The 171767-nt window shown below is 62.4% G+C and carries 175 protein-coding genes and 3 tRNA genes; 85 read left to right on the top strand and 93 right to left on the bottom strand.

The window, feature by feature from the left end:
• Window positions 1-54: 54 nt before the first annotated feature.
• Window positions 55-1173: a tyrosine-type recombinase/integrase gene (locus tag IEX64_RS12520; RefSeq protein ID WP_229710225.1), complete on the bottom strand. Its 1119-nt coding sequence runs from the start codon at window positions 1171-1173 to the stop codon at window positions 55-57.
• A 218-nt stretch (window positions 1174-1391) separates the two neighbouring features.
• Window positions 1392-1481, bottom strand: a tRNA-Ser gene (locus tag IEX64_RS12515).
• Between the two features lie 153 nt (window positions 1482-1634).
• Here IEX64_RS12515 and hspQ point away from each other — a divergent pair.
• Entirely contained in the window at window positions 1635-2015 is a 381-nt protein-coding gene (gene hspQ / locus IEX64_RS12510; protein WP_188819999.1) for a heat shock protein HspQ, read from the top strand.
• 89 nt (window positions 2016-2104) lie between these two features.
• On the opposite strand, the gene IEX64_RS12505 is transcribed toward hspQ, so the two are convergent.
• Window positions 2105-2983, bottom strand: a complete 879-nt coding sequence (locus IEX64_RS12505; protein WP_188819998.1) for an ABC transporter permease — start codon at window positions 2981-2983, stop codon at window positions 2105-2107.
• 99 nt (window positions 2984-3082) lie between these two features.
• Between IEX64_RS12505 and IEX64_RS12500 the strand changes: the two genes are divergently transcribed.
• From IEX64_RS12500 to IEX64_RS12480, 5 genes are all read left to right on the top strand, one after another.
• The gene (locus IEX64_RS12500; RefSeq protein WP_188819997.1) at window positions 3083-3787 is read left to right on the top strand and encodes a GcrA family cell cycle regulator; all 705 of its coding nucleotides are present in this window, start codon (window positions 3083-3085) and stop codon (window positions 3785-3787) included.
• Between the two features lie 7 nt (window positions 3788-3794).
• Window positions 3795-4544, top strand: a complete 750-nt coding sequence (locus IEX64_RS12495; protein WP_188819996.1) for a peptidylprolyl isomerase — start codon at window positions 3795-3797, stop codon at window positions 4542-4544.
• A 178-nt stretch (window positions 4545-4722) separates the two neighbouring features.
• Window positions 4723-5871 (top strand): GGDEF domain-containing protein, encoded by a 1149-nt coding sequence (locus IEX64_RS12490; RefSeq protein ID WP_229710223.1) that lies wholly within the window; start codon window positions 4723-4725, stop codon window positions 5869-5871.
• A gap of 51 nt (window positions 5872-5922) precedes the next feature.
• The gene (locus IEX64_RS12485) at window positions 5923-6444 is read left to right on the top strand and encodes a DUF1993 domain-containing protein (RefSeq protein ID WP_188819995.1); all 522 of its coding nucleotides are present in this window, start codon (window positions 5923-5925) and stop codon (window positions 6442-6444) included.
• A gap of 156 nt (window positions 6445-6600) precedes the next feature.
• Window positions 6601-7878 (top strand): GGDEF domain-containing protein, encoded by a 1278-nt coding sequence (locus IEX64_RS12480; protein ID WP_229710221.1) that lies wholly within the window; start codon window positions 6601-6603, stop codon window positions 7876-7878.
• A 9-nt stretch (window positions 7879-7887) separates the two neighbouring features.
• Here IEX64_RS12480 and IEX64_RS12475 read toward each other — a convergent pair whose 3' ends face one another.
• The 9 genes from IEX64_RS12475 to IEX64_RS12435 all read right to left on the bottom strand — a co-directional run bounded on the left by IEX64_RS12475 (window position 7888) and on the right by IEX64_RS12435 (window position 17151).
• Entirely contained in the window at window positions 7888-8340 is a 453-nt protein-coding gene (locus tag IEX64_RS12475) for a hypothetical protein (protein ID WP_188819994.1), read from the bottom strand.
• Window positions 8341-8437: 97 nt separating this feature from the next.
• Window positions 8438-9178 (bottom strand): DUF3142 domain-containing protein, encoded by a 741-nt coding sequence (locus IEX64_RS12470; RefSeq protein WP_188819993.1) that lies wholly within the window; start codon window positions 9176-9178, stop codon window positions 8438-8440.
• A complete protein-coding gene (locus IEX64_RS12465) occupies window positions 9148-11271 on the bottom strand; it encodes a PA5441 family protein (RefSeq protein ID WP_188819992.1) in 2124 nt (707 codons plus the stop codon). The genes IEX64_RS12470 and IEX64_RS12465 overlap by 31 nt, the downstream gene beginning before the upstream one ends.
• Before the next feature lie 151 nt (window positions 11272-11422).
• Window positions 11423-13714, bottom strand: coding sequence for a polyribonucleotide nucleotidyltransferase (gene pnp / locus IEX64_RS12460; RefSeq protein WP_188819991.1), 2292 nt, complete (start codon window positions 13712-13714; stop codon window positions 11423-11425).
• 319 nt (window positions 13715-14033) lie between these two features.
• Entirely contained in the window at window positions 14034-14303 is a 270-nt protein-coding gene (gene rpsO / locus IEX64_RS12455) for a 30S ribosomal protein S15 (RefSeq protein ID WP_188819990.1), read from the bottom strand.
• Between the two features lie 5 nt (window positions 14304-14308).
• The gene (gene truB, locus IEX64_RS12450) at window positions 14309-15256 is read right to left on the bottom strand and encodes a tRNA pseudouridine(55) synthase TruB (RefSeq protein WP_188819989.1); all 948 of its coding nucleotides are present in this window, start codon (window positions 15254-15256) and stop codon (window positions 14309-14311) included.
• 48 nt (window positions 15257-15304) lie between these two features.
• Window positions 15305-15700: a DUF6491 family protein gene (locus tag IEX64_RS12445; RefSeq protein ID WP_229710220.1), complete on the bottom strand. Its 396-nt coding sequence runs from the start codon at window positions 15698-15700 to the stop codon at window positions 15305-15307.
• Between the two features lie 121 nt (window positions 15701-15821).
• Entirely contained in the window at window positions 15822-16508 is a 687-nt protein-coding gene (locus tag IEX64_RS12440) for a site-2 protease family protein (protein WP_188819988.1), read from the bottom strand.
• A 52-nt stretch (window positions 16509-16560) separates the two neighbouring features.
• Complete coding sequence (locus tag IEX64_RS12435; RefSeq protein ID WP_188820009.1) at window positions 16561-17151, bottom strand: thymidine kinase; 591 nt, start codon at window positions 17149-17151, stop codon at window positions 16561-16563.
• A 120-nt stretch (window positions 17152-17271) separates the two neighbouring features.
• Between IEX64_RS12435 and IEX64_RS12430 the strand changes: the two genes are divergently transcribed.
• Window positions 17272-18894, top strand: a complete 1623-nt coding sequence (locus IEX64_RS12430) for a DUF1963 domain-containing protein (RefSeq protein WP_188819987.1) — start codon at window positions 17272-17274, stop codon at window positions 18892-18894.
• A gap of 21 nt (window positions 18895-18915) precedes the next feature.
• Here IEX64_RS12430 and IEX64_RS12425 read toward each other — a convergent pair whose 3' ends face one another.
• From IEX64_RS12425 to pspF, 12 genes are all read right to left on the bottom strand, one after another.
• Complete coding sequence (locus IEX64_RS12425; protein WP_188819986.1) at window positions 18916-19647, bottom strand: alpha/beta fold hydrolase; 732 nt, start codon at window positions 19645-19647, stop codon at window positions 18916-18918.
• Window positions 19648-19741: 94 nt separating this feature from the next.
• Window positions 19742-20134 (bottom strand): 30S ribosome-binding factor RbfA, encoded by a 393-nt coding sequence (rbfA, locus tag IEX64_RS12420; RefSeq protein WP_188819985.1) that lies wholly within the window; start codon window positions 20132-20134, stop codon window positions 19742-19744.
• Between the two features lie 101 nt (window positions 20135-20235).
• Window positions 20236-20769 (bottom strand): DUF1697 domain-containing protein, encoded by a 534-nt coding sequence (locus tag IEX64_RS12415; RefSeq protein WP_188819984.1) that lies wholly within the window; start codon window positions 20767-20769, stop codon window positions 20236-20238.
• Between the two features lie 117 nt (window positions 20770-20886).
• The gene (infB, locus tag IEX64_RS12410; protein WP_188819983.1) at window positions 20887-23502 is read right to left on the bottom strand and encodes a translation initiation factor IF-2; all 2616 of its coding nucleotides are present in this window, start codon (window positions 23500-23502) and stop codon (window positions 20887-20889) included.
• Between the two features lie 23 nt (window positions 23503-23525).
• Window positions 23526-24245, bottom strand: coding sequence for a DUF448 domain-containing protein (locus IEX64_RS12405; protein WP_188819982.1), 720 nt, complete (start codon window positions 24243-24245; stop codon window positions 23526-23528).
• Window positions 24226-25845, bottom strand: a complete 1620-nt coding sequence (gene nusA / locus IEX64_RS12400) for a transcription termination factor NusA (RefSeq protein WP_188819981.1) — start codon at window positions 25843-25845, stop codon at window positions 24226-24228. The genes IEX64_RS12405 and nusA overlap by 20 nt, the downstream gene beginning before the upstream one ends.
• A gap of 2 nt (window positions 25846-25847) precedes the next feature.
• On the bottom strand, window positions 25848-26420 hold the full coding sequence (gene rimP / locus IEX64_RS12395) for a ribosome maturation protein RimP (RefSeq protein WP_188819980.1): 573 nt from the start codon (window positions 26418-26420) through the stop codon (window positions 25848-25850).
• 405 nt (window positions 26421-26825) lie between these two features.
• Window positions 26826-27155, bottom strand: a complete 330-nt coding sequence (locus IEX64_RS12390; RefSeq protein WP_229710232.1) for a JAB domain-containing protein — start codon at window positions 27153-27155, stop codon at window positions 26826-26828.
• 5 nt (window positions 27156-27160) lie between these two features.
• Window positions 27161-27664, bottom strand: a complete 504-nt coding sequence (locus IEX64_RS12385; RefSeq protein WP_188819978.1) for a hypothetical protein — start codon at window positions 27662-27664, stop codon at window positions 27161-27163.
• A 17-nt stretch (window positions 27665-27681) separates the two neighbouring features.
• On the bottom strand, window positions 27682-28014 hold the full coding sequence (locus tag IEX64_RS12380; RefSeq protein WP_229710219.1) for a hypothetical protein: 333 nt from the start codon (window positions 28012-28014) through the stop codon (window positions 27682-27684).
• Between the two features lie 75 nt (window positions 28015-28089).
• A complete protein-coding gene (locus IEX64_RS12375; RefSeq protein WP_188819977.1) occupies window positions 28090-28605 on the bottom strand; it encodes a LuxR C-terminal-related transcriptional regulator in 516 nt (171 codons plus the stop codon).
• Window positions 28606-28721: 116 nt separating this feature from the next.
• On the bottom strand, window positions 28722-29780 hold the full coding sequence (gene pspF / locus IEX64_RS12370; RefSeq protein WP_188819976.1) for a phage shock protein operon transcriptional activator: 1059 nt from the start codon (window positions 29778-29780) through the stop codon (window positions 28722-28724).
• 163 nt (window positions 29781-29943) lie between these two features.
• On the opposite strand from pspF, the gene IEX64_RS12365 reads away from it, so the two are divergent.
• The 7 genes from IEX64_RS12365 to IEX64_RS12335 all read left to right on the top strand — a co-directional run bounded on the left by IEX64_RS12365 (window position 29944) and on the right by IEX64_RS12335 (window position 32660).
• Entirely contained in the window at window positions 29944-30138 is a 195-nt protein-coding gene (locus tag IEX64_RS12365) for a hypothetical protein (protein ID WP_188819975.1), read from the top strand.
• Window positions 30135-30980: a phage shock protein PspA gene (gene pspA / locus IEX64_RS12360; RefSeq protein ID WP_188819974.1), complete on the top strand. Its 846-nt coding sequence runs from the start codon at window positions 30135-30137 to the stop codon at window positions 30978-30980. The genes IEX64_RS12365 and pspA overlap by 4 nt, the downstream gene beginning before the upstream one ends.
• An 88-nt stretch (window positions 30981-31068) precedes the next feature.
• Window positions 31069-31461 carry a PspC domain-containing protein gene (locus IEX64_RS12355; RefSeq protein WP_188819973.1) on the top strand — a complete coding sequence of 131 codons (393 nt, stop codon included), beginning with the start codon at window positions 31069-31071 and terminating at the stop codon, window positions 31459-31461.
• Between the two features lie 27 nt (window positions 31462-31488).
• Entirely contained in the window at window positions 31489-31779 is a 291-nt protein-coding gene (locus tag IEX64_RS12350; RefSeq protein ID WP_188819972.1) for a hypothetical protein, read from the top strand.
• 16 nt (window positions 31780-31795) lie between these two features.
• Complete coding sequence (locus IEX64_RS12345; protein WP_188819971.1) at window positions 31796-32143, top strand: hypothetical protein; 348 nt, start codon at window positions 31796-31798, stop codon at window positions 32141-32143.
• On the top strand, window positions 32140-32430 hold the full coding sequence (locus IEX64_RS12340; RefSeq protein ID WP_188819970.1) for a hypothetical protein: 291 nt from the start codon (window positions 32140-32142) through the stop codon (window positions 32428-32430). Before IEX64_RS12345 ends, IEX64_RS12340 begins: the two co-directional genes overlap by 4 nt.
• Entirely contained in the window at window positions 32427-32660 is a 234-nt protein-coding gene (locus tag IEX64_RS12335) for a hypothetical protein (protein WP_188819969.1), read from the top strand. The genes IEX64_RS12340 and IEX64_RS12335 overlap by 4 nt, the downstream gene beginning before the upstream one ends.
• A gap of 7 nt (window positions 32661-32667) precedes the next feature.
• Here IEX64_RS12335 and IEX64_RS12330 read toward each other — a convergent pair whose 3' ends face one another.
• Window positions 32668-34731, bottom strand: a complete 2064-nt coding sequence (locus IEX64_RS12330; RefSeq protein WP_188819968.1) for an NAD(+) synthase — start codon at window positions 34729-34731, stop codon at window positions 32668-32670.
• An 80-nt stretch (window positions 34732-34811) separates the two neighbouring features.
• Between IEX64_RS12330 and IEX64_RS12325 the strand changes: the two genes are divergently transcribed.
• Both IEX64_RS12325 and IEX64_RS12320 read left to right on the top strand, forming a co-directional pair.
• Window positions 34812-35225, top strand: coding sequence for a SufE family protein (locus IEX64_RS12325; protein WP_188819967.1), 414 nt, complete (start codon window positions 34812-34814; stop codon window positions 35223-35225).
• Entirely contained in the window at window positions 35222-35581 is a 360-nt protein-coding gene (locus IEX64_RS12320) for a YbaN family protein (protein WP_188819966.1), read from the top strand. Before IEX64_RS12325 ends, IEX64_RS12320 begins: the two co-directional genes overlap by 4 nt.
• Window positions 35582-35587: 6 nt before the next feature.
• Here IEX64_RS12320 and IEX64_RS12315 read toward each other — a convergent pair whose 3' ends face one another.
• The 5 genes from IEX64_RS12315 to IEX64_RS12295 form a co-directional block, all read right to left on the bottom strand.
• Entirely contained in the window at window positions 35588-36415 is an 828-nt protein-coding gene (locus IEX64_RS12315; protein ID WP_188819965.1) for a sterol desaturase family protein, read from the bottom strand.
• Between the two features lie 123 nt (window positions 36416-36538).
• A complete protein-coding gene (locus IEX64_RS12310; protein WP_188819964.1) occupies window positions 36539-37390 on the bottom strand; it encodes a formate/nitrite transporter family protein in 852 nt (283 codons plus the stop codon).
• Between the two features lie 185 nt (window positions 37391-37575).
• The gene (locus IEX64_RS12305) at window positions 37576-37884 is read right to left on the bottom strand and encodes a hypothetical protein (RefSeq protein ID WP_229710218.1); all 309 of its coding nucleotides are present in this window, start codon (window positions 37882-37884) and stop codon (window positions 37576-37578) included.
• Between the two features lie 114 nt (window positions 37885-37998).
• A complete protein-coding gene (locus IEX64_RS12300) occupies window positions 37999-38517 on the bottom strand; it encodes a sterol desaturase family protein (protein WP_188819963.1) in 519 nt (172 codons plus the stop codon).
• Between the two features lie 32 nt (window positions 38518-38549).
• Window positions 38550-39323, bottom strand: a complete 774-nt coding sequence (locus IEX64_RS12295; RefSeq protein WP_188819962.1) for an alpha/beta fold hydrolase — start codon at window positions 39321-39323, stop codon at window positions 38550-38552.
• A 312-nt stretch (window positions 39324-39635) separates the two neighbouring features.
• Here IEX64_RS12295 and IEX64_RS12290 point away from each other — a divergent pair, with 312 nt between their 5' ends.
• The 8 genes from IEX64_RS12290 to IEX64_RS12255 all read left to right on the top strand — a co-directional run bounded on the left by IEX64_RS12290 (window position 39636) and on the right by IEX64_RS12255 (window position 44655).
• On the top strand, window positions 39636-40064 hold the full coding sequence (locus IEX64_RS12290) for a hypothetical protein (RefSeq protein ID WP_188819961.1): 429 nt from the start codon (window positions 39636-39638) through the stop codon (window positions 40062-40064).
• Window positions 40065-40147: 83 nt separating this feature from the next.
• The gene (leuC, locus tag IEX64_RS12285) at window positions 40148-41581 is read left to right on the top strand and encodes a 3-isopropylmalate dehydratase large subunit (protein WP_188819960.1); all 1434 of its coding nucleotides are present in this window, start codon (window positions 40148-40150) and stop codon (window positions 41579-41581) included.
• 5 nt (window positions 41582-41586) lie between these two features.
• Window positions 41587-41757, top strand: a complete 171-nt coding sequence (locus tag IEX64_RS12280) for a hypothetical protein (RefSeq protein WP_188819959.1) — start codon at window positions 41587-41589, stop codon at window positions 41755-41757.
• Complete coding sequence (gene leuD, locus IEX64_RS12275) at window positions 41757-42359, top strand: 3-isopropylmalate dehydratase small subunit (protein WP_188819958.1); 603 nt, start codon at window positions 41757-41759, stop codon at window positions 42357-42359. Before IEX64_RS12280 ends, leuD begins: the two co-directional genes overlap by 1 nt.
• Before the next feature lie 166 nt (window positions 42360-42525).
• Entirely contained in the window at window positions 42526-42849 is a 324-nt protein-coding gene (locus IEX64_RS12270; protein WP_188819957.1) for a DUF1476 domain-containing protein, read from the top strand.
• Window positions 42850-42905: 56 nt separating this feature from the next.
• Window positions 42906-43139, top strand: a complete 234-nt coding sequence (locus IEX64_RS12265) for a BolA family protein (protein WP_039281238.1) — start codon at window positions 42906-42908, stop codon at window positions 43137-43139.
• 31 nt (window positions 43140-43170) lie between these two features.
• Window positions 43171-43500, top strand: coding sequence for a Grx4 family monothiol glutaredoxin (gene grxD, locus IEX64_RS12260; RefSeq protein WP_188819956.1), 330 nt, complete (start codon window positions 43171-43173; stop codon window positions 43498-43500).
• 360 nt (window positions 43501-43860) lie between these two features.
• Window positions 43861-44655, top strand: a complete 795-nt coding sequence (locus tag IEX64_RS12255; protein WP_188819955.1) for an NUDIX hydrolase — start codon at window positions 43861-43863, stop codon at window positions 44653-44655.
• 12 nt (window positions 44656-44667) lie between these two features.
• Here the strand turns inward: IEX64_RS12255 and IEX64_RS12250 are convergent, their stop codons facing one another.
• Both IEX64_RS12250 and IEX64_RS12245 read right to left on the bottom strand, forming a co-directional pair.
• The gene (locus tag IEX64_RS12250) at window positions 44668-45918 is read right to left on the bottom strand and encodes an MFS transporter (protein ID WP_229710217.1); all 1251 of its coding nucleotides are present in this window, start codon (window positions 45916-45918) and stop codon (window positions 44668-44670) included.
• Window positions 45919-46107: 189 nt separating this feature from the next.
• Window positions 46108-46398 (bottom strand): PilZ domain-containing protein, encoded by a 291-nt coding sequence (locus IEX64_RS12245; protein ID WP_229710216.1) that lies wholly within the window; start codon window positions 46396-46398, stop codon window positions 46108-46110.
• A gap of 202 nt (window positions 46399-46600) precedes the next feature.
• On the opposite strand from IEX64_RS12245, the gene IEX64_RS12240 reads away from it, so the two are divergent.
• The gene (locus IEX64_RS12240) at window positions 46601-46834 is read left to right on the top strand and encodes a hypothetical protein (RefSeq protein WP_188819953.1); all 234 of its coding nucleotides are present in this window, start codon (window positions 46601-46603) and stop codon (window positions 46832-46834) included.
• Between the two features lie 7 nt (window positions 46835-46841).
• Here IEX64_RS12240 and IEX64_RS12235 read toward each other — a convergent pair whose 3' ends face one another.
• From IEX64_RS12235 to IEX64_RS12225, 3 genes are all read right to left on the bottom strand, one after another.
• Window positions 46842-47915 carry a tyrosine-protein phosphatase gene (locus IEX64_RS12235; protein ID WP_188819952.1) on the bottom strand — a complete coding sequence of 358 codons (1074 nt, stop codon included), beginning with the start codon at window positions 47913-47915 and terminating at the stop codon, window positions 46842-46844.
• 143 nt (window positions 47916-48058) lie between these two features.
• Window positions 48059-49360, bottom strand: a complete 1302-nt coding sequence (locus IEX64_RS12230) for a sugar MFS transporter (protein WP_188819951.1) — start codon at window positions 49358-49360, stop codon at window positions 48059-48061.
• 122 nt (window positions 49361-49482) lie between these two features.
• A complete protein-coding gene (locus IEX64_RS12225) occupies window positions 49483-50967 on the bottom strand; it encodes an AMP-binding protein (RefSeq protein WP_188819950.1) in 1485 nt (494 codons plus the stop codon).
• 242 nt (window positions 50968-51209) lie between these two features.
• Here IEX64_RS12225 and IEX64_RS12220 point away from each other — a divergent pair, with 242 nt between their 5' ends.
• Window positions 51210-51584, top strand: a complete 375-nt coding sequence (locus tag IEX64_RS12220; RefSeq protein ID WP_188819949.1) for a UrcA family protein — start codon at window positions 51210-51212, stop codon at window positions 51582-51584.
• Between the two features lie 102 nt (window positions 51585-51686).
• Window positions 51687-51893, top strand: coding sequence for an SDR family NAD(P)-dependent oxidoreductase (locus IEX64_RS12215; RefSeq protein WP_188819948.1), 207 nt, complete (start codon window positions 51687-51689; stop codon window positions 51891-51893).
• Window positions 51894-52143: 250 nt separating this feature from the next.
• Here the strand turns inward: IEX64_RS12215 and IEX64_RS12210 are convergent, their stop codons facing one another.
• The 8 genes from IEX64_RS12210 to IEX64_RS12175 all read right to left on the bottom strand — a co-directional run bounded on the left by IEX64_RS12210 (window position 52144) and on the right by IEX64_RS12175 (window position 63329).
• Window positions 52144-53667 (bottom strand): catalase, encoded by a 1524-nt coding sequence (locus tag IEX64_RS12210; RefSeq protein ID WP_188819947.1) that lies wholly within the window; start codon window positions 53665-53667, stop codon window positions 52144-52146.
• 119 nt (window positions 53668-53786) lie between these two features.
• Complete coding sequence (locus IEX64_RS12205; RefSeq protein ID WP_229710215.1) at window positions 53787-55664, bottom strand: acetyl-CoA hydrolase/transferase C-terminal domain-containing protein; 1878 nt, start codon at window positions 55662-55664, stop codon at window positions 53787-53789.
• Window positions 55643-57715 carry a 3-hydroxyacyl-CoA dehydrogenase NAD-binding domain-containing protein gene (locus IEX64_RS12200; protein WP_229710214.1) on the bottom strand — a complete coding sequence of 691 codons (2073 nt, stop codon included), beginning with the start codon at window positions 57713-57715 and terminating at the stop codon, window positions 55643-55645. Before IEX64_RS12200 ends, IEX64_RS12205 begins: the two co-directional genes overlap by 22 nt.
• Window positions 57716-57726: 11 nt before the next feature.
• Window positions 57727-58962, bottom strand: coding sequence for an acetyl-CoA C-acetyltransferase (locus tag IEX64_RS12195; protein WP_229710230.1), 1236 nt, complete (start codon window positions 58960-58962; stop codon window positions 57727-57729).
• Between the two features lie 23 nt (window positions 58963-58985).
• Window positions 58986-61244, bottom strand: a complete 2259-nt coding sequence (locus tag IEX64_RS12190) for an acyl-CoA dehydrogenase (RefSeq protein WP_188819945.1) — start codon at window positions 61242-61244, stop codon at window positions 58986-58988.
• A gap of 439 nt (window positions 61245-61683) precedes the next feature.
• Window positions 61684-62169 (bottom strand): hypothetical protein, encoded by a 486-nt coding sequence (locus IEX64_RS12185; protein ID WP_188819944.1) that lies wholly within the window; start codon window positions 62167-62169, stop codon window positions 61684-61686.
• Window positions 62170-62214: 45 nt separating this feature from the next.
• The gene (locus tag IEX64_RS12180) at window positions 62215-62886 is read right to left on the bottom strand and encodes a hypothetical protein (protein WP_188819943.1); all 672 of its coding nucleotides are present in this window, start codon (window positions 62884-62886) and stop codon (window positions 62215-62217) included.
• 2 nt (window positions 62887-62888) lie between these two features.
• A complete protein-coding gene (locus IEX64_RS12175) occupies window positions 62889-63329 on the bottom strand; it encodes a hypothetical protein (protein WP_188819942.1) in 441 nt (146 codons plus the stop codon).
• Between the two features lie 125 nt (window positions 63330-63454).
• Here IEX64_RS12175 and IEX64_RS12170 point away from each other — a divergent pair, with 125 nt between their 5' ends.
• The 3 genes from IEX64_RS12170 to IEX64_RS12160 all read left to right on the top strand — a co-directional run bounded on the left by IEX64_RS12170 (window position 63455) and on the right by IEX64_RS12160 (window position 65582).
• Entirely contained in the window at window positions 63455-63697 is a 243-nt protein-coding gene (locus tag IEX64_RS12170) for a helix-turn-helix domain-containing protein (RefSeq protein ID WP_188819941.1), read from the top strand.
• 343 nt (window positions 63698-64040) lie between these two features.
• On the top strand, window positions 64041-64214 hold the full coding sequence (locus tag IEX64_RS12165) for an excalibur calcium-binding domain-containing protein (RefSeq protein ID WP_229710212.1): 174 nt from the start codon (window positions 64041-64043) through the stop codon (window positions 64212-64214).
• Window positions 64215-64217: 3 nt separating this feature from the next.
• On the top strand, window positions 64218-65582 hold the full coding sequence (locus IEX64_RS12160; protein ID WP_188819940.1) for an RNA-dependent RNA polymerase family protein: 1365 nt from the start codon (window positions 64218-64220) through the stop codon (window positions 65580-65582).
• Here IEX64_RS12160 and IEX64_RS12155 read toward each other — a convergent pair.
• From IEX64_RS12155 to IEX64_RS12145, 3 genes are read right to left on the bottom strand one after another with little or no spacing between them, the layout of a single operon-like run.
• Window positions 65579-66037 carry a hypothetical protein gene (locus tag IEX64_RS12155; RefSeq protein WP_188819939.1) on the bottom strand — a complete coding sequence of 153 codons (459 nt, stop codon included), beginning with the start codon at window positions 66035-66037 and terminating at the stop codon, window positions 65579-65581. The two genes, IEX64_RS12160 and IEX64_RS12155, sit on opposite strands and share 4 nt — an antisense overlap.
• Window positions 66030-66230, bottom strand: coding sequence for a hypothetical protein (locus IEX64_RS12150; protein WP_188819938.1), 201 nt, complete (start codon window positions 66228-66230; stop codon window positions 66030-66032). The genes IEX64_RS12155 and IEX64_RS12150 overlap by 8 nt, the downstream gene beginning before the upstream one ends.
• Window positions 66227-66790: a recombinase family protein gene (locus tag IEX64_RS12145; protein ID WP_188819937.1), complete on the bottom strand. Its 564-nt coding sequence runs from the start codon at window positions 66788-66790 to the stop codon at window positions 66227-66229. Before IEX64_RS12145 ends, IEX64_RS12150 begins: the two co-directional genes overlap by 4 nt.
• On the opposite strand from IEX64_RS12145, the gene IEX64_RS12140 reads away from it, so the two are divergent.
• The gene (locus IEX64_RS12140; RefSeq protein WP_188819936.1) at window positions 66778-67287 is read left to right on the top strand and encodes a hypothetical protein; all 510 of its coding nucleotides are present in this window, start codon (window positions 66778-66780) and stop codon (window positions 67285-67287) included. The genes IEX64_RS12145 and IEX64_RS12140 overlap by 13 nt on opposite strands.
• A gap of 22 nt (window positions 67288-67309) precedes the next feature.
• Here the strand turns inward: IEX64_RS12140 and IEX64_RS12135 are convergent, their stop codons facing one another.
• On the bottom strand, window positions 67310-68182 hold the full coding sequence (locus IEX64_RS12135; RefSeq protein ID WP_188819935.1) for an HNH endonuclease: 873 nt from the start codon (window positions 68180-68182) through the stop codon (window positions 67310-67312).
• Between the two features lie 289 nt (window positions 68183-68471).
• Here IEX64_RS12135 and IEX64_RS12130 point away from each other — a divergent pair, with 289 nt between their 5' ends.
• From IEX64_RS12130 to IEX64_RS12105, 6 genes are all read left to right on the top strand, one after another.
• Window positions 68472-69302, top strand: a complete 831-nt coding sequence (locus IEX64_RS12130; protein WP_188819934.1) for a TIGR04255 family protein — start codon at window positions 68472-68474, stop codon at window positions 69300-69302.
• 1 nt (window position 69303) lies between these two features.
• Window positions 69304-70038 (top strand): hypothetical protein, encoded by a 735-nt coding sequence (locus IEX64_RS12125; protein ID WP_188819933.1) that lies wholly within the window; start codon window positions 69304-69306, stop codon window positions 70036-70038.
• A gap of 726 nt (window positions 70039-70764) precedes the next feature.
• Window positions 70765-72030, top strand: a complete 1266-nt coding sequence (gene dcm / locus IEX64_RS12120) for a DNA (cytosine-5-)-methyltransferase (protein WP_188819932.1) — start codon at window positions 70765-70767, stop codon at window positions 72028-72030.
• The gene (locus IEX64_RS12115) at window positions 72023-72475 is read left to right on the top strand and encodes a very short patch repair endonuclease (protein ID WP_188819931.1); all 453 of its coding nucleotides are present in this window, start codon (window positions 72023-72025) and stop codon (window positions 72473-72475) included. The genes dcm and IEX64_RS12115 overlap by 8 nt, the downstream gene beginning before the upstream one ends.
• Window positions 72476-72477: 2 nt before the next feature.
• Complete coding sequence (locus IEX64_RS12110) at window positions 72478-73722, top strand: type II restriction endonuclease (RefSeq protein ID WP_188819930.1); 1245 nt, start codon at window positions 72478-72480, stop codon at window positions 73720-73722.
• 40 nt (window positions 73723-73762) lie between these two features.
• Window positions 73763-74305 carry a hypothetical protein gene (locus tag IEX64_RS12105; protein ID WP_188819929.1) on the top strand — a complete coding sequence of 181 codons (543 nt, stop codon included), beginning with the start codon at window positions 73763-73765 and terminating at the stop codon, window positions 74303-74305.
• Here the strand turns inward: IEX64_RS12105 and IEX64_RS12100 are convergent.
• On the bottom strand, window positions 74289-75989 hold the full coding sequence (locus IEX64_RS12100; protein ID WP_188819928.1) for a site-specific integrase: 1701 nt from the start codon (window positions 75987-75989) through the stop codon (window positions 74289-74291). The two genes, IEX64_RS12105 and IEX64_RS12100, sit on opposite strands and share 17 nt — an antisense overlap.
• A gap of 97 nt (window positions 75990-76086) precedes the next feature.
• Window positions 76087-76163: transfer RNA gene (locus tag IEX64_RS12095), tRNA-Arg, on the bottom strand.
• Between the two features lie 186 nt (window positions 76164-76349).
• On the opposite strand from IEX64_RS12095, the gene IEX64_RS12090 reads away from it, so the two are divergent.
• The 3 genes from IEX64_RS12090 to recF are packed head-to-tail and all read left to right on the top strand — an operon-like array spanning window position 76350 to window position 78451.
• Window positions 76350-76496, top strand: a complete 147-nt coding sequence (locus tag IEX64_RS12090) for a hypothetical protein (RefSeq protein WP_188819927.1) — start codon at window positions 76350-76352, stop codon at window positions 76494-76496.
• Window positions 76497-76507: 11 nt separating this feature from the next.
• A complete protein-coding gene (locus IEX64_RS12085; RefSeq protein WP_188819926.1) occupies window positions 76508-77302 on the top strand; it encodes a queuosine precursor transporter in 795 nt (264 codons plus the stop codon).
• A gap of 60 nt (window positions 77303-77362) precedes the next feature.
• On the top strand, window positions 77363-78451 hold the full coding sequence (recF, locus tag IEX64_RS12080) for a DNA replication/repair protein RecF (RefSeq protein ID WP_188819925.1): 1089 nt from the start codon (window positions 77363-77365) through the stop codon (window positions 78449-78451).
• Here recF and IEX64_RS12075 read toward each other — a convergent pair.
• On the bottom strand, window positions 78423-79163 hold the full coding sequence (locus tag IEX64_RS12075; protein ID WP_188820003.1) for an arylesterase: 741 nt from the start codon (window positions 79161-79163) through the stop codon (window positions 78423-78425). The genes recF and IEX64_RS12075 overlap by 29 nt on opposite strands.
• Before the next feature lie 65 nt (window positions 79164-79228).
• Here IEX64_RS12075 and IEX64_RS12070 point away from each other — a divergent pair, with 65 nt between their 5' ends.
• Window positions 79229-79954, top strand: a complete 726-nt coding sequence (locus tag IEX64_RS12070; RefSeq protein ID WP_188819924.1) for an ABC transporter ATP-binding protein — start codon at window positions 79229-79231, stop codon at window positions 79952-79954.
• Window positions 79947-82475, top strand: a complete 2529-nt coding sequence (locus IEX64_RS12065; protein ID WP_188819923.1) for an ABC transporter permease — start codon at window positions 79947-79949, stop codon at window positions 82473-82475. Before IEX64_RS12070 ends, IEX64_RS12065 begins: the two co-directional genes overlap by 8 nt.
• Here the strand turns inward: IEX64_RS12065 and IEX64_RS12060 are convergent, their stop codons facing one another.
• From IEX64_RS12060 to IEX64_RS12050, 3 genes are all read right to left on the bottom strand, one after another.
• Window positions 82476-82961 (bottom strand): RDD family protein, encoded by a 486-nt coding sequence (locus IEX64_RS12060; protein WP_188819922.1) that lies wholly within the window; start codon window positions 82959-82961, stop codon window positions 82476-82478.
• Window positions 82962-83079: 118 nt separating this feature from the next.
• On the bottom strand, window positions 83080-83535 hold the full coding sequence (locus IEX64_RS12055) for a DUF805 domain-containing protein (RefSeq protein ID WP_188819921.1): 456 nt from the start codon (window positions 83533-83535) through the stop codon (window positions 83080-83082).
• A 153-nt stretch (window positions 83536-83688) separates the two neighbouring features.
• The gene (locus IEX64_RS12050; RefSeq protein WP_188820002.1) at window positions 83689-86310 is read right to left on the bottom strand and encodes a TonB-dependent receptor; all 2622 of its coding nucleotides are present in this window, start codon (window positions 86308-86310) and stop codon (window positions 83689-83691) included.
• A 540-nt stretch (window positions 86311-86850) separates the two neighbouring features.
• Here IEX64_RS12050 and IEX64_RS12045 point away from each other — a divergent pair.
• The gene (locus IEX64_RS12045; RefSeq protein WP_188819920.1) at window positions 86851-87081 is read left to right on the top strand and encodes an RNA-binding protein; all 231 of its coding nucleotides are present in this window, start codon (window positions 86851-86853) and stop codon (window positions 87079-87081) included.
• Here the strand turns inward: IEX64_RS12045 and IEX64_RS12040 are convergent.
• On the bottom strand, window positions 87078-88106 hold the full coding sequence (locus tag IEX64_RS12040) for a P63C domain-containing protein (RefSeq protein WP_188819919.1): 1029 nt from the start codon (window positions 88104-88106) through the stop codon (window positions 87078-87080). The genes IEX64_RS12045 and IEX64_RS12040 overlap by 4 nt on opposite strands.
• A gap of 123 nt (window positions 88107-88229) precedes the next feature.
• Between IEX64_RS12040 and IEX64_RS12035 the strand changes: the two genes are divergently transcribed.
• Window positions 88230-89108, top strand: coding sequence for an IS1 family transposase (locus IEX64_RS12035; RefSeq protein WP_229710226.1), 879 nt, complete (start codon window positions 88230-88232; stop codon window positions 89106-89108).
• Here IEX64_RS12035 and IEX64_RS12030 read toward each other — a convergent pair.
• Both IEX64_RS12030 and IEX64_RS12025 read right to left on the bottom strand, forming a co-directional pair.
• Entirely contained in the window at window positions 89105-89314 is a 210-nt protein-coding gene (locus IEX64_RS12030; protein ID WP_188819917.1) for a hypothetical protein, read from the bottom strand. The genes IEX64_RS12035 and IEX64_RS12030 overlap by 4 nt on opposite strands.
• Window positions 89311-89622, bottom strand: a complete 312-nt coding sequence (locus IEX64_RS12025) for a hypothetical protein (protein WP_188819916.1) — start codon at window positions 89620-89622, stop codon at window positions 89311-89313. Before IEX64_RS12025 ends, IEX64_RS12030 begins: the two co-directional genes overlap by 4 nt.
• 356 nt (window positions 89623-89978) lie before the next feature.
• On the opposite strand from IEX64_RS12025, the gene typA reads away from it, so the two are divergent.
• A complete protein-coding gene (gene typA, locus IEX64_RS12020) occupies window positions 89979-91811 on the top strand; it encodes a translational GTPase TypA (protein ID WP_188819915.1) in 1833 nt (610 codons plus the stop codon).
• A gap of 87 nt (window positions 91812-91898) precedes the next feature.
• On the opposite strand, the gene IEX64_RS12015 is transcribed toward typA, so the two are convergent.
• Window positions 91899-92744 carry an outer membrane protein gene (locus tag IEX64_RS12015; protein WP_188819914.1) on the bottom strand — a complete coding sequence of 282 codons (846 nt, stop codon included), beginning with the start codon at window positions 92742-92744 and terminating at the stop codon, window positions 91899-91901.
• Between the two features lie 316 nt (window positions 92745-93060).
• On the opposite strand from IEX64_RS12015, the gene IEX64_RS12010 reads away from it, so the two are divergent.
• From IEX64_RS12010 to IEX64_RS11990, 5 genes are all read left to right on the top strand, one after another.
• Window positions 93061-93690 (top strand): YitT family protein, encoded by a 630-nt coding sequence (locus tag IEX64_RS12010; protein WP_188819913.1) that lies wholly within the window; start codon window positions 93061-93063, stop codon window positions 93688-93690.
• Window positions 93691-93831: 141 nt separating this feature from the next.
• Window positions 93832-94236, top strand: a complete 405-nt coding sequence (locus IEX64_RS12005; protein WP_188819912.1) for a hypothetical protein — start codon at window positions 93832-93834, stop codon at window positions 94234-94236.
• Between the two features lie 196 nt (window positions 94237-94432).
• Window positions 94433-94810 (top strand): hypothetical protein, encoded by a 378-nt coding sequence (locus IEX64_RS12000; protein WP_188819911.1) that lies wholly within the window; start codon window positions 94433-94435, stop codon window positions 94808-94810.
• Window positions 94811-94996: 186 nt separating this feature from the next.
• Window positions 94997-95470 (top strand): hypothetical protein, encoded by a 474-nt coding sequence (locus tag IEX64_RS11995; protein ID WP_188819910.1) that lies wholly within the window; start codon window positions 94997-94999, stop codon window positions 95468-95470.
• A gap of 114 nt (window positions 95471-95584) precedes the next feature.
• Window positions 95585-96736, top strand: a complete 1152-nt coding sequence (locus IEX64_RS11990; RefSeq protein WP_188819909.1) for a glycosyltransferase family 4 protein — start codon at window positions 95585-95587, stop codon at window positions 96734-96736.
• 133 nt (window positions 96737-96869) lie between these two features.
• On the opposite strand, the gene IEX64_RS11985 is transcribed toward IEX64_RS11990, so the two are convergent.
• The gene (locus IEX64_RS11985) at window positions 96870-97319 is read right to left on the bottom strand and encodes a hypothetical protein (RefSeq protein ID WP_188819908.1); all 450 of its coding nucleotides are present in this window, start codon (window positions 97317-97319) and stop codon (window positions 96870-96872) included.
• Window positions 97320-97410: 91 nt separating this feature from the next.
• Between IEX64_RS11985 and IEX64_RS11980 the strand changes: the two genes are divergently transcribed.
• The 4 genes from IEX64_RS11980 (at window position 97411) to IEX64_RS11965 (ending at window position 101574) form a co-directional block, all read left to right on the top strand.
• A complete protein-coding gene (locus IEX64_RS11980) occupies window positions 97411-98730 on the top strand; it encodes a replication-associated recombination protein A (protein ID WP_188819907.1) in 1320 nt (439 codons plus the stop codon).
• A gap of 23 nt (window positions 98731-98753) precedes the next feature.
• On the top strand, window positions 98754-99620 hold the full coding sequence (locus IEX64_RS11975) for a hypothetical protein (RefSeq protein WP_188819906.1): 867 nt from the start codon (window positions 98754-98756) through the stop codon (window positions 99618-99620).
• Window positions 99621-99702: 82 nt separating this feature from the next.
• Window positions 99703-101427 carry a DUF885 domain-containing protein gene (locus IEX64_RS11970; RefSeq protein WP_188819905.1) on the top strand — a complete coding sequence of 575 codons (1725 nt, stop codon included), beginning with the start codon at window positions 99703-99705 and terminating at the stop codon, window positions 101425-101427.
• A gap of 71 nt (window positions 101428-101498) precedes the next feature.
• A tRNA-Thr gene (locus tag IEX64_RS11965) sits at window positions 101499-101574 on the top strand.
• Here the strand turns inward: IEX64_RS11965 and IEX64_RS11960 are convergent.
• From IEX64_RS11960 to IEX64_RS24755, 16 genes are all read right to left on the bottom strand, one after another.
• A complete protein-coding gene (locus tag IEX64_RS11960; protein WP_188819904.1) occupies window positions 101540-103087 on the bottom strand; it encodes a recombinase family protein in 1548 nt (515 codons plus the stop codon). The genes IEX64_RS11965 and IEX64_RS11960 overlap by 35 nt on opposite strands.
• Window positions 103088-103100: 13 nt before the next feature.
• Window positions 103101-103382 (bottom strand): hypothetical protein, encoded by a 282-nt coding sequence (locus IEX64_RS11955; RefSeq protein ID WP_188819903.1) that lies wholly within the window; start codon window positions 103380-103382, stop codon window positions 103101-103103.
• A gap of 269 nt (window positions 103383-103651) precedes the next feature.
• A complete protein-coding gene (locus IEX64_RS11950) occupies window positions 103652-105175 on the bottom strand; it encodes a type IV secretory system conjugative DNA transfer family protein (protein ID WP_188819902.1) in 1524 nt (507 codons plus the stop codon).
• Between the two features lie 4 nt (window positions 105176-105179).
• Window positions 105180-105950, bottom strand: a complete 771-nt coding sequence (locus IEX64_RS11945; protein ID WP_188819901.1) for a hypothetical protein — start codon at window positions 105948-105950, stop codon at window positions 105180-105182.
• 86 nt (window positions 105951-106036) lie between these two features.
• Window positions 106037-106471, bottom strand: a complete 435-nt coding sequence (locus IEX64_RS11940; RefSeq protein ID WP_188819900.1) for a hypothetical protein — start codon at window positions 106469-106471, stop codon at window positions 106037-106039.
• Window positions 106472-106793: 322 nt separating this feature from the next.
• The gene (locus IEX64_RS11935; protein WP_188819899.1) at window positions 106794-107543 is read right to left on the bottom strand and encodes a hypothetical protein; all 750 of its coding nucleotides are present in this window, start codon (window positions 107541-107543) and stop codon (window positions 106794-106796) included.
• A 133-nt stretch (window positions 107544-107676) separates the two neighbouring features.
• Complete coding sequence (locus tag IEX64_RS11930) at window positions 107677-108816, bottom strand: hypothetical protein (protein ID WP_188819898.1); 1140 nt, start codon at window positions 108814-108816, stop codon at window positions 107677-107679.
• A gap of 93 nt (window positions 108817-108909) precedes the next feature.
• Window positions 108910-109149 (bottom strand): hypothetical protein, encoded by a 240-nt coding sequence (locus tag IEX64_RS11925; protein ID WP_188819897.1) that lies wholly within the window; start codon window positions 109147-109149, stop codon window positions 108910-108912.
• A gap of 535 nt (window positions 109150-109684) precedes the next feature.
• Window positions 109685-110374 carry a restriction endonuclease gene (locus IEX64_RS11920; protein ID WP_141460577.1) on the bottom strand — a complete coding sequence of 230 codons (690 nt, stop codon included), beginning with the start codon at window positions 110372-110374 and terminating at the stop codon, window positions 109685-109687.
• Complete coding sequence (locus tag IEX64_RS11915) at window positions 110367-111341, bottom strand: PD-(D/E)XK motif protein (RefSeq protein ID WP_141460579.1); 975 nt, start codon at window positions 111339-111341, stop codon at window positions 110367-110369. Before IEX64_RS11915 ends, IEX64_RS11920 begins: the two co-directional genes overlap by 8 nt.
• A 3-nt stretch (window positions 111342-111344) precedes the next feature.
• A complete protein-coding gene (locus IEX64_RS11910) occupies window positions 111345-113537 on the bottom strand; it encodes a Z1 domain-containing protein (protein WP_188819896.1) in 2193 nt (730 codons plus the stop codon).
• Window positions 113530-115107, bottom strand: coding sequence for an ATP-binding protein (locus IEX64_RS11905; protein WP_188819895.1), 1578 nt, complete (start codon window positions 115105-115107; stop codon window positions 113530-113532). The genes IEX64_RS11910 and IEX64_RS11905 overlap by 8 nt, the downstream gene beginning before the upstream one ends.
• Complete coding sequence (locus IEX64_RS11900; protein WP_188819894.1) at window positions 115104-116417, bottom strand: DNA cytosine methyltransferase; 1314 nt, start codon at window positions 116415-116417, stop codon at window positions 115104-115106. Before IEX64_RS11900 ends, IEX64_RS11905 begins: the two co-directional genes overlap by 4 nt.
• A 316-nt stretch (window positions 116418-116733) precedes the next feature.
• Window positions 116734-117669 carry a hypothetical protein gene (locus tag IEX64_RS11895; RefSeq protein WP_188819893.1) on the bottom strand — a complete coding sequence of 312 codons (936 nt, stop codon included), beginning with the start codon at window positions 117667-117669 and terminating at the stop codon, window positions 116734-116736.
• Window position 117670: 1 nt separating this feature from the next.
• Window positions 117671-118750 carry a hypothetical protein gene (locus IEX64_RS11890; protein ID WP_188819892.1) on the bottom strand — a complete coding sequence of 360 codons (1080 nt, stop codon included), beginning with the start codon at window positions 118748-118750 and terminating at the stop codon, window positions 117671-117673.
• An 89-nt stretch (window positions 118751-118839) separates the two neighbouring features.
• Window positions 118840-119046 (bottom strand): helix-turn-helix domain-containing protein, encoded by a 207-nt coding sequence (locus tag IEX64_RS24755; protein ID WP_141460591.1) that lies wholly within the window; start codon window positions 119044-119046, stop codon window positions 118840-118842.
• Between the two features lie 387 nt (window positions 119047-119433).
• Here IEX64_RS24755 and IEX64_RS11880 point away from each other — a divergent pair, with 387 nt between their 5' ends.
• The 7 genes from IEX64_RS11880 (at window position 119434) to IEX64_RS11850 (ending at window position 123571) form a co-directional block, all read left to right on the top strand.
• A complete protein-coding gene (locus tag IEX64_RS11880; RefSeq protein ID WP_188819891.1) occupies window positions 119434-120351 on the top strand; it encodes an ArdC family protein in 918 nt (305 codons plus the stop codon).
• Window positions 120352-120616: 265 nt separating this feature from the next.
• Window positions 120617-120925, top strand: coding sequence for a hypothetical protein (locus tag IEX64_RS11875; RefSeq protein ID WP_188819890.1), 309 nt, complete (start codon window positions 120617-120619; stop codon window positions 120923-120925).
• Between the two features lie 56 nt (window positions 120926-120981).
• Window positions 120982-121752 carry a DUF7662 domain-containing protein gene (locus tag IEX64_RS11870; protein WP_188819889.1) on the top strand — a complete coding sequence of 257 codons (771 nt, stop codon included), beginning with the start codon at window positions 120982-120984 and terminating at the stop codon, window positions 121750-121752.
• 254 nt (window positions 121753-122006) lie between these two features.
• Window positions 122007-122354, top strand: coding sequence for a hypothetical protein (locus IEX64_RS11865; protein WP_188819888.1), 348 nt, complete (start codon window positions 122007-122009; stop codon window positions 122352-122354).
• 127 nt (window positions 122355-122481) lie between these two features.
• On the top strand, window positions 122482-122724 hold the full coding sequence (locus IEX64_RS11860; RefSeq protein ID WP_188819887.1) for a hypothetical protein: 243 nt from the start codon (window positions 122482-122484) through the stop codon (window positions 122722-122724).
• A 71-nt stretch (window positions 122725-122795) separates the two neighbouring features.
• Complete coding sequence (locus IEX64_RS11855) at window positions 122796-123122, top strand: hypothetical protein (protein ID WP_188819886.1); 327 nt, start codon at window positions 122796-122798, stop codon at window positions 123120-123122.
• Between the two features lie 251 nt (window positions 123123-123373).
• Window positions 123374-123571: a hypothetical protein gene (locus tag IEX64_RS11850; protein ID WP_067540846.1), complete on the top strand. Its 198-nt coding sequence runs from the start codon at window positions 123374-123376 to the stop codon at window positions 123569-123571.
• Window positions 123572-123584: 13 nt separating this feature from the next.
• On the opposite strand, the gene IEX64_RS11845 is transcribed toward IEX64_RS11850, so the two are convergent.
• On the bottom strand, window positions 123585-123767 hold the full coding sequence (locus IEX64_RS11845) for a hypothetical protein (protein WP_141460609.1): 183 nt from the start codon (window positions 123765-123767) through the stop codon (window positions 123585-123587).
• A 477-nt stretch (window positions 123768-124244) separates the two neighbouring features.
• On the bottom strand, window positions 124245-124658 hold the full coding sequence (locus IEX64_RS11840; RefSeq protein WP_188819885.1) for a MerR family transcriptional regulator: 414 nt from the start codon (window positions 124656-124658) through the stop codon (window positions 124245-124247).
• Between the two features lie 76 nt (window positions 124659-124734).
• Between IEX64_RS11840 and IEX64_RS11835 the strand changes: the two genes are divergently transcribed.
• The 3 genes from IEX64_RS11835 to merA are packed head-to-tail and all read left to right on the top strand — an operon-like array spanning window position 124735 to window position 126987.
• Entirely contained in the window at window positions 124735-125130 is a 396-nt protein-coding gene (locus IEX64_RS11835; RefSeq protein ID WP_188819884.1) for a mercuric transporter MerT family protein, read from the top strand.
• A gap of 25 nt (window positions 125131-125155) precedes the next feature.
• Entirely contained in the window at window positions 125156-125488 is a 333-nt protein-coding gene (locus IEX64_RS11830; RefSeq protein ID WP_188819883.1) for a heavy-metal-associated domain-containing protein, read from the top strand.
• 41 nt (window positions 125489-125529) lie between these two features.
• Window positions 125530-126987: a mercury(II) reductase gene (gene merA, locus IEX64_RS11825; protein ID WP_188819882.1), complete on the top strand. Its 1458-nt coding sequence runs from the start codon at window positions 125530-125532 to the stop codon at window positions 126985-126987.
• Window positions 126988-127285: 298 nt separating this feature from the next.
• Here merA and IEX64_RS11820 read toward each other — a convergent pair whose 3' ends face one another.
• Window positions 127286-128599 carry a relaxase/mobilization nuclease domain-containing protein gene (locus IEX64_RS11820; protein WP_188819881.1) on the bottom strand — a complete coding sequence of 438 codons (1314 nt, stop codon included), beginning with the start codon at window positions 128597-128599 and terminating at the stop codon, window positions 127286-127288.
• The gene (mobC, locus tag IEX64_RS11815) at window positions 128596-128955 is read right to left on the bottom strand and encodes a plasmid mobilization relaxosome protein MobC (RefSeq protein WP_188819880.1); all 360 of its coding nucleotides are present in this window, start codon (window positions 128953-128955) and stop codon (window positions 128596-128598) included. Before mobC ends, IEX64_RS11820 begins: the two co-directional genes overlap by 4 nt.
• 303 nt (window positions 128956-129258) lie before the next feature.
• Between mobC and IEX64_RS11810 the strand changes: the two genes are divergently transcribed.
• Window positions 129259-132606, top strand: coding sequence for a hybrid sensor histidine kinase/response regulator (locus tag IEX64_RS11810; protein ID WP_188819879.1), 3348 nt, complete (start codon window positions 129259-129261; stop codon window positions 132604-132606).
• On the opposite strand, the gene IEX64_RS11805 is transcribed toward IEX64_RS11810, so the two are convergent.
• Together IEX64_RS11805 and acs are read right to left on the bottom strand one after the other, a co-directional pair.
• Window positions 132583-133212, bottom strand: a complete 630-nt coding sequence (locus tag IEX64_RS11805) for a LuxR C-terminal-related transcriptional regulator (protein WP_188819878.1) — start codon at window positions 133210-133212, stop codon at window positions 132583-132585. The genes IEX64_RS11810 and IEX64_RS11805 overlap by 24 nt on opposite strands.
• A gap of 10 nt (window positions 133213-133222) precedes the next feature.
• Window positions 133223-135172: an acetate--CoA ligase gene (acs, locus tag IEX64_RS11800; RefSeq protein WP_188819877.1), complete on the bottom strand. Its 1950-nt coding sequence runs from the start codon at window positions 135170-135172 to the stop codon at window positions 133223-133225.
• 209 nt (window positions 135173-135381) lie between these two features.
• On the opposite strand from acs, the gene IEX64_RS11795 reads away from it, so the two are divergent.
• From IEX64_RS11795 to IEX64_RS11780, 4 genes are all read left to right on the top strand, one after another.
• Entirely contained in the window at window positions 135382-136788 is a 1407-nt protein-coding gene (locus IEX64_RS11795; RefSeq protein WP_188819876.1) for a DcaP family trimeric outer membrane transporter, read from the top strand.
• A gap of 56 nt (window positions 136789-136844) precedes the next feature.
• Window positions 136845-138512: an MFS transporter gene (locus IEX64_RS11790; protein WP_188819875.1), complete on the top strand. Its 1668-nt coding sequence runs from the start codon at window positions 136845-136847 to the stop codon at window positions 138510-138512.
• A gap of 86 nt (window positions 138513-138598) precedes the next feature.
• Window positions 138599-139108, top strand: coding sequence for a GNAT family N-acetyltransferase (locus tag IEX64_RS11785; RefSeq protein WP_188819874.1), 510 nt, complete (start codon window positions 138599-138601; stop codon window positions 139106-139108).
• 25 nt (window positions 139109-139133) lie between these two features.
• Complete coding sequence (locus tag IEX64_RS11780; protein WP_188819873.1) at window positions 139134-141005, top strand: AMP-binding protein; 1872 nt, start codon at window positions 139134-139136, stop codon at window positions 141003-141005.
• A gap of 30 nt (window positions 141006-141035) precedes the next feature.
• Here IEX64_RS11780 and IEX64_RS11775 read toward each other — a convergent pair whose 3' ends face one another.
• On the bottom strand, window positions 141036-141491 hold the full coding sequence (locus tag IEX64_RS11775) for a MarR family winged helix-turn-helix transcriptional regulator (RefSeq protein ID WP_188819872.1): 456 nt from the start codon (window positions 141489-141491) through the stop codon (window positions 141036-141038).
• Between the two features lie 289 nt (window positions 141492-141780).
• On the opposite strand from IEX64_RS11775, the gene ectA reads away from it, so the two are divergent.
• The 7 genes from ectA to IEX64_RS11740 all read left to right on the top strand — a co-directional run bounded on the left by ectA (window position 141781) and on the right by IEX64_RS11740 (window position 149159).
• Complete coding sequence (gene ectA, locus IEX64_RS11770; protein ID WP_188819871.1) at window positions 141781-142266, top strand: diaminobutyrate acetyltransferase; 486 nt, start codon at window positions 141781-141783, stop codon at window positions 142264-142266.
• 17 nt (window positions 142267-142283) lie between these two features.
• Window positions 142284-143624: a diaminobutyrate--2-oxoglutarate transaminase gene (gene ectB, locus IEX64_RS11765; protein ID WP_188819870.1), complete on the top strand. Its 1341-nt coding sequence runs from the start codon at window positions 142284-142286 to the stop codon at window positions 143622-143624.
• Between the two features lie 40 nt (window positions 143625-143664).
• Window positions 143665-144081: an ectoine synthase gene (locus IEX64_RS11760; RefSeq protein WP_188819869.1), complete on the top strand. Its 417-nt coding sequence runs from the start codon at window positions 143665-143667 to the stop codon at window positions 144079-144081.
• Window positions 144082-144106: 25 nt separating this feature from the next.
• Window positions 144107-145027 carry an ectoine hydroxylase gene (thpD, locus tag IEX64_RS11755; protein ID WP_188819868.1) on the top strand — a complete coding sequence of 307 codons (921 nt, stop codon included), beginning with the start codon at window positions 144107-144109 and terminating at the stop codon, window positions 145025-145027.
• On the top strand, window positions 145024-146463 hold the full coding sequence (locus tag IEX64_RS11750) for an aspartate kinase (protein WP_188819867.1): 1440 nt from the start codon (window positions 145024-145026) through the stop codon (window positions 146461-146463). The genes thpD and IEX64_RS11750 overlap by 4 nt, the downstream gene beginning before the upstream one ends.
• A gap of 72 nt (window positions 146464-146535) precedes the next feature.
• Window positions 146536-147789 (top strand): MFS transporter, encoded by a 1254-nt coding sequence (locus IEX64_RS11745; RefSeq protein ID WP_188819866.1) that lies wholly within the window; start codon window positions 146536-146538, stop codon window positions 147787-147789.
• Window positions 147790-147833: 44 nt separating this feature from the next.
• Entirely contained in the window at window positions 147834-149159 is a 1326-nt protein-coding gene (locus tag IEX64_RS11740) for an MFS transporter (protein ID WP_188820001.1), read from the top strand.
• Window positions 149160-149172: 13 nt separating this feature from the next.
• Here IEX64_RS11740 and IEX64_RS11735 read toward each other — a convergent pair whose 3' ends face one another.
• From IEX64_RS11735 to IEX64_RS11720, 4 genes are all read right to left on the bottom strand, one after another.
• Entirely contained in the window at window positions 149173-149523 is a 351-nt protein-coding gene (locus tag IEX64_RS11735; protein WP_188819865.1) for a histone-like protein 2, read from the bottom strand.
• Between the two features lie 43 nt (window positions 149524-149566).
• Window positions 149567-150832 (bottom strand): spinster family MFS transporter, encoded by a 1266-nt coding sequence (locus IEX64_RS11730; protein ID WP_188819864.1) that lies wholly within the window; start codon window positions 150830-150832, stop codon window positions 149567-149569.
• A 1-nt stretch (window position 150833) separates the two neighbouring features.
• Complete coding sequence (locus tag IEX64_RS11725) at window positions 150834-151703, bottom strand: alpha/beta fold hydrolase (RefSeq protein ID WP_188819863.1); 870 nt, start codon at window positions 151701-151703, stop codon at window positions 150834-150836.
• Window positions 151704-151799: 96 nt separating this feature from the next.
• Window positions 151800-154121: a TonB-dependent receptor gene (locus IEX64_RS11720; protein ID WP_188819862.1), complete on the bottom strand. Its 2322-nt coding sequence runs from the start codon at window positions 154119-154121 to the stop codon at window positions 151800-151802.
• A 112-nt stretch (window positions 154122-154233) separates the two neighbouring features.
• Between IEX64_RS11720 and IEX64_RS11715 the strand changes: the two genes are divergently transcribed.
• The 3 genes from IEX64_RS11715 to IEX64_RS11705 all read left to right on the top strand — a co-directional run bounded on the left by IEX64_RS11715 (window position 154234) and on the right by IEX64_RS11705 (window position 157420).
• Window positions 154234-154869: a TetR/AcrR family transcriptional regulator gene (locus IEX64_RS11715; RefSeq protein ID WP_188819861.1), complete on the top strand. Its 636-nt coding sequence runs from the start codon at window positions 154234-154236 to the stop codon at window positions 154867-154869.
• 126 nt (window positions 154870-154995) lie between these two features.
• On the top strand, window positions 154996-156570 hold the full coding sequence (locus IEX64_RS11710) for an AMP-binding protein (RefSeq protein ID WP_188819860.1): 1575 nt from the start codon (window positions 154996-154998) through the stop codon (window positions 156568-156570).
• 172 nt (window positions 156571-156742) lie between these two features.
• Window positions 156743-157420, top strand: a complete 678-nt coding sequence (locus IEX64_RS11705; protein WP_188819859.1) for a L,D-transpeptidase family protein — start codon at window positions 156743-156745, stop codon at window positions 157418-157420.
• A gap of 3 nt (window positions 157421-157423) precedes the next feature.
• On the opposite strand, the gene tilS is transcribed toward IEX64_RS11705, so the two are convergent.
• The 5 genes from tilS to IEX64_RS11680 form a co-directional block, all read right to left on the bottom strand.
• The gene (gene tilS, locus IEX64_RS11700; protein WP_188819858.1) at window positions 157424-158419 is read right to left on the bottom strand and encodes a tRNA lysidine(34) synthetase TilS; all 996 of its coding nucleotides are present in this window, start codon (window positions 158417-158419) and stop codon (window positions 157424-157426) included.
• On the bottom strand, window positions 158400-159347 hold the full coding sequence (locus IEX64_RS11695; protein ID WP_188819857.1) for a tetratricopeptide repeat protein: 948 nt from the start codon (window positions 159345-159347) through the stop codon (window positions 158400-158402). Before IEX64_RS11695 ends, tilS begins: the two co-directional genes overlap by 20 nt.
• A gap of 121 nt (window positions 159348-159468) precedes the next feature.
• A complete protein-coding gene (locus IEX64_RS11690) occupies window positions 159469-160632 on the bottom strand; it encodes a RodZ domain-containing protein (protein WP_188819856.1) in 1164 nt (387 codons plus the stop codon).
• 159 nt (window positions 160633-160791) lie between these two features.
• Complete coding sequence (ptsP, locus tag IEX64_RS11685) at window positions 160792-163068, bottom strand: phosphoenolpyruvate--protein phosphotransferase (RefSeq protein WP_188819855.1); 2277 nt, start codon at window positions 163066-163068, stop codon at window positions 160792-160794.
• A 100-nt stretch (window positions 163069-163168) separates the two neighbouring features.
• Window positions 163169-163324 carry a YdcH family protein gene (locus tag IEX64_RS11680; RefSeq protein WP_188819854.1) on the bottom strand — a complete coding sequence of 52 codons (156 nt, stop codon included), beginning with the start codon at window positions 163322-163324 and terminating at the stop codon, window positions 163169-163171.
• 249 nt (window positions 163325-163573) lie between these two features.
• Between IEX64_RS11680 and IEX64_RS11675 the strand changes: the two genes are divergently transcribed.
• Window positions 163574-163771: a YdcH family protein gene (locus tag IEX64_RS11675; protein ID WP_188819853.1), complete on the top strand. Its 198-nt coding sequence runs from the start codon at window positions 163574-163576 to the stop codon at window positions 163769-163771.
• 161 nt (window positions 163772-163932) lie between these two features.
• Window positions 163933-164397, top strand: coding sequence for a DUF1465 family protein (locus IEX64_RS11670; RefSeq protein ID WP_188819852.1), 465 nt, complete (start codon window positions 163933-163935; stop codon window positions 164395-164397).
• A gap of 30 nt (window positions 164398-164427) precedes the next feature.
• Here IEX64_RS11670 and glpK read toward each other — a convergent pair whose 3' ends face one another.
• A complete protein-coding gene (gene glpK / locus IEX64_RS11665) occupies window positions 164428-165918 on the bottom strand; it encodes a glycerol kinase GlpK (RefSeq protein ID WP_373290141.1) in 1491 nt (496 codons plus the stop codon).
• A gap of 106 nt (window positions 165919-166024) precedes the next feature.
• Here glpK and IEX64_RS11660 point away from each other — a divergent pair, with 106 nt between their 5' ends.
• From IEX64_RS11660 to nadA, 3 genes are all read left to right on the top strand, one after another.
• Complete coding sequence (locus tag IEX64_RS11660; protein WP_188819851.1) at window positions 166025-166909, top strand: MBL fold metallo-hydrolase; 885 nt, start codon at window positions 166025-166027, stop codon at window positions 166907-166909.
• A 77-nt stretch (window positions 166910-166986) separates the two neighbouring features.
• Window positions 166987-167700 (top strand): hypothetical protein, encoded by a 714-nt coding sequence (locus tag IEX64_RS11655; RefSeq protein WP_188819850.1) that lies wholly within the window; start codon window positions 166987-166989, stop codon window positions 167698-167700.
• 93 nt (window positions 167701-167793) lie between these two features.
• A complete protein-coding gene (gene nadA, locus IEX64_RS11650; protein ID WP_188819849.1) occupies window positions 167794-168780 on the top strand; it encodes a quinolinate synthase NadA in 987 nt (328 codons plus the stop codon).
• Window positions 168781-168787: 7 nt separating this feature from the next.
• On the opposite strand, the gene IEX64_RS11645 is transcribed toward nadA, so the two are convergent.
• Window positions 168788-169330 (bottom strand): pseudouridine synthase, encoded by a 543-nt coding sequence (locus IEX64_RS11645; protein ID WP_188819848.1) that lies wholly within the window; start codon window positions 169328-169330, stop codon window positions 168788-168790.
• A 4-nt stretch (window positions 169331-169334) separates the two neighbouring features.
• On the bottom strand, window positions 169335-170228 hold the full coding sequence (locus IEX64_RS11640; RefSeq protein WP_188819847.1) for a DMT family transporter: 894 nt from the start codon (window positions 170226-170228) through the stop codon (window positions 169335-169337).
• Between the two features lie 115 nt (window positions 170229-170343).
• On the opposite strand from IEX64_RS11640, the gene IEX64_RS11635 reads away from it, so the two are divergent.
• Window positions 170344-171663, top strand: a complete 1320-nt coding sequence (locus tag IEX64_RS11635; protein WP_188819846.1) for a DUF2254 domain-containing protein — start codon at window positions 170344-170346, stop codon at window positions 171661-171663.
• The last annotated feature ends 104 nt before the right edge of the window (window positions 171664-171767 follow it).

Raw genomic sequence — 171767 nt, 5'->3', positions numbered from 1 at the left:
ACAACTCTACGCCATCCTGGAATCAGCAATGTCACCTCAAGGCAAGCTCCTTTTTCAGCAGCCTGTGAAGAGGTCTCCCCTTCGATAAGCAGCCTCGGCTTTGCCCGGAATGGTGTGCGCCAACGCCATCTCGCATACTTCATTCGGAAAGTTGGTGGTTTCGGATGCCCAGTCCCGAAAGGTAGAGCGAAAGCCGTGTACGGTTTCTTCGATGCCCATCCGGCGCAGCAGCATTGGCATCGCCATGATACTGAGCGCGTTGCCCTTCGCTGAATTCTTGAAGATCAAACCGGATCGCGACTTGGCAGGCGTGGCCTTGAGAATTTCAAGCGCCGCCTCGCACAATGGCACCCGATGCTCCCGCTCGGCCTTCATTCGCTCGGCTGGAACGATCCAGATCCGCTGGCGAAGATCGATCTCATCCCAATCCGCGTGGAGCACCTCAGCCGTTCGGGCAGCAGTCAGAATCAGAAATTCGAGAGCCCGTGCTGCGACAGCTGGACGTTCATGAAGTTTGGTCATGAACCGCTTGATACGATTGAATGGCAAGGCGGCATGATGGCCGCGCGAAGATTTCCGCCGTCGAGGCAAGATTTGGTCCAGATGACCTCGCCAACGCGCCGGATTTTCGCCTTCACGCAGACCGTTTGCCTTGGCAGCATCAAGTACGTTCTCGATGCGTCCTCTGAGCCGGTCGGCAGTCTCGGGAACCCGACTCCAATGTGGCCGCAGTACTTTGAGTACGTCATCGGTCTCAATTTCGTGCAACAGCAGCGACCGGATCGGCGCGGCATAGACGGTCAGCGTCATTTTCCATTGGTCGATGTGCTTCGCGTTTTTCCAAGAAGGCGACATCGTTTCCACGAAGCTGTCCGCATATTCGCCAAAGGTGACGTACCGATTTGCCTTTGCTCGCTCAGCCTTGGGATTTTTGCCCTCGCTGATCATGGCGCGATATTCGGCTGCCTTTTCCCGCGCCTTGGCCAGGGACAAGGACCGGGCACTACCGAGGCCCAGCTCCTTCTTGGCACCGCGCCAAGTGTAACGGAACAGCCAGCGGCGGCGAGTGGCATCGACAAACAGAAACAGGCCACCACCGTCGGCGTAGCGGCCTGGCTCCTTGATACCGGCAACTCGAGTGGCGGTGAGGCGATTCAGGGCATGACTGGTCACGATCTTGAACTCCTGTTCAAGACCCCTTCCCGCCATGGGTCAAAGGTTGCTGTGGTATGTCGGCCCCGGATCGGGACCCTCTTTGGGACCCTCTTTTGCGGCGCGCTCAAAGGATCCGGCTCGAGATTACCTGAGACGCCGAAATCCTGCAACCTACAGAAATTAAATGATTTTCTGGACGTCTTGAGACGTTGTGAGCCTGCTTGAAAAAGCGTGGCTGGCGGAGAGGGTGGGATTCGAACCCACGGTACGGTTGCCCGTACACCGCATTTCGAGTGCGGCGCATTCGACCTCTCTGCCACCTCTCCGCTAGAGATCGCGATGCGGCGCGGACGCCGCAGGTCGGAAGAAGCGCGCCGGTAGCCCAGATGATCGCGCTTGCCAAGCCCCGAGTTTGCAAAAAGCGGGGATCGCATCGGCCCTTCGCTTGTTTCGCATCCGCACAGGCCTATATTGAGGCTATGAACAGGGCCTCGTTCTTCTCCCCCCAGGCTGGCCGCGTCATCGACGCACCCCGCCAGACCCGTGCCCGCTTCGCCATCGGCGACGTTGTGCGGCACAAGCACCACGACTTTCGTGGCGTCATATTCGACATCGATCCCGTCTTCGCCAACAGCGAGGAATGGTACCAGTCGATCCCGGTTGACGTGCGCCCGGGACGCGAACAGCCTTATTACCATCTCCTCGCCGAGAACGAGGATTCGAGCTACGTTGCCTACGTGAGCCAGCAGAACCTGACGGGCGACCCCGATGGCGGCCCGGTGGACCACCCCTCACTCACTCAGATCTTCGAGGATTTCCGCAACGGTCGCTATCAGCTGCGCCGCGGACTGGCCCACTGATCGGCACACCGGGGCCGGTTCAGGCCTTCATGCTTCCTGTTGCGTGACTGACCGCGCGCAACCCTAGGCTGCGCGGCCATTGTCATAGCTCAGCCCTTGAGCTTCCACCCCGAACGCAGCACGAAATAGACGATCAGGGCCAGCACCACGTTGAGCAGCCCGATACCGAGCGCGCTGTGCAGCACGGCCATGTTGGTGTCACCGATGTCGCTGGCACCCAAGAAGCCGAAGCGGAACCCCGAAATCACGTAGAAGAACGGGTTCACCCGGCTGATCGCCTGGAATCCCGGAGCGAGGTTGTCGATCACGTAGAACGTGCCCGACAACAGCGAGAGCGGCGCGATTACGAAATTGGTGATCGCCGCGTTGTGATCGAACTTCTCAGCCCAGATCGAGGACAAAAAGCCCAGCAGCGCCAAGAAGATCGCTCCCATCAGGCCGAACCACACGATGGCCCACGGATGCGCGACCGACAGGTCGACACTGGGCCACAGCAGCATGGCGCCCGACAGCACCAGCCCTACCAGCACGGCGCGCGTGACCGCTGCTGCCACCATCGCCAGCATCAATTCGCCTTCGCTGAGAGGGGGCATCAGGAAATCGATGATGGTCCCCTGGATCTTGCCCGAGAGAAACGAGAAGCTGGCATTGGCGAAGGCATTCTGCATCATGCCCATGACGATCAGGCCCGGCGCCACGAACGTCGCAAAGTTCACGCCCAGCACTTCCTTGCCGCCGCGACCGAGCGCGAGCGTGAAGATGACGAGGAACAGCAGCGTGGTTATCGCGGGCGCCCAGATCGTCTGGGTCTGCACCTTGAAGAACCGGCGCACCTCCTTCATATAAAGGGTCTTGAGCCCCACCCAGTTGATCTGGTGGATCAGGGGCTCTCCCTTTGCCGGAAACCGGCGGGGCTGCGATTGCGCGGTGGACCCCAGCAGTTCGGTCGAATTCGATTGATCGGCCATGGACCGGCGACTATCGGCTGCAGCCCTGCAAGGCAAGCGGGTGGTAAGAATTTCGGGGTGATTCTGCGAATTGCTCCCATGCACGGAAACGGAATTGGAATGAGCTGGACGGACGAGCGGATCGAGAAGCTGACCAAGATGTGGGAAGGCGGGGCTACGGCCAGCCAGATCGCCGAGGAACTCGGCGGTGTGAGCCGCAATGCCGTGATCGGCAAGGCGCACCGCCTTGGCCTCAAGGCCCGCCCCTCCCCGGTCAAGGCGAATGAGAAGCCCGCGCGCGCCGCGGCGCCCAAGAAGGCAAAGACCGCTCCGGCCGAACCACCGGCAGCAAAGGCTGCCGAGGCGGCGCCTGCCCCGGCACCGGCTCCTGCCCGTCCCGCCGCACCGGCGCCTGCCCCGGCACCCGCTCGTGCTGCCGCGCCTGCGGCCCCGGCTGCCGCCGACGATCCCAAGCCGGCAAGCGACAAGCCGCGTATCGTTTCGGTCGGCCCCGGCGGTTTTCTTCGCCAAGGTCCGGGCGACCAGCAGGCCCCGATCCCACCGGCACCGCCGCGCCGCCTCGTGCCGGCAAAGCCCAGCCCTGAAATCGCCGACAAGACGAGCCTGCTCGACCTCAACGACCGGGTCTGCCGTTGGCCGATGGGACACCCGGGCGAACCGGATTTCCACTTTTGCGGTGAGAAGGTGAACCCTGGCTTCCCCTACTGCGTCGAGCATTGCGGACGGGCCTATCAGGCACAGCTTCCGCGCGGCGCGCGCCGTCCTCCTCCGCCGCTGCCGTTCGGCGGCCCCCGCGTTCGCTGATCCGATCATGCGCGCTCGTCCGGCATCCTTGCTTGCAGCATGCGTCGCATCGCTGTCGCTCGCATGCGGTGCCGGGCTAGCCATTGCCCAGGACGCGCCCGCAAGCGCGGCCCCGGCAGTCAAGGCAGCTGCCGCGCCTGCCCCGGCGCCAGAACCTGTCGAGCACGTCTATGTTGCGCTCAAGACCGCCTTGGGCGTGATTACACTCGATCTTGACAAGACGCATGCCCCGATGACCACGGCCAACTTCCTCAAATACGTCGACAGCAAGCGGATGGACGGGGCAGTTTTCTATCGCGCCATGCATCTGGGCTACAGCGACGAGCCGGCAGGTCTGCTGCAGGGCGGTGTTCGCGATGGCGCCAAGCTGTTCGATCCCGTGGCGCACGAGAGCACGAACCAGACTAGCATCCTGCACAAGGCCGGAACGATATCCATGGCCCGCTTTGCACCAGGTACGGCGACAGCGGATTTCATGATCATGCTGTCCGACATGCCGGCGCTTGATGCATCGGAGGGTAACACCGGGGAAGATCCCGGCGCAGGATTTGCCGCCTTCGGGCACGTCGCAGGCGGTATGGACGTCGTCGAGGCGATCTGGAACCAGCCGCGCTCTGCCACCAAAGGCGAAGGCGTGATGAAGGGCGATATCTTCGAAGACGAAGTCAAGATCATCAGCGCGCGTCGCGTCGCCGAACCTCCACAGCCGCTTGAAGAACAGATCGACACGGACGGCGAGCCCCCCGCGGCTCCGTGATTCGCGGCGGAAGCGAAGCAAGCGTTTACGATCTTCCGCAACAAACTGCCCATACTCACGCCAAGTAAAAAGTAACGTTTCCCGGTCATGCTGTGCGCAGTGTAAATATTTGCACTAGTGAACTTAAACGTAGCGAGAAATGGTCGTTAACCGTAATATGACGGCACATGATCCCAGCATGGCCCGGGGGGGCTGGATGCGATGGCTCGGCTTGGGCGGAGACCGGCGCGAAGCACTTGGCGCGGCTCTACCGGCAGATGTGCCGTCGGAGGGTGTAACTGACCGCCCGTCAGACATGCCCCGAGACACGCATGCGTTCGACGGGCGCGAACGCCTGGAAATGCTTGCCGAGATCTCGCAGTTCATTGTCGAGAACGATCTGCCGGTCACCCCGTTCACGCTGGAAGCCGCCCACGATATCATCACCGGAGCCAATCCCGCGCTGGCCGAGTTCACCGCTACGCGCCTGGCGGAAGGTGACCCGATTACGGTGGCGTGGCTCGAGAACGTGCGCTGCTCGGGCGTCCAGGACAGTGCCACTGCGCGGTTGCATTCGCTCATCGCCCGGCTGGAAGCAACGATCGACGCCTTCGCCATCACCGCCTGCGCGGCGAAGACTGCCACCAGCGATTACAACACCGCTCTCGAGGCCCACGTCGACGATCTTGCCGCCATCGACGGTAGCGACGACGTGGTCGCGCAGATCACCACGCTGGCGCGTGACATGCTCGATCGCACGCGTGAAGTTGCCCGCGAACTTTCCCGGTCCGAACGTGAAACGCACGCCCTGCAAAGGCAGCTTGCCGATGCCCGCGCCGAGGCCGAGGTCGATCACCTGACCGGGCTTCCCAATCGCCGGGCCTTCGAAGCCCGGTATGACCTGGAATACACCGCAACCCGCGAGGCCGGCGAATCGCTGTGCGTCGCCTTCTGCGACATCGACGAGTTCAAGCGGATCAACGACAAGCACGGCCATGAAGCCGGCGACCGCGTCCTGCGCACTGTGGCGCAGTCGCTCGCGACCATTTCCGACGACACCTGCCACGTCGCCCGTCACGGCGGGGAGGAATTCGTTGTCCTGCTGCGCAACAAGCTTCTGGCGGAAGCCTGTGCCGTCATCGACGAAGCCAGGGAAGCAATTGCCTCGCGCCGCCTCGTCAACCGTACGACCGATGTTCCCTTCGGACAGATCACGCTTTCTGCCGGCGTAGCGGACGTGCATGCCTATGACGATGCACGCGCTGCCCTTCGTGCCGCTGATGGAGCGCTTCTGCGCGCCAAGGAAGCCGGTCGCAACGTCGTATTGAAAGCTGAGCCTTCCGATTGATCGTCATCGAGACCCGCTTTACTCTCGGGCCAAAGACCCTGGGAGAATGCCATGACCATCTCGCTCGACACAGCCTTCGTCGCCACCTGCTTGCAAACCCTGGAAAGCATTTCCGGGCTCATCGCCACTGCCGAAGCACACTGCGCTGAAAAGGACCTCGCCGCCGAGGCCCTGACCGAAGCGCGCATCGCGCCGGACATGTGGCCTTTCGCGAAGCAGGTGTTCGAATGCGGCCATCACTCCGCCCGTGCCGTTGCCGGCGTGAAGGCAGGCGTTTTCCATCCCGAAATCGAACCGGTTCCTTCCGACTTCGCATCGCTGCGAAGTGAAATCGACGAATCCATTGCTGCTCTGAAAACGCTGAAATCCGGCGAACTGGATGCCATAGCCGGCCAGGACATGCGTTTTGAGTTCGGCACAATACGCATGGATTTTACTGTCGAGGACTTTCTTTTCAGCTTTTCCCTGCCCAATTTCTATTTTCACAGCACAATGGCCTACGCAATTCTAAGAAATCAGGGGCTCGAAATCGGCAAACGCAACTTTCTCGGTCAAGTGCGGGTTAAGGGGTGAACATTTTGAAATACCCTGCCCTTATTTGACCTTTACTCTGCCTAGAGGCCCAGAAAAGCTGGCCTTTCGCAAAAATCAGGCAAAACGCGTAATTCGTGATAATCCATTAACTTTTTTCGCATACCTTGCGCAGCCACAACAACTGGATGGGATGCGGTGCAAAAAGAGGGACTTCTGGCGCCGAACGATCGGCAGAACAAAGGCCTGCGCCACGCCATGCATGGCGTGATGGCCCTGAACGTCGCTGCCGCCGCTTCGACCATCTTTCTGGACGGGCACCGTGCGCTGATCGCCGGTGGCGTCGCTGTCACCTGCTCCGTCCTCGTTCTCCTTGTCGCGCTCGCAGCCACACGCCTGGTTGCGGCCGACATGAAGCAGCACCTCGAACTTTTCGATCAGGCGCAGGGCACCAGCCGTCAGATCGAAGAACTCTTCGCCATGACGGACATGCTGCAAGCTGCGGAGGATCATGACGACGCCGGCGCCGTCCTGATGGCCACCGCCCACCGTCTGCTGCCCGAATACGGCGGCGCTCTCTACGTCTTCAACAACTCGCGCGACCGGCTCGACCTGGCCAAAGCCTGGAACGTCAGCGAAAACTTCGATCCGGCCGCTACGCTGCTGCCCGGCAACTGCTGGGCCCTGAAACGCGGCAAGCCCCACATCAACGATGCCAGTTCAGACACGCTGTGCTGCATGCACCACATAGGTTCCGTCGCGACCGTCGAAGTCCCCATGATGGCACGCGGACAGGTTTTCGGCCTGCTGGTGCTTGCCTACGACGGCGCCGAAGCCTTCCAGAACCTCAAGGGCATTCGCCGCGTCACGCGGGCGCTTGCGGACTCGATGTCGCTGGCGCTGTCCAACATCGCCTTGCGTGAGAAACTGCGCACCCAGTCGCTGCGCGATCCGCTGACCGGCCTCTACAACCGCCGGTACATGGAGGACGCACTCGAGCGCTATCTCAGCCTTGCCGAGCGCACGGGTGCGGCGACGTCTGTGGTGATGATCGATCTCGACAACTTCAAGCGCCTCAACGACAATTACGGCCACGCCAAGGGCGACGCCGTGCTGCGCGATGTCGCCGGCCAGTTCGTCGGCGCCCTGCGGCCCTCCGACGTTGTAGCGCGGTATGGCGGCGAGGAATTGATGGTGATCCTGCCGAACTGCGGCGTCGAGGATGCCGCTGCGAAGGCAGAAATGCTGCGCATGCGCATCGAAAGCCTCTCGGAAGTACATGGTGCTCCGATCAGCGCATCGTTCGGTGTTGCAACGGTACCGGAAACCTCGATCAACGCAGCCGACGTCATCCCGATGGCAGACGCCGCGCTCTATGCCGCCAAGAATGCCGGCAAGAACTGCGTCATCGCGGCCGACAAGCGTAGCACCTCGCCCGACGACTTGGTCGGCCCGCGCCTTGCCGTTACCGGCTGAACACGCTGCTTACGAAGCGACGACCTGATCGGGCTCGGTGTCCACCCGCGTCAGCATCACGTCGACATCATTGAGCGCCTTGGCAAGCGTTACGCTGAGAACGCCGCCGTTGACCTGATGCCACTCGGCAATGTCCGCTTCCACCGACAGGTTCGCAAAGGCACCCTGCGCACGCACCTTGTGCGTCACGCTGGCGTCCAGCGTCTCCGCCGAAACCGGCAGATGCGGCAGTGTGCTGGCATTCTGCGAATTCGCAAAGTGCACGCCGATCACACTGACGTGATAGACCGGACGGCCATCCTCGATCTCGATCTTCTGGATCTTCACCAGCGAGCCCGTGTCCTGCACCCGCGTGGCATATTGCCACACCTGGCCTTCGGCGTAGTCCTGCGGAGCGGCCTGAGCGGAAACGGGGGCCGCGGCGAGAGCCAGCGACGAAGCGGCGAGGAGAATCCTTAACATGCGTCAACCATGGTTCGCGCGCGCCATGCGGTCAATCGCATCCGGCTCGCTGTATCGTTTTGAGAGGTCCGTTCACCCAATCCTTTCGGTCGGGCGATCAAAGCAGAAAGACGACATACCCCTTGAAGTTCGGATCGCTTTCCAGCCCCTCCGGCGCGCGCCACGCCCCGCCTTCGACCAGGGCGATGCGATAGGGCATGCCGAGCCGTTGCAGCGAAGCCAGATAGGTCTCGTAGCCGGGGATCGTATGGCGGCCCTGATAGGTCTGCACCACGATCTCGTCGACGATCCCGGCCAGCCGCGCCAGCGCCTGCGGATCGCCGCCGGCGCTCCAGTCCATGAGGCCGGTGATGGACAGCTTCCATTGCGAAGGCAGCCGGCCACGCAGATCCGCGAGAAATTCGGCATAGCCATCGAGCCCGCGCGTGGCTGCGTCGAAGTCTATCTGTAGACCCGCCAGCGCATTTCCCGCTGCCGCCCATCGGTCCACTTCGCGCAGCACGGCGCGGTAGAGACCCTCGTCCCAATCGAGCCGCTCCACCCGCACTGTCAGCCACAACCGCGTCCCCGATACGCGCGGCACCGCGCGCAGACCCACGAACCGGCTGCCCGGCTGGTGGCGCACCTCTCCGGCCAGCGCATAGACGGTGCGCGCCCGCTTCAGCCATGCCGGTGGCTTGACGCCCGCCCAAAGGAAAAAGGCGTCGTAGTCCTCGGCAAGGACTGTCTGCTCCGCCCCGCCGTTTTTACTCCGGCAAGCCGCCAGCATCGCACTTGCGAGTACCGCGCCGAGAAAGGCGCGGCGCCCTACCAGTAGTACTTGAGCTTGATCGCCCATTTGCTCTTCGGATAGTCGCGCTTCAGACGCTTGAACCAGGCTTCGCGCTGCGAGACCGGGACATCGGTGGGATTGCAGGAGTTGTTGCCCGCCGGTGCGTAGCACATCACCGACCTGTACAGGGCATAGGCTGTCTGCTCGGCCGATGCCGAAGGGCTGGCCAGAACACCGGCGTAGAGATCGGCGCGCGTGCGGGCATCGCCCAGGAACAGCGAAGGCGTGCCGCCCAGTTGCGCGGCCTCGCGCTTGCCCTCATCGGACAGATAGGCGTCGAACCCGTTGAGCCGGTAGAACTCTGCCAGACACAGCTGTGCCCCCGGATCATCGGAGCGCTTCGCAAGCGTGCGGGCCGTCTGCGACAGGGCAGGACAAGGATAGCTCTGCCCCCGGTCGCCGGAGGTGAAGAGGCCCAGCGGAACTTCGTGATTGACGTCGCCGAGCCAGCCGCCGATCCAACCATTCTTGTGGGCGCCGCTCTCGACCTTGGCGAGATCCTTGACGAAATCGGCATAGCGCCCCCGGCTCAGCTCCTTGTAGAGCAGGATGAAAAGGGCCGCCTCGCGCTCGAGACGCGTGGCGCCCGCTGCACTCGCCTGCCGGCGCAGCAGATCGGGGCCGGCAATCTGCTGGAGCAGCATGACGCGGATGTCCGGTTCGGTGATCGGGCTTTCCTTGGCGAAGACCCTGGCGATGTCGCCGCTGCGCTCCCAGTTCATCGCGAGGGCCAGTTCAACGGCCGGGCGCTGGTAGAGCCCCTTGGCGCCGCCTGCCAGTTGCTGCCAGAAACCGGCCGCATTGGGATCGTTCAGCTGCTCCAAGGCAAGGCCGCGTAGAAGCTGCCGACTGAATGCCAGCGGCGTATAGCTGCCCCGGCGCGCATCGTCGGGAAGCAGTTCCAGAACGCGGCGATAGTCTTTTTCGACATGAAAGGCCTGGCTTGCCTTCAAGTACCCATAGAGTTCGGGCATGTCCGCGAAGACCGGTGCCTGGGCCTCCAGCTCCTCTGCCGAGAGGGGCTGCGGCACGTATTCGGACATCATCGGTTCCGTCTGGCGCATGCGGGCGAAATCCCATGTCGCCAAAGTCAGCGGGGCATCAAGCCCTCCGGACATGCCGCGCGTGAAGAACAGCTTGGCTTCGATCTCCTCGATCAGGCCCGGCACCGCCTTGTCCTGACGCGGCTGCCTGGCAAGCATGCCATCGTAGATGCGCGAGAGCGGCGGCTGCGCGCCCATCAGCCAGAGCGCGCGCCTTTGCAGGCCGGTGGCCGAAGCTGCATAGCGCCCTTCCGGATAGGCCTTGAGATAGCCGTTTAGCGCCGTGCGTCCCGCGGCAGCCCGGTCGCTGTCGACCTTGCCGTTGTCATACCAGCCCCATTCGCCGAACGCGGGCACCTGCGAAGCGGCCAAGGCATTGCGTGCCTGCATGTAGCGCGACGTCTCGGCCACCCACGGTTCGCGAGATTCTGCCAGCTTTTCGAAGATCGCCGCCGCGCCACCGAAGTTCTCGGCATAGAATGCCTGCGCGCCTTTGAGATAGTCTAGGTAGTCCTCTCCAGCCCGGCTGGTCACGCCCGAAGGCCATGCCGGTTCTGCATCGCTGCCGTTGCAGGCGGGCTCGAGAAGATCGCGGGCCTGCGACAGCGCCGCGCGTTCAGCCGGCTCAATTGTTTTGCTTGAAGCCAGGGCAGCCCGGAACGCCTCAGCGCCACTGACGAGGGTCTGGCAAAGCGTGCCAGCATAGCTGTCCTCGTCATAGTCGATCGTGTCGACGCCGCGCGGCTTGGGCCAAAAGGTCGCCTGCATCGAATCCCAGCTGACAAAAACGTGGCCGAAATCGGCGCTGTCCCAATCGTCGTCGGGATAGGAAGCGCCGCTGCCGCCAGCCGCAGCCGCCTTCTCGCGCATCAGCCAGGCCATGTTGACGCGCGTGTCGTTGCGCGGGCCGATCAGCGCCGATCCGGCACATTCATAGCGCGAGAGGCCCAGCGCCCATGTCGGCGAGCACCCGAAGTCGCCGCTGGCTCCGACGATCTGCGGCAAAGCACCCAGCGCCAGGGCCGCACCACCTGCCAGAACCCATCGCTTCTTCATGCACTCGCCCCCTGTTTCCCGCCTGCGCCAAGTTCTCCGATCAAACGGCGGAATAGCAAGCCCTTGAGCAAAGAACATATACGCGTTGCAAAGAAAAAGGGCCGCGTAATACGCGGCCCTTTCCCTATTCGTTGCCCTGAACGGGCTGTGCTCAGTCTTCCTTGAGGAACGCTGGCATGTGGTTCGGATCACCACCTTCGTCCTTGTCACGGCGCGGACCGCGATCGCGGCCACCACCGCCACCACCACCGCCACTGCGGCGCGGACCACGACGGTCACCGCCACGACCGCCTTCACGACCGCCTTCACGGTCGCCACGCGGCGCCTTGGGCGGACGGGTGTCTTCAAGCTCTTCGCCGGTTTCCTGGTCGACCACGCGCATCGACAGACGGACCTTGCCGCGGTTGTCGATCTCGAGGACCTTGACCTTCACTTCCTGGCCTTCCGACACGACGTCAGTCGGCTTCTCGACGCGCTCGTTCTTCATTTCGGAAACGTGGACGAGGCCGTCCTTGCCACCCATGAAGTTCACGAATGCACCGAAGTCGACGATGTTGACGACCTTGCCGGTGTAGATCTTGCCGACTTCCGGTTCCTCGACGATGCCCTGGATCCAAGCCTTGGCAGCCTCGATCTGGTTGATGTCGGAAGAGGAGATCTTGATCACGCCTTCGTCGTCGATGTCGACCTTGGCGCCGGTCTCTGCAACGATCTCGCGGATCACCTTGCCGCCGGTCCCGATGACGTCGCGGATCTTCGACTTGTCGATCTGGATCGTCTCGATGCGCGGGGCGTGGGCCGAAAGCTCGGTACGGGCCGAGCCGAGGGCCTTCTGCATTTCACCCAGGATGTGCGCACGGCCGGCCTTCGCCTGCTCCAGCGCCTTGCCCATGATCTCCTTGGTGATGCCGGCGATCTTGATGTCCATCTGCATCGTGGTGATGCCGTTCTCGGTGCCGGCCACCTTGAAGTCCATGTCGCCGAGGTGATCCTCGTCGCCCAGGATGTCCGAAAGGACGGCGAACTCTTCGCCTTCAAGGATCAGGCCCATGGCGATGCCCGAAACCGGACGCTCGAGCGGAACGCCCGCGTCCATCATCGAAAGGCAGCCGCCGCAGATCGTCGCCATCGAGGACGAGCCGTTGGACTCGGTGATGTCCGACAGGATGCGGATCGTGTAGGGGAAGTCTTCCTTCTTGGGCAGCACCGGGTGCAGCGCGCGCCATGCCAGCTTGCCGTGGCCGATCTCGCGACGGCCCGGGGCGCCGAAGCGGCCCACTTCACCGACCGAGTAGGGCGGGAAGTTATAGTGCAGCATGAACGGCGAGTACGACAGGCCTTCGAGGCCGTCGATCATCTGCTCGCTATCCTTGGTGCCCAGCGTGGTGGTGCAGATCGCCTGCGTTTCACCGCGGGTGAACAGCGCCGAACCGTGGGTGCGGGGCAGGAAGCCAACCATCGAATCGATCGGGCGGACCTGATCCAGCTTGCGGCCGTCGATGCGGGTGCCGTCCTTGAGGATGGCGCCGCGAACGATGTCCGCTTCCACCTTCTTCATGGTCTTGATGGCGACCATCTGGGTCTGCGCGTCGGCGTCGGCGAACGCTTCCTTGGCCTTGGCGCGTGCCTCGTTGAGGGCGTTCGAGCGGGCCGACTTGTCGGTCAGCTTGTAGGCGGCGGCAACATCGGCGCCGACCACGTCCTTGAGCTTGGCCTTGATCGCCGAGTTGTCGCTGATCGCGATTTCCCAGGGCTCCTTGGCAGCCTTCTCGGCCAGGTCGATGATAAGGTTCACGACCTTCTTGCACTCGTCATGCGCGAACATGACGGCGCCGAGCATCTCTTCCTCGGCCAGTTCCTTGGCTTCCGATTCGACCATCATCACGGCATCGCCGGTGGCGGCGACGACGAGATCGAGGCGACCGTCTTCCAGAGCGGCGGCCTGCTTCGGGTTCAGCGTGTATTCGCCATCGACGAAGCCGACGCGGCAGGCGCCGATCGGGCCCATGAAGGGAACGCCCGAGATGGTGAGCGCGGCCGAAGCGGCGATCATGGCAACGACATCGGGTTCGGTCTCGCCGTCATAGGACATGACCTGCGCGATGCAGTTGATCTCGTTGTAGAAGCCTTCCGGGAACAGCGGGCGCACCGGACGGTCGATCAGGCGGCTGGTCAGCGTTTCCTTTTCGGTCGCGCCGCGTTCACGCTTGAAGAAGCCACCGGGGATACGGCCGGCGGACGAGAACTTTTCCTGATAGTGGACGGTGAGCGGGAAGAAGTCCTGCCCTTCCTTCACCGACTTGGCGGCCGTGACAGCGCACAGCACGACAGTTTCGCCATAAGTGGCGAGGACCGCGCCGTCAGCCTGACGGGCAATGCGGCCGGTTTCGAGAGTGAGGGTCTTGCCGCCCCACTCCATCGATACGGTTTTTACGTCGAACATAGAGAGTTTCCTCAGACCCACCGGCCCTATTGCCTGGCGGGGTTTACTGCCGGGGATTCCGTCCCGGTCCGGTGTGGGGCCTGTCGTGGCCCCCAGGCCCCTCGCCGGATTGCGAGGATACCCATCGTGTTTTCATCCCGGTGCCGTTGAAATCTTTGGGGCTGGCGGGATGGTTATCGTCCGTGCTGAAAATCACAGCAGGGATCTGATACTTCAAAGCGGCCGTATACGGCCAGCGATCCCGGCCTTTGCCGGGACGACGCGACACATTGCCGCGCCAATATGAAACGGCCCGCCATTGGCGGGCCGAAACCTTGCGTTACTTACGCAGACCCAGCTTCTGGATCAGGGCGTTGTAGCGCTGGACGTCCTTCTTCTTGAGGTAGTCCAGCAGCGAGCGGCGCTTGTTGACCATCGCCAGCAGACCGCGGCGCGAATGGTTGTCCTTGTGGTGCGTCTTGAAGTGCTCGGTCAGGTTGACGATGCGCTCGGTGAGGATCGCGACCTGGACTTCGGGGCTGCCCGTGTCGCCAGTGGCGCGGGCGTTGTCCGTGATGATTTCAGACTTCTTTTCAGCAGTAACCGACATTCATTCTACTCCGCGACATCGGTGAGATTGAACCCCCTGACAACCCGGACGTCTCCGCCCGAAAGCTCCACCAGCGCAACAGGGACAGTCCCTTGCCGCGCCCAGTACAGCCCGTCTTCGTGGGGCGACCCGGTAAGAACGCGGCCCTGCCGGACCGCCCTTGCCTGCTCCGGATCGAGGTCGATGGCCGGGATGTCGTCCAGCCCCGCCTCCAGCGGCAAGAGTATCTGTTCAAGAGGCGCGCCCTTACCCGTTTCGTTCAGTTTGTCCAGCGAAATCGCATGGGACAGGTCGAACGGGCCGGCCTGAATGCGGCGAAGCATGGTCACCGTCCCGCAGGAGCCGAGCGCTTGCGCAATGTCGCGCGCCAGAGACCGTATATAGGTACCCTTCGACACTTTTGCGAGGAGTGTAGCCCCCTCGGTTTCGTCGAAGCGTTCAAGGGACAGCGCAAATACGGTGACGTGACGTGCTTGCAGCGCCACCTTCTCACCCGCCCGAGCCAGATCGTAGGCCCGCTGCCCGTCGATTTTCAGTGCTGAATAGGCGGGCGGGATCTGTTCGATCGGACCGGTGAACCGTGGCAATACTCCTTCAACCCGGTCACGCGTGGGGCGCACATCGCTGGTCGCGATTACCGCCCCTTCGAGATCCAGTGTATCGGTCTCCTCGCCAAAGCGGACAGTGAATTCGTAGATCTTGCTGGCATCGAGCATCCGCCCGGTCAGTTTCGTCGCCTCGCCCAGCGCGATCGGCAGGATGCCCGTGGCCAGCGGATCGAGCGTGCCGCCGTGCCCGACCTTCACCCCGCCCTTCAGCTTCATGTTGAAGCCAGCCTCGCGCAGATTGCGCTTCACGGCAGCGACGGCCTGCGTCGAGCCGAGCCCGACAGGCTTGTCGAGAATGACCCATCCGCTGGGCGCCGGACGGGTTGGAGGGGAGCCCTGCGTCATGGCGCCCCCATGGGCGCCACGGACGCGTCGGTCAACGGCGGTTCCAGCTTACCCTTTGGCCTTGTTCCTGACCTTATGCTTGCCCGGAGGCGCATCGAGCTTTTCGAAGGACACGAACGGATAGCGCTGGCCGTGAATGTAGACCGCACTCCACCGGTCGAGCGTGCCGCTGGGCCGGGTATCGATAGCGATGAACTCAACGAAAGGCAGGTCCGGCGAAAAGCCCATGAGTTCCGCCTTGTACCAGGTCTTGTGGTTGTCCTCGAAATAGAGCGTGCGGTTACCTTCGGCCCGCCAGTTCCAGACGTCACCTCGATTGGCGAAAGGAATGGAGGCTCTGCTCTGGGTCTTGGCGGCAGCCTCGGACTGCCCACTGGCAGCCAGCGCGGGCAAGGGCGCCGCGGCCATCATGGCGATCGGGAGAAAAAGAGAAAGGCGCTTCATCACAGGTTCCTTTCCGGCCTGTCTTGCCATCCCCGCATGAGCGAAATCGGCATCCCCGGCCCCCACCGCAAGGCGGTGAGACAAAGTCATACAAACCTGAATTCCGGTTGAAGCCGACGCGTCACAAGCCGGCAACCAGCCGCGCAAGATTATAGTAATGCTCCCCGATCCACAGCACCGGCGGCACCACCACCCGCTCAATCACGCCCCAGTCAGGAAAGAGCTGGGGGATGACGAGCAGCAAGACAAACAGCAGGATAAAGCCGAACGGACGCAACCGCTCATACTGGCGCGCCGCAGCGCGCGGCAGCACACCTTCAATGATGTGCGATCCATCGAAAGGCGGAATCGGCAGCAGGTTGAAGAACGCCAGGAAGACGTTGATCATGATGAAGTTGTTGAAGTTGTCCGCGACAAACTGAAGCCACAGGGCCTCGTTTTCGCCCGCAAAACGTATCAGCAGCCCCAACAGCACCGCACCTACCGCTGCAAGAAGCAGGTTCATGCCCGGTCCGGCTGCGGCCACGGCCATCATGCCCTTGCGCGGATCCCTGAGGCGCCACTTGTTTACCGGAACCGGCTTTGCCCAACCGAACGCTGTATGCGTGGTCAACCACAACATAGCGGGCAGGATGATCGTCCCGAACGGATCGACATGCCGCAACGGATTGAAACTCAGCCGCCGCTGCTCGTGTGCCGTCGGATCGCCGAGCATGCGGGCGACCCAGCCGTGGGCGACTTCATGGAATACGATCGCAATGACCAGAGGGATGATGATTGCTGCAGCCTGCAGCAGAAATTCATTCATGGCTCCCATCTAGGCGCGACATGCCTCCACCGCAACGGCGCCCCGATCAGATTCAGCGTCCAAGTGCCTCGCTGAAATGACGGCGGCACAAGGCGACGTAACGGTCGTTGCCGCCAATTTCTTCCTGAGGGCCCTCGCTTACCGCCCTGCCCTCTGCATCCACGCGCAGGTTCATCGAGGCCTTGCGCCCGCAGTGGCATACAGCCTTCAGCTCGACCAGCGTGTCGGCGATGCCGAGCAATACGGCAGACCCGGGAAACAGCTGCCCCCGGAAATCGGTGCGCAAGCCGTAGCAGAGCACCGGGATATTCGCCTTGTCGGCAATGTCCGCGCATTGCCACACCTGCTCTTCGGTCAGGAACTGGGCCTCGTCGATCAGGATGCAGGAAAGCGGTTCGACGGCGTGGGTTTCCTGTACGCGTTCCAGCAGGTCGGTTTCCGCAGAAAAGCGATGCGCGCCGGCATGCAATCCGATCCGGCTCTCGATGGCGTGGCCATCCCCCCGCATCTCGCTGCGGTCGTCGAGCTTGGCGGTCCAAAGCATCGTGCGCATGCCGCGCTCGTTATAATTGAAATCCGCTTGCAACAGCGTCGCAGACTTTCCTGCATTCATGCTCGCGTAGTAGAAATAGAGCTTGGCCATGAATACTGGGGATAACACCGCAGCTTTTTTCGTCTACGGGATTGCTCGATGTTCTCCCCGATTGAATGAAACTGGTCATTCCAGTGTATGGGGAGCACTGCAGACGCGCGGGGGCGGTTTATGAAGCGAGTAATGGCGATGGTCGCGGTATTCGGGCTTACCGCCCTGGCGACCGCCTACGTCGGAATGGCGCCTCTGGCGTCCAGCGTAAACTCGCCTGCCGTACGCAACGTGCTCGTCATGCTCGACAGAACGGCGGCCGGTGCAATCGCAATCGGCGGACGCGGAACCGCCATAATCGCATGCCTTGTGCTGGGCATCGTGCTCATTCTGCTTGTCGCCCTCAACATCGGCGAAGGAAAGGCGGAGCGGGTGGCCGCCAAGACCCCGGCATCTGTTGGCGGTCACGACCCCGGCCCGGTCTGGCGCCCGGAACCGATGTCGCAAGACGACAGGATTGCCAATCTTCGGCGCCGCGCGGCCGGACTGCCGGCCGAAGCCAGCCACAAGAAACCGGCGCCGCGTCCCGTCGCGCTGATCCGCAAACCGCGCGAACGCGACCGCGACTGGTTCGACGATCTAAGCTGGCTCGGCGGCCTGCCCCGGCTGGGAACCACGGCGTGGCCCTGCGACACCAGTGGTACGCCCCTGCCCTTCGCCGCCCAGATCGACCTCGCCGAACTCGCGGCGGCCTGCCCGGAAAGCCCGCTGCCGCAAACCGGCTCTCTCGCGTTCTTTCTCGGCACCGGTGCCGTCGTAGCCGTGCCCGAAGGCCACTCGGAATTCGCCGAAGCGCCGGGAAACCTGCCACCAGCCTATGACGAGGGCGGCCATCCTTTCCCGGCTCAGCCAGGCCGCCTGAGCCGCCATTTCTTTCCCTTCTGGCCCGTGCAACCAGTCGCCATCGATCTGCCGGAGACACTCCGCACACCCCATGGCGAGCCGTGGCAATATGAAGCCAACGAAAAGATGGCCGAACAGATCGAGCGCCATGCCAGGCCGCGCGACACGCTCTTCACGGCTCACGAGGATACAGGCCTCTGGTGGCACGGGGTCAATCACCTCGCCGATCAACTCCATGCCGCCTTCGATGCATCGGGGCGGCCGGTCGCACTCAAGCGAGACAGTGTCGGACACGCGCAGGAAGCCCTGGCCGCGATCGAAAACGAGGGTTTGGAAGCCGATCCGCGCCTTGAAGAGGCGAAAGAGGATCTTGCCCGGAAACAGGCCGACCTCGCGGCTATCGAAGCCCAGCGCAACGGCCTGCCGGATATGCTCGCGGCGATCGAGCAGTTCATCGCCGGCCGCGATCCATGGGAGCCACTGACCAGCGACGAATGCGCGATCGTCGATGAATTCCTGACGGAACTTCACGCCAACTATGCCGATGTCGTGCGCCACAACGTCCCCTCTTCCGTCACCGATCTGGCGGCGCTCTCGCTACGCACGATGGTGACCGACACGACAGAAGCCGTCGCCGCCTTGCCGGACGATCAACTTGCGCGCATCAATCGCGAGTTCCGCATGCCCACCCGGCACCCGCACCTGATGTTCGGTCCCGGTTCCAGTCACAATCCGGCAGCCCATGCCGGGCGCGGAGACATCCTGCTGCTGCAACTCGCCTATGACGACATGATCGAATGGCGCTGGGGCGAGATGGGGCTGTTCCAGTTCTGGATCAGCGAGGACGATGCCGCAGCCGGCCGATGGGACCGCGCGCGGCTGTCGTTCGACGAGACTTGACGGACCAACTGCTTCTCGGCCTCAGGCTTCCGCCAGCAAGACTTCCGCCAGTGCCTCGGGCCGGGTGTTCATCACCTGGTGCCCGGCATCGATCCGTACCATGCGCCGCGCGTGCAGACGATCCGCGAAGCGCTCCTGCCACTCGACCGGCAGAACACCGTCCTGCAAGGCAACAACATAGCTCGAAGGAATGCCCCGCAGGTGTTCGTATCGCCAGTCGTTGTATGTATAGGCGCTGGCCGGCCACGCATCCTTGCCCAGCTTGGCGAGGAAGTTGCCACGGTCCGCCTCAGCCATGTCATTGCAGAACATGACGGCATAGCGCTCTTCCATGCTGGCATCGGGACCGAGCGGGAACCCTACTTCGTCCGGGCTGTCACCGTGCTTGCCCCGGCCCATCTGCTCAAGCGTGGTCAGGCCGGAGAGCGGCGCTGAACACGACACATAGACCAGTTTGCGGATCAGGCCCGGAGGCGCCAGCTCGGCCATATGCGGCAGCGTCATGCCAGCCTGCGAATGGCCGACCAGCACGACATCAAGCATGCCAGCCCGCTGAATGTCGCCGAGAAGTTCGCGTGTGGTATCGACAAAAGCGTAACCGGCAGTGTCGACACCCCGCTTCCTGCCGCATCCGGGCGCGTCCAGCGCAAGGCACTGCGCCTTGCCCTGCGACTGCCGTCCGATCGCGACGATGGTCTCGTCCCAGACCCAGCTGCCCTGCCCGCCTCCGTGGAGGAACACGAACTGCACCATATCTCTCTCCCTGCTTTCCCGGGCAGAAAGATATCGCGATTTCGCGTTCAGGGAATGTGCAATGTCTTCGGGATCGGCAGCAGGATGCTGCGGATCAGTCGTCCAGGTCGCGCTTGACCCGTGGATCGCTCAGCAATGCATCGATCCGGCTGGCCTCGTCGAACGTCTCGTCGGAGCGGAAACGCAACTTGGCGGCAAACTTCAGCTTGAGCCGCTGGGCGACCTCGCGCTGGAAAAAGGCCGTATTGGTGCGCAGGGCCTTGAGCACGGCTTCCTCGTCCTGGCCGAGCAAGGGCTTCACATAAACGGTCGCCTGCCGCAGGTCCGGCGTCATGCGCACTTCGGTCACCGAAACGGAATGCGCCGTAAGCGTATCGTTGTGGACCTGTTGCCGCGCGAGGATCTCGCTGATCACATGGCGCACCTGTTCCCCCACCTTGAGCAGGCGGACGGAGTGCTGTTCGGGGGTGAATTGCTGACGTGCCATCGTCTGGATCCATTTGGGTCGCGCGAGTCTATTTGCAACACCTGATCGCGCGGTGAAAGCCGAAAGGCCTAGTTATCCGCGCCAAAAGGCCCAGCCTCTCGCTACATCTTGGTGAGAATACGCGCGAGCGAGCGTACGTTTCGCGCGGTACCCCGACAGCCCAATCGTCGTTCGATAAATGCGGCTGTCAGCTTGCTGTCGCCAACGCCATTCACGTAGTCGATGTAGAGACAGCGGTTGCCGAGAGCGAGCTTCTCCTCGCCCCGTCCCTGATGATCGCTGACCAGCTTGTCGAACTGCTCGTCGCTCGGCTGGCTTTCAAGGAAGTGCGTATGGACGAACTTGTCCTCGCCAACGCCGACGAAGGGATTGTCCTCGACGGCCGCACGAACCTCTTCCCTGGTGCGCACGGCCACGAAACTGTCGATGTCGAAGCGCTCCCGCATCATGTAGGCGAAGAGTTCTTCCAGCCCCTCGGTCGGACGATCATCGAAGTCGAACAGGACATTGCCGCTGGCCACGACCGCCTCGACGTTCTCGAATTCCTCGCGCTCGAAGGCATAGCGCAAATCCGCCATCTTGAGGCGGTTGCCACCGACATTGATCGATCCGAACAGGGCAAGATAGCGGGTCATCAAGCGTAGAACCAACCTTGACGGATTGCATATGCGAAGGGGGCAGCGAACATTGGCGCCACCCCCTTCAAACTCAGGACCTCGAACACGCGTTCAGTCCGGTTCGCCATTGCCGCGTTACCCGATCGTACGCTCGCGATGGGAGACCTCGAAGACTTCCAGGTGGTCGCCCGCCCGGATGTCGTTGGTATCTGCCAGCACAACACCGCATTCCAGACCCGTGCGCACTTCGTCCACGTCGTCCTTGAAACGGCGGAGCGAGGCGATGATCGTCGCCGAAACGATGACGTCGTTGCGGGTAAGACGCGCGCTGAGCCCCTTGCGGATGAAGCCCTCGATAACGAGCAGACCAGCGGCCTTGTCCTTCTTGCCGGCCGGGAAGACCTGCTTGACCTCGGCACGGCCGACCACCGTCTCGACGCGTTCGGGCCCCCAGATGCCGGCCATTTCCTTGGCGACTTCCTCGGTCAGTTCGTAGATGACGTCGTAGTACATCATCCGCGTCTTCGACTGCTCGATCTGCTCGCGCGCCTTGGCGTTCGGGCGGACGTTGAAGCCGATGATCGGCGCGCCCGAGGCCGAAGCCAGCGACACGTCGGTCTCGGTGATGGCGCCCACGCCCGAGTGCAGGATGCGAACCTTGATCTCGTCGTTCGAGAGGTTGTGAAGCGCCGCGTTGATTGCCTCCAGCGAGCCCTGCACGTCGGCCTTGATGACCACCGGATACTCGATGACGTTTTCCTTCGCCTTGAGCGCGGAGAACATCGTGTCGAGGCTGGCCGGAGCCATCGCGGTGCGCTTGGCGGTGGCCTGTTCCTGGCGGTAGGACGAGACTTCACGGGCGCGCTGTTCGCTCTCGACGACATTGAGCATGTCGCCGGCCATCGGCACACCGCTGAGGCCGAGGACCTCGACCGGCGTGGCCGGCCCGGCTTCCTTGATCTGACGGCCCTTGTCGTCGTTCATTGCGCGAACACGGCCGCTTTCGGTGCCGACGACGAAGATATCCCCGCGCTTCAGCGTGCCCCGGTTGACGAGCACGGTTGCCACCGGGCCCTTGCCCTTGTCGAGCTTGGCTTCGATCACCGTGGCTTCGGCCGGACGATCCGGATTGGCCTTGAGCTCCATGAACTCGGCCTGGAGCAGGATCTTCTCGATCAGCTCTTCCAGACCCTTGCCGGTCTTGGCCGAGACTTCGACGTCCTGAACGTCACCCGACATTTCCTCGACGATGACCTCGTGCTCGAGCAGGCGTTCGCGAACCTTCTTCGGATTCGCGTCTTCCTTGTCGCACTTGTTTATCGCCACGATCATCGGAACGCCGGCGGCCTTGGTGTGATTGATGGCCTCGATCGTCTGCGGCATGATGCCATCGTCTGCAGCGACCACCAGGATGACGATATCGGTGACATTGGCACCGCGCATGCGCATCTGGGTGAAGGCCGCGTGGCCCGGCGTGTCGAGCACGGTGATCTCGTCACCGCCCTTCGTCTTGATCTGGTAGGCGCCGATATGCTGCGTGATGCCGCCGGCTTCGCCGCGCACCACATCGGTGCCGCGCAACGCGTCGAGCAGGCTGGTCTTGCCGTGATCGACGTGGCCCATGATCGCCACCACCGGTGCGCGCGGCTTGAGCGATTCATCGGTATCGACTTCCGTCGAGGTGTCGATATCGATGTCGCTTTCCGAAACGCGCTCGATGTTGTGACCAAATTCGGTCACCAGCAGTTCGGCGGTATCCTGGTCGATCGTCTGGTTGACGGTGACCATCATGCCCATGTTGAAAAGCGCCTTCACCAGGTCGGCGCCCTTTTCGGCCATACGGTTGGCAAGTTCCTGCACGGTGATCGCCTCGGGGACGATTACATCGCGGACCTGCTTTTCACGCGGCTGGCTCTGACCGCTGAAGTGTGCGCGACGTTCCTTCTCGCGAGCGCGCTTGAGCGCGGCGAGCGAACGGGCACGAGCACCCTCGTCCTCGTTGAGAGCACGGGTAACGGTGAGCTTGCCCGACTGACGACGATCCTTGCGGTCGCCACCACGCGAAGGGGGAGCGCCTTTCTTTCCGGAATCGGCCTTCTTCGGCGCACCGCCGCCCGCAGACTCGGCCTTGCGGGGTTCGGGGCGCTGCACCGGCGTGAACTTGCGCGGAGACGGCGCGGGAGCGGCCTTGTCTGCCTTGGCTTCGGGTTCCTCGGCCTTGGCTGCAGACGCTTCGGTCTCTTGCTCAGCCTTCTTCTCTTCGGGCTCGGGAGCTTCGGCGGCTTCCTTCTCAGCCTTCTCAGGCTTCTCGGCAGCGGCAGCCGCTTGTTCCTCAGCGCGGCGGTTTTCTTCAGCCCGGCGCTTTTCCTCTTCCTGCGCGCGCAGCTTCTCTTCCTGCTCGCGACGGTTGGCTTCTTCCATCGCCGTGAGACGGGCTTCCTCAGCCTCGCGCAGGAGACGTGCCTGCATTTCCTGACGGGTTTCTCCCGCAGGGACGGCCGGCTTCTTCGGCGCCGGCTTCGGCGCAGGCGCGGGCTGCTTGGGCTCGGGCTTGGCCGCTGGCGCTTCGGTCTTTGCCTCAGCCGGTGCTTCCGAGCCTGGCTTGCCGAGCACCTTGCGGCGTTTCACCTCGACCACGACTTTGTTGGTACGGCCATGGCTGAAGGTCTGCTTGACCTCACCCGCTTCCACCGAGCGCTTAAGCCCAAGCGGCTTGCGGCCCAGGGTCGGTTTGTTGTCGGTCTCGCTCATATCTCTCGTCGTGCCCTTCAATCTCAATTCGTCGTCACGGGCGCGGCGTCAGCCTGCCCGGTTACATCATCCGTATCGGCCGCGTTCAGATCGGCCTGCCCCTGGAAATGCAGGAGGCGCTGCAGTTGCGAAGCGAATCGCTTAGCCGCTCCACGGTCATTCAGCGCCAGGTGAACGACGTTGTCGCGGCCCAATGCCACAGACAGCGTCTCCCGGTCCAGAGGCAAGCGCGTGCCCCGCAAGCCGCTGCCTTCCGCTTCGCTGCCGACGCGCCAGGCCTGGTCGAGCTTGCGCGAACCGTCCTCGCGCGCATCCGCGGCATGGCCGAGCCAGGCGACACGCCCCTCCCGGGCGTTCTGCGCGATCCGGTCCGAACCCAGAAGCAGCCGGCCCGATTTCAGTTCGAGCCCCAGCCGATCTGTCAGCGCGCGGATCAGCGCCTGTTCGATCCTTTCGGCAAGGTCGTCGGGGATGGAAAGCGGCGCGCCTTTATAGGCTCTCGCCAGCGCTCCCTTTAGTTTGCCCTTCGCGATGGCTTTTTCAAGGTCTGGACGCCCAACGCCAATCCACGCCCCGCGTCCGGGGGCGCGTGCGTGCACGTCGGGCAGCACCAGCCCGTCCGGCGAAATCGCCAGACGGAGCAGTTCATCCCGCGCACCTTTCCTGCCGGAGAGGATGCAGGTCCTCTCCGCCTTGGCGTTATCGATGTCGGAGCTTACGCGCTCATTGTGAGGATTCCGCATCGGCGGCCTCCTCGGTTTCTGGCTCGTCTTCGAACCAGTGGGCGCGGGCCGCCATGATGATCTCGTTGCCCTGCTCTTCGGTCAGGCCATATTCGCCGAGAACGCCGCCCTTGTCCTCTTCACGGGCGCGGCGGTTCACCGAACCGTCGCGGCGACGCTGTTCGGTACGCTTCTTGGCGATAAGCTCGTCGGTGGCGAGATCGGCAACGTCGTCGAGCGTCTTGATGCCGCCCTTGCCGAGCGTCACCAGCATGGCCTCGGTGAGGTGCGGCAGTTCGGCGATGGCATCTTCCACGCCCAGCGCGCGACGTTCCTCGCGAGCGGCTTCCTCGCGACGATCAAGCGCTTCCTGCGCGCGGCTCTGAAGTTCCTCGGCGAGTTCGTCGTCGAAGCCTTCGATCGCGGCCAGCTCGTTCATGTCGATGTAGGCGACTTCCTCCAGCTCGGTGAAGCCTTCGGCCACCAGCAGCTGCGAGAGCGTTTCGTCGACGTCGAGTTCGTCCTCGAACATCTTGGAGCGCTCGGCGAATTCCTTCTGGCGCTTCTCCGAAGCCTCAGCCTCGGTCATGATGTCGATCTGCGAGCCGGTGAGCTGCGAAGCGAGACGCACGTTCTGGCCGCGGCGGCCGATCGCCAGCGAAAGCTGGTCATCGGGCACGACGACTTCGATGCGGCTCTCTTCCTCGTCGATGACGACGCGGCTGACCGTGGCGGGCTGGAGCGCGTTGACGACGAAGGTCGCGGTGTCCTCGCTCCAGGGGATGATGTCGATCTTCTCGCCCTGCAGTTCCTGCACGACGGCCTGAACGCGGCTGCCCTTCATGCCGACGCAGGCGCCGACCGGGTCGATCGAATGGTCGTGGCTGATCACGCCGATCTTGGCGCGCGAACCCGGATCGCGGGCGGCGGCCTTGATCTCGATGATGCCGTCGTAGATCTCGGGCACTTCCTGCGCGAAGAGCTTCTTCATGAACTCGGGGTGCGCGCGGGAGAGGAAGATTTGCGGGCCGCGGTTCTGGCGCTCGACGCGTAGCACGATGGCGCGCACGCGCTCGCCGACACGGGCCGCTTCGCGCGGGATCTGCTGGTCGCGGCGGATCACACCCTCGGCGCGGCCGAGATTGACGATCACGTGGCCGAATTCGACCGACTTGATCACGCCGGTAATCACTTCACCGACGCGGTCCTTGAACTCTTCGTACTGGCGATCGCGCTCGGCATCGCGGACCTTCTGGAAGATCACCTGCTTGGCCGACTGTGCGTCGATACGGCCCAGATCAACCGGGGGCAGCGGATCGACGATGAAGTCGCCCAGCTTCGAGCCCGACTGAAGCTTCTCGGCCTGCTTGAGGTCGACCTGCTTGAAGTAGTCCTCGACTTCCTCGACCACCTCGACGACGCGCCACAGGCGCAGGTCGCCGGTACGCGGATCGAGCTTCGCTCGGATGTCGTTCTCGGCACCATAACGGTTACGGGCCGATTTCTGGATCGCCTCTTCCATCGCTTCGATGACGATCGACTTGTCGATCATCTTCTCCGACGCGACGGAGTTCGCGATAGCAAGCAGCTCGGCGCGGTTGGCGGAAATCGCACTGGCCATTGTCAGTCTTCCTGTTCCTCGAAAATCTCGTCGGCGCCGCTGGTATCGAGCGGGCGGGTTGCGGCAATCAGCTTGTCGGTAAGAACAAGCCTTGCAGAATGGATATCGGTCAGCGGAAAGCTGACGCGGCCGGACTTGCGGTCCTCGAGCGTGACCATTTCAGAACCCGGGTCGCCCTCGATACCGATCAGGTCGCCTTGGAGCGCCTTGCGGTTTCCGGCAACAGGTTCGGCCAGGTTGATACGGGCTTCGTGCCCGGCCCAGTCGGCATAGTCCTTCGTGCGGGTAAGCGGCCGGTCGATCCCAGGCGAGCTGACTTCCAGACGATAGGCACCGCCGATCAGCTCTTCACCCGCTTCCTCGAGCGCATCCATGCGGTCGGAAATGCGGTGCGAGATCTTCACGCAATCATCGAGCACGAGCTGCCCGGTCTTGGGATTCTCGGCCATGACCTGCAGCGCCAGCTCATCGTCGCCGACCTCGCTCTTGCCGAAAATACGCACACGCACGAGATCGAAGCCGAGGGCGTTCACCTCGGGCTCGATAACTTGTGTCAGGCGGGCAATATCGGCCACGCGGGCATTCTCCGGTCTCAAAAAGCGGTCAGTCGATGAAGCATCGATGCAACGCGGTTTCGCGCCGGCCCCTTCCGGCGCCAGCCCGATCGTTGTTTCACCAATGTCGGGATGACGGGCAGATAGGCCCATTCCCCTCAAAAGGCAAGGGGCCTTAGCGCGGCGTCGTGCTTTGTTCGGGAGAACCCGCGTGCGCCGGGAGATAACTCCCGACGCACGACGGGCCGCCACTCCCCCGTGGCATCGTCCCTGCCGTGCCGCACTCGGCATGGCCGCACGACAGGATCCGGAAAAACCGGGCCAACCCGGCGTAAATACGAGACGCGTGCTTCTCTCTGTCGCGGCGATAGAAGCGGGAAGGAGAGGCAGTGCTTCGACGCACCATCGACATCATCATGTCCATCGTCAGGACATCAGCCCCGCGCGGCGCATGCTCACGGCGGCAGGCCCGGCAATGACCAGATGATCGTGGAACTCCAGGTCCATGGCACGCGCCACGGCCGCAAGCGCGCGAGTCGCCTGGACGTCGCCGCTGCTGGGGCGCACTTCGCCCGACGGGTGGTTGTGTACCAGGACGAAACCTTTTGCCTGCATCCGGAAGGCATGCTCGAACAGGTGACGATATCGCGCCGAAACGGAAGAGGAGCCTGCGCCGCCGGAGACCCGGTGCCCACACAGATCTCCCTTCGCATCGTAGAACACTTCGAGAATCACCTCATGCCGCAGTCCACCCATGGATTTCACGAGGACTTCGAGGAAGGGTACGGAAAGCGGTTTGACCCGGCTGCGAAGCGGCACCAGGTCTGCCATGACGGATCGGAGCCACTGCGCCGAAGCCGGCGCATGTGCAGGAACGTGCCGACCAGAATCGCCACTATGGCGCCGAATGTCGGCGCACCGCGCATGATGGCGTAGACCATCGGATAGACCGAGATGTCCGCCCATCGCGCGAAGTGCGCGCCTAAACTCAAGATTTGCAGTGATGTTGCCCATACGGGCCAGATCCTCCTCGCTTCGAGAGCGAGATACCCAAAGGCCAGGAAACCGATCAGATCCGACACGAGCGGGAAGTAATCGACGGTTATGAAACCCGGCTGAACTATGAGCTTGCCGACAAGTTGCAGGCCCCACATGAAAAGGATGATACCCGCCCCGGACCGCTCCGGAGCACCGCCCTTCCAGATCGCGAGCGGAACGGCGAAACCCAGAAGCAGGAAAAACGCGATCTGTAACGGATTCGTCAAACCTGCTCCCTTTCCCGTCAGGCCGCGACAGCGATGTCCCGGCCTGCGCCCGTATCATCCGCAAGGTGCGCTTGATCGGGGCAATCGGTCGGAATGTCCATGGTTTCCGCGAGCTTGGACAAGTCGTTGTGCGCCCGAACGATTTCGGAGCGCGCTTCTATCAGGCTCTTCTGCATGGCCGCCACACGCGCCATGGGCCGCTGCCCGTGCACGGCGGCACCAATCGTGGCCACACGGGCACGCGCCAGTTCCGCAAGCAGTTCTCCCGCCTTGGCGAGCAGTTCGTCGAGATCGTCTTCCACCGACTTGATGTTGCGCGCAATCCGCATGCTGGCAATTTCAGGGGTCATGATCTTCGCCTCCAAGAGCGCAAACGCGCCCGTTCCAGATCGAAGGCAATATGCAGGCCCGAAAAATGCCGACCGCTAGATCAGCCTCCCCAGAATGTCGGCAATGGCCAGCGAGGATGCCAGCGTCAGAGCCATGATCAGCGCCAGGACAAGAACCGCGACAACACGCCCGGCCCGCCCGAACCTTGCATCGAAAGCCTCCAGGCCCTTCGGCCGCGTATCCATGCCTTCGTACCTGTACCGCTGCTGCCCGAACGTGGCGGCATCGGAGAGGACGAAGACCGGATCGACCGGCAGGTCCTGATCCCTGTCTTCCGCGCTCCGCCCGTCTTCGTCGACACGGGAAAAACCACATGTGGTTTTGCCACATTGCTCCAGCAGCATGGAATAGCGGCGCGCCGTGTCCTTGCGGTTGGCGGTACCCCACTTGTCGCGCACCGCGCTGATGCGTTGATCGACGGTATTCGGGGCGATGGAAAGCTCGCGCGCGATTTCCTTGGTGGTGCGGTGCATGACCAGCAGATCGAGCACCTCGACCTGCTTGGCGGTCAGGCTCTCCAGCTGCTCAAGGGCTTGGGCATCATCTGACACGACTACAAAGACTCATCATCCGTTCTGCAGAAACATACCGCATCAGACCTGCGCCACCAATCCGCCGTCGATATTTGCGGATGCCGCAGGTAAACGATCGGTAACCTACTGATCGCCTAGATAGCGCTTGTAACGGTTTCGTGAAGCCCATGTTTCTTTATGCAGTGCCGCAACTGGTCGTAAGTCAGGCCCGTAGCAGAAGCCGCACGGCGCTGATTCCAGCGGTGCCTCCTGAGTGCATCGAGCAGCAATCCCCGCTCGTAAGCCTCGACGGCCGCACGCAGATCGGAGGGCAGGTCGCACGGAGACTCCGCCGGGCGCTCGGGAACGGCAGCCCGCTCCCCCTCCGACGCGGGCGTTGAACATGGCCCCTCGTCCACCACCTCGGGGCTTTCCTGCTGCCAGGGGTTTTCGAACGGATCGAAGATGATCTCTCCAATGGGCTCATCGTCCCGCCCCCAGCGATAGACAGCGCGCTCCACGACATTGCGCAGTTCACGCACGTTGCCGGGCCAGACGTGTGCATCCAGCGCTTCCAGCGCTGCATCGGAGAAGCCCGGCCAGCCTTCCCACTCCAGTTCACTCGCCATGCGCCGGCCATAGTAGTCGGCCAGTTCGTGCACATCACCCTCGCGCGCGCGCAGGGGCGGGAGGGTGATGACCTCGAAACTCAGCCGGTCGAGCAAGTCGGCGCGGAATGCGCCTTCCTTAGCCATGCGTGGCAAGTCCGCATTCGTCGCCGCCACGATCCGCACGTCCACATTGACCGGACGGGAAGAACCTATGCGCACGACCTCACCGTACTCGATGGCTCGCAGCAGGCGCTCCTGGGCCGCCATGGACAGGTTGCCCAACTCGTCGAGGAAGAGTGTCCCCTTGTCGGCTTCCTCGAAGCGCCCTGCACGCGCGCGGGTCGCGCCGGTAAAGGCGCCTGCCTCATGCCCGAACAGCTCTGCCTCGATCAGCGTTTCGGGCAAGGCCGCGCAGTTGAGGGTGACAAGCGGCTCGCCCCACCGCGGCGACAGGCGGTGAAGGCGTTGCGCGATCAGTTCCTTGCCGGTCCCTCGCTCCCCGATCACCAGCACAGGCCGCCGGACCGGCGCCGCCAGACTGGTTCGCTCTACCGCATCGAGAAAGGCCATCGACTGGCCGATGAACTGAACGTCGCGCTCCATTCCTAATAGTTAGTATATTTTGCCATTCATTGGCAATTCATCTTTCCCGCTTCGCAACGCCGCCTTTCCAAAAACGCCTGAATTCAGGCGTTCCTCAAGTTTGGCACACCGTTTGCTATGATTGGGGCAAGACACGAATTCAGGAATTTGAGGGATCAACGCCATGCCACAGTGCAACGCCAATGCTTCCAGCCATACGCCGGTACGGTCCACCCTGGCCCGCACCAAGCTCGACTGGGCTATCATCATCAGCATGCTGGCGATGGGTGCGTTCAACCTGCTGGTCATGGCTGACCAGTTCGGCGCCACCAAGGCCTACGCGGCCACGCCGCCGGTCTGCGGAGTGCCGCTGGCATGAGCAGACTCGACGCCGAAATCGAAATCCTGCAGACTTCGGATCGCGCAGGAAAGGCCACAGCTCTCCCGTTCATGGCCGCCAACGACATGGACTTCCGCACCGGCAAAACCAGCTTTCGCCCGACCTATAAAAAAGGAAACATCAGGATGGGTATTTTCTCCCGCACCCGAGACATCGTCGCCGCCAACTTCAACGAACTTCTCGACAAGGCCGAAGACCCGGCCAAGATGATCCGGCTGATCATCCTCGAGATGGAAGAAACCCTGGTCGAAGTACGTACCAGCAGCGCGCGCACCATTGCCGACCAGAAGGAACTGCGCCGCCACGTCGCCAAGCTCGACAAGCTCCAGTCCGACTGGTCCGACAAGGCGCAGCTCGCGCTGAGCAAGGATCGTGAGGACCTCGCCCGCGCTGCCCTGCTCGAACGCAAGAAGGCAGCCGACATGGCGGATCAGCTAAAGGGCGAGATCGCCGTACTCGACGATGCCCTGCGCGCTTACGAGGAAGACATCGAGAAGCTGCAGAGCCGCCTGCGCGAAGCCCGCAGCCGCCAGTCCTCGATCGCCGCCCGCTTGCAGAGCGCCGAAAACCGGGTCAAGCTTCGCACCCTGCTCTCGAGCGAGCGCGTGGACGATGCAATGGCCCGTTTCGACCAGCTCGAACGTCGCGTGGACTATGCCGAAGGCCGGGCCGAGGCAATGAGCCTTGCAGACAAGGGCCAGCCGACTCTCGCCGACGAAATCGCCGCGCTCGCCGATGGCGACAAGATCGAGGCCGAGCTTGCCGAAATGAAGGCAGCCATGGGCTCGGGCGGCAACGCCGGACAGGGCAAATCCGAATAAAGGCGGTGCGGCCTGCATCCCGGAGGCCAGTACCGCCCGCGAAAGGGCAAAGGCCGGGAAGTCTGTTTTTCAAGGGAAGGGAAAACAAGTGTCACGCGGACCATTCTACCTCGACAAGTCCAACGCGAAGATGGCGGGCGTTTGCGCCGGCATCGCCGACTACACGGGAGTCGACGCGCTCTGGATCCGGCTCGGCGCCGTCTTTCTGACGTTCTGGGTCTCGTTCATCACGATCCCGATCTACATCGCGGTCGCCGTTCTGGCCGACAATCGCCCCATGGCTCTGTACTCGGAAGATGAGGAAGAGCGACTGCTGCGGCGCATGGAACGCCGGCGTCAGCATCGCGGCATGGTTACCACGCGCTCCAAGCGCTTGCGTTCGGACGTGTCGGATCTCGACCGCCGCATTGCGGAAATGGAAGCGCACTACTCCAGCAGCAGCAACTCGCGCCTCGCCGCCGAGATCGACAGCCTGCGCTGATATTGAATCCGAACTGGGACACAGATCATGGACACCGGCACTTTGGCCCTCATCATCCCGATCCTGGGCGTTTCCATTCCGATCATAGCGATCTGGAGCAAACACCGCCGCGATATGCTGCGCATGGAGCTCGAGGCCACCGCCGAGAAGAGCGCCCTCTACGCCAACCAGAACGCCGAACTCGAAGAGCGCGTGCGCGTGCTGGAACGCATCATCACCGATGGCGGCTTCGATACGGCGCTGCAGATCGAGGCCCTGCGCGACCAGCGTGCAGCCGAACAGCGCACGTCCGCCGAGCGCGACAAGACCGTCAACTGATCAGGCAGGAACCCCCATGGCCCTTGATATCGCCACAATCGAAGTACTGGTGCCGGTAGCCGCCATCGTCACCGCCGGCTGGGTTTTCAGCAGCTGGCTGCGCATGCGCCACGGCTATCCGCTGGAAAACTCCTGGGGCAAGTCGATCTATCCGAAGACCGACGGCGAAGCACAGGCCCGCGTGCAACTACTCACACAGGAAAATGCGGAACTGCGCGCCGAGGTGAGCGCCGTCAAGGATCGCCTCGCCAGCCTCGAGCGCATCGTGACCGATCAGGGATATGATGTCGCCCGGCAGATCGAAGGTCTGCGTGATGCCCGCGAACTGGCCGCTGCCACCTCTGCAAAGGAAACCCGGCAATGACCCCCGAAGACGTCGTCGGCCTGCTGGTGCTGATGACTGCCCTTATCGCCATCGCTTTCATTCTCTCCGGCACCTACAAGCGCAGGCTGGCCTTCAAGGAACGCGAACTGGAAATCATGGCGAGCCAGACGGCCGAAAAGGCGGCGCAGTACGCCGCACAGAATACACAGCTTGAAAATCGCGTGCGCGTGCTCGAACGCATCGCTACAGACAAGGGCGGCAGCGACATCGCTCTGCAGATCGAGGCGCTGCGCGATATCGAACCGACAGAGGTTACTACACAATGAGCTTCTGGACCGCCGTAGTCGTACTCTTCGCGATCGCCTGCTTTACCTGGCTGCGAACGCAAAAATACAAGGCGCTGGGCAAGCGGGGCCATGACCATACCGCCCGCGAACATGAACTCGAACGCGAAGTGGAAGCCATGCGCAAGCGCGTTGCCGTTCTTGAACGCATCGCTACCGACGAACAGCGCGGCAAGGATCTCGCGCACGAAATCGAGTCCCTGCGCGACTGACCGGGGACTAGGCCTCGGGCACGCGCGCTTCCAGTTCCGCCAGCCACACCGCAGCACTCGCATCCGAAGGCGCGCGCCAGTCTCCCCGGGGGCTGAGCGCACCGCCGGAGGATACCTTCGGACCGTTCGGGATAGCCGAGCGCTTGAACTGGCTGAAGGCAAAGAAGCGCCGCAGGAACTTCTCCAGCCACGAACGGATCGTCGCCAGATCGTATTCGTTCTTGCGGCTTTCGGGAAAGCCCGCGGGCCATGTGCCCGCTGCTGCCTGCTTCCAGGCATGCCACGCAAGGAAGGCCACTTTCGACGGCTTCTGCCCGAAGCGCATCACATGGTGCACGAAGAAGTCGTTGAGTTCGTAGGGGCCGATCTTCGCCTCGGTGCTCTGGATAGCCCCGTCCGCTCCTGCCGGCACCAGTTCCGGTGAGATTTCGGTATCGAGAATAGCCAGCAGAACCTCGTCGGTCGCGGCATCGAACTGGTCCCCGGTCGCGCACCAGCGAATGAGGTACTGGATCAGCGTTTTCGGCACGCCTGAATTCACGGCGTAGTGACTCATCTGGTCGCCTACGCCGTAGGTACACCAGCCAAGCGCGAGCTCGGAGAGGTCGCCGGTCCCGATCACGAAGCCATTGTGCTGACTCGCGAGGCGAAAGAGGTAGTCGGTGCGCAACCCGGCCTGCACATTCTCGAACGTCACGTCGTAGAACGGCTCGCCGCCCGCAAAGGCATGGCCGATATCCTCGAGCATACGCGTGGCGGCCGGGCGGATGTCGATTTCCCCGGCAGTGCAGCCAACCGCCTTCATCAGCTTCCACGCATTGGACTTCGTATCGTCGCTGGTAGCGAAGCCGGGCATCGTATAGCCGCGGATGAAGCTGCGCGGCAGACCGAGCCGGTCGCAGGCCCTGGCCGCGACGATCAGCGCATGGGTGGAATCGAGGCCGCCCGAGATGCCGATTACCATCGACTTCGCGCCGGTCGATTCCAGACGGCGCATGAGGCCATCGACCTGGATATTGAACGCCTCGTAGCAATCGGCATCGAGCCGCTCGGCGCGATCGGGCACGAAGGGAAAGCGGCCGACCGGGCGCGTCAGGCCGATATCCCCCCCGTGCGGCGCGTGGCGGAACGGCACGGTGCGGAAGCTCTCGTCCGGACGCCCCGCTGCCTCACCCGCATCGTTGAATGTCGGGATGCGCAGCCGGTCCATGACGATGCGCTCGCAGTCGATATCGGCGATGCATTGCTCGGGATGCAGCGAGAAACGCTCGGATTCGGCCAGCAGATCGCCGAGTTCGTAGATGACCCCCTGCCCGTCCCAGGCGAGATCGGTGGTGCTCTCACCATGCCCGGCCGCGCAATACACATAGGCCGAGGCGGTACGCGCCGATTGCGAGCGGCAGAGCATGTGGCGCTCGTCCGACTTGCCGATGACGATGTTCGAGGCAGACAGGTTGCACAGGATCGTGGCGCCGGCGAGCGCGCCCAGCGAACTGGGCGGCGTGGCGGCCCAGAAATCCTCGCAGATTTCGATGAAGAAACGGAAGTGCGGCAGAACTTCCGAAGCGAAGACGATGTCCACGCCGAACGGCACATCGTGCCCGTTCACCCGGATCGTCTGCCCGCGCAGGTCCTTGCCGCTCGCGAACCAGCGCTTCTCGTAGAACTCGCGGTAGTTGGGCAGGTACGACTTGGGCACCACGCCCAGCAGCTTGCCGTGGGCGATGGCCAGAGCGCAGTTGTAGAGCCGCCCCTTGTGCATAAGCGCCGCGCCGATCAGCAGGACCGGCGAGAGGTCCGCGCTCGCCTTCACGATCTCGCCGATCGCCTCTGCCACCGCCTCTATCATCGCCGACTGCAAGTGCAGATCGTCGATCGCGTAGGAAGACAGGCACAGTTCGGGATAGACCAGCAGGTCGACATGCGCCTCATGCGCCCGGCGTGCCTCGGCCAGAACGGCATCGCGGTTGAACGCGACATCGGCAGTGCGAACCTGCGGGGTGGAAGTGGCGACCCGCACGAATCCGTGTTCGTGCATGGCGTAGAAAGGGTGCGCTTTCGCTTCGGTCATGGGCTGTTTCCCTGACAGGAACACGGGCGTGTGGCAATGTCCCCCTTGCCCCGCGCCGCAGGCCCCTTAAATGCCAAACCATGCGCAGTCTTGATGATATCCGCGAAGAGTACGAGTTCCTCGATGGCGACGAACGCTACCGCCTGCTGATCGAACTGGGCCGCGAGCTCGACGAAATGCCCGATGCGCTCAAGACCGACGCCACGAAGGTGCGCGGCTGCTCGGCGAGCGTCTGGGTCTATCCGACGGCGCGCGACGACGGCACGCTACACTTCCTTGCGGACAGCAATGCGGCGATTACAAAGGGCATCGTCTCGCTGGTCATCTCGACCGTGCAGGACAAGCCTGCCGCGACCGTTGCGGATACCGACATTGCCGCCGCGCTCGAACCGTTCGACCTCAAGAACCAGCTTTCGTCCAACCGCACGCAGGGCGTTCCCAACATGATCGCGCTGATCCGCGAGACTGCCGCGCGCTACGCGCAGGGATCATGAAACGCCTTACCCGTCCGGTATGGATGACGGGGGGCATTTTCTTCGTCTCGCTGGGCACGGTGGGCATTTTCCTGCCGCTTCTGCCCACGGTCGTGTTCTACCTGCTGGCGGCGTGGTGCTTTTCCAAGAGCCATCCGGAATGGGCGGAAAGGCTCTACAACCACCCAACCCACGGCCATCACCTGCGTGAATGGCGCGACCGCCGCGCCGTCAGCCGCAAGGGCAAGATTGCAGCAATCCTCGCAATGACCGGGAGCGTCGGCTTTGTCGGGCTGACGCTCGGCTGGCCATGGGTGCTGATCCCGGTAGGCGTTCTCGCAGTGATCGGGCCGTGGATCTGGACCCGCCGCGAATAGACCCGCTCAGGCCTTTTTCGCGCCGGCCTTGGCTGCCGCTGCTTCCGCCGCCATCTGCGGCGTGTATTCGCCGCGATGCCCGTCGCCATGGTCGAGCGTGCCGAACATCCAGTCGTAAAGTAACGTGATCGTCGCGAAATTGCCGCCGGTGAAGCGCGCATGGTGGTGGTGGTGCATCACCGAGACGTAGTTGAGATAGCGGAACGGGAAGCGGTCCGTCTCCCACAAGTCATGGTTGTGCAGGTTGATCTGGTTGAACACGATCCAGGTGATGACAACCGTCACGACATTGAACTGGCCCATGAGCGCCGCCAGCACCGCAATCGAAGCAACATAGAGCCCCAGGCCGATCGCGACTTCGAGCGGGTGAATGTAGCTGGAATCGCCCCGGCAGGGATTGTGCTGGCGATGATGGATCGCGTGCATCCATTTGAGCGGCCCGGCGCCCCCGAGCAACGCACTGTCATGGAACAGGAAGCGGTGCGTGAGGTAGTAGAAGAAGTCGTAGAACATCAGGATCACGACGATGTCGCGCGCCACGCGCCACCACGGCTGCGGCTCGGCCGTTAGGCAGAACGGCAGCACGCCGCCGAAAATGATGACCAGAAACAGGATCGCCCACTTGCGGTTCCACCTCTGGTTGCCGGCGTAGCTCGGCTTTTCCATCTTGCGGGCGTAAGCGTCGGAATTGCGCTTCGCTTCCGTGCGCAGCGTTGGCACGGCAAAAGCAATTGCCTTGCCCAGCAATACCATGGCGATGATGCCAAGACCGGTGATCAGCGAAAGCTGCCAGTGATAGTTGGCGAGCACCGTTGAAAAGAAAGACGAGTTCATCGTAAATCCTGCTCTTTCTGCAAAACCGGGCGTCTGCCTGCGCCCTTCTCCCCTCTGTGAGCGATTGAGGCTCATAGCGGAAACGACGTTCTCATTCAATCGGAATAGACAGATCGCCCGGAGTCAGATTTCCGCGTGGATCTGCCCATAGGCCAGCATGGCGAACAGACCGGTGCCACCGATCACGTTGCCGGCAAAGGTCGGCAGGAGATGATTGTAGAAGGCTTCGGCCACGCCCATGCGGCCATCCACGACCAGCATGAACATCTCGGTGGAGCCGGCGACGACGTGGGTAAATCCCCCGGCCGCGATCAGCCCGGTGAACAGCATGATCACCCAGAGCTCGAAGCCCTTGGAGCTGGGCAGCATCCAGACGAGGGCAGCAATGAAGAAGCCGGCCGGAATACCTTTCACCAGCGCCGTGAATCCGCTGGCCTCCGCAGCGTGTTCGGAAACTTCCAGCATTGCGGCAACATGACTGGAGTATTGCCCTTCCACCCCTTGCGTCACGGTCAACACGGCCAGAGCTGTGAGGAACGTGCCGATGAAGTTCGCGGTGAGCACGATCGCCCAGAGACGGCCGGAGCGCCCGAGCCGCATCCAGCTCGGCTCCGACAACATGGGCAGAACGACGCTCAGCGTGTTTTCGGTGAAGAGCTGAAGGCGTGAAAGGATCACCAGCACGAAGCCGACGGTATAGCCCAGGCTGGCAATAAGGCCGCGATAGGGATGGTCCGCGAATGTCTCGTAGAGCAGGGCCTGGGCATAGACGGACGAGGAAATTCCGATGCCCGCGGCAATGCCCGACCACCACAGCGAAGACGAGGGCCGGCGCAGTTCCTCCTCACCTTCGCGGCGAATGATCGAGAAGACCGTCAAGGCGGACAGGCGGCTGTGATCGGTAACCTGCCGCTTCTCCTTGCGGGTCAGCGTGGCGCCGGAATCCTCGATTTCCCGCTCGGCGCTCTCGCGCACGGCCTTTTGCTCGGCTTTCTGTTCTGCCTTCTGTTCCAGGCTCTGGGTCCGATCAAACCGCCGAGGCTTATCCTTGGACGCACCTTTGGGGCTATCATGCACTTTGCGAGTTCTCCTGCGGGTTCGGTAAACGAAACCCGCCAGAGCCCTTGGGGTTGCCGTTAACGGCAACCCCAATTCCTGTCCTAGCGATCGATCAGCGCTGAAACCCGATGGAAAAACGGATGATGCGGCGTCGAGCCGACTTCGATATCGTGAAAGACGCCTGCTCCGAGTTGCGGGAGGAACTTCTCGAGAACCTTTACGTCCTCGCCATTGCGCACATCGACATGCAGGTGCAGCTTCCCGTCGAAATCGATGCTGACCTTTGCGTCCTTCGGCGCGTGCTCGCGCACCATGGAAAGGACCTTAGCCAGTTCATCCGAAATCCTGGCCGGCTTCTGGCTGGGCAAATGCTCTACCTTCGCGATGTCGCTGTTGCTGTTTTCACTCATGGCTTTGCCACCTCCCCTGCTTGCAAGCAGTCTCGACCCCGTGTTGAATTGGTCGATGATGGTGCAAGGCTGAATTGCCGATGTCCAGCCTCATCGGCAATATGAGAATGCCTCTCAATCGCCGACGGCATCACGCAACACGGCAATCCCGCGCTCGCGCTGCTGGCGCAATTCGCGTTTCAACTGGGCCGGATCGCGCGCCACGACGAAGCCGAAGCTGACGCCGCCTTCCTTGCCGAGCGTTGCGTGGTGAAGCTTGTGCGCCTGCACCAGTCGCTTGGCATAGCCGCGCTTGGGCACCCAGCGAAAATAGCGCTGATGCACAAGCCCATCGTGGATAAGGGTATAGATCACCCCATAGATCAGCACGCCGAGGCCGATCCACGTGCCCGGCTCCCACGCGCTGTCCCCCATCACCAGCGGAGAGCCGACCGCGAACATGCCGATGCTGATCGCCGCACCGACGACGGCATAGAGATCGTTTTTCTCCAGCACGTTGTCATGCGGCTCGTGGTGATCGCGGTGCCAGCCCCAGCCAAAGCCATGCATGATGTACTTGTGGCTGGACCAGGCGACGAATTCCATCGCGGCGACTGTGGCGATGACGGTAAGAATGACGGCAAGCGGCGACATGGCCTGTCTATAGCACCGGTAGCGGCGCACGCCTATCGGGGTTGCAACGGTCCTCTGGGACGGGTCGCCACCGCCTCCACGAACAGTTCCGCCGTCTCGCGCGGACGGCTCAGGAACGGCGAATGCGATGCATCGATGGTAAGCGGCTCCACGCCCAAACGCTGCGCCGCGTGGTCACTGAGCCACTTCGGCGCGGAACGATCCTGCAGACAGCGGATGTAGCTGCGCGGCAGATCCGCCTGCCAGAACCGGGGAACATGGAAGGGCTCCTGAATGAACCCGACCGGCGCCGGAGTAAGTTGCTCGAAAGCCTGGCGCGCCGTGTCTTCGTCGCAATCGTGATAGAAGAACGCCCAAGTCCTGGCGAAATCACTGCAGACCATGTTGCCCTGTCCGTCGACCGTGATGAAATCCATCATCCCGGTGTCGTCGGTCATCAGTTGCGTGCGGCCGTCGTCACCGACGTCATCGGCGGGCCGCCCGCCGCTGGCTTCGATCAGGGGCCTGCCCTCTATGGGCAGCCCTGATGCCAGATAGATGAGATGGCCGATCCGCTCGGGCACGGCGTCGGCGGCCAGCGTGATGTCGTACCCGCCGCCGGAGTGGCCCACCAGAACATCGCCGGGCTCGATCACGTCGACCAGCGCTTGCCGCCGCGTCGCGAGCGTCACCTCGTCATTTACCCGGTCGCCGTGCCCCGGAAGGTCTATGGCAATCGCCGTGTGGCCCAATGCCTCGATTTCGGGAATGATGCGCTCCCAGCACCAAGCGCCGTGAAAACCGCCGTGGACCAGCACGAACCGCATAGCTCTCCCCTATTGTTATCCGGCTTTCAGGCCGGTGTTTCGGAGAGGAGTGTGGATTGGGCGTAAGGGGGAGACAACCGGCAAACAGACGCAGACATGCTCCCACAGGGGGAATGTCATGCCCACGTCTGCATTTTGCCTTCGTGCTCCCCCTCCCTTCGGGTCGCAGCCGGATGGTATCTCCTTCGATCTGCGACTCTTAGTTACAAATCCCGACATATCTGTGACCGCTGAGTCTTCCTTCATTCATGTTCAGAGCAATAAATCTGAATGCACGGATCACCCCGCCCGTATCAACGAAGGATCAAGACCATGCGTACCCTGACCAAGATCATCGCCCCCGCCCTTGCCGCAACGCTCGCCCTCGGTGCGTTCGCCCCCGCCCAGGCTGCGCCGTCGCACGAGAAGAGCCGGTACGAACAGACACGTAATGACCAGCGCGGCCGCTATGCCGACAGCCGCCGGCTAGAGAACCGCTATACCGCTTCGCGCAACGCGCTTATCCGTTCGGATATCAACGATCTGCGCCGTGACATCGACCGGGCGGCTTCCCGCCGGATGATCTCCCAGCGGGAAGCCGCGGGCCTGCGCCGCGATGCCGACCGCATTCAACGGCTTTATGCAAGCTATGCGCGAGGCGGTCTGGACAGCCGCGAATTGCGCACGCTCCAGGCAAGGGTCGACCGGGTTCAGGCAGCGCTTCACAGGGAAGGCAACGACCGCAATGGACACCGCCGTTGACCTGCCAGACCATATAATTGCGTGAAAGGGCGCGCTCGTACCGCTTGAATTGCGGGGCGGGCGCGCCTAATCGCGCGTCTGTTATGACCACAAACCCGCGCACCTTGTACCAGAAGATCTGGGACGCCCATGTCGTCGATACCCGCGACGACGGTACCTGCCTCATCTATATCGACCGGCATATCGTCCACGAAGTGACGAGCCCGCAGGCCTTCGAGGGCCTACGCGTGGCTGGCCGCAAGGTGCGCCGCCCCGACCTTACGATCGCGGTTCCCGACCACAACCTGCCGACCACGGCACGCAAGGACGCGCAAGGCAACATCCTGCCCATCGCCGACCCGCAAAGCGCGACGCAGCTCGCCGCTCTGCGCCAGAACGCGCCAGAATTCGGCATCCGCTACATCGACGCGACCGACCGCGAACAAGGCATCGTCCATGTCGTCGGCCCTGAACAGGGTTTCTCGCTACCCGGCGCGACCATCGTCTGCGGCGATAGCCACACCGCCTGTCACGGCGGCATCGGCGCACTGGCCTTCGGCATCGGCACGACCGAGGTCGAGCACGTGCTGGCGACGCAGACCTTGCTGCTCAAGCAGTCGAAGACCATGGAAGTACGCGTCGAAGGCCAACTCGGCGCCGGCGTGACGCCCAAGGACGTGATCCTGCACATCATCGGCGTGATCGGCACTGCGGGCGGCACCGGCTACGTGATGGAATATCGCGGCAACGTGTTCGAGGAAATGTCGATCGAAGGACGTCTCACCGTGTGTAACATGTCGATCGAGGGCGGCGCCCGCGCCGGCCTCGTCGCGCCCGATCAGAGGACGTTCGACTACGTCCAAGGCCGCCCCTATGCGCCGACCGGCGAGGACTGGGACAAGGCCGTTGCCTGGTGGAAGAGCCTGGCAACCGACGAAGGCGCCAGTTTCGACAAGTCGGTCTCGATCCGCGCGGAGGACATCCAGCCCACCGTGACCTGGGGCACCAGCCCCGAAGACGTGGCCGGCATCGGCGGCGTGGTCCCTGCCCCCGAAGATTTCGCCGATGCGTCCAAGCGCGACGCCGTAAAGGTCAGCCTCGACTACATGGGCCTGACGCCCGGCACCAAGCTGACCGACATCGAGGTCGAGAATATCTTCATCGGTTCGTGCACCAACAGCCGCATCGAGGATATTCGCGCCGCCGCCGAAGTGCTCAAGGGACGCAAGAAGGCCGACAACGTGAAGTGGGCCATCGTCGTGCCCGGCTCCGGCCTCGTGAAGGAACAGGCCGAAGCTGAGGGTCTCGACAAGATCATAACCGATGCCGGTCTGGAATGGCGCGAGCCGGGCTGCTCGGCCTGCCTCGCGATGAACCCGGACAAGGTCCCGCCGGGCGAGCGCTGCGCCTCGACCAGCAACCGCAACTTCACCGGGCGCCAGGGCCCCGGCAGCCGCACCCATCTGATGAGCCCCGCCATGGCCGCTGCGGCAGCCGTGACCGGCAAGCTCACCGACGTACGTGAACTGGTAGGATAACGATCATGGCAGACGTACCTGAAGATTCCTCGCTGGCCGGCAAGGCCGCAATCGCTGCCGGTGCCGCCATCGGCTCTGCTGCCGTTGCCGCCGCCCTGCTCTTCGTGAAGCGCCGCAAGGCCCGCGCCAACGAGGAACAGCCGCCGCACCCCGAACAGGCACCCGAGACCGATTGATGCAACCGATCAACCACGTTGCCGGCCGCGCCATTCCTTTCGGCCGCAAGAACGTCGATACCGACGTCATCATTCCCGCGCACTGGCTCAAGACGATCACGCGCGAAGGCCTCGGCCAGGGCGCCTTCGAAGCCGTGAAGAAGGAACCGGGCAATGTCTTCACCGACCCCGAGTTCGCCGACGCGCCGATTCTGATCGCGGGCGACAACTTCGGTTGCGGGTCGTCGCGCGAGCACGCTGCCTGGGCCCTGCTCGACATGGGCGTGACCTGCGTGATCGCGCCGAGCTTTTCGGACATCTTCTCCGGCAATGCCTTCAAGAACGGCATCCTCACTGTGGCGCTGCCGCAGGAGGCCATCGACCGCCTGATGGAAGTGGCGAAGACCGATCCGATCGACATCGACCTGGAAACGCAGACTGTCACCACGCCGTTTCAGGACCGCTTTACGTTCGACATCGACGCGTTCCGCAAGCATTGCCTCGAGAACGGGCTCGACGAAGTGGGCCTGACGATGGCGCAAGGCGATGCGATCAGCGCGCACGAGGCAAAGGCGAAAGCCGATCTGCCGTTCTTGGTGCGCACCCCGGCGACGGTGAACTGAACCACCCGTCAAAGGGCAATCCGGACCTGAAGCACACGCCCCGCGATAGCGATTGCAGGCTGCCTTCATGCGAATCGGGATTGAACCGGATCAACGCGCGCCTTATCGCGGTTGATTGAAGAAGGGGCCCCAGACCGTCTGGGATCGAATCAGTCGAGGACTTTCGATGACGAGTTTTCAGGACCGCGAACGCGCTGAAGAAGCCAAGTTCGCGCACGATGCCGATACGCAGTTCCGCATTCAGGCCCGCCGCAACCGCCTGGTCGGCGAATGGGCTGCCGAACGCATGAAGCTGTCTCAGGCCGAAACCGAAGCCTATGCCAAGGCCGTGGTTCAGGCCGATTTCGAGGAAGCGGGTGACGAAGACGTGATCCGCAAGCTGCTGGGCGACCTCACCGCCGCCGGCGTCGACACCTCAGAAGCCGAAGTGCGCGCCGCGCTCGAGGCCAAACAGGTCGAAGCGCGCCGCGCTTTCCTCGGCGAAGCCTGAGGCTAATTCGGGCCCGGCGCGTGCCGGGCCTGCCACACTAGATCCGGAGAAGCGCCATGGCGATGCCCGCCAGCGAGATCGAATCCCTTATTCGCGCGGCCCTGCCCGATGCACAGGTATCGATCACCGACCTCGCCGGAGACGGCGACCACTATGCGGCGCATGTCGTCTCGGCAGCCTTTGCCGGCAAGCCGCGCGTAGCCCAGCACAAGATGGTCTACGAAGCACTGGGCGGACGCATGGGCGGCGAACTCCACGCCTTGCAACTCACGACCGCCGTACCCAACTGACGACAGGAACACACAAGAAGGCCCCCTACCCATGTCCGACGTCAACACCCGCATCGGCGAGATTGTAAACAAAAACGACATCGTCCTGTTCATGAAGGGAACCCCGCTGTTCCCGCAGTGCGGCTTTTCCAGCCGCGCCGTCGCGATGCTCGAGCACATGAATGTGCCCTACGAGAGCGTCGACGTGCTGCAGGACATGGATATCCGCCAGGGCATCAAGGTCTATTCCGACTGGCCCACCATCCCGCAGCTCTACGTGAAAGGCGAATTCGTGGGCGGCAGCGACATCATGATGGAAATGTTCGAAGCCGGTGAACTCCACCAGCTGATGACCGATGCCGGAATCGCCGCTCAGGGCTGATCCCGCACACCACCATTTCCGCCATTGCAAAAGCCCGGTCAGCGCAAGCTGTCCGGGCTTTTGCATGCCCGTCGCCCGCGCGTGAAGCCCGAGGAACGATACCGGCGATGTTGAGAGGAAAGCTCGGGGAGGCGGGGCCGGGAGACTGGATCGGCCCCGCCTCAATCGAGACTGCTTTGGGGTACGCCAAAGTATAAGCATGATGCGTGCCAAACTCGATTTTCCTAGGTTTTCCGTGACAATGCTCTCCTCTAGCAGCGCGGCAACTACCTGAATTGTAAAGCAATCCGACAAGACCTTGCCGGTAGCGGCACGACATTTCCGCTTGCCTGCAGGCAGCAGGCAGGCAACAGCCTTCCCATGCCTCTGACCGCCCCTTCCCACCTGCCGATGCCGCCGGAAGCGCCTGCGGTCGTCCCCGCCGCCACTGTCGTGATATTTCGCCATGCTGCCGACGGCGGCGCTCCGGAACTGCTGATGGTGCAGCGATCGCGCGAAATGCGTTTCGCCGGCGGTGCTGCCGTATTCCCCGGCGGACGCGTCGATCACGCCGATCGCGAACTGGCGCGCAAACTCATGCCGGACGAGGCAGAGGAGATCGCCGCTGCCCGTATTGCCGGCATCCGCGAGACCCTGGAAGAGACCGGACTGGTCATCGCGACCCGCGCGCCCGTCAGCGCTGCCGAGGCCGCCACGGCGCGCGACATGCTGCTGGAAACCGGCAAGCTCGCGCCTGTACTCGATCACTATGGCTGGGAGCTCGAACCCGAGGCACTGACGCTCTACGCACACTGGTGCCCGCTGTGGGACAAGGCCTTCGATACGCGCTTCTTCGTGACCGATCTCGGCACCGGGTCGGTCGACATCACGGTGGATGCGACCGAAAACACTCGCCTGTTCTGGGCCAGTGCGGCTGAAGCCCTGGCAATGGCCGAGCGCGGCGAAATCAGCGTAATCTTCCCCACCCACCGCAATCTCGAACGGCTCGCCCAGTTCGCCAGCTACGAAGACGCTCTGGCGAACATCGCCGCCCATCCCGTCTCCCGCGTCCATCCGGGTACGGAGGAGCGCGAGGACGGGGAATGGATCGTCATTCCCGACGGGCACGGTTACCCCGTGCTGGGCCAGTGCAAGACAACGGCCCGCCGGGGCTAGGACTGCCTCGCACTAGGCGGTAGCGGCAGCCGGACCTTCAACCTTGGGGCCAGTCGCGCCATACAGACCAAGCAGAACCGCGATCACGAAGAAGGCCGCAATCGCCACGATGGCGATGTCGTAGCTGCCCGTGGTCGTGAACACGCGTGCGGAGCCGACCACGGCGAGCGCTATGAAGGGTAACCCGATCAGCGTATTCAAACCGAAGCCACGGCTGTAGCTCGCCTGCCCGAAGGTATCCGAAAGACCGCGGCCGAGCGTCGGCACGGCACCGGCGCCATGCATCCCGATCAGACCGACAATGATGGTCGTCACCACGAAGGGCGGATGCTGCAGCAGGACCAGCCAAAGGATCGCGCAGTTGAACCCGATCAGCGCCAGCGAACGGCCACCACCCAGCTTGTCCGCAACCCAGCCGAAGAGCACCGAGCCGGCGATGCCGACGAGCGACATGATCGACTGCATCAGCGCTGCGTCGGGACGGCTGAAGCCCCAGGACAGCCCCATCGGCACCAGCAGCGAGCCCAGCAGGACCGAACTCGTCATGCTCGCGATGGCAGCAAGGCACAGCGCCCAGAAGCGCGGACGGGCGAGCAACTGGCCGATGGAGAATGACCCGTCAGCCGTGCGCTTGTCTTCCGGCTCCGGCGCAACCGTTTCCGCGCTGGGCGGATGGTCCACGGTCAGCATGATGAGCGGCAGCATGAGGATCGCCGAGATCGTGCCGATAGCCGCATAGATTGTTGTCGGCGCATAGCTGCCCAGCGCCCTGTCGAGCGCCCACGGTACGATGGCGATGACGATCGGCAGGTGCACGATGCCCAGTGCCAATCCCCGGTTGCTATGGAACCATCGCGTGACCAGCGTCGCCGGACCGATCGAACCGGCCAGCGTCATCGCCGGTCCGAAGCACAGGCCATAGGCGATCAGGTAGAAGGCATAGCTGTTGGTCGTTGCGAGAACGAAGTATCCGCCAACAGTGAGCAAGCCGCCCAGCAGCAGCAGCAGCCGCAAGGAAAAGCGCGCAATCAGCACCCCGACGAAGGGCGCCAGGATCGAGGAGCCCACCAGCACCAGCGGAATGCCGACGGCGGCCTCCTCGGCGTTCACGCCCAGCCGTTGCTCGACCGAGGCCAGCATGAGGCCGAATGAGCCCATGACGGTGCCAATGACGACATTGTGCGAGACACCGGCGATAACGCCCATGCGCACAGCAAGTGGATGGTTCGGAGCGTCCCCGGCTGGGGATAGGGAATGGGCCAAGTCTGTCTCTCCCGATACGGTTCGGCACACCGGTCTTTTTCGCCGGTTGTATACGAAAGGCAGAACTTGATGCCGAAAGTGCTGCTTGGCCAGCGCTAATTTGCATAGCTGAACAGATATTCGCTGCAGCGACTTTTCGTATCGGATCTTGCGGATGAGGAATTGCGGGCCTGTCAGCGCCCCTGAAGGCTATGTCGCGTGGGCCGAGACGATGTGATCGACGATCGGACCGTAAATCGGGCGATCGAACTCGACACCGGCGAGATCGCGGCTCACCCAGCGCACGACGCCCGCCATGCTCTCCATGCCCTGCGGTCGCAGGACGATGCGCGTGCCGACACGAAAATAGATGCCGCGCATGCGCAGGCAGCACCCTTCGGCCGAAATGTCGGAGATCTCGCCATTGTCACGCAGGCCGCCTTGCGTGCGGCATTGCGCGGCCAAAAGCACCGGCCGCCGGACGGAACGTCGGGGGAGCATGGAGCGAGTCATGAGTCAGGATATGACCGAAACTGGTTTATCAAGCCTTAAAACCCCAAACGGATACAAAGTGCCAGATTGAAACAATTAGCTAATACCTAGGTACTGACCGGTATTTCCGCAGGTTCTCGCACTTGCAAAAAAGTTTACGCAGTTGCACTATACGAGCATCTACCTGCACCTCTAGCCAGGAACATTTACCGTGTTCCATCTGCAAACGTTAAGTCCGTTAGGCGTCCTCGTGCTGGTCGGCATGGTGGCTGTTGCCCTCGGCATCCTCGTCTGGTCGCTGATCGAGCGCAGCAGAAAGCGCCGCCGCCGCGCACGTGCACGGCGCAGAGGCCGCGCATTCGCGTCCTATTCGCGATTCTGGAACCAGGTAATGCTTCGCAAGACCAGCGGCCGGTTGACCGACCAGCGGCAGAACGAGGACTGACTCGCCCTCAGCCAGCGGGCTGCAACATCACCGACCGTAACTTCGCCAGATCCGCATCGGTGAAGCCCAGAACCTGCTTCATGTAACCGGCCGACCCGCCATAGGTCGCATCCAGATATGTGAAGAACTGCGCCAGATGCGATTCCCCGCTCGGTGTATACAGCGGCTTGGCTTTGGTATCCTTGTCGGCGTATTCCTTGGCATAGTGCTGCGCGATGGGATTGTTGGGGTAATCCGCCGCGTCGAACCGCGGCATTTCCCAATAGGGGCGGCGCAGGTCGGTCGAGAGGTGATAGTCTGCCAGGATCGTCTCGCGATCGACGCCGAGCATGTCGTAAAGCAGCGCGGTGGCCACACCGGTGCGGTCCTGACCGGCCGAGCAGTGATAGAGAACCGCGCCTTCATCGTCCCCATCGCCTTCGGCCATGATGCGGCGGTAGAGCGAGCGGTACTGCGGCGCGAGGAGCTTCTCCATTCCTTCGTAGATGTGCTCTCCCTTGCGCGCCATCATCGGCCCCATCAGCGCTTTCATGCTATAGTCGTTGGAGACGAACAGCGCGCCTTCGCGGTCATCGATGGTGTCGGGATTGATCTGGCGCTCTTCCAGCGAACGCAGGTCGACGACGGTGCCGATATCGAGCTGATCGACCAGAGCAAGGTCCGCGTCGGTCAACAGCGGCTGGGCGCCGGACCGGTACACCTTGCCCCAGCGCACGACTTCGCCATCCTTCGTCACATAGCCACCGATGTCGCGAAAGTTGCTGCCCTGCTGCAGTGGCAGGACACGCTCTGCCACCACATGGACGTTTCCGTCCGCGCCCTGCAGCAGCAGATACGCGCGCTTTCCTTCGGGCAGATCAACCGCCAGCTTCTCGGCCTTGGTCGCTTTCGCGACCAGATTGTCGGACGAATCGAGATTCGTATCGGTGCTGAGCCAGACCGATACCGGCGCGTCATCACCACGGTCGAGTTCGACCTGCCCGGCATCGAGCCGCGTCACCGTCGCCAGTTCGGCCTCCGCACTCGACGCGGTGAAGACGAAAAGGGCGAGGACTCCGGAAAGGGCGGTGCGGGTGCGCATCGGTCTGTGTTCTCCCATCGGCATCTCGACCCTGCCAGACGGGCCCGTGCAATCGGCAGCCTGTCTAGCGGCCCACCTTTACGCTGGCGAGACTCCCCGCGCGCTTGCCGCCGCCGCGATCTCCATGGGAATGCGAAGCCTGATCAGCCTTCGGCGGGTCTACGCGCATACCAGCCGAAGGTGGCGATCACGGCGTAGCACAGGGCAGGTAGCGCCATGGCCATGGCCAGACTGCCCGAAAGGTCGGCAATGTGCCCCGTCAGTGGCGGCACCACAGCGCCGCCCGCAATCATCACGCAGATCACGCCGGACCCATCCGCCGCCCGCTTGCCGAGCCCTTCGCAGGCGAGGCTGAAGATGGTCGGAAACATGATCGAGTTCATCAGGCCGATAGCGAGATAGCTGTAGCCCGAAACCGCGCCGGAGGTATGCGTTGAAATCGCCAGCAGCGCGATCGCGCCAAGGGCGTTGAAGGCCAGAACCTTGCCCGGACTGACGAAGCGCAGCACGGCCGATCCGATAAGACGCCCGATCAAGGCCCCGCCCCAGTAGAGCGGGATCATCTTGCCCGCGTCCTGCTCGTTCAGCCCCAGAACGCGCGACTGCTCCAGATAGTTGACGATGAGAGAGCCCAGCGCGACTTCCGCCCCGACATAAAGGAACAGACTGATCGCGCCGAAGCCGAAACGGGCCCGTCCCAGCAGGTCGAAACTGCGCAGGATCGAACCGTCGCCATGGTTCTCGCCCTTCAGCCGGTTGCGGTTGAACCAGACGGCGGCAGCAATGACCAGCAGCGCCGCCGCCAGCCCGAGATAGGAATGCACCACCGCGCGCGTCTCTGCCACGCGGTAGGCATCGAGCGCAGAACCGGTCAGCGTCGATGCATCGATCTTGGCCAGACTGCCGAGCATGACCACGGCGCCGAAATAGGGAAACGCAGTCGTGCCCAGCGAATTGAAGGCCTGCGCGAAAGTCAGCCGGCTATGCGCGGTGCGCGGCGGCCCCAGCAGCGAAATCAGCGGATTGGCGACCACCTGCACGATGGTGATCCCGCTCGCGAGGATCAGCAGGGCAAAGAGGAACACAGCGAACTTCGCGCTCGAGGAGGCCGGAATGAACAGCAGACACCCCGCCATCATCGTCACCAGCCCGAAGGCGGCCCCGCGCATGTAGCCCACTTTCTTCACCAGCCACGCCCCGGGAATCGAGATGGCGAAATAGGCGAAGAAGAAGGCGGACTGCACCGACAGCGCCTGCATGTAGTTGAGCGTAAACAGGTCCTTCAGCTTGGGAATGATCACGTCGTTGAGCGAAGTGATGCCGCCGAAGATGAAGAACAGCGCGAAGACGAACCATTGAAGGCCGGGTGCGTTGACGTGCTGGCCGGCGGTTTCCTCGCCGAAGTCGGGATCGGTGGTGCTCGTCGTATCTATCGTGACGGCCATGGCCGTGCCCCTCCCCGCGACATTCCTGCTTTCTGGAAGGCTGCTTTTGCGAGGATCGGCAGCGCTGCGCAAGCCTGTCGAAACAGCCGGTTATACGTATGCACAGAAAGCAGGCGGGGGCTTTAGCCTGCGAAAAGATCGGCGTACTTTTCGCGCAGCAGCTTCTTCTGGATCTTGCCCATCGTGTTGCGTGGCAACGATTCCATCGTGAGGATCGTCTTGGGCACCTTGAAGGCTGCCAGATCCTTGCGCAGCTCCTCACGCACGGCGTCGGCATCGAAGGCTCCGACAGGCTGAACCACCGCAACCACGGCCTCGCCGAAGTCGGGATGCGGCACACCGATCACCGCGGCCTCGCCCACGTCCTCGCGGTCGTCGAGCAGCGCTTCCACTTCGGCGGGATAGACATTGAGCCCGCCCGAGATGATCAGGTCCTTCTCGCGCCCGACAAGCTGGACATAGCCATCGGCATCGATGAAACCCATGTCCCCGGTGATGAAATAACCGTCGGGGCGGAACTCGGCGGCGGTCTTTTCCGGCATTTGCCAATAGCCCTTGAAGACATTGGGCCCTTTGACCTCGACAATGCCGACTTCGCCCTGCGGCAGGACCTTTCCCGTCTCGAACTCGGCGATGCGCAGCGAGACGCCCGGCAGCGGCGGCCCGACGAAGCCGGCCCGCCGCTCGCCGTCATAGGGGTTGGACGTCAGCATCCCGGTCTCTGTCATGCCGTAGCGTTCTAGCACGCGGTGCCCGCTGCGCTGTTCGAAGGCGCGATGGATGTCGGCTGAAAGCGGCGCCGAGCCGGAAATGAACAACCGCATGTTGGCGGCGCTTTCGCGGGTAAAAGCGGGATCGCCCAACAGGCGGATGTAGAACGTCGGCACGCCCATCAGCACCGTGCTGTCTGCCATCAGCTCGATCACGCGGCCGCTCTCGAACCTGGGCAGAAATACCATCGATGCGCCGGAAAACAGCACACAGTGCACGGCGATGAATAGGCCGTGGACATGAAAGATCGGCAGGGCGTGGATCAGCCTGTCTTGCGGCGTGAAGCGCCAGAAATCGACCAGCATCTCGCCATTGGACGCCAGATTGGCCTGCGTGAGCATCGCGCCCTTGGGCTTGCCCGTCGTGCCGGAGGTATAGAGGATCGCCGCGACATCGTCGCTCGCGCGCGAAACCGGCGGCGCTTCGGCTTCGGGCAGATCGGCAAGGAGCTGCGCCAGCGTCGTGACCTGCATTGTCCCGCCGCCGATCCGCCCGAACAGATCGACCGACTGGTCGCGGCAGACAGCCAGCACCGGCGTTGCATCGGTCGCGAAGTAATCCAGTTCGCTTTCGGTGTAGTCGATATTGAGCGGCAGGTAGATCGCACCGGCCCGGATCGTCGCGAAATAGAGGATCAGCGTCTCGACGCTCTTGTCCGTCTGCACCAGCACACGCTCGCCTGCCGCGACGCCCAGCGTCTGCAGCCGGCCCGCCAACCGCCCGGCCATCGCCGCGATCTCGCCGTAGGTCCAGGTCCGTGTACCTTCCTCGACGAGGACACTGCCGCTGAAGCGTTCGAAGCTCTGCGCAAAGCGTGAATAGAGGTCCCCTGACACTGATCGCTTCTCCCGAAATGCTGTCTTAGCCCTGCCGACAGGTCGTTAAGAGATTTCGGCTCGGGCGGCAAACCGCCGCGCGAGCAGAAAAGAAGCTCGACCAACGTCCAGACCTGCAAAATCGCAGGAAACTTGCCGCTTTGCATTGCGTTTAGTGGACTCGAGCCCTAATCAGAGTTCACTGCTCGGGTACGTTTGGGTTTTGCCCAATCGTCTCTCGTGAGGACGAAGCCAGACAGAACATGGCCGCCCCTGCGATTGTTCCGGTGCAGTTGTTAACGGGAGAGAACACAATGATGAAGCCAGCCATTGCCGCGATCGCGGCACTGACCGCCTGCGCGGGATTCGTTCCGGCACAAGCGCGGGATACGCAAACGACGGCAATCCAATACAACGATCTGGACCTGCAGGAGCCAAGCCAGGTGGCGGAACTCGACCGTCGTCTGAACGAAGCCGTCAACACGCTTTGCAGCAAGGCCGAAAAGCCGAGCATCGAAGCCTTTCATGATCGGCAACGCTGCCTCAACCAGGCCCGCAACTCGGCAGAGAAAGGGCGCGAACTCGCCATGGCGGAACAACGCCGCGGCAGCGTCAATTTCGAAACCAACGCGTTCTGAGATTGCGTGACCTCCGGCTCCCGTGATGCGCCAGAAAAGCGCCGCCACGGGAGCTTGGATTTTCACTGCCGAGCCGCAAGCCTTTGAGCTGAAAGCCTTTACGTGCGCGAGCGCGGCTGGGGCAGCGTGATCAACATCTCCAGCGGCCGCGCGCAACCGACCCCGACGGCAGCAGCCTATTGCGCCGCCAAGGCCGCCCTCAACAACTTTTCAGTCAAGCTCTCCGCCGAACTGGCCCGCACCGGCGTGACCGCAAACACCGTCAGTCGGGCTGCACGCGCACCGAAGGCTTCGAGAACCGCACGTTGACGCAGATGGCGGGACGCTTCGAATGATCCAACGAGATGGACGAACGCAAAGCGCAGTTCATGGCGCTGGACCAATTGCACTACGACCAAGTCAGGCCGCCCGGAAGACATCGGCGGGCTCGTCGCTTTTCTCGCGAGCCCGCGCCCGGCTTTCGCGAACGGCGCTAACTACCGCATCGACGGCGGGCAGGTCCAATCGGTACATTGGAGCCGCCCGGGCGACCGGGCGGCTCCAAGAGGTTTGAAGTCCGTTAGACGGCCTCGTTCTTCCGGATGGCCTCAGCCGATCCCAGCCCCGGATGCGGGGACGCGCCGCCCAGCTTTTCACGGACGCCCTGCTCGACCTTATTGCCGGTTTCCTCGTCGATCTGACGCCAGTACTCGAAGGCCCGCTGCAGCACCTTCTCGCTGACCCCGTCGCAAAGGTGACCGACGATATTGTTGACGAGGCGATCGCGCGCCGCGTCGTCCATGACATCGCGAATGAGGGCGCGCGGCTGGCTGAAGTCATCGTCGTCTTCGCGCAAAGTGTAAGCCTCGCGCACCATGTCGCCATCCGCGTACCACAGTCCGGCTTCGCCGCCCGGATCGGGCTGCGCGGCAGGACCGCCATAGGAGTTGGGCGCATATACCGGATCGGTCGCGTTCTCGGTCCGCATGGCGCCGTCCTTGCTGTAGCTGTGCACCGGACAGACCGGCTTGTTCACCGGGATGTGCCTGTAATTGACGCCGAGACGCGCGCGGTGCGCATCCGAATAGGAAAATCCGCGGGCCAACAGCATCTTGTCGGGCGAAAGGCCGATGCCGGGGACCATGTTGTTGGGCTCGAACGCGGCCTGCTCGATCTCGGTATGGAAATCGGTCGGATTGCGCGTGAGCGTCATCTTGCCCACTTCGATCAACGGATAGTCTTCATGCGGCCAGACTTTGGTCAGGTCGAACGGGTTGATGCGGTAGGTCTTGGCATCCTCGTAGGGCATGATCTGCCACTTCAGGGTCCAGCTCGGGAAGTTGCCTTCCTTGATCGCGTTGAACAGGTCCCGCCGGTGGTAGTCGCTGTCCGCGCCGGCCATCTTGTCGGCCTCTTCCTGGGTGAAGAAGTCGTTGCCGAGATCGGTCTTGAAGTGGAACTTGACCCAGAACTTCTCGCCCTGCGCGTTGATCAGCATGTAGGTGTGGCTGGAGTAGCCATTCATCATGCGCCAGCTCTTGGGGATGCCGCGATCGCCCATCAGCCAGGTGACCTGGTGCGCGCTTTCCGGTGAGAGCGTCCAGAAATCCCACTGCATGTCATGGTCGCGCAGGCCGTTGTCCTGCCGGCGCTTCTGCGAGCGAATGAAGTGCTGGAACTTCATCGGATCGCGAATGAAGAACACCGGGGTGTTGTTGCCGACCATGTCGAAGTTCCCGTCCTCGGTATAGAACTTCAACGCAAAGCCGCGCGGATCGCGCCACGTGTCGGGGCTCCCCCGTTCGCCGGCCACGGTTGAGAAGCGCGCGATCATGTCGGTCTTCTTGCCGGGCTGGAACATCTTGGCCTTGGTGTAGCTGCTCACATCGTTGGTCACTTCGAAATGACCGAAAGCACCGCTGCCCTTGGCATGGGGCTGGCGCTCGGGGATGCGCTCGCGGTTGAAGTTGGCCATCTGCTCGATGAGGTAGTGATCGTGGAGGACGATCGGACCGTCGCGGCCGACCGTGAGCGAATGCTCGTCGCTCGGCGCGCGAATTCCGGCATCGGTGGTCGTCGGTGGGACAGTCTTGTCGGTGGTCATGATGTTACCTCTCAAATCGGGAACTTGGGCTTTGAGAAGCAAGCGAACGGACGCGCCGCATGTTCCCGATCGAAGGGCATTTGGTAGGGTGGTGGGCGGCCACCTGACTTGGCAGCAACTCAGCCTCGTTTGGCCGGACCGACCTCTTTCCAGGCACCCGCGAGGAGCAATCGGTAAACGCGGTCCGCAGCGCCGGTTCCAAGCCCCAAACGGCCCAGTGCGGCAGCTTCTTTCGCATCAAGACGATAGCCGAGGCCTGCAAGCGCAGTCCGGGCCAGAGCGCCCTTTGCATTGCCTTTCTCTTTGAGCTTGCCGAGCGCGCGAAGAGCCGTCTGCTCCTCCTCGGTAAAGTCGCTCCCGAACGGGAAGTCGGGGAAGAATCCCTTGCTTCGCGCATCGGCCAAAACGGCCTCGAGACGCTCTGGGGTATTGGCCTGCCAGGCCGTCTTGTCGATTGGCCCGACCTTGCCGGCCTTTTCGCTCCTTTCGGCAAGATCGGCGGCAAAGCGCGCGTCGGTGATGGCGCTCATGCGCCGAATGCAATCCGCATCGTTGGCGCCTTTCAGGCGGGCCACGCCATATTCGGTGATGATCACATCGCGCATGTGGCGCGGGATCGTAGTGCGATCGAGCTGCCAGACCACGTTCGATTCCACCGCATCGTCCTTGGTGCGGGTGGCGTTGAGCATGAGGATCGAGTTCGCGCCACGCAGCGCGATCGCCTGCTCGACGAAATCGTGCTGCCCGCCCACACCGCTGACCACGCGGCCATCGCCCAGTGTGTCCGACTGCGCCGCGCCCAGCACATCGGCCTTCATCGCATTGTTGATGAAGCGCGCATGGACGCGGTCTGCGCGCTTTTGCGGCTCGTCGCCGTAGAGCGCATTGGTGAAGGAGACGGCAGTCATGTCGAAGTCGGCACGCTTCTCCTCGGGCATAGCCTTCAGACGGTCGTAGAAGCCGCGCGAGCCGACGAAAAACGCCGCATGCAGCACCGGGCCGGCCTGCGAGCGGCGCTTGAGGATGCCGGCATCGTAGAGTTCGAGGAAGCCGTCGACGAACATCTCGCTGGCGCCGTAGAGACCTTGCTCGAACGGCTCGGTTTCGCGCGGTTCGTCGGTCAGCGAACCCATGAGGCTGCGGAACAGGGCATTGTGCCTGTGCCTCAGGATCAAGGCGTAGGTTACTGCATCGCCGAGAGAGCCGATGCCGATCTGCAGCGTGCCACCATCCTTGACCAGACTGGCAGCATGGAGGCCCGCCACATATTCCGCCGTCGAAACCGGACGGCGCGGGGCGGCAAAGACCGGGAATTCCACCGAGGGGTCGTCCAGCACGGCATCGAAGCGGCTGACGTCGATCTCGGCGGTGCCGGGCATGAACGGCATGTCGCGGTTGACCTGCGCGACGAACAGAAACGGTGCGCCATTGCCGCGGCGGGCTTCCAGTTCAGGCAGGATATCAAGCGTCACATCGGGGTTTGAGGCAAGGCTGTAGCGCGGCGTTGGGCCGCTTTCGTCCACGGCCACGAGCTGCGCCAGAACATTGATCGGGCGCGCCAGGATCACATCGCGCGCCGCAGCGCTGTAGTTCACGCTGACATAGGCCTGCTGGACTTGCGGCGTGGACAGCCAGACGGCCGAATTGAGGAAGAATTCGGTGACATGCACATTGTCCGGCAAGCGCTTCGCGCGCAGGTCCCGGGCATAGTCGAGCTCGACGTAACCGGCGAAATGCCGGTCGGCGAACGGCTCCAGAAACCTCCCCTCCAGCTCCGAAGAGGCATGCGGCCGTTCCAGCGTCAGCGCGGTGAAGATGTCGAGCTCGATGGACCTGTCTTCCTGAACCAGGGCGTAGAGGGCATTGGCGATATGGGTGCCCTTGCCGATGCCGAGCGGCAGGGCCATGCGCAGGTCATGGCCGACCTCGCCGACGATCCACCGGGCCATGTCGTCCGCATTGGCAAAGCGGTGCGTCAATCGTGCGCCCTCTGCCACCAGCGGCTCGGCGTGAAACGCGGGCCGTGGACGAGCACCAGCTTCTCCATGGTCGCGGCCACATCCGCATAGCCGCGCTCCTTGGCGTAGTGCATCGGACCGCCGCGGAACGGCGCGAAGCCGGTGCCGAAGATCATCGCCGCATCCGCACTGTCCGCATCGGGCACGACACCCGCTTCCAGTGTGGCCGCCACGGCATCGAGCATGGGCAAAAGCATCCGGTCGCGCATGGCCTTGTCGGGCGCTTGCTTGACCTTGTCCTTCTTCGGCTTGTTGTCGGAATCGTAGTCGTAGAGCCCCTTGCCCGTCTTGCGGCCGAGGTGTCCGGCCTCGACCTTCGCGCGCAGCCATTGCGGCACCGGCGGCATCGGCCGTTCGAGACTCTCGGCCAGCGAATCCGCCACGGCGAGGCAGATATCGAGACCGACCTGATCGGCCAGTTCCACCGGGCCCACGGGCATGCCGAAAGCTTCGGCGGCGGCATCGATGCGCTCGGGCTGCTCGCCCTCGTCGATCATCAGCAGCGCCTCGCCGAGGTAGGGCATCAGTGCACGGTTGACGAGGAAGCCGGGCGCAGCCTTCACCGGCAGCGGCAGCTTGCCGATATCAGCGACCAAGCGCAGCGCCTTGGAATAGACATCTTCGTCCACGCCATCATGGCGCACCACCTCGACCAGATCGAGCTTCCAGACCGGGTTGAAGAAATGGATCCCCACGAACCGGTCCGGCTTGGCGAGCCCTTCGAACAGGGCCGCCAGATCGAGGCTGGAAGTATTCGTGGCGATGACCGTGTCGGGGCGCACTTCCTTTTCCAGACGCGCATAGATCGAGCGCTTGAGCTCCGGCTTTTCCGGCGCCGCCTCGATCACCAGATCGGCATGGCGCAGGCCCACGCCGTTGGTATCGGGAATGAAGCGGTCGCGCGCATGCAGCGCCTCGGGACCGTGCAGCTTGCGGTTGATCAGCTTGTGTGCGCCCGCCACCGCCCTGCCGAGCGCGGCGACCTGCGGGTCCTCGATCGTTACGCGCATGCCCTTGAGCGCACACCACGCGCCGATCTCGGCGCCCATGGTGCCGGCACCGACGACATGGACGTGGGCGATGCCCGAGGTGCCCTTGCCGTTGCCCTTGAGCGTGTCGCGCAGAAAGAAGGCGCGGATGAGGTTCTGCGTCACCGGCAGCGGCAGAAGCTTCGCGAACGACTGGCGCTCGGCCTGCAGCATGTCCTCTTCGGAACCGCCATGCTTCTCCCACAGGTCGATCAGCGCCTGCGGGGCCGGATAGTGCTCGGCCGGCGCGCGCTTCTCGGTTTCGTTGCGCATCTGGTAGGCAGCCGCCTTGCGCGCGGGGTAGAGATTGAGCGCATCGCCCGTACGCCCGCCCCCACGCCGCTCCATGCGCCCGGCCACGGCTTCATCGACGGCCTTGCCGACGTCGCGTTCGGGCACCACGGCATCGACGAAGCCCAGAGAGCGGCCCTTGCGGGCATCGACGGTCTTGCCGGTCAGCATCAGCGTCATCGCTTCGATGGGCTGGATACGGTGGGTGAGCCTCGCCGTGCCGCCAAGGCCGGGGTGCAGGCCGACAAGCACTTCGGGAAAACCGAATTTCGCATCGTCGCGCGCGATGATCCGGTCGCAGGCAAGCGCCAGTTCCAGTCCGCCGCCGACGCAGGTGCCGTGCACAACCGCTATCGTCGTGACATCGAGCGCGGCGATACGGTCGATAACGGCATTCGCTTCGGCAATGCGCGCCTCGAGTTCGGCGCTCGGCTCCACACCCCGGAACTCGGACAGGTCCGCGCCCGCTGCAAAGCCGTTCGGCTTGGCAGAGCGGAAGACAATCGCCTTCCATTTCTCCTGCTCGGCATGTGCCAGCAGCACATTGAGTTCGCGGAAGACCTCCTCGTTGAAAGTGTTGGTGGAAACCTCCTGCCGGTCGAGCACCAGCCACAGCCGGTCGCCGTCTTCGTGACGGATCCAGTGCCGACCGCGTTCGCCGTCGATACCGGTCATTGGCTCGGGGCCGAGAAATTCCTGTACGGTTTTCATCGTCATATCCATCACGCAACCTCCACCAGCATGGCGCCGCCCTGCCCGCCGCCAATGCACTCGGTGGCGATGCCGCGCTTGCCTCCCGTGCGCCGGAGCGCGTTGACGAGGTGGAGAACGATGCGGGTGCCGCTGGTCCCGACCGGGTGACCGAGACTGACGGCGCCGCCATCGATGTTGAGGCGCGCGCGGTCGATCGATCCCACCGGCGCATCCAGCCCGAGCACCTCGCGGCAGAAATCGGCGTCCGCGAACGCCTCGAGGCAGGCGAGGACCTGCGCGGAGAAGGCCTCGTTGATTTCCCAGAGGTCGATATCGTCGAGCGACAGCCCGGCGCGCGTCATCAGCGGGGAGGAAGCGAGCACTGGCCCCAGTCCCATGACCCTGGGATCGAGCGCAGCCCATTCGCTGTCACGAATGGTCGCCAGCGGCGTCAGCCCGTGGCGCGATACCGCCTCGTCCGACGCCAGGATGATCCAGCATGCGCCGTCGGTTACCTGGCTGGCGTTACCCGCGGTCACATCGCCGTAAGTTTCGAACACCGGCTTGAGCTTGCCCAGCGCCTCGATGGTGCTGTCGGGGCGCACGCCATCGTCATGGTCGTAGACGGTGCCGTCGGGCGCGAACATCGGTTCGACTTCGCCTTCCAGCCAGCCTTCTTCCTGCGCTTTCGCCAACCGGCGGTGGCTTTCGAGCGCATAGTCGTCCGCCTGCCAGCGGGTGATGCCGAACCGGTGGGCGAGTTCTTCGGCGGTCTGCCCCATCGACATGCCCGTGAAGGGATCGGTGAGGCCCTGCTTCAGCCCGATTTCGGGCGAGAGAAAACCCAGTTCGAACTGCGTCAGCGCCTTGACCGTCTGGCCGGGCGTCTTTGCCATCTGGAACTCGGCGAGCCATTCGGTGGCGTCATTGGCAAGGATCAGCGGCGCGCGGCTGAGCGCTTCGGTGCCGCCGGCGAGCACCATGTCCATGTCGCCATGGGCAATCGCGCGAAAGGCATCGTCGAGCGACTGCATGCCGGAGCCGCAATTGCGGTGCACTGTCCAGGCGGGCATCTGCTCACCGCACCCGAGCCGCAGCGCGGCCACGCGTGCGACGTTCATTTCGCCCGCAATCTGGTTCGCGCAGCCGACGATCACCTGATCGAAAGCATCGGGCGCAAAGGGCTGACGCATGAGCAGCGGGCGGCCGCACTGCACGGCGAGATCGGCGGGGCTGAACGGTCCGGGCTTGCCCCGCGCCTTGATGAAGGGGGAGCGTGACCCGTCGACTACATGGACGGGACGGGCTTGCGAGCGGGCTGATCGAGCGATGGCTTCTGCTCCTCTTCCATTTTGCGGCGTCCGGCGAGAACGCCGGTCAGTTCGTCGGGATCGAAATCGTCCACGGCAATCACGGCCGCGACTGCTTCTTCAGCAGCGGCCAGCGCCTGCTTCTCGGCTTCGTTGAGCGCATCCGCGCCCAGCTTGCGGCGACGATCGCGCAGGGGTTGGATTTTCTCGACGAGATCGAGCGCGACTTCGAGTTTCGAAAGCGAGGCATCGGGCGGGCCTTCATGCACGCCGCAGGCAATGCGGTCGCGCTGCGCTCCGCTCTTCAGGATGGCATCGGCGCAGGCGAAAATGCATTCGTCTGTCGGACCGCGCGGGTGACTGCGGAACGGCAGGGTCACGGCGCGCAGCACCTTGTCGAGCACAGGCACCGGGAAGTTGACGAAGATCGCATCGAAGCGGTCCTCGATCCGCGAGAACCCGGTTTCGCAGGCCCATTCCACCAGCGGCAGATCTTCGTTGAGGCAGCCGTCGTCCTGCCAGCGCTTGAGCACGGCGCTGAGCAGATAGAGTTCGGCGAGAATGTCGCCATAGCGCGCCGACACCGCTTCCTTGCGCTTGAGCCCGCCACCGATGGCAATCAGCGCGCCTTCCGCCGCCGTGGCAAGCGCGGCGCTGTAGCGCGACATCTGCTTGTAGTAGCGCTTGACCGGCCCGGCCTTGGGCGCGCTGGCGAACGCGCCTCCCGACCACGCAGAGGTCATCGAACGGGCCAGATTGCCCATGATGTGCGCCGCGTGCTTCCAGACAACATCATCGAAGGCGGCAAGGCCCTCCTCGTCGTCGCTGCTGAGCGCGGCCATCTCGTCGATGAGATAGGGGTGATCGCGCGTCGCACCCTGCCCGAAGATGATCAGGCTGCGCGTGACGATATTCGCGCCCTCCACGGTGATGCCCACCGGCACCGAGCGATAGACACTGCCGAACCAGTTGAGCGGCCCGTCGATGATCGTCTTGCCGCCATGCACATCCATGGTGTCGTTCACCGCCTCGCGCATGCGGTCGGTGGCGTGGTACTTCATGATGGCCGAGACGATGGAGGGGTGGTGGCCCTGATCGATCCCGGCGCAGGTAAAGCGCCGCGCCGATTCCAGCAGATAGGCGGTGCCGGCGAGACGACCGAGACGCTCCTTCACGCCCTCGAACTTGCCGACCGGAATGCCGAACTGCTCGCGCACCCGCGCATAGGCACCGGTTGCCCTTGCCCCGAGGCAAGCTGCTGCGGTGGCGAGCGAGGGCAGCGAAATGCCGCGCCCGGCCGCCAGCGCCGCCATGAGCATTTTCCAGCCCTGCCCGATCTGCTCCTGCCCGCCGATGATCGACTCGATCGGCACGAAGACGTCCTCGCCCGACACCGGGCCGTTCTGGAACGCCTGCATCGAAGGCAGGTGGCGCCGACCATGCTGCAGGTTGGGCGTGTCGGTAGGCACGAGCGCGACAGTGATGCCGCGATCTTCCTCATCGGAAAGCAGATGATCCGGATCGCGCAGCTTGAACGCCAGCCCCAGCACCGTCGCGATGGGCGCCAGCGTGATGTAGCGCTTGGAGAACGTCAGGCTGATGCCAAGCTGCTCGCGCCCGTCCACCATGCGGCGGCAGACTATGCCGCTATCCACCATGGCCGAGGCATCGGACCCCGCCTCTTCGCTGGTAAGCGCGAAACAGGGGATTTCGCTGCCATCGGCAAGGCGCGGCAGCCAGTGCTGCTTCTGCTCATCGGTACCGAACTGCAGCAGAAGCTCGCCCGGCCCCAGCGAGTTGGGCACCATGACCGTGACAGCCGCCGTGACCGACCGCGTCGAAATGCGCTTGACCACTTCACTGTGCGCATAGGCGCTGAAGCCGAGGCCGCCATGCGCCTTGGGAATGATCATCCCGAAAAACTTCTCGCGCTTCAGGAAATCCCAGATGTCGGGAGGCAGGTCCATGTCGATGGCGGCAATGCGCCAGTCGTCGAGCCGATCGCACAGCTCTGCCACCGGTCCATCGAGAAACGCCTGCTCTTCGGCTGTAAGCGAAGGCGCGGCCATAGCCTGCATGGCCTTCCAGTCCGGCGCGCCGGAGAACAGCTCTGCGTCCCACCAGACATCCCCGGCCTCCATCGCTTCACGCTCGGTCGACGACAGCGAGGGCAAGCTACCTCGAGCCCAGCGGAAGATCGGACGGGTAACGATGCGGCGACGCAGGGATTTGAACATGATGTATGCTTCTCGGGTCCAGAGCGGAAAGGTCCTTCAGAACACTAATGACCGGTTCCCGTCTCTGGTTCCTCCACGCCAGCCTCTTCCTTCAAAAAAGGGGGCTCCTTTTCCCCAGCCCGCTCGAGCCTGGTCCACTGTCTCAGTGCGAGCTTTACCGGGTTCCCCATTTTCGGAAATGGCGCGCCCGGCAGGGCGGCGCGCCATAGGCCGCAATGCACGCTTTTTCGTCATTTTCTGAACACCCAGCTTGACACTTCAGGACCGAGTTTAGGACCAAATCGGTGGCGAGTACCACCCAGATTTTATGGCCTTGGGGCGGTCCCCAAAAAGAACATCTGACGAGGAAAACCGCGCGCTGGCGTGCGGTCGATAGTCTGAAGACCCGGTTGTCGCGGCCTCTCCGCGCCTTTCATTTCCGGTGCAAGTACCAGATCGTTCAACGCCCGAGACGATGGGAATCATTCGCGAACGGCGGCTTTCCATAAACGGCACGGAACTGCTGGATCAGTTGGCTCTCTACAGCCTTGGGGAGTTCACCCGGGGTCGCCTTCCAAGCCACTACGAGTTCGGGGTGGTCATGCAGGTGCCAGATCAGGCGACCTCCCCAATGACCTATCGGCTTGCCTGCTCCGAAGTCGGCGAACTCGCGCAGGCGGCGTTGCAGGTTTCCAGACTGGCCGATGTAGACGCACGCCGCGCCGTCCACCCAGTTGTCTGCGAGATCGTTCGAGGTAACGGACGGGTCTTTCCCTTTGAACCATCCGCCACAACTCACGTCATTGAAGACCGGGGCCAAGGTCGCAGACCGACAAACGACATAGACGCCACCTTCTCGGGGGATGTCGATAGCCGACCGGATACCCGCGAACCTCACCCAGCCGCCAAATCCGGCCCGCTCAAGCCCGCCACGAGAAAACGGCATCTGACACTCCGATCTTCAACCAACTCCCCCCATAGTGCCGCAAGATCAGGCTTCCGCCAACAGCCCGCGCCGCCTACCGAATGTCGGCTGTGACTGGACCGGCGTAGGCTCGGAAATCGCCGCTTGCGGCTTGGCGTTCGCAGCCAAGATCGTCCGGAACCGGGCATACCAAGCATCGAGCGAGGCGGCGGCCTTCTTAACCTCCGGTGCACCCGGTTGCACCCCGGCATGGTGATTGAAGAACACGATCTCCTGCACCGGCTCGTGGAGATCATTGGTGTACAGTTTCAGGGAGAGGCGCTTGATGCGCTCTTCCCGCCGCTTCGAGCCCGACAGGCCGCCCACAACGGCCCCCAGACCACCAAAGAGCACGCCACCCACCGCAGCCCCCATTAGCTGGCCGCCGCGATTTGTGCGGTCGAGTGTAGAACCATCTCGTTCGACTTCGACTGCAACAAGTTGCTCGAACGCATACAGGCGTGCGGGAGCCTTCACCCTGCCAATTGCGAATTGGTTGCTTTCCGGATCAAGCAGGAGTGATGCCGCGAAGTCGGGCTGGTTCATCCGCAGGGCTGGCGCGAAGTTTGGCAGGGCGCTCAAGGTGCCCTCCATCTTCTTCTGCTGGCCGTGCGCGTAGATGAGGACAGGCACAACAAAGGGCGCGGCACATAGCGCGACAACGAAGCAGCCGAACAAGAGCATGAAGAACGTTTCCATCGTCATTCTCCCTTCGGATTTTCCTCGGTCGCACCGCCATACGCCTTCTGGCGATCTTCGGCATGAGACTGGTAGATGTTGACCCTGACATCGTTCGGGCAATCAACGTACCACTGAAGCTCCGTGCGCGTGGACTGGTCCGAAAGGCCGATCAACTCGACCCGTTCGCAGTTCGGCGCTTCGGCGGCAGCGACAGCGGCCCATCGGGTCAGGTTATTGGCCCGGTTGAACTGATCCGCGCCGAGCTTCGCATAGGTCTTGCTGTAGTCGGCCTTGTCCATCAGCATGACAGCATCTGGTGCGATTTTCGCTTCCGCTCGTTCAAGCGGAGTGCGCGTATCGACGGGAACTGGCTCACTGCCGCCTTCGGAGCACGCAGTGACTGTCATTCCGAACATCAACGCCATGACCGGGAAGCCCAGCCTGTTCACTACCTCAATCATTCAAAGCCCCTTCTTGGCTGTTTCCCCGAGACTACCGGCCAAGTCCAAAGCAAATGTTACGATTAGTATTCAAAATGACTGTTTGGGAATGTGGATAGTGACGGAGAGGCACGCTCAATGAACACATGGTCCAGCCAGACATCTGCATTGTGTTCGGGAAGAACGTGCGTCGCATACGCCGAGCAAAAGACATGTCTCAGGAGGCGCTGGCCGACCTCGCCAATGTGCATCGCACGTACATTTCAGGCATCGAGCGAGGCTCTGGACGCAATCCGACGATCCGAGCCGCAGCCCAGATCGCCATAGCGTTGGAAGTTCCGGTTGCAGCCCTGTTTGAAGACCTGCCCAAGCCTTCCGAAACGAAATAGGCCCTCTCGGCGGCCACTATAGCGATGGCGATCACACTGCTAAGGCATTTCAGCGGAGGCTGCGCCAGTAGCAGTGCGGCAAGCATAGGTGATTTTCTCGGCTCGGAACGGTCCCTTAACTCAAGTGGGCTAGGCTAGGCCCATGACTTTCAAAAAGCCATTTCGAGCAGTCCCGATAAAGGAAGGACGACGCTATCGAGGACGGCGGGCGGACCAGCAACGGTCGCAATACTCACGTGTCCTGACCGGGGCGGCATTGGCGGGGGCCGTCATCGGGATAGGCAGTGTTGCAGTCAGCGATGAGGGCGTCTCCACAGCGTCGGACGCTGCGAAGACGGTCGCAGTGTCCGCAGGCTTAATGCGGGCAAACACCCCTCAACCCGGTGCCTACTACCGCAACTGCGATGCCGCCCGGGCGGCAGGCGTCGCCCCGCTGTACTATGGCGAACCGGGCTACCGCGAAGGCATGGATGGCGATGGCGACGGGATCGCCTGCGAACCTTACCCGGGCATGTGAGCGGTGACTGGTAGCGCCTCGTCATCAGCATCAGGCTATGATGCGTTCAACGCCCGCCATCCAGAGTTCATTGAACGCATCAAGAAGCTGCGTGCACGGCGAGATCGCAAGCTGGCCCGATTGGCCGCCATGCCTCGCCGAAAACAGCACGGCGAAGCCCGCAGGCTCTTGAGTTCAGGGTCGCTCCACCTGCTTTATGCGTTCGAGGCCATGAAGGCCAAGCGGCAGTTGCAGGACGCAACGCCGAATGACGTTGTCGCACTGGCGGCGACATTCGCACCGTTCAATCGCTCGTCGGAGCCCATCGCAACGCTGTATGTGCGCAAGGGCCAAAGGACGCGAATGGTGCAGGACTTCGGCCCTCACAGGCGGATGCAACAACTGCTCGTCGCTGACTTGCTCCGCACCCTACATCCCCTCCGGCAGGACCAGTTCCTGTTCAACGGTGGGATGCCGATGGCCCTCAAGGCCGTCGAAGACGCCTTCCGGGAAGGCTACACGCACGCCGTGGAGGTCGATCTGATCGACTTCTATGGCAGCCTGCGCCTACCCGGACTGGCGGACCTGCTGCGCCCCTTACCGGGCGCGGTAACGGACCATGTGATCTGGGACTTATCGGCCCGACGTTCGGCGGACGATGTCTTCTCTGTATCTAACATGATCCATCCGACCGCTAGTGGTCTGGCCGGTCTCTCGCTTGGTGCCGCGACATCTCCTGTCGTCGGTGAAATCATCATCCGTCATCTGCTCGACACGGCCCAGATGGGTCAGGTGGTGACCTATGCCGACAACATCCTCGTCCTCGGGCGGGGAAGGGACGATGCTGCGAGAAAGGCAGCACACCTGCGAGAGGTAGCCCTCGGGCTCGACGCCGGACCACTAGCGCCACGGGTCGGCGAACCTGCCGGGTTTCGGGACCAATGGAACTACGTCGAGTTCGCGGGCCATAGAGGGTATGCCATACGCCACCGCCTAAACTGGGAGCCGAGTGAGCGGAAGCAACGAGAGCACCGGATCGCCGAAGACAGCACCCTGCTCACCGAAGCGGAGATCGCCGAGGCAGAGAACAAGGTCAGTCACTTTCGCCGCGCCTATCCGATGTGGCTGACAGCAGACACATGGGAAGCCCGTCTTCTCGCCGAACTGGCTGCTGTGCGATACTATCAGGATGCCCGGCCCGAACATTTGACGGACGCGAAGCACAAGCTGATTATCGCTTATCTCGCCAGCCGCGACCTTGAGCTACTCGAACTGCTCCCGGATGGCACCACTGAACGGCATAGGCAGCGCAGAATGAACCTCTTGCGAGAAACCCAAAATCTGTTGGACGCTATGGCGTCCACTGGCACCTCGCAAGCGGCTGCCTAACCTCTCTCGGGAAAAGGCAGTGCCTCCTGTAATGGCTTCAAGGCGGGTGGTTGCATCGGCACGGGAAGGCCAAGCGGGTAGGTGAGTTCAAACGGCTCCCACTGCGATGCCGGATCAAGCGTCAGTGCAAAGCCCCACGAGGCAGGGAGCGCAAACCGGCAAAGGTGAAGCTGCCACCGCCCGGGGTCTCTGAAGCGCGCGTGCAGCGCAGCGTGGCATCGCTTGCAAGCCGGATAGAGTTCGGTCGGTCGGTCGTACCGCTCCAGATGCGCGAAGATGTAGCCGCGACCGTCGAGCCGCGCGGGGTCGCTGAAGCCGCAGATCGTGCAGGCGGTGGGGCGCACAAGCTGGCCGGAACGGAATAGCGCGTTCTGGATCGGCGTCACCGCGCACCGCTCGGCCCAACTCCAGCCGTTATAATGGTACTCCCACGGGTGAGGGCGACGTTCAGTCATGCTCACCTCCAAGCCTGTGCGCGATGATCACAAGGGAGGCCTCGACGGTGGCCGTCCTCGACCGCAGCAGGCGTGTAAGCGCCAATTGCATGTCGGGTGAGTTGTCACAGCACTGCCCCTCAACAGCAACAGCGTGCATGTCTTCAAGCATGGCTTTGATGTCGGCAAAGAGCCGGGGAACGCTGGCGCTCATGCTACCGCACCGGAAAGCGCCCGGTAAACGCTCGAACGCGAAATGGCCAATCGGGTAGCTATCTCCGATGCGCCAAGCCCCCCTGCCCGAAGCTCATGCACTTGTGCGGCCTTCCGCTGTGCGGTGGGCACCCGGCCACGGTATTTGCCGTCAGCCTTGGCCTTCTCAATTCCTTCGCGCTGGCGTTGCAAGAGCAACTCGCGCTCGAACTGCGCGACCGCGCCGAACATGGTCACGATCAACCGGCCCGAGGGTGATTGTGTGTCAACGGCCTGCCCGCCGAAGTCGAGGATGCGCAGCGCAACGCCCTTGCCCTCCAGCGTGGCGATGATCGAAAGCAGGTCCGCTGTGCTGCGGGCCAGCCGATCCAACCGGGTGACGACAAGCGTGTCACCCTCGCGGACAAAATCGAGCGCCGCCGCCAACTGATCTCGTTGCGCGACCGAGGAAACCCGTTCGGAAAACAGCTTGGTGCAACCAGTTGCAGCAAGGTCGCGCTCTTGCGCTTCGAGCCCTGCCACTTGATCGACCGTGCTGACGCGCGCGTATGAAACAAGCATCTGAACCTCATTTTGTTACTCAAAAACAATGGCATGAGGCCGACGACAAGTCACGCAGCGCAATAGCGATTGACGAAAAAAGTAACCCCCCGTTGGTACAGCATCAGCGACTATTCCATACAGCCAAACCAACGGAGGAAGACGTGGCGCTGAACATCCCCAAACGGCTGGCTGATCGCAGCCGCAAGATGCAGCAATCACAGCGTCAGGAAAAGATGATCGCCGACAGGATCGGCGGAAAGCGAACCAAGTCCTCCGGTGCAGAGCCATTCGAGAAGGGCGATGTCCGGATCAAGGGATTGGTCAGGATCGAAGCCAAAACAACGAGTTCATCGAGCTTTCGCGTCACGACGACAATGATCGACACAATCCAAGGCCATGCTGTTCAGGCCGGGGAGCTTCCTATCATAGAGGTGGAACTGGCTGGCGGGTCTCACCATGTAGCCATTCTTCCGGTCTGGGCGCTCGACGCTTTATTGGACGCAGCCAAGGAGTAACCTCGACGCCATTTGCCGATCATCAACTAGTTACGGCAACTTCGGAGACAGACATGCTGGCACCGCCATTTCGCACTTGGAACCGCCGAGCGATCTCCTCCCGGTTGTCAGCGAAATGTGCACGGCGGTGGTCGTTGGCGCAGAGTGCCACTACATTGCTTTCATGATCGTCGCCGCCGTCTGCCAGCGGAACGACGTGGTGGGTTTCAAGGTAAACCGCACCGCTAGCCATCTTGAAGCCCGGTTCACCGCAGAGTTCGCATCGCCCATTCGCCCGCGCAAGCACGCGGCGTCTGACGGCGGGATCACGAATGAAAGAGGAGGTCGTCACTTCTCGGCGTTCAGGGGCGGACTTGCTTGTTTGCTCCAAGTCGAACTGATCGACGAAGCGCCCCTCAAGAATACCGCGCGTTAGCTCACAGGCTCCGGTCTCCCAGTCATAGGCCGTGATTGTCCAGGGTTCTGGGTCGAGTTTCCGAAAGCGCACCTTTGACGACGGCCCATCCACGGCTTCTTTCTCGCGCCGATCTCCATCGACGATGATCACCCTGACCGGGAGGTTTTTCCGAAGGGCAACTTGGAGAGCCTCGTCGAGACGCCGCGCGCGATCAACCCACTGCTGCTTGCCCCCTTTCAGGCGACGGAACTCGGCGTCGGCACGAAAGGTGCCCCGATGCACGATCTGTCCGTGCTCTTCGTCCATGTTCGAGTGCCAGAGGTTAAGGATGATCAGCTTTCCGGGCTGCACATACGCCCACTCGTAGCAATACTTGGGGTTCGCCTTGTATCCAGCCGCGTGCTTGAAGCTCTCCACCCAGTCCGTTGTGTCGAACCCGGCCTCTTCAACCAGATCAAAGACGAGGTCTTTCCGGTGGGGCTTCAAGTCTGCGAGCATCGTTTGCCTGCCTTTCGATGGAGAGACCGAAATAGCGAACTCAGGTGCCCATCAGGTAAACGCCATCAAAGATCGGTCCGGTTCCACATGGGTCATAGACCCTGCGCGACCATGTCCCACTGAATAGCCAACCACCCATGTGGGACACGATAGGGTTCCGGCAGATAAGTCCCACATGGGCAGGGGCTGCGGAACAAACCCTAATGGCTATGCAACCGCCTGTTGCATCCCCATCTGTGACCCTATAGCAGTGCCAAAGCTAGATTTGTGGAAGGTAGGTCGTAGCTCAATGAGCTTCAAACCGATCAATGACGACCATGCGGTTCAATCCGTGGCTTTTTCGATTATTTTTGACAAGCCTCTTGGGCAAAGAGTGATCCAGCACATCCAGAGCCAACACCAAAGATGGTTGCCTGACCTGCCTGCTGCCCAAACCCCGCAAATTTTCGGAATTGAGTTTGGGCCAAACGGAGCCGTGCCAATGAACGGGCACGGAATTGAGTTCTCCTACCTGCGGCCCAATGGCACACCTGCTTGGCAGCTTCGGTTTGACGGTAATACCGCTACCATCGAGTGCACCCGGTACACGCGCTGGGAGCGCGTGTGGCAAATGGGTCAGCGACACCTTCTGACGTTGATAACCGCAATCACCGAGAGCGGCCTAGCAGACGAAGCTGGGATAGCAGCAATTTCATTGCAGTACCTTGACCAATTTGTTGGCGAGCCTGCCGAAAATGATTTTGGGGCGCTCTTCACAAAGAGTGCTTATCTGCCCTCTGCTATCTTTGATTTTGGCGACATTTGGCATACTCATTCTGGCTGGTTTGATAAGATGTCGGCTCTTGGCCCAATTCTTAATAACCTCAATGTAGATACCAATTTCGCTGCCGATAAAAGTGAGCGCCCGGTTGTGGCAGGTATCATGCATCTGCAGCAATTGAGGTATGAGCAGAAGCTGTCATTGAATGATTTTATTGGCTCGCAGGCTGGTGTGTTTGACGATGTGATGAAGTTATTGCATGATAACAATAAGTCCTTGATTGCATCCCTTCTGGTGCCGGAAATGGCCAGCAGGATTGGTATCATGTTGAGTGAAGCCGCAGAGGCGAAGGGATTTTAACGTGGCGACGCTTCCTGCAGAATTTACTGATCTCCTTGGCTCGACTAGCTCCAGCGCTGCCAGCCTGCTTCCCAAAGAGGACGCCATGGCCGGTCTGGACCTCTGGCATCAGCGCAACATTCCTTATTACTACACCGAACCCGGCTTCGCTGATGAACTGAATGCAGTTGGGGGGTATTATGTTGCGCTCGCTCAAGGCGCAAAATTGTTGGATGCTGTTGGGTTTTCGACAAAGGTAAGGCCAAATTATTTTGGCAAAGAGTTTTTGGTTTCGCATTGTCACCCAGAGACTTTTTTTGGGAAGTCGTCGCTTCCAGATCGATTTGTTTGTCTTTCGGGCTTCGCCTTCTCAAGCGGATGGGCAAGAACGCTGGATCGATTGATCGGTGATCTTGGTCGATTGAAGGCTGGTTGGGATGGCAGCGACGCGGCCGCCCTTCCGCAAAAAGTGCTGGATCAAATGGAGCAGGTTTTGCGCCTTTTGCCACAGGATACACAAGAACCTGAAATTGAAGTCGATCCGTCCGATAGCTCCGTGGCTGCTCGTTGGTGGGGCCCGGAGGGAAAGAGCGCGTTTGCCATGACTTTCACTGGAAATGGTCGCGTCTATGCGGTGGCATCTTGCGTGGATGAGGTGCCCCCTCCCTCTTGGGATAGCGATACTGAAGACGAGACCAAAATTATTGATAAGATTGATACGCCTCTTATCCAAAAAGCACTCACACACAGTTCATGAGTGGATGCGCTATGGGCTGCGCTTTGGAGGCAACGCAGCAGGATGCCCGTTCGGCTGGCACTGTAGATGACGTTGAACTCATTTGCCGGGCTGCCTACAGTCCCTTTCACTTCAAAAAGGGGAAAATTCAGGCTTCTATAATCAAGGCAAATGATCTGTTCGCTGGCACGCTGTCTGTATGGCGGGCCTCGGAAAAGGCAAATTGCAGCGTTCAAGACGTGGCCGGGATTTGCGCAGCACTGGCGCCAAAGGAAAATACCACAGAGCTAAGGGCGCTTACGGCTCAGCGTATCCGCGCAGCGGCGCGCCCGGACATTGGCGGGCGGCTATTTTGCGTGGTGGATGAAACGGATACAGATGACCAAGGTGGATCACATCCAGCACATGCTCACATTAAGGTTTGCTCGGGAGTATTAGCAGGGGCGGTGGATACCAATGACCCAAAGTTCCAAATTGCAAAGTCGGAACTTGCATTTCTGCTAAGGCAGAGTGATGCGAAGGTCGTTTCTGCGCCCACCCCACCAGTATCCTAATGTTGGAAAATTCTGCGCATTTCCGCCAGCAGTTGAGGAGTACTCGCTCGCATGGTCTCCGCTGATGTCGGGCCGTATGGTGGCCGGGCCGTTCAGGCAAGAGGATAAAAAGAGAACAAACAAGAAACAAATGCTTGATCGGCGGGTCGAACTTCGTCATGGTGTCGGAAAATGACACAGATAAGGACCATCCATGCGCATTGTCGGCAACCGAAACGACTTCCAGCACCTATGCGATCAGGCCGGGCTGACACTGGAGCAGGCTGCGGATGTACTGAAGGTGTCTGAACGGACAGCTTATCGTTATGCCAACGGCACCAGCAGGCCAAGTGCCCTAGCCCTTAGTGTGCTTCGGGACGAAGCTAACAAGGGCAATCGCTCCGAGCCTGTTAGCTCCTTCCGCTTTATCGACCTCTTCGCGGGGATCGGAGGGCTTCGGCTCGGGTTCGAGAGCATCGGCGGACACTGCGTTTTTACGTCCGAATGGGATGACAATGCCCGCAAGACGTACGCCCTGAACTTTCGTGACAACCATCCGCTCGGTGGCGACATTCGCGAGTTTTCCAGCGATCCTGACAAGATACCCGAGTTTGACGTGCTCCTCGCAGGTTTCCCCTGCCAGCCGTTTTCCATCGCCGGGGTCTCGAAGAAAAACGCCCTCGGGAGGCCGCACGGCTTCCTGTGTGACACGCAGGGCACTTTGTTTTTCGATGCCGCGCAGATCATTGCCCATCATCGACCGGCAGCGTTCGTGCTGGAAAACGTCAAGAACCTTGAAAGCCACGACAAGGGGCGGACGTTCGCGACAATCATGAATGTGCTGAAGAATGAACTCGGCTACAAGCGGGTTCAGGCTCGGGTGATTAGCTCCGAACCGTGGGTGCCGCAAAAGCGCGAGCGCATCTTCATTGTAGGGTTCCGTGACGATACCGACTTTGATCTGGACAAGGTCGAACTTCCTGCGAAGTCGAGCGGCCCGAAGCTGGGCAGCATTCTAGAGCCGCACGAGGCCGTGGACCCCAAGTACACCCTCACCCCTCGCCTGTGGGAGTATCTGCAAGCCTACCGGGCAAAGCACGAGGCCAAGGGCAACGGCTTCGGGTACAGCCTGTTCGGGCCTGACGATGTCACGCGTACGCTATCGGCAAGATACTACAAGGATGGGTCAGAAGTCCTGATTGATCAGCCGGGCAAACGTCCACGCCGCCTGACGCCGCTGGAATGTGCCCGCCTCATGGGTTTTGATCGCGGGGAGCGTCGCTGGCGGATCGAAGTGTCCGACACTCAAGCCTATCGCCAGTTCGGTAACGCGGTGGTCGTGCCTGTGGTCGAGTTCATCGCGAAAGCCATGGAACCGTATCTACGCAAGGCGCTCGAAGGAAACTCTCCGTCCAGAAGCCCAGGGGACATCCCTGTCATTTCGCCGCCACCGAGGGAACAGATGGTGGCGAATGGCTGACATCGTTCCGGCTGCCGTGCGCAGCCGCATGATGTCAGGCATCAGGGCCAAGGACACCAAGCCCGAACTGGTGCTGCGCAAAGGGCTGCACAATGCAGGCTTCAGGTTTCGCCTTCATAGGCGCGACCTGCCCGGAACACCCGACATCGTGCTTCCGGGATACAATGCCGTCGTACTTGCGCATGGCTGTTTCTGGCATGGGCACGATTGCCCCCTGTTCAAGTTGCCTTCGACAAGGCAGGAGTTCTGGCAAACGAAAATCGAGAGAAACCGAGCAGTCGATGCCAAGACAACGGCAGCACTCAAAGAGTTGGGCTGGCGCGTTGGTGTCGTTTGGGAGTGTGCCCTGAAAGGCCGGACGCGATTACCGCTGGACGACGTTATCGGCGCATGTACGAAATGGCTTCGTTCAGATCGGCCAGAATTAGAGATCAGAGGGAAATAGCAGTGCGTAGGGGCTACCTATCCGATCATTTCGCAGCAGTTGCGGCCAAACGTCTTGCGCTTGTGGACACGATCACAGCGCAGTCCAACCAGCACGAAGTAACCGGGTCGAAAGTGCTTCGCCGGATTTTGGGAGACGATACCCGCAGTTCACCGCGAGGAGGAGAAGACAACCGCTTCCATGCCACGTACATCTGGCTGGGTGGCGAACAGGAGGCATTGTCGGAAGAGGGCAGACTGTCATGGTATGACAGCCGGGCGAACGATCCGAGGCGATCCGCCGAATGGCGACTGTACTATCAGAGCAATCCAGTCACGGAGTTGATGCAGCCGGGCGACAGCATGTTCGTCGCGCGTCGTCCCGACAGTCACATCCTCTTTATCGTTACCCCGGACGGAACCGACATCCAGAGCCAGCTTGTCTGGCTCTTCGGCCTCGCAGAACAGCCAGGGTTGGACTTCGAGCAACGGGAGATCACCCGTGACAATAGCGGTGAAGTTGACTTCGCCGCTCGCTACATACTTGATGAACTCGGCATTGAAGCGGCAGAACCGGAAGCCGACATGCTGGATGGCCTGATTGAACGATTTGGCCTGAAGTTCCCGAAAACGCGGATTTTCTCGGAACTGGCGCGTTCCTCGCTTCCTGATGTCAGTTCTCTCGATGATCCAGATCATGCGCTGCTCGCATGGATGGAGCGGGAGGAACTGATGTTCCGCAGGCTTGAACGGCGGATTGTTGCGGAGAGGATTGCTAACGGATTTGCAGGGCCGGAAGGGGCCGACGTTGAAGGCTTTCTGAAGTTCTCGCTATCGGTGCAGAACACCCGGAAATCGCGCGTCGGTCTGGCGCTCGAAAACCATCTGGAAGCGGTCTTCACTGCCTATGATCTCCGGTATGCGCGTGGTGCAGAGACCGAAAACAAGAACAAGCCCGACTTCCTGTTCCCGGGGCAGCAGGAATACCTGAACCCCGACTTCCCGGCTGCACGCCTTACGATGCTTGGCTCGAAGTCCACCCTGAAGGATCGCTGGCGGCAGGTCTTGTCAGAAGCTGAACGCATAGCAGTGAAACACCTCCTCACGCTGTCGCCCGGCTTATCCGAAAACCAGACAACCGAGATGCAGGCGAAGTCACTACAACTGGTCGTACCAGAACGGCTGCACCAGACCTATCGGCCTGCTCAACAGGATTGGCTAATGAATGTGCGCGGCTTCTTGGGGCTTGTGCAAGGCAGGCAGTGTTAGTGCAATTGCCGGTGCAACAAGTTGCACAAGACGCCGGAAGATGCGCTGCCTTTACCTGATTTTCACCAGCTTCGACCAACGTGCGACCTCCCAACAAGAACGGATGCCGCACGTGCAATTTGTCCTGACCGCCGACGATCTCGCCAGTTTCAGTCAAGCGACCCGCAACGAGATTTTGCAGCGGGTTGCCGATGTCATGGGCTCCTTGCCACCGTCGGAGGTAATGCCCGCCCCTACCCTGCGCGAGTATTTCGAGGACATCTATGTCGCGGACCTTGAAGACATTACGCGAAAGCACATCGGCAAGTGGATGCAAGGGCTCTCCCAGTCCGTCCAAGATGGTGTGCGCCTGATAGCCGAGCATGGACCTGTTATCGAAGCCCGGCACCTTCTCGATGCGGGGATTAGCATCCGCCACTTCCAGTCCGCGACAACGCGACGCACGCGCAGTCTGACCGGCGACAACAAGGCCTTTTTCCTCGCATGGAATGTCTGGAACGGCAACGACGACCCGAACGGAAAGTATGCCGTCAGTCCGATCACGCATCAGTCGTTGCGTGCGTACTTCAAGCTGCCGGTCTGACTGACGGCAGCACGAGCCCCGGGTAAGACACTTTCGCGATTGCTTTCGACAACTTGCTAAGCGGGAAGCTGGAACCGTAGTCCTTGGACACTCCGGAGGTCCAACGCCCGGTCAACTCGTTCCCTATGGCAGTGTTATGAAGGTCGGCCTCGCGCAGAGCGTCTTCAAACGTGTGCCGTAGGCTATGAAACGACAGCAACCGGCCCCGCAGTTCCAGTTTATCGACAAGGCGCGCAAACCACTTTGATGTGCTGTCACCCCATTTTCCGAGCCGGTCTCGCTTCACATCGGGGAACAACATCTCACGTCCCGATTTGCGCGCTGCTTCCACGAAGTCCCAGAAGCCGAGTTCGATCAGCACCGGATGGACCGGAACCTTTCGGCTTTCCCCACTCTTGATCGAACGATCATCGGGGCGAAGACGGAAGTGAAAGGCCTTCACGTCGCGCTCGTCGATCATCTCATCCACCCGTTGACCACAAATCTCCGACAGCCTTGCGCCGGAGAACAAGGCAATGAGAGGAGCCCAGTATCGTGACGGGCGTTCAGGCTCCGCATCCGGCCCATCGGACCACGGTGCACTCCCGAAAATCAGGTTCAGTTGCTCTGTCGTGAAGGCATCCCGCTTTTCACGGGCCGGGACAGGATCAGGCTCCTCGATGTCTTCCATCGGATTGCCGACGATCCAACCTTTGTCTCGCCCGAAACGGATGAGCGCGGCGAACTTGTTCAGGTGACCGTTGATGGTCGCGGGGCTGATAGTAGGGTGCCCGGCGCGTGCCGCGATCTCGATTGCTTCTGCGATGGGTTTGCCACGGGTATCTGGATGCTTCTGGAAGTTGGCAGGCAACTTTTTCAGCGTCTGCCAGACTTCGACGCAATAGTCGTGATCAATGCGGTCGAGCGTCGTGGCTTTGCCGCAAATCTCTTCGATCACCCTGAAAATGATCGCATAGTTTTTCTGGGTGGAACCCGACCACTTGTGCTGCCGAGCAGACTGGAAACGCTTCACCAAGTCGCCAAGGTTCACCTTCTGGGGCATGGGCTCTGGCGGCTTTTGCCCGAAGAGCGGGTCTGCATCTGGATCAGCGCCGAACTGACCTTCCAACCTGCGCAACTCGTTCTTGAGAGCTTGGATACGCGCACGCATCATCGACTGGCTCAGGTAATCAAACTCGTCACTATCCGCCGGTATCCGCCAGCCCATGTCCGTACAGAGCCAAGTCGCCTCCCCGGACATAGTGCTCCAGAGTTCAGCTTCCGCCGTGTCCAACTGGAACGCCAGCATTTCGTGCAAGGCGTTGATGCGCTCGGCCCGGGATCGTGCCTGTCTTCCGCTTGGGGACATGTTCTTACCCCGCATGTTCTCCATCCGAACCCGGAAATGCGCGTAGCTGGCTGCATTGATCTCGTCGTGCGTGGGCAGTTCCTGAACGGGCCGCGCCAGTGGCAGAGGTTGAGGCGCTTCCTGTTGCCGAGCATTTTCAACGATCTGCTGAAACTCGGACACCGTCGTATGGTAGACGCGCCGGGCCTTAGCAAAGTCGCCTCCTAGCGAACGCTTCAGTTCACCCTTACCGACGTGGACGCGCAGGGCCTTCGGCACCTGAAGGCGAACTTCGTAACTTCTGCCCCGCAGATAGAGGTAATCGAAGCCTTCCACTTTGCGTTTGGTCGCGCTCATTTTCGGCCCTCCCTTAGGACCGAGTTTAGGACCAAATCGTCAATAAAACCCCAACGGCTCTGCGGGTTTTGCAGACTTTCGCCGTTTTTGGGGCAGTTGGCGCGCCCGGCAGGGTTCGAACCTGCGACCCCAAGCTTAGAAGGCTCGTGCTCTATCCAGCTGAGCTACGGGCGCGCGTCCGGCCCCCATAGCGTGCTTCGCTTCTTGCGCAAACGGCGTTAGTGGGGAGCGCGGCAAAGACAACAAGACAGGTGGGGATGTGGAGAGACTGGACTTCAGGCTGAAAGCCGGTGCCATCGAGGACTCGCGCCGACGTGGCCGACGGTCTGGCCGAACCGGCTGGCGACAGTCCTGCCTTCGATGGCGCCTTCCCTCACCGGATATGGCCTTTCGCCCTTCGCGCACGGTCTCAGCCGGCGCCGGATCGCCACGCTGATGCCCGAACTTTTCGGGGAAGACCTGCGCAGCTTCTCAAGCCAGCTAGGCGGAAGCGCGCGGACAGGTTAGGGTTGGCGCCCATGAGCGATCAGCACCTCTCCCGTATTCACGGCAAGGCCGGCGCCCGGCGCCATTTCCGCTACTTCGACTACGTGATGGTCGCCTTCGTGGTGATCCTGCTGCTGTCGAACCTGATCGGGGCAGCCAAGCAAGCGCAGATCGACCTGCCGGTGCTGGGCACGATCACCTTCGGCGCAGGCGTGCTGTTCTTTCCCATATCCTACATCATCGGCGACGTGCTGACCGAGGTCTACGGCTATGCCAACGCGCGCCGCTGCATCTGGGCTGGCTTCTTCGGCCTGCTGTTCATGGTGCTGATGAGCGTGGTGGTGGTGAACATTCCCGCCAATCCCGAATGGGCAATGGCATCGGCGACCTACATCGTCGACGGCAAGGAAGTGACCGCACCAAATCAGGCCGCGTACTACTCGATCTTCGGACAAACCCCGCGCATCGTCTTCGCCTCGCTGGTGGCGTTCTGGGCGGGCGAGTTCGTGAATTCCGTGGTGCTGGCGCGCATGAAGGTGATGACCAAGGGCAAGTACCTTTGGACCCGCACTATCGGATCGACGATCTTCGGCCAGGGCGTGGACAGTGCGCTGTTCTACCCGCTCGCGTTCCTCGGCGTACCGGGCTTCACGCTGAACATGGTGCTGATGCTCTCGCTGACCCAGTGGATCATCAAGACGCTGTGGGAAGCCGTGCTGACGCCGGTGACCTACCTGGTCGTGGGCGCGCTCAAGCGGCGCGAGGGCGTGGACGTCTACGACGACGACACCGACTTCTCGCCCTTCGCCAAGACCGACGCGGTCTGACGCCCCAGGTCCTGACCATGGTGGCCATGGCGGCCTGCAGCGGCTAGGTCCGCGCCGACCATGCTCGACCGCATTCTCCTCTCCCGTTTCCGCAACCACCGCGAGACCGCGGTGGACGGCACGGCGCAGTTCAACCTGCTGGTGGGCGAAAACGGCGCGGGCAAGACCAATGTCCTCGAAGCGGTCAGCCTCTTGGCTCCGGGGCGCGGGCTGCGGCGCGCGCAATTGACCGACATGCCGGGGCAAGGGCTGGACGGCGGCTTCGCCGTCAGCGCCGCATTGACCACTCCGGGCGGCGAGCCGGTACGTCTGGGAACCGGCGTATTACCGGAACGGTCCGGCCGGAGGGTCGTGCAGATCAACGGCGCAGAGGCTCCGGCAGTGCGGCTGGCCGAATGGCTCTCCATCGGCTGGCTGACTCCGGCGATGGATCGGCTCTTCGTTGAAAGCGCTGGCGCGCGGCGGCGCTTTCTCGACCGGCTGGTGCTGGCGATCCGCCCCGACCACGCCAGCAACGCCTCACGGCTGGAGAACGCCATTCGCGAACGCAACCGGCTGCTCTCGGACGAGCGCGCACCCGATCCGCACTGGATGGATGCCATCGAAATGCAGATCGTCGAGGCTGGCGCGGCGGTCGCGGCGGCCCGCGCGGATCTGATCACGCGGCTAGAAGCGACCTTAGCAGCCCTTCCGGAATCGCCCTTCGCCCGGCCCTCGCTCTCCTACCAGCCGGGCGGACCGATCGCCGCCGATGCCCTCGCGGTCGCGCTGCATGACAGCCGCCCGCGCGACCGGGCCGCGCAGCGCACCCTCACCGGCCCGCACCGCGACGAACTGGCCGTCACCATGGCCGGCAGGAACCAGCCTGCCTCCGAGTGTTCGACCGGCGAGCAGAAGGCGATGCTGATCGCCATCACCCTCGCCCATTCGCAGCTTGTCGAAAGCGATGGCGAGACACGCCCGCGCTTGCTGCTGCTCGACGAAGTCGCCGCGCATCTCGATCCGGTGCGCCGCGAAGCACTGTTCGACCGGCTGCGCGCGGGTTCGGCTCAGGTCTGGCTGACGGGCACCGAAGTCGCCCCTTTCGAGGCCATCCGGAAGGAAGCGGCGATCTGGGAAGTCAGCGCGGGATCACTGCGCCGGATATAGCTTCGTCCGGTGCTTGCGAGGCAGTTGCCGTGTCCGTCTTCGGGAGTGAATCGGCGACATCGTCCACTGTAGCCGAGACGATCGCATCGATACCGATCGCCGTGGGGTGGACGTGATCGTCCTGCATCAGATCGGGCTTGTCGATCACCGGCTGCAGGAAGAACGGCACCAGCGTCGCGCCGTATTTTTGCGCCAGTTGCGGATAGATCGGATTGAACTGCGCCGCGTAGTCCTTGCCCAGATTGGGCGCCGCCAGCATGCCGAGCAGGACGACCTTGATATCGGCATCGGTAAAACGCTTAAGGATGGCATCGAGATTATTGCGGGTCTGCTCCGGCGGAAGGCCCCGCAACATGTCGTTCCCGCCAAGGCTGATGATCACCAGTTCAGGCTTGTCTTCCTGGCTGGTCAGCGTGAAGTCGAGCCGGTCGAGACCCGCCGCCGTAGTATCGCCGGAAACGCCGGCATTGGCGATGCTGGCGTTTACCCCGCGTGCGCGCAATGCCTGCTCGAGCCGATCCGGATAACTCTCGCCATCCTCCAGTCCATAGCCGGCAAGCAGCGAATCCCCAAACGCTAGGATGTGCCGTTCCGGCCCCATGACCGGGATTTCCGGTGGTGCATCCACGACGCTCAGCGACGGTTCGGGCGCAGGCGGCGCCGGCTTGTCGCAGGCGGAAAGGACCAGCAGGGGAATGGCCAGCAGGGCCATACGAAAAAGGCGCAAGGGGTACTCCGCGTAAGAAGCGCTTGTCGGACTATGCCTTGCTATCCCATATGGTGCACGTGACAAGTTCTTCCCAGTCCTCCGAACAAGCTGTCCCCCAACATGCAGTCGTCGCCGGCGACCTGCGGCTCACGCTGGGCAGCGGTGGCAGTGCCGTCGAAATCCTCAAGGGCATCGACCTTTCCGTGCCGCTCGGCCAGACCCTGGCCCTGCTGGGGCCGTCCGGCTCGGGCAAGAGCTCACTGATGTCGGTGCTCTCCGGGCTCGAGCGCGCGACGTCCGGCACGTTACAAGTCGCCGGACAGGACTTTGCGGGGATGGACGAAGACGCCCTGGCGCGGGCCCGGCGCGGCCGGATCGGCGTGGTGCTGCAGGCTTTCCACCTGCTGCCGACGATGACCGCGCTTGAAAACGTGGCGACACCGCTCGAACTGGCCGGCATGCCCGAAGCCCGCGAACGCGCGGAGGCGGAGCTGGCTGCGGTCGGCCTTGGCCACCGCCTTTCGCACTATCCCGCCCAGCTTTCCGGCGGTGAGCAACAGCGCGTCGCCATTGCCCGTGCCCTGGCCCCGCGCCCCTCGCTGGTCTTCGCGGACGAACCGACCGGCAATCTCGATGCCACGACCGGTGCCTCGATCATCGATCTGCTTTTTGCTCGCCGCGCCGAGGCCGGGGCGACGCTGCTGATCATCACCCACGACGAGGGCCTCGCCCGGCATTGCGAGCGGGTCGTTACGCTGGCAGACGGCAAGATCGCGAGCGACACGCTTGGCTGACACCCTCCCCTGGCGCACGGCCTGGACCATCGCCCGGCGTGACTTGTCCGGGCGGTTCCGGGGATTGCGGCTGCTGCTTGTCTGCCTGTTCCTCGGCGTCGGCGCGATTGCCGCGATCGGCACGCTCACTGGCTCGATCGAGCGCGAACTGGCCGTGCGCGGGCGCCAGATCCTCGGCGGCGACATCGAGCTGCGCGTCTGGCAGCGCGGGCTGACAGATGCGGAAATGGCCGCGCTGGAACCTCTCGGCGAAGTATCGCCGGGCCTGCGCATGCAGGCCATCGCCGCCAAGGGCGATCTGACCGCCCCCGTGGCGCTCAAGGCCGTGGCGAGCGACTGGCCGCTCTACGGGCGCCTCGAACTCACCGACGGCCGCAGGGTGGGCGCTCCCTCCGAAGGGACCGCCTGGATCGCGCAAGGCACCGCAGCGCGGCTCGGCATTGCCAAGGGCGACACGCTGAAGATCGGCGGGCAGACGGTGACTGCCGCTGGTATCGTGAAGACCGACCCTGAACAGCTCAGCGAAGGTTTCGCGCTCGGCGATGTCGCGATCGTCCCGCTCGACCTGCCCGAGCGCGCTGGTCTGACCGCACCGGGCGCCATGTACCGCAGCGCCGTGCGCGTTAAGCTCGCCGATCCGGGCCGTGACCCGAAGGCCGTGGCCGATGCGATCGAAGCGAAGTTCCCGGATGCGGGCTTTGGCGTTCGCACCCGTGACAAGGCCGCGCCGTCCACCGAGCGCTTCGTCAGCCGCATGGGCGAATTTCTCGTACTGGTCGGGCTGGCCGCGCTGGTGATTGCCGGGATCGGGATCGGTGGCGGCGTCTCGTCCTATCTCGAGGCGCGGCGCCAGTCGATCGCCACGCTCAAAGTGCTGGGCGCCACCAGCGGCGATATCGCACGCATCTACCTGCTGCAGGTCGGCGCCGCGGCGCTGGCCGGTAGCATGACAGGTCTGCTAGCCGGCGTGCTCGTCACCCCGCTGCTGGCGCGCGCGCTGGGAGAACTGCTGCCGGTGAGCACGGGCTTCACCGTTTCCCCTGCCGCACTGGTCACGGCGACCGCCTATGGCCTGCTGGTCGCACTGGTCTTCGCCGCGCCGCCGCTGGTGCGGGCGCGCAGCTTCCCGGCCATGGCGCTGATGCGCGCCCGGGTCTCGCCGCTTGCGACCGACCGGCGCGCATTGCTGCTGCCGGTCGGTCTCGGGCTTGCCGCTATCGTCGCGCTGGCACTGATCAACGCCGCGCAGCCGCTGGTGACGACCGGGTTCCTTGCCGGAGCCGCCGCCATGCTGGGCCTGCTCGCACTCGTCGGTCTGGCGATCCGCAAAGTAGCCGCGCGACTGCCGCGCCCCAAGGGACCGATGCTGCGCGCGGGGCTCGCCAACCTGCACCGCCCCGGCGCGCAGACCGGGGCTCTGGTGACCGCGCTCGGCTTCGGGCTTTCCGCCTTCGTGCTGATCGCGGCGGTCCAGACCAGCCTCGATGCCAATATCCGCAAGACCGTCCCGGCCCGCGCGCCCGACTTCTTCGTGCTCGACGTGCCGCAGGACGGCGCCGGCAAGTTCCGCGATACCGTGGAACAAACGCTGCCGGGCGCCGTAACCAAGATCGTGCCGAACATGCGGGGCAAGATCCTGGCCTATGGCCCCAAAGGCGACATGACCCGCGTCGCCAGTCTGGGTGACGATCTTCCCGAAGACGCCTGGGCCCTGCGCGGAGAGCGCGGCCTGACCTATTCCGTCGGCGTGCCCGAAGGCAGCACCGTGACCAAGGGAAAGTGGTGGCCCGAAGTCTATCGGGGTGAGCCGCTGGTCTCTCTCGATGAGAACTTCGCCGATGCCGTGGGGCTCAAGGTGGGCGACTACGTGACAGTCGGCATTCTCGGCGTCGAGCGAACGGCCCGCGTGGCCGCACTGCGCCGGATCGACTGGGACACCATGGGCTTCAACTTCGTGCTCGTCTTCTCGCCCAACGCGCTGGCCGACGCGCCGCATCACCTGGCGGCGACCATCGAAGTCCCGCCCGGTACGCCGACTTCCGGCCTGCTGCCCAAGCTGGCGCGCATCTTTCCGTCGAGTTCGGTTGTCGAGACGGGAACGCTGCTGCGCGATGCCCGCGCGCTGCTCGATCAGATGTCGACGGCCATCCTTGCAGCCGCCTCTGTCGCGGTGCTTGCAGGCCTTGCCGTGCTGCTCGGCGCCATCGCCGCTGCGCGGGCCAGCCGGACCTACGACAACGTGATCCTGCGCGTGCTGGGCGCCAGCCGCAGACAGCTGCTGATACTGCAAATGGCCGAGTACGGGGTGCTGGCATTGGCCCTCGCCCTTGTCGCACTGGTGGCGGGAAGCGGCATGGCCTGGGCAGTGATCGTCAAGCTCTTCGAGTTCGACTGGATGCCTGACTGGCCGCGTATACTGATGGTGCTGGGCGCCGGACTGGTGCTGGTGCTCGCCTTCGCGCTCGGCGGTTCGCTGCCGCTGTTGCGGGCGAAACCGGCGCGAGCGCTCAGGGAACTGTAATTACCGGAACACGTCTTCGTGCGAGACGACGGTACGCGGGTCGCGGGTCTTCCATACGAGCGTGCCGGCCAGCATGTCGTGCAGACCCTGCTTGCGCTCGGTGAAAGCGACCATGATGTAGCCGATCAAGAGGACAAGCCCCGAAAGGATCTTGGCGAAGTAGCGCCCCGTGGCCCGCAGGAAGCTGATCCGGTTGCCGTTGAGATCGGTGACAATCACGCCCACCGCCAACTTGCCGACGGTCGCCTGCAGCTTGGAGCTTTCCATCAACGCGAAATAGAGCCACGAGGCCACGAGGCTGAGCAGGCTGCTCAGGACGAATGCGCCTGAATACATCCCGTTTACCTGTTCGGGATTGAGCATTGCCATACTCGCCCCGAGGCCCAGTCCCAGGAACCCGGCCACCATGCTCACCGCGATGTTCAACAGGATGGTGTCGATAATGTAGGCGAGCACGCGCCGCCAGAAACCACCATAAGCTTCCATGATCTTCCCCTGTATTTCCGTGTGGTTCATTCGACCCCACGTCCGGCCTTCCCCAGCCGGTGTGCGATAGCTGGCAGCATAGGAGCAGGCGTGCACACGGCAAGCGCCCCGAGCCAACTCATGTGAAAACTTCCGAAGCCGCCGGATCCTTGGGATCTTCCCCGAAGCGGTTGGGGCCGGAGGTGCCCGGCAAGGCCATCAGCACCAGATAGGCGATGTTGCTGCCCCATCCGATCACCGGTACGACATTCAGCGCTATGAACCCCAGGTACCACCAGGCGCTCATGTTCCGGTCGTGCAACCGCCGCACGTTCACCGCCACGGACGGGATCAGAACGGCGAGGCTGTACATACCGAGGATCGCGAAAAACGCGATGGTCGCCACTCCCAGACCCCCGCCGAATTCCGCGCGCTGCAGGATGGCGCGATAGGAAAGGCCCGTCGACAGCGCTAGGCTGACAAGTACTGCGGTCACGATCAGGTTGAGCAAAGCGAACGACCAGAACTCAAGCCGCCGCGAACGCCCGGTGAAATCGGCGTACCGGTAGAAAGGCGTTATCATGTGTTCGAGCATGACTGCCCTCCGGTCGTGTGAGAGCGCCAGCTATAGGGAATTGTCCGGAGCCGGCAACAAAAAGAGGGCCCGCCGTTATATAACAGCGAGCCCCCGTTTCAGGCTGCGCCGCCGACCGCTTCTCCGCCGGTCGAGGCGCATCACGCTCCGTTTCTAGAAACGGTAGCGCGCCGCCACGCCATACGTGCGCGGCTGGTTCGGATAACCCGAGATCGACCCCGGCTGTGCCGGGCTGTCGAAGATCTGCAGGATCGTACGGTCGTTGAGCAGGTTGCGGCCCCAGACCGACAGGTCGAGACCATTGGCCATCGAATAGGTCAGCGAGGCGTTGACGTCGTTGATGTCCTGCTTGAATTCGCGCGCTGCTGCGAGCGCCGCACTCACATCGGTGACGTTGCCCAGGGAATCGCGCTGGACAAGACCGGGCAGGCCTTCGACCAGCTTGAACGGCATCTCGTAGTGGTAGTCGCCGCGCAGGATCACGCGGTCGCCATTGTTGCCCACCGGCTGCACGAACTCCGCGCCGAAGGTTACCGAAAGCGGCGAGGCACCGGCCGGCCGCGTGCCGGACAGATCGCCGAAAGCGGAAAGCTGGAAGGTATCGTACTTGGCATCGAGGTAGGTCATCGCCAGCGTCAGTGTCAGCGGCTCGACCGGCTTGGCCGAGCCTTCGAACTCGATACCGAAAGCGGACTGCTTGCCTGCGTTGGCGAGGAAGAAGCCCGATCCGGTGAAGATGTTCGACTGGAAGCCCTTGATGACCTGCTTGAACACCGCGACATTCGCGGAGACCAGGCCCCAGTTGCCCTTCAGGCCGGCCTCGTAGACGGTCGAGTTCTCCGCGTCGGCATAGCGGCTGCCGGCGGTCAGGTTGGTTACCGCCAGACCCTGCGCACGAAGCTGGACGAGATCGGCCGGGGTCGGACGGCTGTCACGCGAGAGGTTTATCGAAGCAGCCTTGTAGCCGGTGGCCACGGCCGCATAGACGTTGAGCGTGGGCGTCACGTCCCAGGCCACGCGTGCGGTGTAGCTGAAATCGCCGTCGCTCACCCTGCCCGGTTCGACCGCGTTGGGCACGTTCATGAACGGCGGGAAGTACTGCAGCGCCCGCAGCGGGCTCAGCGGGTTGGCTGCCGGATTGCTGGCATTGGCCGTCGCGAAACCGACGAGCTGCTGATAGATCGGCGCCGTCGTCGGATTGGTGGCGAAGGCATAGACCTGCGCCGGGTTGGTCGGATCGATGCCCACCGACTGCAGCGCGCCGCCCAGCAGCAATTGCTGGCGGAACGGGACATAGGCGGGGCTGTCGAGATCGATGCCAGCGAACACGTCATTCGAGGTCGTGTTGGTGGCAAAACGCTTCTTGTCGTGCGTGTAGTTGATGCCGCCGGTAATCGTCAGGCCCGGCGCCACTTCGAAATCGAGCTGGCCAAACAGCGAGAACGCCTCGTTCTTGAGCGCGTAGGCTTCGGTCAGCCCTGTCCCCGATAGGAAGAACCGGCCCGCATACTTGGTCGGATCGCCTTCCAGCGCGCCGAAGGTGGACTCCAGCATCGGGATGCTGAGCGCCCCGTTCGACAGGCTCTGAACCAGCAGGTTCGCATAGGGCCGGGCATCGTCGCCCCAGAAGACCTCGTTGTTCTGGTCGATCTTCTCGTTGAAATAGTAGCCGCCCAGGAGGCCGTGCAGGCGATCGCCGATGTCGAAGCTGGCGCGCAGTTCCTGGGTGAAGGTCTTGATCCGCAGATCCTGCCAGTTGCGGCCGAGCAAGTCCGCGCTGGAAAAATCAGAGTCCTGATTGGTCAGCGAATTGGTGCGCCGGTAAGCGGTGATCGACGTGATCTGGGCCGCGCCGAGATCGTAGTCGAGCTGCCCTGAAAAGCCCCAGTTCTCGATCTTGTTGGAGCTTTCGAAGTTGTAGTAGGCAATATCGTCGTACTTCTCCGGCGGCAGGTTCACGGCCCCGCCGACGGCAAAGATCGCGGCGGTCGGCAGTGCCTGTCGCAGGTTCACCACCGCGCAGCAGTTCTCGTCGATCTTGCCGTAGTCACCGATCAGGCGGACCTGCAGGTTGTCGTTGTTGTCGAACAGCATCTGGCCGCGCGCGAACCAGCGATCGCGCTGGTTGGTGCTATCGCCGGTGGCGAGATCCTTGACGATCCCGTCGCGCTTGTTGAGGCCGCCAGCGAGGCTGACGGCAAGGGTGTCGCTGATCGGGCCGGTTACGCGGCCCTTCAGGACCATCGCATCGTAGTTGCCGTAACTCGCCTCGACATTGCCGCCGAACCGAAACTCGGGCTTCTTGGTGACGATGGAGATGACACCCGCCGAGGCATTCTTGCCGAACAGCGTCGATTGCGGGCCGCGCAGCACTTCGATGCGTTCCACATCGGGGAAATCCGCAATCATCGCCGCCGAGCGCGACCGGTAGACGCCGTCGATGAACAGGCCGACCGAGGGCTCGATACCGGCATTGTTCGCGCCATTGCCGAAACCGCGAATGTAGAAGTTGGTATTCGCGCTCGACTGCAGCTGGTTGACGCGCAGCGAAGGCACGACCGACTGCAGATCCTTGAGGTCACGGATCTGCGCCCGCTCGATCGTCTCGGCCGTCGTCACCGTCACGGCGACGGGCACGTCCTGCAATGTCTGCTCACGCTTGGTGGCGGTGACGATGATCCCGTCGGAGAACATCTCATCCGCCGCAGCCTGCCCGCTGTCCTGCGCCAATGCGGCCGGAGCCCATGCCAGCGCCGCCAAGGCCGCGCCTGCCATCAGATGGCGATGCTTGTGCGTATAGATTCCTGCGATGCCAGCCGAACGCACGGCTGCACCCGTCCAAGTAGCCTTCATGACCCTGTCCCTTCCTACACGACTGCCCGTGTCGTTGGTTCACCGGGCTCGCCGTTTGTTATGTCGCAAGTCTTAGAAACTAACTTGCAGGCAGACAATCAGGATGCCCTCTTGCACATGGCGTATTTGCCCCCATGTGGCCAAAGCGCCACAAGTGCAGAGTGCCGGTAGTGTCTCAGTTTGAAAATAAGGTGGCTTGACCACGTTTGCGCCAGCCGCGCCCGGCCTGTATGCTTAGCGGAAAGCATGGAGGCAATATGTCGCGCCCACAAGAGGTCAACGACTTCATAACCGATCATAGCCCTAACCCGGTGTGCAACAAGTGCATCGCGAATGGATTAGGATGGAGCAATGATGCGGCGCATCCAGCACAGATTACAGGAGCGCTGGCGACCACCAGCGACTTTGTGCAGGAAACCGGTACTTGTTCGATCTGCAAAGACAGTAAGAAGGTGATCCGTCGTGCCTAAAGGCCCCAAGGGGGAAAAGCGCCCAGCCGACGCTATCGGTCGCGCCGTCCAGATCGCCAAAATTGCCACTGGTGAGATAGAGGACGAGCGCGACGAAAAGCTGTCCAGCGCAGCCGCAGAGCTTGGCCGCAAAGGCGGTAAAGCTCGTGCCGAGAACATGACGCCAGAGCGGCGGGCAGAAATTGCGCGGAAGGCTGCGGAGAAACGGTGGGGTAAGGACTAACTCGCATCCGGTGATGGTAGGCGATAGCTTCCCCCTGACAGCGGGAGCTGCATCGTATCGCCATACTTTGGGTAGTACTCATTAAGCTTGAGCTTAAATTCATCCCAACTCTTCGACATCCGCATAAGCAATAGCACGCCTTCAAGCAGGCGCTCCAACGCTGGCTTGCCTTCATCAGGTGTTAGAAGCTGGGTAAGCCTCTGTGTGGGCTTGCCTCTAGCGTTACGCTTGACCCGTGCATGAAGAGCCTCACGAACACCGGGGGCAAGTCTATCATAAATATCATTAGTCCAAGTCCCGATGACGCCGGGCCGGGCAGTATTTTCGGGATCGAAGTCCCAGCCATTTAGCCGGTAGATATGCCGGTAGAAATCCAAGTGGAACATCTTAACCCAAGGTCGTGCCTCCTTCTCGACGTACTGGTCGATGATCCGGTTGATTGCCCGGCGCTTCCGCATATCTTCGAAGCCGGTCGCCATATCGACCAGATCGTCGATTGCATGATTGGTCAGGGCGCGAAGGAAATTTCGGCAAGACTTGCCGATGTGCTCCTGACTAGGAAGGAGTGCACCAGCCAACATAGCGTCCTGATAGACCCAACAAACGTCGGGAAGCATTCTAGCGCGATAACCGAAGGCGCGCCCTTCATATCCAGGACCGCGAAGAGGTACAAATTCCAGCGGAGTTGTCGACGCTAATAACTCATTGGAAATAAATGGTTCTAGGTTCTTGGCGCGCAAAAATGCTGGCTTTCCGTCGACCCCGGCACCTTGGCCACCTTTTGCCTTAGCGGCACGACCGATCGCAGTAAGAAATCCCTCCTGAGTTAGAACGCGGGTTTCGTCCTCTAAGACCGCGCAGGCAATCCGCATTTCACCAATAATGAGATTCCCCTCGGCAATCGCTTTCGGCAAATCGCGGTTGTGACGTGCCAAAGCGGCGCGTCGTGCAATCGCGCTTCGCTCCTCCGGGGAGAGCCGGTTAGCCCGCGCAAGGCCACCCTTAGATTGCGGAGTGTCATCCATCGAATCGATCCTTGCTTGCTTCGATATTCTGCAAGCATATGCTTGCTAAAATATTTTGCAAGCAGGTGATTCGAAATGCCGATTCCGCTTGACCCTAAGCATAAAAGTTCATATCAAAATGGCATGAACAAGCTACCTCTCGCCAAGCGCACGCAAATCCTCGCAATGCTCTGCGAAGGTTCGTCGATGCGCTCGATCAGCCGCGTTACTGATGTATCAATCAACACGGTAAGCAAGCTGCTGATCGATGCCGGAGAAGCCTGCCTTCATATCCATGATGAGTACGTGCGCGGCGTGACGGCAAGCCGGGTGCAGTGCGATGAAATCTGGTCGTTCTGCTACGCTAAGCAAAAGAACGTGAAGGGTGCGAAGGCCGCTCCCGATGGCGCTGGCGACGTTTGGACGTGGACCGCGCTCGACAGCGACACAAAACTCATGGTGTCCTACTTCGTGGGCGACCGGACGCTTGAGAGCGCGCAAATTTTCATTGAAGACTTGTATCGCCGCCTCGCCAATCGCGTCCAGCTAAGCACCGACGGACACGGTGCTTACGTTCAGGCAGTTGAAGGCACATTTGGCGGTGATGTGGACTATGCGCAGATCGTAAAGGTCTATGGCTCGTTGCCCAGCACGTCACCGGATGTTCGCTACAGCCCCGCAGAGTGCATTGCGATCCGCACCAATGTCGTGGAAGGCGCGCCCGATCCGAAGCACGTCAGCACGTCGCATGTGGAACGCATGAACCTGTCTATCCGCATGCAGAACCGTCGCTTCACGCGTTTGACCAATGCGTTCTCAAAGAAGCTGGACAACCATATCCACGCGCTTGCCCTCTACTTCGCGTTCTACAACTTCTGCCGCATTCACAAGTCGCTCAAGGTGACACCCGCCATGGCAGCAGGCATCACGGATCGTCTCTGGAAACTTGAGGACATAGTGGCGCAGATCGACGAGATGGCACCAGCGCCGAAAGCGCGTGGGCCATACAAGAAGCGTGTTTAGGCCGCCACTTCCGTTTCACGGCAGCGTTTTGACGCTGGGGTAAAGAGGGAGCGTGGCGACGTTTCGCTGTCCTTCTTGATAACCACTACGACGAAGTCGCCGTTGGCCTGAGGTTTGGCATGCACATCGTAACCCTTGCTTTCGTAGAGGCGCACGATGCCTTTTGCTGCCTTTGGAGAAACTTTGGTAAAGAATTTTTTGGTCATTCCTGTAACCCCTCTACCTCGTTCCATGCCTTCTCACGCGCTAACGCATACTCGGGAAGCGTGAGGAAATCTATAATATCTAACTCCTGATATCCACTTTGGTTCAACCATTCGGTCAATCCGCACAAACCTTCGGTATCGTCGATAAATTCAAACATACGTTCAATGCGTTGAACGTCATCTGAATCGTACTCCAAAGTGGATTCGCCAGCAGCATCCGGATCAAGCACTAACACGTCATCGTTTGGACGAAGTTCAAATGGACCTAGTTTCACATGATCACGCTGCAAACGATCTGCCAAAATCAACAGATATCGCCTGATAAATACCCTAAACCTCAATACGAGAAAAAGGGACACAGCAGGCCACGCGGCGCTATCGATTATACTTGCCCAAGCATCCGTTGGCCCAGGAATCGTCCATAAAATCGACGCTATCCAGCGAAATATCCATGGTGCTTCCACGCTCTTTCCCCTCCCACAGGCGGGGTAGGATGCCGCAAAGCGACGCACCAGTTATTTTCTTGCAATTCAAACTGAGACACTACCAGAGTGCCAGCGCGCTTGCCGGAATCATCGGGATCGGTTAAGGGCGCGCAAAATTTTGCGGTGCAGCATGTGCCCGCGATGTGCCGAACAGGCCCCCTCGAAACGTAAGGCTAAAGATGTCCGCCCCGCTTCCCCTGCGCAATATCGCGATCATTGCGCACGTCGACCATGGTAAAACCACCCTTGTGGACCAACTTTTCCGCCAGTCCGGCACGTTCCGCGACAACCAGCGCGTCGAAGAGCGCGCCATGGATTCCAACGACCTCGAAAAGGAACGCGGGATCACGATTCTCGCCAAGCCGACCTCGATCGAGTGGGAAGGCCTGCGCATCAACATCGTCGACACGCCCGGCCACGCCGACTTCGGCGCCGAGGTGGAACGCATCCTGTCGATGGTCGACGGTGTCGTCCTGCTGGTGGACAGCTCTGAAGGCGCGATGCCGCAGACCAAGTTCGTCACCGGCAAGGCGCTGGGCCTCGGCCTCAAGCCGATCGTCGTCGTCAACAAGATCGACCGTCCCGACGGCCGTGCCGACGAAGTCCTGAACGAGGTGTTCGACCTCTTCGTCAGCCTTGACGCCAACGACGAGCAGCTCGATTTCCCCGTGCTCTACGCTTCGGGCCGCAACGGCTATGCCAGCGAGGACATCGAGGCGCGCGAAGGCACGCTGGACCCGCTCTTCCGGCTCATCCGCGACCACGTTCCGGCACCCAATCTCGATGTCGACGCGCCCTTCTCGTTCCTTGCCACGCTGCTCGACCGCGACAACTTCATGGGCCGCGTGCTCACCGGCCGCGTCCAGTCGGGCGTGCTCAAGATCAACGACCCGATCCGCGCGATGGACCGCGACGGCAAGGTGATCGAGACCGGCCGCGCCTCCAAGCTCATGACCTTCCGCGGCCTCGACCGCGTGCCGGTGGAAGAAGCCCGCGCGGGTGACATCATCGCCCTCGCCGGCCTCGAGAAGGCCACCGTGGCCAACACCATCGCCGATCCGCAGGTGACCGAGCCGATCCAGGCCCAGCCGATCGACCCGCCGACGCTGGCCATGCGCTTTGCCGTCAACGACAGCCCGCTTGCCGGCCGCGAAGGCGACAAGGTGACGAGCCGCCTGATCCGCGACCGCCTGATGCGCGAAGCCGAGACCAACGTTGCCATCCGCGTCACCGAGAGCGAGGACAAGGACAGCTTCGAGGTTGCCGGCCGCGGCGAACTGCAGCTGGGCGTCGTTATCGAGACGATGCGCCGCGAAGGCTTTGAGCTTGGCATCTCGCGCCCGCGCGTGCTGTTCAAGACCGACGAGGCGGGCAACCGCACCGAGCCTTACGAAACCGTCGTGATCGACGTGGACGACGAGCACTCGGGTACCGTCGTCGAAAAGATGCAGCGCCGCAAGGCCGAACTCACCGAGATGCGCCCCTCGGGCGTGGGCAAGACCCGCATCACCTTCTCGGCGCCCTCGCGCGGCCTTATCGGCTACCACGGCGAGTTCCTTTCGGACACCCGCGGCACCGGCATCATGAACCGCCTGTTCGAGAAGTACGGCCCCTACAAGGGCGCGATTGAAGGCCGCCTCAACGGTGTGCTGATCTCGAACGGCACCGGCGAAGCCAATGCCTACGCGCTCAACAACCTGGAGGACCGCGGCATCCTGTTCGTGGCCCCGCAGGAGAAGCTCTACGAGGGCATGGTGATCGGCGAGAACGCCAAGCCGGACGACCTCGAAGTGAACCCGATGAAGGCCAAGCAGCTGACCAACATCCGGTCTTCGGGCAAGGACGACGCGATCCGCCTCACCCCGCCCAAGATCATGACGCTCGAGCAGGCCATCGCCTACATCGACGACGATGAGATGGTCGAAGTGACGCCGCAGTCGATCCGCCTGCGCAAGGTCCATCTCGACCCGCACGAGCGCAAGCGCGCCAGCCGCAAGAAGGACGCGGCGTAAGCCTTTAAGGCCGGGAGCCTTTCCGCAAAAAAACGGGCGGCGGACCGAAATCCGCCGCCCGCAGGCTCCTCTCAACTGGTTGTTCGGTCAGAACCGGAAACCCACTGTCGCGCGCAGCGAGTGGTAGTCGAAGTTGCCGTCGCTCGCCTTGATCCGGGTCGTGCCGGAATCGAGCAGGAACGGATTGCTCGCGGGCGCGCTGCCCTGTGAGACTTCCACGTTGTACTTGTAGTCGTGGTAGCGGTTGTAGAGGTACTCCAGCCCCATGCTGATGTTGTCCGTCAGCATGACTTCGGCACCGCCACCGACCTGCCAGCCCCAGACATGCGCGCCGTTGCGCTGCGGATCGAAGGCATTGGCGGTATTGGTCGTGGTAAAGGTGTGATCGATCTTGGCCAGGCTCGCGCCACCGGTCGCGTAGAACAGCGCACCGCCGCCCGGCGTGTAGCCAGCACGGCCACGAACGGAGACAGCGTAGTCCAGCTGACGTTCGATGGCGTAGCTGGCGGGCGTCGTGCTGAAGCCGGTGGTGGCATCCTTGGCCTCGCTCTTCATGCCTTCGACCAGCGCGCCGACCACGAAATTGCCCATCCGCTTGTCGTAACCGACACGCGCACCGTACTCGAGCTTGTCGCGGTCGCTGCGGCATCCGTCGCCCGGCGTGGAACCATAAGCGAGACCGTTGCAGAAGCCGGGGCTGAATGCGTTCGAGCCCGTCTGCGTACGCACGGTATCGTTGTAGCTGCCGTCACCGTCGGTATCGAACACAAGCGTATCGCCGCCGTCATTGTTCTGCGTAGACAGGCCGCCAACGATCTGGATGTAGGGGCCATCGAAGTCGTCGCCGCGGTCCTGAGCGAGTGCCGGCTGGGCCGTCAGCGCGCAAGCGATCGCCAGCGCCGAAACGGCGCCTGCCTTGTGAAAAATCCTCATGATTTTCTTCCCGATTTAGGGGCGCCGGAGAGCGACGCTTTCGGGAGGGGTAACGCCACGGCCGCCGATGAAGTTTCGCGGAAATGAAAAAATTCACTTCAGAGCCAATGTGTTACTGGATTAACACACTCCGCTATCGGCAGCCACGCCTTGTCCGACGGGCAATGCGATCCATCCTGGAATCGCGGCTCGGCGGGAACCATGTGCGCATTGTCTGCAGCGGCCAGGGCTTGCACCCGGTCGGCAGCGCACTAAACGTCCCAGAAACCGGGAAGAGACATCGCCTGAAGCCCACGTCCATCGCAAGGTGCGCCGCTTGTCCGACCCTAGATCGCCTTCCGCTCCCGCTTCCGGTGTTCCGCACAGTCCTGCGGAAGACGCCTATGCCCTGTTCGTGGGGGCAATCCAGCTCTCGCTCGGTCTGGTCCTGTTGAAGTCCGCCGGGCTCGTGACGGGCGGTGTCGCGGGTATCTCGCTGGTCCTCAATTATCTCACCGGCCTTCCTGTCGGGCTGTTCTACGCGGCATTCACCATCCCGATGCTCGCGGTTACCCTGCGCACGATGAGCTGGCTGTTCATCGTCAAGACCCTGATCGTCACCTTCAGCCTCTTCGCGATGACCCAAGTCGCAGCGCACACCATCGCCATCGACTCGATCAGCAAACCAGTGGCCGCGCTTGTCGGCGGCAGTGTGATAGGCATGGGTGCCCTTGCCCTTGCCCGCCATGGTGCCGGCACCGGCGGCTCGGGCGCGATCGTGCTGTGGCTCTATCGCACGCGCGACTGGAACGCCGGCCGCACGCAGATGCTGATCGACGGCTGCGTGCTGCTGTTCTCGCTCGTGACACTCGATCTCGGGCTCGTCCTGTGGTCGCTGCTCGGGGTTACCGCCACGGCTGGCATTCTCTATGTCTGGCACCGGCCGGGCCGCTATACGGGCTACTGAGATTCATTCATACAAAATCAGATAAACCTGAACAGTTCCTGCTAAATCTGCTCCGGCATCGTTCAGCCAGCTGCCCTTATAAAGGGAGCATCAGGACGAAAGGGCCCGTCTTTCCAAGGTCCCGAGACAGGAATTGCAGCCATGAGCATCATCAAGAAGACCGTACTGGCCGGCACCCTCGCAGCCACGGCCCTGGTTACCACAGCCGCCACCGCCACGCCCGCAGCGGCCCGCGACCGCCATCGCGGCGGCGACGACACGGCCGCTGTCGCCATCGGCGCCGGCGTGATCGGCCTGGCTCTCGGCGCCATCATCGCTTCCTCGAACAACGACCGGGACCGGTATCGCGATCGCTACGACGACCGCGGTTATGCCTATGCGCCGGCCTACAGCTCCGGATGGTCCTACAGAAACGGTTACTATTGGGACCGCGACGGCCGCCGCTACAGCCGCGCCGAATACAACCGTCGCCACCGTGACTACCGCTACGACCGCGACCGCCGCGATTACGACCATGACCGCCGCGACCGCTATCGCGGCTATTGATCGGCCAACCTTGAACTGACCGCCGGGTTCCTCCTTCCCGGCCCCCTTGACGCCCGGCACCTTCCCCTTGGCCGGGCGTCTTTTCGTGCGCCTCGCATCGCAGGACTAGGACCGGCTTGATCCCGGTCAAGGCACGACTCATTCCAAGTGCAGTAATGCACATAGTGGGTGACGGGAGCAGACGATGGAGGTGTTTATGAAGCGACCCTTGATTCTGGTGTGCCTTGCCGCATCGACACTGTCCCTGACTGCCTGCCACGATGGATATGGCAGCCGCGTCGCCGTGGGCTGGTCGAGCTATCCGTACTATGGCTGGTACGACGGCTTTTACGGCCCGATCTACGACGGGTACTGGGTAGACAGCATTTTCTATTTCCGCCTGAGCCCACAGGACCGCGCATTCCGCCGCGGCGATCCGCTGCACTTCCGGCGCGGGACCGTGCGTCCGCCCGACTCCCGGTTCCGGCGCTTCGAAGGCACGCTGCGACCTCCGCCACAGGGCACCAGCATGCCCCGCTTCAAGCCGCCGCGCGACCGCGACGACCGGCGGGATCGCCGCGACCGCCGCGACTAGGTTCATCGACTTGCCGCCGCATGTCATCGTTCTTTCCCGCAAGGGAGGGGGCGATAGGCAGCTTTCCGCGATACATTCTGCGACAAATTCACCGCGAGTTCAGTCCGTATTTGCATGCTGGTGTGGCTAACGTGCCTGCCGAAACCGCCGTCACCCGGTTGGCCCCACGCAAGGGAGACGCATGACATGTTGAACGGATTGAAGAAACTCGGGCTCGGTGCAGCTTTGGCGGCTTCGGCATTGCTGGCCGCCTCGCCGGCCTCGGCGCGCGATCATTACCGGGACCGCGGCGGCAACGATGCCGCCATTGCCATCGGCGCGGGCATCATCGGCCTCGCCATCGGTGCGGCCATCGCCGACAACCACGACGACCGCTACTATGACCGCGGCTGGTATCCGGCCCGCCGCTATGTGACCGTGCGCGGCTATCCCGGCTACTATTATTACTACGACGGCTATCCCAACCGTTATTACCGCGACCGCTATTACAGCCGCTACTACGCGCCGTACTACCGGGAGCGCTGGAGCCGGGGCTACGATCGCCACTACTATTCGCGCCGCGACTGGCACCATGACCGGCGGGACTGGCGCCGCGATCGCCGTTACGACCGGCGCGAGCATCGCCGCGACCACCGCCGCTACGATCGGTATCGCCGCTGACGCCTTGCGCCGATAGCTGAGGCATGCCTCCGGATGGCCCGCCCTTGCGTTGCGGTCGTCCGGAGGGAAGCCCTCTCGCCAAGCGGGGCTGGTGCGGCTATGGCGCTGTCCACAATGGACACTGCCGACCTGCGCATCGCCCTGTTTTCGGGCAACTACAACTACGTTCGCGACGGCGCCAACCAGGCGCTCAACCGTCTTGTGGGCTACCTTCTGGGCCAGGGCGCGCAAGTTCGCGTCTATGCGCCCGTCGTCGAAAAACCGGCGTTCGAGCCGACGGGAGACCTCATCGGGGTGGGCGCCGTGCCGATCCCTTCCCGTTCCGAATATCGCATTCCCCTGCGGATTGCAGGCAAGGTCCGGCGCGATCTGGACGCCTTCCAGCCCAACGTGGTCCACGTCTCTTCGCCCGACCCGGTTGCCCATCAGGCAGTGACCTGGGCCCGCAAACGCAAGCTGCCGGTGCTGGCCTCGGTCCACACCCGCTTCGAGACCTATCTGCGCTATTACAACATGGCCTGGGGCGAGCCGGTGATCGAGGCGATCCTGCGCCGTTTCTACCGCCGCTGCGATGCGCTTGTCGCACCGTCCGAAAGCATGGCCCAGGTCCTGCGCGACCAGCGCATGAACTACGACGTTTCGATCTGGTCGCGCGGCGTCGACCGCGAGATCTTCCATTCGGGACGCCGCAATCTCGAATGGCGCCGCTCGCACGGCATTGCTGACGACGAGGTGGCAATCGGCTTCCTCGGCCGGCTGGTGATGGAAAAGGGTCTCGACGTCTTTTCCGATACCATCGACGAACTGCGCCGCCGCAGCGTGGCCCACAAGGTGCTCGTCATCGGCGAAGGCCCGGCCCGCGAATGGTTCGAAGCGCGCATTCCGGGCGCGGCCTTCGTCGGCTTTCAGCAGGGCGCAGACCTGGGCCGCGCGGTCGCCTCGATGGACCTGCTGTTCAACCCGTCGGTCACCGAGACTTTCGGTAACGTCACGCTGGAAGCGATGGCCTGCGGCCTGCCCGTTGTCGCCGCTGCGGCAACCGGCAGCCAGAGCCTCGTCGATGACAGGGTTTCGGGCCGGCTCGTGCCTCCGGGCGCGGTTCACCAGTTCGCCGAAGCGCTCAAGGCCTATATCGAGGACCCTGCCCTGCGCAACGCCCATGGCAGCGCCGGCGAAGCCCGCGCATCGGAGTTCAGCTGGGACCGGATCAATCAGGCCGTCGCCGACACCTACCTGCGCCTGATCCGCCAGAAGCCTCGCGGTTAGCGCTAAGCACACAAAATCTGATGCAACTGCCGCTCACCCAGAGCTTGTCGAAGGGTGGCGATCGTGGCGCGGTTCCAACGTCCTTCGACAAGCTCAGGACTAGCGGGGCGTGGCCAGCTTTCAGCGGCGCTGCCTAACGCAGGACGCCCGCACGGCGCATCCGCACCGAATACCAGAGCAACGCCAGCGCCACGCCCCAGATCGTGACGGTAAAGGCCACGCTGCCCGGAGACGTCATGCTGTCCGGCATGTTCGACGAGAACTGCCAGATCTGGCTCACCGCCAGACCGATCAGCGAGGCAGCAAAAGCCGTGACTGCCCAGCCCGAGCGCAGGAGCAGGAACAGCGATCCGGCCAAAGCTCCCCAGACGCCGAGCGCCCAAGGTATCAGGGTCCACGACGGCGCCGAATCGAGCCAGTTGGTCATTTCCGGCGGAAAGCCGGCGAGATAAGTCGCGTTGCGGGTTACCGTCATGGTGAAGTCCGCGCAGCCCATGGCATTCCACAGAAGCGAAAGGATCGCGACGATCCAGAAGGATACCGGCGCCTTTGCGCCGGAGCTTGTACCGATTGCGTCGACCATCGTGCTTCTCCCCCGCACGTGATGAGGGCGTGAACAATATCCCTGCGCCTCCACCGATGCAATCGCGCGCAATAGTCGCTAGATAGCGCGCATGGCCGACCTCTTTGCCGAAGACCTGCCCGCTGCTTCCCCCGACGAACCGCGCGACGACGCGCCTCTGGCCGACCGGCTACGCCCGGCCACGCTGGCCGATGTCGTCGGGCAGGAACACCTGACCGGGCCGGAAGGCGCGATCGGACGCATGGTCGCGGCCGGACGCCTGTCGTCGATGATCCTCTGGGGGCCACCGGGCACCGGCAAGACCAGCACCGCGCGGCTGCTGGCCGATGCCGTCGGCATGCGCTTTGCTGCGATAAGCGCCGTGTTTTCCGGCGTGGCCGATCTCAAGAAGGCCTTCGCCGAGGCAGAGACCATGGCCAAGGCCGGCAAACGCACTCTGCTTTTCGTGGACGAGATCCACCGCTTCAACCGTGCCCAGCAGGACGGCTTTCTGCCCTTCGTAGAACGCGGAACGGTGACGCTGGTCGGCGCGACCACCGAGAACCCCAGTTTCGCGCTCAACGCCGCGCTGCTCAGCCGTGCGCAAGTGCTGATCCTGCACCGGCTCGATGCCGAAGCGCTGGGCGCGCTGCTCGCCAAGGCGGAGGCATTGGAAGGCCCCCTGCCCCTCGATGCCGATGCCCGTGAAGCCCTGATCGCCTCGGCCGACGGCGACGGCCGCTTCCTGCTCAACCAAGCCGAAACGCTCTACGCCGCAAAGATCGACGAGCCGCTCGATCCCGCCGGGCTCGGCCAGTTCCTGCAGCGCCGCGTGGCTGTCTATGACAAGGACCGCGACGGGCATTACAACCTGATCTCGGCCCTGCACAAAAGCCTGCGCGGCTCCGACCCGCAGGCTGCGCTCTACTATCTCGCGCGCATGCTGACCGCGGGGGAAGAACCGCTCTACGTGCTGCGCCGCCTCGTGCGCTTTGCCTCCGAAGATGTAGGCCTCGCCGATCCGCAAGCGCTGGTGCAATGCTTGGCCGCCAAGGATGCCTACGAGTTTCTCGGCTCGCCCGAAGGCGAACTCGCCATCGTGCAGGCGTGCCTCTATCTCGCCACCGCGCCCAAATCGAACGCCGCCTATGCCGCGCAGAAAGCGGCATTCAAGTCGGCGCGCGAGACTGGTTCGCTCGCCCCGCCCGCCAACATTCTCAACGCGCCGACCAAGCTGATGAAGGACATCGGCTACGGCAAGGACTACGCCTACGACCACGATGCGCCGGACGGGTTCTCCGGCGACAACTACTGGCCCGAGGACATGGCGGCGCAGACCTACTACCAGCCGGTCGAGCGCGGCTTCGAACGCGAAGTGCTCAAGCGCATCGAATGGTGGGACAAGAAGCGTGCCGAACGGCTAGGCCAGTGACCCCGCCCCGTTTTCGGAACTTCATGGCAATCGACTGGTCCGGCGCCCAGGGCGCACGGCAGAAGGGCATTGCCGTCGCCCTGTGCAGCGATGCCGGCGAGGCCCCTCGCCTGCTGCAGCCTGAAGGACATGCTCGCTGGGCGCGCGAGGACGTGCTCGCCCTGCTGATCGAAGATCTGCCCGAAAACACGCTCGTCGGCCTCGACCTTGGCATCTCGCTGCCCTTCGCCGATGCCGGCGCCTTCTTTCCCGGCTGGAACGACAGTCCCGCCGACGCTCGCCAGCTTTGGGCCCTGATCGACACGATCTGCCGTGACGATCCGCACCTGTCCGCCACGAGCTTTGTCGATCACCCAGAAGCCAGCGCCTATTTCCGGCGCCACGGTGGGCGAGAGGGCGCACACTTCCATCTACCCGATGCCGCCCACCGCCGCGGCCGCATGCGCGTGACCGAAGAGGCGCAGGCAAGGGCCGGGTGCAAACCCTATTCCAACTTCAACCTCGTCGGCGCGGCGCAAGTCGGCAAGTCGAGCCTCACCGGAATGCGGCTGCTGCACCGGCTGGGCGGCCGCGTTCCGGTCTGGCCGATCGATCCGCTGCCGCCTTCGGGCTCGGTCGTGGTCGAGATCTACACTACCCTCGCCGCCGTCGCGGCGGGCCGCAGTGCATCGCGCGCGAAGATGACCGATCGCGAGAGCCTGAACGCGGCGCTCGAAGCGCTCGGCTCCCCACCCGTACCCGGCAGCGGCGCCATCGACGACCACAGCACCGATGCCCTCGTGACCGCCGCATGGCTGCGCATCGCAGCCCATCGCGAGGACCTATGGCGCCCCGCCGAACTGACCGTTGAGCTGGCAAGGACCGAGGGCTGGACCTTCGGCGCGCCATAGCGCACAACTCGCGCCATCGGAGGCGCCACCCCCCAAACCCCGGCGCCACACCGGCCAATACAACAGGGACGCATGCGATCTCATGAAACATAAACTGCTGGCAGGAATGGCCTGTCTTGCACTGGCGACATCCGCCTGTGCCACCCCTACAACAGCTCCCGCGCCCACCGACGCAGCCGCTCCGCAGGCTTCCGGTTGGGATCAGTACGTCAAGACCACCATCAACAAGTGGCTGGCCATCGACCCGGCCTTCGCCGTTTACGAAGGCGCGCATGAATACGACGGCAAGCTGGCCGACTGGAGCGAGGCGGGCCTCAAGGCCAAGGGCGACTTCCTGCGCTCGATCATTGCCGATGCCGGAAACTTCGACGGACTGACGCCCCAGCAGGCTTTCGAGCGCGACTACATGGTGCAGGTCGCCAAGGGCCAGCTGTTCTGGCTGGAGAATGCCGACCAGCCGCACACCAATCCGGAATACTACATCAACGGCGGGCTCGACCCGAACGTCTACGTCAGCCGCAACTACACCGACAAGGCCACCCGGATGAAGGCGATGATCGCCTTCTTCAAGGCTGTTCCCGAGGCCGCGCAGCACATCCGCGCCAACCTGAAGACGCCTATGCCGGAAAGCTTCGCCAAGCTGGGCACCGACGCCTTCGCCGGCTACGCCGACTACTATCGCGGCGATGCCCGCGCAGCCTTTGCCGATGTCGAAGACCCGGCGCTGCAGGCCGAGTTCAAGGAAACCTCGGAAGCGGCCGGCGCAGCCATGCAGGATCTGGCCGACTGGTTGGCCGAAGTTCCCACCAATCAGGATTACGCGCTGGGCGCAGATCGCTTCTCGCGCATGCTCGCCAGCACCGAGGCGGTCGACATCTCGCTCGACAAGCTCGAAGCCGTGGGCCGCGCCGACCTGAAGAAGAACCGCGAAGCCCTCGTCGCCGCCTGCGCCCAGTTCGCACCCGGCAAAACCGTGCCCGAATGCGTCGAAAAAATGGGTGCAGACAAGCCCGAGGATGGCCCGGTTGCCGAAGCGCGCCGCCAGATCCCCGAACTGGTTTCCTTCGTGCGCGAGAACGACATCGTCACCATCCCCGGTGACAAGATGGCCGCGGTCGAGGAAAGCCCGCCCTACAACCGCGCCAACTCCGCCTACATGGACCCGCCGGGACCGCTCGAGACCAATCCTTCCTCGGTCTACTACATCTCGCCGCCGGACCCGACGTGGTCCAAGGAAAAGCAGATGGCCTACATTCCGGCCAAGGACGACCTGCTGTTCACCAGCGTCCATGAGGTCATGCCGGGCCACTACCTGCAGTTCCTGCATTCGAACCAGGCGCCCTCGATCGTCGGGCGTCTGTTCGTCGGCTACGGCTTCGCCGAAGGCTGGGCGCATTATACGGAGCAGATGATGCTCGATGCCGGGCTCGGCGGCGGCAAGCCGGAAGTCCACATCGGCCAGCTCTCCAATGCCCTGCTGCGCGACTGCCGTTTCGTTTCCGCGATCGGCTTGCACGCGCGCGGCATGACGCAGGGAGAGTCCAAGAAGCTGTTCATGGACCAGTGCTACATCGATGAAGGCAACGCCGAACAGCAGGCCGCGCGCGGCACTTACGATCCGGCCTACCTCAACTACACGCTGGGCAAGCTGATGATCCTGAAGCTGCGCGACGACTGGACCGCCACCCGCGGCGGCCGAGCGGCGTGGAAGCAGTTCCACGACCAGTTCCTCAGCTACGGCGGCCCGCCGATCCCGCTGGTCCGCGAGGAAATGATGCACGAAGACGCACCCCACGCGGTCTTCTGAAAATAAGCGCAAAATCGACTGGACCGGCGCCCCTGCCTCGCGGTAAGGGCGCCGGACTTGCTTCACGGCACGCCGGTTTAGCTCAGTTGGTAGAGCAGTTGATTTGTAATCATCAGGCCAGGGGTTCGAATCCTCTAACCGGCACCATTTCCTTTTCGGGGCCAGAAATCGCCCTTAAAGCCATGAACGGCAAGGAAATTTCAGGGGTTTGAAAGCCCTCAAAACGGTCGAATACGATCCTCCCACCAAACACCAGTTTGAGCATAGCGCGGCGATCTTCCAACCGACCACTTTCCCAAAGATTCCAAGGGTTTGCCAGAAATTTGAGAGCGGTTTGAAAAGTTGACTGATAGTCGCGAGCAGGCGTGCCGCATTTTGCGATCTTTTCGGCCAGAATCAGCTTCTGACGTTCGAGTTCATCGACCTTCTGCTCATAGGCTCGCACAATCGCTCCGCTATCGGCTTCGACAAGCCGATCTACGACCTGAGCGAGCTTGCGTTCGATTTGCCCAATCTCGACGCGCATCTGAGTGATACGCTCGCGGCCAGTATTAGCGCGCTTCTTCCAGAAGTCCTGGAATATCTCATTGGCCAGTCGAAAGAGGGACGGTACAGGCGTAAGAGCCTTCACCATATCGTGCAGCGCATCTTCGATCCGTGCACGAGGAATGGACTTCTTCTCGCCAGAGCAGCCACGCTGGCGGCACATGTAATAAGGATAGAGGGAGTTCCGTCCCTTAGACCATGCAGCAGTCATGGGATGGCCGCAATCGGCGCAGCAGACCACTCCCCGCAAAGGAAAATCCTCATTGAGGTCTTTGCGGGTGATCGCATAGCCCTTGGTCTTGAGGCGCTTCTGGATCAGCTCGAATGTTTCGAGGCTGATAAACCCCTCATGCTGCCCCTTGCGCAGGCTGACATTCCACTCAGGGAACTCCAAATACCCTGAGAATAGCGTTTGCGTGAGGAGCTGATTGACGCGCTCGTTGAGCACAACGCCATGCCGACACTTCGGAAATTCAGGCTGCGCCTCAAAGAAGCGCTTCACTTCAGCCTGAGAAGCGAAGCGTCCGCTGGCAAAGCCTTCGAGGCCTTCCTTGATGATGGAGGCCAATGGCTCATCTGGCACCATCAGCTTGCCGCCGCCGGATTGGCGCTGGAAGCGATAGCCCCATGGGGCTTTGAATACCCAATAGCCATTGAGCATGCGCCCGCGCATGCGGTTCTTGGTTTGCTCGCCATTCTTCTGGCGCTGATGCTGCGACACGCTCGCCAGCAGGTTTTCAACGAGGACACTGTCCGAATCTTCGCCAAACTCGATGGACGGGGATTCCAGCGTCGCACCCGCAGAAGCGATTGCGCCGCGCAGTTGCAGGTGAGCTTCGAGGCCACGCGCAAGGCGGCTGATATCGTCGATAATGACGACCAGCTCTTTCTTCCTGTTGCTGCGAAGGAATTTGAGCATGGCCTGCATGCCAGGGCGGCCTATGACCGAGCCCGACATATCATCGCTGAATGTCTGAATGATCTCATAGCCGCGATACTGAGCGAATTCGCGGCAGCGGCTCTCTTGGGATTCGAGCCCGTTTCCATGCGTAACCTGCCTTGCCGAGCTTACTCGGCAATAGATCACGGCATTCTTGTTTGTCTTTGCGGTCATGGCGCTTGCCCTCTCAGGGTTCTCTTATGTTGCTCGCGCCCTCGTAACCGAGGTCAACTCTTTGATTTTCAGGAATATCGCTAAGCTTACCACACTCCGCAGAGCTTGGAAAAGCGCCATTTTCCCTCGCTGACAGGATAATTTGCTCGGAGGTCTCCCCAAAGGCGGCATCGACGAAATGCGCCATGATCTGGGCGACAATACCGATCAGTTCATCCTTCTCGGCATCGGGCAGATCAATGTCGGCCACACATTGCCGATAGCGTTCATATTCTTCGGGCGTAAGTATCGACACCTGCGCTCCCTTTCGCCGTTCATCGACGGCCAGAAGTTCAAACCAAGACGCAGGATTCAGATACTCTGGGCTCAACCCCCTTCTGGGGGAAACACACTCCTGTTCACGTCCAAAACGCGATCCTCACACCAACAATTCCATTTTACCACGTGAAGTTTGCATTATGCAAACTTCTGGAAACATTAGATATTAGCGAAAACCTATATACGCGGCGAGGTTGAGACGAATTTCGCTGAGGCATGAACTTTCGATTATGGAAAGATAGACCTTTAGATATCGCCCTTATGCAATTTTCGGGTGTCACCGATCTGCCGTTTCCACGGCTCGACCGCATAGAACGGCAAGCGATCACAGACTGCAAGTTGCGGCGATCCCGCTATCTTGATGATCTGCCGACCCGCGCCGATCCCGCGAATATCTTCGGCCTGAAGGACAGGCCTGCGGCTCTCGCCACGATTGAGGCCCGCGCTCTCCACTGCACCGCCACCAACATTCTGGCCTCTGGTGACGATGGTGCGATTGCCCGACCATCGCTCCACATCGCGCATCATCGAAGGGTCTTCGATACCCGTCATGTTGAGGATCGAGGCCTGATCCTCGATCTCTTTGACGGCATCTTGCGACCAGCGCCCTTCCATCGAGAAGCGGCCTTGCGCGAAGAACCAAAGCTGAATGCCCTTGCCGCGATAGAGGCGCAGCGCCTTCATGATTGCGGGTGCAGGCGGAAGCTGAGGGAATTCATCGAGAAGGAATGTCGTGCGGACAGGCCCGCGCTCGCGCGCAATGGCCTCAATGGCATAGTTGACAACAAGGCTTACCCAGGGCGCGGCGACCCCGAGCTTGTCGGAAGGCGTGATGAGATAGACCGTGCAGGGCTCATGCTTGAGCCGCCCGAAGTCGAAATCATGCGTAGACGTTGCACGATCCAGCGTCTTGCCGATCTCGAATGCCGATAGCGCTTCGATCGCGTCCGAGCGATAGGCCTCGAATTGCTTTGGCGCGTCGGCATAGGTTGCACCCATTGCCGCCGCCTTCCTTTCAATCCCTTCGATCCCGCAGCTCGCCATGAGCTGAAATTCCCGCTCCATTTCCGCATTCGACGCATTCACAAACTTCCACAGCCCGCCGAGCGTGCAATTCGCAGGATCAAAATGCGCAGCATACTCTGCACGAACCGAGATCAGCCGCACCGAGCCTTTACCCACCCAGCTTTCACCCTCTTTGGGATTCACGGGACGAATGGTCTGCGCAATCTCGTCCGCTTGCGTGTCGATCTCCCCGCCATCGCGCACGATGTCGATGAGAACTTGAAGCGGATTGATACGTGTGTTCGGCAGGCCGAGAAGCCCGAACGGATTGAGATAGATACAGGGTTGCCCGAGCGTCCCCTCGCGATGCTCGCGTGACGCAAAGCAGTTCTCGCCATCTTTCACGTCCACGACGATCAGGCTGCGATCACGAACATGGGCGAGATTGGGCAAAACCAGATCTCGCCCCTTGCCGGAACCCGTGCGGGCATATGTGAGAAGATGACCTTCCCCGCCGAAGAAGAGCATCTTCCCGTAAAGTGCTCCCAAAAAGAGGCCGCCAGCCTCTAACAGGCCAGCGGCTTTCAGGTCATCAAGATTAGCTAGCCGCCCGTCTCCGAGTTGCCCCGAAGGTGCGGCAATCGCCATCAAATATTGCTGCCACGCGGCGCGCTGACGCGCTTCTTCTTCCCGCTCGGCGCGGTCGAGTTCGCGCGTCATGGAGAAAAGCCGCGGCAGGAACGCTGCCATCTGTTCCAGCCGCATATGCCTACTCCTCGCCTTCGCTTTGCGCGTCTCGACTGATCTCGGGCAGATCGGGGAATTCAATCGGCGGCATCGCTTCAATCGTTGCCCGCACTTCGGCAGGCGGCGGAAGTCCTGTGTCCCAGCCATCGACCGAAACCGTAACGCCGTTTTGGACGGCATCATTTAGCTCTTCCTGAAGCTCGCCCCCGATACTGTCGGCATACGCGAGCGCGTCATCGCCGCTCCCGGGCTCGATGACGTTGACCACGCGCCCCCAGAGGCGTGCCATATTGACGACAAGCTGATCGGTGCCCTGCTGCTGGCGCGCGATATCGGTGCGCTGGTTCAGGTAGTCCTGCTGGAGTTGCGCGGTCGTCTGCGCATAGATGCGCGAGCGATCATAGGCGGCCTGATAGTTGTTCAGCATGCCCTGCGCTGCGGCACGATATTGCTCTTGCTGCTGCGCGACGCTGACCTTCACCTCTTCGGCCCAGTCTTGATACGCAGCATGGGTTTCGAGATCATGCGCCTTGATCTCGGCTGAGTATCGCCCGCTGTAAGAACCCGTGAGCGTCGAGGGACGAAACTCAGGCGGAGCGAACATTTCTGCCAAGTAGAGAATCGCGATGCACAAGATCATGCCGATGAACATGCCGACCCCCGCAGATACGCGCTTCTTCTGGGGCGGCATCACAACCTGGTACGGCTTTCCCGCGACCATTTGAGGAGCGACCACCATTCCGCTTTGCTGAGGTGCGTCGCCCCCGTAATCCATTGCGTATTGATTGCTCATGAAAAAAACTCCTGTCCGACTTTGATGTCGCCAGACAGGAGCCAGTTTTTGCGCTTCGCATGGGGGAAACCCCATGCCTTCTGTGGTTATGCCGTGATGCGCGCCGCGACCGAAGGGTAGCGGATTACAAGAACGAGATAGAGCAGTTCGAGTCGGGGCAGCGTGCGCTTCTGCGGCGCTTGCTTTGGTTCGTGGACCGCAAAACGCAGGAATGCGCCAAGCCATGAGCAGCTAGGGTCTTCATCCGTCCGCATGATCGTATCCGCACAGATCGACAGCGGATCGATTGATCGCCCTTCTGCGCCGACAATCACGCCCTCAAAGCCCCATGCAATCTCGTCGAGAAGATCGACGAGCTTGTAGCGGCTACACGGGAGCAAGGCCCGATAGGCGATGGCCATGCGCCGGATCGCCGCTTTGGTCAGCAGCAACTCAGATGGTGGAATGCGAACAATTCCGACAGGATCGTTGTCGTTTGCGGCGAGCGCTTGCAGCGCTTCGGGAGAGAAATAGTCCGTCAACTCGATCCCTCCTTTTGCCAGGGACACGCATCACAACGCGACCAGTATTTCCAAGCCCAATGGGCGCAGGAAGGAACATTCCGGCAATTCGGAATCTCGTTATCGTTATGTGCAAGATAAACCCGCCGATCAGCGGTCAACACTCCGCGCCGAACGGCGCGTCCATCACGCAAAGCCATCGCATCACTCCCGTTTGACCCGCCGAAGCAGGATCGAAGCGGCGCTTCACCATTGAAGCGCCGGAACGAGGGATGGCCATCTCTCAGCGATGGCTATGCGCGACTTCATGCGCCCTGTCAAACAAAAACGACGTTCGACAACCTTATATATTTTTTATGCCTCTGCGGCTCAGGGCACTTGCGGCGCGGAAGATTTCGTCTCTCCGAAAATAGTCGCGCGCGAGAAATTCGTCCGTCGTTTCTGACGAGGTCTTGATCCGAACATCGGCAGGAAGATTGTTCTTTCGCGTCCAGTTGTGGAGTGCCTGATAAGCTCGGTAATCTGCATCCTTCAGGATTGGCATGGTGAGTTGCTCAGCAGTGAGCCATTCGCTCCAAACTTCGCGCAAAAATGGGACGATCTCGTCCTTACGCGGAATGTACCTGCGCTCTGGCACAGGCGGAGTATGGGCTTCACGCGCGCGATCAAAATGGGACTTAAGGAATTTTCCCAATTCCTCGGCCAACGAGTCGTCATAAAGCGGGCTCCCGCTAGCCTTGGCTGCGACCTCCTGCATAAATCCTACAAAATCTTCTTCTCTCCCAAATTGCATCTTTGTCGTTTTTGCTTCTGGCTGCTCGCCTCCCGCAGTCTCGACACTTTCGCCCGTGGTTAGATCAAACGCTCTGACCACAACCACACCTTCCCCCTTTGGAAGGCTGTCTCTGACCACTGTTTTCATTCGCTCCGAGACCTTCTCGGAAATAGTACCCTTCGTTAAATCGACCTGGACGGGCTCGATACCGATCTTGCCGCTCAATACTCGGTCCAGGAGTTTTTCGTCGATTTTCGGTTCTGGGAGGCGTCGTTTTAAGCCTTCACCAGTCTCGTTGGTTTGCTTCTGCTTACCCATAATGCTCGCCACTAACAAAAATCGAATTCCGAAGTTCGTATTATGTTCTTATGCAAAATGCAAGCTTTTTCCTTGGGCGCAAAAATGCGGGGCGATGTCGCCATCGCCCCGCATCATCTTTGTTCGGCCCTGTTCAGGCCTTTCGAGGCCGTCCCACTCTTCGGGGCGGAGTCGCAACCTCCGAAGGCCTTAAAAGATTGCCTCCTCCGCCCGATCCCTTCTGCGTGACCATCACGAACCCGAGCAGGATTCCGCCGAGTGGGATCAGCTCGATGCAAGCGCCAACCGCAATCGCTGCGATTGTGGCTTCAGGGTAAAGAGCTAGATAGGCCATGTTCGACACGACAGGCATGGTGGGGATCGCCTTTTCCTTGAGAGCCGCGATATCATCGAGACCTTCAGTCAGCTCTTCGGCCATTCCATCGAAGTTGTGCGTGATCGCGGCGGCAGCGGACGGCGGCAAGCCCGCCGCCAGCCAATCCTTTCGCATGGCATCCGCCACCGCCTGCACGGCTTCAACGGGAAGCGCATCATTCACTTCCCGTGTCAGGCGCGTGAAGTTCTCGCCGTTCTTGCGCACGGCGACCATCTTCTCGTGCCGCTCCATGTCGCTGTCGATCACGCGCCTGGTGTCGATCAGCAGACGGTCGATCCTGAAGAAGAGGCGCTCCAGCTTTGCGCGGCTTGCAAAGATCGCGGCCCGCGCATTTGCGCAGCCTTCGCTGATATTGGTGAGCGCCGTTGCGACCTGGCCGATATTCCCGCCTTCGCCGCTATAGACGCCAGTGCCAACCTCTTGGATGCTCATGTTGCCCGCCGAGCTCACGCAATCGTTCATCACAGACGAGCGATTAATGAGAGAGGCCGCAGCACGCTGACGCGCTTGCGTCGCTTCGGTCTGAGTGGTGAGCGAAGTTTCCATGTGGGCGACCTCGCCCGAGGCAGAGGCAAGCACCGACGACGAGGCGATACCGAGCATGATTGCCACTGCCACATAGGCCGCGACAAAAATCCCCATGACCTGATTGCGCTTCGCTTTGGGAACCGTCGGAATATGTGTCAGAGCGATATAGGAGCCGTAGGAAAGCCCCGCTGCAATCGCGACGGCTGACATGATGGTTTCCAGCCAAGTCAGCAGGGTCATATCGCCAGTCGGAGCAACGAGGTCTGCGATCCAGACCCCCGTGAAGATGCCCGAGAGTACATGGAAAAGGATATTCAGGATCAGGATTTTCCCGACCATCACGTCATTCAGATCATTGGTCTTCGGCATAGCGCCCTCCTTTGGTTTAGGAGTGGCATTGCCAGTCATTTGCATATGGCTTGGGGGGAAGCGCGAAATCTCGTCAGAAAAGAAGCGGCGAATTTAGTCGGAACCGCGTAGGGTTATCCCGCCATTCCGCTCCAGATCGAGGATGGCGAGCTTCGCCGCCTCAATTGCGCGGTTGGGGCCAGATGCTTCGCCGATGCCTATCGCGCCACGACCGCCTGTCTCCTTCAGTACAGCCCTTACATCTGCTAGATCGACGGCGATCAACTGCTGATCCATGATCTTAACCAAAGTGCCGACGAACTCGGTCATTCGGTCAAGGGCGGGATCAGGCATGGCGGCGGCTCCTTTTTGAATCGCCAGCAAGGTAACATGGAGCCATGAAGCGAGGCCATAGGATACGGCACGTTTCTGAATAGGGTCTCGGGGCGACCATTGAGACCACCTAGGCGGCTTTAGAGCCTGTTTTCTGCGTTTGCACGTTCCGCAAGATGTGCGTTTGTATTACAAAATCCTCCGCCTTCGGCTCTGGTTTTGCCAAACGCTCATCTTGGCAAGGGGCACCCGCTGCGCGTTCCCCGTTGCATCCCCTCCGGCCAAATGGCGCTTCACGAACACCAATCCAGCCTGACGACGGGTCAGACAGGATCGGTGCGTTTCAGCACCATCGGGGAGACTTCGGCTCTCCCCGCCAGGCATACAAACGTATGCCTTTCCCCATCGACAAGGGGCGTGCCTGACCCCTTTGAACCCAGCCGCCTCCAGCGCGGCGAAGGAGCATTTCATAGCTCCCCTCGACCCCATCGACCATTTCATGGAGACCAACCGTCCGCCGATTGGATACCGCCCTGCTTTTCCCACGCAGGGATGGCTACCGCATTGGATATCGATCTATCGGTATTTCACCGTCCTCGACCCTGACAATAAACATGCGCTCTTCGTCCGTGGCTTCAACGAACCACGATCTTTCGCATCCGCATTCGTGGACCACGTCATCCGGGACGACCTTCTTTTCGCCGCAGTCCCAGCACCAGAATGCAAAGCATCGGCACACATCGCATTTTCCCGTGAAAATTATGGCCCATCCTGACAGCGGAAGAGGGAATTGGCCGTCCCAAAAGACCATACCGCGCGGCCCCTTCTTCCTCTGGTCACAATTGGGACAGGGCTCCATCGCCGCATGATCGAAGTCATCCATTTCCTCGATAGGAAGAAGTCGAATATCGATCAATCGCTCTGCTCGTGCCTCCGCTGCCGGTGACCAGCCTGCCGTGCAAACGAGAACCCCTCTTGCAGCTCCGACATCGCGCATCAGCCCTTCGAAGGCTTCGACATCGGTGACGTCCAGCTTTCGCTTTCTCAGTTTAGCATCGTAGATGATCCTACGGGACAACCCTTCTTCCCAGCGAGCGTCCACCAAGACGTCGATCTGACGCTTAACGCCACTGATCGCCCCGCTCAGAGAGGCATTGGGTATCACCGTAACGTCCATGCCAGCGGCATCCACTTCGAAACACGCCGCTACGCGTTCATAGACCCGCCAAGCCGGAGCGTCATTCATTCGAGACCTGCCCCGCGAATTTACCTAGCCGAGCAGAAACTTGCCCGTCTTGCTGCCGCACATTGTCCAGGCATACGTCGAATTTTACGTTCGTGATTGGCAACTCTGCACCCACAAACGGAACTGGAATGTCGCTTGCGGCAAAATAGGCCACACCCTTATCGTACGAGAGAAGTTGCAGCTTCAATCCGCTCTTGTAGATGTCTTCTCCGCCTTTGAGCAAGCAAAGGGCGAGGAATGACCTCCTGAGTTCGGCGCCTGTAATCGCTTCGAGAATACGATCCATTAATTCGGAAACAGTTGATCCGCCAAATGCCTGAACCGCCTGAATGGATGCCACATAGATTTCGAGTTCTCCGTGTGACCTCAGTTGGTCGAGAGAAAATCTGTGAACCCGAGACGGTCTAAGCGTGGTCTTGGCTTCCAATGCGAAATCGTCGCACACAAAGTCATATTTGGCCGTCTTTTCGAGGCACCAGCAGCGCGCGGCAGACTCTGGTGAATCGGCCTGGCAGATAATCTGCAATTCGCCCCACAGCCCAACCAAGTCCTTTGCCGAGTGTTCGAGTTGGCTGAACAAATTTGCCAATTCAAGAATGCGTTCACTGATTTCGCGATTGCTGCGCGCCGATGGTGCCTTGCCGCAAAAGGTTTCCTCAAGCAGGCGCAGGAAGACCCGCACGAGATCGGGATCGTTTTCCTCCAATCGGACTATTGTGTATGTTCCGCACGCGTGAGGACGACCATCGACGGCAATCTCGCATTCCCTCGAAAATCGAACGCCCACGAAACGTAATTCAATGTCGCTTCGCGTGTCTGCCGGCTGAGATGAAAAGAGGAGCGAGGGAAATGCCTGCTCATCTATCGCAAGCCACATGCCCGCCACCGCAGGCAATTCTTCACCGTAAAGACTCTGGCATCCTGACGGGAATTTATCGACGAGCGCTGTGTATGCCTCGAACAGCATCGACTACCGCTCGATCCAGACCCGCTCAATAAGTTCGTCGGGAAAATGAACCGCAAAAACCGGGACGTCGCGCAGCGTCCGCCTTCCGTCATTCGTCTGCAAATTATAGCGGTGAAGTTGAAACGTTACGTCACTTTGGGAAATTAAAGCCCTTGCGCCGGGATAATTCGTGCGTGCGTTCGAGCCCTGGAAGAGATTTTTGATCTTCGCGGGTTGCTCGTCGTTCAGCGAGCGGATCGCATCCACGCCCGACCAAGGACCTGAGAACGCATAGAAGCTGCATGTTGCGTTCGGCTCTTCGGCAACAAGCCGGTCAAGCATAAGCATCAGCGAGGTGTGCTCCATGTTGTCATCTGGCCATTTGTAACGGAGGCGTCCGAAATAAGGCAGGAAGTCGGCTAGGCGAATGGAATCGCTGAAAGCGGGAATGGCTTGCTTTGCATTCCAACCTGGCTCCCGATACTCTGGCATATCGAAATCCCGCAGGATCGCGTTTGCTGTTTCGCGGTTCTCCGCCAGAATCTCGCTGTCCTCATGCGGATGCGCGGGAGCTATCCAGCCACCTTTACCCTTGGATTGATACATCTCAAGAAGGACGACGGAGGAACGGGTAGGTTTCAGCTTCTGATCGAGGAAGTAGGTTCGCCGCCAGTCCTTGAGCGTCTTACCCTCTTCCAGATGCCGCCTGATCGATGCGCGTATCGATTCCTCATGCCTCACATAGTCGGTGAAGGCATCGATGTTCTCGCTAGTGAGATAGATACGGCACAAGCCTAGATAGCCACGTTTGTAGCCGAAAAAGCGTGCCCGCTGCTGGATGTTGTCGGCGTTTCCTACGCCCGTCGAACGCGGCATATAGCTAACGGTCAGGCCTTCGACCGTGAAGCCGCGGTCAAGACCGATCCCACCGATCAGAATCCAGCTATACTCGCCCTTCCAGTCGATGCTCGGAATGCGCGACTTTTCACGCGTATTGAGTTCCTGGATCGCCGTCGCTTCGACCGCCTCCAGCAGGCATTCGGCGATCTCGTCGAAGGTGTATCCGCACGAATATGTCTTCAAGAGACCTGAAGTGCTGTCCCGGAACTCTCGCATGAGTTCCTCGTGGCGAGGATGCGCAGCATCCTCCAGAATCACGCACCAATCCTCTTTGGTTTGTTTCACCCACCGCATGAACATGAGATGGTCGTTTTTAGGTACGGCCGGATGAATCATCATGGACCGGTTCTTGCCCTTGCGGTCCTGACCTTCGAGCAACCCAATGGCTACCCCAACGAAGAATTCCCGCATCGCTGCAAGCAGACTTTTCGGCGGCTTGACCGGCGGATTGAGTGGGTCGGGAACCTCTGAAGCAAGAATCGTCTCGATGTACGTTTTCTGCCCAACGGGGCTGAAAAAATCCTGTCCGCCGACATATTGCTCACCGGGAGTGAGCACCATGCCGAAGTCGGGCGAAAGCGTGTCGATGCGGCTTATGAGCAGCGGCGCCTGCGGCGTTGCTGTGTAAAGGACATAGCTGTGTTCAGGAAAGCGCTCCCGCAGTGCCAGAATGCGCGCATATGTGGTGCTCTGTTCGTTCTTCTTGGCTTTGGTGTTGATGCCCGCCTGATCGCCCTCGTCGTCAACGATCAGCGTCGGTACGTCCTTGAGGTCGAGCTTCGACAAGAGCTTCGCCAAATTGTCGATATGTTGATGCTGTTTCATGCAGATGATGAGGACCGTGCGCGCACGCGGGTTGCCGCGTTGCCATTTGGTCAGTTCGCTTTGGACGCGCTCAAGCTCGCTCGTCTGAAAGCCTTTCTGCTGAGTGGAAAACAGCTTCCACTGACGATTGGTGTCGATTTCGAGATCGCTTCGAATGCGATCGTACGATTGCTCGACGAGATTGTTGGTGGTGCCGGCCAGTAGGATCACCAACTGAAATTTGTTGTCGCGCGCAAGTGCGGTGAGACCTGTGAAGGAAAGCGTCTTCCCACTTTGGACATAGCCGATGACAAGGCCGGTGTTGGTGTTTGCGCCTTCTGCCGGGTCAATGCAGTCGGAAAGGATCTTCGTGGTTTCCAGACGCAGCAGTTCTTTTTCGTCCTGCGAGAGGGCGTCGTTCGAATTGAGCAAGCTCGTGAAGGATTCACCCTGCACCGGGTTCCAGCCCTCTGTGGGGCTTCGGGACGCGATCTTGATTATGCCGCTAGTCATCGATCACCCGCTTAGAAAAGTGTGCCCTTAGAATTTCATTCGTGAAGCGGCGTACGGCTGAGGGATGATGGTCGCCCAATTCCGCTGCTGCCACTTCCGCAAGAGCCATGGCGGCAGCCACCTTCAATACGGCAGAAAAGCCCTCGGAATCGAGCGTTTGGAACTGCGCCATAAAGGGATGCAGCATCGCAACTCTGATGAGGATTTCGCGCGGCTCGGGATCGGTGATCGACGGGCGGTTCCTGATTGTCAGCCACTCGGCGTGATCGTCGGCGTAGGAGAGTTCGATTTTGACAATCCAGGGCTCGCTGCGAAATTGCAGACGCAGTTCCGCTTCCTCGCGATCCGCTTCGTTGATGTCCTGTGGTTCTATATCCTGATCGGAAACCGATGTCGGCTGCGTGTCGGCGACAGCACTCAATTCAAATCCAATATCGTTTGCGGCTTCGGTATTTTGACGAAATCCGTCCGCAGTGCTGCGCAATGCCTGAGCTGCATCCTTACGAGCCGCTTTCGCACCTGATCGGGTACGGTATTCCCGCGCTTGTTGAATAAGCGGGAGCGTTTCGTCCGAAAGGACCTTGCGAAGCTTACGCAAAAACTCGTCTTCACTCTCCTCCCACTTCACTCCATCCTTGGTATGACTTACATGAAAACCCTTGAGGTGAATCTCTCCGAAAATGCGCTGGTAGGGATAGGTGTTGGAGCGTCCGAAAATGTCTTCAGGGCGGTAGGTTTCGTCGGCGCTACCCATGATGAGTCTCTTGCGCCGAAAAAGAGCGAGACCGGCGAGCCGCGTGTTGGCCACTTCGCGGATAGCGACGAAACCTGAGGCCGATTTTCCCTCGCCCAGGTCTATATCGATCTCTTTTTTCCACTGGACCGCTGGGCCATCCGGGTCGCGGTAGTTCGCGGCGACGAGAATTGCGGGCTCTTCATAATCCAGCTTTACGCCATCGACATAGAGTTCCAGCGAACCATCGCGGATATAGCCCCTATAGATGCTCGCAAGATGTTCCTTGATCTTGGCAATCGTCTTGCCGTGCGGAAACTTGCGAATTTTCTCTAGCCGAATCTCGGTATAGTGCTTGTCTTCTGCCACATCGATTGAGACCACATTGAGTTCCTCAATGCTGTCCATCACGATCTTGTCGATGTTGAAAAATACGGTACGTTCTGAACGCTCTCCTAGGGCGCTTGATCGCACGCTCCAGTTGGGGGCGAACCAGCACGCCGCACTTTTCATCCCCATGCCAAATTCGGACAAACCCGAAGCGTCAGGGGGAATCTCTGCGGGCCGAAATGCTCGCTGATAATCGGCTGAAGCTATTCCGGCTGCGTTGTCTTTAATCGTGATCTTGCTTTCCGCTGAATCGAAATCGATATCAATTCGCAGGCGATAGTCCTTACCTTCTACCGCTCGAAGTTCCTTTTTGCGGTCGATGCTGCTTTGGATGGCATTATCGACGAATTCGGCAAGCGCATACCAAGCCTTGTAATTTAGATGCGGCAGCACCGAAAGAACGTTCACGCCAGGCCGAATATTTACCGAACTGACCTGCGTCATCATTCCGCCGCATCTAGTAGTATTTCGTTTTCCATTTCGTCTTGCCTGCCTACGAGCGCGTCAAAGATCGCCCTTACGACATCTACATTCACAGCATTTCCAAAGGCCTTGTAAGCGCCTCCTTTTGTGTCAGGCAGATTTTGCAAGTTCCCCATGCTCTGTAGCCTGCTACATTCTCGCGGCGTCATGAAGCGCTTCTCCCAAGCTATGATCGGCACCTGACTTGTCGTCATGGCGATCAACGAGGGGGCGGTATCGGATTTTTTTACCCGAATGCCGCTCGCGCGGAATTGAACGACATGTTTCCAAATGTCTCGCTCGCCTCCCTTGCAGTTCCATTCGAGCTTTTGAAAGCTTGGCGCGAAACTCTTGATCTTGTCGAGCCAAGGATCGATCACATCCTGATGGTCTTTGTAAAACTGCCTATTCTTTTGGATGAAATCGATTTTCCAATCTGGAAACTCGTCCAGTTTCGTTTGTGCATAAGGCGGAAGTGCCTCACGGACCTGATCGGGTGACATCCCTTTCAATTCCCGCCCGAATGCGCCCTTATAACGCCCCATTCCGGAATAGCCCCGCTTGTGTGGCGTATCTCCATTTAGTGGGTAGTTCGCGCCGAATTCCATGGCCCAGATTGGGAATGAAGGCAGCTCGACATGAGACGGGAAGGCGTCGATGAATTCCTGCCATGTCCTCAGATAGCGAAGATGATTGTCGCTAAGACCCAATGCATCATTCGGGTGCTTGTCCAACACGCTCGCTATGCTGACCTCGGGCAGGCTGTCTGGCTTAGGCCATTTGAACCCGCCCAGCCCTTCAAGATCGCCGACGATGAATGCACGCTCGCGCTTTTGCGGAATGCCGAACATGTGAGGAGAGAGACGCTCGAAAGAAATATCGTAGCCAAGCGCTTTCAGCCTATCGCAGATAATTGCCCAGGTCGTCCCGCCTTTGTGACGGATAAGGTTCGGCACATTCTCGATGATGAAAAACCTAGGCTTCTTAAGCCGCAGAATTTCTACGACATAATCGAACAAGTTCCCCCATTGCGGACATTCCAGCCCTTTCTGGTCACCTGCCTTGGAAAATGGCTGACATGGGAAGCCCGCGCACAGAACGTCATGGTCGGCGATGGTATGCAGATCGACCTTTTTGATGTCGCCCTCAGGGCGGATGTCGAAATTCTTTTCATAAAGACCGGCGAGGCTTGCATTGAGTTCGGACGCAAAGACACATTCAGCGCCGCGCGAAGCGAGCGCCTGATGAAATCCGCCCAGGCCAGCGAACAAATCGATAAACCGCAACTGTTCCATAATACTGCAATAAGAAAACCACAAAGATGAATATTTTTAAAGTCTTATCGCATACTTTCCCCTAGAAGTTCGTCGCTTTCCTTCCTCCGCATTCCTCAAGGCCTCCAGCTTTGCGACGCACTTTCGCGTGTGATCGCACCACGCCTTGTATCGCTTGTTGCCGTAATTCCAAGCCCTCCGCCCGAGTTGCCCAACGCCCTCGCACGGACCTACGAACACCATGCCGCCTTCGCCTCATTTGCTAACCTACCTGCTCCGGCATTCTAGCCACGAACCTCACTCGCCCTTCGGTATGGCGAAAGGGATTTCGCTCGAACTAAGTCACGCGTGGCAAGCCATCGATCCTTGGTTGCAACCAATCGATCACCTCATCCCTGAAGCCATCGTCAAGCTGTACGTCACCATCCCTAGCTGCGCTCAGCAGCCTAATTCGGTCAAAGACGACAATTTGACCAATAAGTGCTGCAATTCTCAATTCCTTATCGTCAATAACGAAAGGGGCGACAATTCCTGTGCTGGGAAGCACCGCTGAATCTAGGAACTTTTGCCATAAATTGGGGTTCGGCGTGTGTATTTTGTCCCGCCAATTTTTTCCGCTGGCGCATTGTAGAAAGAACAGTGGCATTGCCTCCCGCTCGTCTCCAAAACTCCGATAGCAAATCATATCCAAGCCACCGTCATTGCCAGCATTCAAAAGCCATCGATCCAAGTCTGCCGCGCCAGGAACATACAAGCGGTTGACTAACTCACCCACAATCTCCGGAATGTTCTTAGTGTCGTCAGGTGACCAGCCAGCGCGGTAGGCAATCCAGCCTGGAAGCAAATGGGGGCAAATAACCTCTACGATTCGCTCAAAAAGATCGCCCTGAACCGAATATGCTTGAAAATCCTTTGCCCAGTCGGGGTAAATTCTGAGGGCTGAAAGCAATACAAAAAAAGACCTTATTGGGTCATCCTGCCAATTCCCCTGTGAGCTAATCCGATTAACAGTTATGTCCACATGATCCGGCAGCCCACCCCAGCGCTTTCGCTTGGAAATTTCTTCCCAACCTTCTTCAGCAATCAAATGAGCCAAGTCCTGATTTTCATCAGAGCAAATCTGATATTCCAGAAGCATATCTATGACATCACCCTTAGTGACATCGGGGCCATCGAAAAGGGCACACGCCTCAAGCCAGTCGCCCATAGCATTTGGATCGACGTTAGATTGATTGGCGGAGTAGCCAAATTTTACCTCAGGAATCTTGAGCATTTTAGTCTAGCTCAAGCGTCTTTTTGAGTTGCTCTGCGTTTGCGAGTAGCCGCTTGGAAATTGAGATCAGACGCTCATCACCCTTGTATAAGTGAATAGATGAAAGTGATTCCTGCAAGTTATATGTCGCACTAGAAAGAAGTTCATAAACCTCTTCTTGGTCACCGCCCGCGATAACAAAGGCCTTGTCTAGGCTGGGGCGCCTCACGCTGCGAAGGTATTCCAACCCATCCGCCGAGGCTATGACACGAGCAAACTTATCGACCTCACGGGAATCCTGAACAACAGGCGGTGTGTCAGCATCCCCGAACAGCCACTTGGAATATTCCTTAAGCCTATCGATGTTATTTGCATCAATCGGCGGCTTCACGTTTTGCGGTTCAATGCCAAACTTACCTTGGACGCCAAGAAATTCTTGAACGTTCTTCGACCTTAGTGAAAGAAAGAGAACGCTGAAACGATTCTCAACCTCATCCACTTCAAGCCCTTCAGTTTCCTCCATTTGAGTTAGTATGCAATAAGCAATATAGTTTCGTTCAACAGTATCTGTTTTGCTTCCTATCTTTCTCATGACTTGGCGATAAGAGAGCCCGCCTTCATCGATAAGTTTTGCAATAAATTGGGCTTTTTCAGGTGGAGCCCATTCTTTGATCCCCGTCACATGACGGAAACCCAAAAATGCATCCACTTCCGCCCTATTTTCATACTTTATGAATGGAACTTGCTCAAACAGACGGTCCGGGCGAGGAACCCCTTCGATCAACTCACGCCACCTTTTGGACGTCTCTTCACCAGCGTAGGCTTTTTCAAGCCTTTGGAGTGCCGCTATGCGTCGGTTCCCCTCCACCACTACAAGGCGGTCCTGTCCTTGAAGGGGTTCGACAACGCACAACACGGCTTCATGTGGCCAAAAGCCACTTTCTAGAAATGAAGTCGCAAGCTCTTCTAATGACCAATCCTTCATTCGGTCATAAATTTGATCTTGATCCAAGTTGAGTTGGTGGGCGGCCCTCCCCAAACGGGGATTTAAAGGGTCAAGGGCAATTTGGTCTAGCCTTGTGTATTCAATTTCTCGCGTCAATTTTCATTCCCCCTTATGCTGCCGCCGCCTCTGCGGCAGGACGGGATTGAAGTTTCCATAGACGCATCTCGAAACGGAGCGCCCGACCGTTATCCGTTCTTGTATCGTACTCCGAGACCCCGTTCATCCGCCTCTAGAAAGGTCACCCCCAAAGCTTCCAGGGCTTGCTGAATGTCTCGAAGAGTACGGTCGTATGGCTCTCTTTTTTCCAATTCAAAGTCCGACAGCGTTGCAACAGATACATTTGCCTTCATAGCCAACGCCGAGCGAGAAAGCCCGATTCCGGCCCTAGCCATACGACACTGACAGGCTCTCAACACCAACTCGCCTCCAAGGTCAGTAAAATAGCCTCATGTCATACATTTAACCTGAGTTCGAGTTGAGTGCCAGAGGATTCTGCGCTCGTTTTCTATCGACCACCGCTACGTGCTCGTTGCAGTTATCCTTTCGGGTCCGTCACGCCGAGGGCGAAGCGCTAAGCCGCTTCTCCTTTTGCGCTAGCCCCTGAGATGCATTCGCGAACGTGGCTGAGGCCGACGGCCAGTCAACGGCCTGCCCGATCCATTCGCCTGCATTGCATTCCGGCTCCCGTGTTGTCCGTTTCGCCTGACGGCTGACGAGCCGTCTCATAGCCCCAGCCTGGTCCCTTCGCGTCCTCAGGAACAGCGAAAGGAGATCAGGACATGACTACTTCATCACATGAACGCACTGACGTTTACACCGCCATCACGGACCAGATCATCGCCGCCATCGAAGATGGTGCCGACAATCCGCAAATGCCCTGGCATTCGCAAAGTGGTCTGATTGAACGCCCGATCAACGTATCGAGCGGCAAGGCCTATCGCGGCGTCAACACAGTCGCCCTCTGGGCTTCCGCCTACTGCGCCGAATACACGCACGGCCTCTGGGGCACCTACCGCCAATGGCAGGATCGTGGCGCACAGGTCCGCAAGGGCGAGAAATCCTCGCTCATCATCTTCTACAAGGATATCGAGCCTGGCGAACAGGACGACGGATCGTCCGAGGATGGATTCCAGCGTCGTTTCGTTGCACGCGCATCGCGTGTCTTCAATGTCGCGCAGGTCGAAGGCTATGTCATCGACGAACCTGATACTAGCGTCGATCCCGTCTCGCCCTGCGAGCGTGCCGAGCAGATGATTGCTGCGTCGGGTGCTGTTATCCGCGAGGGCGGATCAAGCGCCTATTACAGCATCAAGGAAGATGCGATCACGATGCCCGACCGATTTCGCTTCATGGGCACGGCTACGAGTGATGCTTCTGAAGGCTGGTATTCTACTCTGCTGCACGAGCTGACCCACTGGTCGGGTGCCGATCACCGTCTGGCGCGCACCTTCGGCGAACGCTTTGGCGATGATGCCTATGCCATGGAAGAGATGGTTGCTGAGCTCGGCGCTGCCTTTCTTTGCGGTGATCTCGGGATCACGGTCGAGCCCCGTCCCGATCATGCCGATTATATCGGACACTGGCTGCGTATCCTGAAGGGTGACCGCAAGGCGATCTTCACGGCGGCAAGTGCTGCGAACAAGGCTGCCGAGTACCTCCTGAGCCTGACCTCGAATGACATCAGGGAGGCGGCCTGAGGGCCGCCTTTCAATCTCGATACCGTTTCATGGGAAGGGCCACTTGTCGGCCCTTTTTCATGTCTGCCTCCGTTCGGGTGCGTCCGATCACATTGACGGGAAAGTTGGCAGGGCAGGAACACCGTCAACGCCTTGCCCGATCCATTCGCTAACGCTCCCGTGTTGGCCGTTTCCCCGTGGCAAGCACGGGTGACGCTGCCCCTTTGAACCCTGCCGTCCTGGTCTCCCCGTCGAACGGACGAACCCGAACTTCAAGGAGGCAGACATGAACACCGACTACGCAATCATTCACAAAAACTGGAACGGCATCGAAATCGAAATCCGCTGGAACCGCGACTACCTCGCCTATGAGGATGGTCGAGGGATGGCGCATCTGGAGGTGGAAAGCATTTCACCAGCACGCGCACCGCTCCCGATCACCGAAACTGGCTACCGCTCCCACTTCATCCACCCGTCAGAGGTGGATAATTTTGGCGGCCCTGAGAGCTATGTCGAGGCTTGGATCGAGGAGCTTTCACGCACCGCTGTATGGCGCAAGGCCGAAGCAGCGTCCCGTCAACTCGCGCTCTTTTGAGCGCGAGTTTTTGCTCTTTTGTTGATGCGTTGCAGAGCCGAGAGATTCGTGCATCAATGGTTACCATGAGCAAAAAATACGAAGCACTTGGCGAATTTCTAGATCAGCAGACAGGCAATGAGGTCTCGCTAAGTTTCGACCGCATCGCTGGCATTCTCGGTAAAAAACTGCCGCAAAGCGCTGATGCATACGATGTTTGGTGGAGCAATTCTCCCGTCGATGGTCGTCACAATTGCGTTTGGCTGAAGCGCGGCTGGGAAACTAAATCTCTCAATCGCAAGGCGAGAACGGTCAAATTCGTCCGCGCATCATCGGTTCGCGCCGCGCCGAAATCAGCCCGCTCAAGACAGTCTTCAGTTGCTCCCCATGTGCCGAGTGTGCCGCTCGCACCAGCACCAGTTGCCGCGAGGAATGACATAGCCATCAGGTTCGAGTGGAAAGCCTTGGGAGCAGTTACGCTCGACAGCGCGGGTTCACTCCACTTCCCTCCTGTGGCCGAGGTGCCTGGACTCTACCGATTGCGGATCACCTACAAGAGCCGATCCGAATTTTACATCGGTGAATCCCAGAGTCTAAGGGGGCGGTTTCGGAACTACCGAACAGGCTCAAAAGGGCAGGCGACAAGCCACCGTATCCATGTGTTGTTGAAGAACGCCTTGGCGGCGGATGCCCGTATCGAAGTCGATATCGTGGTCGATGACATTGAGTTGAAAATCAATGGCAAGGTTCGGTCCGTTGCCCTGACACACAAAGCGACGCGCCGAATGATCGAGCATTCAGCCATAGTTGCCACTGGCGGAACTGACATCGAAATTGCCAACAAGTAGCCCTGCCGTTGCCTAACAGCCCGCGCTCTATGCGTTGCCGCACCGAGCCAAGGTCTCGGCCCATTCGGGTGACGATCGCTAACGGGATTTTCTTCTAAGGGGCTTTGCCCCTAGCGCGCGCAAGGCATCCAAACGCATCCCCTTGGCCTTTGGCCCGTGGCCCCTCGTTCGGAGCCTCCTTGCGCTTGCCTCCCCATTCTCGCCGAAGGGCAGAGGTTCATATGGCATGAACCTGAATGAGAATTGGAGGAGATATGGATAATCCAGAGCAATTGACACGAGAAGATATCGAAAACGCTTTTCGCCGCGCAACGCAGAGCTATGCGGGATCACGCGCCCGATGGGCTGAGCGGGCAGCAACTGGCCTCACAGACGCCGATCTTGCGGCCGCACTCAAATACGAGCTTGGAATCTGGGGCGGCTCAGGATGCCGCGATAGCGTGAAGGTCGCGTATCAGGGATCAGGCCTGAAGATTTGGGCAACATGGAGCTATGCTCACCCACGCCCCGCGCCCATCCTTGAAGGCAGTCGCACGGTCGCCTTTGCGCGGGACTACTATCGTATTCCTAACCCCGCCGACACCCAGATGAGCCTGTTTTGAGCGCCGCGCCTTTGGGGCGCGGCGCTCTCAGATTCAGATTGAATTTTGCTCTTAGATGTGCAGAACATTAAAAGAACAAAATAGAACAATGTGGAACTGTCCGACGAAAGCGATCCCTCGCGAGCATTTGCTCCGAAGTGCTCTTGAAGCCCTCGAAAGGGTTCAGGCAGCGATGCTGTGCGAGGACTTTCTGCCCGACCATGAGGAAGCCCTGCGGGTGATCCGCAAGCACGGTTGCCTCGAAGAGCGTTACCTGAAACGCTTTGAGATCGCGTTGCGCGATCCCCGCCTGTCTCCCGACATGCGCTACGAGGCAACGGGGCAGGCTATTCGCCTTATTCGGCGGCAGCTTGGGCCTCTCTTCAACTAGGCTGACTTCCGCCCAACCAACATGGGCCGCGCAGGTAGTCCGACCTCCTCGAACAAGGGAGGACCTAACCCATGCCGCGAATGACCCAACAAGACCTTCAGGATTGCCGGATCGACCTTTACGAGCAGTGCCAGAGCCTTGCTGCGCTTCTTGAAGTCAATCTCGCCGATTTTGCGGAAAAGCATCGTTATGTGAGCCCCCGAGAGATTGCGGCGATGCGTCGTTCCGCGTGCTACATCCCGATCTCGTCAATCACGCGACTGGTCTATTTGCGGTGCCGCCTTCAGGATCAGGTGAATGCGGCCTATTTCCGGCAGTTGCAGGACACGTGGTATCCCGAAGAGGCCCAAGGCGAACTATTTCCCTTCGACGATGAAGACGACGATTGTCCGTTCTGACGGTCTGCAAGTGTCAGCCTGATGCTCCCATGGGGATCACATTCTCACGGAAATGTGCCCCTCGGCTTCTCTTCATGGGGACTAAGACACGGTGCCAGCGGGGATCAATGCGGCTCGCTTCCTTCGTGCAGCTCCGCCCCCGTAAAACGGGCTGGCGGCATTTGATCCCGCACGGCTTACCCCGTGTCTTTTCAGTGCTCCCATGAAGCCGACGGGCTCATCCGTTTGGCGAAGTGAAAAGGAGCATCAAAATGTCTGACACCAACACAAACCGTCCCGCCTTCCGTCTCTATTCCGTCAATGGCGAAGGCAAGTCCGCCCGCTGGACCGATATCGGAGTGGCCTGGCCGACCCGCGACGGGAAAGGCTTTTCCCTCAACCTGAACGCCCTTCCGCTCAATGGCCGTATCGTCATGCGCGAAGTGACCGAGAAAGAGGCCGCCGCTTGAGGCGGCCTCACCCTCATCGGGGGCTGATACCGCGACGAGCCAACTCGTCGCGGATCATCAGCAGGGCAGTCGAGGCATTGCTGAAAGTGGCGCTGAGGCGCGGGTTGCTTGCAATCTCGCGCGTGGCTCGCTGAAACAGGTCGCGGAGCTGAGCCTCGCTTTTGGCTTTCAAGCCGTCTTTCGTCAGTCGGAACATGGCATCCTCCCTTGGAGTTTTCCGCTGCCCACCACGGGCCGCGTTACGGGAGGAGGGGTTGAATCCGAGGCTTTGACAGATGCATTGCCCGCAATCGAAAGGACGACTGGAGAAGGCTTTACGCCTTGCATCCCACCGTCATGGGAATCGGATTAGAAACTCCGGCTTCATGTAACAACGCGGCAGCCGTGTTTGGGAAAAGAGAAAACCGCTTGGGAGGAGACCGTTCAGGCTGAAAGGCTTGGGAGCGGCGAGCGCCAGCTTTGCACTTACCGTTTCGAGCCTACTGTCCGAGTTCAAGTCCGTGCGCTGGCGCGCTTCGGGATTGCTCCCTTGCTTGCCCTGCATCGGGAATCATCATCCGTATGAGCGGAAACCGCCTAAGCGTGAGTTAAGTCGCAGCAGTGATAGTGCGTGGCCCGAAGGGGACGCCCTTCAAACTTAAATATTTAGTTGAATGAGGGAATGCTCACAGCATCACGGCATAGGAAATTGAAGTGCGTCAAGAACAGGACATTCGGGCACATCACCGCCTGTGCATTTGCTTAGGGTAATAGCCAGCGTATTCTCTATCTTTTGCAGATCGGAAATGTGGCGGCGGACATCGTCGAGGTGAGATCGGGTACGCATCATCACTTCGCCGCAAGTTTGTGCGCCCGTGTCCGTGAGCGACAACAGGGAGCGAATTTCTTCCATTGCATAACCGAGATCGCGGGCGCGGAGGATGAATTGCAACCTTTGCACCAGTTCGGGCGAATAAACCCGGTAGCCATTGGCACTGCGTGGCGGTGCCGGGAGCAATCCAACTTTTTCGTAGTAGCGAATGGTTTCGAGATTGCAGCCGGTTTTCCGGGCAAGCTGGGCACGCAATAGGCCGCCTTGTGGTTCCATGAAAATACCTCTTGAGTCTGTAGTGGCTACAGAGATTACACTGAGAATCATAAAGTCGAAAGAAAGGAATCACGCCGTGGCTTCAACGCCTGAATCAGGACAACCCACCACTCCTAAGCCAGCGAAGGACGCGCCGTCGAACTGGCTTGCCACCGGCGCATTGATCGGTGCGGGGCTGGCCTCGGCCTGCTGCGTTGTGCCGCTGTTGCTCGTCACGCTGGGCATTTCCGGGGCGTGGATTGCCAATCTGACCGCGCTCGAACCCTACAAGCCTTATGTCGCGGCGGTGACGCTGGCCATGCTCGGCTACGGCTTCTGGCATGTCTATTTCAAGCCGAAGCCCGCCTGCGAGGACGGGTCTTATTGCGCCCGGCCAGAGTCGGCGCGCACCACCAAAGCGGTGCTGTGGCTCGGGCTCGCCATCGTCATTCTAGCGCTCTCCATCGATTGGTGGGCACCCCTATTCTATTGATATGCCCTACTGAAAGGAAACAACCATGAAAAAGACATTGCTGTTGGGTTTGGCCGTTGTGGCTATGACAGGCGGCGGGGTCGCATTGGCCCTCGGCGGCACGGCCAACGACCGGCCAGCGGCTTCAAGCGCACAAACGCAGGCACAAACGACCTTCACTATTGAGAACATGACCTGTGCGACCTGCCCGATCACCGTGCGCAAGGCGATGGAAGGCGTGGCAGGCGTAAGCGCGGTCAGCGTTGACTTCAACGCCAAGACCGCGCGTGCGACCTATGATCCTCGCCGAACCACTGCCGCAGCTATCGCCGCAGCATCGACCAATGCGGGTTATCCGGCACGCGCCGTTCAAAACTGAAAGCACCTGACGCATTTTGCGTCGGAAGAAAGTGACCTCCAATGACTGATTGTTGCAACCGCACTTCGCGGGATGGATTTGACGTGGCCGTTGTCGGCGCGGGATCGGCGGGTTTTTCCGCCGCGATCACTGCTGCCGAACTCGGCGCTAGGGTGGCGCTGATCGGCCACGGCACGATCGGCGGCACCTGCGTCAATGTCGGCTGCGTTCCCTCCAAGACGCTGATCCGGGCAGCGGAAGCGGTGCATGGCGGCACGGCGGCACGGCGTTTTCCGGGGCTGCGCGGCAGCGTGCAGCTTGATGATTGGAGCGCGCTTGCCGCGTCGAAGGATGCCCTCGTCGGGGAACTCCGCCAGAAAAAATACGTCGATCTCCTGCCCGCCTATGCAGGGGTGAGCTATATCGAGGGCAAGGTGCGGTTCGCCGGGAGCGAACTGCTGGTCGATGATGCGCCGATACAGGTCAGCAAGGTGATCCTCGCGATGGGTGCGCGCGCCGCCGTGCCGCCGATACCGGGGCTGGACAATGTGCCCTACCTGACCAGCACCTCGGCTCTGGCTCTTGAGCGCCTGCCCAAATCGCTGCTGGTGATTGGTGGCGGCGTAATCGGGGTGGAACTGGGGCAGATGTTTGCACGCCTAGGCGTTGCCGTCACCATCTGTTGCCGCAGCCGCCTGCTGCCTGAATTGGACCCGGAATTGAGCGTGGCTTTGCAAAGCTATCTCGAAGCCGAAGGGATCAGGGTGTGTGCGGGGATCGGTTATCAGCGGATCGACCAGACCGATGGCGGCGGGGTGCTGACCTGCGAAGCCTTGTCCTGTAATGGTGATGGCCACTGTGATACTGTCGCATCGACACAGACGATCAGCGCCGAAAAGGTGCTCATCGCCACCGGCCGGCGGCCCAACAGCGATGGGCTGGGGCTGGAGGAGCGCGGCATAGCGCTCGACACTCGCGGCGGGATCACGGTTGACAACTATCTCGAAACGACCGTCCCTGGCATTTACGCAGCGGGCGATGTCACAGGCCGGGACCAGTTTGTCTACATGGCCGCCTACGGGGCCAAGCTGGCGGCACGCAATGCCGTAACCGGCAATCAGCACCAATATGACAACAGCGCCATGCCAGCGGTTGTGTTCACCGATCCGCAGGTCGCCAGCGTCGGCCTGACCGAAACGGCGGCACGGGTACAAGGGTTGGAGGTCAAAACCTCGCTGCTGCCGCTCGACGCCGTGCCTCGGGCGCTCGCTGCCCGCGATACCCGTGGCGTCATCAAGCTGGTTGCCGACAAGGCCAGCGACCGCCTGTTGGGTGGTCAGATCATGGCACCGGAAGGCGCGGATGCGATCCAGACGCTGGTTCTGGCGATCCAACACGGAATGACCGCAGCCGATCTTGGCGCGACCATTTTCCCTTATCTGACCACAGTGGAGGGACTGAAACTCGCCGCGCAGACGTTTGACAAGGATGTTGCAAAACTGTCCTGCTGTGCCGGTTGACGACGCCTACAATATGACGCCAGATGTTTGGCTGCCCCCTGATACTTCAATAGCACACCAAACAGAGGCTTGCCCTGCGCGGCAATTTTGGACGTTGAGCAAACGGTGGCGCAAGAAACAAGAAGCCGAAGCCTGCACCCTCAGCTACCTCACTCGCTGCCGAGTCAAAACCTACAAAGAAGCATGACTTAGCTTCATTGTGGCTAGCGCTACCCATGTCGTCATCGTGTTCTTCGTCTCAGAACTCACCATCACCATCACCATCACCATGAATCATGGCATTGGGCTCGTTTCGAGACTAGCGCCCTAGTTCCAGTCCGCGCGTCGGCGCGCTTCGGGATTGCTCCCTCGCTTGCCCTGCGCTCCGCGAGAATTCACTGCGAATGGATTGCTGGTTGCCGTCCCGCATGAGGCGATAATTGGCTGCCTGATTGTGCAGGCTTAAAATCTGTCGCGCATGACGCTCGCGGGTCTGTTTGATCTGCTCTTGCAGCTTGCGCCGTTCGGCATGTTGAGCGTTCAGCATGGCCTGACGCTGATCGCGGTCACGGCGCAGCGCATGATAGGCCTCAAACTCGTTCTTCTTGATCATCTTGGCATGGTCGCCCGTCAGGCGATCCCATAGGCCCCGCACACCCGTCCGCAGACGACTTGCCCGCTCTTTGGTCTCGCACTGCCACCGCTCGCGCTGGCCTTTGGCCATGCGCTGGCGCTCTTCGGCATGCGCCAGTTGCAGTTCCTTCTTCTTCTCGGCGAGCGGTTTTAGCGCATCCCGCGCCATGCGCTTGGCCTCTTTCAGGAAGCCATCGAGGCGCGGCGCAATGGCGTTCGCGATATGCGCCTTGGTTTCCTCGACGCTGCGCAAGGAATCCGCTTTTCCGAGGCGGGCGGTCACGTCCTTGGTCTTTACGCCGATCAGGCGCGAGAGCGCGAAGACCTCGCCCTCATAGGTGACCGCGACATGGGAGCGCCTGTCACCTTTGGCCAGATAAAGGCCGCGCTCTTCGAGCGCGTGAGCAAAGGTTTGGGCATTGTCGGAGACCGCCCAGCATTCCTGGGCAATCCCTTTGACGGACTTAGCATCCAGCCCCGCGCGCTTGGCCTGCTGCCATTCGTCCAGCGTGAAATTGCGCGGATCACGCGCTTTGCTGTCCATGAGGCCAGACGGCATTTTCCAGCCGTTTTCGAGATAAAGCTGCTTCGAGACTTCGCGGAGCTTGGACTTGAAGAAGGAGAGCTGTTTGGCGGTCATGGTCTCGGCATCGATCCGAGACCAGACCGCATGCGCATGGCGGCGGCCTTCCTTTTCATGGAAGACCACCATACGGGGCTGACCTTGCAGGCCGAGCTTCTCCTCGATGGAAGCGAGTGCGCCTTCAAATACCTCGATGGCGACGTTTTCGGTTTCGGGAGGGTTGAGCGAGACGGAGAAGAGATACTGCTTGCAGCGCGTCCCCTTGGCCATCGCCTCGGCTTCTTTCATTGCGCCCATGACGTTTTCGGACATGAAGCCACGGACTTCATGCACCTCGACATGCTCGTTATCACGCGAGTTGAGGAGGTGCTGGCCAAGTTGCGCCGCGCCGCTGCGCTGGGAGGCCTTGAGGATCATGGCGTGACCTCCAGTCCCAAGGCCTGAATGAGCAACTTCCGAATCTCGGCGATGTCCTTTGAGGCATCCTGCAATGCCTCTTCGGTTTCTGGGGCGACAGGTAGCGTCCCCAGATTGGCTTGTTTGGCGAGTTGGTTGAGGTTGTTTGCTATGCGAGACTGGCCGAGCTGGCCAAGAACGCGCAGCAGGGAATCTTGATCGATCTGACTGAGACGCTTGCGACGCGGCGGCTGATCGAGAAGGCGCGAGCGGATATAGGCTCCGAGCGGTTGACCTTCAGCTTGCTCCGTCAGCCTTGCCCGCTCTTCAAACGAGAGGCGGAGAGAGAAGGGAGGGTCGTATGGCTTGCGTGCCATCCAGCCCTCCGATCTCAAGACCTACGACGACGCCTCCGCACGGTCGCCAGACGACGGTCGCGCGGTGCGTCCTCGTCCTCACCTTCAAGTTCATCGGGATCGAATGTCTGGCTGAGGCTGGTGTGCTGGAGAATCTTCTCCCAGCCCGCCAATTCCTCTAGGATTTGGTTTGTAAACACTCCCTCAGAGTGCACCATTTTCCGACTTTTCCCAACAGCTTCATAAGGGCCTGCACCGCGATCCGCAGTTGCACGGCGCCGAACCATCGTTACTGCCTGTGCCAGAGGTCTTTGGGGGCTGCGCATGCCGTTACGCGCATCGACGATCCTGGCGCTGGCGCTACTGGCGATTCTGTTCGGAATCGCCGCCATGGTGGAATCGCGGCGCAGCACGTTCCAGCATCGCCCGCGCCTGCGGCTATGGGCCTATACGCTCTCGCTCGGCGTCTATTGCTCCAGCTGGACTTTCTACGGCGCTGTGGGGACCGCCGCGCGCGAAGGGTGGAACTACCTGCCGATCTATGCCGCACCCATGCTGGTGCTACTCGCCGCTCCGCGCTTTCTGGCGAAGCTGACGCGGGCGGTCGCCACCGAAAAGGCGGCCACCGTTTCCGACTTCATCGCCGCGCGTTTCGGGCACGATGTCGTCGTCGCCCGGCTGGTGACGGTGACCGCGCTGCTCGGCTCGATCCCCTATATTGCATTGCAGCTGCGCTCGATCGGGAGTGCCATGTCGATCGTCTCGGCGCGCGCCGTCACCGAGCCGGTGATGATGGTGGCGGCCTTGCTGCTTGCACTGTTCGCGATCCTGTTCGGCGCGCGACGTTACGAGGTGGCGGGCCGCGCCGAAGGGCTGGTCTATGCCATCGGGCTGGACTCGCTCCTCAAGCTGCTGGCGCTGGCCGCCGTTGCCGCACTGGCCGGGTTCCTGCTGATTCATGCGAGCCCTGCCGACCTGAGCCGGGGCTGGGCAGCGGCAGCGGAACAGTTCGGGCCGCAGCACCTCTCGATGGAATTCGCCGTCATCGCCCTGATCTCGGCGATGGCCATCGTCGCGCTGCCCCGGCAGTTCTACATGGGGCTGGTGGAAGCGCGCGAGCCGGGCGATCTGGTGCGTGCCCGCTTCGGCCTTGCCGCCTACATCGGCCTGATGGCCGCGCTGATCCTGCCGATCGCCTTTGCCGGTACCGCGATACTGCCCGCAGCCATGGCGCCGGATCGCTATGTACTGCAGCTTCCCGAGATCACGGGCAGCACCTGGATTCTGGCGGCGGCGCTGCTCGGCGGTGTCGGCGCGGCGGCATCGATGGCGATCGTCGATTCCACGGCATTGGCGACGATGGTCTCCAACGATCTCGTGTTCCCGTCGGTGTTCCGGCGCGGCCCGACCCGGCAGTCGGGCGAGATGGGCCGGCGCATGCTCGGCGTCCGGCGCGTGACCATCCTCGCGATCATGGCGCTGTCGCTGGTCTGGGCGCTGCTGGTCTCGTCCGAAAACTCGCTCGCATCGATCGGCCTCATCGCCTTCGCCGCCATGGCGCAGTTCACGCCGCACCTGCTGCTGGCGACCTACAGCGCCGGGCGCGACGCCATCGCCGCGCGCGCCAGCCTCTCGGTGGGTCTGGCCCTGTGGCTCTACACGCTGGCGCTGCCGCCGATCCTGCCGCCTTCATGGCTGACGGCACTGGCCCCTACCCCGTTCGACCCGCTCCACCTGTTCGGCATCGGGCAGGCGACGCCACTGGTGCACGGCGTGTTCTGGAGCCTCGGTGCCAATCTGGCGATCTACGCCCTCGTCGCCGCGCGCGGGATCAAGCCCTCCGCGCTGCCGCGCTTTCGCCGCGGGCAGCATCAGGTCGCGGACCTGAGCGACCTGGTGGCACTGACCGCCAGCTTCGTCGGCGAGGAGCGTGCACGAGAGGAATTCCCCGAGGCGCAGGCCGGAACGCCGGTCGACCGCACTTCGGCCCGCCGCGCCGAAGAACTGATCGCCCGCGTCGTCGGCGTCTCCTCGGCCCGCGCTCTGATTTCATCGGCGCTCGCAGGCGGGACGATGCGCCTGCCCGAAGTCACGCGCCTGCTCGACGAGGGGAGCCGCAGCATCGGCTTCTCCCGACAGTTGCTCGCCGCCACCTTCGAGAACCTCGATGCCGGGATCAGCGTCATTGATGCGGACCTCAATCTGGTGGCGTGGAACAGCCGCTACGAGGCGCTGTTCGATTATCCGCCGGGCCTGCTGCGGGTGGGCGTGCCGATTGCCGACCTGATCCGCCACAACGCCCTGCGCGGCGACTTCGGCGAAGGCGACCCCGAGTTCCATGTCGACAAGCGCCTCGGCCATTTCCGCCGCGGTCTGGAGCATAGCTTCGAACGCAAGCACCCCGATGGCCGGGTGATCAAGACCGTGGGCGGGCCGATGCCCGGCGGTGGCTACGTGACCAGCTTCACCGACATTACGGAAGACGCGCGCGTGCGCGAGCAGTTGCGGCGCACGCTCGAAACGCTCGAGCAGCGCGTGGCCGAGCGCACCCGCGAACTGAGCGAGGCCAACCGCCGTCTTGCCGAAGCGGGCCGCGACAAGACGCGCTTCCTTGCCGCGGCCAGCCACGACCTGCTGCAGCCGCTCCATGCCGCACGCCTGTTCACCGCCGCCATCGAGCGAGACGTTCCGGCCAACGCCCTTCCCCTCGTCGAGCGCGTCGAGAATGCCATCAGCGCGGCCGAGGACCTGCTGCGCGCCCTCCTCGATATCAGCAAGCTCGATGCCGGCGGCGTGGAGCCACGCCCCGAACCCGTCGCGCTTGGCCCGTTCCTCGGCGATCTCGCCGAGAGCTTCCGCCCGATGGCCGAGCGCAAGGGCCTGACGCTGAGGCTCGGGCCGCTGCCGGGGCATGTCCGCACCGACCCCGGCCTGCTGCGCTCGGTGATCCAGAACTTCCTCGCCAATGCCGTGCGCTACTGCGAGCGCGGCGGGGTGCTGCTGGGCGTGCGCCACCGCGACGGCGGGCTGCGCATCGACGTGATCGACACCGGCGTGGGCATCGAGGCCGAACAGGTCGAGACGATCTTCGGCGAATTCACCCGGCTCGGCACGGTGGAGGCGGAAGGCATCGGGCTCGGGCTCGCGCTGTCCGAGAGGATCGCTCGTCTGCTGGGCGGCACGATATCCGTACAGTCGACCCCCGGACGCGGCAGTCGCTTCAGCTTCTGGCTGCCTGCCATGTCCGAAACACCGCATGCAGCCCGGCCCGAACCGCAGCCCCATTCCGCATCCGCAACGCCGACCAAGCTGGATCTTCTGGTGGTCGACAACGACCCGCGCATCGTCGAGGCGAGCCTCGCTCTGCTCGAGCGGATGGGGCATCGGGCCTTCGGTGCCACCGGCATGGCGCAAGCGCTGCCCTACAGCCGCCGCGTCGATGCCGTGCTGGCCGACTACCGGCTCGACAGCGGCGAGGACGGTCTCTCGCTGATCGCCGCCATGCGCGAAGAAGCGCCGGGGCTCGCTGCCGTGGTGATCAGCGCCGAGGATGGCCCGGAGCTGCGCGAACGCGCCGCAGCGCTCGGCGTATCGGTGCTGGCGAAGCCGGCTTCGGCCTCGGCCATAGAGGCTTTTCTGGCCGGGCTGTCAGTGCCGCAGGTCGAGCCCTAGCGAGCGCGCGACCAGCGCCGCCTGCGTGCGGTTGGAAACGTCGAGCTTGCGCATGATCGCGGTCATGTGCGCTTTCACGGTCGCCTCGGTAATGCCCAGCGAATGCGCGATCTGCTTGTTGAGCTGCCCGTCGAGCACCGCCAGCAGCACCTTCAATTGCGTCGGCGTAAGGTTGGCGACATCGCGGCGGACGGTGTCCATCTGCGCATCGCCTGACGCGCTCCCGCTCGCGGCCTTGCCGCCCAGCGCATCGCGGATCGCGGCTTCGATGGCCGAGAGATCGCTGTCCTTGCGCAGGAAACCGATGGCCCCGAAGGCGCGCGCCTCCTCCGCCGCCCCGGCCCCGTCGGCGCTGGAGACGACGAGGATGGGAACCGAGGGGCGCTCGGCATGGAGCAGGGCAATGCCCGAATAGCCCACCGCACCCGGCATCTTGAGGTCGAGCAGGATCAGCCGCAGGTCCTCCGCCTCGACGGCGGCATGGGCGGCAGCCGAGAGCGTCCCCGCTTCGCGCAGGGTCGCACCGGGCATCACCTTCTGCACCGCCAGCGCAAGCGCCTGACGGAAGAGCGGGTGATCGTCGGCAATCAGGATCGTGTCGCTCAAGCCCCTCTCGTCACGCGTCGGCCGGCTGCGGCCTGTTCGCGATGAGGTTATCGACGACGGAGGGATCCGCAAGCGTCGAGGTATCGCCGAGGTTCGAGAAATCGTTCTCGCCGATCTTGCGCAGGATGCGGCGCATGATCTTGCCCGAGCGGGTCTTGGGCAGGCCCGGCGCGAACTGGATCACGTCGGGCGTGGCGATCGGCCCAATCTCGTGGCGGACCCACTGAACCAGTTCCTTGCGCAGCGCCTCGTCGGGCTCGATCTCGGAGTTGCAGGTGACGAAGGCGTAGATGCCCTGCCCCTTGATCTCGTGCGGCATGCCAACGACCGCGGCTTCGGCCACCTTGTGATGCGCGACCAGCGCGCTTTCGATCTCTGCCGTGCCCATACGGTGGCCCGAGACGTTGATCACGTCGTCGATGCGGCCGGTGATCCAGTAGTACCCGTCCTCGTCGCGGCGGCAGCCGTCACCGGTGAAGTAGGTGCCCTTGAACGTGCTGAAATAGGTCTGGAAAAAGCGGTCGTGATCGCCCCAGACGGTGCGCATCTGCCCCGGCCAGGAATCGGTGATGACAAGGCAGCCGTCGCCCGGCCCCTCGATTTCCTTGCCGTCGGCGTCGAGCAGCTTGGGCTTCACGCCGAACATCGGCCTGGTTGCCGAACCGGGCTTGAGCGCCGTGGCGCCGGGCAGCGGCGAGATCATCACCCCGCCGGTCTCGGTCTGCCACCAGGTGTCGACGATCGGGCAGCGGCCCTCACCCACGACCTTGTGGTACCATTCCCAGGCTTCCGGATTGATCGGCTCGCCCACCGAACCCAGCAGGCGCAGCGACTTGCGGCTGGTCTTCTTCACCCAGTCGTCGCCTTCGCGCATCAGGGCGCGCAGGGCGGTGGGAGCGCCGTAGAATATCTCTACATTGAACTTGTCGACCACCTGCCAGAAGCGGCTGGGATCGGGGAAGTTGGGTACGCCCTCGAACATCACCGTGGTCGCGCCGTTCATCAACGGGCCGTAGACGACGTAGGAATGCCCGGTGACCCAGCCGATATCGGCAGCGCACCAGTAGATCTGGCCGGGGCGATAATCGAAGACATATTCGTGCGTCATCGAGGCCCAGACCGAATAGCCACCGGTGGTGTGCAGCACGCCCTTGGGCTTGCCGGTGGAGCCCGAGGTATAGAGGATGAACAGCGGGTCTTCCGCAGCCATCTCTTCAGGCTCGCACTCGCCAGGCATACCCGCGACCGAGCTGGCCCAGTCGATATCGCGGCCTTCGCTCATCGGCACGCCGGCGCCGGTGTGCTCGAGGACGATGACGGTATCGACGCCCTGACAATGCGTCAGCGCCTCGTCAACATTGGCCTTGAGCGGGACCTTCTTGCCGCCGCGCAAGCCCTCGTCGGCGGTCAGGACAACATTGCTGTCACAGTCGGTGATGCGGCCCGCAAGCGCATCGGGCGAGAAGCCGGCGAAGACGATCGAGTGGATCGCGCCGATGCGCGCACAGGCGAGCATGGCGACGGCTGCCTCGGGGACCATCGGCAGGTAGATGGTGACGCGCTCACCCTTCTTGACGCCGCGGCTCTTCAGGAGGTTGGCAAACTTGCAGACCGCCTCGTGCAGTTCGCGATAGGTGATGCGGCGTTCCGGGTTCTTCGGATCGTCCGGCTCCCACAGGATAGCGATCTCGTCGCCGCGTTCGGCAAGGTGCCGGTCGAGGCAGTTGGCCGAAAGGTTGAGCGTACCGTCGGAAAACCAGGAAATGCCGAAGTCGGCTTCGTTGAAGCTGGTCTGCTTCACGCCGGTGAAGGGCTTGATCCAGTCGATGCGCTGCGCTTCCTCGCGCCAGAAACCCTCGGGGTCATCCACCGAGCGCTGGTACATCGCCTGATAGCGCGCTTCATCGATCAGCGCCGTTTCGGCCCAGTCTCCAGGAACGGGATATACGGCGTCGGCCATTTCTTGATCTCCTCTCCGGTGTTGTCGCCGGCGTCCCGGCTTTGCGGGCACCCTAACACAATGCGAATCGAACTGGGGCATTAGACATTGGTCGTAGATGCTCCACCAAGGTCGGGATGGCTGCAAGCATGCAATTCATCCGATGATCCCCTCGGCCCCGGAATGCACCAGCTCACTAGGCGGCAACCGGGTCCGAAAAGGAGAGGGTGATGAAGCACAACAACAGGCCCCTGATCGGCGCACTGCTGGCGGCAAGCTGTCCTGTCGTACCGCAGGCCGCGGTGGCCGCCACCGACCGGGAAGCACAACTCGAAGCGCGGCTCGAAAGGCTCGAAGCCGAAATGCGGCTGCTGCGCGCGGACCTCGCATCCGCACGGCAGGAGCAAGCCGAAAGCGCGGCGCAGGCACAGGCCGCCATTGCAGCCGCTACGGCCAAGAGCGAAGAAGCCACCGCCAAGGTCGCCGCGATCGAAAGCCGGCCACAGGGCGACGGTTTCAAGTCCGGCGACACCACGATCAAACTGGGCGGCTATATCAAGATGGTCGCCTCGGCCAGCCGGTTTTCCGACGGCGAAGTCGCCACCAATTCGCTGGGCCGCGACTTCTACCTGCCCCAGGTCATCCCCACCGGCAGCGGCACGGCGCAGAAGGTGGAAGACTTCACCGCCAAGCAATCGCGCTTCTGGCTCAACCTCGACACCGCCGTCGGCGGCCAGAGCGTGAAGGGCCTGGTCGAAGTCGATTTCCAGACCGCACCGGGCACGCAAGGCTCGCAGCGGACCACCAACGGCTACAACCTCGCGCTGCGCCGCGCTTGGATGAAAGTGGGCCGCTTGACCATCGGCCAGGACTGGTCGAGCTTCCAGTACACCGGCGCTCTGCCCGAGAGCACCGACTTCGTCGGCGCGACCGAAGGCACCGTCTTCGTCCGCCAGCCGCTGATCCGCTATTCCATGCCGCTCGCGCAGGGCTTGACTGTGCACGCCTCGATCGAGGAACCGGAATCGGGCACCGCCACGGCCGGCTCGCCCGCGCTGATGGAAAACGGCGACGACCGCCTGCCCGACTTCGCGGCGCGCCTGGCCTATACCGGCAAGATCGGCGAGGGCTCGCTGGCGGTGCTCGCGCGGCAGGTCCGCGTCGACAACGCCGGCGTCGCCGCCGATACCTTCGGCTGGGGCGTCAGCGCCGGCGGCAAGATCTGGCTCAACGAGAAGAAGACCAGCGACGTGCGCGCCATGGTCACCTACGGCCACAACGCCAGCCGCTACATCGGCCTCAACTTCGCGCCCGACGCGGTCTACGATCCGGCGACCAACCAGCTCGAAAGCGTGAACGTGATCGCCGCGCTGGCCGCGGCCCGCATTGCCATCGCACCGGGCTGGCGCGTCAACGTTATGGGCAGCTACCAGCGTGTCGACTACGCCGATGCGCTCGGAACGCTCGCCATCGCCAGCTACAACAAGCAGGCGTGGAGCGCGGCGGCCAACCTCTTCTACTCGCCGGTGAAGAACGTCGACCTCGGTATCGAATACCGGCACGGCGAGCGGGAACTGGTGAGCGGCGCCGACGGCGCGCTCGACCGCATCGAATTTGCCGCAAAGTACAGTTTCTGAGAATGAACCAGCCGATCCTGCAACGACGGGGCCGGCCCCACTTGGGAGAGTGAGCAATGGCTACGACATATGATGCCATGCCGAAGCACCACCAGGCCACGCACGACGAGAAACTCGTCATTACCGCGTCGTCGCTCGGCACCGTGTTCGAATGGTACGACTTTTACCTTTACGGCCTGCTGGCCACCTTCATTTCCAAGGTCTTTTTCGCGGGCGTGAACGAGACCACCGGCTTCATCCTCGCACTCGGCGCCTTCGCGGCGGGCTTCGCGGTGCGGCCCTTCGGCGCGCTGGTGTTCGGGCGGATCGGCGACCTCGTCGGCCGCAAGTATACCTTCCTCGTCACCATGGGGCTGATGGGGCTCTCGACGTTCGCGGTCGGCCTGCTGCCCGGCTACGACACCATCGGCATTGCCTCTCCGATCATCCTGGTGACGCTGCGCATCGTGCAGGGCCTCGCTCTCGGCGGAGAATACGGCGGCGCGGCCACTTACGTTGCCGAGCACGCACCGAACAACCGGCGCGGCCTCTACACCAGCTTCATCCAGATCACCGCGACCTTCGGCCTCTTCGCCGCGCTGCTCGTGGTGCTGGGCGTGCGCACCGGCATGGGCGAGGACACCTTCTCCGGCTGGGGCTGGCGCGTGCCGTTCCTGCTTTCGGCGGTGCTGCTGGGCGTCTCGATGTGGATCCGCATGCAGCTCAACGAGAGCCCCGTCTATCAGAAGATGAAGGACGAGGGCACGACCTCCAAGTCGCCGATCAAGGATTCCTTCGGCAAGTGGGGCAACCTCAAGTTCGTGCTGATCGCGCTGTTCGGCGCCGTCGCCGGCCAGGCGGTGGTCTGGTACACCGGCCAGTTCTACGCGATGTTCTACCTTGAAAAGATCCTCAAGGTGGACGGCGCGACGAGCAACTACCTCATCGCCATCGCCCTGGCCCTCGGCACGCCGTTCTTCGTGTTCTTCGGCTGGCTGTCCGACAAGATCGGCCGCAAGTACCTGATCCTCGGCGGCTGCGCGCTGGCATCGCTGACCTACTTCCCGGCCTTCCACACCCTGTCCAACGCCGCCAACCCGGCCCTTGCCGCAGCGACGGCCAATGCCCCGGTGGTCGTGACCGCGAACGATGCGGAATGTTCGTTCCAGTTCGACCCGATCGGCAAGAACAAGTTCGACGCATCGAGCTGCGACATTGCCAAGGCCTTCCTCGCCAAGAGCGGCATAAACTACACCAATCGGGCTGCCGCTCCGGGCACGATCGCCTCGGTCGCCATCGGCGGGCAGACGCTGACCGCGCCCAACCCGGCCCAAGTGACCGGTGCGGATCGCGCCGCAGCCATCGCTGCCTATCAGGAGAGCATCAAGGGCGCGCTGGCCGATGCCGGCTATCCCGCCACCGCCGATCCCGACCGGATGGACAAGGTCACGGTCGTCGCGATCCTGTTCTATCTCGTTATCCTGGTCACCATGGTCTACGGCCCGATCGCCGCCATGCTGGTGGAACTGTTCCCGACGAACATCCGTTACACCTCGATGTCGCTGCCCTACCACCTCGGCAACGGCTGGTTCGGCGGCTTCCTGCCGACGACCGCCTTCGCCATGGTCGCTGCCACGGGCGATATCTACTACGGCCTCTGGTACCCGGTCGTGGTCGCGGCGGCCACGGTGGTGATCGGCCTGCTCTTCCTCCCCGAGACATTCAGGAGAAATATCGACGCCTGATTGTCCATCGGCGCCGCGCCCCCGGGGAGCAAATTGCCCCCGATCAAGGCGCGGCGTCCTTTTCTGGTCCAGCCGACGGAGACATCATGACAAAGATATCACAGCTTTCCACCCGCACCGGCCTCAGCCTTTCCGTTCGCCCCGCCGCCGAGGGCGACGAAGGCGTTCTGGGCTCCTTCTTCGATGCCGTCAGCGACGAGGACCGACGCTTCCGTTTCCTCGCCGCCAGCGAGCACGTGAGCCACGAACAGCTCGATCCACTGCTGCATGCAGACCACTTCCGGTCGGAGAGCTTCCTCGCCTTCGACGATGCCACCGGCGAACTCGTCGCCTCGGCGCTGCTGGCCTGCGATGCCGGTCTCGATACCGGTGAAATCGCGGTTTCGATCCGCAGTAACTACAAGGGCAAGGGCGTGGGCTGGGCCCTGCTCGACTTCCTCGCCCGCGAGGCGCAGGAGCGCGGCGTGCGCCGCGTGATCTCGATCGAGAGCCGCGACAACCACGCCGCCATCGAACTCGAACGCGAAAAGGGCTTCACGCCCGAACCGTTCGAGGACGACCGCACGCTGGTCCTGCTTTCGAAGACCCTGCGCTAAGCGACATTTGCATACGGAGAGCGGCATGAGCGAGGCTTACACTGCAGCCTGGAAGGCCAGCATCGACGATCCGCAGGGGTTCTGGCTGGACGCCGCGAAGGCGCTGGACTGGGCTGTGGCACCCGAGGCGGGCTGGAACGAGGCGGACGGCTGGTTTCCCGGCGGCCAGCTCAACACCTGCCACAACGCGGTGGACCGCCATGTCGCGGCCGGGCGCGGCGATGCGGCGGCGCTGATCTACGACAGCCCGGTCACCGGCACGATCGCGACCTTCTCCTACAGGGAATTGCTGGAGGAAGTGGGCCGCGTCGCCGCAATGCTCGCCTCGCTCGGTGTCAACAAGGGCGACCGCGTGGTGATCTACATGCCGATGGTCCCGCAGACGGTCTTCGCGATGCTCGCCTGCGCGCGGCTGGGCGCGATCCACTCGGTGGTGTTCGGCGGCTTCGCGCCGCACGAACTGGCCAAGCGCATCGACGATGCCACGCCCAAAGTGCTGCTCACGACTTCCTGCGGCATCGAGGGCTCCAAGGTGATCCTCTACAAGCCGATGGTCGACGAAGCGCTGCGTCTCGCCAGGCATGCGGTGGACCATGTCGTGCTGTTCCAGCGCGAACAGGTGACCGCAGAGCTTGCCGCGCCCCGCGACCTCGACTGGATGGAACTGCGCGAAAAGACGGCTGCGGACGCGATTCCCCCGTGCGTGCCGGTCGCGTCCGACGATCCGCTCTACATTCTCTACACCTCGGGCACGACCGGCACCCCCAAGGGCGTCGTGCGTGACAACGGCGGCCATGCCACCGCGCTCGCCTGGTCGATGGCCAATATCTACGGCATCGGCGCCGGCGACGTATTCTGGGCTGCTTCTGACGTGGGCTGGGTCGTGGGGCACAGCTACATCGTCTACGCCCCGCTGCTGGTCGGTGCGACCACGGTGCTGTTCGAAGGCAAGCCGGTCGGCACGCCCGATCCCGGCACCTTCTGGCGCACCATAGACCGTCATGGCGTCAAGGCGTTCTTCACCGCCCCCACCGCGATCCGCGCCGTGCGCAAGGAAGACCCGGACGCGAAGTTCCTGAGCGAAATCGGCACCGGCCAGTGCCAGGCTATCTTCCTGGCCGGCGAACGCGCCGATCCCGACACCATCGGCTGGCTGGAAGACAAGTCCGGGCTGCCGGTAATCGACCACTGGTGGCAGACCGAACTCGGCTGGCCCGCCATCGCCAGCTGCGTCGCGCTGGGCGATCTGCGCCGCAAGCGCGGCAGCGCCGGCTTCCCGGTTCCGGGATACGCCTTCGCGATCCTCGGCGAGGACGGCAAGCCGGTCCCGCAGGGCCGGAGCGGCTCGGTCGCGATCCGCTCGCCGCTGCCGCCGGGCGCCTTCCGCACGCTGTGGAAAAACAAGGCGGGCTACGAGAAGAACTTCGCCGGGTTCCCGGGCTACTACGAGACGGGCGATGCGGGCCATTTCGACGACGAAGGCTTCCTGCACATCATGGGGCGCACCGACGACATCATCAATGTCGCCGGCCACCGCCTCTCGACCGGCCAGATGGAACAGATCGTCGCGCAGGAAGACGGCGTGGCCGAATGCGCGGTCATCGGCGCCGACGATGCCATCAAGGGGATGATCCCTATCGGCTTTGTAGTCCCGCGCGCGGGCGCGGAGAACGACGACACCCTGGCCTCGCGCGTGATCGCGGCGGTGCGGGCTGACCTGGGCCCGGTGGCGGCACTGCGAACGGTCTACACCGTACCCCAGCTTCCCAAGACCCGCTCGGGCAAGATCCTGCGCAATCTGCTGCGCAAGATCGTCAACGGCGAGCAGTTCGATACGCCCGCGACCATCGAGGACCCCTCGGTACCGGAAATGCTGGTGAACGCCGTGCGCCGCTGACGGCCTGCGCCTGCGGCAGGCGCCTCCCGCCTACTTCGGCGGACTGCCTGCCGCATCGTCGCCATCGAGCAGCGAGCCCAGCCGTTCGAGGCTGGCAAGGATCATCGCCTGTTCCCAGGTCGGCAGCTCGCTGAAAGCCTCGCTGATGCGCAGTTGCAGCGGCAGCGGTGAAGTCTTGAGCTTTTCACGCCCGGCCTCGGTTATCCGCAGAATCACCTGACGCTTGTCGTGCTCGCTGCGGCTGCGGGTCACGAGTCCCCCGGAAACAAGCCGATCGACGATGTTGGTGATCGTCGCCTGCCCGAGCCAAACGGCGGAAGCCAGCGCGCTTGGCGTTACCTCGTCGCGACTGGCGATCTGACGCAGGATCAGCACCTGCGACGGCGCCAGGCCGATCGAAGCCGTCATTTTGCGGGTCTCGATCTCGGCGGCCAAAAGAATTTTTCTCAGAGCCAGCAGGGCGGCTGAAGTGAGGTCGGCGTCCATGCCCGAACGCTAGCTTTCCCGCAGGCTGCCGCCAAGAGAAGAGATACTTTCACCTTCGAAGAAATATACGTGCGCCGGCTGGACTCCGGGAACCATTCCCGGCGTTCGCGGTTGCAAAAATGCAGGATATTACTATTACATGCGCCACACCGAACACGGACGAACAGTAGCCAAGCACATACAATGTGCTTCGGAGGATAAAGCAATTTTTAATTCGGAAGCGAGCGAATCAAGCGCTCAGAACGAAACTGAGAGCCCTAAACGAACGACCGACTGCGCAGGTCTCACCATGCGCAGTCCTGTCGCCGAGGATGGTCCCGCCATCACGGCCCTGATCGCGGCCTGCCCGCCGCTCGATCCCAACTCCGCGTATTGCAATCTTCTGCAATGCAGCGACTTCGCCGACACCTGCATTGTGGCCGAAAAGGATGGCCGCATCGTCGGCTGGATTTCGGGCTATCGCCCGCCTTCGCATCCTGAACGCATTTTCGTCTGGCAGGTCGCCGTCGACAGTTCGGCGCGCGGCATAGGCCTTGGCGGTCGCATGCTCGATGAGCTGCTGAGCCGCCCCGCAGTGCGCGGCGCCACTACGCTGACGACCACGATCACGGAAGAGAACCCCGCATCCTGGGGCCTCTTCACGGCTTTCGCCCGGCGCCATGATGCCGAACTTACAAGATCCGAGCGCTTCAAGCGCGACGCGCACTTCGCCGGTGCGCACGACACGGAATGGCAGGCAAGCATTTCTCCGCTGCCCACCGCTCCGTCCAATTGAACAGGGAAACATCCGACATGACCATCACTCCCAAGCCAAGCGCCAAGACGCCCGACACCAAGATTTACGAACGCCGCGAATCCGGCGTCCGCAGCTATTCGCGTTCGATGCCCCGCCAGTTCAACAAGGCGCAGGGCGTCTGGATGCATGCCAATGATGGCAGCCGCTATCTCGACTTCCTGTCGGGCTGCTCCTCGCTCAACTACGGTCACAACCATCCCGCGCTGAAGCAGGCGCTGATGGACTACATCGCCAGCGACGGCGTGACCCACGCGCTCGATCTCTACACCGATGCCAAGGCCAAGTTCCTCACGACGTTCGAGGACGTGATCCTCAAGCCGCGCGGCCTCGACTATCGCGCGATGTTCACTGGCCCGACCGGCACCAACGCCGTCGAAGCCGCGATCAAGCTGGCCCGCAAGGTAACCGGCCGCGAGACGGTTATCGCTTTCACCAACGGCTTCCACGGCATGACCCTGGGCGCCCTCGCCTGCACCGGTAACGCCGGCAAGCGCGGCGGTGCCGGCGTTCCCCTGAGCCACGTCAGCCACGAGCCCTACGACGGCTACTACGGGGCGGACGTGGATACTGCGGACCTGCTCGAACAGCGCCTTGAAGATCCCTCCAGCGGCCTCGATGCCCCGGCGGCCTTCCTGGTCGAAACGGTTCAGGGTGAAGGCGGTCTCAACGCCGCATCGCCCGAGTGGCTGCGCAAGATCGCCGCGCTCGCCAAGAAGCAGGGCGCGCTAATGATCGTCGACGACATCCAGGCCGGCTGCGGCCGCACCGGCGGCTTCTTCAGCTTCGAGGACATGGGTTTCAAGCCCGATATCGTCACGCTGGCCAAGTCTCTTTCGGGTATGGGCCTGCCTTTCGCGCTGACCCTGTTCAGCCCCGATCTCGACGTGTGGTCGCCGGGTGAGCACAACGGCACCTTCCGCGGCAACAACCACGCGTTCGTGACCGCCACGGCTGCCCTGCGCGAGTTCTGGGCCGATCCCAAGTTCGCCGAGGACGTTGCCCGTCGCGGACGCATTCTTGAGCAGCGTCTCGACAAGATGGCCAAGCGCCACGGCCTCTCCACGCGCGGTCGCGGCATGATGCGCGGCATCAACGTCGAGACCGGCGAGATCGCCGACAAGATCACCGGCGCCTGCTTCGACGAAGGCCTGATCATCGAGACCAGCGGCGCACACGGCGAGATCGTCAAGGTCCTCGCCCCGCTCGTGATCGACGATGAAACGTTCAATGCCGGCCTGGACATTCTCGAGGAGGCGATCGCCGAAACGATCGCGCCCGTCGATGCTTCTGACGTGACCGGCAGCAAGACGGATCGCAAGCTCGGCCTCGCGGCCTGAGCTTCGATCTTCCCGCACACGATACAAGGAAATACCGAAAATGATTGTTCGCAAACTCAAGGAAATCCGACAGAACGGGGACAAGAACATCAAGTCCGACGGCTGGGAAAGCGCACGCCTGCTGCTCAAGGATGACGGCATGGGCTTCTCGTTCCACGTCACCACGCTCTACACGGGCGCGGAACTGCACATGCACTACCAGAACCACCTCGAATCCGTGCTGATCCTCAAGGGCAAAGGCACCATCGAGGACCTGGGCACCGGCGAGACGCACGAGCTCAAGCCGGGCGTGATGTATGCGCTCAACAACCACGACAAGCACATCGTGCGCGTTGAAAATGAAATCCTGTGCGCCTGCGTGTTCAATCCGCCGGTGACCGGCCGCGAAGTCCATGATGAATCGGGCGCCTATCCGGCCGACACCAGCGAAGAACGCGAACCCGCACTTTCCGAATAAAATCCAAAATAAAAAGGGGGTAGATGTGCAAGATCTCTATCCGACCCGAACCATGGGCGAGCCTCACCTGCTCGCCCGTGCGGAACCTGTCGCGCGTCGTGCCTGGAAACCGGGCGCGCCGCTTACCGCTAGCCAGATCGATCAGTTCGACCGCTACGGCTTCCTCGTGATGGAGAATCTGTTCTCCGAGGACGAGATGAAGCTGCTGCAGGCCGAAACCGGCCACCTGCTGTCCGACCCGACCGGTCTTAAGGACGAAACCGTCGTTGCCGAACCCGGCAGCCGGGAAGTCCGTTCGATTTTCGAGATCCATGGCCAGAGCAGGCTGATGGCTCGCCTGGCCGCCGATGAACGCCTTGCCGGCGTGGCGAGCTATCTGCTCGACGATCAAGTATACCTTCACCAGTCGCGGCTGAACTACAAGCCGGGCTTCCAGGGCAAGGAATTCTACTGGCACTCCGACTTCGAGACCTGGCACGCCGAAGACGGTATGCCGCGCATGCGTGCGCTGTCGATGTCGGTGCTGCTGGCCGAGAACACGCCGGACAATGGGCCGTTGATGCTCATTCCCGGCTCGCAGCGCGTGTTTGTCTCGTGCATCGGCGAAACGCCCGATGATCACTACAAGCAATCGCTGCGCAAGCAGCAATTCGGCGTTCCCGACGAACAGAGCCTGGCCGAGCTTGCCCACAAGCACGGCATTTACGCGCCGCTAGGCAAGCCCGGCACGGTGCTGCTGTTCGACTGCAACACCATGCACGGCTCGAACGGCAACATCACGCCGTTCCCGCGCTCGAACGCATTCTTCGTGTTCAACGCCGTTAGCAACAGGCTGGTGGCCCCGTTTGCCGCCTCCAAGCCCCGCCCCGACTTTATCGCCGCGCGCGAGGTGGAGCCGATCAAGCCCGTGAGGGGCAATCTGCGAGGCGAAGGAGTACCCGCATGACCGGTAATCATTCAGTTGAAAAGATCGGCGGCACGTCGATGGCCGCAACGTCGACCGTTTTCGACAACGTCCTGATCGCCGGCCGCGAAGGCGCCGATCTCTACAACCGCATCTTCGTCGTCTCGGCCTATGCCGGGATGACCGACCTTCTGCTCGAGCACAAGAAGTCGGGCGATGCTGGCGTCTATGCCCATTTCGAGGGTAACGAGACGCCCGGCGCCTGGCGCGGAGCGCTAGAGACTGTCCGCAAAGCCATGCGCGAGCGCAACGGCCAGATGTTCGTGCGCAGCGAAAGCCTCGAGGAGGCCAACCGCTTCGTCGATGACCGCGTCCAGGCGCTGGAGACCTGCCTCGACGACCTCGATCGCCTGCGCCGCCACGGCCGCTTCTGTCTCAAGGAGCAGATGATCACTGTGCGCGAAATGCTCGCCGGCCTGGGCGAAGCGCACTCGGCGCATTCGACCGCGCTGCTGCTGCGTGACCGCGGCGTCAACGCCGTCTTCGTCGACCTCACCGTGTGGAACCACGAAGACCTCGTCAGCCTCGACGACCGCATCAGCGACGCGCTCGGCAAGATCGATCTTGCCACGCAGATGCCGATCGTCACCGGCTATGCCGGCTGCGAAGGCGGCATGGTGCGCCGATATGCCCGCGGCTATTCGGAAATGACTTTCTCGCGCATCGCCGTCGTTACCGAAGCCAAGGAAGCGATTATCCACAAGGAGTTCCACCTTTCGAGCGCCGATCCGCGCGTCGTGGGTGAGGACAAGGCCAGCAAGATCGGCCGCACCAACTACGATGTGGCGGATCAGCTCGCCAATCTGGGGATGGAAGCGATCCACCCGCGCGCCGGTCGCGGCCTGCGCCAGTCGGGCATTCCGCTGCGCGTGCGCAACACCTTCGACCGTCACGACGAAGGCACGCTGATCTGCGGCGACTACGCTTCTGACAAGCCCCGCGTCGAGATCGTCACCGGGCTCGGTGCGGTGCAGGCACTGCAGTTCTTCGAACAGGACATGGTCGGCGAGAAGGGCTACGACGCCAAGATCCTCGAGGTGCTCACCAAGCACCGCGCCTGGATCGTCAGCAAGAGCTCGAACGCCAACACCATCACCCACTATCTGAGCGGTACCGGCAAGGCGCAGGTGTCGCGGATCGTGGCGGACCTCGAAGCGGCCTATCCGGGCGCTGCGGTCTCGACCCAGCCGGTGGCGATGGTTTCGGTGATCGGCAGCGATCTGTCCGCGCCCGGCCTCGTGCCCCGCGCCCTCACGGCGCTCGCCGACGCCGGGATCGACATGATCGCGATGCAGCATCAGATCCGCAACGTGGATGTGCAGTTCATCGTCGGCACCGAGGATTTCAATCCCGCCGTCCGCGCCCTGCACGAAGCGCTTGTCGAGGATGCCGACCAGCCGGGCCGCGCCGCAGCCTGATAGAACGATTGTGGAAGAAAGCCCGGGCGCCGCTCTTTGCGCCCGGGCCTTCTGTCTTTACGTTTGCCCACCATGCTACAGGCCATCCTTCCCGTCCGCAGCCTCCTGATCGCCATCTTCATGCTGATGGCCGGGGGGGGCTTCATGAACACCCTCGTCAGTGTCCGGCTGGAGCGAGCCGGAAGCAGCGCGATGGTGATCGGTCTGGTCGGGACTGCCTACTTCGCCGGGCTCGTCATCGGCGCGCTGCGGGTACCGGCCCTGATACGGCGCGTCGGACATATCCGCGCCTTTGCCGCTTTCGTCGCGGTCATCAGCGCCTCCACGCTCGTCTATGCGGTGTACCGCAACCCCGTCCTCTGGGGCGTCCTGCGTTTCACCGACGGCTTCTGCCTTGCGGGCGTCTACATCTGTCTGGAAAGCTGGCTCAACGAGCGGGCCGAAGCGCAAACGCGCGGCTCGGTGATCGCCGGATACATGATCGCGCTCTATGGCGGACAGGCGGTAGGCCAGTTCCTGCTGGGACTGGGCGAGACGAACCCGGCGCTGCCGCTGCTCATCGCCTCGATCCTGATCACGCTCGCCTCTATCCCCATCGTCCTCACCCGGATTATCGCCCCGCTGCCCGACGAAGGCGGTTCGGTGCCGTTCCGCGAACTCTACAGGGTCTCACCCCTCGGCATTGTCGGCGCCTGTCTCACCGGCGTTATGCTCGGTGCCTTCTACGCGCTCGGCGCGGTCTATGCCCGCCGTCTGGGCATGAACCTGTCCGCGACTGCACTGTTCATGAGTATGGTCATCCTCGGCGGCGTTGCGCTGCAATGGCCGCTCGGGCGGCTCTCCGACAAGCTGGATCGACGCAAGGTCATCGTATTCAGTTTCGGCGGCACCTTCGCGGCCGCTATCGCCATGGCCCTGCTTGGCACCCCCGGCGTGATCCTGATGACGCTCGGTTTCCTTTTCGGCGGGCTGAGCTTCGCGCTCTACCCGCTGTGCGTCGCCCATACCAACGACCACCTTCAGCCCGAGCAACGCGTCGCGGCGAGCGGCGGCCTCGTCATGCTCTATTCGCTCGGCGCGGCCGCCGGCCCGTCGACCGGCGCATTTGCCATGGCGATCGGCGGCGCCATGGGCCTGTTCGTGTTCATCGCGCTATGCGCGGGCGTCGCGCTGGCCTTCGGCCTCTGGCGCCAGACCCAGTCCAAGCCGGTCCCGGCGCACCAGCAGGAAGACTACGTCATCCTGCCGCGCACGACCCCCATGTCCGCCTCACTTGACCCGGTGGCGCCGGACGAAGCGTCCGACCTAGAAGGGAATTCCACGTGACCACCGATGGCCACCACGATCACCATCACGACTACGGCGCCGACATCCGCAGCGGCCATCCCGAAGAGACCCCGCCGGCGGTCCTGCACCGCGCCATTGCCGCATCGGCCATAGGCAACGCCACCGAGTGGTTCGACTACGGCATCTATGCCTATGGCGTGACCTATATCTCGGCCGCGCTGTTCCCGGGCGAAGCCGCAGAGGCGACGCTCTTCGCGCTGGCCACCTTCGCGATATCGTTTCTCGTCCGCCCGCTCGGCGGGTTCTTCTGGGGACCGCTGGGAGACCGTTACGGCCGCAAGGCGGTGCTCGGCATCACCATCGTGATGATGGCTGCCGCCACCGTGGGGGTCGGTCTGATCCCCTCCTACGACACCATCGGCTTCTGGGCGCCGCTGCTGCTGGTGATCCTGCGCATGGTCCAGGGCTTCTCGACCGGCGGCGAATATGGCGGCGCGGCGATCTTCATGGCCGAATATGCACCCGACAAACGGCGCGGTTTCTACGGTAGCTTCCTTGAAGTGGGCACGCTGGCCGGCTTTTGCGGCGGCGCGCTGCTGATGCTTGGCTTCTCGCTGCTGCTGGGTGACGACACGATGCAGGCATGGGCATGGCGCCTGCCGTTCCTGCTGGCGGGTCCGCTCGGTTTCGTGGGTGTCTATCTGCGTTCGCGCATGGCCGAGACGCCGCTTTTCCGCGAAGTCGAGGAAAAGCACAGCGAAGAGCCCTCCGCCAAGGTCGAATTCCGCCACCTGCTGACGCGCTACCGCACGCCGCTTCTGGCGATGGGCGGGCTCGTGGTCGCGCTCAACGTCGTGAACTACACGCTACTCAGCTACATGCCGACGTACCTCGAACGGCGCCTCGGCCTGTCGACCGATGCCTCGCTGATGGTGCCCATCGCGGGCATGCTGTTCATGATGGTGCTGCTGCCTTTCGCCGGCGCCCTGTCCGACCGGGTGGGCCGCAAGCCGCTGTGGCGCGTCTCGCTGATCGGGCTGCTGATCGGGGCGATCCCGCTCTACATGTTCATCGGCACCGGCATGACCAGCGCGGTGATCGGTTTCGTCATTCTCGGCCTGCTCTACGTGCCGCAGCTCGCGACGATATCCGCGACGTTCCCGGCCTTCTTCCCGACACCGGTGCGCTTTGCCGGCTTTGCAGTGGCTTACAACGTCTCGACCTCGCTGTTCGGCGGCACCGCGCCCGCACTCAATTCGTGGCTGATCGACGAGACCGGCAATGCGCTGATGCCCGCCTACGTGATGATGGCAAGCTGCCTCGTCGGCCTGCTGGCGCTGCGCTACACCGAAGAAAGCGCCGGCAAGCCGCTGCGCGCGATCGGAGATCCCGTGCCGTCGCACGGGTAACGGCAGGCCGGGCTTACTGCGGCTCGGGCTTGGTACGCGCCGGGCGCTTGGGCTTGGCGGTCTCGCCCGAAGCCGTGGAGGCCGTCGTCGTCTTCGCTGCGGCAGGCTTTTGCGCCGGTGTCTTGCGGGCGGCCGCCTTTCTGGCTGCGGGTTTCTTCGCCGGCGGCTTTTTAACGGCCGGTTTCTCCGCTGCGGGCTGTGCAGGTGCCGTCTTTTCCGGCGCGGGTTTGCTGACGGGGGCCGGTTCGCCAACAGCCTTTTCCGGCGTCGGAAAGACATCCTCGCCCTTGGCCTTACGGCCGATCGAATACTTGTAGATGACGTAGGCGGAAGCACCGCCGACCGCCCACCTGAGCAGCTTCATCGCGTGTCCTCTCGTTAGGTCTCACGCGGTTGTAACGCAGCGATCAACCCTCGGCCACCCACTCGCGCCGCAAGGCAGGCCCGGCCAGCGCCATCAGCACGGCGGCAATCAGATAGAGGCCGAGCGACCACAGCATCGAATAGCGCAGCGCCTCGTTGCCGTAGAGCGGCGTCAGCGCGGTCGAGAACGCGCCAAGCGCATAGATGCCGCCGCCAAGACCGATCAGGTTGTTGATGAGCAGGAATAGCGCCGAAGCCGTCGCGCGCGCGGGCGGATCGACCAGATGCTGCACCGCGCTCGTCACCGGGCCGAGCCAGACATAGGCGAGCGCCTGCGGCAGGAGGAACAGCAGGAAGGCGAATAGCACGCTGGAAGTCCAGATACCGCCCGCAAAGAGCGGCACCGCGACGATGAAGGCCGTGGCCGGAACCCAGCCGTAGAAAGCCCGGTCGCCACTGCCGAGCTTGTCGGCCAAAGCCCCGCCGGAAAGCACCCCCACGGTCCCGCCGAGCAGCAGCACCGCGCCGATGAACCACGAGGTATGCACAAGGTCGAGGCCAAAGCTGCGCTGCAACAGGCTCGGCAGCCAGAAGGCCAGGCCATAGCCGAGCATCGAACTCGACGCCGCGCCGAAGCTGAGCAACCAGAACGCTTTCTTGCGCGCCAGCACTGCCGCCACGGCTCCAAGCCGGACCGACGGCACCACGGCCTCCCCGGCGGCAGGCTTGGGCTTGTCGCGCACGACCATGCGGAACAGCGGCGCGATCAGCAGCCCGGCGAAGCCCACGACGATGAAGGCCGCGCGCCAGTCCACCCGCGCCGCGACATATCCGCCAGCCAGCACGCCCAGCGCGGAGCCGAGCGGGATGCCGAGCGAATATACGGACAACGCAAAGGCGCGGCGGTGGCTGGGGAAGTGATCGCCGATCACGGCATAGGAGGGCGCAACGCCCCCCGCTTCACCCACGCCCACGCCCAGCCGGGCGAGGAAGATGTGCCAGAAGCCTTGCGCCAATCCGCAAACAGCCGTGAACAGGCTCCAAACCACCAGCGATCCGGTGATGACCCACGACCGGCTGGTCCGGTCCGCCAGCGACGCCAGCGGAACCCCGAGCGTCGAATAGAGAATGGCGAAGGCCAGACCGCCGAGCATCCCCATCTGCGCATCGTTCAGGCCAAGATCGGCCTGGATCGGCGCCGCGAGGATCGCAAGGATCTGCCGGTCGACGAAGTTGAACACATAGACGAGCAGCAGCATCGCCAGAACCAGATTGGGACTTGTGCCCCCTGCCCGTTTCGTCGTGTTCATCTCAGGTCACATGGTCCTTGCAGAACGCCTCGATCGCGGCGAGCGCCACCGGCTCGTCGAGAATGGGAGCGTGGCCGACACGCGGCACTTCGACACTGGCATAGGGCCCGGAGTGCCGCTGCGCCATCTCGCGTTCGGTTTCGCGGCTGAGCAGGTCCGACAGTTCCCCGCGCACGACGAGCACCGGCACCGCATCGAGCAGGTCCCACAGCGGCCAGAGGTCGGGTGGCACGGTCTGCGGATCGTCGCCCGCAATGCTTTCCGAGATCGCCGGATCGTAGGCGAAGACGACGCTGCCGTCGTCCTGCTCGTGGCAGGTGCGCTGCGCGAAGGCGAGCCAGTCCGCTCCGCCGAAGTCGGGAAAGGCCGGTGCGTTGACCGCGCGGCAGCGGGCGGCCGCCTCGGTCCAGTTGGCCATCGTCCCGGACGGGCCGACATAGCCCTGAATGCGGGCGATCCCGGCCGGATCGAGGACCGGACCGACATCGTTGAACACCACGCCCTGCGTCATGCCGGGCCGCAGCGCGTTCATCACCATGGCCATGAGCCCGCCCATCGAGGTGCCGATCCACCCGGCGCGCTCGATACCGAGGCCGTCGAGCAGGGCCAGCATGTCCTGCGCATAGACGTCGGGCCGGTACTGCGCGGGATCGGGGTCCCACTCGGACAGGCCGCGCCCGCGCTGGTCGGGCACGATCAGCCGGTAGCGCCCGGCCAGATGCGCCGCGAGCGGTTCGAAGTCGGCGTTGTTGCGCGTGAGGCCGTGCATCATCAGCAGCACCGGCGCGGCGGGATCGGCGGCCGGATAGTCGCGCGCGGCCAGCTCGAGCCGCCCGCAGGCGCTGCGATAGCGATGGTCGCGGTATTCCATGACCATGAATTCCTTTTCAGGCGTGAACGGCTGGCGGGCTTCCCTGGGGGTGTCAGGGAATGGGAAGCCCGCCAGTCGGAACCGGATCGCTCCGGCTCAGAGTTCCAGCGTCGCGGTCACGAAGACCTGGCGCGGATTGCCGTAGAAGGCCGTCAGCGTGCCTTCGGTTCCCAGCGTCGGGACGAGGCCGCCGGCACCGTCGGGCGCGACGAACGAGTAGCCCGAGGTCTTGTACTGCTTGTCGAACAGGTTCTTGCCGTGGACGCCCAGGCTCCAGAGGCCGCCCGGTGCAGTGTAGACCAGGCTCGCATCGACGAGCGCATAGCCCTTCTGATCGATGTAGGGATTGGGCACCTCGAACTGGTAGGTCTTCGAGCGGTAGGACACCGTCGAGCTGAACGAGAGGTCACCGTCGCCCACCGGTGTTTCGTAAGCGAGCGTCGCGCTACCGGTCCACTTCGGCGTGTTCTGTATCTCGCGCTGGTCGGCCACATCGACCGGGCCGGTCGCCGAGTTGGTGATGTATTCCTTGTAGCGCGCATTGATGTAGCCGAGCGAGCCGGTGAAGCTCAGGCGGTCACCCATCGCCGCAAGATCGCGTGCAATGCGGGCATTGGTCTCGAGCTCGACACCGTCGATCTTGGCCTTGCCGGCATTGGTGATGACGCCGCAGAACGTCGCAATGCCATCGACGGTGCAGCCCTGCGAACCGGGGATCTGCACGTCGTTGTAGTCCATGTGGAAGGCCGCCACGGCAACGTAGAGCCCGCCGTTGAACAGGTTGCCCTTGTAGCCGATCTCGTAGCTGTCGACCGATTCCGGACGGAAGCTGAGGTAATCCGCCACTTCGCTGTCCTGCCGGATACCATCGCCGTTAAGGTCCGGCGCATTGACGCCGACGCCGCGCGGGTCGAAGCCGCCGCCCTTGAAGCCCTGCGAGAAGCTGGCGTAGATGTTGTGATCCGGCGTCGGCTTGTAGCTGAGCGAGGCGCGCGGGGTGAACTTCTTGAAGGTCGCCTTGCCCGAGAAGTCGGTGCTCGGCGCGCCGAAGGGAACGCCGAGGCCGCCGAAGACCGGCGAACCGCCGCCGAGGTAGTTCTGGCGCAGAATGTTCGCCTTGCGCTCGTCCCAGGTATAGCGGCCGCCCAGCGCGAGGCTGATCTGGTCGGTGAAATCGAGCGTGACGTCACTGAAGATCGCGAAGGTCTCGGTATCGACATCGGCCTGGGTGAAGGCGGTGAAGCCCGGGAAGGTCGTGAACAGACGCACGTCGAACTGCGTGTCGGCCTTGGCCGACAGGTAGTACGCTCCGATCATGCCCTGGAACATGCCGCCGTCGTCGTAGAGCAGCTGGAATTCCTGGCTCGTCTGCTCGTTGCGGTAATAGGCCGGCACGTCGAGGTCGACGGCGGGGAGCGCGTCGAAGTCGATCGGCGAGGCGGAATCGTCCTTGCGCCATGCACTGATCGAGCGGAGCGTTACCGCATCGCTCAGTTCAGCGGTGGCGTTGATAGAGAAGCCATAGGCCTCGACGTACTGCTCCGGATCGATCAGGCCGCCTCGCGTGTCGTAAACGTCGTCCAGCACCGGCGTGCCCGAGGTGTAGCCCGGAATCAGGCGGTGGCCGCCGCGGGCATTGGAATTGTCCTTGGTATAGTCGCCCGAGATGCGGATCAGGACTGGCTCGCCATGGCCACCCAGTTCGAAGGTGCCGCGCGCGGCCCAGATGTCCTTGTTGTAGTTGTCCTCACCGGTCGTGAGGTTCTTGCCGAACCCGCCGCGCGAGAGGCGCGCCACCGAGCCGCCGACGCGCACGAGGTCGCTGATCGGCGCCGAGGCCGTCACGACGGCATCGGCCTGGTCATAGGTGCCGTAGGTCGCGCGGACCTTGAGGTAGGGCTCGTCCGAAAGCGGCTTGGTCACGTACTTCACCGCGCCGCCGATGGTGTTGCGGCCGTAGAGCGTGCCCTGCGGACCGCGCAGCACTTCGATGCGCTGGACGTCGTAGATGTCGAGCACCGCCGCCTGCGGGCGGTTGAGATAGACGTCGTCGAGATAGATGCCGACGCCCTGCTCGAAGCCCGAAACCGGATCCTGCTGACCGATGCCGCGGATGAAGGCTGAGAGCGTCGAGTTGGTGCCGCGCGAGGGCTCGAGCGTCACGTTGGGCGTGGTCTGGGCGATTTCGGTCACGTCGATCGCGCCCGACTTGGCAAGCTGGTCGCCGCTGAAGGTGGTGACGGCGATCGGCACGTCGACCAGCCGCTCTTCGCGGCGGCGCGCGGTCACGATGATCTCGCCACCTTCCTGCGGCGCTTCGGCTGCAGGCGGCGCATCCTGCGCCATGGCCGGGACCGCCAGACCGCCGGCCATGGCCAGCACACTCGTACCAATCGCGAAAATACGCGCCTTACGCATCACTCAGACTCCCAATGAACCTTATTCGTTGACGCCCCTCATATTGATAGTTGAACCATGTTTCAACTTTGAATGTTTGCCATGCCGTCAATCTGCGTATAGCTGTGGCTTTGTGACCACAGCAGACGCGAGCGAACCGACCCCGCCCAGCAAGGCGCCGCGCACCGAACGGGGGCGCAGGACCCTCCGTAAACTGCTCGACGCAGCCGCTATCGAATTCGGGGAAAAGGGTTTTCACGAAGCGTCGATCACCGGGATCACCCGCCGCGCCGGCACGGCGCTGGGCAGTTTCTATACCTACTTCGATTCGAAGGACGAGATCTTCCGCGCGCTGGTGGACGATCTCAGCGGCAAGGTCCGCGAGGCCGCGCGCGATGCCCTGCAGCACGAAGCGCCCGCACTGGACACCGAACGCGCGGCGCTGACCGCCTTTCTGCGCTTCGCGCGCGAGCACAAGGAAATCTACCGCATCATCGACGAGTGCGAATTCGTCGATCCGGACAGCTTCCGCCATCACTACGAGACGACCGCCCACCGCATGCACGAGCGCCTCGAGGAAGGCATGGCCCGCGGCGAACTGCGCGAAGGGCTGGGCGAGGCCCATGCCTGGGCGATCATGGGCATGAACGTTTTCCTGGGCCTGCGCTATGCCGTCTGGTCGGAAGAGGCCACGCCCGAGGAAGTGGCCGAACTCGCCAACTCGATCCTGCGCGAAGGCATCGCCCCACGCTCTTCGAACAAGGGCTGAGCGCCCTTCCCCGCCAAGACCGAGTGCCGCTGCAGACAGACCCCGCACGTCGGAAAGATTGACTCCACCCGCGATCCGTTTCTAGACACTTGTCTAGTTCCGTACGGGAGCGGGGAGACCTGAGCAATGACCACCACCAGCCCGGCCGATACGATCCATCGGCCCCTTTTCAATGCCGATGTGCTGGCCAATGCACTCAACACCGGTGGCAGCCGCCCCCTGCTCAAGCAGCTCGACGGACCGACGCTTTCGGTGAACGACATGCGCGACGAAACCAGCCGCTTCATGCAGGCGCTGCAGGCCGTGGGCGTGGAAGCCGGCGACCGCGTCTCGCTGATCGCGCCGAACATTCCCGAGTGCCTCCACATCACCCATGCGCTGCAGCTGCTCGCCGCGCTCTATGTGCCGATCCATCCGCTCTCGGCGCTGTCGGACCAGCTCAACGTGATCGGCGATGCCGGGGTGAAGGTCATGCTCTTCGATGCCGAACGCTTCGAAGGCCGCGCCGCCGAAATCCGGCGCGAGGTGCCCGGCATCCGCCTTCTGGCCATCGGCCGCAGCGAGCTGGCCCAGGACATCCATGAACTCGCCGCGAGCTTCGCGCCGCAAAAGCTGGTCCCGCCGCAGGTCGATGGCCACGACGTGACGCGGCTCGGCTATTCGGGCGGCACCACCGGCAAGCCCAAGGCGATCCCGAGCTGCCAGCGCTCAGGCTTCCTCACCGGGCTCTACATGCAGGCCGTGTGGGAATGGCCCGAACAGCCGAACATCCTCTCCTGCGCGCCGTTGACGCATGCTGGCGGGGCAATGTTCATGCCCGCGCTGCTGCGCGGCGGCACGTTCCTGATCCTGCCGCGCTTCGATCCGGTGCAGGTCATGGAAATGATCGAGGCGCACCGCATCAACTGCATGATGCTGGTACCGACGATGATCTATGCCCTGCTCGATCACCCGCGCTTCGACCAGTTCGACCTCTCCAGTCTGGAAACGATCTTCTACGGCGCCTCGGCAATCAGCCCGGCGCGGCTCAAGGAAGCGATCGAGCGCATCGGCCCGGTCTTCGCGCAGTTCTACGGGCAGGCGGAAGCGCCGATGGTGATCAGCTACATGCGCAAGGCGGACCATGATCCGAACGACCTGAACCGGCTTGCCAGCTGCGGCCTGCCCAGCCCCTGGATACGCCTTGAACTGCACGACAGCGACGGCAATCCGGTACCCGATGGAGAGCCGGGCGAAATCGTCGTGCAGGGGCCGCTGGTGATGGACGGCTACCGCGATCCCGAGTTGACCGCCGAAGCTTTCAAGGGCGGCTGGCTGCATACCGGCGACGTTGCCGTGCGCGATCCCGACGGCTTCCTGCGCATCGTCGACCGCACCAAGGACATGATCATCTCGGGCGGCTTCAACATCTACCCGCGCGACATCGAGAACGTGATCGCCGAGCACCCCGCCGTTGCCGAAGTCGCGGTGATCGGCGTGCCGCACGAGAAGTGGGGCGAGGCGGTCCACGCGGTGATCGTCCTCAAGCCCGGCACCAGCGCCAGCGAGGAAGAGCTGTGCGGCCCTGTCGCCGCGCGCAAGGGCAACTACCAGGCGCCCAAGTCGGTGGCGTTCGTTGAGGCCATTCCGCAGACGCCCGTCGGCAAGCCCGACAAGAAGGCCCTGCGCGCGCAGTATGCGCAGGCAGCCACAGCGACATAACCGTCGTCCCAGCGCAGGCTGGGATGACGTTTTGGGGCGTTAACTTTTTCCTGCAGCCAGTCCTGCTGCGGGACGCCCGGGCATGCATACTGGCGGTTTACCCCGTCTTAGGCGATGATGCTCCAAAGAAACTCAGGGATTCGCTTCAGGAATTCGCCAAGGAACGGGCCAAGTGGACGGACGCATTTTTCTCGCATCGGGCTTCATCGCCCTCGCTGCCGTCGCCGGCGTGCTGGTCATGGCGGCATCGCCATCGACACCGGAGCCTGCCTCGCTGGCCGAAGCGAACGTCGCTGCCACCAAGGCTGCCGAACCTGCGGCGCAAGCCCCTGCCCTCGCCTCCAAGCCCGAAGAGAAGCCGGAAGTCGCCGCCAAGGACGAGCCTTTCGTCATCAAGCGCATCCTGCCGATCGACGGACCGATCAAGTACGGCGATTGGCACTGGGACGAGACAAACGTGCCCGACGGCCCCATCGTGATCACCGTCGACCTCGATGCGCGCGTGCTCTCGGTCTTCAAGAGCGGTTACGAGATCGGCGCGACCGCCGTGCTGCTGGGCACCGAAGACAAGCCGACCCCGCTGGGCGTATTCCCGATCACCCAGAAGGACATCGACCACGTCTCGAACATCTACACCGGCGCGCCGATGCCCTACATGCAGCGGCTGACCGACGACGGCATCACCCTGCATGGATCCAACGTGGAGCTGGGTTATGCCAGTCACGGCTGCATCGGCATGCCCGATCCTTTCGCGGCCAAGCTCTACAAACTCACCAAGCTGGGCGACAAGGTCTACATCACCCGCGGCAAGCAGGTCGGCCTTGGTGACAGCCTCGAAGGCTCCTCGTAAGCCTCAGGTCTTGCGCTTCGCGGCCCTGACCGGCGCTTTGGCAAAGCTCCAGCCGCCTGCATTGGGGCGCACCACCAGATTGCCGATCGAGGCCGGGCGCCCTTCCGCCAGCGCATCGTAGAGCCGGGCCACGCCGCTCCCGCGCGGTTCCTCGCCATCGAGGTCGTGCACGATCCTCGCGATCACCCGCAGCACAACGGCACGCGGTGCCTGCGGACGATATTTGAGGCCCATCGGCTCTTTCTTCACACAGGAGCGCCATTCGAGCGCGGCCATCCATTCGAGCGCATCGTCGGCTTCGGCAAGGTGGGCTGCGCTGCGGGCAACGGCATAAACGTCGATCCAGTCCGCCTCGGCCAGCGCCTTGCGCATGCGCACCCGGTCGAAACGGTCGTCGCTGTTGCTGGGGTCCTCGGCCGCGGTCAGACCTGCGGCGCGGACGACGTCGCCCAGTTCGGCGCGGCGCCATTCCAGCACCGGCCGCAGCAACGGGATCGCGGTGCCCGGCACCCTGCCCCGCGCCCGTGCCCCGGCAAGCCCGGCAACGCCGCTCGCCCGATTGAGCCGCATCAGCAGCGTCTCGGCCTGATCGTCCGCCTGATGGGCGGTGGCGAGCGCGGCAAGCCCGCGTTCCTCCACCCACTCGGCCAGCGCGGCATAGCGGGCCATGCGCGCCTCGGCCTGCAGATTGCCCGGTGCCACGTCCACGGGCAGGATCGCGTGCGGCACGCCCAGTGCCTCACAGACCCGTGCGACTTCGGCAGCCTCTGCTCCCGCTTCGGGGCGCAAGCCGTGATCGACCGTCGCTGCCTCGACCCGGCCCGGCAAGGCGGCATGGGCCAATACGAGCAGGGCGAGACTGTCGGGCCCGCCGGACACGGCAAGCCCCAGTTTCATCGCGTCTTCGTCGATCCTTTCCGGCCAGAGCGCTTCCAGACCGGTACGAAACCGGTCCAGTGCATCGTCGGTCAGGCCGAGATCAGCTGCAGTTGAGCCCATTGCGCGTGGAATTGTAGAGGCTTTGCAGACGCCCGGCAGCCTCGGTCGCATAAGTCTCGCTGAATTCGGCGAGCGCGATGCAGGCACGTTTGGTGTCCTTCATCTGCTTCATCGTGACCGCCAGATAGAGCAGGCTGTCGGAGGCACGTTCACCGCGCTTGTCGGTCTGGTAGTTCTGCAGGAACCACTTGGCGGCTTCACTCGGATTGCCATCGTCGAGATAGGCGCGCCCCAGCAGATTGCGGCCCCAGCTCGCCCGGCGATGCTTGGGATACTTCTGCAGGAACAGCTTCAGCTGCTGCTCGGCCTCCGGGTAGAACTTGGCCTCCCACAAACGGTAGCCGTAGACGTACTCGTCATCGCCCGGATCATCGGTCTGCGGCTTGACGATGGCCTGGACCGCCGCGACGCGCGTGGAAGGCGGCGGCGCAGGCTTGGTTTCCGCCGGTGCGGCAGCCGCTGGCTGCGCCGAGGCACCATCCGTCATCGCATCGAGGTTGGACTGTGCCGCAGGCTGCGCGGTAGCCGCAGGTGTTGTCGTAGCCGCTGCCGGCTGCGACCCGCCGGCAAGCTTCGCTTCAAGCTGGTCGATGCGGTTGGTGTTCAGCTCGATCTGCGAGGTGAGCCGCGCCATTTGCGTCTCGACCGCGTCCATGCGGGTCAGCAGATCGGAAACTGCGGTCGTGGCCGGCTGGCCCGGCGTTCCGGTCGGCGTCGGCGTCGGCGCGATTTCGGGCTCGAAGAACTTGCCGTCCGGACCGGGGAAGACCTTGCGCTGCAGCGCGCGCACTTCGGCCTCGACCTTCTTCAGCCGGGTATCGACATTGTCCTGGGCCATCGCCGGCACGGCGCCCGCAACCAGCATCGCACCCGCGGCCGCCGTTGCCAGAAACCGTGCGAACCGCACATCCCCAAGTGAAGCTTTCATCACCAATACCACTCCGTATCAGACCGTTGCCTGCCCGTTATGCGCGCCTTTCTGGCAGAAACCGGCGGAACGGGAAATTAACCAAGGTGTTGCCGCAAGCGCCAGCGCCTGTCGAGGCCCGCTATTCGGAATCCGTGGAAACCGGCGCCGGAGCCGAGGTCTGCGGCGCAGGACTGGCGCTCGGCGTCGACGCCGCAGCCGTCGCACTCGGCGAGGGCCTGGGGCTCGGCGTCGATTGGGCTGCCGGGCTGCGCGTGGCAGTCGGGCGCGGCGTAGGCTGCGCGGTGGCGCGGCTCGTCGGGCTCGCTGCGGGCGCAGGCGTAGTTGGCCGCGGCCGCGGGTTCGGCGTGGGCGCAGGTGTCGGAGCCCGCATTGTCGCCGAACTCGGCACAGGCGCAGGACGCGTTGCGGTCGGAGACGGCCTCGGCGAAGGCGTTGTCCGTGACACTGGTGCCTCACGGAGCGGCGCTGTAGCCGCCGCCGGCTGCGGACCGGCTTGCGGCTGCTCGACACCCAGCAGATCGGCCGCCACGAGCGAAATGCCCGATACCGTCTTGGGCTCGTTGGCGAGCGCGCCTAGATCCTTGCTGCCCACGCTTACACGCAGGGCATCCGGGCGGCCCGTGCGCAGTTCCGGAGACTTTGCATCGTCCGGCACCGTCCAGCGCTCGTCCCTGGACATTTCCTTCTCGAGCAGCCTGTTGCCATCGGCATCGGTCACCCGAAGCCACACGTTATCGGACGTAGCGGTCAGCACGACCGGCCCAGTCGGCGAGGCAACCTGCGGAGCGGGCGCTGCCACCGGCCCCGGCTGCGGCGCTGCGGTCTGCTCGGCGATGAGATCGGGCAGCTTGCCTTCGGGCGAGAGGAAGTTGCTCCAGAACAGCAGCAGCACACCGATCACCACAACGGCGGCGCCGGCCGCGATCCAGGCCAGCCGTACCGGCGGTACCCGCGCGGGATCGCCCGGCTCGAAATGGGTTTCGGGCTGGGTGTGGTAAGCTTCTTCCGCATCGAGGTGCTTGCGGACATCGTCGGCGATCTCGGCCTCGTTCAGCCCCAGCGCGCGTGCATAGGCCCGGGTGAAACCGACGGCATAAGTCCGGGCGGCAAGATCCCCGAAGCGATCCTCCTCAATCGCAATGAGGTGACGTTCGGCGATCTTGGTCTGGGAAGCGATATCGGCGCGGCTGAGCCCCGCCGCCTCGCGCGCCTTGCGCAATCGGCTGCCGGCAGTCGACACCTGTCCTGCCTCCCCCTGACCGTCGATATTCTCGCTGTCCATTCGGCTCCCGAAGACTATTAGTTTTCTGAAATGTGTAGGCAGATCACAACCAAACCGTCCCACCGCCCAAAGTCAATCGCAAGGCGGTGAAACCGTGGAATATATTCCGTCCTAAGCGGTCAGCCGCGCGATCTACGGGCCGAAAACGACCCTGGGATGTCAGTCGACGAGAATATCCCGCTCCGACGCCCACTCCGACAGTGTCGTCCGCAGGTTTTCCGGCGGCGCGGCAAGCCAGCCTTCCATGGCGGCCTCGATCTCGCGCAGATCGACCCGACCGATGATCTCCTTGATCGGTCCGACCGAGGCCGGCGTGATCGACAGCCGGCGCACGCCTAGCCCCAGCAGCGCCAGCGCTTCCAGCCTGCGCCCGCCCATCTCGCCGCACACGCTGATATCGATGTTGAATCCGTCAAGGTTGCGCACGACCCGGCGGATGAAGCGCAGGATCGCGGGGCTTAGCCAGTCGTAGCGTTCGGCCAGCTTCGGGTTCGAACGGTCCGCGGCGAACAGGAACTGGGTCAGGTCGTTGGTGCCGATCGACAGGAACGAAATCTTCGGCGCCAGCAGGTCGAGCTGCTCGGCCAGGGCCGGCACTTCCAGCATGACCCCGTAACGGATCGCCTCGGGCAGGATCTTCTTCTGCTGCTTGAGATAGGCAAGTTGCCCGTCGAACACCGCCTTGGCCTCATCGAATTCCCAGGGCTCGGCAACCATCGGGAACATGACGTGAAGCGTGCGTCCTGCAGCAGCCTCCAGCAGCGCACGCGCCTGCGCCTTGAGCAGGCCGTCGCGTTCGAGCGCCACACGCAGCGCACGCCAGCCCATGGCCGGGTTCTCCTCGCCCTCGCCATCGTCGTGACGCAGGTAGGGCAAAGTCTTGTCGCCGCCGATGTCGACCGTGCGGAACACGACCGGCTTGTCTCCTGCCGCATCCATCACGTCACGGTAAAGCCGCGTCTGGCGCTCGCGCTGGGGAAGCGTTGCGGAGACGAGGAACTGGAACTCGGTGCGGAACAGACCGATGCCGTCGGCGCCGGTCAGGCTCAGGTTGGCCATGTCGTCACGCAGGCCGGCGTTCATCTTGACGTAGACGCGCTGACCGTCGCGCGACACCGGCTTGACGTCGCGCAGAGCCGCATAGACGGCCTGCCGCTCGCGGGTCTTGGCGAAGCGGGCCTCGAAAGCCTCGACTGCCCCCGGCGACGGCCGCACGGTCGCGGTCGCCTGATCGGCATCGAGCAGCAGCTGATCGCCTTCGCGCACGACCGCCCGCAACCCGCGCACACGGCCGAGAACGGGAACGCCCATGGCGCGCGCCACGATCACCACGTGGCTGGTGAGCGAGCCTTCTTCGAGGATCACGCCCTTCAGGCGGCGGCGATCGTATTCGAGAAGTTCGGCAGGGCCGAGGTTGCGCGCGATCAGGATGGCATCGCTGCGCAGACCCATCGATGCAGCCGTGCCGAGCTGACCCGAGACGATCCGCAACAGGCGGTTCGCAAGGTCCTCCAGGTCGTGCATGCGATCCGCCAGCAGCGGGTCGTCGATCTGGCGCATGCGCATGCGTGTGCGCTGCTGCACACGTTCGATGGCAGCTTCGGCGGTCAGACCGGAATCGATGGCTTCGTTGATGCGCCGCGTCCAGCCTTCGTCGTAGGCGAACATACGGTAGGTCTCGAGCACTTCGTCGTGCTCGCCGCCCACGCCGAACTCGGCCTGCCCGGCCATGCGGTCGATCTGCTCGCGCATCTTGTCGAACGCGAGGATGACGCGCTGGCGCTCAGCCTCGGTATCCTCGGCAACGACATGCTCGATCGTGACGCGCGGCTGGTGGAACACCGCCTGCCCTGCGCCCAGCCCCTTCACGAGCGTGAGACCATGCAACTGTTCGGGCCCGGTCTGCGCCGCACCGAGCGAGAAAGCGTATTCCTCGTCGATGAGGTCCGCGTTGACGATCAGTTCGGACAGCACCATCGCCACCGTCTGCAGCGCCTCGATCTCGACCTCTTCGTAGCGGCGCGGATCGACATGCTGCACGCAAAGCACGCCAACGGCGCGCTCACGGCGCACGATGGGAACGCCGGCGAACGAGTGGAACTTCTCTTCGCCCGTTTCCGGACGATAGGAAAAGTCGGGATGCGCGGCGGCCTCTGCGAGGTTGAGGGTCTCTATGTGCTCGGCAATCGTGCCGACGAGACCCTCCCCCACCGCCATGCGGGTGACGTGCACAGCTTCCTGCGCCAGGCCGCGCGTCGCGAACAGTTCCAGCATCCCCTCGCGCAGGAGATAGATCGAGCAGACCTCGCTATCGAGGCACTCGCCGATCACTTCCACCACGTTGTTGAGCTTGGCTTGCGCATGACTGCGCGACGCCATCACCTCGTGGAGGCCCGTGAGGATGTTTCTGGCTGATGCTACGGCTCCGCTGGTCATGCCTATGCAAGTAAACCAAAGAGCGTTCTTTGGGAACGCAGCGGAACCGAGAATTCAGCTCATTCCGACGATATTACTCAAATGATCGGAAGATCGGCGGTCAGAACCGCTGGATCTCCTCCTTGAGTCTGAGCTTTCGCTTCTTGAGGGCCTGGATCACCACGGCATCAGGCATCGGGCGGCTCATCTCGTCATGAAGCTGCCGTTCGATACCGGCATGCTTGAGCTGCAGGGCGCTGATGTGTGAACTCTCCATGGATCGTTCTCCTCTAGGGGCCGAACCTGTCATTATGACCCGATGCCGAATAGACCCGGATTGGCGACTCGGCTTCTCGTCGTCCGGCGCGAAATGATGGAAGCATATTCAGGCCATCTTGCGAAGAGAGCTAATGCTTCATATCGGTGAATTGCATGAATCCTGCGTTCGGCAGGAGAAGGCCCCCACGCGTTGCCGTCCATGCCTGCGGGCACGGACGGACGCGATCAGACTGAGGAATTTCGGCCCGTGACCGAAGAGGAAATGCGCAAGCGCCTCGAAGTTCTGCGAATTGAGCATCGCGATCTCGACGCGGCCATCGACGCGTTGATGGCCGCCGGCGCGGGCGACCAGATGCAGGTGGCCCGGCTGAAAAAGCGCAAGCTCAAGCTGAAGGACCAGATCATCCAGATCGAGGACTATCTGATCCCCGACATCATCGCCTGATCGCCCCTCGCGCCCCGGGAAAGCCCGTCCGGCTCACGGCCTGTTTCACCGCGCAAAACCGCCCTTCGAAACGTTCCGATCAGGGACAAGTGCAAGTTTGCTCCGGTTTTTTACCTTCAGGCAGTTGCCGCAGAGTCGCGGTTCGGAAATATGAACGCAATATGTCCGAGCCCGTCACCATAAATCCACTCATCATCGAAACGCTCTATTGCGAAGCGCTCGTCCTGTCGGATGAGGTCCGCAATGCTTTCACGTTGTCGGGCCGGCTCGAAGGCAACAGGAACGACGAGGATCTCGCGCGCGTGGCTCTGTCCAGCGAAGGCCTGCGCACGACCACGCGGATGATGCATGCGATTGCCTGGCTGCTCAATCATCGTGCCTTCTTCATGGGCGAGATCAGCAACTACCAGTTGCACCGGCAGGGACATCTCTCGCCCGATCTGCGGGAATCGCAGCCCGACCAGCTGGCCATGCTCGCGCCGGCCACAATAGACCTGGTGGAAGCCACGCGCCGCTTCTACGACCGCCTGCTGCGGCTCGACGACGCCTGGCGCCACAGCGAGGAAGGCCGCCCGAGCGCCATCCACTCGCTGTGCGAAAAGATCGAACGGCGCCTCGCGAGCTGACTCGCAGCATCGCCTGCGATCGCAGACCGATCAGACCGTTTCGAGCGCCCTGGCCCAGCCTTTCACCCGCGCGTCGCGCACCTCCGAGGGCATCGCCGGGGCAAAGGTCTCCCGCTTCCCGCTCATTGCGGCGGCGGCCTCTCCCAACGATCCGAACAGGCCCGCGCCCAGCCCTGCCAGCATCGCGGCGCCCAGCGCAGTGGTCTCGATAAACACCGGGCGCTCGACCGGGAGCGCCAGCACATCGGCCAGATCCTGCGCCATCCAGTCGTTGGCGCTCATGCCGCCGTCGATGCGCAGCATGGTCCAGCGCGCATCATCGGCGGCAAAGGCCTCGGCAAGGTCGCGCGTCTGCATCGCCATCGCTTCGAGCGCCGCGCGGGCGAGATGCGCCCGCGTTGTCGCGAAAGTGCATCCGGTAATCGCCGCGCGCGCATCGGCCCGCCAGTGCGGGGCACCCAGCCCGGCGAGCGCGGGCACGATCACCACGCCGCCGCTGTCCGGGACCGAGCGGGCAAGATCCTCGGTCTCGGTCGCGGCATCGATCAGGCCGAGGCTGTCGCGCAGCCACTGCACCAGACTGCCCGCCACGAAGACCGAACCCTCCAGCGCATAGGTCCGCTCCCCACCCAGCTGCCAGAGCACGGTCGCCAGCAGGCGGTGCGCGGAGGACGGTACCGTAGAGCCCATGTTGGCCAGCACGAATGCGCCGGTCCCGTAAGTCGCCTTGGTCTCGCCAACGGTGAGACACCCCTGACCCACCGTCGCGGCCTGCTGATCGCCTGCCATCCCGGAAATGGGGATCGGCGCGCCCAGCCATTCGGGCAGGGCCGTACCGATCTCCCCGGCGCAATCGCAGATTTCGGGCAAGGCGCCGCGCGGAACGCCGAAGAGGTCGCACAGCCCCTCGTCCCACCCGTTCGCAGCCAGCCCCATCAGGCTGGTGCGCGAGGCATTGCTGGCATCACTGCGGTGCGCGCCGCCGGTAAACTTCCAGAGCAGCCACGATTCCACCGTGCCCAGCGCCAACCGGCCCGCTTCTCTCGCAGCCCGTACCTCCGGCACATGCTCGAGCATCCAGCCCATCTTGGTTGCCGAGAAGTAGGGATCGAGAACCAGCCCGGTCTCGGCCTGCACCGCGCCCTCGTGCCCCGCGTCGCGCAGGGCCTCGCAGACAGGTGCGGTCCGGCGGTCCTGCCAGACGATGGCGCGCGTCAGCGGCTTACCGCTCGCCTTGTCCCAGGCGACCACGGTCTCGCGCTGGTTGGCAATGCCGATGGCCGCGATCCGGTCCGCGCCGCCCACCTGCGTCACCGCCTGCCGCGCGCAGGCGAGCACGCCTTGCCAGATCTCCTCGGCATCGTGCTCGACCCGGCCCGGTTGCGGATAATGCTGCGTCAACGGACGCTGGGCGACGGCGCGCACCGTTCCGTCGGGCGCGAACACCATGGCGCGGTTGGATGTCGTTCCCGCATCGATCACGAGGATCGCATCGCCTTCGCTCATTCCCTCACCCGGCATTCGTCTCTCCACAGCGTCGTGCCGAGGTCCAAGCACGATTTGACTTCCCTTAGCCTCCTGCTTCGCATGGGTCGACACGGCGCCCGCCAGCGCCCATATCGCGGCCATGGACGCATCCCGCGACATCGACAGGCCCTATGCCCTCGCCGAACAGATCGGCCCCCTCGTGCGCCGCGTGCTCGCGCGCAATCCCTCGCCGTTCACCTACACCGGCACGCAGACCTACCTCGTCGGTGATGGTGCGGACGTGGCGGTGATCGATCCCGGCCCGGACGATGCCGAACACCTCGACGCGCTGATCGAAGCCATCGGCGATGCCAGTATCGTGGCGATCTGCTGCACCCACACGCACCGCGACCACTCGCCCGCCGCCACACCGCTCGCTGAAAGGACCGGCGCGCCGATCATCGGCTGCGCGCCGCTGACGCTCGAAGACGACGGCCCGCGCGCCGATGCCGCCTTCGATCCCACCTACCGCCCCGAACGCGTCCTGACCGACGGTGAGACGCTGACGGGCGAAGGATGGACGCTGACCGCCATCGCCACACCCGGCCACACATCAAACCATGTGTGCTTCGCACTGGAAGAGACCGGCGCGGTATTCACCGGCGATCACGTTATGGGCTGGTCGACAAGCGTAGTCTCCCCGCCCGACGGTGACATGACCGCCTATCTCGCCAGCCTGCAGAAGCTGCACGAGCGCACGCAGGATACCGTCTATTACCCCGCCCACGGCCCCGAAGTGACAAAGCCGCGCCAGCTCGTGCGCGGGATGATCGGCCACCGCCGCCAGCGCGAAAAGCAGATCCAGCGCCAGATCGAAGCCGGACGCACGCGAATCACCGACATGGTGCCGCACATGTACAAGGGTGTGGACGAACGGCTTTGGCCGGCAGCGGGACGCTCGGTTCTGGCGCACCTGATCGATCTGGAAAAGCGTGGTATTACAGCGCGCCGCGAAGACGAGTGGACGCTTGTCGCCTCCCGATAGATGTTCGTCGACAAGTAATTCTCAAGTACTCGAACATCGGATACTCTCCCCCCCCATAGCTAGGGTGGAGAGAAGTCATGGCAACTGCTGCCGGGGTGCGCGCTGCGCGCCTCTCGTTCTGGGCAAAGATGGCGATCGGCATCTCTGCCTTTATCGTGTTCGGATTTGCACAGTTCGGCCTGCGCGGCATGGTCGATTATGTTCATGCCCCGATGGTCATGCACGCGCACGGCGTGGCGATGCTGGCATGGCTCTCGCTGCTGATTACGCAATCGGTGCTGGTCGGCCGCGGCAGTCGCGCCCTGCACATGCGGCTGGGCTGGGCAAGCGCGGCGATGCTGCCCGCCATCGTCATCCTGGCGAGCCTGACCTGCTTCGCGGCGCTGCGCGCGGGTATCTTTCCGCCGTTCTTCACGCCCGCCTACTTCCTGGCGCTCATTCATGTCAGCGTGGTGCTGTTCGCCGCGCTCGTTGCCACGGCCATTTCCCGGCGCGGGCAGAAGGACTGGCACAAGCGGCTGATGATCGGCTCCACCATCCTGCTGATGGAACCCGCGCTCGGCCGCGTCCTGCCGATGCCCTTCATCATGCCGTGGGGCGAGTGGCTCTCCATGGTCATTCAGCTCGGCGTCTTCGCCCTCATCGTCCGGCATGACCGCAAGGAGCTGGGGTTCGTCCATCCGGCGACTTTGGCCGTGGGCCTCGCCATCGTGCTTTCGCACGTAGTGGTGGAACTGCTCGCGATCACCCCGGCATGGATTGCCTTCACGGCGCGCATCATCGCTGCCTGACCTGCAATTTCCCCTTGGGTCCTGCGCGCTCCGTCCCTAGATAGGCGGCTCTTCCGGCGAGCGAGACCGGAAGCGCAGGACAAGAGGAACACCATGACCGTAATGCCCGCCGACCTTACCGGCATCGACGTACGCGCCGAGATCGAGCGGCTGCGCAAGGAACGCAACGCGGTCATCCTCGCGCACTATTACCAGAAGCCGGAAATTCAGGACCTTGCCGATTTCGTGGGCGACAGCCTCGAACTGAGCCGCAAGGCCGCCGAAACCGATGCCGACGTCATTGCCTTTTGCGGCGTGAAGTTCATGGCCGATACCGCCAAGATCCTCAGCCCCGAAAAGATCGTGGTGCTGCCTGACATGGACGCCGGCTGCAGCCTCGAAGACTCTTGCCCGCCCGAGAAGTTCAAGGCTTTCCGCGAAGCGCATCCCGATCACATCGCGCTCACCTACATCAACTGCTCGACCGAGGTGAAGGCGCTGTCCGACGTAATCGTCACCAGCTCCAGCGCCGAAACGATCCTGCAGCAGATCCCCAAGGACCAACCGATCATCTTCGGCCCCGACCGGCATCTGGGCGGCTACCTCTCGCGCAAGTTCGACCGGCCGATGCTGCTCTGGCCGGGCGTGTGCATCGTCCACGAGGCGTTCAGCGAAACCGAGCTGCTCAAGCTCAAGGCCAAGCACCCCGACGCGCCGATCGCCGCGCACCCTGAATGCCCGCCGACCATCGTCGACCATGCGGACTATGTCGGCTCGACCAGCGGCATCCTGAAATATGCCAACGAGATCGAAGGCGACACGCTGATCGTCGCCACCGAGCCGCACATCATTCACCAGATGGAACGCGCGCTGCCGAACAAGACCTTCATCGGTGCGCCGGGCGCAGACGGCAACTGCAACTGCAACATCTGCCCCTACATGGCGCTCAACACGCTCGAGAAGCTCTACCTCGCCCTGCGCGACCTGCAGCCGCGGATCGAAATGGACGAAGACCTGCGCCTCGCCGCGAAGAAGAGCCTCGACAAGATGCTCGAAATGGCAAGCAGCACGGTCGGCAAGGGGGACCTGGGGGCCCGCTGAGCCGGCTTCAGACTTCGCGCCACTCCCCCGGCGCGATCCCGTCGAGCGTCCAGTCGCCCACGCGCCAGCGCACCAGCCGCAGCGTGGGAAGGCCGACTGCCGCCGTCATGCGGCGCACCTGGCGGTTGCGGCCTTCGCGGATGGTGAGTTCGATCCAGCAGTCGGGCACCGATTTGCGAAAGCGCACCGGCGGGGTGCGCGGCCACAGGTCGGGGGCGTCGATGCGGTGCACTCCGGCAGGACGCGTCATGCCGTCCTTGAGCCGCACACCCTTGCGCAGGGCATCGAGCGCCGCCTCGTCCGGCTCGCCTTCCACCTGCGCCAGATAGGTCTTGGCCGTCTTGAACTTCGGATCGGCGATGCGCGCCTGCAGGCGGCCATCGTCGGTCAGCAGCAGAAGCCCTTCGCTGTCGCGGTCCAGTCGCCCTGCCGGATAGACGCCCGGCACATCGATGAAGTCCGAAAGCGTCGCGCGCGGACTGGGCGACTTCGCGTCGGTGAACTGTGAAAGCACCTCGTAGGGCTTGTTAAAGAGGATCAGGCGCGCCATCGGACTAGGGCCTGTCGCCAAGCCGCGCCATCACCAGCGCGCTGGCCAGCAGGATCATGCCCACGACGTCGAGCGGGGTCAGCACTTCGCCGAAGGCCAGCCAGCCGACGGTCGAGGACACGGCGGGCTGGGTCAGCAGGGCGAGCCCGATCACCAGCGGCGGGAAGTGGCGCAGCGAATAGATCAGCAGCCCCTGCCCCATGAGCTGGCTGGAAAAGGCGAGCGCGATGAGCGGCGTCCAGTTCTCCGGCATGATCGCCTCGCCGCGCAGCAGCGAGATGCCCAGCATCACCGGCGCACTGGCGAAGATCGAGACCGAGAGCACCGAGAACTGCCCGAGCCGGGCCCGCGCCGCGTTCAGCATCAGGATGTAGAAGGCGTAGAAGAACCCGGCGAGCGCGCAGAACAGGTCGCCGATCAGGTTTGCCCGGCTGATCTCCAGCGACCCACCCATCAGCAGCCCGGCCCCGCCCAGCGCGGAGAGGATCGCGGTCACTTCCAGCAGCCGCGGCGACCGCCGCGCGGCGATCAGCCCCCAAGCCATCAGGATCACGCTGCCGCTGTTACCGAACAGCGAGGCATTGCCGAGCTTGGTCGTCTCGATGCCGACATGCCAGCTCGCCAGATCGAGCGCGAAGAATACCCCACCGCCCAGCACGAGCGCCAGCGCCATGCCCCTGACCCGACGCTGCCCCACCGGCTCGCGCGCGGAGAGTACCAGCAGCACCGGCAGTGCGAGGCTCAGCCGCCAGAAGCCGGCCGCCACCGGCCCGGTATCGGCCAGCCGCACCAGCCAAGGCCCCAGCGCCAGCGCGAAGTTCGCCGCCAGCAGCGCCGCGAGATGACGCGCGGTCCAGTCGTGTCCGGGTCTGTGGGGGGCAGCGGGGGCGTCGGCCATCGCCGTGCCCTAGGGCCTCGCCCGCCCGCCCGCAACACGCTTATGCGGCAGCGAAAATCGCGCTAGGGAAACAATTGCCGGTTTCGCGATCTGTGACCGGGGGAGGTTTTCCGCGATGCTCGCCAACTTGCGTTCCAACTGGCTCTCGATTCGTGCCAGCTACTGGTTCTACCCCGCGCTCTTTGCCGCGGGCGGGCTCTTGCTGGCGCTGCTGCTGGTCCATCTCGACCGGATCGGCGCAGCGGAGTGGCTGAGCCGGTCGCACTGGATCGTGCCCGCCCAGCCGGATGGGGCGAACAACATCCTCACCGTGCTGTCGGGCTCGATGATCGGGGTGGCTTCCACCGTGTTCTCGATCACCATTGCCGCGGTCGCCTATGCCAGCGGCAACTACGGCCCGCGCCTGCTGACCAACTTCATGGAGGACAAGGGCAACCAGTTCAGCCTGGCGATGTTCATCGGCACTTTCGTCTACGCCATCACCGTGCTGCGCGCGGTGCGCGGGGGCGACGAGGCGCCGGGCGGGATGCCTCTGGCCGTGCTCGACGGCGGCGGCTTCGTGCCGCAACTGGCGCTGCTGGTGGCTTTCGCGCTGATGAACGCCTCGGTCGGCGTGCTCGTCTATTTCCTCCACCACATCCCGGCGAGCATCCGCATCAATACCGTGCTGGAGAACATCGGCGCGCGCCTGCTGCACGAGATCGAGAACCGCTTTCCCGAGGAAGGCGAGTCCGATCCGCCGGTCCGCGCCGTCGCCCGCGGCGACTATGTGTGTGCGCACCGCACCGGCTACGTCCGCCTGATCGAGCTGGGCGCACTGGTCGATTGCGCGCGCAAGCACGAGATCGCCGTGTCGCTCGAAGTTCGCCCCGGCGACTTCGTCTATCCCGGCATTGCCATCGCCCGCACCGATGCCACGCGCCTGCCCGACGGCGTCGCCGATGCCGTGCGCGATACCTTTGCCTTCGGCTCCTCGCGCACGCCGGAGATGGACCTCGAATTCTCCATCGACGAACTGGTCGAGATCGCCCTGCGCGCGCTGTCGCCCGGCATCAACGATGCTTTTACCGCGATCACCGCGACCCACTGGCTGGGCGCTGCGACCGCAGAGCTGGGGCGGCGAAACCTCGATGCGGAAAGCTGGAACACGATGGGCGAGACCTGCCCGGTGGCGACGCCGCAGAACGACTTCGCGCACTTCCTCCAGCGCGGTTTCGCCGCGGCGCGCAGCGGCTTTGCGACGAACCGGCTGGCGGCGCTTGTGGCGCTGGAAACGCTCGCCGAAGTAGCCGGGCAAGTGCGCGGCAGCCACCGCCGGGCCTTGCTGGAACGCGAGGTCCGGCTGCTGGTCGAGCAGGCCGAGGAGCACCTCGTCGGCCCGGACATCGCCGATGTGCGCCAGCGCCACGCCGAAGTCCGGGCCGCATGGGCCTGATGAACGTCTAGGCGGCGCGGATAAATGCGCGCCGCCTGATACCAAGACTCTCTGATCACGACCCATGCGCCCACTGGCGCAAGCCGATGGACATGATGCGCCAT

Origin of the sequence: Novosphingobium indicum, assembly GCF_014645195.1 — a bacterium.
Taxonomy (GTDB): Bacteria; Pseudomonadota; Alphaproteobacteria; order Sphingomonadales; family Sphingomonadaceae; genus Novosphingobium; species Novosphingobium indicum.
The sequence above is the reverse complement of the archived record's forward strand: the minus strand, read 5'-3'. Positions and strand labels throughout refer to the sequence as shown.

Coding starts and splice junctions, on each gene's coding strand:
- hspQ (WP_188819999.1), top strand. CDS start 1,635: ATGAACAGGGCCTCGTTCTTCTCCCCCCAGGCTGGCCGCGTCATCGAC.
- IEX64_RS12505 (WP_188819998.1), bottom strand. CDS start 2,983: ATGGCCGATCAATCGAATTCGACCGAACTGCTGGGGTCCACCGCGCAA.
- IEX64_RS12500 (WP_188819997.1), top strand. CDS start 3,083: ATGAGCTGGACGGACGAGCGGATCGAGAAGCTGACCAAGATGTGGGAA.
- IEX64_RS12495 (WP_188819996.1), top strand. CDS start 3,795: ATGCGCGCTCGTCCGGCATCCTTGCTTGCAGCATGCGTCGCATCGCTG.
- IEX64_RS12490 (WP_229710223.1), top strand. CDS start 4,723: ATGGCCCGGGGGGGCTGGATGCGATGGCTCGGCTTGGGCGGAGACCGG.
- IEX64_RS12485 (WP_188819995.1), top strand. CDS start 5,923: ATGACCATCTCGCTCGACACAGCCTTCGTCGCCACCTGCTTGCAAACC.
- IEX64_RS12475 (WP_188819994.1), bottom strand. CDS start 8,340: ATGTTAAGGATTCTCCTCGCCGCTTCGTCGCTGGCTCTCGCCGCGGCC.
- IEX64_RS12470 (WP_188819993.1), bottom strand. CDS start 9,178: ATGGGCGATCAAGCTCAAGTACTACTGGTAGGGCGCCGCGCCTTTCTC.
- IEX64_RS12465 (WP_188819992.1), bottom strand. CDS start 11,271: ATGAAGAAGCGATGGGTTCTGGCAGGTGGTGCGGCCCTGGCGCTGGGT.
- pnp (WP_188819991.1), bottom strand. CDS start 13,714: ATGTTCGACGTAAAAACCGTATCGATGGAGTGGGGCGGCAAGACCCTC.
- rpsO (WP_188819990.1), bottom strand. CDS start 14,303: ATGTCGGTTACTGCTGAAAAGAAGTCTGAAATCATCACGGACAACGCC.
- truB (WP_188819989.1), bottom strand. CDS start 15,256: ATGACGCAGGGCTCCCCTCCAACCCGTCCGGCGCCCAGCGGATGGGTC.
- IEX64_RS12445 (WP_229710220.1), bottom strand. CDS start 15,700: ATGAAGCGCCTTTCTCTTTTTCTCCCGATCGCCATGATGGCCGCGGCG.
- IEX64_RS12440 (WP_188819988.1), bottom strand. CDS start 16,508: ATGAATGAATTTCTGCTGCAGGCTGCAGCAATCATCATCCCTCTGGTC.
- IEX64_RS12435 (WP_188820009.1), bottom strand. CDS start 17,151: ATGGCCAAGCTCTATTTCTACTACGCGAGCATGAATGCAGGAAAGTCT.
- IEX64_RS12430 (WP_188819987.1), top strand. CDS start 17,272: ATGAAGCGAGTAATGGCGATGGTCGCGGTATTCGGGCTTACCGCCCTG.
- IEX64_RS12425 (WP_188819986.1), bottom strand. CDS start 19,647: ATGGTGCAGTTCGTGTTCCTCCACGGAGGCGGGCAGGGCAGCTGGGTC.
- rbfA (WP_188819985.1), bottom strand. CDS start 20,134: ATGGCACGTCAGCAATTCACCCCCGAACAGCACTCCGTCCGCCTGCTC.
- IEX64_RS12415 (WP_188819984.1), bottom strand. CDS start 20,769: ATGACCCGCTATCTTGCCCTGTTCGGATCGATCAATGTCGGTGGCAAC.
- infB (WP_188819983.1), bottom strand. CDS start 23,502: ATGAGCGAGACCGACAACAAACCGACCCTGGGCCGCAAGCCGCTTGGG.
- IEX64_RS12405 (WP_188819982.1), bottom strand. CDS start 24,245: ATGCGGAATCCTCACAATGAGCGCGTAAGCTCCGACATCGATAACGCC.
- nusA (WP_188819981.1), bottom strand. CDS start 25,845: ATGGCCAGTGCGATTTCCGCCAACCGCGCCGAGCTGCTTGCTATCGCG.
- IEX64_RS12390 (WP_229710232.1), bottom strand. CDS start 27,155: ATGGGTGGACTGCGGCATGAGGTGATTCTCGAAGTGTTCTACGATGCG.
- IEX64_RS12380 (WP_229710219.1), bottom strand. CDS start 28,014: ATGACCCCTGAAATTGCCAGCATGCGGATTGCGCGCAACATCAAGTCG.
- pspF (WP_188819976.1), bottom strand. CDS start 29,780: ATGGAGCGCGACGTTCAGTTCATCGGCCAGTCGATGGCCTTTCTCGAT.
- IEX64_RS12365 (WP_188819975.1), top strand. CDS start 29,944: ATGCCACAGTGCAACGCCAATGCTTCCAGCCATACGCCGGTACGGTCC.
- pspA (WP_188819974.1), top strand. CDS start 30,135: ATGAGCAGACTCGACGCCGAAATCGAAATCCTGCAGACTTCGGATCGC.
- IEX64_RS12350 (WP_188819972.1), top strand. CDS start 31,489: ATGGACACCGGCACTTTGGCCCTCATCATCCCGATCCTGGGCGTTTCC.
- IEX64_RS12345 (WP_188819971.1), top strand. CDS start 31,796: ATGGCCCTTGATATCGCCACAATCGAAGTACTGGTGCCGGTAGCCGCC.
- IEX64_RS12340 (WP_188819970.1), top strand. CDS start 32,140: ATGACCCCCGAAGACGTCGTCGGCCTGCTGGTGCTGATGACTGCCCTT.
- IEX64_RS12335 (WP_188819969.1), top strand. CDS start 32,427: ATGAGCTTCTGGACCGCCGTAGTCGTACTCTTCGCGATCGCCTGCTTT.
- IEX64_RS12330 (WP_188819968.1), bottom strand. CDS start 34,731: ATGACCGAAGCGAAAGCGCACCCTTTCTACGCCATGCACGAACACGGA.
- IEX64_RS12325 (WP_188819967.1), top strand. CDS start 34,812: ATGCGCAGTCTTGATGATATCCGCGAAGAGTACGAGTTCCTCGATGGC.
- IEX64_RS12320 (WP_188819966.1), top strand. CDS start 35,222: ATGAAACGCCTTACCCGTCCGGTATGGATGACGGGGGGCATTTTCTTC.
- IEX64_RS12315 (WP_188819965.1), bottom strand. CDS start 36,415: ATGAACTCGTCTTTCTTTTCAACGGTGCTCGCCAACTATCACTGGCAG.
- IEX64_RS12305 (WP_229710218.1), bottom strand. CDS start 37,884: ATGAGTGAAAACAGCAACAGCGACATCGCGAAGGTAGAGCATTTGCCC.
- IEX64_RS12300 (WP_188819963.1), bottom strand. CDS start 38,517: ATGTCGCCGCTTGCCGTCATTCTTACCGTCATCGCCACAGTCGCCGCG.
- IEX64_RS12295 (WP_188819962.1), bottom strand. CDS start 39,323: ATGCGGTTCGTGCTGGTCCACGGCGGTTTTCACGGCGCTTGGTGCTGG.
- IEX64_RS12290 (WP_188819961.1), top strand. CDS start 39,636: ATGCGTACCCTGACCAAGATCATCGCCCCCGCCCTTGCCGCAACGCTC.
- leuC (WP_188819960.1), top strand. CDS start 40,148: ATGACCACAAACCCGCGCACCTTGTACCAGAAGATCTGGGACGCCCAT.
- IEX64_RS12280 (WP_188819959.1), top strand. CDS start 41,587: ATGGCAGACGTACCTGAAGATTCCTCGCTGGCCGGCAAGGCCGCAATC.
- leuD (WP_188819958.1), top strand. CDS start 41,757: ATGCAACCGATCAACCACGTTGCCGGCCGCGCCATTCCTTTCGGCCGC.
- IEX64_RS12270 (WP_188819957.1), top strand. CDS start 42,526: ATGACGAGTTTTCAGGACCGCGAACGCGCTGAAGAAGCCAAGTTCGCG.
- IEX64_RS12265 (WP_039281238.1), top strand. CDS start 42,906: ATGGCGATGCCCGCCAGCGAGATCGAATCCCTTATTCGCGCGGCCCTG.
- grxD (WP_188819956.1), top strand. CDS start 43,171: ATGTCCGACGTCAACACCCGCATCGGCGAGATTGTAAACAAAAACGAC.
- IEX64_RS12255 (WP_188819955.1), top strand. CDS start 43,861: ATGCCTCTGACCGCCCCTTCCCACCTGCCGATGCCGCCGGAAGCGCCT.
- IEX64_RS12245 (WP_229710216.1), bottom strand. CDS start 46,398: ATGCTCCCCCGACGTTCCGTCCGGCGGCCGGTGCTTTTGGCCGCGCAA.
- IEX64_RS12235 (WP_188819952.1), bottom strand. CDS start 47,915: ATGCGCACCCGCACCGCCCTTTCCGGAGTCCTCGCCCTTTTCGTCTTC.
- IEX64_RS12230 (WP_188819951.1), bottom strand. CDS start 49,360: ATGGCCGTCACGATAGATACGACGAGCACCACCGATCCCGACTTCGGC.
- IEX64_RS12220 (WP_188819949.1), top strand. CDS start 51,210: ATGGCCGCCCCTGCGATTGTTCCGGTGCAGTTGTTAACGGGAGAGAAC.
- IEX64_RS12210 (WP_188819947.1), bottom strand. CDS start 53,667: ATGACCACCGACAAGACTGTCCCACCGACGACCACCGATGCCGGAATT.
- IEX64_RS12200 (WP_229710214.1), bottom strand. CDS start 57,715: ATGAAAACCGTACAGGAATTTCTCGGCCCCGAGCCAATGACCGGTATC.
- IEX64_RS12190 (WP_188819945.1), bottom strand. CDS start 61,244: ATGTTCAAATCCCTGCGTCGCCGCATCGTTACCCGTCCGATCTTCCGC.
- IEX64_RS12185 (WP_188819944.1), bottom strand. CDS start 62,169: ATGCCGTTTTCTCGTGGCGGGCTTGAGCGGGCCGGATTTGGCGGCTGG.
- IEX64_RS12180 (WP_188819943.1), bottom strand. CDS start 62,886: ATGGAAACGTTCTTCATGCTCTTGTTCGGCTGCTTCGTTGTCGCGCTA.
- IEX64_RS12175 (WP_188819942.1), bottom strand. CDS start 63,329: ATGATTGAGGTAGTGAACAGGCTGGGCTTCCCGGTCATGGCGTTGATG.
- IEX64_RS12170 (WP_188819941.1), top strand. CDS start 63,455: ATGGTCCAGCCAGACATCTGCATTGTGTTCGGGAAGAACGTGCGTCGC.
- IEX64_RS12155 (WP_188819939.1), bottom strand. CDS start 66,037: ATGACTGAACGTCGCCCTCACCCGTGGGAGTACCATTATAACGGCTGG.
- IEX64_RS12150 (WP_188819938.1), bottom strand. CDS start 66,230: ATGAGCGCCAGCGTTCCCCGGCTCTTTGCCGACATCAAAGCCATGCTT.
- IEX64_RS12140 (WP_188819936.1), top strand. CDS start 66,778: ATGAAACAAGCATCTGAACCTCATTTTGTTACTCAAAAACAATGGCAT.
- IEX64_RS12145 (WP_188819937.1), bottom strand. CDS start 66,790: ATGCTTGTTTCATACGCGCGCGTCAGCACGGTCGATCAAGTGGCAGGG.
- IEX64_RS12135 (WP_188819935.1), bottom strand. CDS start 68,182: ATGCTCGCAGACTTGAAGCCCCACCGGAAAGACCTCGTCTTTGATCTG.
- IEX64_RS12130 (WP_188819934.1), top strand. CDS start 68,472: ATGAGCTTCAAACCGATCAATGACGACCATGCGGTTCAATCCGTGGCT.
- dcm (WP_188819932.1), top strand. CDS start 70,765: ATGCGCATTGTCGGCAACCGAAACGACTTCCAGCACCTATGCGATCAG.
- IEX64_RS12115 (WP_188819931.1), top strand. CDS start 72,023: ATGGCTGACATCGTTCCGGCTGCCGTGCGCAGCCGCATGATGTCAGGC.
- IEX64_RS12105 (WP_188819929.1), top strand. CDS start 73,763: ATGCGCTGCCTTTACCTGATTTTCACCAGCTTCGACCAACGTGCGACC.
- IEX64_RS12100 (WP_188819928.1), bottom strand. CDS start 75,989: ATGAGCGCGACCAAACGCAAAGTGGAAGGCTTCGATTACCTCTATCTG.
- IEX64_RS12090 (WP_188819927.1), top strand. CDS start 76,350: ATGGCGCCTTCCCTCACCGGATATGGCCTTTCGCCCTTCGCGCACGGT.
- IEX64_RS12085 (WP_188819926.1), top strand. CDS start 76,508: ATGAGCGATCAGCACCTCTCCCGTATTCACGGCAAGGCCGGCGCCCGG.
- recF (WP_188819925.1), top strand. CDS start 77,363: ATGCTCGACCGCATTCTCCTCTCCCGTTTCCGCAACCACCGCGAGACC.
- IEX64_RS12075 (WP_188820003.1), bottom strand. CDS start 79,163: ATGGCCCTGCTGGCCATTCCCCTGCTGGTCCTTTCCGCCTGCGACAAG.
- IEX64_RS12070 (WP_188819924.1), top strand. CDS start 79,229: ATGGTGCACGTGACAAGTTCTTCCCAGTCCTCCGAACAAGCTGTCCCC.
- IEX64_RS12060 (WP_188819922.1), bottom strand. CDS start 82,961: ATGGAAGCTTATGGTGGTTTCTGGCGGCGCGTGCTCGCCTACATTATC.
- IEX64_RS12055 (WP_188819921.1), bottom strand. CDS start 83,535: ATGCTCGAACACATGATAACGCCTTTCTACCGGTACGCCGATTTCACC.
- IEX64_RS12050 (WP_188820002.1), bottom strand. CDS start 86,310: ATGGCAGGCGCGGCCTTGGCGGCGCTGGCATGGGCTCCGGCCGCATTG.
- IEX64_RS12040 (WP_188819919.1), bottom strand. CDS start 88,106: ATGGATGACACTCCGCAATCTAAGGGTGGCCTTGCGCGGGCTAACCGG.
- IEX64_RS12035 (WP_229710226.1), top strand. CDS start 88,230: ATGAACAAGCTACCTCTCGCCAAGCGCACGCAAATCCTCGCAATGCTC.
- IEX64_RS12030 (WP_188819917.1), bottom strand. CDS start 89,314: ATGACCAAAAAATTCTTTACCAAAGTTTCTCCAAAGGCAGCAAAAGGC.
- typA (WP_188819915.1), top strand. CDS start 89,979: ATGTCCGCCCCGCTTCCCCTGCGCAATATCGCGATCATTGCGCACGTC.
- IEX64_RS12015 (WP_188819914.1), bottom strand. CDS start 92,744: ATGAGGATTTTTCACAAGGCAGGCGCCGTTTCGGCGCTGGCGATCGCT.
- IEX64_RS12005 (WP_188819912.1), top strand. CDS start 93,832: ATGAGCATCATCAAGAAGACCGTACTGGCCGGCACCCTCGCAGCCACG.
- IEX64_RS12000 (WP_188819911.1), top strand. CDS start 94,433: ATGAAGCGACCCTTGATTCTGGTGTGCCTTGCCGCATCGACACTGTCC.
- IEX64_RS11995 (WP_188819910.1), top strand. CDS start 94,997: ATGTTGAACGGATTGAAGAAACTCGGGCTCGGTGCAGCTTTGGCGGCT.
- IEX64_RS11990 (WP_188819909.1), top strand. CDS start 95,585: ATGGACACTGCCGACCTGCGCATCGCCCTGTTTTCGGGCAACTACAAC.
- IEX64_RS11985 (WP_188819908.1), bottom strand. CDS start 97,319: ATGGTCGACGCAATCGGTACAAGCTCCGGCGCAAAGGCGCCGGTATCC.
- IEX64_RS11980 (WP_188819907.1), top strand. CDS start 97,411: ATGGCCGACCTCTTTGCCGAAGACCTGCCCGCTGCTTCCCCCGACGAA.
- IEX64_RS11975 (WP_188819906.1), top strand. CDS start 98,754: ATGGCAATCGACTGGTCCGGCGCCCAGGGCGCACGGCAGAAGGGCATT.
- IEX64_RS11970 (WP_188819905.1), top strand. CDS start 99,703: ATGAAACATAAACTGCTGGCAGGAATGGCCTGTCTTGCACTGGCGACA.
- IEX64_RS11960 (WP_188819904.1), bottom strand. CDS start 103,087: ATGACCGCAAAGACAAACAAGAATGCCGTGATCTATTGCCGAGTAAGC.
- IEX64_RS11950 (WP_188819902.1), bottom strand. CDS start 105,175: ATGCGGCTGGAACAGATGGCAGCGTTCCTGCCGCGGCTTTTCTCCATG.
- IEX64_RS11945 (WP_188819901.1), bottom strand. CDS start 105,950: ATGAGCAATCAATACGCAATGGATTACGGGGGCGACGCACCTCAGCAA.
- IEX64_RS11935 (WP_188819899.1), bottom strand. CDS start 107,543: ATGGGTAAGCAGAAGCAAACCAACGAGACTGGTGAAGGCTTAAAACGA.
- IEX64_RS11930 (WP_188819898.1), bottom strand. CDS start 108,816: ATGCCGAAGACCAATGATCTGAATGACGTGATGGTCGGGAAAATCCTG.
- IEX64_RS11925 (WP_188819897.1), bottom strand. CDS start 109,149: ATGCCTGATCCCGCCCTTGACCGAATGACCGAGTTCGTCGGCACTTTG.
- IEX64_RS11920 (WP_141460577.1), bottom strand. CDS start 110,374: ATGAATGACGCTCCGGCTTGGCGGGTCTATGAACGCGTAGCGGCGTGT.
- IEX64_RS11915 (WP_141460579.1), bottom strand. CDS start 111,341: ATGCTGTTCGAGGCATACACAGCGCTCGTCGATAAATTCCCGTCAGGA.
- IEX64_RS11910 (WP_188819896.1), bottom strand. CDS start 113,537: ATGACTAGCGGCATAATCAAGATCGCGTCCCGAAGCCCCACAGAGGGC.
- IEX64_RS11905 (WP_188819895.1), bottom strand. CDS start 115,107: ATGATGACGCAGGTCAGTTCGGTAAATATTCGGCCTGGCGTGAACGTT.
- IEX64_RS11900 (WP_188819894.1), bottom strand. CDS start 116,417: ATGGAACAGTTGCGGTTTATCGATTTGTTCGCTGGCCTGGGCGGATTT.
- IEX64_RS11895 (WP_188819893.1), bottom strand. CDS start 117,669: ATGCTCAAGATTCCTGAGGTAAAATTTGGCTACTCCGCCAATCAATCT.
- IEX64_RS24755 (WP_141460591.1), bottom strand. CDS start 119,046: ATGGCTAGGGCCGGAATCGGGCTTTCTCGCTCGGCGTTGGCTATGAAG.
- IEX64_RS11880 (WP_188819891.1), top strand. CDS start 119,434: ATGACTACTTCATCACATGAACGCACTGACGTTTACACCGCCATCACG.
- IEX64_RS11875 (WP_188819890.1), top strand. CDS start 120,617: ATGAACACCGACTACGCAATCATTCACAAAAACTGGAACGGCATCGAA.
- IEX64_RS11870 (WP_188819889.1), top strand. CDS start 120,982: ATGGTTACCATGAGCAAAAAATACGAAGCACTTGGCGAATTTCTAGAT.
- IEX64_RS11865 (WP_188819888.1), top strand. CDS start 122,007: ATGGATAATCCAGAGCAATTGACACGAGAAGATATCGAAAACGCTTTT.
- IEX64_RS11855 (WP_188819886.1), top strand. CDS start 122,796: ATGCCGCGAATGACCCAACAAGACCTTCAGGATTGCCGGATCGACCTT.
- IEX64_RS11850 (WP_067540846.1), top strand. CDS start 123,374: ATGTCTGACACCAACACAAACCGTCCCGCCTTCCGTCTCTATTCCGTC.
- IEX64_RS11845 (WP_141460609.1), bottom strand. CDS start 123,767: ATGTTCCGACTGACGAAAGACGGCTTGAAAGCCAAAAGCGAGGCTCAG.
- IEX64_RS11840 (WP_188819885.1), bottom strand. CDS start 124,658: ATGGAACCACAAGGCGGCCTATTGCGTGCCCAGCTTGCCCGGAAAACC.
- IEX64_RS11830 (WP_188819883.1), top strand. CDS start 125,156: ATGAAAAAGACATTGCTGTTGGGTTTGGCCGTTGTGGCTATGACAGGC.
- merA (WP_188819882.1), top strand. CDS start 125,530: ATGACTGATTGTTGCAACCGCACTTCGCGGGATGGATTTGACGTGGCC.
- IEX64_RS11820 (WP_188819881.1), bottom strand. CDS start 128,599: ATGATCCTCAAGGCCTCCCAGCGCAGCGGCGCGGCGCAACTTGGCCAG.
- mobC (WP_188819880.1), bottom strand. CDS start 128,955: ATGGCACGCAAGCCATACGACCCTCCCTTCTCTCTCCGCCTCTCGTTT.
- IEX64_RS11810 (WP_188819879.1), top strand. CDS start 129,259: ATGCCGTTACGCGCATCGACGATCCTGGCGCTGGCGCTACTGGCGATT.
- acs (WP_188819877.1), bottom strand. CDS start 135,172: ATGGCCGACGCCGTATATCCCGTTCCTGGAGACTGGGCCGAAACGGCG.
- IEX64_RS11795 (WP_188819876.1), top strand. CDS start 135,382: ATGAAGCACAACAACAGGCCCCTGATCGGCGCACTGCTGGCGGCAAGC.
- IEX64_RS11790 (WP_188819875.1), top strand. CDS start 136,845: ATGGCTACGACATATGATGCCATGCCGAAGCACCACCAGGCCACGCAC.
- IEX64_RS11785 (WP_188819874.1), top strand. CDS start 138,599: ATGACAAAGATATCACAGCTTTCCACCCGCACCGGCCTCAGCCTTTCC.
- IEX64_RS11780 (WP_188819873.1), top strand. CDS start 139,134: ATGAGCGAGGCTTACACTGCAGCCTGGAAGGCCAGCATCGACGATCCG.
- IEX64_RS11775 (WP_188819872.1), bottom strand. CDS start 141,491: ATGGACGCCGACCTCACTTCAGCCGCCCTGCTGGCTCTGAGAAAAATT.
- ectA (WP_188819871.1), top strand. CDS start 141,781: ATGCGCAGTCCTGTCGCCGAGGATGGTCCCGCCATCACGGCCCTGATC.
- ectB (WP_188819870.1), top strand. CDS start 142,284: ATGACCATCACTCCCAAGCCAAGCGCCAAGACGCCCGACACCAAGATT.
- IEX64_RS11760 (WP_188819869.1), top strand. CDS start 143,665: ATGATTGTTCGCAAACTCAAGGAAATCCGACAGAACGGGGACAAGAAC.
- IEX64_RS11750 (WP_188819867.1), top strand. CDS start 145,024: ATGACCGGTAATCATTCAGTTGAAAAGATCGGCGGCACGTCGATGGCC.
- IEX64_RS11745 (WP_188819866.1), top strand. CDS start 146,536: ATGCTACAGGCCATCCTTCCCGTCCGCAGCCTCCTGATCGCCATCTTC.
- IEX64_RS11735 (WP_188819865.1), bottom strand. CDS start 149,523: ATGAAGCTGCTCAGGTGGGCGGTCGGCGGTGCTTCCGCCTACGTCATC.
- IEX64_RS11730 (WP_188819864.1), bottom strand. CDS start 150,832: ATGAACACGACGAAACGGGCAGGGGGCACAAGTCCCAATCTGGTTCTG.
- IEX64_RS11725 (WP_188819863.1), bottom strand. CDS start 151,703: ATGGAATACCGCGACCATCGCTATCGCAGCGCCTGCGGGCGGCTCGAG.
- IEX64_RS11720 (WP_188819862.1), bottom strand. CDS start 154,121: ATGCGTAAGGCGCGTATTTTCGCGATTGGTACGAGTGTGCTGGCCATG.
- IEX64_RS11710 (WP_188819860.1), top strand. CDS start 154,996: ATGACCACCACCAGCCCGGCCGATACGATCCATCGGCCCCTTTTCAAT.
- tilS (WP_188819858.1), bottom strand. CDS start 158,419: ATGGGCTCAACTGCAGCTGATCTCGGCCTGACCGACGATGCACTGGAC.
- IEX64_RS11695 (WP_188819857.1), bottom strand. CDS start 159,347: ATGAAAGCTTCACTTGGGGATGTGCGGTTCGCACGGTTTCTGGCAACG.
- IEX64_RS11690 (WP_188819856.1), bottom strand. CDS start 160,632: ATGGACAGCGAGAATATCGACGGTCAGGGGGAGGCAGGACAGGTGTCG.
- ptsP (WP_188819855.1), bottom strand. CDS start 163,068: ATGACCAGCGGAGCCGTAGCATCAGCCAGAAACATCCTCACGGGCCTC.
- IEX64_RS11680 (WP_188819854.1), bottom strand. CDS start 163,324: ATGGAGAGTTCACACATCAGCGCCCTGCAGCTCAAGCATGCCGGTATC.
- IEX64_RS11670 (WP_188819852.1), top strand. CDS start 163,933: ATGTCCGAGCCCGTCACCATAAATCCACTCATCATCGAAACGCTCTAT.
- glpK (WP_373290141.1), bottom strand. CDS start 165,918: ATGCCGGGTGAGGGAATGAGCGAAGGCGATGCGATCCTCGTGATCGAT.
- IEX64_RS11660 (WP_188819851.1), top strand. CDS start 166,025: ATGGACGCATCCCGCGACATCGACAGGCCCTATGCCCTCGCCGAACAG.
- IEX64_RS11655 (WP_188819850.1), top strand. CDS start 166,987: ATGGCAACTGCTGCCGGGGTGCGCGCTGCGCGCCTCTCGTTCTGGGCA.
- nadA (WP_188819849.1), top strand. CDS start 167,794: ATGACCGTAATGCCCGCCGACCTTACCGGCATCGACGTACGCGCCGAG.
- IEX64_RS11645 (WP_188819848.1), bottom strand. CDS start 169,330: ATGGCGCGCCTGATCCTCTTTAACAAGCCCTACGAGGTGCTTTCACAG.
- IEX64_RS11640 (WP_188819847.1), bottom strand. CDS start 170,228: ATGGCCGACGCCCCCGCTGCCCCCCACAGACCCGGACACGACTGGACC.
- IEX64_RS11635 (WP_188819846.1), top strand. CDS start 170,344: ATGCTCGCCAACTTGCGTTCCAACTGGCTCTCGATTCGTGCCAGCTAC.